Raw genomic sequence first — 226,834 nt, 5'->3', positions numbered from 1 at the left:
TTCAGCTGTTTGATTATATTTTTATCAATTTTAAGTTCGCCGTGCTCATCCTGATATTCTTTAATGATTTTACGCATCACCTGCGGCTGTTCATTGATTTCTTTAATCATGTAATGCGGATACGTGCCAAGCTCCGTGTCGCTCGCATCAATTTCCGCAATATAAGATTCACGTTCGATTTCCGCACCTTCGATATCTCTGATGATCATTTGGTGTTCCATCAGCTGAATGATTTCGCCGTCCATTAGTTCAACAAATTCATTCGTTAAATTAAGCATCGCCATTGCATCGGATGTAATGACATTGAAGCCGTCACCTTTACCTAAAAGTAGCGGTGATTTATTTTTAGCTGCATAGATAGTGTGGTCATCTTCATTATCCAAAAGACCAATCGCGTATGATCCGTGCAGTAATGATAAAGTTTTTTGAAATGCTTCAAGCGTCGATGAACCTTCAGCGGCAAACTTCGCAACAAGCTGCACGATAATTTCCGTATCAGTATCCGACACAAGTTTTGTATCATTTAAATATTCTTCTTTAACTGCTTATAGTTCTCAATCACACCGTTATGCACCAGTGTAAATCTCTCATCTGTACTTTGGTGCGGATGAGAATTCGCTACACTCGGTTCACCGTGTGTTGCCCAGCGTGTATGGCCGATACCGATAGTTCCTTCGAAGTCTAAATCCACTTTTTTACGCAGCTCGGCGATTCTGCCTTTCTCTTTAAAAACTTTTGTTTCCTTATTATTTTTACTGCAATACCCGCTGAATCATAACCGCGGTACTCCAGCTTTTCAAGCCCTTTTAATAATATTTCCTTCGTATCTGCCGTTCCAATATATCAACAATTCCGCACATAAGATAAACTCCTTCTACGTTCGTTTAAGTTTTGTGGGGCATCTGCTTTGTCAGACCGGTCACCCGGTAATTTTCACAGATACACTTACGAATACTTCAGTATCCGGGACAGCATCCGCCGAAAGTTCGATCGCTGTCCTCCTCGTCAACAGTACATATCTACTGCTCAGGCGCTATTCCGATTAAGTTTACAAATTTCCCTCCTTTTTCGTCAGAATAAAAGTGTAATTTAATTTTTTCTTGATTACAAGAACTTTTTTACCTTTTAATGGTAAAAATATAGTTGCTTGATCCTTTTTCTACTGCGTTTGTATTTGCGTGACTATGTTTATTTCTACACTGTCCGACAAAGCCAGTTATCGGACACTTTAGCCTCCGCATTCCTCCCAGACTTATCAAGAAATAAAAAACAGGAACGATATCTCTATCGCCCCTGCTAAAATTATTATTCCAATATTTCTTTTACTCTGCCGACGATGCCGTCTTCGAGCTTAACTTTAATGCCGTGATGATGGTTAGCTGAGTTCGTTAATATTCTTGCCACAACGCCTTCAGTCAGTTCACCTGTTCTCTGATGGTTTTTCTGTACGACTTTCACTGTACTGCCTACTTTTATATCTGCTCTTTTTGTTCCGTCCATAATGATTCTCCTTTTGTTCGCATTCATATAATTTAATAATAACATTTTTACGATTATTATATCGAAATGCTCTGAAGCTTACTACTTAACAACTTCTTATAATTGTTTATAAAAAGTTATATTTATGTCTAAAAAGTGTTATAATATACAGGTCAGAGGAGGTCGCATCATGAAAGGTAAAACTCATATCATTGGTGGTGTCGCATCCAGTCTGGCAGTCGCTCATTTTACATACGCCGATCCTGTTCTATTAATTGGCGCCGGTATTGCCGGGTCTTTAATTCCCGATATATGTCACGGCGGCAGCAAGATTGGGAAGACATTTCCGGTACTTTCGAAATTAGTTAATTTCGTTTTCGGTCACCGCTCATTTACACACAGCCTGCTGTTTATCGTGATGATTGCTTTTCTCGTCGATTACTTTTTTCCAAATGATGCGATAAAACTCGGTTTAATTACGGGCATGATCAGTCATTACATATTGGATATGGCGACTAAAAGCGGCATACAGCTGTTTTTTCCGATAAGCTTTAAAGTCAAATTTCCGATTACAACACGGACAGGCAGTTTTACAGAGAATATTATTTTCGGCCTGCTGTGTCTCGTTTCGCTATATTTTGGATTTCAGGTATTAGGTGTATACATATTTACGTTTATAAACGATTTTAATATGGGAGAGCTGCTGGCTAATCCAGCATATTAGTCTCATACATAAAAAAGCGAAGCCATAAATGCGGCTTCGCTTTTTAAATTTCTTCTTTATTTATCCAGACCCATTTCAGCTTCTACTACTTTCGCAATTTCCGCACTGTAGTTCGCTGCCAGTTCTTCAGTTTCAGCTTCTACCATAACGCGTACAAGCGGTTCTGTTCCTGAAGCACGGACGAGTATACGTCCATTACCAGCCATGCGCTGTTCTACATCAGTCATAATTGCTTTGACCGCTTCATTATTCGTAACATTGTGCTTATCGCTCACACGTACGTTTACGAGCTCCTGAGGGAACGTTTCAACCATTGCTGCAAGTTCACTCATCTTTTTGCCTGATTCTTTAACGATTGCCGCTAAATGAATACCTGTTAACAGACCGTCGCCCGTCGTATTGTAATCCATCATTACGATATGGCCTGATTGTTCTCCGCCTAATGAATAGCCGCCTTTACGCATTTCAGCTACAACATATCTGTCGCCGACCTGTGTTTTATCAGATTTCATACCGTGTGCTTCAATTGCTTTATAGAATCCAAGGTTACTCATTACTGTGGAAACGACTGTGTCGTCTTTCAGTTCACCTTTTTCTTTTAGTGCATGCGCAATGATAAACATGATTTTATCGCCATCGACGATCTCTCCTTTTTCATCGACTGCAATGATTCTGTCCCCGTCTCCGTCAAATGCAAGACCAAAGTCGCATTTCTCTTCTTTAACGAGCTCCTGAAGTTTTTCAGGATGCGTTGAACCCACACCTGCATTTATGTTCGTGCCGTCAGGATTGCTGCCGACTGTAGCTGTATCTGCTTCAAGGTCACCAAATAAATAAGGTCCTAAGTGATACGTCGAACCATGAGCGCCGTCAAGGCCGATTTTCAGTCCTTCAAAGTCAGTATCAATTGTTGATTTTAAGTAGCTTAAGTATTTCTGGCCGCCTTCAAAGTAGTCTGAAATTGTACCTACAGAAACACCTATCGGTCGTGGCAGATTATCTTCATTGCTGTCGAGCAGTGCTTCAATTTCAGCTTCCTGTTCATCAGTCAGTTTAAAACCGTCCGGCCCGAAAAATTTAATCCCGTTGTCTTCAACCGGGTTGTGTGATGCAGAAATCATAACACCTGCATTTGCTTCCATGTCTTTAGTCAGATAAGCAACACCTGGTGTAGAAATAACTCCGAGGCGCATCACTTCAGCACCGATTGATAATAGTCCTGCAACGAGCGCAGACTCCAGCATTTCTCCTGAAACGTGTATCTCTTCCAACTAGAACGCGTGGATGTTCTTCGCCTTTTTCAAGCAGTGTGTATCCGCCAAAACGGCCTAATTTAAAAGCCAGTTCCGGTGTTAAACCTTCGTTTGCAATACCTCTAACTCCATCTGTACCAAAATACTTTCCCATAGTAATCTCCTTTTATGCAGCAATTATTCGTCTTTTTCTATCGTGACATCCGCTTCAAGTACAGCAGGTTCACTTTTTGTAACATTTTCAGGTAACTCAAGCCGGACATCTTTTGTGCCCGATGATGACATTCCCCCGATATCGACTTCTGCTTTTACAGATGATATCGAATTTAATGTTTCACTGTCACCATATATTTCAATTGTATCATGATTTAATTCCACTTCCGATAGTGTACTGCCGTCAGCAGCATCACCTGTCGTTTCAAGATTGACTGGCACTTCCTTGCTAAGCTCATCAACATTAATTTCAATTCTTACTGTAGAAGGTTCAATACTGACATCAAGTTTATTATACTGTGCATCGAAAGCACTCACTTCAGCTTCTTCAACACGTTCTTCAGTAATACTCGACGTATCGGACATCATCGCCCGGACGTATTGTATACGGTTCATCGTGCTTTCGCCGCCGCGTACAGTTACTGTTGACGGTTCAACACTGACCGAGCCGAGCTGATAGCTTGAGCCGATTCTTCCTTCACTTACTTCAGCCTGGACTTCAAAAGTTTGCGATACAAGATTCTGTATCGTCACATTAGCTGTTTCCGGCTGAACTGTCCCTGCCACATTTTCCGGCAGACCGCTCACCGTGAAGAACACTTCATGTTCCCCGGGTTCACGATTTCTAAGATCTAAAATCACTTCAAAATTACGCGTCGCCTGAAGACGCTTCACATTCGAATTCGTTCCGCCGAGTTCCACAGTGACTTCCTGCGGTACACCCGATACGTAATATGATTCTTCATCATACAGTACTACAACAGGAACGCCTTCAACAAATTGCGTCTCGTCTTCTGTTGCGCTGTCATCGGTAAACAGATTCATATCTTCAAAGACATTATTTGCGTTCACAAACATAAACAGTGCGAGCAGCAATGCAACGATGCTCAGTCCTAATTTACTTTCGAGCAAACAAACCGCCTCCTTCTTTAGCACCGGAAGCAACCAGCCAGTGTTTCTGGAGGAGTTCTTCCAGTTTCTCCAGAGTAATTTCCTTAGACATCTTACTGTCGTATGTAACTGAGACGTTACCTGTTTCTTCCGATACGATTATCGTAAATGCATCGGTTACTTCTGAAATACCGACAGCAGCCCTGTGACGTGTACCTAAGTCTTTTGCGATCTTATTGCTTTCAGACAGCGGCAAGTAACTGCCGGCTGTCGCAATTTTGTCGCCCTGGATTATCATCGCCCCGTCATGCAGCGGCGTATTCGGAATAAAATATTGATTAAGAGCTGCGACGTAATTTCCGCATTTAACGGCACACCCGTCTCAATATAATCCTTCAGTCCGGTTTCTTTTTCCAGAACAATCAATGCACCGATACGGCGCTTTGCCATATAGCGGACTGCAGTTACCATATCCTGCCGCATCTTTTCATGCTGCGATACATCATTGCCGCCGCTCGACCTGAACAAACTGCCGCGCCGAGCTGTTCAAGCGCCCGTCTTAATTCCGGCTGGAATATAACGATAACGGCGAGGAAACCCATTGCAGGACCATATCGAACAATTGTGTTGTCGTTGTTAAATCTAAAAAATTACTTAATGCCTGTCCAATAATTATGAAGAATTCCCTTTGATTAACTGTACAGCTTTCGTCCCTTTAATGACCGTCAGTATTAAATAAAAAACGTACCATATAATCAGGATGTCAATGATGCTCGTTATTACAAAAGATGTAGAGATATTATCAAAAAAGTTGGCTGTTTCCATAATGATTTTCCTTTCTATTATGTTATAAGCCACCTAATCTCCCGGTAAGTTCTTTATACAGATTACCTATTTGCGGTATGCTGGAAATTTCCTTGTTAGGCGCTGGTGTCGCTTTTAATAATTGATCAGCTTCTTTGACTCTGTCCAGTTGCCACAGACTGTAAGCCTTCATAATACTGATATCTGTTTCACTGCTGTCACCTGCAAGCAGGAGGACAGCCTCGTACCTTTCAAGTTTAACCAGAAGCAGCATTTCAAATTTCTTCAGGTCTTCTTTTTTATAAGTAATACTTAATCTGGAAGAAATCTGGTTAATATCTTCTACCAGCCTGTGCGCAGTATAATACTGTTTAAATATAATATAACATTTTACAAGCGCAAATCGTAATTTAATATCGGAAATATTCAATTCATCAAACTTAGTTAACAGATACACCGTTTCCTCCTATATCTATCGCTTCATCAACCGCACCATCTTCAATTAGCAGTTCTGATTTTAACAGCACAGCATTGACGTAATGCTGATTAACAGCAATCGTCGACAGTTTCTGCAGTGCTTTATCAGTATGCAGTCTCGTACGCTTTAAATCCCCTTTGAAATTAAAATAGCGTGCATAAATTAAATGTATTCTGCCGCTGTCAGGCAAAGGCACATCTTCAATCTGCTCATATTCTTTATCGATAAAATGTTTTACAATCTCGTAATCTTCATTGTCTACTTTTAATTCGTAGTGGCCGATTTCCCGCAGAATTTCAAAATTGTTATATTTAAAATGCGAAACCTCTGCCATGAAATCATTTACCGTACAATTTAAACGTTTGCTGAGTTTAACTAAAACATTGGTAGATGGCTGGACAGTCCCTTTTTCTATCAAACTTAAATAAGTTCGGGAGATGATCCCGTCAGCCAGTTCTTCCTGGGTTAAATTATTATTATTACGTATCTCTTTAATTCTTTGACCTATCATACTCATCCCCCTAAGTACTTAACATTTTAATAATACCAAATTCACAATTGTGTAACAAATATTCTCATTTATTTAAATACTGTTTAATTGACTGTATTTACATTTTACATGATAATTAAAGAAAATGTATATGGAGGACACTGATGGAAAAATTGCTCATCATTACTGAACTGGACCAGCTTAAATCAATCAGCGACCCTTTTAGACTGCAGCTTTTGTCCATGATAGCAGAAGAAGCTAAAACAGGACAGATGCTTGCCGATGAACTCGAAATGCCGAGAGCGAAAGTACATTACCATTTAAACCAGCTGCTGTCCCATAATATCATTACTGTAGCCTATACTATGGAGAAAAACAGTATTATCCAGAAGTTTTACCGCCCGGCGGCAGAAAAAATTGTGCCGTCCATCAATATTTTTAATTTTAATAAAGAGAATGATGCTGAATCACTTGAAGCATATGAAATCCTGATGAATGATACAGAACAGAGGAAACTAACTGATGAATTAAGCCGTCTTCAGAAGCGAAAAAAAGCGAAAAAAGAAACAGCTACTGCTAATGAGTATGCTGTTTACGTGATGAAAATATGAGAGAAGCCTAACGGCTTCTTTTTTATATTTGGCTCTGACCGAATATGTACTCTGCAATAGTTACAGCTTTTTCTGCTGTTTCATTGCCGTTATCAAGAAGTGGATTAACTTCCACCAGATCTGCAGAAATAAGCAACTCTGTTCTGCTCAGTATATTTAAGCCCAGCAGCATTTCCGATAAGAAAATACCCCCGTTAACTTTAGTTCCTGTCCCTTGAATTTCAAGAGGATCCAGACTGTCCACATCGAGCGATAAGTGTATACCGTCGCACTCCTGCAAGTGTTTCAGCGACTTCGTTATTACAACATCGAGCCCAAGTCTCCTGACGTCGCTCATCGTATAGCATTTAATTCCGTGCTTTTTAATATAAGCTTTCTCACCGGTGTCAAGATCCCTGACACCGACCAGCACGATATTTTCATGACTCAGTTTAGCCCCTTCATGGTGTATATTAACAAGTGACTCACTGCCTTCGCCCAACAGAACACCTAAAGGCATACCGTGTATATTGCCGCTCGGTGACGTCTCGCTGTTATTAATGTCCCCATGAGCATCGATCCACAGTACACCGAGATTTTTACATTTCTTAGTCACACCGCTGATAGAACCAATTGACAGACTGTGGTCACCGCCAACGATAAATGGAAAGCGATTATTATCGAGTGACTCTTCCACAGTAGCTGCAAGCTGTTCACTGAAATCTTTAACCTGTTCAAAATTCATTAATCCTTCGTCGTTTCTCACGTTGTGATTACCGTATTCAGCACGGTAATTTCCATATACATTTCCTTTATCAGCCACATCGTGGCCAAGGTTAGATAAATGTTTTTCTAAACCACAAAAACGCACCGCATCCGGGCCCAAATACCCCTAACTTTGGCTGTCCAAATGCAGTAGGTGCGCCTATAATATCTATTTTAACCACCGACATCCCCCCACTAAAATATTCCTTTGTCTAGTTATAATATACTAAAGAAAGCGCTTTTATACAAGTGTTTATAATATAAATAATTCATAAATTTATGCATAAAAAAAGAACACCTACGTTTGTAAGTGTTCTACGATGAGCCATGCAGGATTCGAACCTGCGACCCTCTGATTAAAAGTCAGATGCTCTACCAACTGAGCTAATGGCTCTAAATATTAAATTAAACTGGGCTGGAAGGATTCGAACCTTCGCGTCACGAGACCAAAACCCGTTGCCTTACCGCTTGGCTACAGCCCAAAATCTATGGTGGAAGGGGGCAGATTCGAACTGCCGAACCCGAAGGAGCGGATTTACAGTCCGCCGCGTTTAGCCACTTCGCTACCCTTCCAGACAAAAAATGGAGAATGACGGGCTCGAACCGCCGACCCTCTGCTTGTAAGGCAGATGCTCTCCCAGCTGAGCTAATTCTCCATATTGAACTATTAATTAAAATGGTGACCCGTACGGGACTCGAACCCGTGTTACCGCCGTGAAAGGGCGGTGTCTTAACCGCTTGACCAACGGGCCAGAACAAAAAAATGGCTCCACAGGTAGGACTCGAACCTACGACCGATCGGTTAACAGCCGATAGCTCTACCACTGAGCTACTGTGGAATAATCATATATAAAAATATTAGCCTGGCAGCGTCCTACTCTTGCGGGACGTCAGTCCAACTACCATCGGCGCTGGAGAGCTTAACTGCTGTGTTCGACATGGGAACAGGTGTGGCCTCTCCGCCATCGCCGCCAGACTATTAGTGAATGTATATACATTCAAAACCGGATAGAAGTATCGAGAAGAGTGAACGCACTCTTTTAATTTCTGGTCTTACTTTTGAATAAGTCATCGATGGATTAGTATTTGTCCGCTGAATGTGTTGCCACACTTACACGCCAAACCTATCAACCTCATAGTCTCTGAGGCATCTATTGGGGAAATCTCATCTTGAGGGGGGCTTCATGCTTAGATGCTTTCAGCATTTATCCCGTCCATACGTAGCTACCCAGCTATGCCGTTGGCACGACAACTGGTACACCAGTGGTATGTCCATCCCGGTCCTCTCGTACTAAGGACAGCGCCTCTCAAATTTCCTACGCCCACGACGGATAGGGACCGAACTGTCTCACGACGTTCTGAACCCAGCTCGCGTACCGCTTTAATGGGCGAACAGCCCAACCCTTGGGACCGACTACAGCCCCAGGATGCGATGAGCCGACATCGAGGTGCCAAACCTCCCGTCGATGTGAACTCTTGGGGGAGATAAGCCTGTTATCCCCGGGGTAGCTTTTATCCGTTGAGCGATGGCCCTTCCATGCGGAACCACCGGATCACTAAGTCCGTCTTTCGACCCTGCTCGACTTGTAGGTCTCGCAGTCAAGCACCCTTATGCCTTTACACTCTGTGAATGATTTCCAACCATTCTGAGGGTACCTTTGAGCGCCTCCGTTACTCTTTAGGAGGCGACCGCCCCAGTCAAACTGTCCATCTGACACTGTCTCCCAGCCGGATCACGGCTGCGGGTTAGAATCTCAACCACACCAGGGTGGTATCCCACCATTGCCTCCACATAGACTAACGTCCATGCTTCATCGGCTCCCACCTATCCTGTACAGGTGGAGTCAAGATTCAATATCAAATTACAGTAAAGCTCCACGGGGTCTTTCCGTCCTGTCGCGGGTAACCTGCATCTTCACAGGTACTATGATTTCACCGAGCCTCTCGTTGAGACAGTGCCCAAATCGTTACGCCTTTCGTGCGGGTCAGAACTTACCTGACAAGGAATTTCGCTACCTTAGGACCGTTATAGTTACGGCCGCCGTTTACTGGGGCTTCAATTCGTACCTTCGCTTGCGCTAAGCACTCCTCTTAACCTTCCAGCACCGGGCAGGCGTCAGCCCCTATACTTCACCTTTCGGTTTGGCAGAGACCTGTGTTTTTGGTAAACAGTCGCTTGGGCCTATTCACTGCGGCTTATATTGCTATAAGCACCCCTTCTCCCGAAGTTACGGGGTCATTTTGCCGAGTTCCTTAACGAGAGTTCGCTCGCTCACCTTAGAATTCTCTTCCCAACTACCTGTGTCGGTTTACGGTACGGGCAGTATGATTACTTGCTAGAAGCTTTTCTTGGCAGTGTGAGTCCATATGCTTCGCCTACTATTTTCGGCTCCCCATCACCACTTAGCCTTAATGCATGCCGGATTTGCCTAACATGCAGCCTTATGGCTTGGACGCGCTCTTCCTTCCGCGCGCTCATCTTTTCCTTCTGCGTCACTCCATCACTCAAATGCAATCTTACTGGTACAGGAATTTCTACCTGTTGTCCATCGCCTACGCTTATCGCCTCGGCTTAGGTCCCGACTTACCCAGAGCGGACGAGCCTACCTCTGGAAACCTTAGTCGTTCGGTGGACGGGATTCTCACCCGTCTTTCGCTACTCACACCGGCATTCTCACTTCTAAGCGCTCCACATGTCCTTACGATCATGCTTCGCCGCACTTAGAACGCTCTCCTACCATTAAAATAAATTTTAATCCACAGTTTCGGTAATATGTTTAGCCCCGGTACATTTTCGGCGCAGCGTCACTTGACTAGTGAGCTATTACGCACTCTTTAAATGATGGCTGCTTCTAAGCCAACATCCTAGTTGTCTGTGCAACGCCACATCCTTTTCCACTTAACTATATTTGGGGACCTTAACTGGTGGTCTGGGCTGTTTCCCTCTCGACAATGGACCTTATCACCCACTGTCTGACTCCCATACATCACATCTGTGGCATTCGGAGTTTGTCTGAACTCGGTAACCCGGGATGGGCCCCTCATCCAAACAGTGCTCTACCTCCACGATGCTAATATGAGGCTATACCTAAATATATTTCGGAGAGAACGAGCTATCTCCAGGTTCGATTGGAATTTCACCCCTACCCACAACTCATCCGGTCACTTTTCAACGTAAGTCGGTTCGGCCCTCCATTCAGTGTTACCTGAACTTCAGCCTGGTCATGGGTAGATCACCTGGTTTCGCGTCTACAAACATATACTCATTCGCCCTATTCAGACTCGCTTTCGCTGCGGCTCCACATCATCTGCTTAACCTTGCATATATTCGTAACTCGCCGGTTCATTCTACAAAAGGCACGCCATCACCCATTAACGGGCTCTGACTACTTGTAAGCGCATGGTTTCAGGATCTATTTCACTCCCCTTCCGGGGTGCTTTTCACCTTTCCCTCACGGTACTGGTTCACTATCGGTTAGCAAGGAGTATTTAGCCTTGGGAGATGGTCCTCCCGGATTCCGACGGAATTCCTCGTGTTCCGCCGTACTCAGGATACGTTCTAAATTTATCGACTTTTTAACTACGGGACTCTTACCCCCTGCGGTTGGCCTTCCCAGACCATTCGTCTAAGTCTTTAAATCCGTTGTGAACGTCCTACAACCCCAGCCGAAGCTGGTTTGGGCTCTTCCCCGTTCGCTCGCCGCTACTTAGGGAATCGATTTTTCTTTCTCTTCCTCTGGATACTAAGATGTTTCAGTTCTCCAGGTGTCCTCCAACAGTGCTATGTATTCACACTGTGGTAATACCTCGCGGTATTGGGTTTCCCCATTCGGAAATCTCCGGTTCAAAGCTTACTTACAGCTCCCCGAAGCATATCGGTGTTTGTTCCGTCCTTCATCGGCTCTTGCTACCTAGGCATCCGCCATGCGCCCTTCACTACTTAATCGTAATGAAATTTGTGTGAGTGTATCTTATAGATACGTTTGCGTTCTCGTTTTCAATTCTTCTTGCTCGATTTGAAATCGTTTTACTCTTCTCTTTACTTCTATACGGTTTTCAATGTACATAAATTGCTGAATGAACTTTACACTGTAAAGATACATTCAAAACTGAATACAATATGTCAAAACGTTTTTCCGAATGGTCCATCTAACAAGTAGATGCTCCATATATTCCTTAGAAAGGAGGTGATCCAGCCGCACCTTCCGATACGGCTACCTTGTTACGACTTCACCCCAGTCATCCATCCCACCTTCGACGGCTGCCTCCATAAATGGTTGGCCCACCGGCTTCAGGTGTTATCGACTTCCGTGGTGTGACGGGCGGTGTGTACAAGACCCGGGAACGTATTCACCGTAGCATGCTGATCTACGATTACTAGCGATTCCAGCTTCATGGAGTCGAGTTGCAGACTCCAATCCGAACTGAGAACAGTTTTATGGGATTCGCTTGGCCTCGCGGCGTTGCTGCCCTTTGTAACCTGTCCATTGTAGCACGTGTGTAGCCCAAATCATAAGGGGCATGATGATTTGACGTCGTCCCCACCTTCCTCCGGTTTGTCACCGGCAGTCAGTCTAGAGTGCCCAACTTAATGATGGCAACTAAACTTAAGGGTTGCGCTCGTTGCGGGACTTAACCCAACATCTCACGACACGAGCTGACGACAACCATGCACCACCTGTCACTCTGCCCCGAAGGGAAGCTGTATCTCTACAGTTGTCAGAGGATGTCAAGATTTGGTAAGGTTCTTCGCGTTGCTTCGAATTAAACCACATGCTCCACCGCTTGTGCGGGTCCCCGTCAATTCCTTTGAGTTTCAACCTTGCGGTCGTACTCCCCAGGCGGAGTGCTTAATGCGCTGCAGCACTGAGGGGCGGAAACCCCCCAACACTTAGCACTCATCGTTTACGGCGTGGACTACCAGGGTATCTAATCCTGTTTGATCCCCACGCTTTCGCACCTCAGCGTCAGTAACAGACCAGAGAGCCGCCTTCGCCACTGGTGTTCCTCCATATCTCTGCGCATTTCACCGCTACACATGGAATTCCACTCTCCTCTTCTGTACTCAAGTAAAACAGTTTCCAATGACCCTCCCCGGTTGAGCCGGGGGCTTTCACATCAGACTTATTTTACCGCCTACGCGCGCTTTACGCCCAATAATTCCGGATAACGCTTGCCACCTACGTATTACCGCGGCTGCTGGCACGTAGTTAGCCGTGGCTTTCTGGTTAAGTACCGTCATCTCAAGGCCAGTTACTACCTCAAGTATTCTTCCTTAACAACAGAGTTTTACGAGCCGAAACCCTTCATCACTCACGCGGCGTTGCTCCGTCAGACTTTCGTCCATTGCGGAAGATTCCCTACTGCTGCCTCCCGTAGGAGTCTGGGCCGTGTCTCAGTCCCAGTGTGGCCGATCACCCTCTCAGGTCGGCTATGCATCGTCGCCTTGGTGAGCTACTATCTCACCAACTAGCTAATGCACCGCAGGCCCATCCATGAGCGGCAGATAAATCCGCCTTTTAACAATTCCACTTATGTGGAAAGGTCGTATCCGGTATTAGCTACCGTTTCCGGTAGTTATCCCAATCTCAAGGGTAGGTTGCCTACGTGTTACTCACCCGTCCGCCGCTCAAATCACAGGAGCAAGCTCCTGATCTTTGCGCTCGACTTGCATGTATTAGGCACGCCGCCAGCGTTCATCCTGAGCCAGGATCAAACTCTCCATGATTGGAGAACTTAAACTTAAGCTCTTTGTGATACTGCTGACAGTATCTCGTTTGCGTTTGAATTGTTCGCCTCAATGTGTGCTTCTATATAATAGAAGACTTTTTCATTCGGAATTAAAACGTTGACATATTGTCATTCAGTTTTCAATGTTCTCTTGTAAAGTTTTGTGTGGTGCTTGCAATCTCGTTGACTGCTTAGTTATCTTAACATGTCTGTTTTACAGATGCAACAGCTTTTATTAAGTTTTTGTTAAGATTATAAAGTTTTGATTACATCGTGTTTGACACGACTTTTATATCTTAGCACATCCGATTATCGGATGCAACACTTAATTTCAAGCGTTTGTTAAGTGATGTTGTGTCGCCTTTGGACGACTTACATATCATAACACGTCTGTTTTACAGATGCAACAGATTATTAATATTTTTTAACATCTTATTAAAGTCTGTTAAGTTTTTGTTGCGTCGTCTTTTGACAACTTCTATATCTTACCAAGCTCATAGTTAAACGTCAATGCTTTTATTCATTTATCTAGCATTATTTTATATAAAAAGGCGCAGAACGTTGGTCCTGCGCCTTTTCTGTTCATTTTATTATTTCACTTCTGCAGGTTAATTCAGTTTTTCTTATTCTTATCCTGCTTCACTGCTTGTCTCGTTGTTTTTGTATCCCATTTTCTCACGCGCTTTAATCTGACTTTCTTCTTTTGCACGTTTTTCTTCTGCTTCTTTTTTGAACTCAGCTCGTTTCTGATCGTTAATATCACTTCTTGTGACACGGCCTCTTTGTTCTTTTTCTTTTTTAGAGTCTTCTATATACTTGGGCAATCTGATCAGCTGGTATGCATTCGTCAGTATTACTGTAAATACAGAACGGTAAATCCACGAAGTGTCTTCTACTGATATAAATGGAATCAGTGTCAGTGAAGTCATAAAAATCATAAAGAACAATGAAGATATGAAAACATTCGCTGCTGTAATTTTATTCTTGTAATAAGCAAAGCCGACTCCAGCCAGTACTATTATAATAGGAATCCATATAAACGACCATGTGGAACCGTGGTCAATGCCTACCTGTCTAAAGCGCAGATAGAATAAATCAAAAACTGCATACATTATTAGAAGGAGCTGGACATACGGCCATGCTTTTCTAAATATCCCCATGCCTAATGGATGGATGAATAAGTATATGTAGAAAACGACCTGGCTGACGGTTGCTATTAATAGTCCGTAACCGACCAGAAATACAAATCCCAAAGAAGTCACCGAACTGTCCCTGGAATAAATACTTTGTAACAGTATCGTATTCTGTTACCAGACTGATTGCGGTAGTAATAACCGCACCAATCATTAAGGTAACAAAATAGAACTTAACTAAATACTTCGACGTCATTCAGCGGTGCCTCCGATCACTTTCTTCGCCATTTCAGTATACACATCACTAATTTCATCATTTTCGTATACTGACGGTGCGAAGTCTTCTTCGTTCCATTTAGGCTGACCGAGCGGAAGCTGGCCTAGTAATGGTGCATTTAATTCTTCGGCAAGTTTCTGACCGCCGCCTTTACCGAAGATATATTCTCTGTTGCCTGTTTCTTTACTTTCAAAATAACTCATATTTTCGACCACACCAATAATCTCGTGATCTGTATGCTGCGCCATCGCTCCAGCTCTTGCTGCAACAAAGGCAGCTGTCGGGTGCGGTGTTGTAACGATAATTTCTTTACTGTGCGGCAGCATCTGATGAATATCGAGCGCTACATCACCAGTTCCCGGCGGAAGGTCAAGAAGCAGATAATCAAGGTCTCCCCACTTCACTTCTTCAAAGAAACTTGTCAGCATCTGACCGAGCATCGGTCCTCTCCATATAACAGGTGTATTTCTTCAACGAAGAAAGCCATTGAAATGACTTCAACACCAAATCTTTTAACGGGAATAATTGTTTCACCGTCGAGTTCCGGACGTTCTGTAATACCCATCATGTCCGGCACACTGAAACCGTATATGTCAGCATCAATTAAGCCGACTTTTTTACCTTCTCGTGCAAGGGCAACCGCAAGGTTAACTGCGACTGTTGATTTACCCACTCCGCCTTTACCTGAAGCTACAGAAATAAATTCTGTTTTACCGAGTGTAAAGCCGCGCTCCATCGCGCTGCCGCGTGATGATCTGAATTTTCAATCGTCTCGTCCGGCAGTTCTTCAAAACGAAGACCGACACTGTCTGCGCCTTCTTCTTTCAACAGTCCAACAATTTTCATCTGCAGTTCGAGCTGTTCCTGACCGCCTTCGCGGCCGATTGCTATTTTAACACTGACGTGTTTTTCTCTTCTTTAATACTGACTTCTATAATCCCCTCAGTCTCACTGATCGGTACATTTAAAATCGGGTCTTCCAAATTTCCAACTAGTTCTCTTACCTGGCTTTCAGTAATCATGTATATGCTCCTTCATTCGACTTGATTCCATTACTGTTAATAATAACACAACATCATAGTCACTAATATATTCGAAAAGTGAATTTCCGGTTACATTTCAAAAACGATTTCCCCGTCGATAACAGTTTTCAATACTTTTGTTTCTTTGACTTCATCCGGACTGACCGTCATAACATCTCTGTCCAGCACGATAAAGTCCGCGAAATAGCCTTCTGCTATTTTTCCCTGCACCTGTTCTCTGTAGACAATTTTAGCCGCTTCAACCGTATACATTTTAAATGCATCAAATCGTGAAATAATTTGTTCCGGATTATATACCGCTCCCTTATCTTCACGCGTCATCAGTGCATGAATGCCGAGAAAGGGATTTACTTTCTCAATCGGCGCATCTGATGAACCGCCCATAATCACGCCTTTATCTAGAAGTTTTTAAACGGATATAAATACTGCGCACGGTCACTGCCTAATTCTTCTACCCACGGCATATCTGAAGTCAGGAATGTCGGCTGAATATCGCAAATCACCGGTAATTTTGCTATACGCTCAATTAAATCCGGACGGAGGAGACTGATATGAATCAGACGGTCATGCTTACCTTTTACAACAGGATATTTCTCAATAGCATCGAGAACCATTTCAATCGCGCGGTCACCGCATATGAACATCAACAGCATCATCGTTACGACGCAGTCTGAACCAGCTGCTCCAGTTTTTCAACCGTGTGGATTTGCAGGCCTTTATCCGCGGAGTCTTCATACGGTTCACTGACAAGTGCAGTTTTCGCACCAAATGCACCGTCTGCAAATATTTTCATTGCGTCACGTTCAACGAAGTTTTCTTTGTATGTTTTTTCCGCCTGTACAACATCTTCATAAACCTGTTCATGTGTCAGCAGATTTACTCTGAATTTCATATCTTTACCGAGTGTATTTAAGTACGCATCCAGCGGCACATTAAATCTCCGTATACGCAAGATCTTCCGTGTGAGCATTCGCAATACCAAGTGACTGCAAATATTTAACACCGCGTGCAATATCTTCACCTAAGATTCAGTCGTATCTTCAACCGTTGCTGCACGCATTTCCTCAAAGGCTTTATCGTAACCCATCCTGTCAGCTCCCCTGATCATCTCGTTCAAAATATCCGCCTTCAGGATTTTCAGTATCTTTAGTAATATTCAGCGCATCAAAGGCAGCTGAGTTTACGACACCGGCATGAGCACAAATACGTGTTATTAAAGTCGGTTTGTCCGTCAGCTCATCGAGCTCTTTAATATTAATCTTGTATTGATTTTCGAAATTATTTTCATCGTAGCCGAGAATGTTATTCCAAGTCCGGTTTGTCTTAAACGCTTTAACCTGTTTCTTCATCTCTCCAATATCTGTTACATCATCCAGCGCCAGTAATTCCAGTTTTTTGCCGATCATGACCAGATGCTGGTGTACATCTGTCAGTGCTGGCATCATCGTTTTACCGTTTAAATCGACAAACTCATCTGCTGCAGCTTTTAATTCTTCAAAGCTGCCTGTCTTTTCAATCGTTCCGTTATGTATTAAAACAGCTTCCACCTTATCCATCGGTGCCGCCATCGTATAAATTGTTCCATTATAATATAAAGTCGACATTAGCCTCATACCTTTCATTCATAAAAAAATACTTCCATATTATTATATATGAAAGTATTTCCAGATTCATTTATCGTTCACTTAATTTTACTACGGTCTCTCGCACTGCCAAGAGTTTCGAAAATTATTTCCTGTAATTTGGATTCGCCGAGCGTATCGAGACCCGCTTCAGTTGTTCCTGCTTTAGATGTAATCCGTACGCAGCTTTTCAAAAGATTCAGGACGTTCCGATAAAGTTTTGCCTGTACCGATAACAAGATTTCTTGTCAGCTTATCCGCATCCTCTTTCGAGAAGCCAAGTTCTTCAAGACTTTTCGCATACTGTTCGTATATATAGTAGAGAAAAGCCGGTCCGGAACCCGTCGCTGCTGTAATATTATCCATACCGTCTTCATCAACGACAACGTTTTTACCGAAACTCGCCATTAAGTCAATCAGCTCGTCTCTGTTATCGAAGTCATCCGAAAATGCAATACCGTTAACTGAGTATTGAACCATCGCATTCGTATTCGGCATAATTCTTGCGACCGAGTTCTCCATACCTGCTTCTTCTTGAATCGTTGAGATATGAATACCCGCCATTACTGAAATCAGTTTTGTTTTCTTTTCCAGATACGGTCGAATACGTTTCGCAACATCGCTGAAGTTTTGCGGCTTGCTTGCGAGCACAATATAATCCGCGTCTTTACAGAGCTCTTCATCTTCACGCATTAACACCGAGCTCTTCTTTAAACTCCATCGCTGCAACACGATTTGATTTGCTCGTAATATAAATATCCTCTGGTTTGACAATACCTGTTCAATCATTCCTGTAATATTGCACTGGCCATATTGCCGGCGCCAAAAAATACAATTTTCATAACTACCACCCGGTCAGTTTATTATACGTAAGTTGTTTATGTTACCATACTCTTCTCGTGAGATGTTATCAGATAAAAACAATCGCTGTATAGTGACAAACCGCTGCAATAATAATGAAGAAATGCCAGATCATATGGAAATACTTGCGTGTCTTCTGTGCGTAAAACCATGCACCTCCAGTATAGGCAAGTCCTCCGAGTATAATCAGACCGATAAATACCCACGATGTCTCACTTACTATAGAAGGATAAATGCTACAGCAGACCATCCCATAATTAAATATATTGCCAAACTGACTTTTTCATTGACGACAGGTGCCAGCACCTTATACAGAATCCCCAGTATTGTCGCAGTCCACAACACTATCAGGATGACGACTCCAAACGTTCCGCCGACGACAGAAAGTGCAATCGGCGTATATGTGCCTGCAATCGCTACGTAAATAAAACTGTGATCCAGAAGGCGCATGACGTATTTATGTTTCGTGTTGTGTTCCATCGAGTGATACAGCGTCGAAGTCAAAAACATTAACAGCATGCTGATAACAAATACCGATCCTCCAAATGCGTGCATCGAGCCGCCCCCCGCGTACATATAAACAGCGGTAAACGGGAGCAGAAAAATAAAGATTATCGCAGCAACACCGTGGCTGACCGCATTGCCGACTTCTTCGCCGAATGACAGCGGAACAACATTTTTTAATGTGCGTTCTATTCTCGTAGTGACTTCTTCTTTACCATACTTGCTGTACCCTGATTTTGACTCTTCAGTCATTAGATCAGTCCTTCTTCAGTTAAATCTTTAAATGCAGTTTCTATACTGTCATTCCCCGCTTTATTTTTGAGCGGTGAAATTCACCTGTTCTTCCGACCTGAAGCGTATTGTGCTTAGCTGCATATTTAAATGCATCGAAGTAAAACTTCTCAAATTTTAATACTTCTTCCTTAACAATATTTAAGTCGTCGTCAAGATGTTCGAGTTTTTTCAATGCCAGGTGATAAGGCATTTCGCCGGCAGCTGCTTTATTTAAAAAGTCCATGCTGTACATGTGTATGCCGATATTGGCATTCGTAAATTTATCTTCGCTGCCTGCAGGCAGTTCCATATATTCGACGACACCTTTGTTACCGTTCATTACCGCAAGACGGCCTACTGACTCACCCGATTTTGGAGTAATTGATTTCGATGTAATATCATTGTTTTCACTAACGTGAAGACCGACTAATGCCGGGTCCAGCACTTTAACGACAACATTGTCGACGTTATTCATAAATACATGTTTCACACCCTGAGCTTCCATCTGTTCTATCATTCCGCTGTTCTTTAATGAACTGAAAATACCGCCGTTGCCGTTAGGCGTCAGCATAATATCATTTTTAGCAGTCAGCATCAGTTTGCCTTCTTTAGTTAACGGCGGGAAGTGCTCCTGCTTAAAGAAATGAATGTTTTCAACCGGCACTGCAAAGTAATTGTGCTCTTTAAAGAATACAAGCGTTTCTTCATGATTAATATCACTCGTCATAATATACCAGTGAACTTTCAGTTCATCCTGTGCATTTTTAAAGCTTAGAATCTGTCTTGCCTGCAGTTCAAATAATGATACGCCGTCAAAAGAAAATGTTCCTTTGGGGCCCGGATGTTCAAGTCTCGTGCCCTGACCGCCGGCCATCAGCACAACTGCAACTTCGCCGCTTTGCACTGCATTGTTTGCCGCTTCACTCACTGCTTCAATATCAAGTTCTGATTTAAGGATATAAGGAGCTTCTTCAACTGAAGATAAGTCCACTTCTGCTTTATTATATATGTTTCAGAGTAAACACGTTCGATTGTTGTAATATCGAGTGCTTCAAATTGTTCTTTTACTTTTGTTTGATCGTTTTGTTCTAGCTGACTGTATTGAGGAATCCATTTTTTATCATTTTTCTCTCCTAACTTATGCAGTAATAATACGTTTGATCAGTTTAGTCTGTTTCTGTTCATTACCCAAATGGTAGCTCGAGATTATTTTCTCAACTACGCTGTCCACTTCTTCAGTGTTTGCAGCGATTTTAGCAAGTACATCGCCCTTGTTTACGTAATCGCCGACTTTCTTCTCAAGTACAACGCCTACAGCAAGATCGATTTCATCTTCTTTAGTCTGACGGCCTGCACCGAGGATTGACGCTGCAACACCAATGTTTTCAGCATCGATCACTTCAACGTATCCTTCTTCTTCAGAAATAACATCGTACTGATATTCTGCCTGTGGAAGATTTTCAGGATGATCAACAAGTGACCCGTCGCCGCCCTGGTTATTAACGAATACTTTAAATTTCTCTAAAGCACTGCCGTCTTTAATCACAGCTTCAAGCATCCGGCGCGCTTCTTCAAGGTCATTGGCTTTACCGCCAACTACTGCCATCTGTGCAGCTAACGTTAATGATAATTCTGTTAAATCAGCCGGTCCTTCGCCTTTTAGCGTATCGATTGCTTCTTTCACTTCGTTTGCATTACCTACAGCGTAGCCCAGCGGTTCTTCCATACTCGAGATAATCGCCATCGTACGGCGGCCGACATTATTACCGATGCGCACCATCGTTTCAGCTAGCGCCACAGCATCTTCTTCTGTTTTCATAAATGCACCATCGCCGACTTTAACGTCTAAGACAATTGCATCTGCACCGGCAGCAATTTTTTTACTCATAATAGAGCTTGCGATTAATGGAATTGAGTTTACCGTTCCTGTAACATCGCGCAGTGCGTAAATTAATTTATCAGCAGGTGTCAGATTACCGGATTGTCCAATAACTGCAACCTTGTCTTTGTTAACCAGATTCACGAAATCATCCTGTGTCAGTTCAACGTGGAAACCTTTCAATGCTTCAAGCTTATCAATGGTTCCGCCCGTGTGACCGAGACCGCGTCCGCTCATTTTTGCAACAGGAACATCGAGAGCTGCAACTAAAGGTGCAAGTACTAATGTTGTCGTATCGCCAACACCGCCTGTAGAGTGTTTATCAACTTTAATGCCGTCAATTGCCGACAGATCAATTTGATCGCCTGAATTTACCATAGCCATTGTCAGGTTAGCCGATTCTTCAGGTGTCATATCGTTGAAGAAAATTGCCATCAATAAAGCTGATGCCTGATAGTCAGGAATCTCTTTGTTTGTATATCCATTAATGAAGAATTCGATTTCCTCTTTAGTCAGTTCTTTGTTGTCACGTTTGTTAGCGATAATGTCTACCATTCTCATTTGTAAAGTACTCCTTTTATTTAGACGTTGCCGTCCATTCCTTTTTGTTTTTGTAGCGTTTCGTATGCGCATAAATATTCTCAGCCGCATAATCTTCATTAGTATACACTGTTATGTCGAAATATGTGCCATTTTCACTGTGTTTTTCGTCAGTATAAGTATCCTTCAAATGCACAAACAAATTCTTCATTGCTGTCTGATTAAGGCTCGGGTATTCACGTAAAACTCTCTTTTGCAGCTGTCCCTTATTCTCCAGCACTTCCTGCACGACGATGACAAAAGATTCATCGTCTTTAATTACATCATCAAAAATATTAGTCTGTCCGCGTTCAGCCATAGTAAATCCCCCTCTCTGTTAACAGGCATATCCATTTCATCTTTTTAATATCTTCATTATACTTAAAATAAGACACAATTCATAACATGAACTTAAAAAGTGGGGGACTAATATGCAGGATTTACACGGAAAAACTGCTTTGATAACAGGAGGTTCCAAAGGAATCGGTTTAAAAACAGCTCAGGCACTGGCTGACAACGGGGTAAACGTTGCAATAGTCGGACGTAATAACGAGACTTTAAAAGATGCATTGTTAACGTTAGAGAAAAAAGAAGTAAAAGCTATTGCCATCAGCGGTGATGTTTCTAAAGAAGATGTGCAGAATATCGTTGATGAAGTGTTAAAAGATTTTGGCAGAATCGACATTCTGATTAACAATGCCGGCGTTATGGGCGGCGGCAGCTTTTTCGAAGACAATGAAGAGATGTTCCGCCAGATGATGGACGTCAATGTATTCGGTATGTACTATATGATGAAAGCAGTACTCCCCGGCATGCAGCAGCAAAAATCAGGCGATGTGATTAATATCGCTTCAGTATCAGGACTGCGTTCTTCAGCAGGCAGTGCACTTTACGCCGCGTCGAAACATGCTGTTATCGGTTTAACAGAAGGCGTAATGCAGGAAGTCAGAAAAGACAGCATACGCGTGCAGTATTTAACACCGTCAGCAGTATTGACTGATTTAATAGGCAAACCTTCACTTGATCCGGAAACGATGACACATCCGGAAGATATCGCTGATATTATCGTCAATCAGCTGAAAATTCACCCGCGTACATTCGTTAAGAACAGCGAGATGTGGGCAACTAATCCGCAAAGTGCGGAATAATAATTAAATACTTTTAAAAGCGTCAGAGAACCTTTGTTCTCTGACGCTTTTTTATGCCCGCTCACATATTTCGGTTTGACTAAAATAAAAGTTTAGGGTAGCCTAATATTATTAGATTATATGAAGGAGTCACCTGATGAAAAAAACACTTTCAATCATCTTCACAATACTTTTACTTACCGCGCTTGCAGCATGCAGTGATAGTGCTGAAACTGAAAATGATAAACCAAACCTTGTTGTTACGACGACATTTATCAATGATATGGTTGCTGTTTTGGAAAAAGATGTTCAGGGCTTTAATACAGAAATGATTATTCCGGCAGGCGAAGACCCTCACGTTTATGAACCAAAGGCCAGTAATTTACGCGCTCTCGGTAATGCTGACATTACGCTTTATCACGGTTTAAATTTTGAAGGACGCATGGCTGATATTTTGACCGACGGTATTTCTATTACAACAGATTTCAATCATGAAAACTTGGAAGAAATAAAAGAAGAAGACGGCATTGTTGCCGATCCGCACTTCTGGTTTGATATTGAGTTATACAAACAGGCGTTCACTGCGGTTAAAGATACGCTGCTTGAATTCAATCCTGATGATGCAAACCGTTATGAAGAGAATTACGCAAAATATATTCGTGAGCTGGATGAGCTGAATCAATTTGTAATAGAGCGAATCAATGAAATCCCGGAAGACTCACGTATGCTGATTACACCGCACGATGCTTTCGGCTATCTGGAGAGCAGTTACGATATCGAAGTTCATGCACCTCAAGGATTTTCAACGGACAGCGAAGTATCCAACAATCAAATACAAAAAACAGCTGATTTGATTACGGACAATAATATTAAAGCGATATTTGTCGAAACGACAACCAATCCCTCCGACCGCATGTCGCGGCTTCAGGAAATCGTCGCTGCTGGGGGCGGCGAAGTCGAGGTCATCAGCGGCAGCGGCACGGAGTTATTATCTGACTCACTTGCAGCAGCAGGCAATCCCGGCGATACCTATTTAACGATGTACCGTCACAACATTAATATTATTGTGGATCATTTAAAATAAGGGGGATTAGCGATGAGTGAATATGCAGTCAGTACAAAAAATTTAAGTGTGGCTTACAGTGATAAGCCCGTTATTTGGAAATTAAATATCAATGTTGAAAAAGGAAGCCGCACAGCGATTGTCGGCCCAAACGGCGCCGGCAAATCCACTTTGATTAAAGCGATTATGAAATTAATCAAACCCGTCTCAGGCAAATCTTTTATTGATGGCAGTACACATAAATCAGCTCTGAAACAAGTGGCTTACGTACCGCAAAAAGGCGAGGTCAACTGGGACTTTCCCGCAACGGTTTTTGATGTTGTATTAATGGGACGCTACGTGCATAAAGGATTATTTAAACGTCCTGATAAAAAAGATAAAGATATTGCTTCGGCAGCACTCGAAACAATGAAGATGACACAATATAAAAACCGTCAGATCTCTGAGTTATCCGGCGGACAGCGTCAGCGTGTTTTTTTAGCCCGTGCAATTGCACATGATGCCAGTATTTATATTATGGATGAACCGCTTCAGGGTATCGATATTACGACTGAAAAGTTAATTATCAGCACGATGAAAAAGCTCCAGGCTGAAGGCAAAACATTTCTAGTCGTACATCATAATTTGAATACAGTGCCCGTTTACTTTAACCGGGTCTTATATTAAATAAGGAAATTATCGCTTCGGGTCCTGTAGAAGAAGTTTGGACAAAAGAGAATATTAACGCCGCATATTATGAAAAGAGTGATGAACCATGGACATCCTGACGAGTTACTCCTTTATTATCGTTGCGCTCGGCACCGTTATTTTATCTGCCGTCGCAGGTGTTATCGGTTCAATCAGCGTGATAAAAGGACAGAGCTTAATTGGTGATGCTATCGGACATGCGACATTTCCCGGCGTCGTGCTCGCATTTATGCTTTTTAACGTTATGGAAACATCAGTTCTTGTAGTCGGTGCTGTAATTTTGGGCATCATTGCTTTTCAGCTGATTCATATGATTACCGGATCATCTAAAATATCACTCGACAGTGCACTTGCCTTAGTACTCTCCAGTTTTTTCGGTCTTGGCATGGCACTTAAAAGTTACGTTCAGGGCAATCCAAATTTCAGCGGCACACAGGGTATCGATGATTTCATTTTCGGCCAGGCGGCATATATGCTGAAGAGATGTATATTTAATTATTGCAGCTTCTGCCGTTAGTCTGATACTGTTCTTTTTATATTATCAGCAGCTTAGAATTTATACTTTTGATCCTGTTTATGCGCGTACTGTCGGCATCAGCATTAAATTTATGAATATACTCGTTCTTGCCATGACAATTATGATTATTGCAGTCGGTCTGAAAGCAGTCGGTGCCGTACTGATTGTTAATATTTTAATCGCGCCTGCTGTTACCGGTACGCTATGGTCGAATAAGTTTACTGTCCTCAGGGTTGCTGCTGCCACCGGCGGTTTATCGGCTTTTATCGGTACGTATATCTCAACAACATTTACTGGTATTGCGACGGGCCCGGCAATTATTCTCGCACTCAGTGCATGCGTGATAATCTCGATGCTTTTTGCGCCTAAAGGAATTCTTGTTAAAAGACAGCGTTTAAGAAAGCTGGGTGAAGCCGCATGATAGAAGTGTTTGCAGTGCTTTTAGTTACCGCTCTTGCCTCCAGTCTGCTCGGTGTCTTCCTCGTCTTAAAAGGCCAGGCTATGACCACCGATGCCATCAGCCATACGATACTGCTCGGTATCGTTATCGCATTTTTCATTACCAATGATCTGCGCTCACCGCTGCTAATTATCGGAGCTGCAGTGATTGGCCTGATTACTGTCTATTTAATAGAACTGGTTACCGCGTCCGGATTGATGAAACAGGACGCTGCAATAGGCATCGTCTTTACCGCGTTATTTGCAGCATCAGTTATTTTAGTCTCCCGCTACGCTGATAACGTCCATCTTGATATTGATATTGTGCTGATGGGCCAGGTGTTGTTTGCACCGTTAAACAGAATTGAACTGCTCGGCATCAGTCTGCCATATGCGCTTGTACAGCTGACAATTGTTTTTATTATCAATATATTATTCGTCCTTATATTCTATAAGGAATTAAAAGTAACCAGTTTTGATCCGGTCTATGCAGCGGCAGCCGGTATCAGCACGACGTTTATCTACTATATTTTAATGACGCTTGTCTCCGTTACAGCAGTGACAGCATTCGATGCAGTCGGCTCGATACTCGTTATCAGCTTTTTCGTTGCACCTGCAATTACCGCTTATCTGGTTACGAAACGGCTGTCTCATATGATCTGGCTGACATTAATTACAGCAGCCTTCAACAGTCTTTTAGGATGTTCATTCGGATACTTTACCGATATTTCAATATCCGGCAGCGTTGCTTCTGTATCTCTTGTAACCTTTTTAGCAGTCTTCTTTTTCAATAAAAATGGCTGGATTCGCAAAACTTTAAAAACCCGCAGTATGCTCAGAAAAATTTAATTTGCCTGTTCCGATAAAGTTCTTCATAATTAGAGATGAATTTTGTGAATGGAGGGTTATAATGAGCCCAACAAAAGAGGATTATTTAAAGGTGCTGTTTGAACTTGGAGCGTGGAAAATCCAAGTGCCGAATAAAGAAATTGCCGAACGCCTGAATATATCTCCGCCGACGGTAACTGAAATGATGAACAGTCTTGTTAAAGCAGGATGGGTGGAATACACACCATATAAAGGAAGCATGCTGTCAGAAGCAGGTGCTGAATATGCGAAAAGACTCATTCGAAAACACCGTTTGTGGGAAGTTTTTCTCGTTAAAAATCTCGATTTTAATATCAATGAAGTCCATAACGAAGCTGAAGTTTTAGAACACTCGACGAGTGATATATTAGCCGATCAGCTTGAAAAATACTTAGGCTATCCCGAGCACTGCCCTCACGGCGGTGCGATACCATTAGAATTAATGGATACGCAGGAAAAAGTATCCATCCGTTTATCAGATATTAAAAACGATGACATTGTCAGCGTATCGAGAATGTTGAATGAAGAAAAACTAGTCCAGCACTTTAAACGCGCCAATTTGAACATCAAAGACGACATTCAAATTACTGACCGCGATAAAGCTCTCGATCTGCTGTACATTACTAACCATACTACCGGTGAAAACATTGAATTAAGCCGGACGATTGCTCAATATTTGTTCGTGATGGATAAATCTGAGTGATTGATAAATTAAGTGGAGGCTGGATTCCAATGACACCACTTCATAGAAATCCAGCAATACACAAAAAAATCCGACGCCCAAAGGGGAATCGGATTTTTTCTTACCATATTATATTATTTAATATCTTCGCCTAAATAAGATTTAAGCATCCAGTTATTTTTCTCAATATCCTGTGCCATTGCGATGAACATATCTGCTGTGCGGTCGTCCCCTGCATCTTCTGCTGTTTTAACGCCCTGGTTCAGTTCTGCTGACAGTACGTCGAAGTCTTCAGTTAACTGCTTAACCATTTGTTTAGCATCCAGACCGTATTCGCCTTCTTCAATACTTGATTCTTCAAGGACTTCTGTCAGTTTAGCAATCGGTTCGCCTCCGATTGTTAAAATTCTTTCTGCAAGGTCATCAACGTACACTGCTGTTGCATCGTATAACTCTTCAAATTTAGCGTGTAATGAGAAGAAGTTAGGTCCTTTAACATACCAATGGAAGTTATGAAGTTTAGTCCATAGTACCGTGTTGTTCGATAACTGCTTGTTACCTCAATTACTTGTGTTTTTTCTTTTACTTGTGCCATTAAAATCACCTTTCTTTTATATAAATTGAATTTTCGTCTAAGCTCGTTATTTAGAATAATTCTTATCTGTATTTTTATTATACCACGACCAAATGAGATTTCAACTCTTATTTATAATCATTATAATTAAGAGTTTATCTAATTTTATCTACTTTTAGCTATACCCCGGCATACTTTTTATAAACATAAAAAAGACTGGATTATAATAATCCAGTCTTTTTGAGCCCGTCATAGAGGCCATCCTCATCAACGTGTCCCGTTACGTATTTACTGACTGCTTTCGCTTCTGAAACACCGTTGCCCATTGCAACACTATTCTCAATTAGCTCGAGCATCTCTACGTCGTTCGGCCCGTCGCCAAATGCATACACATCTTTAATATCAATATTCATTTTATCAAGCAGAGTCTTAATGCCCTCAGCTTTCGAACCGCCAGTGGGAATAACGTCCGTACAAAATTCATGCCATCTTAAAAAGTAAACATCTTCATAAGATGATTTATACTCTGCTTCTTCCTCTTGTGTACAAAACAGGAGCGCCTGATAAATATCATTACCCTCGAAATACGCTTTGTCTTCTGATACTTCAAAGTCCAGTTTCAAAGATCCGATACCAGCTTTAACATGTTCGTGCTCTTTCGTACTGACTCTTAAATCCTTCTCATCACAAAAGGCGACCGGGTGATTATTGCTGTGCGCTTCGGCACTGAGTTTTTCAAGCGTGCTGTTCTCGATCGGATTATCGTAAATGACTTCACCTTCAAAAACAATGTACTGCCCGTTGTAGCTGATGTAGGTTTCAATGCCCAGTTCAGCTCTCAGTTTTTCATACATAAAAGGTCCGCGACCTGTCGCTATTGCGACAATATGTCCGTCATTTTTTAACTGGCGGACAGCGTTCTTCGCACTTTCAGGCACCTGTTTATCAGAGTTGTATAACGTTCCATCGATATCAAAAAATATTAACTTGCTATTCGACATAATGCCCTCTTCTAATTTTAATTACAGTATATAAGATCGTTAAAATAATTAAGCCGATAATTAAGCCGGCCCAGATTACTGTCATTGCCAGATTCGACTTATCGTGAAAGGCAGTGTACAGCTTGAAGTCTGTAACGATATTGAGTACGAGCTGCAGTATAATTACGCCGATTAACAGCCAGATGCCGAGCGTGATATTTCCTGTGAAAAATATTAGAGCTCCAGTGATAAATACCGCGGTCATAACGAAGAAAATACTCGTTCAATATTAACCAGCTTCAGTCTCATTATTTTAGCAATTGCTTTCTCATCGCTAAAGTATCTGCGTTCATCAAATGAAAAGTGAATTCTCTCGTCATTTAAAAATGTGGTCATTGCAAATTTAATTAATAGTCCCGCCACCAGGACAAATAATAATATGTACATATAGGAAATCCTTCCTGCTAGTTATTCACTGCCCGTTTCGCCAATTCATCCGCCATCTCATTAAAACGAACGCCGGTATGTGCAGCGACTTTATAAAAATGTATATTAATATGTTCTTTATATTCGTGCATTTTTGCAACGTACTGCTGTGTCACAGCATTCTTCGCCTGCCATTCTTTAGTGTACCACTTTTCAAGTCCTGCGTAATCATAGTGCACATGGATGTCCTGATAGCCGTTGTCAATTGCCCATTTCACAGCATACAGAATACCGCCAATTTCAGCTGATACATTCCACAGGTTATTATCCGGATCCACCGGCGTACTTTCAGCTGCTGTATGAATCACTTCATCATTAATGATAAACACTGCACCGAATCCTGCTTTATTCACCCTTTTATCGTAGCTTCCGTCCACGTAGCTGACGAGTTCGCCTTCAGGTATTTTTTTATTTTCATCTTTAAGATTATTCATAAAGTTTTCCGCTTCAGCTTTTGTTTTAAATGATTTAAACTCAGCCCCGCTGAATCCTTTAGCTGCTTTTTCGCAGGCTGCCCATGTATTATATATGCCCGGGCGACGGCCTTTTCTTACCGCATAAAATTTCGCCATATGTATCCTCCTGTAAATTTCTGCACTTAAAATCACTCATAATTGTATCACGAGCTGACCATCCGTATACAGCCCGAACATTTTCAATACACTGATATTTCATGTGAAAACACTTTCTTGAGCAAGCCTTCTGGACATTGAATTTAATGTGTATTAACATCTCCTATGTGCTATAAAAAGAAAACTTGAAAGGGAGGCGCGTATGTTTAAAAATCCTTCAAGAAATACAATTATTACCGTCTTTATGATTGGGGCTTTTGCAGTCGGGATGACAGAGTATGTCGTTACCGGATTGCTCACTCAATTTGCCGCCGATTTAAATGTTGCAGTTTCCACGACAGGACTGCTGCTGAGCGTATACGCGCTGAGTGTCGCTCTGTTTGGACCGGTTATCCGGCTGTTAACTTTAAAGTTCTCTCCGAAATTATTACTACTCATTTTAATATCGATTTTTATCATCAGTAATATTATTGCAGCCACTGCACCGAATTTTGAAGTGCTGCTCTTATCACGTCTCTTATCCGCATCGATGCATGCACCGTTTTTCGGTGTCATGATGAGTCTCGCTATGGCAATTTCACCACCTCATAAAAAAACAAGTGCGATTGCACTCGTTAACGGCGGTCTCGTTATTGCGGTAATGCTTGGTGTACCGTTCGGTTCTTATATTGGTGCCGTACTCGACTGGCGTGTTGTGTTCTGGATTATCGTGGCACTTGGTGTCGTTAATCTGATCGGTCTGATTTTTGTCACACCGAACTACAGAACAGGCGAGGTTCCAAAAATTTCTTCCGAACTGTCTGCCTTAAAAGATAAAAACGTCATTATGCTTATCATCACGATAGTCTTCGGTTATTCAGGAGTTTTTACAGCTTATACTTTCCTCGAACCGATGCTGCGTGACATCGCAAATATGGGAGATCTCGGTGTCACCTTCAGTATGCTGATGTTCGGAACCTTTGCCGTTATCGGCAATTTCTCATCCGGCAGTATTCAGCCTGGTAAACTGACTGGTGCTGTGACTTTGGTTATTTTATTTGTCGCCATTGTTCTCTTGGGCTTTACGTTTATGCTGCAGGTACCGTATCTCGCTTATATTGCAGCCGGTCTGTTCGGCCTTGGCACTTTCGGTATTTCACCGATGCTAAACGCCAAAATTATCTTTGCTGCAGTTACAGCACCGGCACTTGCAGGCACGCTCGCCGCTTCAGTGTTCAACCTTGCGAATGCAGTCGGTGCATCGCTTGGTTCTGTCCTCCTGTCAAATGACTTCAGCTATCAGCAGATTACATTTATTGCGGGCGGTATGCTGATATTCGGTGCTTTATGTATGGTAGCCACGCATTTCATCGAAGATAAAAACCGTTTTACAGCTGACTGATATAAACAGTTTTAAAAACCTCCGATGAATCTTATTTCAGATTCATCGGAGGTTTTTATATTATTGCTGTTTTAAAATGCAGTCTGCAAGCAGACGGTAGCTGTTCAATTTATCTTCTATATTATGAGTAATTGTGACAATCATAAATTCATCTGCCTGATACGCTTCACTAAGTTCAGTCAGTTCTTCCTTAACCTTGTCAGGTGTACCGGTGATTAAGTTCGATAATATATTGTCAGTTTCCTCTTTCTCTTCTGCCGTCAGCTCAATATCTGCCATTTCTTCATCGCTTGGCACGCCTTTAAAAGCACGCCCGTTTGATTTCAATGCCTGATTGACCGCGTAGCTGTATGCCAGCTGGCGGGCTGTCTTATCATCTTCGTGACAAAACACATTTACAGTAATAATCACTTCGCCTCCGGCACTGTGTTCACGATATGTACTCAGCACATCCACAGGATCGCTGCCGCTCATAAATTTACCGAAACAGTAGTTCATATTATTATCCCGTGCAAACACAGCACTTTTCTCGCTGGTACCGAGCATCCATAATTTCGGCGGACTGTCCGGCACAGGTTTTGCCTCTAGGCTTTCATCATCATTATTTATAAAACCTTTCAACTCCGATACGAGTTCAGGCATTTTAAAAACATGCTGCAGGTAATTATCACTGAGCGCTTCGGATGCTTTGTTCTCCGCCCGGTGCCCGGCCGATACCGATATCAATCCGGTCACCGTAAAGCGTTGCAAGCGTATTGAACACTTCCGCTACCTTATACGGTTTGTAATACGGCAGTAATGTCGCACCGCTGCCTAAGCGGATATTTTCCGTAAGCATACCAATACCGCCAAGTGTCACCTCAGGTGCACTGGAAGATAAGCCGGCCATGCCGTGATGTTCTGCCAGCCAAAACCTCGTATATCCCAGTTCATCACCAAGTACAGCCAGTTTTACACTGTTATGAAGCGCTTCACTAACAGACATATTTGCAGAAACAGGTGCCTGATCAAGAATGCTTAATTTCATAATCTTATTTTTCCTCTTTCAGAGTAATACGGTATTCTCCTACATTATCTTCTTCATATAAGTTATCTAATGATGTTGAATAATTTATAATTCTCGCTCTGAATTCTTCATTGTTATTACCGGGGAGTCGTACAAGAAATTCTTCCTTGTACAGATGCTCGGATAAGTTGTGGTAATCTTCACTCGCCACATCAAATGCAATGCGCACTGTTCCCTCTTCTTCATCTCTTTTTAACTCTTTTACATCCAGAGTTATATCGTCTAAAACTATAATGTCATTCGTCATTACTTTTCATCCCTTTCAATTCGCTAATGAGAATATTAACACTCGTAATATTCTATTGCTAATAACTTGATTACCCTTTTTTAATTTTTGTAACCTTAGGGGGAGAAAGATTTTGGCGTTTCCGATAATATTAAACATGCTGCTTTTTTCACATATGATTAGACATGGGCAGTTTTATTACGTACATTATAGAAATACAAATTGATTGGAGACTTAAAAAATGTTCAGTGATATTAAACAGTTACTCAAAAATCCATTTTTAATTATTTCTCTGCTGGCAATTGCAACGATTCCGGCACTCTACACTGCAATTTTTCTCGGATCCATGTGGGACCCCTATAATCAGCTCGATGAAATACAAATAAGCGTCGTCAATGAAGACGAAGGTTCAGAGCTGAACGGCGAACCGCTTAACGTAGGTGAAAGAATTGAAAACGAGCTCGCTGAAAACAATGAGTTTGACTGGCAGTTCACAGACCAAGGGACTGCGACAGACAACTTGGAAAACGGTTCGTCTTATGCAATTATACATATCGCAGGTAATGTATCCGAACAGGCTACAACGCTGCTCGATAAAGACCCTGAGTTAATTTCAATCGACGTTACTACTAACCCCGGCTTTAACTTTGTCGGCAGTATGATGGGCACACAGGGCGGTTCAGGTGTTGCAGATGCTATCTCTAAAACCGTTGGTGAAACGTACACTGCAACTTTAATGGACTCCCTCGCTGAAGTCGCAGCATCAACGGACGATATTGAGACTGCCTTATCAGATATGGAGGACGGAGCCGGTCAACTTCGTGTAAGCAACGAAGAACTGCAGGCCGGACTTGATCAGGCTGCACCGGCACTTGGTGCAGCAGGCAGCCAGCTGACACAGGGCAATGCTGAAATTACAGCTGGTTTAGAGTCACTGGAAGAAAAACCTTGCGGCACTAGAACAGGAAGTTTCAGAGGGCTCAGCACCGATGGATGACTACTCATTTACTGAACACAATGCTGAATCAATCATCAGCCCTGTCGAAGTTACAGAAAGTGAAATTACTAATATGAGTAACTACGGGCAGAGCATTGTCCGTTTATTATCGCTGTCAGCTTATTTGTCGGAGCCGTCGCATTCAGTGTGATATTCCCTATTAACCGGAGCTCTGAAAACTATTCGAGCGCACTTTTAATGTCAGTAAGCAAATGGTTATCATCTCAGCACAAGCACTATCAACTGTTGTTGTTGCGGCAGTTATACAATTTATGTTCGACTTCCCGATAGAACAGCCGCTTAAATTTTACGGCATAATGATTCTGTGGGCATTCGCTTCACTCCTGCTCGTTTCGCTGCTGGTGTCGCTGTTAGGAAATATCGGTAAATTCATCGCGATAGTTTTCTTAATTATTCAGCTCTCTGCCAGTGCAGGGACATTCCCGATTGAAACTGCCGGGACAATATACCAAACCGTTCACCCTATTCTGCCGATGAGTTATGTTATCGCGGCAATGCGTGAATCGATATTCAGTTTTGAAGGCAGTTTATCGTACGGTGATGCACTTATTTACACCATTGCGATTACGGCCGGCAGCAATAATACTGCAGCTGATAAACTTCCTGAAGTTCAAATTTACTTCATTCGAAAACCTGATCAGAAAACTGAGCCGAATTCAGTATTAATTTAAAAAGCACTGTACCCCGGCGGTACAGTGTTTTTTCTCATCTTTATAATAGTCCGTCGTCCTCATCTTCCTCTGTCCGGTCTTCCACCGGATAATCGAGCTCTCTTAACCTATTAACAAACTGCTCATGGTTCAGATAAATATGATTCAGTTCTTTTAGTATTTCTTCACCGTTATAAAAACGGATTACCGTCTGAATATCACGTTCAATTGTAATATTGGTAATATCTTTTTTCGGCAGCACTGTCTGCCCGCGGCGAAATTTAATAATCATTCCCGACGGTGCAATATGCAGCTCGTAGTATTTATCACCTTTATCGGATTTAAAAATAAAACCGAGTACAATCCCAATCAGAATTATTAATGCGACTATATATGCACGGTTAAATGCACTTTCTTCAATATTATTAAAAGTCATATAGGACATGTCAAAAATGATAAATAATAAGTACGCGCCCATCACTGTGAGTCCGAAAAGCTTTGCGTTAAATCCTTTCGGGTCATAGTTTTTAGGCACATCTTTTCTTTCTAAATAAATTACGCGGTCGTCAGCCAACTTAACACCTCTTCTTATCTTTGTTCAGCGCCAAAATTTTGTATGCTCTTTTTTATCTTTAATATTAAATTCTATAATTTCTTTCAGCAGACTGTAATCTACTTCGTCGCTGTATTCAATCTTATACGTCATCTTTTCATGTGTATATCCTGCATTTTTAATTTTATCGCTGAAAACATCAATTCCTTTAGCTTCAGGATTAATTGAAAAATGGTTTTTAGCAGGTTTGACACCGATGATAAAGGTCCCGTGATGAGAATATAAAGGTGTGCTCCATTTTACCTCAGGCTCCAGTTTTGGAAATTCCTCTTCAATCCATTCATATACCCTACGAACTTTTGTGCTGTTTTTTTCGCCTTCAATTTTTTCAAGATAAGGCTGAAATAAGTCAGTCTTCATTTACATCCACCCTTTATATTTGAAAAACATAAGCATGCCGATGCTGATAAGAACCATAACACCCAAGGTTACAAAGTCGCGGACCCCAGCTGAGTTCAGGCATATTTTCAAAGTTCATGCCATATATACCGGTAATCAGAGTCAGTGGTAAAAAGATGGCTGAAATTATTGTGAGGACATTAATTATTTTATTCATGCGATACGTATTGTATGAAATGTAGTTCTCTTTCATTTCATCAATCTCTTCCGAGAATTGAATAATCAGCTTCTGTCTGTCGATTTTCGAATCAATTTTGCTTAGTATTTTCTCGCTCTGGCTGCTGTTAAATATATCATCCTGTCCTTTAAACTTCTCGACTAATTCTTCCATCGGAATAATCACACGCTTCACACGGAATATTTCTTTTCTGACATCGAACATTTTAACAGTGATGTTCTCACCTTTGCGCTCATTTCCGTGTTTTTCTTCAAACGATATAACATCATCTTCAATTTCATGCACAATATCAAAATACTGATCGACCGTCGCATGCAGAATGTGAAGTGCGATATCAATTTCTAAATCTTCGTGCTTATTTTTAATAATTTCTGCAATATCGATAAAATCATTCAGCACGCCGTTATGATACGTAATAATTACGTCTTTCATTACGCAAATGTTAATTGCATGGGCTTCCAGTGTTTCTCTGTCGATAACATGGCAGATTAACAGCTGGTAATCATTAAAGTTATAATACTGCGGGCGGTATTTTTTGTGTTTTCATCTTCAAAATTATCATCGCTGAAATTAAAATCTGAAAGCAGTTTCTCTTTGTCATCAAAATTATTGTAGTCGTACCATGTAAAAGTCACATCGTACGGCACCGAATCCCTTCCATCCGCTGCTGTTTCTATTTTTATTTTTCGATATGTACTGAATTTCAAGACTCATGCGCTCACCCTCCCTAAATTCTAATACCCGATTGGCTGATGAATAACGCAAAAGAGCAGTGAAATTCTCTGATTTCACTGCTCTTTTAATGTTATATTATTTTGCCTCTTCTTCAAAAATTGTATCTTTTTTGAATCTCGAGCCTTTGAACATTATCTTACTGATAATTGGATACACAATACCTGCAACAATAAATCCGATTATCCATGCCAGATCAACGAATGTGAATGCTGCTGCTGCACCGATAGCAAGTGCCAGTAAAGCTGCGTAGTTCATGCCGTCAAAGTGACCGCCTTTTTTATACAATTCTTTAATATCTATTTTCTGTTTTCTCATAATGTAGAATTCCACAATGAGAATCGCAATTAATGGTCCTAAGAATGCTGAGTAAACATGAACAAAAGTATCAAGTCCTTTTGCATTGTCATCCTGTACTAATAACCATGGGAATGAGCCCATCGCAAGAAGTCCTGTAATTGTTACTGCAACTTTGTAGTTCAGTTTAGTAAACAGCTGAATAACATAAGTCGGCGTTACAATATTCGCTACCATGTTTACTGCGATTGCACCAAACACGATAAATACAGAGATGAATAACTGCATGTAAACATTATCGAATAATGCCGGAAGTCCAAGTGCCGGGTTTGTGAAGCCTGTTGCACTTGCAAGCATTGCACCAACAACGATTACCGAACCGTAAGCAACGATAATCGGCAAGAAGTAAAGCATACCTCTTTTGCCATCGCTGTAACCTGTTTTAAGTTCACGCGAGTAATCTGCTGCACTTAAGAAAATTGCTGCGTAGTTGCCAAGGAATACCATGATGTATGCAAAGAACGGAACTCCCCACGTACCTTCTGTGTTAATCCATGTATCAGTAATTGCTGCGCTGTGGTCTTTAATAAGAATTACAAAAACTGTAATAACGATACCCATCAGAACGACAGATGCTACTGACTCAACCGCTTTAATACTCTTGAAACCTTTCATAGAAAGGAGAATCTGTATAACTAATAGAATAATAAATCCAAGGAATACATTATCAAGCGCTCCGCCTGATAGTATTTTGAACACTTCATTTAACGCTAACGGGTACCACCGATCCAGCTTTGAATACCGTACCAGATGACTGCCGGCACTGCACGGAGCAGTGAAGAAATAAGTGTCCCTTTCTCACCAAACGATGCTTTTAGATGTGCCACATACGGAATACCGTATTTATAACCGGCTGTCGTTTAATGCGAAAAGGATAGAAATAATCCCGATTGCGATTAATGCCGCTGCAATTGTCTGCCAAATGTTTAAGATGGCCATACCCGCAACTACAACACTCGCACCGAGTGTCATATTACCCATGTTTACACCGTCACCGACCCACAGGGACATGTATCCGGCTGCACCGAGCGTTCTGTCTTTTGGACCGTTTGGCTTAAGAGAATCCGTCTGAGCTGCTGCGTCTAAGTTCTCTCCGGAAAGATTAGTGTGTTCTTCTGACATATTTACACCTCTTATTATATTTTGTATTTCATATACTTTGTTATCAGTGTCTTGCACCATTATTTATTATATGCCTAACCGTCCGTTGTCTTTATCCAATGTAGATAATTTTTCTAAGATTTATCTCTTTAATTATCTATATATTACATAGTTACTCCTTTCTCATTATTTCCAGTATCTTCAGACCGACCTGGACTGACAGCATTTCATTCGCATCTTCGTAATCCATCTGCGTAATTTCCTTAATCTTATCAAGACGATATGAGACAGTTTTATAATGTACATACAATCTGTCGGCCGAACGCGATACATTTTGCTGGCACATGAGGAACATTTCCAATGTTTCAATTAATTGTTCCCTGTTTGACTTTGTAATCAATCAGCCTCTGCAGACTTTGAGGAATGAATTCTTTCAATCTGTTATTATCGTTCCTGAATTGATACAAGAGACGATAAATACCAAGCTCTTCAAAACTGAGCACAGGTCATGCTGATAGGACATTTCATTTACGTCGAGCACTTCCTGGGCTTCTTTGTGACTTTTTGGGAGGTCGTGTACGGTATCTGCTATCGTACCGATACCCGTATATACTCTCGCATCGCTGACGGCACTTCAAATTTATTAATTACAAAGCCGAGGGACCGTTTGATGCTGTTCATTTCTTTTTTCTTATTGCTCTGACCGGAATGTACCGGCCAGATAACAATCACCTGATTAAACCGTTCACGCACAATCGCATTTTTTAAATAATAGTCGATATTACTAATTAAAATATTGTAATACCGTTCCCTCGCGACACTCGTTACTTTTTTATCGTTAAACTTCAGCGTAAATACAACCACTGCAGACCGGCTGTTTAAATCAAACTTAATTATCCGCACGCTCGGCAATATCATCTTCGTCCTTAATGTCACCTGACAGGAGGTCATCGATAATTTCATTTTTATATTTCTTTTCCACTTCAGAAATCGCAATTTTTTAGCGAGATTTAAAGATAACGCTGTCGCTGCATTTTCAATAGCGATAAAATCAAATCATTGAAACCTGAATGTATTGCACTGATAACGAGCATAACTTTCGTCTGGTTCACTGTCGTTATCGGAATCATAATCTGCACACTCGCGGTCCTGCAGTTCGGATAATAACGAATCTGCGGTAAATCGGAAGATCGTGTTCTTAATGTTTTCTTCCACCTGAAACTTATCCGATTCGTAAAACAGTTCTACTTCACTGTCCGTTGTCGCAATTACTTTAAAAAGCTCGTTATAAATGGTCACGGGATTGCCGATCAGCGACTCCAGCGTTTCGATAATCACTTCATCGCTGACATTTTGAATCGACAGCTCGGTAAAACGGAGATGAATCTCTCTGAAGTACTCGAGCTTTTCAACATCCTGATTAAAAATTTTGCGCGTCACTTTATAAATAATATCGATAAACGGAACAGCTGTCGGCAGCGATATAATCGGAATATTTTCTCTTTGCACACTTCCATTACAGGAGCCGGGATGCTGTCAAACTCTTCTCGGAGCTTTACAATCAGAGCGCTGATTTTTTATCAGCAAGCTTGTGCATCCAATCCTTCATCTCTTCGTCGTTTAGATCTTTTACCGGGAAGAAACTTGTGAGTATCGTCTCTCCTCTTTAGCCATAATGAAATATCTGGTGAATCTATTACTGTAATGCCTTTTATATTCTTCGAGAGACTTTGTTTTGTGCCGATATATTCTGCATCCTGCAATTCTTCAAGCGTCAGTAACTCTTTAACTGTATATTGCATAAGCCAAACCTCATTTTTAAAATCGTTTTATCGTAAGTCGATAAACACTTTAATATCTTCTACCATATACTATAACAGCATTTGTACCCTATATACCCTATAATTTGCTCATCGGAAACTCACTTATTCTTATCGATGTTGGATAGACCTTTTTACACTAATAGATTCTCACTAAACTATTCTATTCAATTTAAAATGCTATGATTAAATTATTACTATTAGGAGGTTGTTTTATGAGCAGAAAAGCATTCAACACAAAAACAGTGAGCAGCTCCGGACCGTATTCACACGTTACAGACGCCGGAGACTTTCTCTACTTCTCGGGACAGACAGCAAAAAACAGACTGGATGTTACAGAAGATTTAACTGGAGATATTGCGAAACAGACTGAAGTTGCATTCAATAATCTATTCGATGTAATGGAAGATATGGGTGTTACAGAAGAACAGGTTGTTAAAGTTAACGTATACCTGACAACGATGAAGAACTTCGATGCGATGAACGAAGTGTATAAAGAGAAATTCAGCGCACCATACCCGTCACGCACATGTGTCGCAGTATTGGAACTTCCGCTTGGTGCAGAAGTTGAAATTGAAATGATCGTTAAGAAATAATAATTGAGAAAAAGCAGAATCCGATTGCCGGGTTCTGCTTTTTTGCTTTATTTGTGCTTTCTGATAGCTGGAACTGGTATGAGACTTTGTCACGCCAGCCCTGAGAGTCCCGGATACATATGAGACCCGATCATGCCAACTCTGAGAGTCCCGGATACACATGAGACTCGATCATGCCAACCCTGAGAGTCTCGGATACACATGAGTCTTAATCATGCCAGTCCCGGGAGTCCCGGATAACATGAGACTCGATCATGCCAACCCTGAGAGTCTCGGATACACATGAGACTCGATTATGCCAGTCCCGGGAGTTCCGGATACACATGAGACTCGATCATGCCAACCCTGAGAGTCTCGGATACACATGAGCCTCTGTCATGCCAGTCCCAGAACTGATATGATAAAATACAATTGAGGAGGCGTTACTATGAAAGTGTTGATTTTTGACGGCGAATGCAACTTTTGCAGTTTCTTCGTGCGTTTCACTGTAGACATTAACGAAAATCCCGAACTCCGTATTACCGATTTTAATACTGAATGGACAAAAGAAAACTATACGCCTGACAACGATATAGACAGCGTTATTTATATTGCTGAAGGCAGAACTTATATACACTCGGATGCAGTACTGCACATGCTTGCAGATGCTAATCGATTATTTAAACCCGTTATACTGCTTAAACTTGTTCCTAAGTTTATAAGAGATACGATTTATAAACTCATCGCGAAATACCGCAAAAATATACCTGTAAAAAATGTATGTGAACGTCCGAATCAAAAGTTTCTTGATATGTATTTAAAATAGCTGCTGCACATCATTGATGTACAGCAGCTTCTTTTTTATAGAAAAACATACCAGTCGGTTCAATAATTATCCCGGTGTATGCAGGGTAAATAATACTAACTATTTAAATTTACAGGAGGTTTTATCATTGCTTGAATTCGACAAACTAATATTTGATGGACCGGATGTCATATTAAGAACCGTGCTGATTGGTTTAATGGCATATACTTCTGTTATCGTTATCATCCGGGCCAGCGGAAAAGATCACTTTCACAGCTGAACGCCTTTGATTTTGTTGTAACAGTAGCGATTGGTTCAATACTCGCAAGTATTCTTATCAACCGTAATGTAACTATCACTCAAGGTATTACAGCTTTTTTAGTCCTGATGATTATGCAGTATATTATTACCAAACTCTCAGTTCACAGCAGTCTGGTAAGTAAATATATAAAAGCTTCTCCTTCCCTGCTCTTTCACAATGGAGAATTCCATTATGAAAACATGAAGAAAGAACGCATTGTGGAAACCGAGATAAAACAGGCTATTCGTTCAAACGGCAGCGGCGATATGTCTGACGTAAAGGCTGTCATAATCGAAACAGATGGCAGTCTTTCTATTATCAATAAAAAATCAGGCGAGGAGAATATAGACTTGGATTCTCCACTATTCAGCGAAGTAAAAAAATAAGCGTGCCACCGTCAGTTCACGGTGGCGCGCAATTACTGTTTCTGTGCCACCGTCAGTTCACGGCGGCGCACTCACAGTTATTCTTATCTAAAAAATATTCAGTGCCGTATATATTACAAGCGGCAGCGTAATTGCACTCAATAATGTACTCATCATCACGATTTCTGCTGCATATTCCGGATCATCGCTGTATTGCTGGGCAATGACAGAACTGTTTACTGAAGCGGGCATTGCAGTTGTAATCAATATCGCCTGCGCAACGACGCCGTCCACGTTAAATAAGAACAGTAACGGCAGTGCCATCGCCGGGATGATTAACAATTTTACCGCTGTGGCATAAAAGCGCTGAACCGCAGATGTCTGAACCTGATTCCCGCAATTTGCGTACCAAGTATAAATAGCACCATACCAATCATCGCATCTCTTATGTAATCCAGTGATGACAGAACAGGTGTAGGCAGACTGATATTAAAGTAATTAAATAACAGCCCTAAAAATAATCCGTAAAAAATCGGCATTTTAAAGTAACCGAGAAGTGCTTTAAATTTCCCCACATTTTCTGCACTCAACACAAATATACCGTATGAGTACGCGATAATATTTTGGAACACGACCCATAACCTGGACACTCATGGCAAACGGGTCACTTTTAAATACAAGGTCATTGACCGGCACACCATAATTTCCAGCGTTATAAAAAAGACTTGAGTTTGTAAATAGCACGGTGTGCTGCCCTTTCACTCCTGATATTGCTGCTATAACTCTCGATACAAGGTAAGAAATAAGCGCAAATATAAATAAAAACATCATTATGTATAACAGCAGGCTAAAGTCTATGTCCGAGCTGTACAGGTTCATAAATATGAATCCCGGGATAATATAATTCACCATCAGCTTGCCGAGTGTCGGTCTGTCTAAGTTTAATTTCAGCTGCGAAAAGTAACCGATAAAGACGATTATCGCTATAGGCAGCATAACGTTGCTTAAGATAAAAAGGAATTCCGTCATATAATGCCTCTTTCCTAAAAATTATAAAAGCTTAAAAATATTTAATAAATAAGAGCTGTCATTATCCTTTTTATAATTTGCTGAACTGAAGTGAAGCCATCACTTTAACTTTATTACTGACTAGTATACCGCCATTTGTTAATGATTTGTTCCATGTTAATCCATAATCAGTGCGTTTCAGTTCAAATTCCCCTTCAAATCCATATACTTCAGTTCCCCACGGATTTGTCCGGACACCTTTGTTATAAAGAATTATCATAATATTTTCAGTGTGGTTCATTATCGTTAAATCCCCAAATACTTTTACAGTCTGCCCGGCTTTTCTCACTTCTGTTGATTCGAATGTAACTTTAGAATATTTTTCGGCATTGAAAAATTCCTCTGAACGTAAATGTTCATCTCTTTCCTTTACGTTGGTATCAATCGACATAACATCCGCTTCTCCGTATATTTTTGCACCGGTCAGATTAATCAGATCATTCGCCTCAATCGAAATCTTAAAATCATTAAATGTTCCTGTAATTTTGGTCATCATCATATATGTAACTTCAAAGCTCACTTGAGAATTCAGTGTATCAATAATATATTTATCCATAGTATCCTCCTATATTTATAATTGATATTCATTCTGTACGAATTTATTTGTTAAGTGCATCTATAAATAAATCAGTAAACTTTTGTTTATCATCCTGAGACAGTGCTTTCGGTCCTTTTGTCCGTCCGCCGCCTCTTCTGATTATACTGCTCATATGACGTGTTTCAAGCATATGATCCATGTTCATTTTATTATACTCAAATCCTGTGTGATGCAGTACTGTACAGCCCTTTGGCAAGAGCAGTGATGCCAGGCCGTAATCCTGCGTGACGATAATGTCCCCCGCTTCAGCCAGCTGGACAATTTTATAATCCGCTGCATCCGGTCCTGCGTCGACGTAAACAGCTTTGACATGCGAATCCAGTTCTCTTGAACTGAAATGCGACAGGCTTGATACAAGTACGACGTCTATATTTTTTCTCTAGTTTCTTTCGTTACGATATCCTTCACCGGACAGGCGTCCGCATCGATAATTACTTTCATATCCCACACCTCTTAAGTTCAGTATAGCAGTTTTATAAATAGAAAAAGCTCACAATATCTCCTAAAAGATATTATGAGCCTGAATATTAATAATTTAATTTTCGTTTCCAATTCAGCGAGAACAGACTTGATGAAATCGTCACAACAAAGAGTATAATTACGATAATAAACACTATATAGTATGAACCGCTCGCATCGTATAAATAACTGAACAATGTCGTTCCGACTGCGACACCCAGTGTTGATGCCGACATAATCGTCGTATAAATTGACGCATAATCCCGTCCGCCAAATACTTCACGAATAACTACAGGCGGTAATAATGTAGACCCTGAGAACCCTATGCCGAACAGCAGTGCACCAAGGTACAGCATACCTATGCCGAATGAATCAGAAATTATTAATGCAACAACACCAATCATTCCGCCGCCGATACCGACAAACAGCGCAGATTTAACTCCGAATTTATCATTGATTGCTCCGAGCATAAATTTTCCGCCCGTCTGACCGATTGTTACACATGTCACACCTGTTGCCGCCATTGCAGCTGTAAAGCCGATCGATTCAACAAAGTTCGGCACATGGAAACTGACCGTTGAAGCGAGTCCAAACAGACAGGTAAATAATAACACCAGATAAAACGCCGGTGATTTTAATGCAGTTCGTTTCTCAACACCTGTTGCCGGTGTTTTATCGACTTTAGTATTTTCAACATCCACTTCATCTTCACCGTAAGCTTTCATATTCAGCTGTTCCGGTTTAGAACGAATAACAAAAATAGTAAATGGCAGAATTAACAGTGCCACAATTACACCAAGTGCCATATATGTCTGGCGCCAGCCGATTGATTCGATTAAAATACCTGTCACCTGAGCGAAAATTGCACCGCCGACTCCCATAAATGCCATAGCGAAGCCTAAAGACGTACCTGCTTTTGCTTTAAACCAGTTGTTCATAATTAAAGGAATTGAACCTTAAATTAAAAATGTACTCCCTATCCCTAAAGCCACACCTGAAATATAAAAAGGTATAACCGAGTTATAAGTACCCATTAAACCAAATGCCACCGCATTAATAATCCCTGCGATTGTTAAAATATATCGTATATCGAATCGGTTTAATATTCTTCCTGCAAAAGGCAGTAAAATTGTAACGACTATATACATAATAGAAGTATATAAACTGATTTCAGATACCCCAACTTTTAAATCCTGTGCGACAGCGCGATATAAAATCGGTGCACAGCTGATAATAATACCAACACTTGCTGCGTAAATCGCAGCACTCGCTATCATTATCCACCATGCGTAATGAAATTTATCTTGTTTTTTCATATGTCCTCCCATGAAATAGAGAAGCAATTAAACTTGCTTCCCTAATAATCTTTTTTAAAATAATTATTATTGGATTGTAAATCCACCGTCGATTGGTACAATTGCGCCGTTCATAAATTTAGCTTCATCAGATGCTAAGAATACTGCTAAGTCAGTAACTTGATCTACCTGACCGAAGTTACGTGTCGGTACCGCTTCTTTTGAAATTCCAGCAGGTGCCCCTGTCTCAGGAAAATCTTCATCAGTTTATTGAAAATGGAAAGTATGATTTATGTATTACGACAGAACGTATTGAACATAATAATATAGAGTGGCTGCCACTCTATACTGAAGATATATATCTAACCGTACCAAAATATTTTAGCGAAGCCAAAAAGGATTCTGTAACCTGACAGCACTGGATGAAAACATCCCTTTTATCGGGCTGACTAATCAATACAGTTTCCCCCAGCTGACAGACAACATTTTACAAGCCACTGGGTTTTCTCCGTATTATCAGGTGGAAGTTGAAGAAGCAACAGCTATACTCCAGCTTGTTAAAAAAGGTCATGGTGTCGCCTTCACACCCGAGACATCGATGAATATTTATGATCATCAGGTCAAACATTTAAAGATTGAAAATAAAGATTTCACACGCACTATCGGCTTTCTGAAACATAAGTATATGTATCCGACGAAAATATCACAGGCATTCATTAAAAAATCACAGGCATATTTTGATAACTTATGATAAAAAATATTTTAATTTTAGCTATTATAGACAATGATTTTTAACATATCTTTCTATATTATAGGGTAGGTTATTATAAATTATAATTAAATAGGAAACGGTGTGATATAAGACATGATGAAACATTTTAAAAATGTCGATAACTGGCTTGGCGGACTTCAATGGTTAATGTATATATTTATTAATACAGTCGTTGTACCGATTACGATGGGGGCAGCTTTTAATCTGTCACAGGCAGAAATCGTCAGTACAATGCAGTTTTCATTTATTCTCGGCGGAATCGCTTGTTTGATGCAGGTATTTATCGGACACAGAAGACCGATTATGGACGGACCTTCCGGCCTTTGGTGGGGAGTGCTGCTCGCATTATCTTCACTTGCTGCAGCACAGGGTATGCCCATTGCAGAAGTTGGCGGCAGCATCGCAACAGGATTAATTATTACAGGAATTCTTACTGTAATTATCGGTTTAACAGGTGTTGGTTACTACCTGGAGAAATTATTTAACCCGAGTGTTATGGGTGTATTCATGCTTTTATTCGGTGTATCTCTTTGTATCAGTTTCTTCAAAGGCATGGTCGGCCTGCCATTTGGCGGCGGAGAAGGCCCGACTGAAATTCAAGTTGGACCGGCAATTCTGTCATTCGTAATTGTTACCCTTGTACTGATTTTAACAATTCGCGGTTCAAATAAATTATCGCAGTATGCAATGCTTATCGGTATTATTATCGGCTGGCCGGCGTACTTATTACTATTCGGTCAGGACACTCAGCTTGCAGGCGGTGCAGCAAGCTCCCTGGAAATTTTCTGGTTCCCGCTGGGTTCACCTGCGTGGAATATCGGAATTATACTTACAGTAGTGATTACAGGTATGCTTAACTTATCTAAACAGTACGGCTCAATTAAAGGAACAGATCCAATCTATCCGGATTCACCTTCAACGAGTAAAGATTACAGAAACTCATTTACGATTACTGGTGTTATGACAATTATTCCAGGATTCTTAGGACTGGTACCATACTCACCTTTCGTATCATCAATCGGTTTTATTCAGCAGACTAAAATTTACGAACGTATGCCGTTTATCTTCGGTGCGGCAATGTTCTTCGTTATGGGTGCTATTCCTCAAATCGGTTCATTCTTTACGATCGATGATCCGTTAAGTGTCGGGTGTGCGGTCTTATTCGTATCATACGTACAACTTTTCGGTTCAGCGTGGGACTGGTTCAAACTTGTGGAATTCAACAGCCTCAATATTTACCGTGCAGCGATTCCTATGTTCTTAGGACTTGTCCTTATGGCAGTACCCGCTTCAGCATTCGCAAGCCTGCCAGGCTACGTGCAGCCGTTATTATCAAGCGGCCTGTTAATGGGTACGATAATTTCCATCGCAATGGAAAACTTCATGAACTGGGATAAAGTCGGTGCGACAATCTCCAACAACATTGGTAAGAATATTGAAAAAGAAGAACCTGTTAATAAATTATAAGTAACGTAAAAAAGCTCTGTCCAAACGGACAGGGCTTTTCTTTATGCCCCTGTCACAATGTATATTTTTATCATTATGTTAAAGTAGAATCATATAATGAATAAAGTGAGGGGTTTGAACATGGACGTAAAATTTCCTATTGGTCAATTGCAAGTACCTGAAAACATAGCTTTATCGGATATCGAAAAATGGTTGGAAGACACCGCTACTTACACAGAGCGCTTACGTGTGGAGGTTGATTCTTTGTCTGACGAAGAGCTGAACAAAACATACCGCGAAGGCAGCTGGAACGTTCGTCAACTTGTACATCATATCGCTGATTCACAGCTGAATATGTATCAGCGTCTGAAACTCGCCTTAACTGATAATAATCCTAAAGTGCCGGAATTCATTCAGAATGAATGGGCAGTCTTACCGGACAGTAATCTCCCGGTAGAGAGTTCTATTAAAATGCTTGAAGGTATAAATGAGCGTGTGGTCGCGCTTGGCAGCAGCTTAACTGAAGATCAGTTAAAGCGCGTGTTCACACATGAGGTTAATGGTGAAATCTCTGTCGGAACAAAGGTTGCGAAATTATCATGGCATGAAGAACATCATTTAGCACATATTAAAATTGCATTATCAAAATAAACACTAAAATCTCCCTCTGAAAACATTTCAAAGGGAGATTTTTTTATTCCAGCTCAATAATATTTAAATCGAGCAGATGATTCTCTTGGAAACTGATGTTAATATAGTTCGCTCCATTAACTTCAGGAAGATATGCTGGCACTGCTGTAATCTCAACTGTTTCTATAAATCTGCGCCCAGAGTAATAACTAATATAAGCAGGTGCTGTAATGATATAGTCCTCTGAAGTTTTATATGCCAGAGCACCTGTTACGTAATAGCTTTCATCATCAACAAAATTACCTTCATCATCAATCCGTTCACCGGTAAATACATCATCTCCTGTCAGGAAATCCTGACCGAACATAATCGTGCCTGTCATTCCCTCTTCAACCGGCTGCCCCCGTCCAATGAGCTCATCAGGTGTCGTATTTACTTCATTACCTGCTGACGCATCTTCCAATGCTTCATTAATCAGCTGGACCGTATCTTTTTCCGGTTCACTAAAGCTCACTATTAAACGATCCGCTTCAGGCACACTTTCTATAATGTGCGGGCCGTCATGTCCATAGTTATTTGTTTTTATAAATTCATCGCCGTAAAAATACGAAACATAAGAAGCCGTTGTTACAGTATAATCCTGTCCCGCATTGTACTCTATCGGATTTGTACGTATCATATGACCCCGTGCATCGTCTTCACCGCTGTAATTAATCCAGTAGCCTGCTACAACTTCAATACCGTCCATTACATTAACGGGTTCTGCCGGCTCTTCTACTGTTTCGTTTTCAGTTTCTTCGCCATCTGATTCAGCCTCTCTGTTTTCACCGCTGTCAGCATTAGACATTTCTTCAGATTCAGTATTTCCCTCTTCCTCCACTACTTCTGTCGTTTCTTTTTCTGTCTCTCTACTTTCAGGTTCATCAATCGGCACTTCGTCAGTATCTCCGCACCCCGCCAATATAAATGCCCCTGTCAGCATAAGTATTAACAGCCTCATAGCCTCTCCCCCTGTCTTTCCGTCTCCCTTTTAATCAACTCTGACTGTATGTAACATTGTTAACCTATACCCATATTTACCCAAAATAATAAAACACTGCCTGATTTTTATCAGACAGTGTTGAAAAATTATATTTACTTATGGATTATTTGACCATAGTCCAGCGTGTTTCAGTACAACACGTTTGTTTAATTTAAGCTGTGCGACAATCAGTTCAGCCAAATCTTCCGGCTGCATTACTTTATCAGGATTGCCGTCAGTCAAATTAAGTTCAACAGCCATATCAGTTGCGACTGTACTTGGAGTTAATGTTGTCACACGGATATTATGCTTACGCACTTCCATCATCAGTGATTCACTTAAGCGATCACTGCCGCTTTCGACGCAGAGTATGCACTTGTAATTGCGCCGCCTTTTTGTCCGGCAGTTGATGAAATGTTAATGATGTCGCCTGTATTGCGTTCGATCATTTCAGGCAGTACTGCACGCGTTGTGTAATAGACGCCGTTAACATTAACATTTAAAATGTTCGTCCACTCTTCAGGAGTCAGCTCCATAAAGCTGCCGAATTTCGAAATACCTGCGTTGTTTAACAGAATATCTATAGGACCTAATTCACCGCGTATTGATTCTACTGCTGAAGTAATCGCATCGATATCCGATACATCTGCTGCAGCTACTGCTGTTTTAACATCATAGATTTTAAGCTCTTCCTGAACACTCTTCAGATTTTCAATCGAACGGCCAACCAGTCCGATATTTACACACCCTCTGCTGCAAGAGCAATTGCTGTCGCACGTCCGATACCGCGACCTGCACCTTAATTAATGCTGTTTTACCGCTTATGTTTTGCATGTTGAAATCTCCTTTAGTTCATTTATCTCATTAATGATTTTAGCATATTCCATACGTTTAACATAACTTATGAATTCAAAATACCAGTTAATTCATGCAGATGTTTAATCTTATAGTCTGCATATATTTTAGATAAATTCTCCAAGCTGTAAGGATTGTACCAGACTGAATCAATACCTGCCCCGCGGGCTCCAGCAATGTCAGAAACTAAACTGTCGCCGATCATCAGTATTTCATTTGGTTTTAACTTCGCCCTGTCCATACTTTCTGTGAAGAAGTTTATATTTGGTTTTGCATATCCGATATCATCAGAAACATACAAATCAGTAAAGTATTCCTGCAGCCCCGACAGCTGCAGTCTGTTCTTCTGCATTGTCAGTACACCGTTAGAAGCTGCATATATTACATAATCCGATGATATCTCTTTTAACACAGCTTCAATGCCAGGTTCCATAATGTGCTGTTCGCCAAGTAGACTTCCGAAATGCTCCTTAGCGAGATTGCTGTCATAATTCAAGCTAAGTGTCTCAGATAACTCAGCGAACCTTATATTCAGTACATCTGCCACTGACAACAGTTCTGCTTTCTGCTGTTTCCATAAACGTTCATCAATTGCCGAGAACGATTCAAACACATCTTTGTTATATTCAAGATTGAGCATTGAAAAAGTTTCCTTTAACGCACTCTCGCTGCATTTTTTAAAGTTAAATACTGTATCATCGATATCAAGAAAAATAGCTTTATACATACAATTACTCCCGTAAATTATTTAGTTGTAAACTCAAAGTCCACGATATCAATAATAAGATACTCAATGCTTTCATTTGTATGCTGAATTATTATATTCTTAAAGTATAATCTAAACAGATGAGGTGCAATGATGAATATAATCGTTACCAGCCTGTTCGTTGATAATCAGGACAAAGCATTAGCTTTCTATACCGATATCCTCGGCTTCGTTAAAAAACATGACGTGCCAGCAGGAAACTTCAGATGGATTACAGTCGTCTCTAAAGACAACGAGCACGGTACGGAGCTCGTCCTTGAACCGAATGACAATATTGCAGCACAGGACTATCAACAGCCTCATGCAGCAGGGAATACCTGCAACGATGTTCGGAACAGATAACATTGATAAAGAATACGAGAGCTTAAAATCACATGGTGTAGAATTTACGATGGAACCGACAGCAGCCGGTGACATAAAACTCGCAATATTTAACGATACATGCGGCAATTTAATACAGCTTATCGAACAGTGAAAAGGGGCTGGGACATAAATATCTCTAGGCTTTTGTCCCAGCTCCTCTTATTTTAAATCAAACTGAGTTTTGTCAGTCCATCCGGCAGCATCTCGGCAATGTATATATCACCATGCTTATCCACCGTTAAACCATGTCCAAACGTTCCAAATGTCCTGCATCTGCCGATAAATTCATCTTCAGAATTAAACACATAGAGAGCAGGAACCTGGTCGGTCACATAGATAAAACCGTCTTTATCCTGATATATATCCATAGGATGATAAACATTGGATAACTCTTTTAAATACTTTCCGTTCTGATCAAAAATCTGCACCCGGTTATTCTCCCTATCAGTTACAAGTACTCTGTCTTTCTGATCCACTAAAATCGCATGTGGTGTAATGAAGCTTCCTTGTTCCGAACCGATTTTTCCCCATGTTTTTACTAATTCTCCGGAAGGATTAAGATGATGAACATGTGTATTACCGTATCCATCCGAAACGTACATATTATTATCTTTTGAGAATGCAATATCCGAAGGATGATTAAATGGCTCACCCGTATTTCCAGGGTTATTTTTATCTCCCAACATACGGAGCAGTTCTCCATCTTTATTGAAAACTGCGATTCTGTGATGATCCCTTTCCACTACGAAAACTTCACCTGCCGGACTGATTTCCACGTAATGTGCATCTGTAATTTCCTTATTACGCCATTGATTGATCATCTTTCCCTCAGCATTAAAAATCAGCATAAAAGGGTCGCTTCTCTGAAGAACGTATATATATCCCTCATCATCATTTGATACAGCCGTAATATTCTTGAGGTAGTGTGTTGCTTTGTCCTCTGCCCATTGACTGTCCACTCTGTATTTTCTGTCTCCTAATCCGAATACCTGGTAATCCATACTTATAATCACTCCTGAGTAAAATTCCTGTTTTACTGTACAATACCACATTAACAAAAAAAGCACTCCCGGTACCGGGAGTGCTCATCATTTTTTATTGTTCTGTCAGTTCATAAACTTCCTGGAACACAGAACTTGGCGGATCTATATAAAAGTAGTAATTTCCTTCAGAATTATTTACGTTCACTACAAACGGCAGTTCCATCGTTAACGACTCACCTGGATTAATATCTGTAGTAAGCTCTTCTTCTACAGCATATGCTTCCATATAATTAAAACCTTCTCTATCAGTTTCCATCAGAGACAGATTTGAATTCTCTTCGAATTTAAATGCTTCTTCTCCGTTATTAGTTACAGTAACATCTACAACAGCAAGATAAAATCCAGTATCCTCTTCAAAACCAATAAGGTACTCTTCCATTGGCTTTCCTTTAAACTCTCTTGTCAGTGTAAAGTCATTCACTGTTAATGTATACGGCTGATTAATCATAATTGATTCTTCCAGTTCAACTGTATCGCCTACATGATGATATTCACCATCCTCCGAGGCTCCTTCGTTCGCTGCGGCACTCTCTTCAGGTTCCTGTTCTGAAGCGTTATCTTCGTCATCATCCAGAACCGTCTCGTCCGCTTCAGTATTCTCTTCGGGCTCCTGTTCCGATTCACTGTTGCCGCATGCCGCCATCATAAGAAGTAGAGCAATACCAGCAAAATATAAATATTTCTTCATCATAATCTCTCCCCTTAGCTTAAGATATAAAGTAACCTGTTTATTGTAACATTACTTCTTTTCGATTTTTAGCCAAAAATTAAAAACACTCCCAAAATCGGGAGTGCTTTTAATTTATTAACTCGTCATTATTTAAATTTCTTAACCAGTTCAACAAAGGCATCAACAGCAGACTGCAGGAACTCCACTGTTCCCTCGTTATTAATTTTCCCATCATTATCAACTAAATCAAATGAGTTGGCGATATACACTTCGGGCTGCTGTAGCGGGTGCATATTTAAGAATACCAGTGATTGGCGTAAATGGTGATTTGCACCAAATCCGCTTAAATTTGATGGAGACTGACTCATGACTAATGCAGGTTTCCCATCCCATTTACTCTGTCCGTATGGACGCGATCCAACATCCAATGCGTTCTTCATTGCGCCGGACATCGATCGATTATACTCAGGTGTCGCAAACACTACCGCATCAACTTCATTCAATTTACTGCGGAATTCATCGTATTCCGGAGGCGCACCTGCTTCTGTATCGATATCTTCGTTATACAAAGGTAAATCTCCAATATCGATAAATTCTGTTTTATATTCAGACGGGAATAATTCAGCGACGTTTTCGGCAAGTTTTCTAGTGACAGATTCTTTTCTAAGACTTCCGACTATAATACCAACTTTTGTCATATTAAAATCATCCTTCCTAATAATAGTTAACACACTTCAAGTATAAATGATGAGATGAGTTTAGACAAAAAAGCACTCCCCATTTCCGGGAAGTGCTTTCCATATATAAATATATATTAACGTTTTGAGAATTGTGGAGAACGACGGGCTTTTTTAAGTCCGTATTTGTAACGTTCTTTCATACGTGGGTCACGTGTTAAGAGTCCAGCTCTTTTCAGCGCGCCGCGGTGTTCCGGATCTGCTTCAAGTAAAGCTCTTGCAATACCGTGACGGATTGCTTGTGCCTGACCTGTGAAGCCACCACCGTGAACATTTACCAATACATCGTAGTTACCTTCTGTTTCTGTAACTGAGAATGGCTGGTTTAAATCTAAAATTAAGCTTTCAAATGGAAGATAGTCTCTCATATCGCGTCCGTTAACTGTTACTTTACCTTCACCTGGTACTAAACGTACACGTGCAACTGAGTGCTTACGACGTCCAGTTCCTTGATATTCTACTTTAGCCAAATGTTTTCCCTCCTAGTCCTTAACCACGTAACTCGTAGTTTACAGGTTGTTGTGCAACGTGTGGATGATTTTCTCCACCGTATACAAATAATTTTTTGCCTTGTTTACGTCCTAATGGATTCTTAGGTAACATTCCTTTGATAGAAGTTTCTAATAATCTCATTGGGTTTTTCTCTCTTAATTCACCAGCTGATACTGATTTGATTCCACCAACATGACCTGTGTGTCTGTAGTAGATTTTTTGTGAATCTTTTTTACCTGTTAATACGATCTCACTAGCGTTGATTACGATAACGTAATCACCTGAATCTACGTGAGGTGTAAAAGTTGGTTTGTGTTTCCCGCGTAATATTGTTGCTACTTCTGTAGATAAGCGACCTAATGTTTTACCCGCTGCATCTACAACAAACCATTTACGTTCGATAGTTGACTCATTAGCCATAAACGTTTGATCCATAGTAATTTCCTCCTAAATCTCGTTCTATATTGTCGTTTTAAATTAGTCGTTTTTGTCTTTTTATATTCATTATCCTAATAAGTTTCCGGGGCCTATTAATCATGGATGGATATAAAAATGTACCGTTAATTATTAATAATCGAACCGTCATAAAGTCAATGTTTTCATGACAACTTTTACATTTTTATACCATACTTTTTCCAGATAAAGACCTTCGGCCGGTGCTGTTTTAGGAATAACTGTTCTGTCCTTAGCTGCAATCATATTCAGCGTGTCCGGCGTTCTGATACCTCTCCCGCATTCCAGAACGTATGCTGCAATGACGCGCACCATGTTATACAGAAAGCCCGTACCGGTAATGACAAAATCAAAGCCGTCGTTTGTTTCAAGCACTTTAAATTCTTTAATTGTCCGCACTTTATTTTTAATTTCTCCCTTGGCACTGGAGAACGTCGTAAAGTCATGTGTGCCGATAAACGGGTGCATTGCCTCTTTCATCGCTGCGATATCCAGCGCATATGGGTAATGCGTCTTCAATCCGTCGTAAAACGGGTTTTTAGTACCCGTGTAGACCTATAGGGTAGGTCTTCCCAGCTGCATCAAACCGGGAATGAAAGTCGTCAGCGGCAATTTGCACGTCATTAATCATCATCCGGCATCGCTCTGTTTAAAATAAATTTCCATTTTTCAGGCGGTATGTCTAGGGGAGTGTCGAAATGAAAATATTGCTCCACAGCATGTACGCCTGCGTGTTCGTGATGATGCATGAATACGTTAAATTCTTTGTGCATCCGTTTCAGCTGTTTTTCTATCGTGCCCTGCACAGTCCGGAAGTCATGCTGATACTGAAATCCGCTGAAGTTCCGTCCGTTATATGAAATGTTTACTGCCACTCTCATTTAGTTCACTGCCTTACAAATATTAATAATGCGCCGAATAACACAAGCACGAGGAGCGCAATTGTATCCCGTGTTTCCCAGGACAGGAGACGGTAGTGCGTTCTGCCTTCTTCACCCTGATAGCCTCTGACTTCCATAGCAATCGCCATTTCTTCAGCACGCTTAAACGCAGACATAAAGAGCGGAATGAATATCGGCACCAGTGCATTAATGCGCTGTTTTAAATTCCCTGTCATAAATGTCGAGCCGCGTGCACTCTGTGCTTTAATTATTTTCTCCGTTTCGTCCATCAGCGTTGGAATAAATCTCAATGAGATCGACATCATCATCGCAATTTCATGCACAGGAACTTTTAAAGCTTTAAGCGGTCTGCATAGTTTTTCAATCGCATCCGTCAGTTCAATCGGACTTGTTGTCAGCGTCATCAGCGTCGTAATCACAACGAGAAGAATCAGCCGGATTGTAATATAAATACCGGTAACAAGTCCTTCTGATTCGATTGTGAAGAACCCGCCGTCAATTAGTACCGTTCCGCCTTTAGTTAAGAACAGATGCATCAGAAATGTAAATATTAACAGGATAAAAATAAGCTTTAAACCGTTAAACAGAAATCTGATTGATAAGCCTGCCAGTTTAGTCATCGCCAGGACAAACAGTATTAACAAACCATAGCCGAGCCAGTGATTTGCAAAGAACACAATAATCATAAATAGAATACAGTTAGGATTTTTCGCTCTCGGGTCCAGGCTGTGAATCATACTATTTCCCGGGATATATCTCCCGAGCAGCATCGAACTAAGCATTATTCTGCCTCCATTCCTTATACAGCTCAATAAATTCAGCTGTATTTTTTGGAGTGCCGTTTAATACTATGCCTTTTTCGTATAAATCCTGAACAAGCTGAATCACGCGGGGAACTTCCAGGTTATAATGTTTCATAAAATGACTGTCGGTTTATATCAGCAGTCCCGCCTTCTCCTGCAAGCTGTCCTTCAGCCATGACTTTCACTTCATCTGTAAACTCTAAAACATCATTCATATCATGTGTAATTAAAATTACTGTAATACCCATTTTTTTATACACATCGTAAAACAGCTGCATTGTTTCATCATGACTTAGCGGGTCAAGACCCGCTGTCGGTTCGTCCAGTATTAAAATACTCGGCTCCATCGCTAAAATTCCTGCGATTGCAACTTTTCTCATCTGCCCGCCCGAAAGTTCAAAAGGACTTTTCTCAAGTAGTGATTCATGAACATTAAGAAGGTCCAGATAGTAGCACGCTTTTTCTTTGGCAGCTTCTTCACTGACTCCCATATTCATCGGTCCGAACATTACATCTTTCAATACTGTACTTTCAAACAGCTGGTGCTCCGGAAACTGAAACACCATGCCGACTTTAGCTTTTGCCTGATGGATAACCTTTTGCTTTGTTTTCTTCTGCAGTACAACACCGTCTGTTTCAACTGTACCCGAGCTCGGCAGAATCAAGCCGTTCATCGTCTGAATCAGCGTAGACTTACCGCTCCCTGTATGACCGATTAATCCATAAAACTTCCCCGATTCAAATGTCGTATTTATATTTTTTAACGCCAGATATTCGAATGGAGACTTACGGTTATAAAACACATTTACATCCGCAAACTTTATCGTCATAATCGCACCACCAGTTCTTCATGTGTCATATAAGAGCCGTCGAGCAGTGCATCTGAAATTTCTACCGTATACGGTACTTTTAAATTACTCTCCTGCAGCAGTTTCTTATCCCTGTACACTTCTTCCACTGAACCCTGACCGACAATTGCCCCGCCGTTCATCACGATGACTCTGTCGCTCCGTTCAATTTCAGTTAAGTCATGAGTAATATAAAGAATCGTTGTATCCAGTTGTTCATGCAGTCTGCATAAGATAGACAGCACTTCTGTTCGTCCTTTAGGATCCAGCATTGATGTCGCTTCATCGAGAATAAGTACTTCCGGCTGCATCGCAAGTGCACCTGCGATTGCGACTCTCTGTTTCTGCCCGCCTGACAGACGGTGGGGTTCATGTGTACGGAATTCGAGCATATTAACGAGACTGAGAGCATACTCTGTACGTTCGATCATTTCTTCCCGTTCGAGACCCAGATTCTCAAGGCCGAATGCAACATCATCTTCAACAGTTGCTCCGACAAACTGGTTATCCGGATTCTGGAAGACAATCGCAAACTTACGTCTTAGCAGCTGCTTGTTCTCATCGGTTAAAAGTTCACCGCCAACGTAAATTTCACCTTCGTATTCTTCAATAATACCCATGATAATTTTTACCAATGTACTTTTCCCTGAGCCGTTATGCCCGATTATCGAAGTCCATTCCCCCGCATTGAAAGGGATGGAGATATGATCCAGGGCGTATGATTCTTCCGCCCGGTATTTAAATGCAATATCTTTTAATGAAATCATATTTCCACCCCTTTAAAATTTTATGTAAAAAAAGCGCGTACCCTGCAATAAGAGTCGCGCACTGATTGTTATATTGCAGGATACGTCGAGCTAGACGAATGAGCCCTTACGGGCTCACCATCATAACACTCACTCTGCTTTTAAAAGTTTACGCTTCTTCAGTTGTAACTGAAGCGCCTTCTACGAATTCGATAATTACAAGTTCAGCTCCGTCACCACGACGAGTTCCAAGCTTCTTGATGCTTGTGTAACCGCCTTGACGATCTGCGAAACGTGGAGCGATGTCTTCAAATAATTTTTGAAGTGCATAACTTGTTGAACCATCTTCATTGATGATTTCTACGTTACGTACAGTTTGACCAGCACGTCTTTTCGCTGCTAAGTCACCGCGTTTACCTAGTGTAACTAAACGGTCTGCAAGTTTACGTAATTCTTTAGCACGGTCTTCAGTAGTAGTGATGCGCTCACTTACGATTAATGAAGTTGCTAAGTCGCGTAACATCGCTTTTCTTTGGTGTACGTCCAAGTTTTCTGTAACCCATTATTTCTCCTCCTTTATGACTAGTCTTCTTTACGTAGACCTAAATCAAGGTCTTCAAGTTTAAATTTAACTTCTTCCGTGACTTGCGTCCCAGATTACGCACTTTCATCATATCAGCTTCTGTTTTATCAGTAAGTTCCTGAACAGAGTTAATACCAGCGCGTTTCAGACAGTTATAAGAACGTACTGATAAGTCAAGTTCTTCAATAGACATTTCAAGTACTTTCTCTTTCTGATCTTCTTCTTTCTCGATCATGATTTCCGCATTTTGTGCTTCATCAGTAAGACCGACAAAAATGTTTAAGTGTTCAGTGAGAATTTTAGCACCCAATGATACTGCTTCCTGAGGAGTAAGTGAACCATCAGTCCATACATCAAGAGTAAGCTTATCGAAGTTTGTACTTTGTCCTACACGTGTATTTTCAACAGTATAATTCGCACGTTCTATCGGTGTATAGATAGAGTCGATTGGAATTACACCAATTGGCATATCAGCTTTATTATTACCGTCTGCAAGAGTATATCCTCGACCACGATCTGCTGTCATGCGTAATTTCAAGCTTCCGCCTTTAGATACTGTTGCAATCTTAAGGTCTCTGTTTAAAATTTCCACATCACTGTCGTGAGTAATATCAGCTGCAGTCACTACACCTTCACCGCTAAAATCAATTTCCAAAGTTTTTTCTTCTTCAGAATAGATTTTTAAAGCAAGGCTCTTGAGGTTAGTAATAATTGTAGTCACGTCTTCAACAACATTGTCTATTGTCGAAAACTCATGAAGTACATTTTCTATTTCAATCGTCTTAACTGCCGCACCTGGTAATGATGATAAAAGAATGCGACGCAAGGAGTTCCCAAGTGTTGTCCCATAACCTCTTTCTAAAGGTTCTACGACAAACTTACCAAACTTAGAATCTTCCGATACCTCTACTGTCTCAATTCTAGGTTTCTCGATTTCGATCATGTGTAACATATCCTCCCTTTAAACGCCGAAAATATTAGAAAATAATATTGTTCCCAACTACTTAAGCGATTTTATATTTCTTATACACGACGACGTTTAGGTGGACGACAGCCATTGTGTGGAACTGGAGTTACATCTCTGATAGCTGTAATTTCAAGTCCGGCTGACTGAAGTGCACGGATAGCTGCTTCACGACCGGCACCAGGACCTTTAACTGTAACTTCTACAGTTTTAAGACCGTGTTCCATCGCTGCTTTAGAAGCAGTTTCAGAAGCCATTTGTGCTGCGAAAGGAGTAGATTTCTTAGAACCTCTAAACCCTAATGCACCGGCAGATGACCATGAAAGAGCATTACCGAACTCGTCAGTAATTGTAACAATTGTATTGTTAAAAGTTGAGCGGATGTGTGCTACACCTGCTTCTATATTCTTTTTCACTTTACGTTTACGTGATTGTTGTTTGCGAGCCATTTTTTATCCTCCTTTACTTTAGTAACTATTTATTTCTTCTTGTTCGCTACTGTTTTAATTGGACCTTTACGAGTTCTTGCGTTGTTCTTAGTGTGTTGACCATTAACTGGTAAACCACGACGGTGACGCATTCCCTTGTAAGAACCGATTTCCATAAGACGTTTAACGTTTAAGTTAGTTTCACGGCGTAAGTCACCTTCGACTTTATACGCGTCTACTACTTCACGAATTTTGTTTAACTCATCTTCTGTAAGATCTTTAACTCTAGTATTTTGATCAACTGATGCTTTAGCTAAAATTTCGCTAGCGCGTGTTGGTCCAATACCGAAAACATATGTTAAAGAAATTACAACACGTTTGTCACGTGGTACGTCAACTCCTGCAATACGAGCCATATCTTTGCACCTCCAAATTAAATATTAACCTTGTTTTTGTTTGTGTTAGGGTTTTCACAAATTACCATTACTTTTCCTTTTCTGCGGATAACTTTACATTTTTCACAGATAGGTTTTACTGATGGTCTTACTTTCATGTTTTTTACCTCCTTAGAATATGGAGTCTCTTATTTAAAACGATAAGTGATTCTGCCACGTGTTAAGTCATATGGTGACATCTCAACTGTTACTTTATCACCAGGAAGTATGCGTATATAGTTCATACGAATTTTACCTGATACATGAGCTAATATCTCATGACCATTTTCTAATTCTACTTTGAACATTGCATTTGGTAAAGTATCAAGCACTGTACCTTCCAGTTCAATTACATCTTGTTTACTCACTTCTTTTCCTCCTTATACAGCATTTCAATTCCTATTATAGAAATTTGCTCTAGGTGACGATTCACTTCGTCTAATAACGACTCTCTCGTATACATATAGACATAGCAACATTCACCTAAATTGCTGCAAGGTGAACATTTCTATAAGCCATTAAGAATTTCATCGACTTCTTCGAAAACTTCTTCTATATCTTTTGAGCCATCTACTGTAGCTAGAACTCCAAGACCTTTATAGAAATCTAGAAGTGGTGCTGTCTGTTTAATATTGACTTCCAGACGGTTTTGTACTGTTTCCGGATTGTCATCTTCGCGCTGGTATAATTTACCGCCGTCTAAGTCACAAATACCCTCTGTCTTAGGCGGGTTAAACACTAGATGATAAGTCGCACCGCAAGTTTCACAAATGCGTCGGCCAGTCAGTCTGTTCATCAGTTCCTCTTCAGGCACTTCAACATATATAGTCTGATCGATCTTAGAGTCAAGCTCTGTCATGATGTTATTCAATGCTTCTGCCTGTTCGACAGTTCTAGGGAAACCATCCAGTAAAAATCCATTTTTTACATCACTTTGAGAAAGACGCTCTTTCACGATACCAACCGTTACTTCGTCGGGAACAAGTTCTCCCTGGTCCATAAATGCCTTGGCCTGTCTTCCTAAATCCGTCTCGTTTTTAATCGCGAGACGGAACATATCTCCTGTAGAGATATGAGGAATCGAGTATTTTTTGATTATTTTCGCAGCTTGAGTACCTTTACCTGCACCAGGCAAGCCCATAATAATAATGTTCATTATTCTGTTTCCTCCTACTTATCTACGCTTTCTAAATCCGCGGTATTCTCTTTGGTTAGCCTGAGCTTCCAATTGTTTCATCGTTTCAAGAGCAACCCCGATAACAATCAGCAAGCTCGTCCCCCCAATTTGAATTGCCTGCGGCAAGTCCATAAACTTCGTAATTAAGAGTGGTAAAATTGCAATACCTGCAAGGAACACAGAGCCTACAAATACTAGTCTGTATAAAACAGAAGTAATATAATCCTGTGTGTTTTTACCTGGGCGGATACCCGGAATATAACTGCCCTGTTTTTTCAGGTTGTCAGCCATCTTCTCAGGATTCACCTGTACAAATGAATAGAAGTAAGCAAATGCGATAATCAGGACAACATAGACAATCATTCCAATCCAGTCAGACGGGTCAGCAAAACGGGCTACCGTTTGTGCCCAGTTTGCATCCGGGAAAAATAATGTCAGTGTTTGAGGCATCATCAGAAATGCCATTGCAAAGATTACCGGGATAACCCCTGCCGGGTTAACTTTTAACGGTAAGAATGTTGATTGCGGTGCCAATTGTGACCCGGGTGTACTCTGTCCTTTTGCATATTGCACTGGAATCTTACGAATCGCCTGTAAGATAAACACTGCAAACGCAGTAAGAAGAATAAGGAATATTACAATACCAGCAATTTGCAGTACTGCCATTGTTACATCCGCCGAACCTGTGAATCTTGACTGATAAAGCTGAATTAATGCACTTGGAAGTGCACCTAAGATACCTGCAAAGATAATGATTGAAATACCATTACCGACACCATGTGTAGTGATTTGCTCACCAAGCCACATAAGGAAAGCAGTACCTGTAGTTAAAATTAAAGCGATAAGCAGATAAGATCCAACATTATTGTCATCGATCAGGTTACCGCCGAACATTTGGTTAAATGCAAATGACATACCGATAGCCTGGATAAAGGCTAAAACGATCGTGAAATACCTAGTGAATTGAGCCAGTTTCCGTCTTCCGACTTCACCTTGTCTTGCCCATTCAGCAAACTTTGGAACTACGTCCATTTGAAGCAGCTGCGTCACGATTGAAGCCGTAATGTACGGCATTATCCCCATCGCTAAGATAGAGAAGTTCATGAGCGCTCCACCGCCAAATGTATTCATTAAATCTAAAACTCCGCTCCCGGATGCGCCAGTGTCAAAAACACTTGGATCTACGCCGGGAACTGGAATGTAAGTACCGATTTTGAAAATAACTAGCATTGCCAAAGTAAACAGTATCTTATTACGTATTTCTTTAATTTTAAAGAAATTCGATATCGTCCCGACCATTAGATCACCTCATGAGTTCCGCCCTGTTGCTCAATCGCTTCTACAGCTGAACTAGAAAATTTGTGCGCTTTAATCGTCAACTTCTTCTCTAAGTTACCGTTGCCTAAAATCTTAATTCCAGATTTTTCGTTTTTAACAATTCCTGATTCGATTAAAAGTTCAGGAGTTACTTCTGTACCATTGTCAAAACGGTTTAACGCAGTAATATTTACAATTGCGTAATCTTTACGGTTGATGTTTGTGAATCCGCGTTTTGGAATACTACGGAAAAGTGGTAATTGTCCACCTTCGAAAGTAAGACCAACTTTACCGCCAGAACGAGATTTCTGCCCGTTATGACCGCGACCGGATGTTTTACCGTTACCTGATGACATACCGCGTCCAACTCTGTTACGTTTGTTACGCGCGCCTTCAACTGGTTTAAGTTCGTGTAATTTCATCTTCGCACCTCCTACTTTATTTTATCATTATTTCTCTTCTACTGTAACTAAATGACCGACTTTAGCAATCTGTCCTCTTAACTGAGGAGTATCTTCATGCTCAACAGTCTGGTGCATTTTTCTAAGTCCTAATGCTGTAACTGTTTCTCTTTGTGTCTGCGGTTTACCGATAACACTCTTAGTGAGGGTAACTTTCACTTTTGCCATTGACTATTCCCTCCTTAGTTTAGAATCTCTTCTACAGTTTTATCTCTAAGTTTTGCAACTTCTTTAACATCTTTAAGTTCAGTTAAGCCTTTAACAGTAGCGCGAACTACGTTAATTGGTGTGTTAGCACCAAGTGACTTACTTAAGATATCAGTAACACCAGCTAATTCTAATACGGCACGAACCGGTCCGCCCGCGATAACCCCTGTACCAGGAGCAGCAGGTTTCATGAGTACGTTACCTGATGAGAATCGTCCGATTACTTCATGAGGTACAGTACCATTAACGATAGGTACTTCAACTAGATTTTTCTTAGCAGCTTCGATTGCTTTTTTAATTGCTTCAGGAACTTCCTGAGCTTTACCAGTACCGAAACCTACACGTCCTTTTCTGTCCCCAACTACTACTAAAGCTGAGAAACGGAAACGACGACCACCTTTAACTACTTTAGCGATACGGTTGATCGTTACAACGCGCTCTTCAAATTCTTGTACTTCTCTTTCTCTTCTTTGAGCCATGAAATATGTCCCTCCTTTTTTTTAGAAATCCAGTCCGTTTTCACGTGCTGCATCAGCTAACGCTTTAACACGTCCATGATATAAATATCCACCACGGTCAAATACTACTTTAACGATGTCTTTGTCTTTTGCACGGTTGGCAATTAGAGCTCCGACTTCTTTAGCTGCTTCTACGTTAGATCCTGATTCGCCTTTGAATTCAGTGTCTTTAGTAGACGCGCTTGCAAGTGTAATTTGCGCAGTGTCATCAATTAATTGAGCATAGATATGCTTGTTTGAACGGTAAACATTTAAACGTGGTCTTTCAGACGTACCTGAAAGTAAGTTACGCACGCGACCATGTCTTTTTTGACGTACTTTGTTCTTGTCAATTTTCGCGATCATTGATGTTCACTCCTCACTTATTATTATTACCAGTTTTACCTTTCTTTACGGCGAACGTTTTCACCTTTATAGCGAATACCTTTACCTTTGTATGGTTCTGGTGGGCGTACTTTACGGATGTTAGATGCAAGAGCACCAACAGCCTCTTTATTAATACCTTCAATTTTAATGTTAGTATTGCCGTCAACTGTAATCGCAAGATCATCAGTTGCTTCGAATTCTACCGGGTGTGATAAACCAACGCTTAGCGCTAATTTTTTACCTTGCATTTGAGCACGGTAACCAACTCCGATAAGTTCAAGTTCTTTAACAAAACCTTTTGATACACCTTCAACCATGTTGTTGATAAGTGCACGAGTTGTTCCGTGAACTGTACGGTGTTCTTTAGATTCACTTGGGCGAACTACTTCTAGAGTAGTATCTTCAAGATTGTATGTCATTGCTTCATTAAATGAGTTAACTAATTCACCTTTAGGACCTTTTACTGTAATAGTATTGTCCTTAATGTCAATTGTTACGTCACTTGGAATGTCAATAAGACGTTTACCTACACGACTCATTACTTTGCACCTCCTGTTTTATTAAATTACCAAACGTATGCGAGAACTTCCCCGCCAAGATTTCTTTTACGAGCTTCTTTATCTGTAAGCACGCCTTCTGATGTTGAAATAAGAGCAATTCCAAGACCGTTAAGTACTCTTGGTAATTCTTCTCTTTTAGCATAAACACGTAGTCCAGGTTTAGAAATACGTTTCAAACCAGTAATAACGCGTTCGTTTTCGTTGCTGTATTTCATGAATACACGAATCATACCTTGTTTATCGTCCTCGATGTATTCTACATTTTTAACAAAACCTTCTGTTTTCAAAATAGCAGCGATTTCCTTTTTCATGTTTGAACCAGGAATCTCTAAAGTTTCATGTCTAACAGTTCGCATTTCTAATGCGTGTTAGCATATCTGCAATTGGATCTGACACTGTCATTTAAGTTGCCTCCTTTCGAATAATGAATCTTACCAGCTTGCTTTTCTTACACCAGGAATTTGCCCTTTGTAAGCAAGTTCACGGAAACAGATACGGCAAAGCTTGAATTTACGTAGTACTGAATGTGGTCTACCACATCTTTCGCAGCGTGTATATTCTCTAACTTTGAATTTTTGTTCTTTTTGCTGTTTAGCAATCATTGATTTTTTAGCCACTATATTGCCTCCTTATTACTTACTTTTGGAACGGCATACCGAATTGTGTAAGCAATTCACGAGCTTCTTCGTCCGTGTTTGCTGTTGTAACAATAACGATATCCATACCGCGAACTTTTGATACTTTATCGTAATCAATTTCCGGGAAGATTAATTGTTCTTTAACACCTAATGTGTAGTTACCGCGTCCATCGAATGCTTTCTTAGAAATACCTCTGAAGTCTCTTACACGTGGTAATGACACTGAGATAAGTTTGTCTAGGAATTCATACATTCTTTCTCCACGAAGTGTAACTTTAGCACCAATTGGCATACCTTCACGTAAACGGAATGTAGCGATTGATTTCTTAGCTTTAGTGATAACTGGTTTTTGACCTGTAATTGCACTTAATTCCTCAACTGCCGTGTCGAGTACTTTTGCGTTTTGTACAGCGTCACCAATACCCATGTTTACTACGATTTTATCAATCTGTGGTGCCTGCATTACTGAAGAGTAGTTAAATTTGTTTACTAGTTCTTGTTTGATTGTTTCATTGTATTTTTCTTTTAAGCGAGCCATTAATGGGACCTCCTTCCGTTTGAATCTTATTTGATCTCTTTACCTGATTTAACAGCGATTTTCACTTTTTTACCATCTTTAATTTCATGACGGATACGAGTGCGTTCACCTGATTCAGGGTCTACATGCATGACGTTGGAAACATGAATCGGAGCTTCTACCTCTAGAATCCCGCCTTCTGGGTTCATTTGAGATGGCTTCTGATGTTTCTTGATTACGTTGACATTTTCAATAACGACACGGTTGTCTGCAGGAATTGCTTTTAGTACAGTTCCTTTTTTACCTTTGTCCTTACCGCTGATTACAACGACCTGGTCACCTGTTTTTGTGCATAGTTGTCGCACCTCCTTCGGATTTGGATTATAGTACTTCTGGTGCTAATGAGATAATCTTCATGAAGTTGCCTTCGCGAAGTTCACGAGCAACTGGTCCGAAAATACGAGTACCTCTTGGACCTTTATCATCACGGATGATTACGCATGCGTTCTCATCGAATTTAATATATGAACCATCTTCACGACGGACACCTGTTTTTGTTCTAACGATGACGGCTCTAACAACCTCACCTTTTTGACAACCCCACCGGGTGTTGCATTCTTAACACTTGCAACGATTACATCTCCGATATTTGCAGTTTTACGGCCTGTTCCGCCCAAAACTTTAATAGTTAGCACTTCACGTGCTCCTGAGTTGTCAGCTACCTTCAAGCGGCTCTCTGACTGAATCATGCGCGATTCCCTCCTTCTGTTTCAAATATTTTTATACTATTACAGATTCTTTAACGATTTCAACTAGACGGAATCGTTTAGTCGCAGATAATGGACGTGTTTCTTGGATTCTAACGATATCGCCCATTTTCGCAGTATTGTTTTCATCATGTGCTTTATATTTTTTAGAATATTTAACACGTTTTCCGATGATCGGGTGCTTTGTGTAAGTTTCAACAAGTACCGTTACAGTCTTATCCATCTTGTCGGATACGACGCGGCCCTGGTAAACTTTGCGTTCGTTTTTTCTTTCCACGATTTGAACCTCCTCTAATTATTGATTCGCTTGTGCTTCTTCAATCTCTCTTTGGCGAACCGTCGTTTTCATTCTAGCGATAGTCTTTCTAACTTCTTTGATACGAGCAGTGTTTTCTAGCTGACCTGTAGCTAGCTGAAAGCGCAGATTGAAAAGTTCTTCTTTCAATTCTTTAACATTAGATTCAATTTCGGAATTCGTTAAATCACGGATTTCTTTAGCTTTCATTCGTATCACCACCTAATTCTTCACGTTTTACTATTTTCGTTTTTAATGGAAGTTTATGACTTGCAAGACGAAGTGCCTCTTTAGCTTCCTCTTCTACACCCGCAACTTCAAACATAACGCGGCCTGGTTTAACTACTGCAATCCAACCTTCAATTGCACCTTTACCAGAACCCATACGTACTTCTAATGGTTTCTTTGTATATGGCGTGTGCGGGAAGATGTTGATCCATACTTTACCGCCACGTTTCATATAACGTGTCATTGCAATACGCGCTGCTTCGATTTGTCTTGCAGTAATCCAAGATGTTGTCATAGCTTGTAGCCCGTATTCACCAAAGCTTACTTGATTTCCGCCTTTAGAACGTCCTTTTGTATTCGGACGGTGCTGACGACGGTATTTTACTCTTTTTGGTAATAACATTCCAAATTTCCTCCTTACTTATTTATTATTCTTTGTAGGAAGAACTTCTCCACGGTAGATCCATACCTTGACACCTAACTTACCGTAAGTTGTGTCTGCTTCTTCATGAGCATAATCGATGTCTGCACGAAGTGTATGAAGTGGAACTGTTCCTTCACTGTAACCTTCAGCACGAGCGATGTCGGCGCCGCCTAAACGTCCTGAAACTTGTGTTTTAATACCTTTAGCGCCTGATTTAATAGCTCTTTGAAGCGCTTGTTTTTGTGCTCTACGGAAAGATACACGGTTTTCTAATTGACGCGCAATATTTTCTGCTACAAGTTTAGCATCCATATCTACTTTCTTAATTTCAATAACGTTGATATGAACCTTCTTGCCAGTTAAGTTAGTCAGTGCAGTACGTAGTTTGTTAATTTCACTACCGCCTTTACCGATTACCATACCTGGTTTACCTGTGTGCAAAGCAATATTCACTCGGTTTGCTGCACGTTCGATTTCCACTTTGGAAATTGATGCATCTTTAAGATTAGTCTCGATATATTTACGAACTTTTAAGTCTTCGTGTAACAGGCTTGCAAAGTTTTTGTCTGCATACCATTTTGCTTCCCAGTCACGAATGACACCTACACGAAACCCAATTGGATTTATCTTTTGGCCCAAGTTAATTCCCTCCTTATATAATTAAGCGTTTTCTGTCTCTTTATTTTCTTCAGTTTCAACTTCTGCTTCGTTTGCGTACTCTTTAACAACTACTGTGATATGGCTAGTACGTTTGTTGATTTTCGTAGCACGGCCTTGAGCACGTGGACGGAATCTTTTCATCGTAGGACCTTCATCTGCAAATATTTCAGAAATATACAGGTTATCGATATCCATATCGTAGTTGTGTTCTGCGTTAGCAACTGCAGATTTAACTAGTTTCTCCACTACTGGTGAAGATCTCTTGTTTGTAAGTTTTAGAATTGATATCGCTTCTCCAACTTCTTTACCTCTCACAAGGTCAAGAATAAGGCGTACTTTACGCGGAGCGATTCTCACAGTTTTAGCAATAGCTTTCGATTGCATGAGTTTTTCCTCCTTTATCGCATATGGTTAGTTATTTATCTTTTTGTTTTTTGATCGTTTCCGTGACCTTTGAAAGTTCTTGTAGGTGCAAATTCACCTAATTTGTGTCCAACCATATCTTCTGTGATGTACACAGGTACATGTTTACGTCCGTCGTATACAGCGATTGTATGTCCGATGAAATTCGGGAAAACCGTTGAACGGCGTGACCATGTTTTAATTACACTTTTTTTACTACCTTCGTTCTGAGCCTCTACTTTTTTCATGAGGTGATCGTCGACGAAAGGTCCTTTTTTAAGACTGCGTGCCATGTAGGCGCCTCCTTCCAATAATGCGTGCGGATTTTATCCGCACACTCACATTACTTATTTCTTACGTCCTCTTACTATGAACTTAGTTGAACGGTTTTTACCTCTACGAGTTTTCTTACCAAGAGTTGGTTTACCCCAAGGAGAAACTGGTGATGGACGTCCGATAGGAGCTTTACCTTCACCACCACCGTGCGGGTGGTCGTTAGGGTTCATTACTGAACCACGTACTGTAGGGCGTTTACCTTTCCATCTAGAACGTCCGGCTTTACCAATGTTGATAAGTTCGTGCTGTTCGTTACCAACTTGTCCGATTGTCGCTCTACATGTAAGAAGTACCATACGTACTTCACCGGAAGCTAATCTTACCAGTGCGTATTTACCTTCTTTACCTAACAGCTGTGCGCTTGTACCTGCTGAACGTGACATCTGTCCGCCGGCACCTGGTTTTAATTCGATGTTGTGGATTGTAGTACCAACCGGGATGTCTGCTAATGTTAATGCGTTACCTGGTTTGATATCTGCTTCAGGTCCACTCATGATTACTGTTCCAACTGTCATGCCTTTAGGTGCTAAGATATATTTCTTTTCACCATCTGCATATGATACTAACGCGATGTTAGCTGAACGGTTTGGATCGTACTCAATAGTTTTAACAGTTGCAGGAATTCCATCTTTATTACGTTTGAAGTCAATAATTCTATATTGACGTTTATGTCCACCTGCTTGGTGACGTACAGTAATTTTACCTTGGTTATTACGTCCCGCTTTTTTCGGCAGCGGCGCTAGTAATGAACGTTCCGGAGTTGTTGAAGTGATTTCAGCAAAATCCGAACCAGTCATATTACGACGACCATTCGTGGTAGGCTTATATTTCTTAATTGCCATCCTCGTTATACCTCCTTATTGGTATCTTTATATAATTTAGAAGATTTCGATTGAACCTTCTTTAAGTTTTACAATCGCTTTTCTTCTTCTGTTTGTATAGCCTTCGTAACGACCCATGCGTTTTTTCTTAGGCTTAACATTCATAATGTTTACTTTTTCAACTTTAACGTCGAAGATTTCTTCAACTGCGTGTTTGACTTGTGTTTTGTTCGCTCTTACATCTACATCAAATGTGTATTTGTCTTCTGACATTAAGTCAGCAGAACGCTCAGTAACTACTGGGCGCTTGATAATGTCGCGTGCATCCATTATACAAGTACCTCCTCTGCTATTTTGATTGCTCCCTCAGTGAAGATCACATGGTTAGCAGAAAGGATATCTAGTACGTTAAGACCAGCTGGAGTTAACACTGTAACACCTGGGATGTTACGTGCTGATTTCTCAACAACTTCGTCTTTATTTTCAAGTACGAGAAGTACTTTCTTAGCTGCACCAAGATTTTCAAGTACTGTTAAGAACTCTTTAGTTTTTGGCGCTTCCATTTCAAGGTGGTCAATCACTTGTAATACTTCTTCATTTACTTTCGCTGAAAGTGCTGAACGAAGTGCAAGCTTTCTCATTTTCTTCGGCATGCTGTAGCTGTATGATCTTTGAGTCGGTCCGAATACGACGCCGCCTCCACGGAATTGCGGTGCACGGATTGTACCTTGACGTGCGTTACCTGTTCCTTTTTGTTTAAACGGCTTTCTTCCGCCGCCGCGTACAGCTGAGCGGTTTTTCACTGCGTGTGTCCCTTGTCTAAGAGATGCACGTTGTAAGTGAACTGCTTCAAATAGTACGTGCTGGTTCGGTTCGATTCCGAATACAGCCTGGTTTAATTCGATAGAACTTACTTTAGTTCCTTCTTTTGATAAAACATCGATTGCCATGTGTTTATCCTCCCTTCCTTATTACTTGTTACCTTTTTTAATTGATGATGAAATTTTTACAAAACCTTTTCTAGGTCCTGGCACGTTGCCTTTAATAAGAACAACATTTTTCTCTGCATCTACACGTACGATTTCTAAGTTTTGCATAGTAATCGTTTTACCACCCATTTGTCCAGGTAATTTTTTACCTTTAAAAACTTTTGACGGGCTGGCAGCCATAGCCATGGCACCTGATCCTCTGTGGTAACGTGAACCGTGACTCATTGGTCCGCGGCTGAAATTGTGACGTTTGATAGAACCCTGGAAACCTTTACCTTTTGAAGTTCCTGTTACGTCTACAAAATCACCTGCAGCAAATGTATCTACAGGGACTTCTTGACCTACGTCAAATTCCTCTGCGTTCAAGTTCTTGAATTCGCGTATGAAGCGCTTAGGAGCAGTGCCAGATGCTTTAGCATGGCCTGCCTCTGCTTTGTTGGCATATTTGTTGCTTCTGCCTTTTGCGTTATAATCGCGTTTGTCATCAAATCCGATTTGAATCGCGTTATATCCGTCTGTTTCGTCAGTTTTCTTTTGAACTACTACGTTTCCTGCAGCTTCAACTACTGTTACAGGGATTAATTCTCCGTTTTCACCGAAAACTTGAGTCATCCCAATTTTTCTACCTAAGATTCCTTTGGTCATCGAAAGTCGCACCTCCTATAATTTATAACTTGATTTCGATGTCTACGCCTGATGGTAAGTTTAAGCCCATTAGAGCGTCAACTGTTTTAGGTGTAGGGTTTAAAATGTCGATAAGACGTTTGTGTGTACGCTGTTCAAACTGTTCACGTGAATCTTTGTATTTGTGCACCGCACGAATAACTGTGTAAATAGTTTTCTCAGTCGGTAACGGAATCGGTCCTGATACATCTGCACCTGAACGTTTTGCCGTCTCAACGATTTTTTCTGCTGATTGATCCAGCACTCTGTGGTCGTACGCTTTTAAACGAATACGAATTTTTTGCTTTGCCATTATTTATACCTCCTTATGGTCGTCATCCTATTAATGGTAGACTATCTCAGCGAAAATTTTCTTGTCACATCTGCCATGGCAATGCGGCCGGGTGTGTCAGTAACCTCTCGCTTCATCGATGTGTGATGTGCATAGGAACAGCACTTCACATATTCAGGACACAACTGTGTCCGCTTAAGTCCAACGTTAGATATGATACAGTAAAAGAGTGAGGAAATCAATAGGTATCTAGAGATTTCTTCACTCTTTTTTTATTTTTCTTCGGGTTTTTTTTATATACATCACTTTGAATATTAATTAATGAATACGAAGTATAAAATGAACACTACGAATAGTCCTACATTATTGGATTAATTTCTTTTCTCTTGCCTGCCATGATCATTGTAATTGGATAGAAGATAAATCCAATAGCAATACCGGTCGCGATACTGTACGTGAGCGGCATCATAAATACTGTCAGGAATGCAGGTACTGCAACTTCAAATCTGCCCCAGCTTATCTTCGATAAATTAGATGCCATTAAAATCCCCACTATAATAAGTGCAGGTGCTGTGACTTCCGATGTAAATGTCACAATCAGCGGCGAGAAGAATATCGCAGCTAAGAAAACACCGGTAACAACTGAAGCAATCCGCTCCGTGCCCCAGCTGCGACACCGGCTGTAGATTCTACATATGGTTGTTGTAGATGTTCCGAAGATTGCGCCTGTAATCGTCGCAAATGCATCTGCAAGGAGCGCCTTGCTTGCACGCGGGAGCTTGTTATCTTTAATAAGGTTAGCTTGTGACGCTACGCCTACGAGTGTACCTGCAGTATCAAAAAAGTCTACGAACAGGAAAGTCAGCACAACAATCAAGAACTGCACGTTAAAAATTGTATCAAAGTCCATCAGCCCTTCAAATGCTGCGCCGAATGTCGGTGCAACGCTCGGCACTGAGCCGACGATTGCCGACGGCATCGGAACGATTCCAGTGACTATACCCAGTAGTGCAGTAATAATCATTCCGAAAAATATTGCTGCCGGAACTTTTTTAGTCATTAATATAACGGTAATCACAAGTCCTGCAAAAGTCAGCAGCACGCCGCCGCTGTGTACGTCGCCGAGACTGATTAATGTCGCGTCATCCCCGGCGATAATTCCCGAAGACTGAAGTCCTACGAAAGTGATGAAGAATCCGATACCGGCGCTGACCGCCATTTTCATCTCCATCGGTATGGCATTAATTATGTATTCACGTAAACCTGTTAATGTAAGGATTACAAAAATCACACCGGAACAGTACGCCTGTTAGTGCAGTCTGCCAGGGAATTCCCATCGTCAGAACTACTGTAAAAGCGAAAAACGCGTTCAGTCCCATACCGGGCGCGAGTGCGATTGGATATTTCGCAATAATTCCCATAAACAGACAGCCGACAAATGCCGCTAAACACGTTGCAACGAAGACAGCGTTAATATCCATCTTTTTCATCCGGAACACCCTCTATTCCCTGCAGTGATAAAATCGAAGGGTTAACGCGAGAATAAAGCCATCGACAGGAATGTTGTCAGACCCCCTACTTTCTTTTCTAAAATTGTATCAAGTTCCTCAAAACCAAAAAACTTTTTTGTAAAACTCCAATCATTATATGATTATTTAAATTGTATAATCCTCGGGTCATCGTATCCTATAAAGCGAATCAGCAGCTCTCTCGGTATAAGGAAAGAACATTTCTATTATCTTGCCGTAAAACAGAACAATTAATATCGTCCCGATAAATACCGGTCCCCCGAGTATAATTCCAAACACTGTAACAATTAGTTCCATTAAAAACCGAGCTCTCGCCATTCTTAAATTGAACTTCATTACCAATACCATCATTAAAGAGTCTCTCGGTCCAGCGCCAAGGTTCGGTGTCATATAAAATGCAGAACCGAATGCTGCGATAAACACACCCGCTGTAAAGTAGACCGCTTGTGCAGGCCAGCTCTCCACATCCGGCAGCACCCAGACAAAGAAGTCGATAAATGCGCCGATCGTTAACAAGTTGACGTACACTCCGCCTTTAGGCAGAGCTTTTAAGATGAGCGAGGTTGCTATTACAATACCGATGCCGATAATGACTGCCCAGCTTCCGAATGTCAGTCCGACAGACTGCCACAGGCCGAAATGCAGTACATCCCAAGGTGACAGACCCATAACAAAGCCTTTAACCTGCATCGCAACGCCGATTGATAATATTAAACCTACAAAGTAAAACAGGCAGCGTTTAACAAAGCTACTAGGCACCCTATCACTCCTATATAATATGTATAAAGCTTTACCAGTTGGTTTTAATCTCAAATACAAGTATATTATACACCTAATTCGACATAAATACATGCTAAATCCGTACATTTTTCTTTTTTTAACGTAAATGTTTGTCTAAAAATTGCTTTCTCTTCACATTTAAAATTGCTCATTTATGATATGATATTAGTTAAGTTTAGGTGGTGGTTAAAATGGATTTGGAAAGCCAATTACAGGAATTAAAATACGAATATGTGCACCTTCAAGGTGATTTGGAAAAAATCGAGTCCACTGGTCATCCGACATCAAAATGACGGATCGTCTTCACGACTTGAAACTCAGATTAAAGAAGTACGCCAGGCACTAAAAAATAAATAATTTCAGGACGTGGATATAATGAAACGAATGATTACCCTGATTATGATCATTCAATTTTTAATATATTTCGGGTTCAGTATGATTATTCCAGTCATTCCCGAACTCATTAATCAGCTCGGTGTCAATACGATACATATGGGCTTACTGCTCGCGGTCTATTCACTCGCGAGCTTTCTTTCCGCTCCGTTCTTCGGACGGTTATCCGACAAAATCGGCAGACGTCCGCTTCTTCTCGGCGGGTTAGCAGCATTTGCATTCAGTTTTTTAATATTTGGTCTGTTCATAACCTGACTATACTTTATCTAAGCAGAGTTATCGGGGGGGCCGCTTCAGGCGCTCTTTACACTGCAACGACGAGTATGGTTGCAGATATTACAACGCGGGAAGAACGTACGAAATACATGGGTCTTGTCGGCATGTGTGTCGGTCTCGGTTTTATTTTTGGACCGGGTGTCGGCGGTATATTGGCAGGCATCTCATTGAGCTTCGCCTACTATATGACGACAATCGTTATTACCGGTGCATTGATCTTCAGCTTCTTGAAAGTTCCGGAAACGTACAGTCAAAAAACACAGCAGACACCAAAGAAAATTACACTGGCTGTCGATTACTTTACTCAGCCCGTCGGTATTCTGATGGTCGGTACATTTTTTGTAATGTTTTTCATGAGCGGAATGGAAAGTACTTTCCAGCTGCTCGGTCAGGACCGTATTAATATTACCCCGACTGAAATGGGAGTATTGTTTTTCATCGGAGGAATATTTACGCACTGACTCAAGGTGTATATATAAGGAAGCTGAAAGACGGTCAGGAGAAAAAAGCAATGGTCATTGGTCAGATTATGGCCGTGATTGCATTTATTATGCTGCCGTTCATGACAGGTCTCGTTTATGCCGGAATCTGTATTGTTCTCCTGATGACGGGGAATGCTCTGGCAAAAACTTTAATGACATCACAAATTACGAAAGAAGCATCCGCTCAAGATATGGGACGTGTTACTGCAACGACATATTCACTCGACAGTCTCGGAAGAATATGCGGACCGCTCATATTTAACGCACTGTTCCTGATCTCTGCGGGACTGCCGTTTTATTTTGGCGCACTGATGACTATCTTATCGACACATTTTATTTTCCAATACTATAGAAAACGAGGGAGAGTCGCATGACATTATTAACACTCCTCATGCTTTTAATTTATATCGTCATTAGTGCCGCTACCATTTTGAATTTCAGGTCGCGCGCTTTTGACATCGCACGCTACATTTCCGGCGCTGCATTTTTACTGATGATGATTACCTTCAGTCTGTCGCTCGACGGTACGGATATTTTTATCGTGCTGCTGCTTTCACTGTGCATTGTTATGTCAGTTGAAATTACATCATTTAAAGAATACAAAGGCGACCGTGCAAACTTATTTTTAGTGCACGCGTTTACGCTGACGATGGCACTTGTACTTATTATAATTCTGATCACTCTGTAAGGAGATGTGTATATGAGACGTGTCATTTTAATACTGCTGATGTTAATTCAAATACTGTTCTTTATAAATTACTCGATTAACGACGGCATTATTTTTTATAACATCTATATATGGTTCACTCTCGCAGCGCTCGCTATTATTACCGGCATCCGGGCATTCCGCTCCGAGCCGCATTTAAATGAGAGCCGTCATATGCATTCTTATTTTTCACTTGCACTGATTATCGTCTCTTGTTCATCTGTGCTGTTTATATTATATATCGCAATTATGCAGCCGTATTATTTATAAAACATATAAAACCATACGTCAAATTCCTTGTGAAATGACGTATGGTTTTTTTATGGTGAGTTTTGGCGTTCGGGTTCCGGATTCATGTCTATGAAAAGTAGACTGCGTGATCATGAGGGTTGATTACAGTACTCTCATCAGGTCGAAAAACGATATTCAATCGCATGTAATCATCGCACTGGGCGTGAACCCTCCCCCCAAAAAAACAGCAAAAACCCGCCAATGATTCGGCAGGTTTTCTCAGTTATCTTCTTTTAATTATTTTATTCAGCTTCATTTTACTCTTCTGAAACAGCGGGAACATTACTTCCGCCGCCATATAAAGCGGGCGATTCGTTACATAATCGAATTCTCCGATTTTATCCGATACCTCTGTACCCCACACTTTTTTAAACTGCCATAGCCCGAAGTGTTCGTCATCCCTATCAGGTTCTACTGATACACCACCGAAGTCATATGTCTTTGCACCGTGTTCACGTGCATACTGCATCATATGCCACTGCATGTGATGATTCGGGAGGAATTCTCTAAAGTCGTTTGAAGATGCGCCGTACAGGTAATAGGACTTATGTCCTGACTGCGCGTACAGTGCGCCTGACAAGAGTACTCCTTGTGGTTGTTTCCGTTTAAGTTCATTCATGTCGTCTAGCTGCGACTGAACTTTCGTCATACGATTATTTAAATTCTTCAGCTGATTTTGTTTTTTCAGCTCATCTTTAATTTTCTCTGCTTTACGGATATCTTTCGTTACTTTTCGATATCGTTCTGAAGCGACTGCACAGCGCTATCCGGTAATAGTTTAACCATAAACAGGTCCATATGCCCTTCGGGATTCAAGTTATCGTACAGCGACTCAAAATATGTAATGTCTCTCGTTAAGAAGCCGTCGCGCTCGCCTGTTTCTTTCATCAATTTAACGAAGTCCGAAAGTTCTTCCCTGTCTGCTTTATAAACCGTTGTACCGGCACGCAGTGAATTTCTTACTTTTGTTCGGTTGTTCCGTTCAAAGCTCTGCAGCAGCGCTTTGTCGTCAACGCTAATATTTGTCACCATCGTTGTACGCGGCTGAATAACATCTTTACTCATGCCGTCCGTCAGACCGTGATGCTTAAAACCGAGCTGTTTTAAATATTCGATTGTATCTTCGTTACCTGAAGCCGGAATGTCCGGGTCTATTTTAATCGTATAAGATTTTTCATCTGCTGCGATTTTCTTCGCTGCTCCGAGCAGTGTGTTCACGACTTCCCTGTCTTCGTAGTTACAGACAAAACCGCGTGACGCATAACACATCGTAAAGAATGTTTTCGGCACTTTTTTAAACAGTAACAATGCGACGCCTTCTACTTCACCATTACGTCCAACAGCAATGCGTCTCGAGTACCATCCCGTCAGTTCTTTTGAGCCGGCCCATGATGTCAGCTGAAGCAGATCACCTGCAGGATGTGACTTAACAAATTCATCGTGCATTTCATCTGTAATATTTAATAGTTCAACCATAATTTCTCACCAATCATTTCTCTATTATTTCTGATATAATATACCCCCAAAGGGAGCGTGCAAAAATGAAACAGATTATTTTAATTTTATTAGCCGCATTTAACATTTACAGCTTTATTAATATTTCAATATCATACCAGCATGACGAGCTTATTGCTCTGCTCAGTACGAGAATTATTCTCATGGCAATTTCCATAATACTGTCGGTCTTGTTCTTAATCGCCGGTGCGTCTAAAAGCATTAAAATCTTAACTGCGGTAACAATTCTGACAGGATTGCTGCATTTCATTTCTATCCTGTTAACTTACATTTAATTTCTTCAATATTGTAGCACATTTTAATATACAGTTCTTTTGAAATCATTTGTCTTAGGAGTAGATAAACATGAGAGATCTCGGAATTTATTTTGGTACTTTCGCCCCGTGTCACGTTGGCCATTTTGAACAAATCGTCAGGGCCAAAAGAGAGAACAGGCATGCTGTGGTTATTATTAGCGGATACACAGGCGACCGGGGAGACAATATCGGCATGAATCTTGAACACCGCGCCCGGGCGATGCGTCAGCTTTTAAAGAACGACAGCAACGTTTCCATTCTGCAGCTCGATGAATCAGAAATCCCACGCTATCCTGCAGGCTGGGAGCCGTGGCTCGAGATGCTTGAGAGTTTAATCCGCCAGAGCAAAGATGCCCTGGATTTCGATGTACAGAGTGCAACGTTTTATATGGGCGAAAGCGACTATAAAGAACCACTTGAAAGTTATTTCTAAAAAGTGGCAGCACATTGATATTCATATGACTATGGTGGACAGAAAGATTCTCGGTATCAGCGGAACTGAGATCAGGGAGACACCCATTTTAAACTGGGATTACGTCACACGCCCGTTTCGACGCTTCTTTGTTCAGAACGTTTTAGTCACCGGTGCACCAAACAGCGGGAAATCGATGATTATTGAAGATCTGGCACGAAGATATTCGACGAGCTATTCCATTGAATACGCAGCAAGTTATTTCGACGAGCATCAGCTGAAATCGCCTGATCTTGATGCAAAAGATTTTCATGCAATCGGCATCGGCCAGTTTGAACTGAACAGGCGTCATATTCATTCCAATGCAACACGTAAAATCTTTTTCGCAGACACAGATGTACTGTACTCAAAAGTGCATAATATGCTCGCTGATCACGATCAGCAGGAATACGTAAATCAAATTTTCGACCATTATATTAAGCTTCAGACATGGAGTCTGATTTTAATCATGCCTCCGGCGGAAGATTCTTCTGATTACGACCAAAAATTTTATACACTGCTTTTAGAACAGCTGGACCATTATAATTTAATGAATAATACAGTTATTTTAGATGATACATATCTGAATAATTATCTGCGCGCCCATGCTTTAATCGATAAAATACTGGAAGAACGGAAAAATAACTGAATTTAATGATATTTCTGTTATAATGAAATTTACAATTTATTTATACAGGAGGAATCGCTATGCAAGAAGAGTTATTGCTTACACCTGGACCAACACCCGTTGCCCGACGTACATATCAAGCAATGTCCCAAGGTATTTTCGGTCACAGAACTAGCCGATTCAAAGAAATGTCTGCTGATATCCAAGCCAGACTACAGCCTATATTCGGCACCGATAATCCAGTCGCTGTACTGACTTCATCAGGCACCAGCGCTCTTGAAGCAGCAATGGTCAACCTTGTTGATGAGGGAGATACCGTTGTCTTAATCGTCAGCGGCGTATTCGGCGGAAAGTTCGCAGATATCGCCGGACGCTACAACTTCAATGTACATATTTACGATGTGACATGGGGAGAAGCTGCTGATCCACAGGCTTTTGAAGAGTACCTGAACGGGCTCGATAATGTAACTGCAGTATTTACTCAGGCATGCGAGACCTCAACATCTGTACTTCACCCGCTCACTGAGCTTGCTGCAGTCGTGCATAATTATAATGAAGAAACGCTGTTTATCGTCGATGCAGTTAGTGCACTTGGCGGCGCTGATATGCACATGCAGCGCGATAACATTGACTGTATAGTTTCAGGCAGTCAAAAAGCAATGATGCTGCCCCCGGGTCTTGCATTCGTTGCTCTTAATGATAGAGCGCTCAGCAAAGTGAACAGCTCACGCCACGGACGCTATTATCTCGATTTAAAAATGTACTTTAAGTCTCTGGAAGTAGATTATACTCCTCAGACACCAGCTGTAACTTTGTATCAGGGACTGGATGACGTGCTAGATATGATCCATGAAGAAACAATCGAAGAAGTATTTCTTCGTCATAAAAAAATGCAGAAAATGCTGCGCCGCGGTATTGAAGCACTGGAACTTGAGCTTTTTGTAAAAGAAGCGTCCGCTTCACCTACAGTGACAGCAGTCACTTCGACGCCTGAAGAAATTGCACACATTAAAGATGAACTGGATAAAAATTATAATATTTCTGTAGCCGGCGGACAGAAAGATCTCGCTGGAAAAATTATCCGAATCGGCCACATGGGCTTTATGTTCCCGAAAGATATGCTGGCTATATTAAGTGCTCTGGAAGATATTTTAAGCAAGCTGCGCAAGAAAAATTACTACGGCAAAGCATTAACTGCCGCTCAGGAGAGTTTATATGACGAAGCATAACGTAATTGTATTGGACCCCGTGAGCCAGGACGGTATACAGGCACTTATTGATAATGATAATTTTAACGTTACACGCCAGGAAGGTTTATCGGAATCGCAGATTGTCGATATCATTCATGATTTCGATGCTGTGATTGTCCGCAGCCAGACGAAAATTACAGAACGCATTATTCAGCACGCTAAAAAACTTAAGATGATTGCACGTGCCGGTGTAGGCGTCGACAACATCGACATCGATGCAGCAACAAAACATGGTGTTATCGTCGTCAACGCTCCTGAAGGAAATACCATTTCCGCTACGGAGCATACAATGGCAATGATGCTGTCAATGGCTCGCGATATACCTGAAGCATATAAGGAACTTACTGAAGGCGAATGGAACCGCGGCGCTCATAAAGGTGTGGAGCTTTACGGCAAAACGCTTGGTATTATCGGTGCAGGGAAAATCGGTTTCGGTGTAGCCAGACGCGCTAAAAGTTTCGGCATGAAGATTGTCGCATTTGACCCGTACTTATCCGACGACAAAGCCCGCGACAATGAGATTGTTAAAATGGAAGTTGATGAAGTGGCAGCTGCAGCAGATTTTATTACCGTCCATACTCCTCTGACTCCCCAGACAAAAGGAATAATCGGTGCTGACTTCTTTAGTAAATGTAAAAAAGAGGGTGTTTACCTGATCAACGTCGCACGCGGCGGCATTATCGACGAAGACGAGTTACTCACAGCACTCGATTCAGGTATCGTAAAAGGTGCCGCACTCGACGTATTCGTGACAGAGCCTCCGGAAAACACTGCACTCCTGACACATCGCCGCACTGTTGTGACACCGCACCTCGGCGCTTCAACAGCAGAAGCACAGGAAAAAGTTGCAGTAAGTGTATCTAAAGAAATTATCGAGTATTTTGAAGACAAGCAGATTACTCATGCGGTTAACGCGCCGCGTGTCAGTCATTCTGTCGCAGAAGAATTAAAACCGTATATGTCTATCGTGAAACATTTAGGACAGTTCGGCATTCAGCTGCTCGATAAACCGCCCGAGGAAGTGAAAATTAAATATCACGGAGATATCGCTGTCGATGACACGAGTATTTTAACGCGCACGTTCGTTAGTAATATGCTGAAACCCCACTTCGGTGATGAAGTGAATATTATTAACGCACTGTACTACTTAAATGAACGCGACGTGACTTACAAAGTTGAAAAGAAAGCTAAAGCTGACGGCTATACCAACTATCTGGAAGTTGAACTGATTAATGATAATGAGCACATTACCCTCGGTGCTTCAACTATTCCAGGATACGGAGAGCGTCTCGTAAAAATTAACGAGTACCCTATCGACTTCAAGCCGGAAGAAAATATACTCATAATCGAGCATACAGACCGCCCTGGCATTATTGGCGAGCTCGGTGTCCTGCTCGGTGAAGATGAAGTAAACATCGCTTCAATGCAGCTTGCACGCCTGTCTAAAGAAGGTGACGCAATGGTTCTCTTCACACTGGATAATCAGGTCAACGAAGAAACATATGAAAATAAAAAATGTCTCAAACATTCATAAAGTGCACACGATTAAACTGGGATAAAAATTAAAATATTCCACAGGATTATTTCCGCATATATCTTCCTTAAATATAAAAGAACACCGCCTTGAATCCTAAGATTCAAGGCGGTGTTCTTTTAAGTATCTATTTTATTTAACAAGCGTCTCAACAAGTTCAGGTACTCCAAGTACATTTTTCAGCATCTGTTCTTTTGGTACATTCAGCTCATCGAATGTGGTGATAATATCATCACCTGTCAGCCCTGTCAGCGTCGCAATAAATACTGCGCCGATTTTATCTGCACAGTAAAAGTCCGCAACAGAGTCACCGACGATAAAGATTTGTTCATCACTTTCGTTTCTGCCGTCAACAGCCGCTTCAAACAATGCTTCATTCTGTACATACAGGCTCCATAAATAACTGAACGGATGCGGCTTAGTGAGGGCATAAGCTGCAGTACTTCTATCCTCTGCCATTACCTCGCTCGCAGTTGAAACACGGCGTTCTTCAAATACATCCATGAGTCCAACTTCGTCAAACGGCAGCAGCGTTTCCTGTCTCGGCCTTCCTGTTGCCACACCTACGATGTATCCTTGTGCTTTCAGTCCCTGAAGCATTTCTTTAATTGCTTCAGGTTCTACAATCCATTCTTCATCGTAAATGAAACCTGTCTTCTGAAGTTCTTCAGCCGGCTTACCGGTATCTGCTTCAACAAGTTCACTGCCTAAATACCATTCCTGATATTTAAAGTGACCCTGATTCCAAATCGGTCCGTACATTTTGAAGACATCCGGATCCTCTAAATTCTGAAGTGTTCCGGCATATTCGATTAATGCTCTGTATATTTCATCTTTAGTGAAGTTTTCCCGGGAAATAAATTCTACTACCGCTTCCGGATCCACAGTCACTTCACCAAGCATATCCCCGACCGCGTTTAAATCTGTCACGTCGACACCAGCCAGATTTAAATTTTCCTGTTTTAGTATATCTATATACATCAGTGCAAACGTAATAAACAGCATGTCCCAGTTTGAATTCAGCCCCGCTTCTTTAAAGCGTTTAAGTACACGGTCATCGGCAAAAATTGTACTGCGGATGCCGCTGATTTCTTCATTTGTATAATCTGTTCTGAACTTACTGCCATCCAGGTTTAAATAGCGCGGGCTGTACAGTAATTCCTCTACTGTCAGCGCAGATACATCAAAACATCTTTCTTCGCTTAAAAAACACACCGTCAACATCAAACAGTATCGTCGTCATGAAAACACCCCAGTATTTTTTATATATTGCCAGTTTCTCACACCACTTTAGTCTTGTCGACTATTTATACAAATTTTCAGGCAACTTGAACTTTACGACATAAATTAATTTTATGTTTTAAAATATGCTGATTTGTAATATGATAAACAGTAGATTGTAAATTTATCGCATAGTTCTTTAAGCATAGGTAAAGTTTGTAAATTAAATATTATATGGAGGACTCTTTATGTCTCTTAGTCCAATGGAAGTTATCTTCATGTTCGTCGGAGGACTTGGTATCTTCCTGTACGGTATTAAACAGATGGGTGACGGCCTGCAGGCAGCTGCCGGTGACCGTTTGCGAGATATTTTAAACCGCATGACATCCAATCCTGTCAGAGGTGTTATTGCCGGTATTCTAGTTACAGTTTTAATCCAGAGCAGCTCCGGTGCCACGGCAATTACTATTGGCTTAGTGAGTGCAGGTTTCTAACACTTAGACAAGCTATTGGTGTTATTTTAGGTGCCAATATTGGTACGACGGTTACAGCATTTATTATTGGGCTTGATATTGGTGCATATTCTTTGCCGATTCTCGCTATAGGTTCATTTATGCTATTCTTCTTTAAATCAAATCAGATTACTAATGTAGGTAGAGTTCTCTTCGGTTTCGGGGCATTATTTTACGGTCTCGAATTAATGGGAGACGGTGTCGGTCCGCTGGCTGATCTCGAATACTTCCAAAATCTGATGCTGGCAATGAGTGATAATTCATTCCTTGGTCTTGCTGTCGGTGTAATCCTGACAGTTATTGTTCAAAGTTCAAGTGCGACCATTGCCATCCTGCAGAATTTCTATGACAACGGCATGATTGATCTGCAGGCAGCATTGCCGATTCTGCTCGGCGACAATATCGGTACAACGATCACTGCGATATTAGCAGCGCTTGCCGGTTCAATTGCCGCTAAACGTGCAGCCTTGGTACACGTTACATTTAACATCATTGGGGCAACAATATTTATGATACTGATGCCGCTGTTTGTAATATACGTCGGCTATCTTGAAGATATTCTCAGTCTGAATAAACCAATGACTATCGCGTTCGCTCATGGTTCATACAATATTATCAATACATTGATACATCTGCCATTTGTCGGTGCTCTTGCGTGGCTAGTCGTTAAAATAGTTCCGGGACGTGATTTTCTGAAGATTTCACGCCTAAACATTTAGACCCGCTCTTATTAAAACAGTCACCGAGTATTGCAATTCAGGGCGCACAGAGTGAAGTTAAAAATCTGGGTGAATTAGTTCTCAGTACTTTACAGGATGCACGTCAGTACAGCGATAAGCAGGACGACAAACTCTTCAAGCAGATTGAAGATAAAGTTAACGTTGTCTCAACGCTGCAGGATGCTATACGCGGTTACCTGATTGATGCGTCGAAATACGAAATTTCCCAGGATGATACTGAACGTGTCAGCACACTGCTGGAAGTATCACGGATTCTGCTTAAAGTAAGCTCACAGGCTAAAAATATGGCTGATCAGTACCATCATAAGTATGAAAATAATATTAATCTGTCTGACGAAGCTAAAGAAGGTCTGGAAGATCTGTACAGCCACGTATACGAATCGTTTACAATGTCGCTCGAGTCACTTGACGTTTATAATCCTCAAGCGCTCGAACAGGTTATCAGATTAAGCCAGAAATCACACAGAATTGAAAACAAACTTCGTAAAGAACATATCAAGCGTCTTTCAAGAGGCGAATGTTCAACGGATGGCGGTACACTTTATGTTGAATTAATCAGCAATCTTGAGCGTATCGGTTATAACGCAAGAAACATTACAGAGACAAACTTAAATAACGTAACAGAAGAATTCATGAACGATGACTTTACTGTTTACGATTGATATTAAAAAAGGAACCGGGAATTAATTCCCGGTTCCTTTTTTGTTTTAGTATTTTTCTAGGTAAGATTTAAGTTCCCATTCCGATACAGTTGCACGGTAATCTTCCCATTCCAGCATCTTGTGTTCATAAAACGCCTTGTAAATATGACTGCCGAGCGCTTCTTTTGAAAGTTCACTGTCACGCATCACTTTTAATGCATTGTACAGTGTCGACGGTAAATCTTCGACACCTTTCTCACGTCGCTCTTCTCTTGTCAGCTCGTAAAGATTTAAATCTACGGATTCACGAAGTTCCATTTTATTTTTAATGCCATCCAGACCGGCTTTTAAAATGACTGCCAGTGCCAAATACGGATTCGCTGATGGATCGACAGAACGTACTTCCACACGCGTAGATAATCCGCGTGAAGAAGGGATTCTCATCAATGGCGAGCGATTCTTCTTACTCCATGCGATGTAACTCGGCGCTTCGTAACCGGGCACCAGACGTTTGTACGAGTTAACAAGCGGGTTCGTTACCGCCGTGAAGCCGCGTACGTGTTTCAGTACACCTGCCATAAAGTATTTCATATCTTCGCTTAAGCCATCTTCTGCAGACTCATCAAAGAATGCATTTTCTTTTCCTTTAAAGAGTGACACGTTAAAGTGCATACCATTGCCGTTAATACCAACCAGCGGTTTCGGCATAAATGTCGCATGCAGATTATGTTTCTCGCGACGGTCTTAACAACGAGTTTAAATGTCTGAATACTGTCACACGCTGTAACGGCATCTGCATATTTAAAGTCAATTTCATGCTGTCCTTCAGCAACTTCATGGTGTGAAGCTTCAATATCAAAGCCCATATCCTCAAGTTCAATAACGATATCACGACGGCAATTTTCACCTGAGTCCGTAGGCGCTAAATCAAAATCCCGCCATGATCATTTAACTCGGTCGTCGGTTTACCGCGATCATCCAGTTTAAAGAGGAAAAAATTCCGGTTCCGGTCCTAAGTTGAATGATGTATAGCCGAGCGCTTCCATTTCCTTCAGAACATTTTTTAAGTTAGTACGGGGGTCACCTTCAAAAGGCGTGCCGTCAACGTTATGAACGTCACAGATCAGACGCGCAACTTTATCACCGCGTGATGTTGTCCACGGAAATACTGTCCACGTATTTAAATCCGGAACCAGATACATATCCGATTCTTCGATACGGGTAAACCCTTCAATTGAAGAACCGTCAAACATCATTTGTCCTTCGAGCGCTTTATCCAGCTGGCTGAACGGCACTTCCACATTTTTTATCGTTCCGAGAATATCGGAAAATTGCAGACGGATAAATCTTACATTTTCTTCTTGTGCAATAGAGATGATTTTTTCTCTGGTTAAACTTTCCATACCTCACGCCCTTAATCTGATTTGATGTCAATCATGCTGAAAACTCATGAGAAAATATTACCATACTCATATTTCATGCGCAATCGTAAATTTTTATAAAATTTAAAAAATGCAGATCCCCCACTTGGATCTGCACCTTTCAGTTACTTAAATGAAGCTGATTATATTCATAATAAAGACAAAGATTATATTGCAGGTAAAATAAATCTGAGCAGGAATAACCAGCCTTTAAATACAATAAAAGATTTGCTGTCTTTCGTTACATTCAGTTGTTCCATCGTAATGCGCTTGTCTAAAATATAACCGACAAAGATTGAGGAGAACAAGGCTCCTGCAGGTAAAAGTATATTTGATACGAGGAAATCCACATTATCGAATATCGTACCTGCGAAGAACTGAACATCATTCAGTACACCTTCTGATAAAGCAGACGGAATACCGATAGCGAAAACGATAATTGCATAAATGTAAGTTACCTTTTTACGTTTCGACTGGTCGCCTTTAACAGTGTTGGCAACGTTAATTTCAATCATCGAGAACGCGGATGTCAATGTCGCAAATAAGAATGCAGTGAGGAACATCAGATAAAAAATAATTCCGAACGGAATCGCATTAAATATTTCAGGCAGAACGATAAAGACAAGTCCCGGGCCTTCAACACTTTGCATGCCGAATGAAGCAATTGCAGGGAAAATCGCAAGTCCAACCATAACGGAAACCGCGATATTCAAAAGAACGATATACGATGCAGATCTCGTCAGATTCTGATCCGCTTTTAAGTATGACGCGTACGTCATCATCTGAGTAATTCCGACACTGAGCGCAAAGAACGACTGGCCAAGCGCGAACATTATCCCATTTGCACTGAGCTCGCTGAAGTCAGGTGTCAGGAAATACTTAACCCCTTCAAATGCATTAGGCAGCGTAAGTGAACGGATAATAATAAATAAAAACAGAATGAACAGCACCGGCATCATAATTTTAGATGCCCTTTCCAATCCTTTTTGAATACCCTGGGCAACAACAACTGCTGTAATAAAAATGAATATACCTGAGCGGCAATTACATATACCGGGTTCGTAATAATATCCCCGAGCATTGCCGTATAGTCGTTAACAGTAAAAGATTAAACAGGTCTAAGAGAGCAATCAGCAGATAAATTAATATCCAGCCACCGATTACACTATAGAACGACAAGAGCAGCATCGTTCCGAAGTGCCGATCCACCCGAAAATCCTCAAGCTCTTTTTACAAAATATTCGAAACCGTCAATCGGATTTTTCCCGACGCACGGCCGATGACAAATTCACTAATTAAAAGCGGCAGACCAATAAGAATAGTAAATAGCAGGAAAACGAATAAAAACGCACCGCCGCCATGTTCAGCAGTCATATAAGGGAAACGCCATACTGCACCGAGGCCAATTGCAGAACCTGCTGCAGCCAATATAAAACCTAATTTTGAGTTCCAATTATTTTCGGACAAAAAATTACCTCTTTTCAATTATCAATGTTGGTAGTTTACCACACTAAAGAGAGTTTTTATATACAAAAAGCCGGGAGAACTATCTCCCGGCTTTCTGGTATATTACCCTCTACAAACTAGTTAGGGTTATCTTCTAATTCAGGTATTGATTTTTCTAAATACTGACGGTCTTTTCGCATTAAAGTGGTCAGCTTTTTCCATCTTAACGTCAGTAACATAGTCAGGCATTTCTACGAAGCTTTCGTAAATACCTTTCTTACAAGGAAGTTTCCTTCAGGGAACTGAACGCCGATGTTGCCGTCTTTAATTGCTGCATATTTAACGAAGCCTTGGAACACGCCGTTCTTGTTATAAAGAACAACCGCTTCCCCGTCTTCAAGACCTTCTTTTCTAGCATCATTTTCACTCACGAGCACGTCGTAACGGCCCATGTTGTTAAACGCATCGCGATCTCCGTATATCATCGCGTTAAACTGCTTACCGCGTCTCATCAGAAGTTTAAATTCTCCGGCTTTCTTATTGTTATCCGGAATATCCATCGTAATCAGGTTTCCACGGCCGTCCGGTGTCGGACAAACGCCGCCTTCACATAACCATGCTCCGCCGTACTGATAAACGTCTCCTGCTTTTTTCAGATGCTGAACACCGTCATACTGAGGATTCGCTTTAGCAATTTCGTCACGGATTTCCTGACCTGACTGGAAGTCTATTAAATGAGACTCTTCAGGTTTTACGCGTTTTGCAAGATCAACGTAAATCTGCCACTCACTGCGCGCTTCAGCAATACGGTTACGGTTTCCTTCGATCTCAGGTGAGAAGTAAACCATTCTTTCAGTAGATGTTGAAAGTCCGCCGCCGTCCTGCTCGTAACGAGTTTTCGCAGGAAGTACAACAACTGTTTCTTTGGCATCAAGCAATGTTGACGTATTTAAAATAATATCCTGGTGAACACGGATATCGAGATTTTGCAGTGCATCTCTTACGAAGTTCGGATCCGGCATCGTTTCAAGGAAGTTACCGCCCGACATGTAGTAAAGCTTAAGCTTTCTTTCATTGTCTTCCGGCAGCATTGCGTTCTCAATAGTTACACCAACTGTATCACCCGGCCACTGCGGAAGTTTAAAGTTCCACAGATCTTCAACGCGGGGACGGTTTTCATCGTTGTAATCTCCACCAGGCAGTGAAAACGGATCTGCTCCCATTTCTCCTGAACCCTGTACTGAAGAGTGTCCGCGTAATGGCATAAGACCTTTATTTTTACCGCCTAACCAGCCGCGTAATAACGCGAGGTTAGATACTTGTGAAATATTATCTGTTGCGTGTTTATGCATTGTTAAACCGAGAGCCCAGACCATAACGCCTGTTTTCGCTTTAGCAAGGCTGTTTGATAGTTCGATAATACTTTCTTTCTCCACTCCTGAAGACTGAACAATTTCGTCCCAAGTCTGTGACTGTACGTTCTCTTTAAGATCTTCGTAGTTGTTAACGTGTTCGTTGACGAACTCGTGGTTAACTGCAGATCCCTCATTTTGCTCTTCAAGATCGAACCAGTGTTTCATAACACCGTGCATTAATGCAATGTCTCCGCCGATGTTTACTTCATAGAATTCGTCTGCAATTTCTGTACCGAATAGTGCAGATTCTACTACTGAAGGTACCCAGTAATTTTCCATTGAAGGTTCTCTGTAAGGGTTAATAACGATAATTTTCGTACCGCGTTTTTTAGCTTCATATATTTAGTAGACACCGGTGATGCGTTTGATGCAACACTTCCCCAGAATACTAATACGTCTGTGCCTAACCAGTCCTGGTAGTTACAAGTTGAAGCTCCGACACCTACTGAGCGTTTCATCGCTGATTTACTCGGCGAGTGACAGATACGTGATGCGTTATCGATATGGTTTGTTTCTAAGTAGCGTGCAACTTTTGCTGCAACGTAATACGATTCGTTCGTAATACCGCGGCTTGTTAAGTAAAATGCGTACTGCTTTGGATCGAGAACTTTCATCTTGTCCGCAATAGTATTCATCGCTTCATCCCACGATACTCTGATGAATTTACGATCACCCTTGCGGCGAATCATCGGATATGGAATGCGTCCAAGTTCGCGCAGCTCAGTGCTGTCCATTTTACGTAATTCATCAATATCCTGATGTAAAATCTCAGGCTTGATCGGTGGTGCTGTGTTTAATCTCAGCACATTAAAACGTGTTGTACACATGTGGGGACCATTTAAAGTCTGATCCTGAAGGCCTGATACGCCGAGCGCACAGCCGTCACATACACCTTTTAATATAATGTTTTTCGCGTAATTTAAATTGTCTCTGTTTTTCCAAACGATTTTAGCCGTATCTCTCATATGATGCGGTTTTACTTTAGTTAAACCGAATGGCACAGGACTTACCCATAATTTCGGATCCCACTTTTTCGTCTTATTAATTGGACCCGGATGCAGAGTTTTACCCATGTAGACACTCCCTCTATATTATAATAATTCTATTGTACACTATTTTGCGGAAGCGCTGACAGCATCCAGCTCATTTTTTTCTTTAAGTTTTTTAATATCTATTCTGATAAATATAGAGATTATCAGTGCAACAACGAACAGCCCTGCAAAAATATACAGTGACCACGCATAGCTTTGAGTCGCTTCATAAATTCTCGCAACAATGAACGGACCTGCAAGCCCGGCTGCTGCCCATGCTGTTAAAATATAGCCATGAATAGCACCAAGCTGCTTCGTTCCAAAGATGTCTCCAATGTACGCTGGAATTGCAGAGAATCCACCGCCGTAGCATGAAATCATAACGAACAGCAGTAATTGGAACAGCAATGCATTTGTCGTAAACGGCAGTACTGCAAAGATTCCTATCTGTAATATAAAGAACAGCGTGTAGAGATTTGTTCTGCCGATGTAGTCTGAAATAGATGCCCAAATTAATCGTCCTGCACCGTTAAATACTCCCATAATTCCTACCATAAATGCTGCTGCACCTGCAGATAATCCTGCAATTTCAACACCCATCGGACTTGCTACTGCAAGAATCGCAATACCGCATGTTACATTGATAAAGAGCATCAGCCACATGAAGTAAAAACGTTTCGTCTTAATTGCTTCATTAGCTGTCAGCTGTGCAAGATCTTTCGACACAGTTGCAGCACTTTCATCGATAACCACACCTTTTGGATGATACCCTTCAGGCGGTCTTTCAAGATATAAACTCGATACGAGCATTACTGTAAAGTAAATCGCACCAAGAATAAAGAATGTGTTAGGGATTCCTACTGACTCAATCAGCGTACGCATTAACGGACTCGCGATCATCGCGGCAAAACCGAACCCCATAATTGCAAGTCCTGTCGCCATTCCGCGTCTGTCCGGGAACCATTTAACCAATGTAGAAACCGGTGTGATATCCTATTCCAAGACCGATTCCTCCGAGCACTCCGTAACCTACATATAATAACCACAGCATTTCAAGCTGTATACCGAATCCTGCGGTAATCATACCCGCTGCAAAAAATACCGTTGAAACCAATCCCGACTTTCTCGGTCCTTTAGCTTCTACAAAATGCCCCATAAATGCTGCAGACAACCCTAAAAATAAAATAGCAATACTAAACGTAATTGACACCTGACTCAGTGACCATCCAATTGATTCCTGAAGCGGTGTCGTAAATACACTCCATGCGTATACTGAACCGATTGATATATGTATACCAACCCCTGCAAGAGCAATCAGCCAGCGATTTTTCTTCGTTTGCATGTAAATCCCCCTAGTTGTTTTGACGGAATTCCTAAAATTGTAATTTCGCCTTAAATGTGATTATATAAAGAAAAAAGAACCTTTACAATAAGATTCGGAGTAGGAGAGGTATAAATTATGGAAATTGTTACTAAAAATACTATTCGCCGGTACACCGACGGAAAATTCATTGAAACTGATGATATAATTGCTGAGGAATTTCCACTGACTATATATTTAAATGATGTAGAATTTGCAACTTTAGTCTGCTCGCCGGACGACTTGGAAGAACTCGTTATCGGCTTTTTAGCATCCGAAGGTGCTCTGCGTTCATTTAAAGAAATCATATCTATGAACATCGATGAAAGAGGCGGGTTCTGCCACGTTACCGTTTCACGCGAACTGCCTAAAGACTACGGTACATTTTCAAAACGCGTACTCGGTTCATGCTGCGGTAAGAGTCGTCAGTTCTATTTTCAGTCAGATGTTGATACAGCGAAATTTTCGCTGTCGGACACGAAACTTACACCTGAACAGTGCATCAGCCTGATGAAAGAAATGCAGGAAGAAAGTACAATTTTTAAAGATACAGGCGGTATCCACAATGCGAGTATCGCATCACCCGATGGTACTATTGTCCATAAAGGTGACATCGGCCGTCATAACGCACTCGACAAACTTTACGGACACTGTTTGCAGAATAATATTTCCGTTAAAGATAAAGTTATCGTGTTCAGCGGACGTATCTCGTCTGAAGTACTGACAAAAGCTTCAAAAATCGGTGTCGGCATCGTCCTCAGTAAATCTGCCCCAACCGACCTTGCGATTAAGCTGGCTCATGATTTAAATATTACAGCTGCAGGTTTTATTCGCGGCAGCTCATTTAATATATACAGCCATCCGTGGCGCATTATCGGCGCAGATGATCTTGAAAGTAAATAAGAAAAATACAACCAGTTACGTAAATATTTCCGTAACTGGTTGTATTTTTTTACTCTTCATTATAATTTTCTGTCTGCAGTTCGTCATATTCCAAACCCAGAGAATTGTAATAACCACTCATTATGCTCGCAATTTTTTCTGCCCATTCTATATCGGTTGCATAGAGATGGGTGCCCGGATTCTCCGGATTCCAGCGCATGCGGTATAAAGTATTCTGGCTATTATCCAGATAGTTTACTCTGACAAATTCAGCACCGCCGATAATCGCAGCTTCCGGCGATGACCAGCCTGCTTTCTGTGCATAACTCGAACCTTCAGCAACCGCAGCATGATCAAATGCTCCAATCCCGAAAAAGTTATAGTATGTTGTCCCGTCAACTTCGATACCGGAAGCAAGTTCCGATTGTCCATGTCCCGTTTCAAGAAGTGCGTGGCTGATCAGATACAGCGCATTTACGTTATGTGTCTGTTGCTTCGATAAAAGCAGCACCCTTACCTTCCAATATCCCTTTGCCTTCAAGCAGCTCATTCAATTGATCTTCGCTCGCTTCTGTCATCGAATCAAGGGGCAGAAATTGAAAATCATTACTGCTGTTAATTGTCATTGCTTCTTTAATATCATTTTCGTCTGCATATTCTGTTGCACTGTCAGTCAGTTTGACGTCCCCCGTATTATTATTAACCTGCATGCTGACGGCTTCTTCAAAAGTATACGTGGAAATCCCCTCCGTCTTAAAAAATGATGTTTCTGAAACAAAGAATGCCAGCATAAATAATGCCATTACGACAATCAGCAATATAAACGGAATATTTTCTTTTATCTTATCCATAGGCATCCTCCGAAAAAATAAATGAGACTGACAATGTCAGTCTCATATTTATGTTTAATATATTTAACGCGGTTTCTCCGCTAGTCAAATAGAACTGCTTCTAATTCTTTCAACATTTCCTGGCTTTTTTCGTCCAGTGATTCCACAGTTATTCGCTGTTCAAGCAAATCCGTAGCTTCTTCAAAAGAAATACCAATCGCTTCACTGATTTGATATGCAGTTAAATTGCCTTTTAAAATGTTTAAATCTGTCTCCATAAAATCACCTGTTCGAAAGTAATAGATTATCGAGAGCTTATACAATTCATCTTACGCAGATAAATTCGTTAAATGATTAAATACGAAGCTCAGGACAAATTCGCTGCTTAATTAGTGAATTTTTTTACTTAGTAGATTAATTAAACTACATTATCCGGAAAATTTCAAGCTGGCAGTTTTGTTTTTATCATTTAGTTACATTATACATTTCTATAATACCATTCCTGCAATGAAACCTGTAATGATTACAGGAATATTTAAAAAGATAAATGTCGGCACACATGTATCCCATATATGATCGTGCTGCCCGTCCACGTTGAGTCCCGCTGTCGGCCCTAGTGTGGAATCTGATGCTGGAGAACCTGCATCACCAAGCACGCCTGCAGTACCGACAATCGCAATAATTGCTGCCATCGATAAACCGAGTTCTGCGCCCATTGGAACGAAGATTGCCCCGATAATCGGCAGCGTCGCGAATGATGAGCCGATTCCCATCGTTACAACCAAACCGACAACCAGCATTCCCATCACGATAAATGCTTTATTATTACCGAGAGTATCTGAAATACTATTTACGAGTGGCAGGACATCTTCCGTCGCTGTAATCACTCCGGCAAAGCCGTTCGCTGCCAGCATTACCATACCAATATAGGCCATAATTTTAATACCATTAACCAGTTCACGGTCAAGATCAGCCCATTTAAACTGCAGTGACAAGAAGAAAACCATAATCCCGCCGAGTGCACCGAAGATCATCGAGTCCGTAAAGAACTGGACAGTGAAAGTAACGATAATCGCAAGCGTCGCTGTAATTAGTGTTTTAGCACTGACAGTTACCCGTTCAGCGGACATTTCACTTTCTTTATTAAGGTATTTCCTCGGTTTTCTGAAGTAGAAAAATGCGATTATAAGCCCGGCGACAAACCCGAGAGCCGGAATTATCATGCTTGGTGCGACATCATTAAATTCAATCGTTGCCCCGGCATTGGCAAAGCTTGTCACGATTGTATTTTGGAATATTTGCCCGTAGCCGAACGGCAGTATTGCATAAGTAAATGTAAGACCAAAAGTCATGACTATCGCAAGGAGTCTGCGGTCCAGCTGCAGCTCGTTAAACAGACTGATCAGCGGCGGAATAAGTATAGGAATAAATGCAATATGCACAGGAATTAAATTTTGACTGATCATAGAAATAACGAGCAGCGTTACTATTAATGAAACCTTCGCAATCACACGTGCTTTCGTTGTTTTACTTGCATTCAGCAAGCCCAGAATCTTATCTACTATAACGTCGGTTATACCGCTGTATGCGATTAATGCAGCAAACCCTCCGAGCAGTGCATAGCTGAGTGCAATTTCTGCACCATTGACGATTCCCCCAGTAAATACACCGATTACTTCATCGATGCCCATGCCTGAAATCAGGCCGCCGGTCAGCGCTCCGATAAATAATGCTAATATAACGTTAAGCCGGCACAAACTTAAAACGACCATAACGAGAATCGCTATTAAAACTGAATTCATTATCTTTCCTCCAAAATTTTAAGTAATTATAATCTTTTCGACTTTTTAGATAATTTTGATATTGACTGTAATTCGTTTTCACTGTTACATTATATAGTACTACTATTTTTTATTTAAGGACGTGAACGCATGCCAATTAAAATCATCGAAGGTCTGCCTGTTCGAACGAAACTGCAGCAAGAACAAGTATATACCATAGAAGCTTCCCGCGCGATAACACAGGACATTCGTCCATTAAAAATTCTTATTTTAAACCTTATGCCGCTAAAAGAAACGACCCGAACTGCAGCTCTTAAGACTGCTGGGCAACTCACCTCTTCAAATCGATATCGAATTCTTACATATGTCTTCCCATCAAAGTAAAAATACGCCGACCAGTCACTTGCAGAAATTTTATAAAACACATGACGAAGTTAAAGATGATTATTTTGACGGCATGATTGTGACCGGTGCTCCGGTTGAAAAATTTAATTTTGAACAGGTTGGATATATCGACGAACTTAAAAAAGTTACAGATTGGGCACAGACACATGTCTTTTCCCGCTTTTATATTTGCTGGGGAGCACAGTTTGCATTAAATCATTATTATAATATCGAAAAGTATACTTTATCAGAAAAATTGTTCGGTGTGTTCGATTATCAAAATATAAAACCCGAACATCCGTATATTCGCGGTTTTGATGATATATATCAGGTTCCCCAGTCCAGACATACTAAAATTGATTACGATGCATTAAACGATATCCCGGACTTGGAAGTACTGACCTCCAATAAAGAATACGGCCCGGATATCATTACATCTAAAAATCAGCGTGATCTATTTATTTTCGGCCACCTTGAATACGACAGAGAAACATTGAAAGCGGAATATGACCGTGATGCAGGCAGCGGTATGGATACTGCTGTTCCATTCAATTATTATCCGGACGATAATCCGGCGGAAAATCCAAAATTTCAATGGCGCAGCCACGGGCATCTGCTGTTTAACAACTGGCTGAATGAAACTTACCAGAATACATTATACGATTTAACTAAATTGCATGAACAGAAATAAAAAGGACGCCCGCCGGGCGCCTTTTTATTTAGCATGTTTTTGTCTGCTGTGTATGAAGACATTCCTGCTGTCTTCTTCGTGAGAGCTCCATGAGGTGTTTACTAAACTCTGAGATATAAGTATCCAGCGTACGATCATTTAAATAGGAAATGTTTTTATTAATAACCATTTTCTCGCGCTGCGTGTCTAAAACCGGAACGTTATTTCTGAGTTTATACTCAGCAATTTCCGTCGATACTTTCATTCTTTTCGAAAAGCTGAACGAGCTGGCGGTCTATCTGATCTATTTCTTTACGTAACTCTTCATGTCTCCCCATGGTTAGCCTCCTCATATTTTTAAGCTATAACGATATCGTTAATTTGTTTACCTTCGATTTCAAGAAGTATTTTAATCGTGTCCATCAGTTCTTTGAACTCTGCAGGTGTCAGACACTGCTGACCATCACTCCATGCGTTCTCAGGGTCTTCGTGAACTTCAATCTGTAAACCGTTTGCTCCTGCCATTACTGCTGCTTTAGCCATTGAAGGAATCAGGTATCTTACACCTGCTGCGTGTGACGGGTCAACGATAATCGGTAAATGAGATTCTTTTTGTACCACGGGAACTGCCTGTATATCTAATGTATTACGCGTTGCTGTTTCGAAAGTACGGATACCGCGCTCTACAAGAACAACGTTGCTGTTGCCGCCGGCCATGATGTACTCCGCCGACATTAACCATTCCTGAATTGTTGCAGACATTCCGCGTTTTAAGTAAATTGGTTTGTTTGTCTGGCCTAAAGCTTTAAGCAAATCGAAGTTCTGCATATTACGTGCTCCAATTTGAATAACGTCAACCATGTCGACAAATGTATCTAAATGATCTGTTCCCATCAGTTCGGAAACGATAGGCAGTCCTGTTTCTTTTTTAGCTTCATTTAAAATTTTAAGCCCTTCAACACCAAGCCCCTGGAAGCTGTACGGTGATGTACGCGGTTTGAACGCTCCGCCTCGTAATGAGTTGGCACCCGCATCTTTTAATTTAATTGCTAATTCTACTGTGCTGTCTAAGTCTTCAACAGAACAAGGTCCTGCGCAGACCATGAAGTTTTCAGCACCGACTTTAACACCGTTGCCCATGTCAATAATACTGTCGTCTTCATGGAAACTTCTGTTCGCTTTCTTATATGGCTTTTGAATTCTGTACACCCCGTCTACGATACTGTATTTTTTGAAATCATTTTCGGAGACTTTCGATGTATCGCCGATCAGGCCGATTATTGTACGTCTTTCACCATCAGAACGGTGAACTCTGAAACCTGCTTCCTCGATGTTTGAAACGAGTGTCTTAATGTTACCTTCCGTTGCGTCGCGCTTTACATGAATAATCATATTTAATAGCCTCCTAAAATTTTTAAAAATAAAACTGCCACTTAACTTTAAAAAGTAAGTGGCAGTGAGTATAGAAAAATATGTAGAAGTCCCGACTCCTAGCCACTTATTTAAAGTAAATGGCTAGACATTACAAAATCTTCAGCCATCATTGATACAAACAGTTTGTTTTACGTTTGTACGAATGATGTGTACAAACGGTATCAAAAATAGCTAAAGTAAAGTCGATTATTCAGTTGTGAAGTTGTATGGGTTAACATAAATAACCGCTCCTTTATAATGTGTTTGATTGTAATTATATGTCGGGTCATATTAGTTTGTCAATCTATTCGTTAGAATTAATTAAATCTTTACATAATTTAATTAATTAATGTATATTCATTCTTATATATAATCGTAAAAATACGGAGGCATTAAATATATGAATATAGCAATTATCGGTTTAGGAAACATTGGGGGATCGTTTGCCCTTTCTATTAAAGAGAATATCCCTGACGCTAATATATATGCAATAGACATTGATACTGCGGTCATTCAAAAAGCAAAAACTCAGCATATTATTAAAGACGGTTCAGATGATTTTAAAAACATCATTCCACATGCAGATTTAATTATTTTTGCAGTTTATCCAAAACTGCTTGTGCACCTGCTAAGAGATTATATCCCTCATCTAAAAGAAGGCTGCATCATTACCGATGTCACCGGTGTGAAGACATCTATAATAGATAAAGTTGAACCGCTGCTACCGGAACATACCGATTTCGTTTTTGGCCATCCGATGGCAGGACGTGAAAATCGCGGCCTCGAGTTCAGCAGCAGAGAAGTATTTATCGGTGCCAACTATTTGATTACACCCACACCGCGTAACAAAAAAGAATATTGAGTTCCTGAAAAATTTCGTTAAGAAATTGGAATTCGGCAGTATTTCTGTAATTACTCCGGACTTTCACGATGAAGTCATCGGCTTCACGAGTCAGCTCGCCCATGTCATCGCAATTTCATTAATCAACAGCGATGATGCCGAGCGTAACACTAAAAAATTCACCGGTGACAGTTACCGCGACTTAACCCGCATTACGAATATTAACGAAAAATTATGGCCGGAACTGTTTATGATGAACAAAGATCACCTCGTCAAACACATTGAAAACTTCCAGATACAGCTCGATAAACTCAACACTGCAATACAAAGCGATGACGTTGAAACGATGGAAGAAATGATGCTCGAAAGTACGAAACGTTATAAAGACTTGCACGATATTGAATAGATTGATATAGTACACCGGACCTGTAATGGATTCGGTGTTTTTTGTTAATTGGATAGGGAGATTCTCACCAATGAAACCCGCTCATGTCAGAGATAAGCGATTACCTCACCAATGAAACCCGCTCATGTCAGAGATAAGCGATTACCTCACCAATGAAACCCGCTCATGTCAGAGATAAGCGATTACCTCACCAATGAAACCCGCTCATGTCAGAGATAAGCGATTACCTCACCAATGAAACCCGCTCATGTCAGAGATAAACTCTGTTAAATAAAAAAGACCGCATCTGCGGCCTTTCAAGTAAAACTATTAATATACTTTATCGCCGTTAAAGATTGAGTTTTTAACAACTACATAATCTACTGTACGGATTGCATCTAATTCATTGCCGCCGGCATATGAGATAGATGACTGCAGGTCCTGCTGCATTTCAGTTAATGTTTCAGCTAAAGGTCCTTTGTATTCTACATACATTTTCTTGCCTTCTACGTTCTTGTGTTCACCTTTTTGGTATTCAGAAGCTGAACCGAAGTATTCTTTATACTTCTTGCCGTCTTCTTCATAAACAGTACCAGGTGATTCTTCGTGGCCTGCAAATAGTGATCCAATCATAACCATGGATGCACCCGAATCTTACAGATTTAGCGATATCTCCGTGTGTACGGATTCCGCCGTCTGCGATAATTGGCTTAGATGCTGCTTTTGCACATAACCGCAGTGCAGCAAGCTGCCACCCGCCTGTACCAAATCCTGTTTTAATTTTAGTGATACAAACTTTACCAGGTCCGATGCCAACTTTAGTTGCATCTGCTCCAGCGTGCTCTAATTCTCTCACTGCTTCAGGAGTTCCAACGTTACCTGCAATTAAAAATGTTTCAGGTATATGCTTTTTAATATGTTTAATCATATATCCATTACTCTGTCTGAATGACCGTGAGCAATATCGATTGTTATATAGTCAGGTATCAAGTTCTGTTCTTTTAAGCTGAGTACAAAATCATATTCTTCCTGTTTAATTCCAACACTTATAGAAGAGATAAGTTTTCTGCCTCTCATTTTATTAATAAATTCACTGCGTGTTTCAGGGTTGAAACGGTGCATTATATAGAAATATCCGTTTTCCGCTAAATACGTAGCAATCTTCTCGTCAATAATTGTCTGCATGTTTGCAGGCACTACAGGCAGTTTGAATGTGTGCTTACCAAATTCTATTGAAGTATCACATTCTGAACGACTATCCACAATACATTTGTTCGGAATTAATTGTATATCTTCATAATCAAATACGCTATCCATGATAAAAACTCCTCTAATCCGTATATTATTTAACTGATGTTTCAATCTCGTTCGCCAATAGGGATTATAGTGGTTTTATTTTCACATGTCAATAAATCTGTTGAAAATAAAAAAGAATCGAAATAAATTTCGATTCTAACCTTTGAACATGCTTGCCAGTTTCCCAAAGAAACCTTTTTTCGGTTCTTCAATCTGCTGTTGTGCAGTTTCGTCATTATTTAGTTCTTCTGAAGATACCGATACAGTCTCTTCAACTTTTTCTTCCTGTGTACTCAAGTCGATTGTTCCTGTATTTCCCTCTTTTGTTCAACTGCTTCATCCTGATTTTCAATAGTTTCTACTGTTGACTCTTCAGGAACTTCCTCAGCACTTTCTTCTATTGCAGGTTCTTCAGCCGGTGCTTCTACTGTAATTTCTTCCACTGATGTTTCTGGTGTTATAGCTTTTTCTTCTAGTTTCTTCTCTTCCACTGTTCCTGTTTCAAATACAGCAGTGTCAGCTTCCCGTGACTCTTCTTCTGTAACCTGAAATGATTCTTCAGTTTCGTATGCTTCCTCAGCTAAAGAAGTTTCAACTTTTTCATCTGGATTATATTCCAGTGCTTTAAGATCATATTCTTCAAGTCTGTGTACGAGTGTACTATATTTGATTTTAATTCTTTGTTTTCATTTTGGATTTCATCCAGTTTTTCAAGAACTAAAGCAAGCAATCTTGAAACGTCATTATCCGACATTTTAGAAACCTGATTCTCACTTGGCGTTTCTTCAAAGTCATCCTGATTTTCAATGATTTCATCTGCCGCAGAGTCCAGCGTGTTCCCTGGGGACTTGGCAATTTTAATCATTTCCTGTAAAGCACTCACATCTTTTTTAGAAAACAATCTTCTATTGTGTTCATCTTTAGCAACTTCATAATTTCTGTCTTCAAGTAATCTAACGTATTTTCTAACGTTCTGATCAGACAGTTCAACCATGTCCGTTACTTGAGCTGTTGTATAGTATAACGTTCTGTGACTGACTCACTCGTATCACTCCTGTAATTTAATTAACCTAATTATAACGCTTATCGTTATTTTTATCTACCACTTTCTAGTACAGCGCAATGCCGTTACCCGCACTAAGTTATCACAATATTCTTTCTAAACCATTGACTTGTACCCGCTTAATTTATATATTTAACATATCTTTCAAAAATACATAGATGAAAAGGACGGTAAATATTGGACACTAAATTATCTCAAATCTCATTAAATCCTGATCATACAGGAGCAACAACAAGCCCTATATATTTATCAACTGCATTCGAGCATGAAGGCGTCGGGAAATCGACCGGATTTGATTACACCCGTACTAAAAATCCAACTCGTTCTCATTTTGAAGAAGCGTTCGCCGAACTTGAAGGCGGCACTCATTCATTTGCAACATCGAGCGGAATGGCAGCTGTGCAGCTGTGCTGTAATTTATTTAACAGCGGCGACGAAGTACTTGTAAGTTTCGATTTATACGGCGGGACGTTCCGTATTTTCGATTTTTATGAAACGAAGTATAACGTGAAGTTCCACTATGTAAATTTTAATAATCATGATGAAATAACTTCTCTAATCAATGAAAATACCCGTGCATTTTTTATAGAACCTATCACCAACCCTTCGATGGAAACAACTGAATTAGCTCCGTTGTTCAAAATCGTGCAGGATAAAAACATTTTAACTATTATCGACAATACATTTTTAACACCGTATTTATCACGTCCGCTCACTGAAGGTGCTGATATTGTTCTTCATTCTGCTACTAAATATATCGGCGGTCATAACGATGTACTGGCAGGTGTCGTTACTGTTAAAGATGAGACACTCGCTGAATCCCTCAGCTTATATCACAACATGATCGGCGCAACATTGTCTCCTTTTGACGGGTTCTTACTGCTTCGCGGTTTAAAAACACTGCACGTACGCATGGACCGTGCAATCGAAAATGCAAAAAAAGTGTCCGCTCACTTTGAAAATCATGATGCAGTCGATAAAGTGCTCTACGCCGGAACGACTGGTATGCTGAGCCTACGCTTTAAAAATACTCACAGTGTGAATACGTTTCTAGAGAACATTGAAGTCTGTACTTTCGCCGAGAGTCTCGGCGGCACAGAAACATTCATCACCTTCCCTTTTACACAGACACACGCTGAAATGCCGGATGATGAACGCATGAAACGCGGTATCGATGATTCATTAATCCGTCTGTCAATCGGCATTGAAAATGTGAATGACATAATCGAAGATATTGAACAGGCATTGAACAAGTCACTAAAATAAAAGCAGGCATCGCTTCCCTCACGGGATTCGGATGCCTGCTTTCATTATTTAGCTTAGTAACGCGCCTTCTTCATGACTTTTCAGTCTTAAAGTATCAGTTGTGCGCTCATTCATTTCCTTGAAAATCTCAGGATTATCAGATAAAGAAACACCATATGTTGGAATCATTTCTTTAATTTTATCCTGCCATGAACCGAATTCCTCGGGGAATGCACGGCTTAAAAGTTCAAGCATTGCATCCACACCTACAGAAGCACCTGGTGATGCACCTAAAAGTGAGGCCATTGAACCGTCTTCCGATACAACCGTCTCAGTACCGAACATTAATGTTCCTTTACCTTTATCCGTATCTTTAATCATCTGCACACGCTGGCCTGCAGTGATTGTTTTCCAGTCTTCTGAACGGGCTTCAGGAACAAATTCACGAAGTTCATCCATACGCTGTTCTTCTTTCAGCAGTACTTGCTGTACTAAGTACTTAGTCAGGCCAAGCTCTTTTGCTCCGGCAGACAGCATAGTCAATACATTGTATGGTTTAACCGATCCGAATAAATCCAGATACGACCCTGTTTTCAGAAACTTAGGAGAGAACCCTGCAAATGGTCCGAACAGCAACGATCTTTTCCCGTCAATATAACGTGTATCAAGATGCGGTACAGACATCGGCGGTGCACCGACTTTAGCTTTACCATACACTTTAGCCTCATGCTGGTTCACGACTTCTTCATCATCACAAACGAGGAATAGTCCGCTTACCGGGAATCCGCCGATATTTTTAGATTCAGGAATGTTTGTCTTCTGCAGAAGTGGCAGGCTTGCGCCGCCGGCACCGATAAAGACAAAGTCTGCTGTATGATATTCCAACTTGCTGTTGTTTAAGTTTTTAACTTTTATCTGCCATTTATCTTTTTGAGTGCGGCGAATGTCCTGAACAGCATGTTTGAAGTGCACTTCCACACCCTGCTCTTCAAGTCTCTTAAATAACTTTTTAGTCAGACTGCCGAAGTTAATATCCGTTCCTGAATCAATACGGGTTACACCGATTTCTTCATTCGGGTCACGCCCCTGCATCATCAGCGGCAGCCATTCTTTTAAAATACTGTGATCGTCGGTATATTCCATACCTTCAAACAGCGGACTTTCAGTCAGTTTTTCCACACGCTTCTTAAGGAACTCAACATTCTTTTCACCTTCCACATAACTCATGTGCGGCACTGTTCGAATGAAGTCCTCCGGAGTATCTAAATCTCCCTTTTCAATCAAATACGCCCAAAGCTGTTTTGAAATCTGGAACTGTTCGTTAATTTTAATTGCTTTTGAAGTTTCTATTGAGCCGTCTGCAAGCTCTGGTGTATAGTTCAATTCACACAGCGCCGAATGCCCCGTGCCGGCGTTATTCCATGCGTTTGAGCTTTCGATTGCAACATCATCAAGTTTTTCAAAAACTTTAATGTTCCAGTCGGGTTTTAATTCTTTTAATAGTGTTCCAAGCGTGGCACTCATAATCCCGCCACCAATCAGAACCACATCCGTTTTGCTAATAGAAGTAGTCATACTTTAATTGATGCCCCTTATCCATGTTTATTATATTAATATTCAGTAACAGTATACTCTTTTTTTTTGTTTTCTGAAAGCTATATCATGAAATGTGTCATACTAATCACCAACAGTGTCATACTAATTAAACTCAAAAAAGATGCACTGTCTCAGCACATCCTTAATCGTTCTATTTTTCACTTTTTTCGTTAACATATTCCGCAAATTCTTCAATGTTTCCAGCGGTTATATCGACCATTGCAATTTTTCCCATACCTTCCGGGAATTCGATAAACAGCACATTATCCTCTACGAAAGCACGGACGATATCAGCATAAGCAAACACTCTCGTGTATGCTTCGCCGTTCATATCGACATTCATAAACAGGCGTTCATTTGTGGTCATGTATGCTCCCGGGAAATGAGCCTGATCTCTTACTTTATATAATAATGTACCTTCAAGTGATGGCCCAAACTTCTCTGTCGGGATAAAGATCCGCTTCAGTTAAATTAATTAAGTTCACAGTTTATCCTCCTAAAAATCATTTAATATTTTCCAGTTTTTATCCTGTGCTATTGATAATAAATCATTATCCGGTGATACTGCTACCGGCTTGCCGACAAGTTCCAGCATTTTTATATCCGTTATGCTGTCACTGTATGCCTGGCTGTTCGGCCAGTCAACTTCTTTGTTTTTAAAGTGATCTTTAATGATGTCAATCTTGCGTTCGGCAAACACTCGTTCAAATCGTGTTTTATAATCCAGAACATCACCATTATAATGAATTTTTGAACCGACGATATAATCGAAACCGACACCTTTAAACAATGCTTCCAATAAAGGAATAAATGCCCCTGAAATCAGCACTATATAATAGTTGTCCTGTTTCAGCTGCTGAATCTTTTCAAGCAGTGAGACTCTGAGCTCGGTGCTCATTGAATTCGCGACATCTTCAAAAAATCCATCTATTTCATTTTTGGAATAACCTTTGAATGAAAGTATATAAGATTCCAATGCTCTGTGCTGCATTTTAATTTTTGGCACCATTTTCATTTTATATCCAAAATAGGTCGGCGCAAAATAACGGACAAAATGCTTATAATTCTTTTTAAATTTCGGGTGATTTTTTAAATGTGCACGAAGCGTTTCAAACGTTTCATGCGGATATAATGTGCCGTCAAAATCAAATAATGCCACTTTCATGTCGGTCTATTCCTCTCCATGGATAATTAATATACTTTAAATATTTTACCATAAATAGATTAGGGTATATACTAATATGCAATGACTATTAGGAGGTTGTTTCATGGCTTTAACAGTATATTTAGCAGGCGAGATTCACAGCGACTGGAGAGACAAAATTCAGTCTCTGGCAACAGAGAAAGATTTACCGTTAACTTTTGTATCTCCTCAAACGGATCACGATTTATCGGATAATATCGGTGAAAATATTTTAGGCGAACAGCCGAATAAATATTACCGCGACAATGCAGCATCTAGCATTAACAATCTGCGCACGCAGGTATTAATGAACAAAGCTGACGTCGTAATCGCTCTTTTCGGCGAAGAATACAAACAATGGAATACTGCAATGGATGCAACAACAGCAATTACTACCGGCAAGCCGTTAATTTTAGTGCGTCCTGAAAAATTAATTCATCCATTAAAAGAAATTTCCGAGAAAGCCAACGTCGTTACAAGCACAGTAGAACAAGCAATTGAAGTTTTAGAATATATTTATAAATAAAATACATTCAAAACCGCTCAGTAATAGGATTACCGGGCGGTTTTCGTCGTGAATTAACAGACAATTCCCCGAATCACGTTGTAATAGCACACAACTATCGTTATAATTGGCGCATGTGTAATTCTATTCTTTTGCTTTGAAAGAACAGGTTACTTCATGGTTTATGTAATTTACATAAACAGTTTTACTATATTACCAAGGGGAGATGTTTTTGAATGATTCTTAACACAACAGCAGGATCTGCTTTCACCTTCACAGCTGGGTGGGAACAGTACGTAATGATGGCGGTTTATTTCATCGTCTTAATTGCGATTGGGGTTTATGCATACAATAAATCCACATCAAACCTGAACGAGTATATGCTCGGCGGCCGTAATATCGGCGCATGGGTTACTGCTTTATCTGCCGGAGCTTCTGATATGTCGGGCTGGATGCTGATGGGGCTTCCAGGAAGCATGTACAGTGTCGGGCTCTCAAGTATTTGGATTGCTGTCGGTTTAACAATCGGGGCATACGTGAACTACATAGTTGTCGCTCCGAAACTTCGTGTTTACTCGGAAGTTTCCAACGACTCAATTACGCTCCCGGACTTTTTTGAAAATCGCTTTAAAGACCGCAAGCATATGCTGCGTATTATCGCAGGCCTTGTTATTGTAATATTCTTCGCTGTCTACACAGCCAGCGGAATGGTATCAGGCGGTAAATTGTTCGAAAGTGCGTTTAACTTACCGTACCACTGGGGCTTATTTGTTACAGCCGGCGTAGTTGTAATCTACACATTCTTCGGCGGTTATCTGGCTGTAAGTCTTACAGACTTCTTCCAGGGAACAATAATGTTTATCGCGATTGTCATGATTCCAATCGCAACATGGATGACACTGACAGGAGACGGTATCGAACCATTTGTCAGAATTGAAGAGCTTGGTGCTTTAGCTGATATTAACTATCTGTCACTAATCAGCGGTGTCTCGATAATTACTATCATCAGTAACCTCGCATGGGGCTTTGGGTATTTTGGACAGCCTCATATTATCGTCCGCTTTATGTCGATTAAATCTCATAAGCTGATACCAAAAGCCCGCCGTATCGGTATTATCTGGATGGCTATTGCACTTATCGGTGCATGTCTGACAGGTTTGCTTGGTATCGCATTTACTGATGCGACTCGCCATAATGTAGGAGATCCGGAAACAATCCTGGTACTTATGAGTCAGGTACTCTTCCACCCGTTAGTCGGCGGATTTTTCCTTGCAGCTATTTTAGCAGCAATTATGAGTACAATTTCTTCACAGCTTTTAGTTACATCAAGTTCACTTGTGCAGGATTTCTACAAGATGATCCGTCTTAAAATGATTGACGGTAAAGAAACTAAAACAGAAAAAGAACAGGACAAACTGTTCGTTCTTGTAGGTAGAATTTCTGTAATTCTTGTCGCTGTAGTTGCAATTCTTATTGCATGGGATGATGAATCAGTTATCCTTAACATCGTTGCTAACGCATGGGCAGGTTTTGGTGCCGCGTTTGGTCCTCTAATGGTCATGGCTCTCCACTGGAAAGGTATGACACGTTCAGGCGCAATCGCATCTATCATCGGTGGTGCCGGAACGGTTATTATATGGATCGCAGCGGGTACATTCGGTACGGGACTCTATGAAATTGTTCCTGGTGTTATTGTTGCAACACTTGCTGGTATTATCGTAAGTAAGATGACTCAGAACGAACTTAAACCTGAAATGGCTACAGAGTTCGAAGAAACTGAAAGAATTTTAAGAGAAGATAAGTAGTAAGCAGATAAAAAGCGCGAACCGGAAAATCCCGGTTCGCGCTTTTTTCTTTGTTCTATTAAGCTGTTACAGGTTCCTGTTTTTTCTTCTTATAAAGCTGGTAAGCAACCAGCAGAATGAAGAGACTAAAACCGATTGCATCTGTAACTAAATCACTCTGGATAAACAGCAGTGCCGTAATGACAGCAACTATTCTTTCAAAAATACTGTACTTCACAAACATAAAGTTTTGTATAAATGATGCGAATGTCGCCATACCGACCGCCGCTGTCAGAACTGCCCAGGCCATTTCAAGTGCACTGGCATCTGTAATCAGAAGTATCGTAGGGTTTATAGCAAACATGAACGGCAGCAGCAAGGCAGCTGAGTCATACTTAAAGCCCTGTACGCCGGTCCTTATCGGCCCTGCTTTCGCTATACCTGCGGTAGCGTACGCCGGCAGGTTGATTGGCGGTGTATCATCTGCAAGAACTCCGTAATACAATACAAACAGATGCGCTACAATTACAGGCAGCCCCATATTTGTCAGTACCGTGCAATAACCGGCAAGTACTACATATGTCGCTGTAGTCGGCAGTCCCATACCTAAGAGCAGACATGCGAACACTGTCAGTACCAGTGCGATGTACAGCTGGGTATTATCGGTAATCATAAAGTTCGGCAGCCAGCCTTCAATTGTATCTGAAAAACTGATTACTATTCTTGTAAATTTTGTCGATAATCCGCTCGTTGTAATTACCCCAATCAGGATACCTGCTGTCGCACAGGCAACGATAATACTCAGGGCATTTCTTGAAGCTTTGTCAAAACCTTCAAGAAGCTGTGTAAATCCGTATTTTTGTGGTGTCACATCTCTTTTTGTCATCTTCATAAAGATTGCAAAGAGCAGCGCAACAATAATTCCGCCAAGCACCATTGTAAATATTGGACTGCGCCAGCGGATAGTTTCTGTATTGAATAGACTTAAGCCGAGCGCATCATTAAATATTACGAGCCCCTGGTTCACAAATACGATTAAGTACTGCATCGAGAAAGTGATTGCCAGAAGAATTGCAGCAAATATTATCGTCCGTCCCATACTCGTTTTAAAACGGTATGCAAAGAATGCGATAACAATCATCGCGATAATCGAATAGAATGCCGAAGCGTTAACTGACGCTCTTTCCACTACTAGGAAGTAGAGTAATATTAATATTGGCACTATCAAGTAACCCTGACTGAGCAGCAGTTTTCTTGCCGACGTCATTTCGCTTCTGTCCATTCCGGAAATATTATGTTTATTGGCTTCGAAATGTACCATAAACAGTATACCTACATAAGCAAGCAGTGCAGGTATCAGTGCACTTTTAATAATTTCAAAATATGGAATCCCTGTAAACTCAACCATGATAAACGCAGCTGCACCCATAACCGGAGGCAGAAACTGCCCGCTGGATGAAGCTGCAACTTCAACTCCGCCTGCTACATGCGGCGGGAATCCTACTTTTTTCATTAACGGGATTGTAAACGTTCCGGTAGTCACCGCATTTGCAGTAGAACTTCCCGAAATACTTCCCATCATTCCACTTGCTACGACACTTGCTTTGGCTGGACCGCCTTTATATTTACCAAATCCGCGTATTGCAAGATCGATAAACATTTTTCCGGCACCTGTCGATTCCAGAATTGCCCCAAACAGTATAAATATAAATACGAACTGTGCGGAAGCGTAGATCGGTGTTCCGAAAATACCGTTACTTCTGTATGTAATCTCGTAGACGAATCTCGAGAAGTCGCCTCTATTGTGGTAAAACTGACCGGGCAAAAATTCTCCGGCAAAGAAATAACCGATAGCAATCAATGCAATGATTACAAGCGGCAGACCAACAACGTCTCGTTGCTTCTATAACAATAACAATAAACAGTGCACCGATAATTAAATCCAGTTCTGTCGGGCGTGCAGACATTATTTCAGGTGCATCCTGCCTCTGTATTAAATAAATCCCTAATCCCAGTGATAATCCTGAAAGGATAAAATCGTATATGGGAATTGTTTTTTGTGACGTCCCTTTTCTAATTGGGAATATTAAAAACACCAGTACTATTGCAAGTGTCAGGTGAATAATCAGAAATGTTCTTGAACCGATGCCCGGCAAACCGAAGCCTGCAACGTAAAGGTGAAAAACGGCCAGCAGAATTGAAATAGAACTGACCAGTATGGTGAGTTTTTTTCCAAGATCTCTGTCGCTGCCCTCTAATTCCTGAATCATTTTCTGTTGTTCTTTAGCATCCATTGGTTAATCACCTCTAAAATAACTTTTAATTAATTTTACTTCTAAATTTTTTCCTTTATATGGCGCATTCGAAATAACTATATCTGTATCCCCGATAATAATATGATGCGGGAAAACCGATGATGGTCTGATACGCAGCGTCCCTCCGTGAACTTTACGGTTAATATTTTTGATGGTAAATGTTCCATCTTTCAGTTCGACATCTTCACCTGCATAAGGCATACCTGCCCCAAAAGATTCTGTATGACTTTCCATCGTATAAATACCGTCACCGCGCACTTCAAAAACTTCACTAACCGGAGAGCGTTCAACCGAATGAATGTAATTCACTTCAAAACGTTCGCCATATTCCACTTCCTGTACAAACAGCTCTTCTTCAGTACTCATATCCTCAATAATAATCTTTACCGGCTGATTCAGCTGAAATATTATCACCATTTCAAGCACGAAAATAACTTGTAAGGGATAAAAAGGCATTGCGTATAAGCAATGCCTTTTTATTATTCTTTACTCATTTAATCACTGCTCATCGTAGTAGCGCTGTACACCAGGGTGCAGGTCAATCGACATACCTTCTTCTGCAGTATCAAGTGTCAACTCTTCTCCGCGGACATGAGCATTAGCCATTGAATCCAGGTTCTCAAAAATTGCTTTTGTCATTTCATACATCTGATCTTCCGAGATATCATTTGAAGCAATCAGCATCGCCTGTACGGCAACTGTAGAAGCTGTACTGTCAAAGTTATCGTAAGCATCTTCAGGAATATCAACCTGAGTATAGTAAGTGTATTCTTCCATTAGATTATTCATTGCATCTTCATCAAAACTTACAATTTTAACGTCAGCACTTGCACTTAACTCCTGAATAGCACCCGTTGGAGTACCGGCAGTTACGAAAGCAGCATCAACGTTTCCATCCTGCAGGTTAGTAGAAGCATCCGAGAAATCTAAGTATTGTGCGTCAACATCGTCGACTGTCATGCCGTGTGCTTCAATAATCTGAGTCGCATTGGCTTCAGTACCTGAACCCATATCACCGATAGCAACACGTTTCCCTTCAAGGTCAGACACTGATTCAATACCTGAATCTGCTAAAGTAACCAGCTGAATTGTTTCCGGGTAGATTGTAAATACACCGCTGTAGTTATCCAATGGTTCGCTGAACATGTTACTCCCTTCAGCACCGTAGAATGCGATATCATTCTGCACAAGCGCGAGCTGTGCTTCGCCGTTATTTAACTGTTCCGCGTTAGAGACAGAGGCACCGGACGATACACCCGTTGCACTTACATTATCAAAAGAAGTATCGATAATATCAGCCATTGCTACACCCAGTGGGAAGTAAACCCCTGCCTCACCACCTGTGAGCAATGTAATATTTTCAATCCAGTCTTCTCCTCGCTGAATCTCCTGAACCTTCTTCGCCTTCTTCTTCATTCGCAGAATCTCCGCCGCATGCTGCTAAAACCAGCATCACTGCAGAAAGCATCAGTAAAAACCAATAATTCTTTTTCATAAAATTATTCCCCTTTCAAAATTTTTACTTTCTTACCAATTATCTTACCATAATATCGCTTTCAATAATTAGAAAATTTTTTTTATATTTAAGTCAATGCATATTAATTTATTTTCCATGATTCCCACTCACCCCATTCAATGCTAATATTAATTTATCGAGGTGCACAAAATGATATATAAATATTTCAACAGACCATTTATTTTGGGAATTTTCTTTACATTACTCGTCGCTGTTTTAAGTATTATACTCGCCAAGCTGCCCGTTATTTCTAGTATCGGCGCTCTCGCAGTAGCACTCCTTATCGGAGTTATTTACAGGCAGACGCTCGGCTATCCGGAAAGTCTGCGACCCGGAATTACTTTTTCAGCCAAAAAATTACTGCGTTTTGCAATCGTCTTATATGGTTTTAAACTGAACCTGCAGTTAATTATTAACGATGGCTGGATTATGATTCTTCTCGGTATTGGCGTGATTATATTCAGCTTCTTGATGATGTATTTGCTGAATAAGTACTTTAAAACGAATTCATCAATTATGTTTTTACTAGCTGCAGGTACGGGTATTTGCGGTGCTGCTGCAATATCGGCAGTCAGCTCTATTATTAAAGCTAAAGAAGAAGATACTGCAATCAGCATCGGCTTAATTTCCATTGTCGGTACAATTTTCGCTCTCTCTTATACTTTTATCGGCCCGTTATTCGATATGAATAATGCTGCCTACGGTATATGGAGCGGACTCAGTCTTCACGAAATTGCACAGGTTGTTCTTGCTGGCGGCAGCGCAAATGATGATGGTATGGCCATGGCTTTACTGTCAAAACTGAGCAGAGTCTTCCTCTTAATTCCAGTCAGTTTTCTTATTATGTACTTTGTGTCGCGTAAACAGCATCATAAAACCGGCGGTAAAGTAGATATTCCATATTTCCTATTTTTCTTCGTTCTGGTTGCGATTGTAAATACATTCGTTACTGTACCAGCAGTCTTAAGTGCAGCAATTGATCAGCTGACAACCCTCTTAATGGTGATGGCAATGGTCGGACTCGGACTGAGTGTACCGCTGCAATCAATTAGAGAAAAAGCATTAAAACCGCTATATGCTTTAGTTATCACATCGGTTTTTATCGGTCATTACGTTTTACGTTGCTTCTATTATTTAAATACAAAAAGACAGCTGAAAGCAGCTGTCTTTTTTGTGTCTTCCTATATCATATTTTCCCAGGCAGCCAAAATATAACATAATGTACATAAAAAAATCGCCCTCCAAAGAGAGCGATTGAAAATATTAATTTTACAGTAAACCAATCCACTGCCAGTATGTTGCAGACAGAATAATAATCAGGATATAACCACCAACTGTCAGGAAAATACCTGATTTCAATAAGTCGTTTACTGTGAATGTTCCTGTACCGTATGCAAGCATATTTTGCGGCGCACTTACAGGCAGCAGGAATCCAAAACAGATTACAAATTGCTGAACGAGCACGAAACCGAGTGATGAATCACCCATATTCAGTGTCGTTGTCAACGCGATAAACACCGGTATTAATGCTGATGCAAGCGATGTCGCACTCGCAAATCCAAGGTGAATAATAATATTAAAGATTGCCACCAGTGCAATGACTCCGACGAGCGGCAATGCGTCGAGACCCATGGCACCGAACGTTACATCTGATAACCACTGTGCGGCACCTGTTCTGAGCAGTACCGTACCAAGGGAGATACCGATTGCGAAGACGATAATTGTTCCCCAGTTAATCGTTCCCTCGACTTCTTTCCATGTAAATACACCAATCTTAGGTGACAGCATAAGTGCAAGGGCAATTAATGTAATTGATGATGAGTCAAATGGGTGCAGAATTCCTTCTGTTGCCCAGAATATAAGCAGCAGTGAAGCGATAGTGATTAAGCGCCACTCTACGCCTTTAATCGGCCCAAGCTCCGCGAGTTCTTTATCAATCAATTCGCGTCCTCCGCTGATTTCATCTGTTTCAGATTTAAAGAAGCGTGTCATAACGAAATACAGCAGAATACTCATAATAATTGAGAACGGCGCTGCATAGATGAACCACTGAATCCATGATACGTCTTCGCCCATTGCTTCGTTTATAAACCCTACGGCAACAAGGTTTTGTGCCGCTGCAGTTTTAATTCCGACGTTCCATATGGAAACTGCCTGAACTGCTGTAATGATCAGCAGTGTTGCAAGTCTGCTGTCTTTCGACATTCCAAATGCCGCGACCATCCCAATCAAAATCGGGATGACAGCTCCCGCTCTTGCAGTAGCTGATGGCACGAAGAACGCCAGTAAAATAGATACTAGAATCGTACCCATTACTATCGCATTCGTTTTGTTGCCAACGATACGGAGCACATAAAGTGCAAGACGTTTATGCAGATTGGTAATCTGCATGGCACTTGCAAGGAACAGTGCAGCAGCTACTAATGCCAGTGCTGAACTTGAGAAACCTGCGAAAGCAAGTGATAAAGCATTCTTAGTCCCAAACTGATCAGCACCTTCCGGAACACCAAGTGAAGCTCCGATTTCATTTCCAGGAACTGGTGAGAGTCCGAGTAATATAATAAGTAGTCCGACAATCATTACCGCAGATACCGGATACTTAACAGCTTCCGTCACCCACATAATTACTGCAAAAGCCAGTACGGATAATGCTCTTAAACCAACTACACTAAGCGCATCAGGTGCTGGTAAGAAGTTAATAATAATTAATACTAGAAAAGCGACAATAATCCAGAGAGGTTTATACCCTTTTTTCTCTGTTTCTTTCTTGTTTGCCATTTTGACAGTCACTCCCTTATAAGCTCTGTATATACATTCTCAATATAACACCATTTACCCTTTAATACTTTATTAAACCAAATATGTCACAATACTTTCAAATTCTGCATGTTTTTAATTTTCTTCTGTATATAACTTTGCAATGAGTAAATACAAATTAAAATATCGTAAGACTATTATATTTAAAAAAAGAAGAAGCGCCGGACAAATGTCCGGCGCTTCATTAATATAATTAATCTTTAAGAACTTCACTGTTATAAATTTTAGTATTTCTGAATACATATGAACCGACCATTGCAGCGCCAAATGAAAGCGCTGCACAAATCACAGCGTACATTACTACTTGTCCAGCCGGGTTGTAACCGAACATCACTAAGAGCCCTGGAACCGGTGCTGCTGTTCCCGGCGCATCGTTTATCATACCTGACATAGCGATTACCATTCCGGATAATCCGCCTCCGATAAAGTTGGTGACGTACATCGGCAGCGGATTTGCTGTAATCAGATCGGCTTTTGACAACGGCTCAATCGCTACTGAAATAATAGATTTTAAATCTCCGATTTTAAGTTTATAAAACAGCCACGCACTGGCAGGCGAAGATGCAAATGCTGATAGTGCAGCAACTGCCATCGGCACACCTGTTAAACCTAGCAATGCTGTTAACGCCATTGAGCTCAGCGGCGAAATACCAACGACTGTTACTATTCCCCCATTAAGCCCATCAGAAGCGGACTAGTGTCTGTAGCAGTTTGAATAATCGTTCCAATTTCAAGCAGTGAGTTATCAATCATTGGTGTGATAACCAGACCCATCAGTCTGATAATTGGCAATGCAATTAAGATAACAATGATAAAGTCGAGACCTTTCGGAATAACACGCTGCAGCCACAACACTCCAAACGATACGATGTAAGCCGAGAACAGTCCCGGAATAAGTCCCATATCTCCAAACCCTGCAGCTAAAATTGCTGCGTTTACAGGGTTAACTTTCATCGCGAGACATACAAGCATAACGACGATTGTTCCATCCAGCCCTCCGGCCACTGATCCGGCCGTCTGGAAGAACTCCAGATTTAATAAATCTCCAATGACAAAAGTGTTTAATGCTTCTACTAAATATGTAGCAATTGCAGCGCCTGCAAAGGCACCCATCACTTTAGAACCATATGGTGCAAAGTGAGTAAATAAAGTGAAAAATACTAAAATAACCAGCAGCAGACCAATACTTATCAGCTCGTCAATTGTCAAAACCCCCAAATGTTTATCTATATATAATGGTTATATGAAAAGCCTTTCATGAAAAACACAATGAAGTTAAGTTACCATATGAATTTTTTTTAGTCAATTTTAATTGTTGGAATTTTATGTTTAATTCTATGCTAAAATGGGGATACATTAGTGATATTGTGAAGTTTCTCAAATTATTAGCAGGAGGTACCGTAAATGTTAAAATATCTAGTTAATTTATATGTGGGATCGAAAGTAATCGAAGGCGGTCTCGACAAGATTAAAGCAGACGGAAATATGGGTGAAGAATTCGAGTCAGAATTCAATGTCAATAATGACCAGATGAAAATCGCAGGCTATTTTGAAGCAATTGGCTCAATTTTCCTGTTCCTGTCATTTCTCGGTAAAACTTTCACTCGTCTCGGAGTATTAATGATTAATGGCGTACTTGGTGTAGCAATTTTAAAACACCTGAGAGCGGGACATGGATACGAGGGCAGTAAAAATGCATTACAGTTATTCGGTTTAAACACGCTTAGTTTCTTTGAAACATTCCGTAAATAATTTTTGAACCTGGAGATATTTTCTTCAGGTTTTTTGATTCTTTTTTGTTTAGAAAAACTGTTTTCAGGATAAATAAAACTATATGCAAAATTTGGAGGGACTCAGTTTGGTTAATTATAATAAACAGTTTATAAATGGAGAATGGGTTAACAGCGCAAGCAGTAAAACAATAGATGTCATCAATCCTGCGACAGAAGAAGTATTTGCGACTGTCGCAAGCGGCAACTCGGAAGATGTCGATAAAGCCGTTGCTGCAGCACATAACGTATATTTGGATTTCCGCAATACCCCAGTCAAAGAACGTCAGGCTATGCTTGAACGTATTGCTGATGAATATGAGAAGCGAAAAAATGATTTAATTGAGACAATTACTAATGAGCTCGGCTCACCGCTTTCTGTCTCAGAAAATTCTCACTATACTGCAGGTTTGAATCATTTTAGAACTGCTGCCGAGACACTGGATACATTTGAATTTGAAGAGCAGCGTGATGATGCACTGATTGTTAAAGAAAGTATCGGGGTCGCCGGTTTAATTACACCGTGGAATTTCCCGACCAATCAGACAGCATTAAAAATTTCAGCGGCGTTTGCTGCAGGTTCTCCGGTAGTCTTAAAACCGAGTGAGGAAACACCGGTAACAGCTTGTATTTTAGCAGAGATTTTTGAAGCCGCCGGCGTACCTAAGGGCGTCTTTAACCTCGTTAACGGCGATGGTGAAAATGTCGGTACACCGCTCAGTGAACATCCTGATGTTCGTATGATGTCATTTACAGGTTCGGGCCGTGCAGGTAAGAGCATTATGGAGAAAGCAGCGGCTGATTTCAAAAAAGTAGCACTGGAGCTTGGCGGTAAATCTCCTTTAATCGTTCTGGATGATGCAGATCTTGATGAAGCAGCATCTTCTGCAGTAAACAGAGTCGTTAGAAATACCGGCCAGGTATGTACAGCAGGGACCCGCACTCTTGTTCCCGCAAAACTAAAAGATCAATTTTTAGAGAAACTGACAGAAAAAATCAGTGCTGTAAAAGTCGGTAATCCGAGAGAAGATGGCATGGAAGTTGGACCGCTTATTAGTAAAACTCAGTTCGACAGAGTTCAAAGTTATATAGAAAAAGGTCAGGAAGAAGGCGCGACGCTTTACTACGGCGGAACAGGTAAACCGGAAGGTCTGGAAACGGGCTACTTTGTTAAACCTACGGTATTTACAGATGTCGATAACAGTATGGCTATTGCACAAGAAGAAATTTTTGGCCCTGTAATGAGCATTATCACTTACAATGATTTAGACGAAGCTATCCGTATTGCCAACGATACTATTTATGGTCTTGCAGGCTATGTTGTTGGGAAAGATAAAGAAAAACTTCAGTACGTTGCACGTTCTATTGAAGCCGGCACAATCAGTATTAACGATTGCAGCGGACCGAGCACATTGCCTTTCGGCGGATACAAACAGTCAGGTATCGGCCGTGAGTGGGGCGATTATGGTATAGAAGAATTTTTAGAAGTGAAATCAATTAAAGGATATTTCGCATAAAAAAAACGCCCTTCAAGGGCGTTTTTTTTTATTTGAAGTACCATATTCTCCGTCTCAGAAGATATAAAAAAACCATGAACAGCGTTAAGCACAATATCAGGAAAGATATATTCATCAAGGAAACTCCAAGCCAGCCGCTCTGCATCCAGAACACTCCAGCCAGCGTTCCGCCGACACTTGAACCTGTATAATAGAAGAACAAGTACAATGATGATGCCTGCGCTTTATTGCTGTGAGCAATATTACCCACCCATCCGCTAGTCAGGGAATGTGCAATAAAGAATCCGAATGTAAATAATATCAGTCCAGCAACAATCGTCCAAACAGATGGAATTAAGACGATAATGAGACCAGCAACTGCCACAATGATACCTGTATACAGCATCATTACTTTACCGTATCTGTAAACAAGATTTCCTGAAATCATCGAACTCAGTACGCCGACGAGAAAAATCATGTATACCCAGCTCACAATAGTCTGGCTGATATTAAAATCTTCAATCAGTACGAATGATACATAGTTATAAAGAGAGACATTCGTTCCAAGGAGCAAAAAGCCCATTAAAAATAAAATGAGCAGCAGTGGGTTTTTCAAGTGGTCAGTCAATGATTTAAACAGATCTTTGACATTGAACTCTCTTTTTACGAAATGTTTTGACGGAGACAGCGCATACCAGAAAATAAATGTCGCAATCAGACTGACAACACCGACACCAATCAGGCCGAACTGCCATCCCCATAACCCTGCCGCAACACCTGCTAAAACCCGTCCAAATACTGCACCGAGCGCATTACCGCTTATGTATAAACCCATTGCTCCAGGCAGACTGCGCGGATGAATTTCTTCTCCGAGATAAGCCATCGCAATGGACGGCAGGCCCGCAAGTGCGACTCCCTGTAAGGCCCTCATGACAATCAATGAACCGAATGTCGGACTGAAAGCAGTCAGTATGCATAATATCGAAGCGGTCAGCATCGAGACAATCATGATGTTTTTCCTGCCCACAGCCTCTGAAATGGAACCAAAAATAAGCATACTGATTGCCAAAGTAAATGTTGTTACAGAAAGCGATAAACTCGCTGCCGTCGGTGTAACACCGTAATATTCCGTTAAATCAGGTAAAATTGGCTGTACTACATAAAGAATCGCAAATGTATTAAATCCTGCGGCGAAAAAAGCAAGTGCTGTCTGTTTATAACTTTTGGTTCCCCGTTCTATGTAATCCATTTCCATCCCCCTTGTAAAATATCGCTTAGGATTTATAAACAGTCTGATCAAGCCAGTTTTTAACCTGCTCGAGCTCTTCGTTATTAAGTGACTCGGGATACGTCATCATAACAAGAGGAACACTTTCGTATCCCTCGTTAATGACAGGCTGAATATAACCATAAGAGGATAAATGAAAACCATTTCTCTCGTAAAATTTTACACGGCGTCTTTGCATATCATCTTCAGGCGGTTCCACTTCCAGTACAACAGGTTTACTGCTCAGTGCGTTATAAGCCTGAAGTGTTTTTGAACCAAGTCCCTGTGAACGGAACTTCTCATTTACTGCAAGATGTTCTATGAAGCGATATGATTCATTTTCCCATTCGGCAAAAAATGCGAGAATCTCACTATTTTTCCGCAGCACGTATACGTTATAGTGCGGATTTTCCAGCAGTTCCCGCTGCCCTTTAAAATTCCTGATTTCTGCTTTAGGAAATGAATCATCCATCAATGCATATAACTGCTCAAAATCATCTTTCTCTAATAGTTCCAACATATTTACACATTCTTTCGTATCTTATTATTCTTACTATAGAACAATTTAAAATATAAAAAAAGCGACACATACTAATGTATCGCTTAAATAACGCCGTATTATTAATTGTTATGAGCATTTGCACTGATTTTTTTAAGCGTTTCTCTAAAAGCACTCAGTTCTTCATCGCTCAGTGCAGAAAACAAACCGGTTAAAAGCTCGCTGTGTGCAGGGAAAATACGGCGAATCAGGTTTTCGCCTTCTTCAGTCAGTGCAGCTTTCATACTGCGTCTGTCATTCTCATCACGTTTTCGAATAATATAGTCTTTTTTCTCTAATTTATCCAGTATATAAGTCGTACTTGAATTTGCAATTAGTATCCGTTCCTGAATACGATTAATAGGCTGCGGTCCTTTATGAAATAAAAGCTCCATAACTGCAAACTCGCTAATATTCAGTCCGTACTGCTGGGCATCATTTTTCACTAACTTTTCTAATATGTCATTCGTTCTTTTAATTCCGACAAAAGCTTTCAAACTTTCTTCCGTTCTAGTCATGATATTACTCCTCAGGCACTTTAAATTCTTCAAATTATATAACTTCTTAACTTCTCTGTCAACGCAGGCTCTTAATCCTCAAAATACTCATCATCGTATTCGATATACCTGCTGTCATACATATTTGCATATTCCGTCGCTTCATAAACCAGCTGTTCTATTTCTTCATAATCATCATCTATTTCAAGCCATATTACCTTATTAATATTACCCGTAATTCCATTAATTGCAATCAGTGCCCCTTCATCGTCATCATTGACCTGCTGTAAAATGTAGTATTCCCGTGCACTGCCTTCACCACTCCAGGTAGAATATACATTGGTTCCGCCGACTTCTCCTGCTGCGATTTCTACAGCTTCTTCAACCGTCAGTCTGGTATCTTCTTCCGGTTTTTCAGCTTCACGCTCTTTGTCAGGCTGCTGATTTTTGTCTTCTTTCTCAGCTTCACGCTCTTTGTCTGGCTGCTGCTTTTTGTCTTCTTTGTCAGCCGCTGGTTCTTCTTCAGCAGGCTCTTTATGCTCCGCAACCGTCTTTATCCCCTGCACACTGGAATCTTCACGATTTACAGTGATACTGTGTGTCGCTTCGTTACCTTTTAAGTTAATCACAAAAAACGGTCGTCATCAGAAAGAGATACTGATTCAACAGATCCACCGTAGCGTTCTGTGACAACGGCGCGGGCTTCATCTTCAGAAATAAAATCCTGCTGGTTAAAACTGACCCATAACACGCCGATAACTATTCCTGCAATGAGTCCTGTAAGCGCGATTATTATCTTACTCCGCTTCGCCATCTTCAGCCTCCTTTTTCATCGTTAGTTTAAATGTGGTTCCCTCGTTAATTACGCTCTTTACCGAGATTTTAATATCATTATTTTCAGCCAGCTGCTTCGCTATTGATAAACCGAGTCCTGAACCGCCTGTTTTTCTAGTTCTTGCTTTATCAACACGGTAAAAACGTGTGAAAATATCATTTAATTCATTTTCCGGGATGCCGATTCCGTAATCCCGCACCTCGATAATAACCGCCTCGCTGTTTTCTTCGATATTGACATCTATATCTTTTGTGCTGTACTTATAAGCATTATCCAAAAATATCCTAAGCAGCTGTTCGAATGCCGGCGGGTACACATAAACATACGGATCCGTCCCAGCTGAAGCAATGTTAATATTACGTTTAAACACTTTTTCAAGCCGTGCAACAACACTTTCAATCAGCTGTACTGCCGGTATATATTCTTTATCCTGGTCTGTATCGCTATGCGTTACTTTTGTAAAACTCAGGAATTGTTCCGTTAAATATTTCATTCTTGTCGTTTCTTCGGAAATAGCTGTAATCCCTTCATCCAATAAATCTTCCCGCGTTTTACCGAAACGTTCCAGCATTCTGGCATATGAACTGATGACTGTCAGCGGTGTTTTTAATTCGTGCGATGCATTCATTATAAATGCCTGCTGATTATCATCATGTGCTTTTAAAGTCAGCATCATATCGTTATAAGAATCTGTGAGCATTTTCAATTCAAACGTGTCCGATTTATTGACCGGTATTGTTTTATAAAGGCGGACATTTCCCCTATCATTCATTCTCCGGACGAGCTGCTTAATCGGATTTGTAATTAAATTTGTAATCACCTGATTTAAAATGAAAACAAGCACAAGCAGAATGACAGATGAGATTATTAAAATCCACTTCAATATATTGTAGGTGTCATATAAAAAATATATATTCTCGTATATTTGCAAACTGTGGACTTCACCGTTTTCCCAAATGACAGGTATTGAAATCATTACAAAATGCTCATTATTATATGACAGTCTATCTGTATACTGCGAAGTACTGTAGGGCTGATTCAATTCAAGATAGCTTTCCTCAGTCGCAATTCTGACAATGTGGTCTTCCTGCTCATTCAGCATCGTTATATAGCCGTCAGACAGTGAGAATACTGCAGTACCGTTTCTCCGCTTATACCGCTTTCCTGTGCTGTTTGTATTTCCGTAATGATATTATTCCCACGGTTTTCAAGCTGATCCATTTCCGCTTCCAGCGAATAATGTTTATAGGAAAAGTAAATTAGCAAATTAGTCAGTATAACAACAATGGCAATCATTACCGTTGTATACAGCTGTATTTTCGTTCCGAGTTTCATAAATTAATCCTTTAAATATAACCAATGCCGCGCACACTGGAAATAAGTGATGGTTTGTCTGTATCGAGCTTTTTACGAATATACCGCACGTAAACGTCCACAGTATTCGTATCGCCAAAATAATCATATCCCCACACTGCATCGATAATCTGATCGCGGGACAGTGCCTGATTTTTATTGTTTATCAAGTAAAGCAGCACATCGTATTCTTTCTGAGTTAAATAACAGGTTCACCATTACTGTAAACCTCACGGGCTAGCGGTTTAATCTCCAGATGACGGTGCTTAATACTTTCAGTCTTTACTTCACCCGCTGATGCTGATTTTAAATGTACACGAATTCTCGCGAGCAGTTCTTCAACTTCAAAAGGCTTCGTCATATAGTCATTGGCTCCAGAATCAAGACCGCTTACTTTATCCATAACAGCATCTCTTGCTGTGAGCATTATTATTTTTATCTCCTGATTCTTCTGTCTGACCCTTCTCAGCACTTCCAAACCATTCAGTTCGGGAATCATGACATCCAGAAGAATTAATGAAAAGTCACCTGTTTCATATTTTTCCAGCGCCTCTTTTCCTGTATATGCAATATCGACTTCATAGTCTTCAAATTCCAATTCAAGCTGAATGACACGCGCAATTTTCTCATCATCTTCCACTATTAGTATTTTCTCCATGATATCGCCTCACAATATTCGTTTATTGTTGTAATTATACCATGTACAAAGCAGTGTCTCGATTTAAAAAAGATAAAAACAAACGCCCCGGAGGGCGTTATAATATTAGTCATCGATTTCTGTTACATCGCCTGTTTTCGCATTGATTTTCACTTCATTGCCGCCAACTTCAAATTCATATTTGAAATCATCAGCATCGTATTTCCACTCATCGATTTCACTATTCACAGCTTCAGCTGCTATCTGTTTGGCATCTTCTAATGAGATGATTGCTTCTTCATGCGCTGCTTGCAGTCGTTTGAAGCCGCGTTCGCTGTTTTCATCTTCAAGCTCTTCTTCAACTACAGAAAGATTATCCGCGCTTAATTTCACTTCGTATTCTTCATTTTTACTTTCAAGCTTAACTTCATAGTAGTATGCACCGTCATCTTCTTCATAACTGATTTCTTCTAAGATTCCGTCGAATCTTTCTTGTGCAGCTTCGATGGCTTCTGCTGATTTATCTCCGCCAAAAGCATCTGCAGCTTTTGCGTCTCCTTTGCTGTTAGCTGATGATGCAGTATTTTTCTCAGCTGCATCTACTTCGTTGTCGTCTCTGTCATCATTGTCGTCGTTATCGTCACGGTCTAAATCCTGTTCAATAATACTTAAATTCTCTGCATTAAGTTTTACTTCAAAGTCATCATTGCCGTTTTCAATTTCTATATTGTAGTAATAGACACCGTCGTCCTCATCGTATTCAACATCAGTCACTGTGCCGTCGAATTCTTTAAGTGCTTTGTCCACTGCTTCTTGAGCTGTTGTACCAGCTGAAGTTTCCACGTTATCTTTAACCGTTACAGCTCCGTTACGTTCTTCTGTTTCCCATTCCATATCGTCTGCACTTACATTTGATCCGCATGCTCCTAAAACTAATGCTGATGTTAATACGCCGCCAAGTAAAATATTTTTGTTGATTTTCATTCCAATCATCCTCCAATTATTTTTCCGCTGTTTTTATGCGGTTTGTTTTATTTGTTACTCATAGTATATCCGCGGCGAACTAACGGACAGTTAAGCAATAATTAAAGGATGATTAAAGAGCAGTTTCATTATTTTAATAGTTGAAGTAAACGAAGCGCCTTGTCATTCTCAAGCTTCTTCAATGTTCTGAGTGCTCTTCTTACAATAAAGGGAGAAGTCTCATTTATATTCTCTTTCAGAAATGAGATTACTTCTTCAGGATGATTTCGATATATCGTTTAAATGATTCGCTACCGATTTTTCGACGTACCTCGACGGATCATCGAGGAATGGTTTCAGCAGTCTGAAGTTTTCCTGTACATCACCTCTTAAAAAGGGAAGTTTTTTCGCCCACGGCAGGCGGGGTCTTGGACCTTCTGTTACAAGCCTTCTTAAATGAGCATTGTCACTTCTCCCCCATTTTTGGAAGACCGCTTCAACTTTATCGTAATCCTTTAGAATAAACGGACGTATTGCAAATTCAGCAGTATCACGCTTCGTAATTTCTTCTATCGTCTTCATCGACTGCTCAAAATTATCGAGTCCGTATGTTTCAACAAACTTCGACAGCGCTCTGTAGTAATACATTTCCGCAAACGGAAAATAAAATTTATCATTTTCCAGACCAAGTACGTCTATAATAATGTTCGTTGCTTCACTATAATCATCCGGTAAGTACTTCCTGAGCTGTTCACTGAATATCTGAATACGCTCAGACATTCGCCCGTCAGCAATTTCTGCTGAAGTGCTGCTGAAATTCCTGAGCTTTAAACTCGGGGTATATTTTACTAATATCTTTTGCATAATGCCTGGCAAGATCTATATCGAAGTAATCTTTCATCAGTTTTCTTTCACTCATCTGCTGCACCTCATTTTCAGTAATAAAAAGAGCTCCTATTTTAATATAGGAACTCTGCTGTTTGCATTTTATATATATGGCAGGATACCGAGACCCTTGCTTCCGGGACCGCCGTGCACACCAAGTGCAGGTGTTAAATAACCGACACGGCAGCTGATACCCGGATACATGTTTTCAAATTTCTTTCTGATCTGATGCGCTTCTTCTGCAATATCACCATGTGCAATCGCAATTTTAATCTTGCCGTTGAACTTATCCATTGCTTCTTCGATAAGTGATTCCCACAGCTTAACCACACGGCTGTTTGTACGCACTTTATCAAAAGGCTTCACATTGCCGTCATCCGCAAAATAAACGATTGGCTTTATTTTAAACAGACTGCCGATAAACGCACTGCCTGCTCCGAGTCTGCCGCCTCTAACCAGATAGTTCAAATCATCGACTACTAAATAAATTTGAGTATCTTCAACGAGCTTCTCAATTTTCTGAACAGTTTCTTCTATTGAAATTCCTTTTTCAATCTGCTCGATTGTCTGCTCGAGAAGATGTTCTATAATAAATGATGTACCGTTAGAATCTATTAAATGATAATTTAGCTTTCCTTCTTCTTGATATTCATTTAAAACCATCCCGGCACTTTGATACGTTCCGCTGATGCCTTTACCGATATGAATGGCAATAACTGTATCGTATCCTTTTGAAATTATCTCATCGACAACTTCGTAATACTCGCCGACCTGCGGCTGTGATGATTTTGGAATTTCTTTCTCTCTGGCTAGACGCTGATAAAATGATTTAAGCGCCGCTTCATCCGTTGTGTCTTTAAAAATTGACCCATCTCCGAACGTTACAGATAAATGTACTTGAAATACATCTGAACGGTCCGCCAGTTCATCTGATAAACTCGCAGTACTATCAACGATATATGCAATCTTCATGGTTCTGCCTCCTACTGTTTGCCGTTCATTCTATACTTATAAGTATAAAAAAACCCATCTATAAGTATATTAAAATCATTTATTCGGTCTGACGGGAAATATATTATAGACAATTGACTGAAATTTATGTAAACTTCTTGTATCCTATTTATACTTCTAAAAGTATAAATAGGAACAAACAAAGCAAATAAATTTGGGAGGGTTTTCATTGGCAGATAAAACACAGAAGAAAGGTTTTTTCCAAAAATTTCTGGATATCGTAGAGCGTGTTGGAAATAAGCTTCCGGACCCGTTCGCATTATTCCTTGGGCTCGCATTTCTAATTATTGTAATTTCATGGATTGCAAGCCTGTTTGACGCCTCAGTAATACATCCGGGCAACGGCGAAGAACTGCCGATTAACAGTTTAGTTTCAGCTGCAGGACTGCAGTTCATACTGACTTCTATGCTCGACAACTTTACAGGTTTTGCTCCGCTTGGACTTGTTCTGTCTATGATGCTCGTATTGGACTCGCTGAGAAAGTCGGACTGCTCGATTATGCGATCCGTAAAACAATCTAAAGTCACCGCCATTTCTCGTTACATATACAGTAGTATTCGTCGGTATTATGGGGAACCTCGCATCAGATGCTGCCGCGGTAATTGTTCCCCCTAGGCGCACTTGTATTCTATAAATTAGGCAGACATCCGCTTGCCGGACTTGCTGCAGGTTTTGCCGGTGCCGGTGCCGGTTTCACTGCCAACTTATTTATTGCCGGAACAGATGTACTCTTATCTGGTATTTCTACAGAAGCTGCACGTTTAATTGACGATACAATCGTTATCACACCGGTGGATAACTGGTACTTCAATATCATTTCCACATTTATGCTGACAATCATCGGTGGACTGATTACTTCACGCTTTATCGAGCCGCGTCTCGGTAAATATAAAGGCGAAAGTCTTGAAGATGAAAACGCTGAAGAACTTCCTAATGCTAAAAAAGGACTTATCGCTGCAGTCGTTACCGGTGTTGTTTACTGGGGAACTATCGTCGCGGTTATTCTTATGCCAAACAGCCCGCTGACAAATGAATGGCGGTATTATTCCGTCACCATTCATCGACGGCATCGTACCGATTATACTTATCTTCTTTATTTTAATCGGTGTGGCATTCGGTATTACAACAGGAAAAATTAAATCGACAAAAGATGCGACGTATTATATGACCGAGTCCATTAAAGATATGGCCGGCTATATTGTTCTCGTATTCGCAATCGCGCAGTTTATCGCTTACTTCAACTGGAGTAACCTTGGAACGTGGCTCGCCGTAAACGGTGCAGAGTTCCTTGAGAGTGTTGAATTTACAGGTATCGGGCTGATAATCGGTTATGTGCTGTTTACAGCACTGCTGAACTTCCTGATTACTTCGGGTTCTGCGAAATGGGCAATTGAAGCGCCGATCTTTGTACCGATGTTTATGCAGCTTGGCTATGACCCTGCATTTACGCAGGCCGCATACCGTATTGCAGACTCGTCCATTAACATCGTTACACCCGCTCTTCCCGTATATGGTTATTATTCTGGCGTTTATGAAACGTTATGATAAAAACGCAAGTATTGGTACTTACATGTCAATTATGCTGCCGTACTCATTAATATTCCTGCTTGCATGGATTATTCTGCTTGGAGTATTCTACTTCACAGGATTACCGCTCGGACCGGGAGTATATACGTTCTTAGAAGACAGAGTACAATAATTAAACATGGAGATGATTTAAAGTGTCATTACACACACAGCTCATAAACTGGCGCAGGGATTTCCATCAGTATCCTGAGCTTGGATTTTTGGAAATGCGCACATCAACGATTTGCTGAACTGAAAAAACTCGGCTACGATATTAAAATTGGCAGAGAAGTAATGAATCCCGATTTCATAATGGGGAAACCGACTCAGGAAGAAACAGCAGCGCATTATGACTGGGCGAAAGAGAACGGTGCTGTCCTCGAGTATCTCGATAAAGTAGCTGACGGCTACACTGGTATTGCCGCAACGCTCGACACGGGTATTGACGGACCGGTTGTCGTTTTCCGAGTTGATATGGATGCTTTGCCAATCTATGAATCAGAGGAGAGTAGCCACTTCCCTCTGCAGGAAGGATTCCGCTCCGTAAATAATGAAATGCACGCTGCGGCCATGATGTTCACACGTCAATCGGCCTTGGTCTTGCAACTCTCTTAGTGGAAAATAAGACTGACTTAAAAGGAACTATTAAAATATTATTCCAGCCCGCTGAAGAAGGTACACGCGGGGCACGTTCGATGGTTGAGGCAGGTGTCGTTGATGATGCTGATTTCTTTATCGCATCACACATCGGCACCGGCGTGCCATTCAATCATTTCCTCGCTTCAAATAACGGCTTTCTTGCCACGACTAAACTCGATGTATCATTTAAAGGTGTATCATCGCATGCCGGCGGACAGCCGGAAGAAGGTAAAAATGCCATGCTTGCTGCTGCCAATGCTGTCATTAACTTAAATGCAATTCCCCGTCATTCCGGAGGTGCAACCCGTATTAATGTCGGTGAACTGCACGCGGGAAGCGGACGTAATGTTATCGCAGACAGTGCCAGTCTTAAAATCGAAACGAGAGGCACGACAAGCGAACTGAATGATTATATGAAACAGTATGCTGAATCTATTATTAAGGGTGCTGCACAAATGTTTCAGGTGGATTATACAATTGAAACTGTCGGTGAAGGAAAGAGTGCCAAAGGATCAACTGAACTTGCCAGAGTACTCGCCGAAGCAGCCGACAGTGAGAATCTCGTTACCGAGCTGGAAGAAAACAAACCGAGCGGCAGTGAAGATGCAACATTTTTCATTAACCGCGTACAGGAGCAGGGCGGCCAGGCGTCTTACTGTATTTTCGGTACTGAGCTTGCAGCAGGACATCATAATGAAAAATTCGATGTAAATGAAGACAGCATGATCTCTGCTGTACAGACTTTATTTAAATCAGCTGTGACATTAACAAATAAATAACTGCAATATATAAAGAGTGAAATCATTAATGATTTCACTCTTTATTGTTTATAATTCGGTTATACGGCTATTTATAAAGTAATATCTGCAGGCACAACGGCTTTTTTCCAACTTCACGGGTTGAAGTCTTACATATAGATTGTTATCATTTACCCGTTGTGTCAAAAATCAAAAAGGAGTGAAGTAATGACAAATCATTCAGCATCATCTGAGAAATCAAAAAAAATATCATATGTTTTTGTCTTCGCAGCAGTTATTGTCGGACTGCTTGTAATTATAGGTGCAATATTTCCCAATCAATTCGGTGAAATTTCAGGTGCTATTTCCGGCTGGGTAACTACATATTTCGGCTGGTATTACATGATACTCGTTACGGTAATTGTATTCTTTTCTGCTTTTCTCGTATTCAGTCCAATAGGTAAACTCAAATTGGGACAGCCGGACGACGAACCGGAATTCAGCACTATTTCATGGATTACTATGCTGTTCAGTGCCGGCATGGGAATCGGACTTGTTTTCTATGGTGCAGGAGAGCCGATGGCTCACTTTATGTCACCCCCTACAGCAGACCCCGGAACGACGGAAGCACTTGCAGAATCTATGCGCTCAACTTTTCTTCACTACGGAATTCATGCCTGGGCTATATATGGCATCGTCGCTTTGTCACTTGCATATTCCAGTTTTAGAAAAGGAGAAGTCGGACTGCTCTCGAAAACACTTCGTCCATTATTCGGCAACCTTGTTGACGGATGGCTCGGAATCCTAATAGATGTACTTGCAGTTTTCGCAACAGTTATCGGTGTTGCAGTTTCACTTGGTATCGGCGCAATGCAGATTAATGGCGGGTTGAATTATTTATTCGATGTGCCGGTCGGTCTTACGTCCCAGGGAATTATTATCTCTGTCGTCACAGTACTTTTTTTAATCAGTGCATGGAGCGGTCTCAGCAAAGGTATTCAGTATTTAAGCAACTTAAACATGATACTCGCAGGACTCCTGTTCGTTATTATTCTTGTTGTCGGACCGACAATGCTTATTTTAAATGTTATGACTACAGGCACCGGCGGGTATTTAAGCACATTCTTATATAACAGCTTTGATGTTGCACCGCTTAATGCACAAAAACAGAGTGGCTCAGTTCATGGACAATTTATTACTGGGGCTGGTGGATGAGCTGGAGTCCATTTGTCGGTATATTTATCGCCCGTGTTTCCAAAGGCCGTACGATTAGAGAATTTATTATTGCGGTTTTACTTGTGCCGACTGTAATAGGTATTATCTGGTTCAGCGTATTCGGTATAACTGGGATTTCCACAGGTATAGCAAATCCGGAAATATTTAATATGGCGACCGAAGTACAGCTGTTCGCCATATTTGATGAACTACCTATGGGTACGATACTTTCAATGCTGGCTATTTTATTAGTATCATCATTCTTTATTACATCTGCAGACTCGGCAACATTCGTACTCGGTATGCAGACATCTCACGGTAACTTGACACCTTCCGGGAAAACTAAACTTACATGGGGTATCGCCTTATCAGCTATCGCATTCACTCTTCTTGCTGCCGGCGGGGAAACCGGACTAAATGCATTGCAATCTGCTGCGATTATCGCTGCATTGCCATTTAGTTTAGTTGTTATTATGATGATGATTGCATTTTATAAAGATGCCAATAATGAACGTAAGTATTTAGGACTGTCTATTACTCCTAACAAAGAACGTATGAAGAACTATAAAGAAAGTTCTCTTGAAGAATATCAGGAAGATCTTGAGGCGTATGCTGATGAAGATAAGCCTCGCGGAGTGTAATATTTAAAAATAAGAAGGTGTTCCGGTGATTTAAAATCACCGGAACACCTTCTTTTATACTTATTGAAGTTTGCCTTGAGCTGCTATGTCAATTTCTTTTACAACTTCACCACTGTTAATGAGGTAAGCTTTATGATATAAGTTCGACACCGGACATATATGATTCGGAATAATTCGCACTTTATCGCCGATGCTTACTTTTTTACTAAACTCTTATAAATAATTGCATGTTCGTCGAATACACCATGAACATGGACACCTTCAAATTCCTTAATTTTACCGAAACCTTCTGTCGTTGTCAGTCCTTTACTGCGAGACTGGGCTGTCAGTCCTTTTGCACCAACGTCTGTAATGACACGTTCCGCCGTCGGTTTACTAATGATAGTGGTCAAGACACTTGCTGCCGAATGGGCGTATGAATCAATGGCATTGGATTGTGATCCGTCCATTAAAATATATGTTCCCGGTCTAATTTCAGTGACCCCTTCAGGAATATCGAAACCGAACATAAATGGCGGCGTTGAACCGATACTTACTGTTTCAACTTCAAAATCCATATCTCTGGCAACATTTGCGAAATGCAGTGTGCGTGTCGTTGCTGTCATAAATAAATCATAGCAGTCATCTTTATCGACCGCTTTGTACGTATGTCCGTCGTGCGAGAATATACCTTTTAACTCAACGTTTTTAGAAGCTCGGATAGTGTTTAATAATAACTTATAGTCTATTTCTTCAATAATACCGGAACGTTCTTCACCGACTTCAATTTCAATCAGCACCTGGGCTTTTTTATTAGCGCCTTCAAATACTTTATCGATTTCTTCTATATGATGGATACTATCGACACCGAATGAAATATTAATCTGTTCTGCCAGTTTCTTAATTCTTTCAAGCTTTTGTTTACCAACAATTTGATTGGCGATAAAAATATCGTCAAGTCCGTAAACGGCCATAATCTCCGCTTCACCGACTTTGGCAACAGTGATGCCTTCTGCGCCGTGTGCAGTCTGCTTAAGTGCCAGATGAGGCATCTTATGTGTTTTCGTGTGCGGACGCAGCTTAACTTTTTGTGCTGCTGCATAATCGCTCATATATTTAAGATTTTATTAAGTACAGTTTCATCAATAATGCCGGCGTATCTATTTCTTGATAATTCATAGTTAATTCCCCTTTATATATGTTTATTTTACCGCTGCGACAGCTTCAATTTCGACTAGGCAGCCGTAATGAAGCTCTCTCGTCGGTACAACAGCACGGGAGGGTTTATGGTCACCGAAGTACTTGCTGTATTCAGTATTGATGATATCCCAGTTCTCAACGTCCGATGTATATAATCTGACCATGATTATATCTTCTTTTGTTAAACCAGCCTCATCCAATACTAATTCCATATTCTGGAGCGCTCTTTTAGTCTCAGCAGCAATGCCGCCGTCAACTATTTTGCCTGTCTCAAGATTTAAGGATAATTGTCCGGAAATATATAAAGTGTCGTTATGTATCATCCCCGGTACATAATGTCCCTTGCTGTTACGTGAGTATTTCGTATGAATCTCTTTCACATCATCATCCCCTGTGTATTTGTCTTAAATCTATAATAACAAAAAAGCCCTGAACATTGCTGTCCAGAACTTAAGCGGTTAATTGCACAGCAGTTCATCATCATGGTCATGGTGTTTACATTCTACCTGTACAGTGACGTGCTCAATATTTTCATGCTTCATCTGCTCTTCTATACGGTGAATAATCTTTTGAGTTTCATGAACGTTGAGCGTTCCATTGACCACTATGTGTACACTCAGCGCATTCATGCCGCTCGAAATACTCCAGACATGCAGATGATGTGCATCTTCGACACCTTCAATATTATTAATTGTATTAATGACTGTGTCGACATCTATATTTTCCGGCACACCTTCCATTAGTACATTCAATGATTGACGGAGTATTCTAAAACCGCTGACTGCAATTAAAACTGCAACGATAACACTCGCCAGCGGATCCATGAAGCCCCATCCAAAAAACATAATGGACAAAGCCGCCACTATGGCTGCAACTGAACCGAGTAAATCACCAAACACATGCAGCAGTGCACCTTTCATATTCAAGTTATCGTGAGTATCACCCGACATTAATATTTTCGCCACGATTATATTAACGACAAGACCTAAAACTGCAATGACAAGCATACCCGTCGTTGCGATTTCCGGCGGATTTACAAAACGTCCTGCAGCTTCTGCTACGATAAACACCGCTATCACAATTAATGTTACACCGTTGAATACAGCTGCCAGTATTTCAAATCTCCGGTAGCCGAATGTCCGGGCCGAATCCGCAACTTTTTCACCCATTTTAAAAGCTGCGAGTGCCACAGCAAGAGAAATCGCATCACTCAGCATATGACCAGCGTCACTCAAGAGAGCGAGACTGTTTGTCAAAACTCCGCCAATGACTTCTACAATCATAAAGGAGGCTATTAATATTAAGCTTATTGTGAGTGCTTTTTTATTCGCACCATGGGTATGATCGTGGTGATGATCATGACTATGCTCTCCCAAAAACCCCACCTCAATTCATCTATTTTTACTATTATTTTCTTATTTTCAAGTGTAGTATATATCTTAGCATATACAGAATTTTAAGAAGGTGACATCTAAGATGAAGAAAAAATATCAGCTCTACTTATTGTATAGCAGTATTTTCCTAGTTTTTCTAGGAATAAGTCTTGTAATACCGGTTATGCCGTCAATAATGAACGAACTGAACATCAGCGGTGCCGGTGTCGGTTATTTAACCGCCGCCTTTGCTTTTACACAATTAATTTTTTCGCCTTTCACAGGACGGGCAGCAGATAAGTTCGGACGTAAAATCATTATCGTCATTGGTCTGTTTATTTTTGCATTTTCCGAACTATTATTTGGGTTAGGAAAAACGATTGAAGTGCTGTTTCTTTCCCGCATGCTCGGCGGTCTTGCCGGTGCATTTATTATGCCGGCGGTTACCGCATTTATTGTCGACATTACAACTAATAAAAACCGGGCACGGTCTCTCGGTTACATGACTGCTGCGATTAACTTCGGCTTCATTATCGGACCGGGTATCGGCGGCGTGCTGGCTGAAATTGCTACACGTCTGCCATTTTTCATCGCCGCGGCACTCGGTTTAATCAGTGCAATTTTATCTATTTTTATGTTACATGAACCTGAGAAAGTTACAGAAGTCGCAGCTGATAAGACAGAAGTGACAACAAGTAATTTCAGAAAGATTTTTACACCAATATTTTTCATTGCCTTTCTCGTTATATTTGTTTCGTCATTCGGTCTTGCGGCATTCGAGTCCTTCTTCAGTTTATACTTCGACCGCAAACTTGGATTTACACCGGCTGATATTGCAATCGCGATTGCTGGCGGTGCTATAATTGGTACTTTTGCACAGATTGTTTTATTCGAACCGCTGACACGCCGTTACGGTGAACTGAATATTATCAGAGTATCTATTATCTATACCGCAATACTCGTTTTTGCCATTACATTTTTAGAATCATACTGGGGCGTTATGGCAATTGCGTTTATCATCTTCATCGGTTTTGACCTGATACGTCCAGCGGTTACTACGTTCCTGTCGCATATTGCGGGTAATAACCAGGGCTTTGCAGGCGGGATGAACTCATTCTTTACGTCACTCGCCAATGTAATCGGACCCGTTATCGCTGGTATACTATTTGATATGAATCTGGATTACCCTTACTACTTCAGTGCGATAGTTCTTGTCATCGGTTTTCTTATTACAGTATTTTTCTGGCGCGATCCGCGCAAAGCATAACGTCATTCGAAAGTCTGAATTACGCGTTACAGCGACGTTACAGCATGCCAAACACTTTTATTTTCAGTCCCTCCTGTGTAATAATGTTTAATGGAATGAAAATATAAAAACATTTTTCGTATATTACTGGAGGGTTATATTCATGAAAGACGAAATTGTAGATGTAACGATAATCGGTGGAGGACCTACTGGATTATTCTCTACTTTTTATGCAGGTATGAGACAAATGTCTGTAAGACTAATAGATAGTCTGCCTGAACTTGGCGGACAATTAATGGAATTATATCCGGACAAATATATTTACGACGTGGGCGGCTTCCCAAAAATCCTGGCTAAAGATTTAGTATCTAATCTGGTGACACAGGCGCAGTATGCTGAACCTGAACTTCACCTTGGGGAAACAGTACAATCATACGAGCGCGAAGATGATCACTTTGTTTTGAAAACTGATAAAGGTGAATACCTTACAAGAACAATTTTAATCACTGCAGGAGTAGGTGCTTTCCAGCCTCGTAAAATCGGTTTGGATAACGAAGCAGCTTTTGAAGGCACTTCACTGCAATACGCAGTTAGAGACCTTGAAAAATTCAGAGATCAGGACGTTGTCGTACTCGGGGGCGGAGACTCAGCTCTCGACTGGTCATTGATGCTTCAGGAACTTGCTAAATCAGTCACGCTGGTACACAGACGTGAACGCTTTACAGCACATGAGACAAGTGTTCAGCAAGTAATGGAGTCACCTGTCAATGTTAAAACATCACTGAATGTTACTGAAATTAAAGGTAATAACGGCCAGATGGAAGAGCTTGTACTGACAGCAAAAGACGGTACAGAAGAAGTGATTAAAGCAGACCAGCTAATCGTTAACTTCGGTAATATTTCGTCCCTTGGACCATTAAAAGAATGGGGCCTTGATCTTGAGAAAAATTCCATCAAAGTTAACCCTCACATGGAAACAAATATCCCGGGTATATTTGCTGCAGGCGATATCACGACGTTTGAAGGTAAAGTTAAGCTTATAGCAACAGGCTTTGGTGAAGCACCAGTTGCAATTTCATACGCTAAATCATCTTACGATCCAAAATCACGCGTACAGCCTAAACACAGTACAAGCGTATTTAAACAGGACTAATAAAAAATCCGTAGGCATATAATTTATGCCTACGGATTTTTTCATACTGTTTATCATGTTTCATGTGAAACCACAATTTTTTATCCCGTTACCAGGCGCAGTCCAATTACCGCAATAATGATGAATGATAAATACATCACGCGTTTATAACTAGCTGATTCTTTATAAAAGATAATTCCAATTAATGCACTGCCGACTGTTCCAATTCCTGTCCACACCGCATATGCCACACCTAAAGGAATAGTCTCCATTGCTATGCTCAGCAGTGCCAGGCTAATTGGGAATCCGATCAGGAGTGTCAGCCAACCGCTCAGTTTTCTACCTTGGCCAATTAAAGACATTCCTGTTACTCCTGCTACTTCCATTAGTCCTGCCAATATTAATATAAACCAGCTCATTTAGCACCCTCCTCGTGATCTGTTACAGTCTTAAGTCCAATAACTCCGAATACAAGCAGCGCTACAAATATAATAATTCCGATATTGAACGCACCGTCAAATACAATAATATCAACAAGCACTGTTCCTACTGCTCCGATGCCTACGAATACAGCATATACTGTACTTGCCGGCATTTTCGTCGAAACATACACAAGCAGTCCGAAACTGACGACAATTGAAATCACTGTGAGTACCCATTCAAATCCATTATCCGCGTACTTCAGCCCTGTTGCCCAGCCGATTTCAAACATTGCTGCAATAATAACTAATAACCACATAATTTTTCTCCTATTTTAAAATTTATAAGAATTGAGAATAAAAAAGCCCGGAAGAATAACTTTCGTTACTCTCCCAGGCTTTTGTCCTTCCGTGTACTGGAACTCATTCCAGCGTTCTCTCTCGGTCCAGACTTAAATAATTTAACGGAACCCTAGAGAACTTCTTATTAAGTTATCTACACTATAAAATACTATTTTCTGTTAGTCAACTTCAAAATCTGTCCTGATAATACCATAATGAACTTTACTCGTTTTTCTCACTTGCTGCATAAAGCCGAATTGTTCAAATCTGCTGCTTCTGAAATGATCTTTCAGCACTATTTTTTTTGCTGCGACACGTTTCGCTTCGTCTATCGTTTTTTGTGACAATATTTCAGTGTGAGTTACTTCCGTTATTAATCTTAAGCTTTGTGAATCATTGATTTCTTCATCGAACATCGGATCAAAGTAGACGATATCAAAACTGTTATCCGGTAATTTTTCTAAGTAGTCTGTATGATTTTGATGCACTGTTTCTATAGCACGCATTGCATCGTTCAGCATTTTTATATTTGTATCGTATGAAGCGAGCCCCTCTTTTGCCAGCAAATATAATATAAAGCTTTGTTCTAATGCAGTCACTTGACCTGAAGTTCCGACCGTCAGGCTTGCGATTACACTATCAGCCGCAAGGCCCATTGTACAGTCTAAAAATGACATCCCGGGTTTTAGTTCCGCTGCATCTACCAAAGCATCATTATCATTATTTAATAACCTTTTCGCACGGACCATTGAGAAGTTCGGGTGGTATTTTACAGGATCATTATCTGACAGCCGCGTGATACTCATCTCGTCATTTCCAACTACTAATACATCGTCGATATAACGCTCCTTAATCTCTTTTACAGAAAGTTTTTTACGCATTACAAAGTACAGGTCATAACGCATGGCGATATCCTTCGCTTTTTGCAATGCATGCTCATTATATCGTCCGCTCGTTGTTACTATCATTGTCTTTCCCCGTTCTGTTAAATATGTTTATCGTTATAGTTTACCATGGTACTATTAAATTAAATAAGATAATTGGAGGTTGTGCAATGACATTGAAGAAGAAAACTTACTAAAGCAGAAAAAAGAAGAATTACTTAATGCTCTGGAGTCTCGCTTTAATACTCATAAGGAACGTCACGAAGACATCTCTTTTGAAAATATTGCAGCTAAATTAACTGATAAACAGCTTGCTGCACTTCACAACATGGAATCAACTGAAGGCGAACCTGACGTTATCGATTTTAAAGGTGATCTTTACTTTGTGGACTGTGCAAAAGAAAGCCCTAAAGGACGACGTAGTGTGTGTTACGACAGAGCTGCACTTGAAGCGAGAAAGAAATATAAACCTGAAAACTCAGCTGTTGATTTAGCTAAGGAAATTGGTATCGACATACTGACTGAAGAAGATTACAGACACCTGCAGCAGTTCGGGGACTTTGATCTTAAGTCATCAAGCTGGGTTGAGACACCATCTGATATTAGAGATCTCGGCGGTGCCTTATTCTGTGACAAACGCTATAACACAGTATTCCTGTATCATAACGGTGCTGATTCGTATTACGGAGCTCGCGGTTTCAGAGGAAAGTTAAAAATATAAAAAAGACGGCAGCTGCCGTCTTTTTATTTTCCATCAATATATTCTTTTATAACTACTGCTGGTTATGCTCTGTATCCTTTGCCGCATATAATAATGTGACGTTGTGACCATCTGCATCTTCTTTAATTTTATCAACCAGCTCGTTTTGATTTTTCAGTTCTTTATTATTTCTTTTTGAACTCTTCCCATTTTTCAGCATCATGATCAAACCATTTTCTTAAATCAGCCGACGGTGCGATATCTTTATACCACTCATCGTGTTCTAAATCTTCTTTCTTAATCCCCCGCGGCCAGACACCATCCACTAAAATACGTTTTCCATCCTGCTGTGAGACACCATCATAAACACGCTTCAGTTTCAACATAATATCAGCTCCGAATAATATATTATGTTATTCTTTACCCGTCTTATTTTCTTTCATGCATTACTTCTTCTCTTGTTTTATTTAGAATCATATAATCCAGTTCTTCTTTAGACATTGATTTTAATGATTTGTATTTTATCGCAAGGAACACCATACCGAGTATTGTCCAAGCGAGAAGTGCATAATATGACGGTGCTGTCAGTGCTGCCGGTGAGCCTGGGAATAACAACAGTACTAAAAATACAAGTGAAATAACGACACCGAGTGCTCCAAATATTACATAGATGATATTTCTGTGTTCTTTAGTACTGAAAAACTTAACTGTCACTGCACTTGTAGCAAGGAATGCGACTGACACGCCGACAGATGACATGTCTACAATCCAGCTCAATGCTGTTCTGCCGAGCCATGGTGCAATCAGACATACAAGCATTACGAAGAGCACTGCATAATGCGGTGTTTTATTTTTCTTATGAACTTTGGCAAATATAGTCGGTACAAAGTTCGCACGTCCCATTGCAAAAATTAGTCTTGAAGAAGACATGTAGAATCCATTAAGACCTGTAAATACACCGAAAGAAATCGAAAATGCCAGGAACACTATCCCGATAGTTCCCATCGACGACTGAATAACAGATCCTGTCACCCAGACTGCCCCGTCCATGGAGTTCTGATCCGGATAAATCCAAGCTGTTACTAAAATCATTGCGACATAAGTTATAACAGATGCAATAATACCGAAAACGATGAGTTTAAACGTTTTATCAGGACTGAATTTAAATTCTTCCGCTGCCTGAGGAATGTTATCAAACCCGACATACATCCACGGCGCTATCGCAACGATTAAAATAATCGATGTCCAGATTCCCGCTTCTTCATTAAACAGCGGTTTTGCATTTTGGAATGAAAATTCTCCAGTGAAAAATGATACGGCGAATAATCCTGCTACTACAAACGCCATGAACAGACAGAATATAAACTGCAGATTTCCAGACAAACCTGATCCCTTCATACTGATTAAAGCGAATATTATAAGTATGGCAGAAGACAGTATGACTTCCATGATGTAGACGTCCCATCCTGCAATCGTATTAAGTATCCGACTTCTAAAAAGTCAGGAAGTACAAATTTAAACAGCAGACTGAATGCACTGGCATTCAGCGCGACGACACATATAACCTAATACTAAAAACCATGACGCGATAAATGCACTGAACTTGCCGAAACCGGCATATGTAAATGCAAATTCTCCGCCGGATACAGGGAACTTAGCCGTTAGTGCACCGTAGCCTACAGCGATAATCAGCATCAGTAATCCGCCGATAGTAATTCCGAGAGTCGCTCCAAGTGTTCCTGATGAAATCAGCCAGTCCCCTGGTAAAATAAATGCGCCCCAGCCGATTGAAGATCCGTAAGCAATTGCCCATATAAACCGTTTAGACATCGTATTATCAAGTTCTGTTCTCGTCTGATTATCAGCAGACATAATTACAACTCCCAATTTGTTTATTTATTCTTGTGAACAAGTATCGCATAGTGAAAGTTCAATCGCTAGTCCTTTTCAAGTACAACGGGATGTTCTGAAACGATAGTATCACCCTCGTGAAGTTCTACTTTAATACTCAATTCTGTATCTATTTCAACATCTGTACTCGATAAACTGACTGAACCCATCCCACCCGGATTCATATATACCTCGTCTTCAGAGTTCAAACGTCTTACAGGTAATTCTTTTGTTAAGAGGCTGTACGTTCCTGCCTCAAGATGTTCTCCGACAGTATGAATACCGGCAGGAATCACTGTCGTATTTTTCTTCCGATGGGATTAGATCGATGGGTCCCCGTCTTGTAACGTATTCAACACGGTAACCTTCCTGCAGCTCCAAAACAGCGCTGGTGTTGAAATAGTTTAATGCTGTTTCCAGTAATCTATCTCCGTTTTCATCATATACTACGATTGCTGATGCCTCTTCTGTCGCTGCACTGTAGCGGCCCGGTTCAACATCTTCTCCTATGACATAATGACCAGGTGACAATGTTATCTCTGTTCCGCCGTCACGGAGACCTTCAAATACCGTATCACTGTTCAAAAAAGCATAACGGGATTCCAGTCCTTCTGTTTTTAAAAGATTTTCTTCTTCATATAATTCAACAGCTTCTTCGTCTGCCGTTATCTTTTTACCATCATACGATTCGCTCATAATACCGTTAAAACTGCACCCCATTAACAGCAGTACAAAGAGAGACAGCACGCTAAACCGTATCATAACTTCTCTCTCCTTTATAAATACGCAGATAATGTTCATGAGTCCCCAATGCGCCGAGCGACACTTCAGCAGAACTGAATTTCTTCAATGTGCTCATCATCTTAAACATTTCGTCTTCTTTCATACTGTCAGCAGGAATACATATACGGTCACCATCCAAATATAATGTGCCCTCTTCAAGCGGGCCGATAGATTTTAAACTGTCTTTGGAAATATAACCTTTAACGTAATCTCTATGAGATTCTTCCCGGATGTATGTGTAATATATGCTTTGTTCATTTAAAAAATAAATCTGATCTGCATAATCATCCAGGTTTTCCAGCAGATGAGATGCGACAATAATAATCTTCCCGTCCGCTTTTATTTCCTGCAGCACCGAACTTACCAGTTCAACGTTCACCGGATCCAGTCCATTCATAATCTCATCCATAAACATAATCTTCGTATCTGCAGCGATCATCATCGCAAAACATAATCGCTGTCTCATACCGAGGGAGTAAGTTTTCACCTTATTTCCTACATAGTCCTCCATGTTCAGCCTCCGGATGACTTCATCTATATTTCTGCTTTTAGGATTCCATATATCCCGGTACATTTCTATATGCTCAACGCCTGAAAAATCTTCATACAGTTCCGCCTGGTCCGGAAAGAAAGTAATTTTATTGTGGAGCGCTTTGACATCCTTTGTCGTATTTTTATAGGCGATACCATCGATTAAAATCTCTCCGGTATTAATCGGAATAAATCGTATAATCGCATTAAATAACGTCGTTTTCCCTGTACCGTTTGGAGCAACCAGACCGATAATCGTATTATCCGGAATATTAAAATTAACATCCTTCAACACCGTTTTAGTCCCGTAGTTTATCGTTAAATTTTTGACTTCCAATGACATTAGTTCCTTCTCCTTTCAAGCTTGCCTGTTCGTGTCGGTATCAGTTTAAAGATAAAATGAAACACGATTTCGACGATGATATATAATACCGCAATACTGATAATCAGCTTCGTCACAGTTACATTTTTTAATGACTCCCATGAACCTTCCAATACAGGTATAATCTGCAGATACAGGAATGGATTCCAGCTTGCAGCAGGTCCTGTCAGTGCAAAAACATACGGCAGATAAAACACTGCCGTTACTATAGTAATTGTCAGGTAGATATTTCTGAATACCCACGACAGTCCTGTCGACAGCTTAACGATAATGTAGCTCAAAGCCATCGTCAGAAGTAACGCTAGTATAACGTACTGCATTATACTGATATATACTGTTTCTTCGCCGCTGTAAAGCGGTACAGGATAATTAAGTGTGCCGCTGTCAGTGAAAAGTGTACTGAGTAAATACGAGACGCAGATCCCAGCAAGTACGATGAGCCATATCAGTCCCCAGCTGATAAAAGTTCGCTGTCTCCACTGATGAGCCCAGGAATACGGTATTCCCTGGGAAATACTCCAGTTGAATTCCTGGTCCCGGCTGAACCGGTCAGCACCGAATATCGCAGCAATAACAAATATAAATACCTGCAACGATATTACTAAATTAAACAGCACAAGTGACGGTGACATTGGATTCCAGTCAATATCGACATTATGCTCTTTCAGATATGTTAAAAATTTTAAATCATTTTCAATCTCGGCTTTAGCCGGCATAAATGACAGCAGCAGCTCCTGTGATTCAAAATCATCAGCTTCATAAAAGAACAGTCTGTTTTCAGCAAGTTCCAGCCCCTGGTCAACATAATCGCTGACTACATTCTCGAGCCCGGATACAGTATTTCCTTCCTGTTCGCCTAAAATATAACGCTGCATACCGATAATACTTTGCTGGCGTGCAAGTTTATCGTACACTTCCTGTCCCGCGGCTGAGTCAAAATGATTTTGAGGTATCGCGTGAAAGATTTGCTGCGTATCTTCATATTCACTCCGCAGTTCTTCCAGCGGAAGCACAATAGAACGGTCCTGGTAAAACGCCGAATAGCTTGCCAGGAAAAGAAACAGCGATACTAAAAGTATTCTCACTTTCCAGTCCCTTATAATTTTAAGAAAATCCCATTTAAATAACTTCATTTACCCCACCTGCCTTACGAACTTCTGACGGGTTATAAAGCCTGCAAGAATTCCGAGGATAATTTCTATAATAATAATCGTTGTGAAAAGGACAATGAGCCCATTATCAAATGTGAAATTATTTGATAACGTTAAAAAGTTCTGATGGCCGCTTAAAATATTTCCAAACTCAAAATAGTTCTGCGGGAATAAATGAGCACCGATGCCTAAAAACTTATCTTCACCGCCGCCGCTGTAAAGCCGGTTAAATGCGATGATGGCAAATCCTGCAATCATAACGATAACGTCATGTCTGAATACTAATGACAGTACAGCATTCAAACGGATAAATAGATAGAGCAAAAGTGCTGTTAAAATTAACGATTGCAGGATAAAGTCAGTAACAGGTGCTGTAAAGAAGTTTTCTTCAGCAGCCCTGTAACCGTCGTTATAAGCGTAATTAGTATTTAACAGAGACAGATCACCAAAACCGTAAAGCAGCGATATGAGCAGGAAGAATACCGTGAGCAACAGAGCAATACCAGTCATGATAATAATAAACATCGATAAAGACTGATAGAATATGTATTTTCTCCATCCGAGCGGCTGTCCCGCTTTTAAAGTATGGTGCTTCCGATCATCGACCAGTACCTCACTCGCGACAAATATAGTGATAAATAATATAATCAGCGGTCCGTAAGTTAAAAAAAATGAATACAGCTGCTGAATTCCTGTTTTACCGTTAAATTCATGAGTTGTCGGATTATCTATCTCAGACAGTATAAACAAGTTGCTGTTAATCATTGCCCGTTCAAAGTCCATCTCTAAAAACTGACCGTCATGTTTCCTCTCCAAATAGTCATTTAACGCTTCCACTGTAAACAAGGGAACATAATTTGTGCTCTTCACTTCAAAGAGCCTTGAAACATCACCTTTTTCCAATGCATCATAAAACATGAGATTATTTTCATAATCATATTTGGCCACACTGTATGTATCGATACCTGTAAAACTGTTGACGGCAATATCCCCCGAGTCAAGCCTCGATTCTTTCATGCCGTATGCCGACTCAGTTTCAAGAGCAAGTTCATCCATATCAATTGTCAGCGGATTATTAACGTTCGGCAAATATAAAAAGGAATACAGTATGATGCCAAGAAATGCCAGCAGAAATATTAGTCTGTTCTTTTTATTACGGTATATTTTTTTAAACGTTTCCAAAAACACGATTCTAAACATTGCCCATCCCCTCTGCAATTTATTCTGACACATTTATATCTATTATAGAAAACGCTTCCATATTTTACAAACTAATTTAAAAATTCTCTATTGTATGTCTTTAGGAAATACATTAGTCTTAACTTACTTATTTACAGTCAGGAGAATCAATATATGCTCACTGCATTTCTGCACGGTTTCATTCTGTCAGCAGGATTAATACTGCCGCCAGGCGCTCAAAATGTATTTTTAATTAACCAGGGTGCCAATCATAAAAAGTTCATTCATGCACTGCCGGCTGTAATAACTGCCGGGCTCAGTGACACATTGCTGATCATCCTTTCTGTCGCCGGTGTTTCATTAATCATTTTATCGATTCCGGCACTGCAGCTCGCAATGTATATTATCGGATTTCTATTCTAAGCTACATGGCAAAATCACTATGGTTTACAAAACCTGAGACTGCTAAAGCACCTGTAAAACTCACACCGTATAAGCAGATTGCCTATGCATTATCTGTTTCTTTATTAAATCCGCACGCTATACTCGATACTGCTGGTATTATTGGCACTAACTCCACTGCATATACAGGCAGCGCTCTCGTTGTATTTACTTTGTCTTGTATCGCTGTGTCATGGATTGCTTTTGTGATTCTGGTGCTTTTCGGCAGAATAATAGGGGATTTCGACAGCAATGGTAAAATTACCGGATATATTAATAAAACATCTGCTGTCGTTATATTTATTATCGCCTGTTTTATTCTGATAAATATTATTAAAATGATTTGATTTATGGAGGATTGTTTATGACGAATATCCCGAATATAGGAAAGCCGGCAGCAAATGCTCTGTCTAACATTGGCATTACTGAACTGGAACAGCTCAGCCAGATCGATGAAAAGAATCTCTTAAAAATTCATGGCATCGGTCCTAAGGCTGTGAGTATTCTTAAACAGGCTTTGGCAGACTCTAATTTAAAATTTAATAAAGGTGAGATATTGCCTTATTCACCGTACTTTGCAGTTCTCGGCAGCCTCGGGTGCAATAATGCACCTAAAAGAGAAGTCATACGCGATTTTTTGATCGGCAGCTTTGGAAAGAACAAACAAACTGTTTCAGAGTTATGCAATAAGGACTTTAATACAAATTTTAACGTACCTGAGAAAAGTATCAGCTCTCTCGAAATAATCACTATTATTACTCACGGCAAAGAAGGGGCGGCAGAAGTAATTGCAATCACTGCCGATAGTGAAAAGCACTGCTTTGCATTTTTTATTAACTTCGAAAATCATAGAAAAGATGCAAAAATTAAAGCCCTCAGCACCTATTCAAAATAATTGAGTTATCGAAAGCTTAATCAGGGTAAATATAATATCAACTTTATGAAAGAAGAGGAATTAGCATGAAGACTATTATGCGATACATACTTGCTGCTGTTTTCGGCATTGCAGGTGTTGCACACTTTACACGTACAGAGGGTTTTACAAATATCGTTCCGCATTATTTACCGTTTAAAGATTTCATCGTTAAAGCAAGCGGTGTGGCAGAATTGATTATCAGTTTCTTTCTATTAATAAGACGTCCAGGGAATTTTTTTAAAAAAATCATTAACAGTTTCCTGGTGCTCGTGCTTCCAGCCAATATCTACATGGCTCAAAGATCACTGCCGCTCGGCAGTATTGATGTACCAAAACCTCTGCTCTGGGCCAGAGTACCATTGCAGTTCGTCCTAATTAAAATTGTAAATAAATTATAAAGAGGTAATTTAATATGCAGACTTCGTATCATATGAAAGATAATAATATATATCAAAAAGTGATTACCCGAATTGACAGCAGTCCCGAAAATATTTTTGCGTACTTAGGAACAACAAAAGGAATTCAGCAGTGGTTTCCCGAGCTGTCGTTCAAAGGAACAGAACGGCTGCTCTTTGATCTTGAAAATGATGAATTTGAAGATATGGAGATTTTTCGTTATGAAAACCCGAAGTTCATTCATTTTGCATGGGCTGAAGGCGAAGTAGAAATTCTGCTTGATGGTGATAGAGATAACACACAGCTTGTTCTTAATGAACGGCTGCCTGCAGCATTCGAAAATGCTGCACGTGATTTTTCGGGCTGGCAGTTCAAAGTGAAAAGTATAAAAAATATCGCAGAGCACGGTGAACCTGCGGAAATGGACAGACAGTATTTTGAATCTGTCCAAAAAGATATAGAAGAAATCTTAAAATTATAATAAAAAAGGATAATGACCTCGTCATTATCCTTTTTTACTGTACAGTTTCTTTATCTTCCTTTTTAGATATGTTCATCACTATCACACCAAGAATAATTACGCATAGCCCTAGAATATTAACTGCCGACAGATGTTCATTAAATATAAACACACCGATAAGTCCCGCACCGGCAGTACCTAATCCTGCCCAGACACTGTATGCGATACTAAGCGGAATTGTTTTAAGTGCTCCAATTAGAAATGTAAATGACAGCCCAAAACAGATAAACATAATAACCGTCGGAGTAACATTAGTGAAACCGTTCGATAAATTCAGCATAGTAGTCCCGGTCACTTCAAAAACAATGGCACCCATTAAAAATAATGCTGCTTTCATTACAACACCTCCTATACCCTCATTAAAATAAGACCGATAATTAAAATTATAATTCCAATAACAGTCGTTGGCCTGATTTCTTCTTTAAATATCGCAAAGCCGATTATCGCAGTGAGCATTGTACCGACACCGCTCCAGGCTGCATATGCAAAACTCAGCGGCAATGTTAATAGTGCCAGTGACAGCATATAGAATGCCAGCGCATAACCTGCGACTATTCCTATAATTGCTTTTTTAGAATTATTAACTGCGGTGACTTTCATCATGCTTGAACCAAAAACTTCAGATATAATTGCACCTGCTAAATATACAAGTCCCAAATAATTCACCTCTTAAAATTTAAAAACACATTCTGATTTTTAGAATGTGTTTTTACGTTAATCCTGCTTCTCTAATATACCATCTGTCATTTTATACACCGCATCACAATACTCAGTTAAGCGTTCATCATGAGTAACGATAATACATGTCTTCATACGCTGTTCTGTTTCTTCTTTTAAAATCTGCATTACTTTCAAGGCATTCTCTGTATCTAAAGATGCTGTCGGCTCATCTGCCAGAATAATGCTTGGGTTTGTATATAATGATTTTGCAATCGCTACACGCTGTTTCTGGCCGCCTGATATTTCACTCGGCAGCTGTTTTTTCACTTTCGTTAAAGAAAGTTTTTCAAATAGTTCATCCAGTTCGCTGTCAGCCATTACATCTTTTTTAGATTTTTTCAAGAGCTGAAACTGCTGTTTAACTGAAAGAAAAGGCACCAGGTTGCTTGCCTGCAGAATAAAGCCGATTTCATTCAATCTCAAATTAGCAAGTTCTTTACTCTGCCTGAAATACTTTGACCATTAATTTTAACATCGCCCTCGGTCGGCGTTTGAAGCGCACCTGCGATTGTTAAAAAAGTACTCTTTCCTGAACCTGAAGGTCCGATAATTGCGATGCACTCACCTTTATTAAAAGTAATCGATGTATTCTTGACCGCTTCTATCGTCTGGTCTCCATCTTTGAATGATTTTATAACATTTTCAAATTTAAGCATTATTTTCTCCTCCTATCCAATTGCTTTTAACGGATCGACTTTCCGCACGCTGATGACTGAGAACAAACTTCCGAGCATCGCAACTGCAATAAGTACAACCATATAAATAATCATCGTTAAGTAATTAAACTCAATCGGTACTGCGGGAGGTAGGAATAGACCTGTCAGGAATGTTAATCCCAAGCCGATTACGGTTCCTATTACTGCAATAATAAATGTTTGTGCCAGTACCGTTCTTGCAAGATAACCGTTTGAAAAGCCCTGTGCCTTTAACACACCAAATAGACTTGTTTTCTGTAGTGTCAGTACATATAAGAATATGCCGATTACTGCTGCTGAAATAATAAACAGGAAAATAATCATAAAGTTCAGCGTTAAGTTTTGAGCAGTATAGCCTGGAAGACTCTCTATAAACTCCTCAATTTCCAGCGCTTCAAGTTCATCATTAACTTCAGTATTTTGCCAGTCAGCATCACGAACAACCAGTGCATTAATGATATCTTCACTCAGCATCGGATTAAGTTTTTCGATTGTTTTATTATCCGTAAATAATATTGATGATGCACTGTATTTAGCACTTTCGGTAAAGCCTGTCAAAGTCAGTACTTCATCGCTGTTTGATAATGTCAGCTCATCACCGACTTCAAAGCCCGTTTCTTTTAATGAATAATCTGCCACGACTTCATTTTCTATTTCAGCTTGTTCACCCTCTGTGAGTTCCGGCAGGAAGAATGAATCTTCTTCTATGCCGAAAACAAAAGCATTCTCTTCAATCTCGCCGTTTGATGCAATAACTGAATGCTGTTTCAATGTTGCCTGTTCCTCAAACAGACCTTCGACATCATCTTCAGCTATCATAGACTGCTGAATTGTCTGGTTGGCTTCATCATTTAAAATGATTGCATCTGATTCCCATTGATCGACAGCTTCTCTGTTCAAATCCATCAAACCGCTCGCCAGCCCTGATAACAGAAACAGCAGGTAGCTGATCATCACAAGGACTCCGATAATTAAACTGAACTTCAGCTTATTTCTTATCATTTCATTCCATGCTAAAAACATTAGATTACCCCTTCTCGGTTATCGACTTCATTCAAATTTATATCTTATCCATTATAAACTTTTCATTAGAGTAAGCATTGATGTTAAATCAACAATATTATGTTTTTTATCTTCTTGACAAGTATACTTATATTTTTGACAAGTAAAGTTGTCAAAAAGACAAATAAGTGTTACATTATAAATACAGAATATATATGTATCTAAAAAAGAAGCGAAGGTGAAGCTATGAAAACAAGATTGCGTGAACTGCGCGCCAGGGACAGTTTAAACCAGACCCAGCTCTCAAAACTTGCTAAAGTATCACGGCAAACAATCAGCTTAATCGAACGCGAAGAGTATATTCCATCGCTGTTAATTGCAAAACGAATGGCTAAGATATTTAACGAACCGATCGAGAATATTTTTATATTCGATGAGGAGGAGTTATAAATGAAATTCTTATTAAAAATGCTGCTGTATGCCGCAATCGGTTTTGCCGCAGGTTATCTGACACTGGAACTGCTTTACGGAAGAAATTCGGAGGGCTTATTGGAAACTATCTACTTCTGGCTGAGTATCGTAATGATTGTACTCGCTGCTGCACTGCTTGTATATGCATTTATACGCCGCAAAAAACTGATTAAAATGACTAAAGATAATAATAGAAAAGTAGATGACGATGACTTTGATGTATACAGCTATAATACATTCAATGTTGTTACAGTTGCCACAGCAGTACCATTAGTATTGTCACTTATGGCACTTGCAATTCAAGCCTTAGCTGCAGAAAGCCCTTGGCTTGTCGCGCTGACGATAGTATTGGTGTTCGTTTCAATGTTTATGAGTTTCCAGGCATCAGCACTGGTTAATATTATCTATCCGGATAAAGATTTACCGGAAATTTCCGATAAAAAATACGCAGAGAAATTGTTTGCCGCTTCAGATGAAGGTGAGATATTCATTATGGCGAAAGCACTATACCGCTCGTGGACACTGACCAGCACTATGCTGTTCTTGGCTCTCATCTTCATGATTTTCTATTCATTTATCACGGAAGAATCTCAAATTTTCAGTATTGTAATCATCGGATTTATTATGATTATAAGTCAGCTGAAATATGCATATGAAATTAGAGAGAAATAATCGCTTAAAAGTTCCCGCTGAATAACGGGGACTTTTTATTTTCTGGAAAAAATTTCACTTTTATATATTTTAATTGAAATAATCAGCCTAAATTGAATTTATATTAATATTTCTGAATATTTTGTGTATAATAACATTTATGTAATAACTTGTCTTATATCAAAAAAATCGGAGGGCTTTTGAATGAACGAAAGTAAACCAAAACGAAAATTTGTTATGCCGCACATTTACGTAATACTCTTTACCTTAATTACTTTATCTGTAATAGCCACTTACATAGTGCCCGCGGGTTCTTATGATAGAGAAGAAGTTGACGGCCGCTCAGTAATCATCCCGGACACATTCAGCTATGCTGAACAAACACCGGTGGGCATTCTGGAATTTATGACAGCAATACCGAGAGGTGTTGAACAGACGGTTGCTATCATCTTCGGTATTATGGCCATTGGTGCTCTATTCAGAGTTATTGAGAAAGCAGGCATAATTGATGTAATACTCAATTTCCTGATCCGGTCATTTGGCAATAAAGGAATGCTGATCATTCCGACAATAGTTATTCCTTTAGCACTATTTGTAGCGCTGACGGGCAATATAGAATCATCACTGATATTCTTACCTGCTCTGCTTCCTTTATTTTTACGGCTTGGCTATGACCGTATGGCTGCCACCGGCACTGTCTTAATGGCTACAGTTGTCGGTTTTGCCGTCGCAATTACAGCACCGGCTAACCTCGGGACAGCGCAGACAATTGCAGAGCTGCCTCTTTATTCAGGAATCGGTTTCCGTTTAATTATCCTTGCAGTAATGCTTGCTGTTGGTATATTGTTTATCATCTTTTATATTAAAAAAGTTCAGAAAGACCCTGCAAAAACTTTAATTACTGATAATGTGGACAATTCTCAGTTTATTAAAGATGAAACTGACAGTCCTGAACTCAGCACACGTACTTATGTAGGAACAGGTATCTTTATTCTTGCACTAGGATTTATGCTGTTTGGCATTTTTCAGTATCAATGGTACTTTATCGAACTTGCCGGTTTTTACTTATTCGCAGGTATTGTCAGCGGACTTGTCGCTGGCCTTAAGCCTTCAGGTATTGCTGAAGCAATGAATGAAGGTATTCAGAATATTGTTCTGGGAGCATTAATCGTCGGGGTTGCCCGTGCTATTTCCGTAGTTCTTGAAGACGGTGCTATCTTAGATACTGTTGTTTACGGCTTAAGCATTATTGTTACTATGATTCCCGAAACATTTGTACCGGTAGCTATGATGGTGACCCAAGGCTTGCTTAACTTTGTAATTCCATCCGGAAGCGGGCAGGCAGCGGCAACAATGCCGATTATGGTCGGCCTTGTTGATTTAACAGATATGACAAGACAGACTGCAGTTCTCGCATTCCAGTTTGGGGACGGATTCTCAAATATCTTCTACCCAACTTCAGGATATTTTATGGCTGCACTCGCTATTGCTAAAATAAAGTATACGGACTGGATTAAATTTATTTGGCCGCTCTTATTAATATGGTATGGTCTAGGTGCTGTGTTCCTGATTATTGCTTATTTTATAAATTGGGGACCATTTTAAAATTTAGTAAATAAGGTGAGAATTCATGAGATGTGGTACGAAACGATTTGAAATTATTGTAGAAAAAGATAACAGAATAGCAACGCAGGAAATCTGCGCCCGTGATCAAATCGATGCACGAAAAATATGCCGCCGCATGTTCGGTGAAGATGAACATATTATTTCTGTCAGAAGAAAAAAGTAGTGTATTTGAAGATAAAGATTTATAAGCCGCTAGAAATCTCGTTCGCTGAGATTTCTAGCGGTTTTGCTGTTAGGTTATTGATTGGGATTCCTATGAAACGGGCTCATCGAATTCCTAAACGCTGCGGGTTTCTATGAAATAAGTTCATCGAATTTCTAAACGCTGCGGGTTTCTATGAAACGAGCTCATCGAGTTCCTAAACGCTGCGGGTTTCTATGAAACAAACTCATCGAATTCCTAGACGCTGCGGATTCCTATGAAACAAACTCATCGAATTCCTAAACACTGCGGGTTTCTATGAAACAAGCTCATCGAATTCCGGCAGCAAAAAAGCGGAGAACAGAACAGTTCTCCGCTTCACTATTTACGTTAGCCTACCATTTTTGAATGTCGTCACGAATACTGTATTCCTGTTTCCACCATGACGTTCTTCGAGTTTTTTCTCGACATCTTTCAGCGATACACCTTCGTTATTCAGCATGACCAGCAGATGATATAAAAGATCGCTCGTCTCATCGACGAGTTCCTTTTTTTCTTTATTTTTTGCCGCGATAACGACTTCCGTCATCTCCTCACCGCATTTTTTCAAAATTTTATCTGCGCCTTTATCAGTTAAGTATTTAGTGTAAGAGCCTTCTTCAGGGTTCTTAATTTTCTCCTGTACTGTCCGTTCCAGCGTCTGCAGGCTAAAGTAGTCATCACTGAAGCAGCTTCTTGTGCCCGTATGACATGTCGGACCGTGCGGTACAACTTCAATCAGCAGTGCGTCCTTGTCGCAGTCTAGTTTCATCGATACGACTTCCTGTACATTGCCGCTCGATTCTCCTTTTTTCCATAACCGTTCTTTTGAACGTGAGTAAAACCAGACCACTTTGTCAGTCTTCGTTTTCTCAAATGCTTCTTCATTCATAAAGCCGTTCATCAGTACTTGTTTTGTGTTTGTATCCTGCAGTATTACTGATAATAGGCCGTTATTTTTACTGAAATCAGGATTCACTATAAACGCACCTCGATTCCATTGTCTAAAAGTTCCTGCTTTAACTCGCCGATATTAACCTCTTCTCTGTGGAATATTGAAGCAGCAAGTCCTGCAGATACATTCGTATTCTGAAACAAATCGACAAAATGATTAATATTCCCTGCACCGCCGCTTGCAATAACAGGTATATTGACAGCATTCGCAGCCTGTTTAAGGAATTGCGTATCAAAGCCTGATTTCACACCGTCGTGATCCATGCTGGTAATAAGCAGTTCTCCTGCACCAGCCGCTTCTCCTTCAACAATCCAGTCCAGAGCTTTAATTTCAGTTTTTTTCGTACCGCCATGAGTATATACATAATAATCTCCAACTTGATTATCGTATTTCACATCCACCGCGAGTACAATACACTGGCTGCCGAATCGTCCGCTCGATTCTTTGATAATATCCGGGTTTTCAATAGCAGCAGAGTTGATACTTATTTTATCGGCCCCTGCATCCAGGAGCTGTTTAATATCTTCAATTTTTCTAATACCGCCGCCTATAGTCAGAGGGATAAAGAGCTCTCTGGCCGTGTCCCGGATAACATCGAGCATCAACTCATGACCTTCCTGTGTTTTGGAAATATCAAGAAAAACAAGTTCATCGGCACCTTCCTGATTATATCGTTTAGCCAGTTCTGCCGGCTTTCCAATATGCTCAAGGTCAATAAAGTTAACCCCTTTGACTACTGCTCCATCTTTAACATCCAGCTATTATTCTCTTTTTAATCATTTGATGCCCTCCCAAAACTTATCGTTATGACTTGCTTTTCCAACTATTGCTTCAGTTATCCCAAGACTCTCAAGCTTATCGAGGTCAGCTTTATTTCTTATACCGCCGCTTGCAACAACTTTATGGCGGGTCATAATTAACTCGTGCAGTATTTTCAAAGTTCGGGCCAAGACCCATACCGTCTTTATTAATATCGGTATATAATACCGGCAAGACTGAAATCTTCGACAGTTTTTAAATAGTCATCTATTAAAATACCGCTGTTTTCTGTCCAGCCATTGATGTAAATATCGTTCTCTTTTGCATCCACACCGACAAATATTTTCCCGGGAAATAGTTCTGAGGCTTCTTTAAGCCAGGCCACATCTGTAATCGCGCGTGTCCCTAATATAAAATATTCAACACCTATGTCATGATACTGTTTAATGGTTTCAAGCGACCTCAATCCTCCGCCTATTTCAAAGGGCAGTGAAGACTGGCCAACAAGTTCTTTTACGAGATTCGACTCCAGCGCTTGTTTCTTTAAGGCACCCATCAGATCAACGACATGAATACGCTGAACCGATTCAAATCCAGCATAGAATTCCAGCGCCTCGTGAGGTGTTTTTTTTCTGGGACTGTTTATAATCACCTTGTGATAAGGTACATTTTGTCCATCAAAAATCTATAGCTGGAATTATCTTCACTTTAAAAACTCCCCTCTAAAGCATTTTTTAGAATAAATAAACCTGTTTCTCCGGATTTCTCAGGATGAAATTGTATACCGGTAATATTTTCTTTTTTAACTATCGCCGGTATATTTGAGTTATAGTCGGTCTCGGCAATAGTATACTCGGATTCAGAAACCTTATAACTGTGTATAAAATAAACATCTTTCCATTCAAAGATTGATAATTGCTGGTCAGCGTGTTCCACCCCAGATGAGGAATTGTCAAATCAGTATCTATCCTCGCGATACGCCCTTTCAATATACCGAGACCGTCCGCATTACCTTCTTCACTATGCTCAAATAAAAGCTGCATTCCAAGACAGATGCCGATCAGCCGTTTATATTTACTCAGCTCAATAATCATATCTTTCAGTCCGGAAGTATTTATAATATTCATAGCGTAGCCAAAATGTCCCACCCCGGGTAGAATAATTGCTTCACATGAGGAAAGTACATTTTTATCTTTTGTGATTACTGACTCATAACCCAGTTTTTTTAAAGCATTTACAAGATTCCCCGTATTCCCAAGAGAATAATCAATAATACCTATCATTCAATCACACCTTTTGAAGAGGGTACACCGCTATCTGAAAGCTGCAGTGCAATTTTCAGGCTGCGTGCAAAGCCTTTGAATATCGCTTCGATTTCATGGTGAGAGTTGCCGCCTTTTAAAAGGTCGATATGAAGAGTCATCCGCGAATTCATTGAGACTGCATTAAAGAACTCTTCTGTAAGTTCCGTATCAAAATCGCCAACCTTCTCTCTTGAGATGACAGCCTTATAGCTGAGGTGAGGTCTGCCGGATAAATCCAGCACAACACGCGCCAGTGATTCGTCCATCGGCAGATACATCGAACCGTATCTTTGATAGCTTTCTTTTTCAGCATACAGCTCTCTCAGCAGCTGGCCGAGCACTATACCGATATCTTCAACGGTATGGTGACCGTCGATGTGCAGATCGCCTTCTGCCTGAATGTTCACGTACAGTTCGGAGTGAAAGCTGAACAGCGTCAGCATATGATCAAAAAAACCGATGCCTGTATTTATTTCCGACTCTTTGAAGTCTTGTTCATCATCTATTTCAATACTTATTTTCGTTTCTTTAGTCTCTCTGTCTTTACTGTACTTAGTCATGTGATTTACCCCACTCTGTAATCAGTTCTTTCAGCTTCGGATACTCATCTTCATCGATAATTGAATAGCGCACGACATTTCGCAGATTTTCTTCGTCGTACACTCTGCCTCTGTAGCCATTTTTATAAAGATATTCATATAATTCTCTTGCCTTGTCACCGTAATAAACAAAATTCGTATGTGACGGTTTAATTTTAATATGACGGCGTACTGTTTCAAAAGCATCAACAAGCGACTGTTGCAGCTGTTTCTGATAGTCGAACCATTCGTCCAGCTGTTTATCATCACTGAGCAGCTCACTGCCGAGGTTTAAAGTTAAACTGTTTAATGGATACGGATGATTAATTCTCGTAATAGTGTCGTAAGTTTTCCCTTTCGCGATGACGATACCGATTCTTAAACCTGCTAGACCGTATACTTTGCTCATCGTTCGCACAATGATAATATGCTCGCCTTCAGGACGACAGACGATCCCAGTGCAAATTCTCCGTATGCCTCATCGATTACTAAGTATCCTCCGACAGATTTCATTGCATCTGCAAGTTCATTAATAAAATGACTCGGCAGGATACGCCCGTCGGATTATGCGGATTTGAAAAATAAAGATACTGACGGCTTTTGCTTTTTAATTTCTGAAATCGTTAAATCATAATCGTACGAAAATCTTCACGAGACGGCACTGAGTAGTAACGCAATCCAATCTGATTAGTATAAATCTGATACATGAAGAAATCGGGATTCAGAGACATGACACCATTTTTCCCAAGTGTCATAATCTCTTCTGCAGCCATTCATCAGAACCGTTAGCTACTTCAATATTCTCAGGGTTAAACCCATTACGCTTCGCATATATTCTTTAAAGCGCTCCAGTTCTACTTCCGGATATACTTCAACGTTTGTTTTACTGACCGCCTCTATAATTTGTTCTTTCGAAAGCGGTGACTTCGTGATGTATTTTGTCCATGCTGATCATTATCGCTCCGTTCTAATGTTTAATGATTCATAATGGGCGTCCAGCCCTTCTTTTTTTGCAATTGTCTTCGCAGCATCTGCGATATGATTAATGTACCTCTTTAGGTTAATAATTGCATGACTTGTTAAAAATCATTCACATTCAGGCCGTGGCTGAAGCGCCCGGTCTGGTTCGTCGGCAGCACGTGCACGGTCCAGCTGCATAGTCACCGATTGCTTCCGTCCGGGAATATTTGCCGATAAAACCGCACCAGCATAACGTATACCCCTGCTGATTTCCTGTTCATCACGGTCTGGATTGATACGTGTTCCGGGCAATAAAGTTAATCACATCAATCAGTTCTTTTCTGTTATCGACGATTTGATAATATTGTTTTTCAGTGATTCACGAATAACATCTGTCCTCACTTGAGAGTCGATCAGACGATTTACTTCAGCTTGGATCCATCAATTACCTCCTGTGATTCCGCAATCAGGAAAGTCCGTGCATTCACATCGTGCTCCGCCTGAGCAAAAATATCATAGGCGGCGGCTGTATAATCCGCTGACTCATCAACATAAAGCAAGATTTCACTTGGACCGGCGATCATATCTATACCGACATCGCCGAACACTTGCTTTTTAGCGAGTGCTACATACTTATTACCAGGACCGACAATCTTATCGACTTTCTCAATAGACTCTGTACCGTAAGCCAGTGCAGCGATTGCCTGAGCGCCGCCCACCGTATAAACTTCCGTTACGCCCGCAATATACAGGGCGGCGAATGTAATGTTGTCGTTGCTGAATGTCGGCGTTACAGCAACGATATTTCGAACGCCTGCCGCTGCCGCTGGAACAGCTGTCATCAATACACTTGAAGGATATAACGCTGTCCCTCCAGGAATAAATACCAATTCTTTCGAGCGGGTGATAGACATAGGAAAACTCGCCATCTTCATAATCTTTATATTTTATCGACTGCTGATAATCAGCTATTCGTTCTTTTATTAACAGCAGTGCATTCTGTTCTTCTTCATTTAAACTGTCGAAACTGTTTTTCAGTTTTTCTGCAGACACTTTAAAATCTTCCACCTGCTGCCCGTCAAACTGTGCAGTATACTTTTTTAAGGCAGCATCTTTATTTTGTTTAACATCTTCTATGATAGAAAGTACATTGTCGGTGCTTTCTAAATCTGTACTGTCATCCGCTGTAAATATTTGTTTAAACGTTTTTGTATTCATTCAATCACTCCGATTTCACTTAAAAATTCATAGATACTGTCTTCTTTCGTATAGAACGTCTGCTTGTTAGCAATCAGACGCGCCTGTACATCGAGGATCTTTTCATATTCAATCAGGCCGTTATCGCGCAATGTGTTTCCTGTCTGGACGATATCCACAATACCGTCTGCCAGACCGAGAATTGGTGCTAGTTCAACAGAACCATTTAAATGAATCAGCGAAACCGGCTGCTGCTGGCTGTTAAAATACTTGCGGGCAATATTAGTATTTAGATGCAACCGTATTAAAATGTTCGACATCCGGCGGTCCTGCTAAAGCAAAATGACATTTCCCAAAAGGCAGTTCAGATACATTTAAATAGCTGAACACTTCTTCTTCAATTATGTCACTGCCGACGATACCGATATCCGCGACGCCGCGTTCAACATATACCGGAACATCCGGCCCTTTCGCGAAGATGAAACGAATATCGTCTACTATTGTATAAAGTGCACGCGATTCATCTTTTAACACTTTGCTGTATTTATATAGCTCATATTTTTCTAAATAGGACACGAAATCATCAAATAAACGTCCTTTGGATAAAGCTACTGTAATCATAAAAGTCCTCCGTCTGCTAAATTTAAAGCGATGCCGAATGAATTACTGTTATATTCTCCGCCGCTCAGTATCGGTGTGTTTGAATTTAAAAATGCCTGGAAGTACAAACCGTTATAGTAATTTTGCGGTGATCGGAATGACAAATCCAAAATGAACTTCGTATTGTTATCCGCAATTTTTTCTTTTAAATGAGCAATTGCCTGCATAATTTCTGTATCGCCAAAAACTTCTCCGACCATTTTAAACTGGTCGCTGACTTTTGCACTCATTATTTTATATAAATCATGATCTTTCCCGAGCTGCTGGCGCAGCGCTGATATATTCTTCGTGTATATCAGCTGGCGCACTGTGTCCCGCAGATCATATTTTTCAATGAATAAATCTAATAGCTGATCATTATTAATGACCAGTGTTTTAATATTTATTTCTGCACATTCTTCAACAAAATTCATATGCATCAGGAGCGCATCAATAATGTCATTTTCTGTTGCCTGATAAATCTCGACGCCTGCCTGATAGAACGATTCATTCTCTCTGACAACAGGACCGAAATAACCGAAACGTGTATCATTTGAATAAAAATTACTGTTGAAATTTAACAAGGTACGCGTCCAGTCACTGCGGATTGCATACATTGTATTATTTCTTTCAAAAACAACACTCGTCGGATGATGATATTTATCATCTATTGAAAAAGGTTCTATCATATTCATATCAACTAATGTATAGCCCGAATCATCAAGCAGCCCCAGATACTTTTGTCCCAGAGCAAGCCTTTCTAAAATGAAATTGTTGTTTGTCATATATATTCTCCTTTAGCACTTTAGCGAGATAAAGAGTTGCCAATAAATAATAGTAACAAAGATATTTCAGATACACAACCATTTTCTTTATCACTTTAGTATGTTAAAGTGATATTATCCTATTACTACGGAGTTGAAGCTATGCAAATAGATAAATTAAAAGGACAGGAACTCGATGATCTATTCGATGGAATCCTATCGCTTAAGACGAAAGAAGACTGCTATAAGTTTTTTGATGATATTTGCACTTCCAATGAACTCGTTGCATTAAAGCAGCGTTTTCAGGTCGCAAAGCTCATTGATGAGGGCAAGACGTATTCTAAAGTCCAGGATAAAACCGGCGCTTCGAGCGCTACGGTATCGCGTGTAAAACGATGCCTGGATTACGGCAGTGACGGCTATCGTACCGTTCTGGACAGATTAAAATAACGCTGTGCGTTACGGCAGTTAAAACAGTTGTGAACATGTGTTCACAGCTGTTTTTTAATTCAGCCGCTTTATATTTGAATTCATCAGCCGTCATGATATATAGTGATTCAATCATTGAAAACACCGCAAAATACTGAGAGTATGTATAAAGCTCTTTAGGACTATGAGGGATATCATAATGGCTGAAAAGAAAAGATTTACTGAAATTGATGCACTAAGAGGCATTGCCGCGATTGTCGTCGTACTCTATCACTACATCATTCTGTACGATGAAAAATTCGGGCATTCAAAAGAAAACTATATAGAAATATTTTCCTACGGACATTATGGTGTCCAGCTGTTTTTTATAATCAGCGGCTTCGTGATTTACATGTCTGTACTTAAAGTAAAATCAACATCTGACTTTTAACGAAAAGAGCAATTAGGCTGTATCCGACTTATATTTTTGCGATTATCGTGACCGCTCTCGTTGTCGGTCTGTCGTCTGTCGATACGCTTAAAGCAGGTGTTGCCGATACTTTTATTAACATGACGATGTTCCAGGACTTCTTCGGCGCTAAGAATGTCGATGGTGTTTACTGGTCACTGCGTGTGGAACTAACTTTTTATCTCTTAATGGCGCTGCTTCTAATATTTAATCTGCAGAAGAGAGTCATGTTGTTTACAAGTATCTGGCTCGGAGCTTCTGCACTGATACAAATTACCAACGGCATTGCAGGCACCGAAACAACTGCTCTTCTAGAGAAATTCTCAATGTCCAACTACTGCCAGATGTTTATTATTGGTATTATGTTTTATTATATTTGGCAGCACGGCAATTATCTTAAATACTATTTGATGATTACTCTGTCGCTCATTTATGACTTTTCATTTGAAGGTATGACTAACGGCTTATTCACTATATTCTTCATAGCAGTATTTTATCTGATATTGAATAATAAAATGCAGTGGCTGAAATCCGATACACTCGTCTATCTCGGCGCACTGTCTTTCCCCTTATATTTAATACACCAGAACATCGGCTATGTAATTATCCAGAAACTCGAGTCTATGGGATTCGTCCATGAAGTCTGATTGTCCCGCTCGGCCTAAGCCTTATTCTTGCCCACATAATTCTGTATTATGTGGAAAAGCCAAGTCATAATGTGCTGTTTAAACTTTATAAAGAAAGACAGCTGGCAATGCCGAATATCTAAATATGTAAAAGAAAACGCCTTGAAATTCAAGGCGTTTTGAGGTACTTGCTTAAGTGTATTAAAAAGTTTAGTCATCCTGTTCACTTTCAAGTATTTCCAATGTCTCAGCATTAATTTTATATTCATATGCCTGATTTTCATAGACAAGATCGATATTGTACTCAGCTACGCCGTCATCCATACTTAACGACCATTCTTTAACTTCTCCGCCGCCAAGGTCAGCGATAGCTTCATCGATTGCATCGTATGCTTCGTTTAATGAACCGTAATCGACAACGTCATTCTGATCATCGTTATCATCATCGTCTTCCTGTTCTGTTCTTACATCCAGAACTTCTTCTGTGTCATGATTAACAACAACTTCAGATTCTTTACTGCCGTTATTTAAATCAACTTTATAAACCCATTCTTCTCCATTATGTTCAAAAGAAATCTCGTGGATATCGCCTTCTGCTTCTCCTTCAGCTATAGAGATAGCGTCATCTGCATTCATGCTGATATCTTCCAGTGCGATTGTCGTGCTGTTTGTCATACTGCTGTCAGAACCAGTGTTATTCGATGACCCTTCGGTTTCAGTACTTTCGCTTTCTTCTGTATCAGTATTAGAGTCGCTGGAGCCTGCCGGATCCGCGGCTGTACTTGTATCAGTTTCTTCACCGCCGTCTGCGCTTTCATCCGGAGTATTCTCATCCGTTGCAGCATCCTTCTCGGAACCGCCGTATTCAGTACTTGTTTCCTGCTCGTCTTCCGATGCTTCTTCTTCGACTATAGGTCCGCCTTCAGTTTCAGTCGTATCCGTGTTCGCATCTTCTTCACCACTGCAGGCCGCCAAAATTAAACTCGAAGACAGCAGCAATCCAAATATTTTTATTTTCATTATGAATTCTCCTTTCAACGTCTTTACTTTATTAATATCCTGTTGCATTTACCGACAAACATTTTTTCTAAAGTGATAAACCATTTATCATTTATACAGTTATGGATATAATAGAGATATTATGAGTTTTAACTATAGGAGTGTTAAACAGTGACTGTATCAGACAACAGTAATGCAGATTATAAATCACGCTATTTTCAGCTGCTGGCTGAAAAATTTAATTCAGAAGAAAAAGTTGCGACTGAAATTATAAATTTGGAATCTATTTTAGAGTTGCCCAAAGGGACAGAACATTTTGTCAGTGATTTGCACGGAGAGTTCCAGTCATTCCAGCACGTGCTTAGAAACGGCTCCGGCAATGTTAAAGTGAAAATTGAAGACTTGCTGAAAGATCGTTTGACGGATGCTGAACTCAGCGAACTTGCTGCGCTTGTTTATTATCCGGAGGAAAAATTAAAGCTGATTAAAAATCAGTTTACAGATAAAGATGAATTAACTGAATGGTACAAAGCAAAAATTGAACAGCTGATAGAACTTATCGCACATTCTTCTTCAAAATATACGCGTTCTAAATTGCGTAAAGCATTGCCTCAGCACTTTGCCTACATTATTGAAGAATTACTGTATAAAAAAGATGAGCACGATAACAAAAAACGATATTACGACCGTATTTTAAATGAGATTATCGGCCTCGGTCAGGCTGATAAATTAATTGTCGGTCTGGCTTTCACAATTCAGAGACTCGTCGTCGACCACCTGCATGTCGTTGGAGATATATACGACCGCGGGCCTGAGCCTGATAAAATCATGGATACTTTAATCGATTATCACTCTGTCGATATTCAATGGGGAAATCACGATGTACTCTGGCTTGGCGCTTTTGCTGGCTCTAAGGTGTGTCTGGCTAATATTATCCGTATCTGTGCGCGCTACAACAATCTCGATATTATCGAAGATGCCTACGGCATAAATCTGCGGCCGCTGTTTACGCTGGCAGATAAATATTATGATGATAACTCCGCTTTTCACCCGAAAAAAACATCTGACAAAGTTTTATCGGATGAGGAACATCTGCAGATGACAAAAGTTCAGCAGGCAATATCTATTATCCAGTTTAAACTCGAAGCACCGATTATAAAAAGACGCCCGAATTTTGAGATGCATGACCGCTTAGTCCTTGAGAATATTAATTACGAGACGATGGAATACACTGTTGATGGACACACTTATAAGCTTGAAAATACATGCTTCAACACAGTAGATCCAACTAATCCTTCAGCACTTACCAAAGAGGAAACCGACGTTATGAATACGCTTCTTATCTCAGTTCAGCAATCAGAAAAACTTAAGCGTCATATGAATTTCATGATGAAAAAAGGCAGTCTGTACTTGCGTTATAACGGTAATCTGCTGATTCACGGCTGTATTCCTGTCACTGAAAACTGTGACATGGAAGGTATGGAAATAAATGGTGAAGTCTATTACGGCAGAGAACTGCTCGATCAGTTCGAAAACTATTTACGGCATGCATTCACGAATCTGGATGACACCGAAGACCTCGCTACCGATTTAATCTGGTATTTATGGACCGGTAAAAAGTCATCTCTGTTCGGTAAACGTGCAATGACGACGTTTGAAAGATACTTTATCAGCGACAAACAACACATAAAGAAGATAAAAACCCGTACTATTATTTACGCGAACAACCCGAGATGGCAAAGACATTCTTAAAAGAATTCGCTCTGGATCCTGAAGAAGCCCACATTATAAACGGACACACACCAGTTAAAGAAAAAGAAGGTGAAAATCCGATTAAAGCTGACGGAAAACTGATTGTTATAGACGGCGGTTTTTCAAAAGCCTATCAATCCACGACGGGTATTGCCGGATATACGCTGCTGTTTAACTCCTACGGCATGCAGCTGGTTGCCCATCAGGAATTTAATTCAAAAGACAAAGTGCTGGAAAATGAATCCGATGTACTCGCAGTCAGAAGAATCGTCGATGAAGAACTCGAACGTAAAAAGTAAGAGATACCGAAATCGGTAAACGTCTGAGATATGAAATCGATATGCTGAAAGACTTAATGAAACACCGTTATATCAATTAATTATTACCAGGGAAAAACAACGCTCACAGCAATCTGTGAGCGTTGTTTTAACGTTATATTATTGTGCTGTAAACCCGCCGTCTACAGTTAAAGTGTTTGCTGTCATAAATGATGAATCATCTGATGCTAAGAATAATGCTGCTTTAGCCATTTCTTCAGATGTACCTAGACGTCCAATCGGCGTACTTCCAGCCAATGCTTCCTTCACTTCTGACGGGATAATCGGTGTATCGATGAAGCCCGGGCATAAGGCGTTTACTCTAATATTTTCTTTCGCATACTCAACACCTAGTGAACGCGTTAAGTTAATCACGCCGCCTTTTGCTGCGTTATAAGCAGCACTGCCTGCTGCACCAATCCATCCGTACATTGACGCTGTGTTAATAATGTTACCGCTGCCCTGTTCACGGAAGTAATCGATTGCCAATTTAGAGAATAGGAATACTGCATCTAAATCCACATTGACCGTTTTACGATATTCAGCATAAGATACTTCGTGTGTCGGTTTCGTTGCACCGATACCTGCGTTATTGAACAGAATATCTACACGTCCAAATTTCTCTATTGTCTTATCAAATACTCTTTTAGCATCTTCTTCACTCGTTACATCTGCCTGGACAAAAATTGTGTCTCCGCCAAATTCTTCTGCAACTTTATTTCCTTTGCTTTCATCCAAATCGACGAGGACTAATTTCGCTCCCTCTTTATTGAATAACTCTGCTGAAGCTTTACCGATTCCTGAAATACCACCTGTGATAACGACGACTTTATCTTGTAATTTTGCCATTGTATTACCTCCAAAATGATTTTCTTTCTTAATTACATTGTATCATTTAAATTTTCTGATAATACCGTAATAACCGCTGAAATTAATATGTGAAATTGTTCACATTGAACAAAAATATCTTTAAACTGTGTAAAAACGGGTAATACTTCATAGACATATCATTTACATAAATCATCTCAGAAAGGAGATTTCCATGACTTCTATTACAGTAGGTCTAATCCGGCTCCCGGTATGTCGCGGACTCTGATTGAAAAAATTATTGATGACCTGCCCGAGTTCGCCGGAGAGTTTGTCGATAAAAGCTGCACATTTAAATTTGAAGTTGAAGTCAGTCCTTTGGCGAGTTCGTCGGAATACATTAACGAAACAATTCACAGAATCGTTAAGATAAAAGAAAATAATGGCTGGGATTATGTCATCGGTGTTACTGACCTGCCAAGCTTGTCTGACAATAGAGTGGTCGTATCTGAGTTCGATTCACAAAAATCAGCCTCATTGCTTTCGCTTCCTGCACTTGGTTTCTTTTTTGTAAAAAGAAAATTAAGAAAGATGGTGACACATCATCTGGAATATTTGTATAAATATAATGAAGACAGCACGTCATTCAGCTCAAGTGAGTTATCTTCCCCGACAGTAATGAATATTTCCCGGGAAACTCCACCGGAAGACAATGAAAGTACCAACCGTTATATTATAAAGTCTTATATTATTGGCTGGCTGAAAATCATTCTGGGGATGACCTACATCAACGAACCGTGGTCTATTGTTACCAACTTTAAAACACTGGTGTCACTGGCTTTTGCTACAGGAACATATATTGCGATATTTTCAACACCTTGGGAACTCAGTTTAGATTATCAGCCATGGCGGCTGATTGTTTTAATGCTATTTTCTATTACGGGTATGGTGTTCTGGCTAATATATGCTCATAATTTATGGCAGGGTTCATCAACAAAAACAGCAGCTCATTACCGCCTGCTTTATAACCTGACAACATTTATGACACTTCTGTTCGTTACAGTAGCCAACTACGGCATTCTTTTTATCCTGCTTACAATATCAGTTACGATGTTTGTTCCTCCTGAGATTTTTAATGAGTGGACACAGGCTAATGAGAATTTCACGGCAATGAATTATATAAACCTGATCTGGTTTACAACTTCTCTCGGTATGCTCGCAGGTGCACTCGGCTCTACCGCCGAAAGCGAGGATAAAATTCGCAATGTAACTTATTCATACCGGCAAAGCTACAGGTACAACAAACTCCAAGAAGAAGATAATGATTCCAGCTAAGAATTTAGTAGAGGAGGCAAACTATGATTCGTGTAGGGTTAATCGTGGCCCCTGGAACGGCTAACAATATAGTAAATAAAATAGAAAACGAACTGGTAGAAGATTTTAAAAAACAGATATCTGCTGCTGATGAGTGGGAAATTGATATTATCGTCGATCCTTTGACTGGCGAAACAGAGTTCACCAATCAAATTTATTCAAAAACAGATGAATATCTGCGTGAAAATGACTGGAATTTTTTAATCAGTATTACAGATTTACCATTATTTTATAAAGATAAGGCTGTAGTTATAGATATCGACAGTTCTGACTGTGCTGCCATGATGTCTATTCCAGCATTTGGATGGCGTCCTCTGAAGAAGAGAATGAAAACTGCAAATTAATACATTAGTTATTATTAACAAGATGAATAATAATGACACTGATATTGAAGAGGAATGCCGTGAATTAAAAAATATGTTCACATTATCAAAACTGAAACACACAGAAGACTATTTCGAAGACTCAAAAACTGAACATCTTCTATTTCATATGAATTCTAAAATTCGAGGCACTGTGAGACTGGTCAGCGGAATGACTTTTGCAAATAATCCATATAATATGATGCAGAGTTTAAGCGGTGTAACGGCGATTGCATTTGCCACCGGTGCATTCGGTATAATTTTTTCGACCATGTGGAATCTGAGCTATCTGTTTCCCACCTGGCGTTTAGTTGCAATTTCAGTCTTATCAATTTTTGGCATGCTGTTCTGGATTATCATTTCCCACGATTTATGGGAACAATTTAAAGAAGGTGAAAGTAAAAAACTTACCTCTCTCTATAACAGCACCACATTGCTGACGCTGTTTATATCGTTGTTGTTTTACTATTTACTCCTGTATCTTCTATTCTTATCTGCCGCGGTAACATTGCTGCCGCCTGACTTTGTTGCGAAAACTATTCAGGCTGAGCATATCGGAGTCAGATTTTACCTGGAACTTGCCTGGTTTGCAGCCTCTCTAACAACAGTGGCCGGAGCGATTGGTGCCGGATTCCAGGATAAGCAGGTTATTCAGGAAAGCACTTACGGTTACCGGCAGCGAATGAGGTATCAGAAAAATGAAGAAGAAAACGGCGAGTCATAGTTTTGTTTTAATAATTTAAAGAGTGGTAAACAATATAATGAAGCTAATATCAGAAAAGGATGAGTGTAATGTCAAATAATATTCCTGTTTTTAAAATGCACGATGGATATAAAATCCCGGCTGTCGGTTTTGGCACATCAAGTGTTCTCGGCAAGAGCGGTGCAGAGAGTGTTGAAAATGCTCTGAAAAACGGCTATCGTTTAATCGATACTGCCATTCGCTATGAAAATGAAGGGGCTGTCGGCGAAGGTATACGTCGCAGTTCTGTTCCTAGAGAAGAAGTTTTCGTAACTTCAAAACTCCGGGGCGGTTTGTACGATTACGACAGAGCACTTGCTGCAATTGAAGAATCACTGTTTCGTACAGGATTGGAATACTTTGATTTATTTCTCCTGCACTGGCCAAATCCAAAACAGGATAAATATACCGAGGCATGGAAAGCACTAATCCAGGCTCAGAAAAATGGCTATGTCCGATCAATCGGAGTATCTAATTTTGAACCTGCACATATTAATCGTCTCATCGATGAAACTAGTGTAAAACCGGCTGTGAACCAAATTGAATTACATCCTTACTTTAATCAAAAAGAACTGAGAGAGTTTAATAAGGAACACGACATTATTACCGAATCATGGAGTCCGCTATCCAGAGCAAGAACGGTTATATGATGAGACATTAAAACAATTAGCTGAAAATAAAAATAAAGAAATTGCTCAGGTTATTCTCCGCTGGCATTATCAGCATGGTGTACTTCCAATACCAAAAGCATCCAGCTCCGAACATCAGCAGGCAAATTTAAATATTTTCGACTTTGAACTTACGGAAGTTGAGATGCAGGAAATTGATTCTCTTACTCAGGAAGAAGGACGGATTGATAATCAGAACCCTAATGAGTATGAAGAATTTTAACTGACGATATTCCACTTAAATAAGCATTTAAAAAGCACTTTATCCTTGGCTCATAAAGAGTATCAGGATAAAGTGCTTTTTTTATTCCAGTAAATTATTTTCTTCTAAATATTCTTCAGCCACATCATACGGGCTTTCATCTTCCACAGATACACGGTAGTTCATGTCCTGCATTTCTTCATCCGTAATCATGCCGGACAGTTTATTTAACGGTTCCACTATCTCCGGATGTTCATCCAGGAACTCCTGCTTAAACATTGGTGCTCCCTGATAAGGCGGGAATACCTCTTCTGTATCTTCAAGTATCACCATATCGTATTCCCGAAGCTCCGCATCCGTTGCATATGCATCCATCAGGTTAATATCCCCGCTTTCAATCGCCTGATAACGCAGCTGCGGTTCCATTGTCACTACATCATTAAAGTTTAAATTATATGCTTCCTGGATTGCCGGATAGCCGTCTTCTGTTCTGTCATTAAACTCCATAGTAAAGCCTGGTTTAACAATATCTTCAATTTGTCTGAGGTCTCCGATGTTTTCTAGTCCGTGCTCTTCTGCAAAGTCCCTTTTCACAGCAAGTGTATATTGTTATTAAATGCCATCGGCTCAAGCATCGTCATGTCATATTGTTCATCAAGGGCAGTGTTCGCCTGATTATAAACTGCTTCAGCTTCATTGGATTCCGGCGGTATATTGACGAGTTCACCAAGTACTGTTCCTGTAAACTCAAGGTAGCCGTCTATATCATCAGATTCCAGGGCATTGAACAGGAATGATGTTTTACCAAGACCATCTTCAACATTAACGTTGTAGTCTGTCTCTTCCTCGATTAGGATTTTATACATATTCGTAATAATCGAGGGCTCTGCACCAAGTTTCCCGGCGATTGTCAGACTGTCACCGCGGTTAGTTAATAACGGTGCTAACGCTACGAGCAGAATAACGATGAATATCGTTCCAACGAGTGTGACTGCTTTTTTATACGACAGATTTTGAATCACTCTTAAAATAACATCGAAAAGAATCGCCAGTAATGCTGCCGGTATCGCACCGATTAATATGAGGTGTGTATTGTTTCTGTCGATACCTAAGAGAATTAAATCACCAAGACCGCCCGCGCCAATCAGTGCAGCGAGTGTTGCAGTACCGATAATCAGTACCCTGTTCGGACACCTGCCATAATAACCGGCATTGCAATCGGCATTTCCACTTTCATCAATCTTCTCATCGGCTTCATACCGATGCCCCGTGCTGCCTCAACGAGCGATGCATCCACCTCAGCTATACCTGTATAAGTATTTCTAAGTATCGGGAGTAACGCATAAATAACGAGCGCGATAATTGCCGGAACCACACCGATACCGAACAACGGAATCATCAGCCCCAGTAATGCCAGAGAAGGTATCGTCTGCAGTACTGCTGCGACATTAATAACTACTTCTGCCGTGCGTTTTGTTTTAGTTAAAATAACGCCTAACGGTATACCGATAACAGCCGCAATCAACAGCGCGATAAACGATATCTGAATATGCTCTATCAAAGTCGACAGCAGCTCGCCTTTACGAGAATTAAGTGTTTCTAAAAATGTATTCATGCGCTGTCACCACGCTTCGCCGATAAATGTTTAAAGACATCCTGTCTGTTCAGGAGTTTATTTCCGTCTTTAGTCTTCACTGCCACTGTCTCGTGTTCCGCAAATACTTTAAATGCATCTTCAATTTTGTTTCTTCTTCCACAAGAGGGTAATCTTCATTATTAACCCCCTGTGAATTCTCGCTGACGAATTCGCCGACAGTTACTCTTTCTTTCTGCTGGTATCCTATAAACTCTTTCACGAAATCATTTTTCGGAGTCGAAAAAACTCGTCGGGGCTGCCAATCTGTTCAATTTGACCCTCATTAAATAAACAAATACGGTCGCCCAGCTTCATTGCTTCTTTAATATCATGCGTCACAAAGACGATTGTTTTTTTAATTTCCCGCTGCAGTTTAATTAAATCATCCTGCAGGCTTTCCCTTGTAATCGGGTCTAAAGCACTGAATGGTTCATCCATTAAAATGACCGGCGGATCTGCTGCCAGTGCGCGAATTACCCCAACACGCTGCTGCTGCCCTCCTGAAAGTTCAGCAGGTTTACGATTTTTATATGTATCGGGATCAAGCCCCACCATAGTCATCAGTTCAGCAGTCCGTTTATCAATGTCCGCTTCTTTCCATTTTTTCATCTGCGGCACCTGTGCAATATTTTCGGCGATTGTCATATGCGGAAACAATGCTATCTGCTGCAGTACATAGCCGATATCCCAGCGCATTTCATAGACTTCGTAGTCACTCACCGGCTTATCTTTAAAATAAATATAGCCTTCAGTTAACGGAATCAGTCTGTTAATCATCTTCAGAGTTGTCGTTTTGCCGCTTCCGGACGGCCCTATTAAGACAAAGAACTCCCCTTCTTTAACATTAAAGCTCGCATCTTCGACAGCGGTTTTACTGCCGTAGCGCTTTGTCACATTTTTAAACTCTATCATGGCTTCTCCACTCCTCTTTATTTTAAGTCATTATATGTATTAAAATAGGGAATAATGATGTATACCCTATTTAATACAAACTTAAAAAGGGAATAGCATATATTACAATATTTTTTTGAGAGGGGATTATACATGTCGATACAATCGATAGTTGAAAATCAGCGTGAATTTATTATAAAAACCATACTAAATCAGTCAGCTTCCGTATACGCCAATTAAAGAAGCTGAAAAGTGCCATTCAAGCTAATGAAAGAATGGTTCTGGAAGCTGTAAATAAAGACCTTGGAAAATCCGAAGCCGAAGCATACATGACAGAGCTCGGTATTGTTTATAAAGAATTTGACTACGTTATTAAAAATCTCAGGAAATGGAATACCCCGAAGAAAGTTTCAGGCTCAATGATGAGCTTCCCTGCTAAAAATTATATCTACCGTGACCCGTACGGCGTGGTTCTTATTTTATCGCCATGGAACTATCCATTTAATTTAACGATGATGCCGTTGATCGGTGCGATTGCCGGAGGTAACTGTGCACTCGTTAAACCTTCTGAAACAAGCCCGCATACAGGTGCAATTATCGAAAAGATTCTGAATTACACTTTCAGTGAAGAATACGTTTACTGTGCACCTGCGGATACACCGCATGATGAAGTTAATAAACAGCATTATGATTATATATTCTTTACCGGCAGTACGAGCGTCGGCAAGGAAATTATGAGCATAGCGAGCGAAACGCTGACACCCGTCACACTCGAACTCGGCGGTAAAAGCCCTGCTGTAGTTGATGAAACTGCGAACATAGATGTTGCGGTTAAAAGAATTGCCTGGGGTAAATTTGTCAACGCCGGACAGACATGTGTCGCTCCCGATCATGTAATCATTCACAGCTCGAAGAAACAGGAATTTATCGACCGCATGCTCCATGAAATTGAAGAACGCTACAGCAATGCTGAACACAGCGATGATTTTCCAAATTATTAATGAAAAGCACTTTAAGCGCTTATCGGGCCTCTTAAGAAATGAAATGGTACTCGGCGGCAATTTAAATGAACAGAGGCAAAAAATTGCACCTGCGATTATGCCGGACAGCACATTCGATTCGACAGTAATGGAGGAAGAAATCTTCGGTCCGTTACTGCCGATTATTACGTACGATAATCTTGAAGATCTCATTGTGCACCAGCAGACATTGCCTAAACCGCTTGCCTTTTATATATTTTCTGAGAATGAGCGCAATACTGAAACCCTGCTGTCACGCCTGTCATTCGGCGGCGGCTGTGTAAACGATACAATTATGCACCTGTCGCATCATGACCTGCCATTCGGCGGAGTCGGTGCCAGCGGCATGGGACATTATCACGGCAAGTATTCCTTCGACACATTTACACATGAAAAGAGTGTCGTGAAGAACAGTACTTTAATCGATATTCCGGTGCGTTACGCACCATTTACTGAAGCAAAATCCAAGCTTTTCAGAAAGTTTTTAAGTTAGACTATAGATATAAGCACATTAAAGGAGTGTATACAGATGAGTATTTTAGTTATTGGTGCAAACGGCGGGGTCGGAGCTCACCTCGTCTCCCAGCTTAAACAAAATTCAATCGATTTTACAGCAGGTGTCCGTAAAGAAGAGCAGGTAGCGGACCTTGGCAATAAAGATGTGAAAGCAACATTGATTGATGTAGAGAAAGACTCAGTTGAAGAACTCATAGAGAAAATGAAAGGCTTTGAACAAGTTGTCTTTTCAGTAGGTTCAGGCGGCAGTACAGGTGCAGAGCAAACGATTATCGTTGATCTGGACGGTGCAGTAAAAGCAATTGATGCAAGCGAACAGGCAGGCGTTGACCATTTCGTTATGGTGTCAACTTGGGACTCAAGAAGAGAAGCATTCGATACACCGGATGCTCGGAAGATTAAACCGTATACAATCGCGAAGCACCATGCAGATGTTCATTTAAGAAATTCAGGACTGACACACACTATCGTTCACCCTGGAATGCTGACTGACGAAGCTGGTTCAGGCAAAGTCGACGTTGATTTATACTTCGGTGAGATTAAAGATGTGGCACGTGAAAATGTAGCACATGTACTTTACGAAGTCGTGACAAATAAAGAAAACCGCGGCAAGGAACTCCAGGTACTCGACGGCAGTACTGATGCAGCAAAAGCAGTTAAGAACTTTAACAATAAATAAGCAGACAAAAAAAGACGAGAACCCAAAAGGTTCTCGTCTTTTCTATATTTTTAAGACCATCCTGTAATTTGCGCAATTGTTAATGCACTTAAAGAAATTACCATAAAAATTACAAACAATGGGAAGAAGAATCTAATCCACTTATGCCACTCTACTCCTGCAAGAGCTAATGCAGCCATAAAGTATCCGCTCGTCGGATATAAAATATGTGCGAATCCGTCTCCCAGCTGGAATGCAAGTACTGCTGTCTGACGTGTTACGTTAACCATATCAGCAAGTGGTGCCATAATTGGCATCGTTACTAATGCCTGCCCTGATCCTGACGGAATTACGAAGTTAATAAGCAGCTGTACAAAATACATACCTGCTGCTGCAAGTACTGGAGGTAATCCTCCAACAACAGTGCCCAGTCCGTTTACGATCGTATCCATAACCTGACCGTCTTCTAATATAACGGCAATTGAACGTGCCAGACCGACGATAATTGCACCCATTAATACTTCTCTGAAACCTTTCGTAAATGCTTCACTGATACGCGTTAAGTTAGTCCTGTTACAAGACCGACAGTAATACCCATAATGATGAATAAGCCAGCCATTTCTATCATAAACCAATCCAGTTCGATTACTCCGTATATTAGAATACCGAGAGAACACCAATACTGTTAATGCACCGGCAATTTGACGCTTTGTTGCGGTCAATGGTGCAGAGTCTCCAATAGATGAGTACATTTCACGTTTTTCTGCATCATCTTCATACACTAAACTTGCTTCCGGATTTTTCTGTACTTTTTTGGCATATCTCATTATAAACCATGCTGTAACTGCTAAAACGATAACAAATAGAATCAACCTGAACCCAAGTCCTGAGAACGTTGGAAGTCCTGATTGTCTGCGCAAGTCCTGTATAATAGGGTTCAGTACACCTACGTATACATCGATTACTGTCCCGCACAGCGCTACAGCAGCAGCGGTCATAGAGTCATAGCCGAGGGCAATAACCAATGGAATAATGACCGGTATATAGACCAGTGATAATTCCGCTGTACCGATTAATGTCGCAACTGAAGCGAATACTGCAACCAGTACTGGTATGATAAATATACTTTTCTTCGAAAATTTACGCGCCATTTTATCGACTGCGATTTCTATAATGCCGCTTTCCCGCAGTACCATAAACATTCCGCCGATAATCAGCGTAAAGAATACGACTTCACCTGCGTCGACAAGTCCGCGCGGAATTGCCGTTATAAATTCCGTTAAGCCTGTCGGTGTCGATTCAAGATATGTAAATGATTCCGGATCTACTGCTGCACGGCTGTTTTCCAATTCAATACGGTCGAATTCACCAGCTGGAATTAAATAAGTTGCAGCTGCTGCAACGATACCGAATACAAATAATATTACATAGATATGCGGCATTTTGAATCCGCTTTTCTTTTTCTGATCATTGCTCATATGTAAACTTCCTTTTTTATTTTTCATTGTAACTCATATGAACTCTGCCTAAAAGTACTAAAGTGGATAAAAAAAGACGAGTCTATGACCCATCTTCTCTAAGATTCGATAGTTTTACCATCTTTCATCTCAACAATACGTTCTGCATACTCCAGCATATCGTTATCGTGCGTAACCATCAGCACTGTAATATTTAATTCCCGTGCCAGTCTCTCAATTAATTCTATCACTTCAACCGAACGTTTTGAATCGAGACTTGCCGTCGGTTCATCGGCAAATAGTATTTGAGGTTCATGGATAATTGCACGGGCAATTGCCACACGCTGTTTTTCTCCGCCTGATAAGTTTTCAGGATAGCTGTCTTTATGCTCCCGCATATCGACAGTTGTCACGCATCTTAGATACGTGCCGCTCTCGATTTTTTGGACCATTTCGTTTCAGCAGTATCAAGCATCAGCTCAAGCTGTTCTCTCACAGTAAGGAATGGTACAAGGTGAGCGTGCTGGAAAACAAAACCGAAATGCTTCGCTCTGATTTCACGGACACCTTCTGCGTTCATTGCCGACATATTTTTTCCGCCGAATGTAATTGAACCGTCGCTTAAGTCCTGCAGTCCCGCGGCGATTGTTAAGAGCGTACTTTTACCGGAACCCGAAGCACCGACCAGTGCCGTCAGTTCTCCTTTATTTAATTCGAGATCGATACCTTTTAAGATTTGTTCTTTCGTACTGCCGTGCTTGAATTTTTTTTAATATCTTCTAATTGGAATAAACTCATTTTATGCGCCTCCCTGGTTAATTGCCTGCATCGGTTCTACCTGCTTTATCTGAATACCTGACAGTGTCGCACCAATGAATCCGATAATCATGAATGCCCCTGATGACAGCAGCACCATGCTCGCTGTTAAGTGGAACGGCATACCGCTCGGTGCGAACATGTTAAATAACTGGCTGACGCCGACAGCTAAGAGCAGTGAAATAATTGTGATGATAAACATTTGTGTCCACATCATCTTGAACAGCGTAAATGTTTTCACGCCGATTGCTTTTAAAATACCGAATGTACCAAGTTTCTGAACGTTAATCATGTAAAAGAATATCGCAAATAACATTCCGCTGATTACGTACAGGAAAATAATAATCATGTTCAATGACATCTGTTCTGCGCTGTAACTTGGAATTGTATTTAGAAAATCCCCGTTATTAAAGTGTGAAAGTTCGTCCACCGGCTCTTCTGCCGCCGTAGTAAATGCCAGCTGGAATGTATCCGTTCTGTACATTTCAAAGAAATCTTCGCTGTTAATAAATCCGACTGGAGAGTGGCTGAATTTTTCCTGTTCGGCAAAGCCTGTAATTGTCAAATCTTTATCCATTAGGCTTGTTGAAACAGTATCTCCAACTTCAAATCCTTCTTCCTGGAACGACTGATCCACTACAATTTCACCAGGTGCTGTTTCCGGGAAAATTACTGAGTCATCGGCACTCACATATGCCAGACTGTGTTTTTTATCTTCATTATCCTGGAACTCACCCATTTGAATCGAGAATAATGTAACATCTGAGTCTGCATCTTTAAGACTGTCAATCTGCTCATCAGACAGTGCTGAGAAACTGTGATTCTCTTCTGCACTCTCTTCCATATAAAACGTACCTTCCGGCATATTTTTAATTAATGCCGCATTATCCTGTGACAAACCGCTCGCGAGCCCCGATATACTTAATGTTAAAAGACTGATTAAAAATATAATCGATCCGAGAATCGTATACCGCAGTTTGTATTTTTTCATTTCTTTCCATGCCATCTTCATTAAAAAATCCTCCTCGTAATCATCTGTGAGTCATACTTTACACGCGGAATATGAACTCACTATGAACGAGGAGGAAAAAATATTATTCTGCTGTATCAACCGGCAGTCTGACTGTAAAGACAGTGCCGTTTTCGCTGCTTCTTACATTAATTGAACCATTATGCAGTTCGAGAATCTTTTTAACGATGGACAGACCAAGACCTGTACCGCTGACACTGCTCGTACGAGCAGTATCCACACGGTAAAATCTGTCGAATATCTTATCGATGCTCACGGTATCAATACCTTCGCCGGTATCGCTTATTCTGATTACAGTGTGTGCTTTATAACGGGTCATCTCTATATCGATGCTCCCTGCGTCGCCGTTATACTTAACAGCATTCGACAGCAGGTTATCCCACACCGTGTTCATCAGCGCTTTGTCCGCCATAATTTCAGTATCCTGAAGTTTATGCGACAGCATCAGTCCTTTTTCATTAATCTTCCATTCATAAACCTTAATCAGACGCTCCAGCTGTTCTTTTAAATTATAAGACTCTTTACGGAGCAGATAATCTTCATGGTCGATGGATGACAGCACAAGGAGCTGCTCCGTCATCGTCGACAGCCTGTCTATTTCAAAATCCACTGTCTCTGTATATTCAGTTCTCTCAGCTGCCGTGAGCGGTTTGTTTAACAGCTTGTTATAGCCTTTAATACTCGACAAGGGTGATTGGATATCATGGGATATGTTTGAGATAAAGTCCTTCTGAATTTTATCGTTGTACTCAATTTGTCTCGACATTCTGGCAAAGTTCGACGACAGTTCGCCGAGTTCATCCTGCCGGTTCGTATCGAGATCATGAACAGAGTAATCACCTGCAGCGAGCAGCTTCGTCGCTTCGCTGAGTTTTGCCACCGGCTTAATCAGGAAATGCGCACTGATAAATACCAGCACAATACTTAACAGCACAGTCAGCATAAACAGAATTCCGAATAACAGATGCATCTCATTAAATAAGAGATTAATATCCGGGCGGATAAATAATGCGTATGCTGTACCGTCATGATTTACTGGCACACCGATAGTGTTCGTCAATTCATTGGCAAAAAATCCGGTCACAAATATTTCCGCCTCAAAATTCGCCATACCATGATACGTTTCACCGTTAAGCACGCTCTTCACAACATTCGAAGACAGATTATGGTCGTTAAAGTCTGCACCGAAGAACGATTTATGCGCCTCACCGTCCGCAAGGTACATCTGGTAGCCTGAAGCAGCGACAGTCGACAGATAATCTTCGATCTGCACATCTGGATTGCCTTCTATAAATTCAGCGATTTCTGCTGCAATCACCGTATTCTTTTCATCATTGCTGTCTTTTAAATTAAATTGATAGTACGCATTCGACACAACAAATGCGATAAAGAAACTGAGTATCATGATGCCGAGCGTCATCATGACAAATTTTACATATAACGACTTCATACAGACGGCTCCAGGAAGTATCCGACACCCCGCACGGTCTTAATCGTAAAATCTTCCGTCAGTTTAGTAAATCTCGTTCTGAGTCTTTTAATGTGAACGTCCACAGTGCGCTCGTCCCCTTCATAAAAAATGCCCCAGATCTGCTCGATTAACTGTTCACGGGAAAACACCTGACCGGGATGTTCCGCCAGCAGCTGCAGCAGCTCGAATTCTTTCAGCGGCAGCATATACGTCTTATCTTCGATTTCAACAGTATAATTGTCGGGATAAATGCTGACATTGCCGATTCGGATTGAGTCTGTTTCGCCTTCAGCTTTATAGCGGCGGAGCAGCGCTTCAATTCTGAAGATCAGTTCCTGCGGTTCAAACGGCTTCACGAGATAATCATCCGTACCCGCTTTAAAACCTTCCGCCTTATCATCAATATGGCTTTTCGCTGTTAATATAATTACAGGAATATCATACTCTTCCCTTATTGCTTTTGTCAGCTCAAGACCGCCCATATAAGGCATCATGACATCGACCACTGCAAGAGAACACGGGGCTTCCTTCAGGCGTGCAAGCGCCTGTCTGCCGTCGTTCGCAGCTGCAACACGGTATCCGGCTTCAGTTAAATTCAGCGTTACAAACTTTACAATATTCGGATCGTCGTCAACGACTAATATTCTCTCCATACCGCTCCTCCTCAGGCTGTTATTACCAGTATTATATCACCATTTTAAAAATCCTTAAGTTCAGATTACTCATTAAAAAAACCATCCGCTGATGCGGATGGCTATACAATATTAAATTATACGGCTGTACTTAAGCGCGGGATAAAGATTTCGTAGTGAATACGTCCTTTATCAACGCCTGCTTTTCCTAATTCCTTAACGATTGACTGAATGAATGTCACACCGCCGCAGACGTAAATTTCCTGTTCGTCTTTAAGGAATTTCTGAAGCTCATCACTCATCAGGAAGCCTTCTTTGTCTCTTACGTGAGTGTGCAGCTCTGCATTTTCAGCTTCTGCGATATTTTTAAGTTCAACTTCAAATGCAATATTGTCTGCATTTTCAGATACCTGGATGAACTGCGCGTCAGCATTCGCACCTGCTGTTTCACGGTACATTGGGAATAACGGCGTTACACCGATGCCTGAACCGATGAACAGCTGAGGTTTATCAGCATTTTCAACACCGAATACACCAACAGGCGCCGATAAATTAATCGTGTCGCCTGTATTCACTTCTTCATGCAGGTATGTCGATACTTCACCGCGGTTGCCGTTAAGATTTTCTTTTCTTACCGCGAAAGTCAGCTTGCCGTCCTGAACATCGACGATTGAGTAGTGGCGTTTTGCTCTGTAAGGCAGTCCCGGAACCTGAACATCTACTGTGATGTACTGTCCTGCTGAATACGGGATATCTGTAATGTCATCAGATTTAACTGTGAATGATTTAATAATACCTGTTTCTTCACGGACACCGATAACTTCAAATGGCTTGAAGCTTTCCCATGCCATACCTGCATAGATATCTTTTTCAATTCCGATAAATGCATCGGCAATCTCACCATATGCTTTACCCCAAGTCTGGATAATCGGATCATCAGCTTTCAGACCTGTAACTTCCTGAATAGCAGCAAGCAGGTTTTCACCTACGATTGGATAGTGTTCAGGCAGTACTTCAAGTCCGCAGTGCTTGTGTGCAATCGGCATTACTACCGGTACGATCGGCGTTAAGTCCTCAATATGCTGTGCAGCTGCAAGTACTGCAGTTGCAAGTGCAGTCGACTGCAGTCCCTGTTTATGGTTAGGCTGGTTAAACATGTTGCGCAGCTCAGGATGTTTTTCAAACATTCTCTTGTAGAATTTAGAAGTAATTTCGACACCTTTATCTTGTAAAAGCGGAATTGTGCTGTGAATAATTTCAATTTCTTCTTTGTTAACCATATTAACACTCCTAATTGTTGTATTTATTACATTATCTAATACTTCTCCACTTATCTCAACAGAACACGCTTTCATTGTTAAAATTTTCACAAATATATGAATATTTTTTGACATTCGATTAAAAGTATAGAAAAAAGACGTGAATCGGAGTAAGATTCACGTCTTGAAAAATTTACACTGCAGCCGCTTCTTTTACTTTTCTTAAACGGCCTTTCTGAACTTCGGTTCCATACTGTTCCTGCACAAAGAGCAGCGCACAGAATGCAGTAATACAAGGTAAAGCGAATCCTAAAAACGACAGCTGTGCGGGCATATTAGTCATCAGCACCCAGCCGATCAGGAGCGGTCCTGTAATTGAACCGATGCGTCCCATACCGACAGCAATGCTTAAACCGGAACCGCGTATATCCGACGGATAGAACATCGTTATATATGGATTAATCAGGTTTTGGGAGCCGGCTGTGCATGCGCCTGCTACTGCTATAAGAACAAACAGCAGTACTGTGGAGCCCGTCAGGCTTAACAGGACAAATGCTGCTGCACCTGTTCCGAGAAGCGTCAGAAGTACGTTGCGGTGGCCGATTTTATCCACCATATAGCCTCCGGCAAGCGATCCTGTCATCTGGCCGACAGCCAGTGTCATCGTAAAGATCATTGCCGATGACACCCCGTAGCCGGATTCCTGCATATTCGGCAGCCATGTGCCGAGCCCTGAAATCATCATAAGGCAGCTTATTACTGCAATCCAGAACATAATTGTCGACAGTGCTTTTCGTTCACTGAATATTTCTTAAACGGCAGACCTTGCTCTGCACTCACCGTCTCAGAAATCTCATATTCATCACGGGCAGTATATTTTTCAGTACCCGTTGCTCTATTTAAAATATCTGCAATTTCCTCTTTGTTTCCGCGGACAAGATGATAGTTAATCGATTCAGGGAATTGCTTCAGGAAGAATGGCGTAATCACTACTGTAAAAATACTAACCCAGAAAAACAGTCTCCAGCTTAAATACTCCAGGAAATATATACCTAAAAGCGATGCGCCGATAGTACCGATAGAATAACCGCAATACATCAGCGCAACAATCATCGCACGGTTTTTACGTGGAGAATACTCCGCCATAAGCGATATCACTGCAGGCATTAAACCGCCCATACCGATTGATGCAATAAAACGGAAGATAACGAATACCGTTTCGTTTGGTGCAAAACCGGCCAGAAAGTTAAATAAACCGATAATCACAAGGCATATAGCAAGCACCCTTTTACGGCCTATCACATCTGTCATCGTGCCGAGAATAAACGTTCCGGCCATCATCCCCATCATGGCATAACTGCCAATCGCACCTGCGACTGCAGGTGTAATTTCAAACTCACTCATCATTTGCGGCAAACCGAGTCCGTAAACTGCGATATCAAATCCGTCAGATGCAATTGCGATAAAACACCATATAAACACGAGCAGATGGAACTTGTTGAATTTACTGTTTGCAATGACCGTTTCCGGGTTAATTTTCGCCATTCACATTCCTCTTTTCTATTTCCAGACGTCAGCAGCGGTATCCACGACGTATTTTAATTTCTGCCATTGCTCTTCTTCTGTCAGTACGTTGCCTTCTTCAGTGGATGCGAAGCCGCATTGCGGGCTTAAAGCCAGCTGCTCGAGCGGTACATATTGAGCCGCTTCACTAATACGCGCTTTAATATCTTCCGGGTTTTCAAGCTCTCCGTTCTTCGATGTAACAAGTCCTAGAACTATGACTAAATCTTTTCTGTTGACGTGACGCAGGGGCTCAAAACCACCTGCCCGGTCGCTGTCATATTCAAGGAAGAAACCATCGATATTTAAGCGACCGAATAATATTTCCGCTACCGGCTCGTAGCCGCCTGACGAAATCCAAGTTGAGCGGAAATTACCGCGGCAGATGTGCATCGTGATTTTAAAGTCCTCCGGACGGCCGTCCACTGCTTTATTTAATACTTCCAAATACTTTTCTTTTAAGTATTCAGGGTCCTGTCCTTTATCGATTAATTTTGTTTTTCTTCATCTGAACAGAAGTAGCCCCAGGAAGTATCATCAAGTTGTAAATAACGGCAGCCCGCATCGTAAAATCCCTGAAGCACTTTCTTGTATGCTGCTGCAAGATCGTTAAAGAATTCTTCTTCGTCAGGGTAGATATCCTTATCAATTTCCCCTCTGAAATGCAGCATACTCGGACTCGGAATTGCATATTTAGCAACGATATCTCCGGCCTGCTCCTGTAAATATTTAAAGAATTCAATTTCTCTATGTCCGTCAAAGTCTACTTTCCCTGTGACTTGAATTGCACGGGACTTCGTCTGGCGTTCTTTGAATGCGATCCCGCCGCCTGTATCGGAGCCTTCAACACCTTTAAGTCCCTCGAGGAAGTCGAAATGCCACCATGCACGTCGGTACTCCCCATCTGTTACTGCTTTTAATCCTGCTTCTTTCTGTTTTTGAACAGCATTCGCAATCGCTTTGTCTTCAACTGTTCTCAGCTCTTCTAAAGTAATTTTTTCATCCTCGAATTGTCGGCGGGCTTTTTTCAGCTCGCTTGGTCTTAATAAGCTGCCTACGTGATCAGCTCTGTATATTTCTTTAGTCATATGTATTTGCCACTCCATCTCTTTTAATGATTGTTTAAATATTATCATGGCTGTATGATATAGACTAACTGATTAAATTCATTACTCGTTATAACTTTAAGCTATACCAATAGGAGGATATTATGTCACTTCAACAATTAAAGTATTTAATTGCAGTCGTTAACAGCGGATCTATTAATGAAGCTGCAAAGAAACTGTATATTTCACAACCGACTTTATCAAAAGCCATTAAGGAACTCGAACGTGAAATGGGAATTACGATTTTAAAGCGTACTTCAACAGGTATCGTTCTCAGCCCGGACGGAGCGGAGTTCCTCAGCTATGCCCGGCAGATTACAGAACAGGTAGAGCTCCTGGAGAATAAGTATCTTGATACACCCTATCAGGAACAGCTGCTGTCCGTATCGACACAGCATTATTCTTTTTCTGTCGATGCAATGGTCCGGATGATTGAACTGCACGGCGGTGACAAATATCAGTTTTCACTGCGCGAAACACGCACATATGAAATTATCGATGATGTGAAAAACTTAAAAAGTGAAATCGGCGTTCTGTATATGAACAAATTTAATGAGAAAATACTGACCCAGCTGTTAAGAGAAAGTCATTTGACATTTGAGCTGCTTTCACAGCGAGCCCTCACGTTTTTATAAGTAAAACTAATCCGCTCGCGAAAAAAGACAAGGTCACTCTGGATGATTTGGAACCTTATCCGAGGTTATCATTTGACCAGGGTGAACACAGCTCATTTTATTTCTCAGAAGAAATACTGAGCACACTGCAGAGTCCGAAAAACATTCTGGTCAGCGATAGAGCAACGATATTCAACTGTATGATCGGTTTAAACGGCTATACGATTTCAAGCGGAATTTTAAGCGCAGAACTGAACGGTACTGATATTATTCCCGTGCCACTGGATGTCGATGATGAAATTAAAGTCGGCTGGATAACGAATAATAAAGCACAGCTCAGCCGCGTAGCAAAGCTCTATCTTGAAGAATTAGTTAAAACGATTAAAAACTACAATCTGCTTTAGACGTGTAAAATTTTTCCTCGGGGTATAGTATTAATGCAGAAAATATTCGGAGGTGTGATTAATTGGATATTAAACAAGGTACTAACAAATTTTATTTCGGAGATGACCCGCAGAATCCTGATGGTGAACTGACGTATCTTCCTGACAATAAGGATAAACTCGTAATAGACAGCGTTGTCGTGAAAGAAGAAATGCGCGGTGAAGGACTCGGGGACGTGCTGCTTGATGCCGCTGCCGATTACGCCCGCGAAAACGACTTGAGATTAATCGGACAATGTCCGTTCGTTGCAAAACGTTTTGACGAGTATAACGATAAGTACAAAGATGTTATTTTCAGAGAAGCATAAAAAATTCCCTTTAAGACTTTCATTCATCAGTCTTAAAGGGATTTTTTATTCATTAAGCTTTGGTTCCGGATGCACATACAGGGACATAATCCCTTTATCGTGCATATGCTCTTCTACCTGATCGCATATATAATGTGCTTCTGTTATTGAAATTTCAGGATCAACAATAATCGTCACATCTAAAAAGATGCTGCTGCCGTGATAGCGCCCTTTTATCGATTTAACATCCATAACACCCGGGACTTCCAAAACATCTTCTTTATGTTCTATTAAATCGTCATCATTGTAGCCGTCACTTAAAGCGAACACTGCGTCTTTTAATATTTTAAAGCCGGTATACATAATCAAAACCCCGAGTATTGAGGCTATAATAACGTCAGCTATAGGCAAGCCAAGCTGTGTCAATATCAAACCGGCAGCAGTTCCGAAACTGATCATACTGTCCGACATGTTATCCATTGCCGCAGATTTGAGTGAGCTGCTGTTCGTTTTCTCTGCAAGTTTTGAATTAATAAAGAAGACAGCGAGCATTATTAAACCACTGGCAATACTTATATAAATCACTACCGGGTCAGGCGTTGACACTACCGGTGAAAAGATTGCCGGGAGGTTTTCAAAAAGTACCTGAACACCAACAAATATAATAATGAAAGAAACGACGAGAGAAGCAATGTTCTCAGATTTTAAATGGCCGTACGGATGATTGTCATCGGGCGGTCTAATCGATATTTTCAAACCGATTAACACAGCAACAGATGCAAAAATCTGTCATATTATTTAAAGCGTCGGCACGCACCGCCGCAGAATCATATTCCATACCGAAATAATATTTCACTACAGATAAAATAATATAAGTAATGATACTTAAGTAAGCCCCTCTCTGGGCAAGTTTTAATTTATTTTATTACCCATTGTGACCGCTCCTAAAATTTAGTGGAGATTCATTATGCACTGTATTCAAAGTATTTTCAACAGCTTTCGATGTTTTTTAGAACTTTCTATTACATGAAATAAATTTTTAGAGCGTCCGAAAGTTTATCTTCTGTTACCCTCTTTTAAATAAAAAATAACACTCCGCTGGTTAAGGAGTGTCATTTCTCGGCTTACCGAAAATATAACTGATAGAGAGTCCGGCTAAAAATACAATTATGGATATAATCCATCCTGCACCACTGTCTGGCAATCCCGGATAAATGGCGAATGTTGAGCCGAAAAGCAAACCGATAATCCCGGCGTAAGTCAGGTAGGTATAATTTTTAAGCAAATGCGAAATTATTCTGCTCGCAACAAGTATACCTGTTACTATGCCGAGACCAGTTGAGATTAAAATTGGCAGTACTTCAAAGTTCAATGATGTAAATTCATTAATCGCATAAATAACTATCGGGTATACTCCGAGAATCAGCATGACAAGAGAACCTGAGATTCCCGGCAGCAGCATCATTGAGGCTGCCAGTATACCTGCAAGGAAGTATTTAAATAAATCGCCTAATTCCATGCCTGCACTGCTTGCCGGCGGCGCATCAGCATTGAACATTGACATAGCATAAAGTATTGCGATTCCAATAAGTATCAGGATAAAATGTATCGCTCTGAATTCTGCTTTAACATTTGAAATTCTTATCATCATGGGTATTACTCCAAGCACCATTCCCATAAAGAACCAGTGAGTGGGCATTGTGTGATTTTGCAAAAAGTAATCCAGGACAGAAGACATCGTTAATATTGCAATGGCCATGCCGAGTACCAAAGGCAGTAAAAATGCTAATGCCTGCTTATAGTGCTTTGATATTATCCGGCTGATGGCACCGAGGAACTGATCATAAATCCCTAGTAATAACGCCATCGTACCGCTGCTGACACCGGGGACCAATTCAACTATTCCCATTAAAAAGCCTTTAGGCACATTTTTCCAATTAAACATATCTTCAGTTCCATTCTTTATAATTTACTCCGTATATTTTATCACATTTTACCAGCTGTCAATAATCTATATATGCCGAGTAAGAGAAGAACCATCCTCAATATGAATACAACGGTATTTGAATCGAGCTTTCTATTCAGTTTAACACCGATCTTCGCCCCAAGATAAGCAGCTGGAATCAGTGTCAATGCATAGAAAAAGTGAATATTACCCTGCAGCAGATGACCGGTCGCAGAAGAAACACTGCCGAACAGCACTAAAAACATACTCGTGCCGACTGCAATTGACGGCGGCATTAAAAATAATAATCATCATCGGTGTCATTAAAGCACCACCGCCTACACCGAATAATCCGGCTGCAAAGCCGGCAAGTAAACTTCCGATAACTCCTATGTAAGGCGGGAAGCGTAGTAATGAACTTCTCCTGCCCCGTATGAGGTCTGACATATCTTTCGTCCTGAAATACTTTCATCGGTTTTATTTTGTCCCTAATGAGCAGTATAAAACTGACTAAAATGATAAACAGCCCAAAATACAGCTTCAGGCTGTCGACTGTAAACAAGCTGCTTGTATATGAACCGAGCATTGCACCCGGAATAATTCCGTATAAAAGATACTTCCCATTTTTCCAGTCGACCTGTTTATTTTTATTGTATGAAATAACAGATGATAGTCCGATAAAAACAAGAACCAGACTGGAAGTACCGACAGCAATCTGCGGTGTGATTCCTTCCAGTATCCCGAGTTCAGCCCCTAAAATATAAGAACGGGAACGATGACTATACCGCCGCCGAGCCCTATTAATGATCCGACAATTGCTGCAATCAGACCTGTTGCCGCGAGCAGTATGAAATCCATGTCATCATCCTCATTTTAGTTAATTATTTTTCAGCAGATGCAAGAATTGATGCGTCTTTGTTCATAAATACTTTTCTCCATGGTAAAACGTCTTAATATCGGCCGATTTAAAACCTGCATCGATTAAAGCAGAATGCATTTCATCATGAGTAAATCCGTTATGCACTTTTTCATGATAAATCGATTCGTTTTTATCGAAATCAGCAATCAGCAGCTGACCCGAATCATTTAATAAGGTATATAGTTTTTTAATCAATTCTTTTATTCAGGTACATGCAGCATTACGAGTGACACAATAATTACATCGGCTTCATTGTTATCCAGCTCATCCGTCGCTCTCGTTTCTGCATTTTTGACATTGCCCGCTTCAATCTTTTCACTAACAACTTCCATCATACCTTCTGAGATATCACTGAAAATCAGCTGTTTAAAATAATCGGTAAACTGAAGACCAATGAGTCCGGTCCCGCAGCCGTAATCTATTAATGTTTTATTAGAATCAGCAGGTAAATGTTTTCTCACTTCTGCTGCTACTGTATTAGCCAGTTCAATTCTCTGTTCATTGTCATACTTCTTTGCCATTCTGTTAAATATATTTTCAGCCATATATTCTCCTATTCTTTACTTATTATGTTCCTCATTGTACTACTTACACTGCCGAGATACATCTCTCCAAACTTTACCAGATGAACAAGCAGCAAATACAGCTTGTAAAACTCTATACGGCGTTCAGCACCTTCTGCCAGAGGATAGACACTATCGTAAGCTTCATAAAATTCACTGCCAAACCCTCCAAACACCTGCGTGGCACCCAGATCAAACTCCCGGTCTCCATACAAGGGAGAAGGGTCAAATAATGCAGGACGCCCGTCATTTAGGAACATGTAATTTCCCGACCATAAATCACCATGAAGCAGTGAGGGCTTACTATCGTGTTTATTTAATTCCCCTTTAATTATTTCGAGCACACTGATAAATATTTGATTCTCCTGTTCGCTCCATAAATCTCTTTTGATAATTTCTTCATGCAGCTGCACCAGACGCTGATCGATGAACAATTCACTCCAAGTATTGAACCACCCGTTTTGAAATGTAATATCGCTGCCTTCATATGGCAGATGATAGCCGAACTGTCTATCCTTCTGATGTGTCAGATGAAGCTTTGCGACCAGCTCACCCAGGTCCTTCTGACTGCCAGAGCCCTCTTCTAGAAAATCCAGCAGTAAATAAGCATCACCGGAAATCTGTCCGTAACCCTCGACACGCGGCGCGGTAATTTCGGCTTTCTCAAAATCCCTCAAGCCTGCAATTTCAGCAGCATAAAAATCTTCAGCTCTACCCGGCTGCACCAGCAGGAAATAAAGTTTGTTACCCGTTTCGATACGGTATGCATCATTCACATCTCCGCCGCTGACAGGTGTGATACTTTTAAGATCTTTAACCGGTAATTGTGCGGTCCAATGTTTATCCATTAAAATTACCCCTTTCTTAAACTTTATACTTCTCTTTATTTCCTTTACAATATATGTGAAACACAACAGCAGTTCAAATTCAGAGAAAGCCTGCCACATATAGGTTATAATGCATATAGTTATTAAATAACGCATAGCGTTACATTTTGGAAAGGACACTATTTTATGAAAAGAATTATACTTCCCATCATCATTATCGCTGCTGCGGCATTTGGTTTAGTTTATGCAGACAGTAAAACTGATGATGGCTTAATAGAAGAACTTAGAATTATTCTCACCTAATCCTATGGAAAATAATACATATGATCAGGGAGAATGTACGTACTATGTTTTCGATAAAGTTAAGGAAGACGGCATGATAGAACGAACATGGAACGATGCTGAGTACTGGGCAGATCGTGCAGAAGATGACGGCTATGTTGTAAATAATGTACCTGAAGAAGGTTCATTAATGCAGACTGACCGCGGTGAAATCGGGCACGTTGCCTACATTGAAACTGTCTATGAAGACGGTTCATTCGCTGTGTCGGAAATGAATTTCCTTGAAGCATATGAAGTTTCAGAGCGAACAATTACAACAGAAGAAGCTGCTGATTATAAATATATTCATCCTAAAGTAAATAAACACGCCGGCAGAGGATAATATCATGGGGCTAAACAAGAAAATAAGGTTGTACTTCCCGTCGGTGCACGATTGGCTTCATCATCCTAGCATATTCAGTATAATAATCGCTCACCTCTAAGTACAGTACGTTATTGACGTGCTGTATTTTTTATTTATGCAACACAGTAGATTTTTGCAAGTACTCCACTTCGTATTTATCTGCTGACTTTCTAACAAAAGCCAGCATCTTTTCAGCCGGCACCTCTTCTTTTTTATAAGCTTCTTTTAAACTCATATATTCATTTTTCTCTGCAGCCGTACATACTTTTTAAAATATCCCCACATATGATCAGCTGTATTGATTACAGAACCAGATTCCGGCGTAATTTTAAATGCATCATTAATCAATATTTCCAGCGTTTCTATTGAGATATCTTTTTTCAATTCTTCCCTGATTAAATTATAATGTTTTGCGAATGCATCATAACTTTATATTTTTCTTCTGCCCACAGTTTTTCAATCATTCCACGCCGTTTCATCAGACCCCTTCTTTCCTTTACACTTTAATTATCTTGTACCCTTTTTCACGCAGCGATATATATTATATTGACATTCGGATATTATTGGCATAAACTTTCAGAGTGATAATGATTCTCAATACTCTGAAGAATCATCTATATGAGAGGTGACTGTGTTGAACGCACTTGAAATAAATATATAGCGGTTGGCTACCACAACCGTTCGGTAATAAATGACTTAAGTGTTACGATTCCCAAAAATAATAAAATAACTACAATTATCGGACCGAACGGCTGCGGAAAGTCTACGCTGATAAAAACGGTTTCCCGTATATTAAAAGCTGAGAAAGGTACGATTTTACTCGATGGTAAAGCGATTAATACTCTGGACACTAGAGAGATCGCCAAGCAGATGGCGATTTTGCCGCAAACTGCAGAATCTCCGGGCGGGCTCACCGTTTTTGAACTTGTTTCATACGGTCGTTTTCCATACAGAAAAGCACTCGGTTCTCTAAGTAGAGAAGATTATATTATATAACTGGGCGATTGAAGTAACAGGCCTTGCAGATTTCTCAGATCGTGAAATCAGTGATATGTCAGGCGGCCAGCGCCAGCGTGTCTGGATTGCTATGTCTCTTGCACAAGGCACGGAAACACTCGTGCTCGATGAGCCGACTACTTATTTGGACCTCGCTCACCAGCTCGACATTCTGCTTCTCTTGAAGAAATTGAATATTGAAGAACACCGCACCATTATTATGGTTCTGCATGACCTGAATCACGCTTCAAGATTTTCTGATTATATGATAGCAATGAAGGATGGAAATCTTATTACAAAAGGCAATCCTGAAGAAGTAATGACACATGACAATTTAAGAACATTGTTTAATATCGAAGCCGACATTCAGAAGTGTCCTTACAGCGGTCACCCGATTTTCACTTCTTATCATTTAAGCAGTCAGGACAAAGATTATGAGTAAATTCAATTCTTCCTTAACTGATAAAGAACAAGTAAAAGAAGTTAAAAATTCTGCAAAACCTGTCCGCGGAACGGTTATCATCTCAGGCGGGATAATTTTTCTGCTGTGTGCGTTTGCAGTATCTATTTCACTTGGTGCAGCAGATATAAACTTATCAACAATATGGAATGCTTTGTTTAACTTTGACGGGTCTGTCACACAGCACCAGATAATATGGGAACTCCGATTCCCGCGTATTATCGGTGCAGCAATCGTTGGAGCGGCATTCAGTGTTGCAGGTGCATTAATGCAAGGGATGACACGAAATCCTCTTGCCGATTCCGGACTCCTGGGATTGAATGCGGGCGCAGTGATGATGCTCGCAATCAGTTTCAGTTTTTTTCCGGGACTGCCGTATGTCTATGTTGTACTGATGTCGTTTTTTGGCGCTGCACTTGGTGCAGGTATAGTTTACGGCATTGGTTCGATGAGCAGAAATGGTTTAACACCGCTTCGCTTAGTCCTTGCAGGGGCAGCTGTTACAGCATTACTTACTGCATTGAGTGAAGGTATCGCTCTGTACTTTAACGTCGGACAGGATATGGCATTCTGGTATGCCGGAGGCGTATCCAGCACGCGTTGGAGTCATCTCGCGATAATAACGCCTATCGTTATTACCATGTTATTTATAGCGATGCGTATTTCAAAATCTATTACTATTTTAAGTCTCGGGGAAGAAGTCGCCGTTAGTCTCGGGGAACGCACAGTCAGAACAAAACTGATCAGCGCAGGCGTTATAGTCGTGCTTGCCGGTCTTGCAGTTTCAGTAGTCGGTGCAGTCAGTTTTGTCGGCTTAATTGTCCCGCACTTGACCCGCAGGCTCGTCGGTTATGACTACCGCTGGATAATACCCGTCAGCGCCGTTGTCGGTGCAATTCTCGTTGTTGTTGCAGATTTATTCGCACGTACGCTGAATGCTCCTTTTGAAATACCAATCGGTGCACTCATTTCTTTAATCGGTGTACCATTCTTCTTATACCTTGCTCGTAAGGAGGTAAGGCAATATGAATCAGTATAGACCCGCTGGTCTCATGAAAAACAGCGCCGTGCTGCAGTGGTTTCCAGTATCTTTATAGTTCTTTTACTTGTTTTATTCTCGTCAGTTTAAATACAGGTGTTATACGCATCGACCCGGTCACTGTGATAAAAACAATATTCGGCAGCGGCGAACCGCGTGATGAACTGCTGCTGTTTGAGTTCCGTCTGCCGAGAATTACCATTGCCGTACTCATCGGTATGGGACTCGCCGTATCCGGAGCCGTGCTTCAGGGGATAGTGAAAAACCCTCTGGCAGATCCCGGAATTATAGGAATCAATGCCGGGGCAGGACTTGCAGTGATGCTGTTTGTATCATATTTCTCAACTGAACTTGGAAACTCGGTATTTATTATGCCGTTTCTCGCGTTCATCGGTGCAGGCGCGGCGGCTGTTGTTATATATGCTTTCTCCTATAAAAAAGATGAAGGCGTATCGCCTATCCGATTAATACTTGTCGGTGTTGCAGTTGCTGCAGGTATTAGTGCATTGATGATTGTTCTGACCTTAAAACTCGATCCTAAAACATATGATTTCGTTGCCACCTGGCTTGCAGGGAGCATATGGGGTTCAAACTGGAACTTCGTATTGGCCCTTCTGCCGTGGCTTGTGATTTTGATTCCATTTGTTTATATGAAGTCACGAGTGTTAGACGTTTTAAACCTCGGCGATCATACTGCTGTCAGTCTAGGCATGAATCTCGAAAAGGAACGCCGAATTCTGCTTGCTGCAGCTGTCGGTCTCGCTGCAGCGAGTGTTTCGGTCAGCGGCGGTATCGGCTTTGTCGGGTTAATTGCTCCGCATATGACCAGAAGGCTCGTCGGCAATAAACATAAGTACGTCATTCCGATATGTGCGCTTATCGGTGCAGTGCTCGTATTAACCGCTGATACACTGGGCCGTGTCATACTTCAGCCTGCTGAAATTCCGACAGGTGTTGTTGTCGCGATTATAGGTGCACCTTACTTCCTGTACCTTTTAGCAAAATTAAATGATTAAACCAGTAATTCTAATCCGGCTGTAAAGCAGCCGGATTATATAATAAACAGTCATTGAGAATTCATCTCAATTAGCTGGAAAAGGAGAAATATTATGAAGAAATTTTTAAGTTTTACACTTGCGCTGGCTCTGTCAGTAATACTCGGGGCATGCAGTTCAGAAGAACCTGCCGGTGAAGAATCATCAAAGGAAGAAACTATTACATATGAATCTGAATTCGGTCCTGTAGAAGTTCCTGAAAACCCGGAACGCATTGTTGTTTAACCTACGCCCCAAACCTTCATGCCCTCGATATTGAAATGTCAGGTGTTGATCAGTGGTCTAAAAATAATCCACTGTTCGAAGAAGACCTGGAAGGTGTTGCCGAGGTGACTGAAGCTGAACCAGAGAGTATCTTAGCTGAAGATCCTGATTTAATTATTGCAGGAGCCAACATGGAAAATCTGGAAGAGCTTGAGAAAATTGCACCAACCGTGACTTATACTTGGGGAAAATTAAATTATCTCGAACAGCAAATTGAGATAGGTAAACTCGTTGGTAAAGAAGATGAAACCCGTGCATGGGCAGAAGATTTTGAGAAACGTGCTGCAGATATCGGCAGTAAGATTAAAGAGAAGCACGGTGAAGAGACTACCGTTACAGTGATTGAGACTGATGGCAAAGGATTTTATTTATTTGGCGAAGCATGGGGAAGAGGAACTGAAATTTTGTACCAGGCAATGGATTTAAAGATGCCTGAAAATGTACAGAAAGCTGTCTCATCTGATGGATATTATGAAATTTCACAAGAAGTCTTGGCAGAATATGCGGGTGACTACATTGTATTAAGCCGCGGTGAAGAGACGGACATGTCATTTACTGACAGTGAAGTATGGCAGTCGATACCCGCTGTACAAAATGACAATGTTATTGAAATTGATACTGCAGCATCCAGCTACAGCGATCCAACAACATTGGAATACCTGCTTGAAATATACAGCAAAGGTTTAATGGAATAAAAATAATACGGTCCGAATTTCCTCATTTAAAGGTTCCGGACCGTTTTTTCTAGTTTTAAACTTAATCTATTTTCTTCACAAATTCAGACTTCAGATTCATCTGGCCGATACCCGGTATTTTACAATCAATGTCATGACCATCTTCCGGGTCAACAAGTCTGATACCTTTAACTTTCGTTCCCTGCTTGATTACATTGGACGAACCTTTAATTTTTAAATCCTTAATTACCGTCACGATATCTCCGTCATTCAAGACGTTGCCATTCGCATCTTTTACGAGTGCCGCCAGCGCTTCTTCTTCCGCTGACTCAGGCGTCCACTCATGCGCGCACATTGGACAAATTAAGAGCGGTCCATCCTCGTATGTATACTCCGAATTGCAGCTCGGACAATTTGGTAATGATGTTGTCATTATAATCCCCCATATCACTGTATTAATTTAAAGATACCACATTTTTTATAAATAAAAGTCGGGGTTCAAATGAACACCGACTTTCTTAATAATTATGCTTCCTTTACTTTCAATACCTCATAGCCCAAATTCTCAATAACACTTTTCAGTTCTGCTGATGTTACTTTCTCCGGATTATATTCCGCTTTCGCTTTGCTCGCATTAAATAAAAGTTTAGCTGATTCAACACCATCTGTTTTCGTCAGTGCCCCTTCTATTTTCTTAATACATGTCGGACAGCTCAATGTTTCAAGTTGCATCGTTACTTTATTCATAATATATTCCTCCCGTTTTTTGTTTTCCTTTTATCTTATACCTTAATTATATTAGTAACTCGCCTATTTAAAATTGACCTGCATCAAGATTACGGTTTAAATTTTATTAACCTCATCGCGTTGAGTATAACAATCAGTACACTTGCTTCATGGGCAAACATTCCTATCGCCAGGTTAACGCCGCCCATCAGCACTCCAACGAGGAGTAATGCTACTGTAACGAGTGCGATAATGATGTTTTGTTTCATGTTGCGCATCGTTCCTTTAGATAACGACAGTGCGTGTGCATACTGCGACAGTTTATCCGCCATCAGCACTACGTCCGCTGTTTCCATCGAAATATCCGTGCCGCCTTTCCCCATAGCTAGTCCGACGTCTGCTGTTGCTATAGCCGGTGCATCATTAATGCCGTCCCCTGCCATAGAAATAATTCTGCCTTCTCCTTTAAGACGTTTCACATGCATCACTTTATCTTCCGGCAGCAGCTCTGCGTGTACTTCGTCAATACCGAGTTCAACTGCGACTGCTGCTGCTGTATGGCGGTTATCACCTGTCAGCATAACAATATGTTTAATGCCATTGTTACGCATTGTTGCCAGAGCTTCTTTTGCATCGTCTCTGATTTTATCAGCAATAGATATTACTGCTGTTAGTTTCGAATCTACTGCTGCAAATACCGCAGTATTCCCTTTCTTTTCACGTTCAAGTGCGTAAGTTTCAATATCAGGCGGTATATCAATGCCGTTTTCTCTTAACAATTTTCTGTTTCCTGCAACGATTGAATGATTACTTATAGTACCTTCAATACCCTGGCCTTTAACACCGGATGCCTGCTCCATTATATAAGCTGAAAGATCCGACGTTTTTTCTGCATACTCGACTATTGCTCTCCCAAGATGATGTTCAGATGCAGTTTCAAGTTTTCCTATCAAACCTGTAAGTTCCATTTCATCTCCAGCAAACACTTTAAAATCTGTTACTTCCGGACGTCCTTTCGTCAATGTACCTGTTTTATCAAAAACCAGTGTATCGACTTTAGAAAGTGTTTCAATCACTTCTCCACCTTTAATAAGCGAACCGTTTTTCGCACCGTTACCGATACCAGCAACGTTTGAGACAGGTGCGCCGATAACAAGAGCTCCCGGACATGCAATCACAAGGAAGGTAATTGCAAGGTGAAGATCTTTCGTAATGAACCAGACAATTATCGACAGTACTAAAACTCCTGGTGTATAGTACTGAGCGAATCTGTCGAGAAATCGTTCTGCATTTGATTTACTATCCTGTGCTTCTTCAACAAGTTCTATAATTTTTGAAAACGTCGTATCGTCTCCTACTTTTTCCGCTGTTATTTCCAAGTAGCCAGAGTCCAGAATCGTTCCGCTTAAAACCTGGTCACCAGTAATTTTCGATACTGGAATAGATTCACCACTGACAGCTGCTTCATTAACTTCTGCTTCACCGCTCAACACTTTGCCATCTACCGGAATCATTCCGCCCGGAAGTATTGCTATTCTGTCACCGATTTCTACATCATCTACATCTATTACTTTCCGGCTGCCGTCAGTAAGTATTAAATTAGCTTCTTGCGGCGCCATCTCAGTCAATTCTTTAATTGAAGAACGGGTTCTTTCAAGAGTTCTCGCTTCTAAGTAACTACCAAAAGAAATAAAAACGTAACGATTGAAGACTCGACATATTCTCCAATAAATAACGCTCCAATAACGGCGATAGTTACTAGTAATTCAATGCTGAACAGCTTCATCCGCGCTGCCTGATAAGCCTTAATACCGATAGGCAGCATAGCGATAATTGTTGCTACGATTAAGGCAGTTTCCTGCATCGGTATTGCCTGTGAATCTTAATATCAGACCCGCTGCGATTAAAATAAATGCAATAAGAGTAATCTTATTTTCTTGTTTAAATATAAACCTGATCATTTTAAATCTCCTTCCCTCTTTTATTATATTTTCCGACGTCTATTCATTTATAATGTTACAGGCTTTAGTACTAATAAAAATTGACCGGGGTCAAGAACACAAAAAAAGTTCCCGTTTCCGGGAACTTTCTACTTAATTTTTCTATTTTAAAATATCATAGGATTTATTATTAATTTTCTTAATGACACTTTCATTTTCCAGCTTCTTAAACGTTCTAGTCAGTGTCTCAGGCTGCATACTTAAATATGAAGCGAGATTTTTTTTAGTCATAGTCAAGACCAGTTTATCGTTCTTTGTATGTGTACGAATGTACTCGATTAATTTTTCTCTGCTGTTTAATAAGGAAATATTTGTAGTTAGAGATTCTGAATCATTCAATCTTTCTGCAAAACTCTCAATGATTTTAATACTGATATCCGGATATTTCTGCATTAGTCCATATATATCCTCACGGTTAATGCGGCATACCTCCGCATCTTCCAGCACCTCTGCATAGGATTTACTCTCTTCATCAACACTAAAAAGGGAAAGCTCACCTGTGAAGTCGCTGTGAGTCAGCACTCTGATTAACTGCTCCTCCCCGTTGTCATTTAAACGGTAAATCCGTACTTTACCTTTATGTATGACAAATAGTGAAGAAGATCGGTCACCGGCCATAAAAAGATACTCACCTTTTTTCATACTCTGATGATTAATTCTTTGAAACACTTCTTCCAGCTCATCCATTTCAAGGTGGCTGAAAATCGGAACTTTGCTGACGCACCGTTCATGCCCCTGTAACTCCATGTTACTTCCCCTCCAAAGTGATTAATCTGATTGCTTCGATTATATCATGAGCAAATTAATAATATATAAATGTAAAATTCATGTTAAAATTGATGCTGATTACGAGAAGATTGGGGATATGTATGGCAAAACTTTACTACCGCTACGGTACAATGCAAAGTAACAAGAGCAACCAGATTATTACGACACACCACCAATATACGACACAGGGAAAACGTTGCCTGGCATTCACAACACCAATTGATTCCAGAAGCGGGCATAAAAAAATTAAATCCAGAGTCGGACTTGAACTGGACGCTGAATACATAACAGATGATATTTTGACAAAGTAAAACAGGAGCATGATAAAGAAAAAGTATATGCTGTTTTGTTGATGAAGCACAGTTTTTATCGAAAAAAGATATTCATAATCTGAGCGACATTCCGGATTCCCTCGGGATTCCTGTTATTGCTTTTGGTTTAAAGACGGACTTTAGGAACGAGCTGTTCGAAGGCAGCCGCGTTTACTTGAACTGGCTGATGCTATCGATGAATTGAAAACAGTTTGCCAGTACTGCAATAAAAAAGCGACGCTTAATATGAGACTCCGTAACGGCATTCCGATTAACGTTGGAGAATCTATACAGATCGGCGACGAGGAATACGTTCCCGTATGCCGCAAATGCTATAAAGAACGTCTGGAACTGGTATAGTGAAATTATATATGACAACTGACACAGGAATCTTAAGGTTTCTGTGTTTTTTTAGCACGTAAATGTTTCCCGTGAAACTAAAACACTTTTCTATCAAGGAGGATATCTATGAAGATTACCAATAATGTTTTTAAAAGCACTTCTTTTGAAAATCCGCTTTTTAATAACTTCTCTGCAGATGTACTGACTGAAATTTTAAACTTTCACCAAACAGTACCCGGATATAAAGAAACACCCCTTTACAGTTTAAATGACTTCAGCAGCAGTACCGGCATTGGCAATGTTTATATTAAAGATGAATCACATCGTTTTGGTTTAAATGCATTTAAAGGACTGGGCAGTATTTATTCTGCTGCAGGGTATTTAAAAGAACGTCACAGCATTGAATTTTCAACTCTCGATGAACTGCTTGCTCAGCTGCAAGATAAAACACCAGAAACTTTTGTTACTGCAACTGACGGGAATCACGGTAAGGGAATTGCCTGGGCTGCACAGTTGCTTAAGCAGCGGGCACTTGTTTATATGCCTAAAAATACAAGAGAATCACGCGTCGAAGCAATTGAAGCATTAGGGGTGAAGTGACTGTTACCGAGCTGAATTACGATGATACTGTCCGTTATGCAAGCAATATAGCGCATGAAAATAAACTCAGCTTATGCAGGACACTTCATGGGATGGTTATGAGGATATTCCTTTAAAAATAATGCAGGGGTATTCAGCGATTATTTCGGAAATCAGAGTTCAGCTTAAAGACGACTTTAACGAACTGACACATGTATTTCTGCAGGCAGGTGTCGGCTCATTCGCAGGTGCCATGGCAGCTTCACTAATTCAATCTATGGATCATACAAATATTAAAATAGTGATTGTCGAACCGGATAATGCTTCTTGTTTATATAAATCTGCAGAACATACCAGCGGTAAACCGCAGAACGTCGGCGGTGACCTTCAAACTATAATGGCAGGATTATCTTGCGGAGAACCCAGTACACAGGGCTGGAGTATTTTAAAAGATTCAGCGGAAGCCTTCATACATTGCGGTGATGAGATCAGCCAAAAAGGTATGAGAAAACTTGGTTATCCGGCCGGCAAAGATGAGAAAATTATATCCGGAGAATCCGGCAGTGTGACCATTGGAACTTTACATGAAATCATGACAAATAATGATTTGAAAAATGTAAAAGAACAGCTTGGATTAAATAAAAATCACGTGTTCTCTTAATCAATACCGAGGGTGATACAGACCCGGAAAATTACCAGAGAGTAATGCATGATTATAATGCAAAGAGTTAAATACTAACGCTTTAAATTACTATCTAACTTTCTTAATAACAAGCCTAAAAAGGGAGTAACGCATAGCGTTACTCCCTTTTTACATTATTAATACCGCTATTATAACGCCCTATCTTTTAGTTAAAGTTATCTCTGGCATATATCTCAAGTTCACAATATCACCGTCTTCAAATGACATCGTAAAGTTAGTCATTCCGCCATATTCTGCACTCCCCAGTGTATGTCTCGATTTATTATAATCGGGATGTGATGACACTTCGAGTGATCCTGTTTCCTCAGTTTCTGGCATACTGACATCATAAACACCTGCAGGGAAATCTTCACCGGCTACCCACTGACCAGGAAAAATTGTTTCCACAGATACTGTTTCATACGGAGTAAAGTTTACATTCTCAAAATTGGCTATCTCAACTGAATATCCTTCGTCAAGAAATCCAACAATTTCAGTCGTCTGACCTTCAGGACTATCCGACTCTCCTGCTAAAGTTTCATTGAATCCGCCGCGCTCTTCTTCGTTCTTAACATATATATTTCCGTATCCTGAATCTGCTGTAATGACATAGCGGCCAGGCTCAATATCTTTGCCGACTTCATGCATACCTTCATCGAGTGTAACCGCCTCACCTTGATTCATTAAGTGACTGTAGTCCAAAGTTTCAATTCCCTCAGTGTCACTGGCGGTATCATTGTCTGTTTCGTTATTGCTGTCGGTATCGTCATCTTTCCCAGAATCATTACTTTCTTCACTCGTGTTCGCGCTTTCTGAACCCAGCCATCCGTTAATTTCATCAGCAAGCTGATCAAAAGGGTTGCTGCACGCGCTTAAGATAATAGAACTAAAAAATAGTACAGATATTAATTTAAGTTTTCTCATTTCTGTTCACTCCATTCACCGTTTCGTAACATTTTCTTAAGTATAAAATTTAAGAGCCCGAATAGCAAACTGATATATTTTGTAACTATTTACTTTTTCTTTGTTATACTATTGGAAATTACATTGGAGGCGGTCTTATGATTAAACCCCGTAAATTACAGCATGGTGACACGGTTGCACTCGTCTCATTATCGAGCGGACTCGCAGGCGAAGAAGATATACAATGGAGAACTGAACAGGGAATCGAACGGCTGGAGAGTGTTTTCGGCTTAAAGGTGAAAGTAATGCCCCATGCTTTGAAGGGCCTAGATTACGTTTATGACCACCCTGAGAAAAGGGCAGAGGATTTAAATAACGCTTTAAGAGATGATTCTGTTAAGGGAATTATCTGTGCAATCGGCGGCAATGAAACTGTACGTATCCTGCCATTTGTAGACACTGATGCTCTTAAAAATAATCCAAAGATATTCACAGGATATTCCGACACTACAACTAACCATTTATTCTTTTACAAATATGGTATATCGACCAGTTACGGTCCTGCTCTGTTAACCGATTTTGCTGAAAATATCGCAATGGATGATTATACTGTCGATTCAATTAAGAGGACATGGTTTTCTGCAGAACCTGTCGGCGAAATTAATACTTCTCCGCACATTAGAAAAATCGGACTCAGCTGGGCTTCTGAAAAAAAAGTATTGAACGTCCTAAAGACAATAATTCCGGCTATGAAAGCATCAGTGGTTCCGGAAAAGCCCGCGGACATTTAATCGGCGGCTGCCTGGAAGTCTTTAATAACCTTCGGGGCACTCAGTATTTTCCAGAATTAAAAGACTTTAAAGATTCCATACTGTTCTTTGAAACATCTGAATGTTATCTTGATCCAGAAATATTTGAAGATTATTTACGCGCTATGTCTGTTATCGGTATATTTGAGCATATAAATGGTATTGTTATCGGGCGTCCTCAGGATGGACGATATTACACTGAATACAAAGAGGCATGGCGACGTATACTCACCGAAGCAGGACGCAGTGACCTGCCGGTACTGTATAACGCAAGCTTCGGTCATAATGAACCGAAATGCATAATTCCATATGGTCTTAAAGCTGAAATAGATACTGAAAAACTTACTTTTAAGATATTGGAAAGTGCTGTAAAAAATTAAAAATCCGAAGAGATAACTCTTCGGATTTTTTACATTAAGTATGATAAAAACGCTGTTGCGATTCCAAAATAAATTAATAATGACAATATATCATTAATTGTTGTAATTAATGGCCCGGAAGCCACTGCCGGATCAACATTTAGATGGTTCAAAATAAGCGGTATGATTGTCCCGGCGAGTACCGATAATCAGAGTGCAGAGCAGTGAAATCCCAATAACAAAACCTAACACCGCACTGCCCTGCCATAGATATGCAATGATAAATATAAGCAGTCCGCACGTCAAACCAATGTATACTCCTACTTTCAATTCTCTGAGTAAAAGCTTAAACACTTGTTTTGTATTCACATTTTCTTTCGTGAGCCCCCTGATGACAACAGCAAGTGATTGCGTACCTGTATTACCGGTCATTCCCGCTACCATCGGCATGAAAAATGCTAGCGCAACTACTTGTTCCAGGGTTTCCTCAAAGCTTGCAATGATACTTCCTGACACGATTCCGATGAAAAGCAGAAGTATTAGCCACGTCAGTCTTCTTTTCGCAGCAGTAAATGGTTTTGTCGTAAAATCAATCGCTTTTCCAGATGCAGAAAACTTTTCAATATCTTCTTCAGCTTCCTGATAAACAACATCCAGAATATCGTCGATTGTAACGATACCAAGCAATTTATTTTCTTCATCAACGACTGGAATCGTTACGAGATCATAACGCTGAATTATTCTCGCAACTTCTTCCTGATCCATCAGTGCGTCCACTGTAACTATCCGTATTTTCATAATTTCTTCTATGTGCTGTTCTAAATCGGCCAGCAGCAGATCTCTGTATGATACGACCCCGACAAGTTTTTTATCATCATCGATAACATGCAGATAGTTGAGATACTCAGCCAGCTCCGCAAAATGTTTTAATTTATCGACTGCTTCACGCACAGTATAGGATTTATTAATCCAGACCATTTGATTATTCATTATTCTGCCGGCTGTTTCCGGCGGGAACTCCATAAGAGTTTCGATATCAGCAGAAAATTCTTCATCTGCATCCGACAAGAGTTCTGTTGCTTTCTTTTCACCGAGATTGCTCAGCATACCGATTAAATCGTCGTTGTTCATCTGTGTAATAACCAGAGAGCCTGCGTGTGAATCAATCATGCCGATTACTTTCCGCTGATTAGCAGCATCTAATTCCGATAAAACATCTGCGAGCTGATGAATCGAAATGAATTCTAAAAATATTTTTTGCTCCGCTGTTGATAACTCCAAAAATATTTGAGTCAAATCATACTTCTGCAGATCGCTGATATTTTCGTGGAATGCATGTTCATCTTTTTGTTCCAGTGTATACGTCACACTGTGGACGAGCTGATTTAGATTTTGAACCATATCCTTATTCCTCCTAACTACAGCAGGATGTTTTTATTTTCCAGACGCTGCGAGATTGCCTGCACAATAAATGCATCATCCAATAAGCCGACCGGCAGTAAATAGTCCGGCAGTAAATCTGTTGTCACTATAAAATAAAGTAAAGCTGCTCCAATAAGTATTTGATCCTTGAGATGACCGTTTTCGTTTATAAAATGAGCGTACATTGCTTTGAGCTGTTCCACATATTTACCAATACCCGCTGTTTCTTTCATCTTAGTGTCAAACTCTGCAACTATCTTCTCTTGACCTGCTGCTGTCTGGCTGTAAGTTTCAAAATTCGAAATTTCCTGATTCACACGCTCAAATGAAATACTTTCATTAACGTCAGTCAATTCCTCTGCTATTTTCTGCACTGCTTCCCACGTTTGTTCAAGGTCATCTTTAACAGGTTTCCCATACCCCGCAAGCTCTAATAAAAAATCAAAGTCCACTGATAGACTCTCCGATAGTTTTTGAAGGTGATTTAAGTTTACCTGACGCTTGCCATTCATAATTTTAGACAATGTTGCATGGTCGATATTTACAAAAATGCTGAAGCGCCTTAGAGACATACTGCGCTTATCCATTTCATTGTTCATAAACTGATAGAGTCTATTCTGTCTTTCCATAAAATCACCTTTCTTGCTAATATTCAATATCATGAATACTATTAGAATGGTGACAATATGTCAACATCATGTTAAATTAGATAATCTACTATAAATAAGTCAAAAAGAAAGAAGTATGATTATGACAAAAAAATTGCTTATTACAGGGATATCATTTTTAATACTGTACATCTTCATTGCTGTCAGTGTCATGACTGCCAGCGGTTGGGTAAACCATCTTGATCTTTACTTTATCGAAGCCATACAGAGTACTGTCACTGACTCAAGGGCAGCGGTCATCCTAGTGATGACAGAAATCGGCGGAACCGAGGCAATTGTTGTCCTGACCTTGATTGTTACTGTGTCATTGTTTATTAAAAAAATGTATACAGCTGCCCTTTGGTTTGGCCTGACTATTTCACTCAGTCCGGGTGTTCTCGTACATTTAATGAAACCTGTTATAGGCAGAGAACGTCCTGAATTTCTAAGACTAGCTGCAGAGTCCACATACAGCTTTCCGAGCGGTCATTCAACCGCTTCAACTGTTTTTTACGGCATGCTTGGTCTGATACTGATTCTGTCAGTTCAAAAATTATGGAAGAAGATTATTATCGCTTTTATAACAGTTACAATTATTTATTTGTGATGGCTTCCAGAATATATCTCGGCGTGCATTTCCCAACAGATGTACTCGCAGGATTCTCTTTCGGGGCGGCAACTGTGCTATTGTCACTCATATATCATCTGGCACTTCCAAAATTCAGCCAGTGGCTTCGTAGTAAAGATTACTGATAAAAGTCTGTCATTATTCCAATAAAAAAAGCATTGCCAATTACGGCAATGCTTTTTGCTGTCTTATTCAGGGAATGTTACATTTTCAATTCTGACGATTCTACCGGGTCTAGTTCAACACCGTCTACAGTGTATGTTACACCGATACCAAGCTGACCGTAGTATAACGGTGTAATAGGCAGATCTTCCATTAATATTTCTTGTGCTATTGCATATGCTTCAACACGTTCGTTCTCATCAGAAGTCTGCTGTCCTTCTTCTAAATAACCATCAAGCTCAGGATTAGAGTAATTCCAGCGGTTTCCTGACCCGTCCTGTGAGTCTGTATGGAACATCGGGTACAGCCCATAGTTTGGATCCCCTGTCACTGTAATCCACTGAAGCATGAACATATCATGGTTACCTTGATTAGCCATATCTAAAAACGCACCAAATTCATATTGTTCAATCGTTACATCGATGCCGATTTCTCCTAAAGATTCCTGCATTATTAATGCGATATCTCTATTTTGTTCTGAATCCGATGTCCAGATAGTAGTATCGAAACCGTCAGGCATGCTGGAATTAGCCATATATTCTTTTGCTAAATCCAAATCAAAGGCCACTTCTTCCATGTCTTCATTGTGAGCGAAAACAGAGGGCGAAATATGATTTTTTGCATGGATACCGCGGTTATCCAGCACGCCGCTTATAATTTGCTCTCTGTCCAGAGCATGTGATATTGCCTTTCTGACATTTTCATCGTCAAAAGGTTCTTTTGTATAGTTGTTGAATGCAAGGTAAGTCATTGATAAGCCGTCCTGGTCAATAATGTCTGTTGATTCATGATCTCGGACTCGGTCCATTGATGACGGATCTACAGTATCTGTAATGCTGATACCTCCTGTTTCCAACTCAGCCAGACGCGATGAATTCTCAGGGATAACACGATAAGTAACTGTATTAAATTGACGTTCTCCACCGTGGAAATCCTCAAATTTTTCTAAGACAATTTCGTTACCGGGTATGCGTTCCTGTAACTTCAAGTGACCTGTACCGTCCGGTTTTTCAGAAATAACAGCACCGACATGGGTACCGATGTCTTCCGAGACAGCTTCAAAGTCTGTACCTCCTTGTTCACGCAAGTCATAATACTCTTCCAGAGTGACGTCCGAGCCTGCTTCATCTAAAGCATTTTGATAGTCTTCATCGATAACTTCTTTACTTAAAATACCTGCTGTATTGTGTGCAAGATGACTCGGCAGCGGTGTAAATGGATAATCTGTTGTTAAAACAATTTCATAGTCATCTGTAATCTCAATATTGTTAATCATCTCGAACATAAATGCAGCTGATGAACCTACTGAAGGGTCGACTACACGTTCAAGTGTCGCTTTAACATCTTCAGCAGTAAACTCACTGCCGTTATGAAAAGTGGCACCTTCTTTAAGACCGAGTGTCCACTTATCCCCATCCTGTTCAAATGAAGTAGCAAGACCTTCTGTTAATTCTAAATCGACTGTTTGTTCAATTAAAGTATCGTAAATCTGAGTTCTCAGCTGCGCGGAGGGTATATCATTCGATACGTGAGGATCCAGTGATACTGCTTCACTAATCATCCCAATCACTAAATCTCCCCCGCCGGATTCAGCTTCCGTATCCCCTTCAGCCGCTTCATCCACATCACTGTCGTCCGTACAGGCCGCAAGTACTAAAAGCATTGTAAAAAGCATTAATAGCCACAATTTCTTTTGCATAAAACACTTCATCCCCTTTATATGTATACGATTACAAACCAGTATACCTTTCGGAAATCGAAATGACAATCTGTTTTTTAAAGATTCTGTTAATTTAGCGTTGGAGTTGTGCGGCTGCTTTTATAAATGCTCTGAATATTTTCTTTGATGCTTCGTCTACTAAATAAGTTCCTTCGGGATGCCACTGAATACCGATAACAAAATCGTGCTCAGTACTCTCTACGGCTTCTACGATGCTGTCTTCAGTCATTGCAGAAACCTGCAGACTTTCCGCCGGGTATTTGTTTGCCTGATGATGAAAACTGTTTGTCCTAATTTCTGTCTCACCGAGAATCCCATGAAGTTTCGTACCTTCTATAATGTTAACTTTATGGGATAAATAATCTTTCGCAGCATCCTGGTTATGCTTCATCGTACTGTCGCCGTGCTGGGAATAGATATCCTGATACATCGTGCCGCCCTGCTGCACATTTAATATTTGAGCTCCCCGGCATATACCGAGAATCGGCTTGCCTGCTTCAAGGGCATATTCTATCAGTTTCATTTCATAGAGATCACGCCCCGGTTCTATCGTACCCATTTTCTGATGCGGACTTTCTCCAAAAAATGAAGGCTCAATATCATCACCGCCTGATAGCAGCAGTCCGTCAATATTCTCTATCTGCTTTTTAATTAATACGTCGTCTTCTACCCTTAGCCAGTATCACCGGTACACCCTCTTCACCTGCTATCGCAATACTGTAATTCTCAGGCAGCCTGAGGCCGTCACTGCTTATAAACGTTGTTACACCAATAACCGGGTTAGTCATATACTCTCTCCTTACATTTAGCATTTCCCTTAGATTTTATCAGAATATTTAAAACTTAACACTAAAAGAAAAACAGCAGGTTATTTACCTGCTGCTTCTACAAATCTTCTTATAATATTCTGAGAGGATTCATCAGTATGATACCTCTCCTCAGGGTGCCACTGCAGCCCGATAACAAACTCGTGCTCAGTGCTCTCTATCGCTTCTATAATGCCATCGTTTGTCTTGGCAGCAACATGGAATCCCGGTGCGACTTCATTCACTGCCTGGTGATGGTTGCTGATTGTAAATATTTCTTCCTGTTTAACAATATCGTACATCTTGCTATCTTTTTTAATATTCACTTTATGAGTGAAATGCTCTTTGCTGTCATTCCTCTGGTGCTTAATCAATTCTGTACCTTCTTCTATCTGACTGTAAATATCCTGGTATATCGTTCCGCCCTCGTGAATATTCAGCATATGTGAACCGCGGCAGATGCCGAGAACTGGTATGCCTCTTTCCAAAGCGTAATCGATAAGTTTCCATTCATACTCATCACGTTCAGGTTCTATATTACCTAGTTTCTGATGCGGGTCTTGATCATATAATGCCGGATCAACATCATCGCCGCCGGTCAGCAGCAATGCATCTATATTGTCGACTTGCGCTTTAATTAAATCTTCATTCTCAATTTCCGGCAGCAGTATCGGCACCCCATGTTCTCTGCTGATCACATCTATAAATCTCTTTGGGACTTCCTGATTATTTTTACCGATAAACGTTGTTATTCCTATAAGCGGCTGCTTCATATTGATTACTCCTTCTAGATTCAATTCTTACATTAATATCTATATAGCCGGATTTCAGGGGATTTAATCATTTTGGTTAGAAGTTTGAAAAAAGCACAGGCTTATTTCTGGCGTTTGTGCTAGAATAATAAAGTCATTTGCGTAGAGATATTGATATAAAAATTTATATCAAAAATACATGTCGTAAGATACGTCTGCCATATTGAACAATTATATGGATGGAGAATACAGATGTATAAAGAAAACAGACTGCCGCAGAGTGCTGCAGAGGGTATTATTTTTATGCTCGTTATATCGTTTATTTCAGTGAATACTATTGCACCAATCATTATGTTTATGGAGATTGGCTTAAGCTTTCAAACTTACGGTGAGTTCTTTAAAATTATGCCCGTAATGTGGATTATAGTTATACTCCTGGTGAGGTTTGTTGCCGGTCCTCTTATCGGGAAAATAATGCCGAAATTTCAAGGTGAAACTGATGGGTTCAACGCCAGAATTTTACTGAACATCGTAATGAACGTAACAATTCTTTCTCTGACGTTGACTGTAATTGGAACATGGGTAGGCAACAGAGAAATATCGACAGATATCTTCACACGCTTTTTCCCAGTATGGTTTAGAAACTTTGGAATTGCGTTCTGGATAGAAGTCCTTGTCGCTCAGCCGATAGCAAGATTTGTCATGGTTAAAATACATGAAAATAAAAGAGTAAAGTAACAGCATAAAAAGAACGCCTGTCCTTCACTGGACAGGCGTTCTTTTAAATTACTATCCTTTATATAAAATATCACTGTATTTTTCAGGATATTTCTCAATTCTTGCTTTTGCGAAGGGACAAAGTGGAATTATCTTAAGTTTATTTTCTCTGGAGTATTCAACTAGAGATTCCAGCAGTTTATCCCCGACATTCTGACCTCTAAGCTCGTCAGATACTTCCGTGTGATCAATAATTATTTTATCATTACCACTCGGTACAAAAGTCATCGCTGCAAGTAGTTCATTCTGATTGTCACCTACATAAAATATATTGTTACCATGTTTTACTTCCATCTCATCAGCACCTCTCATCTCTCTGATAAACTTCTGTCATAAAATGGCGGATTATTAGATTCATCTGATCCCCAAAGCACAGCTCTGTGTAATTTTGTCTCTTCACCATCGTTTTTAAGAGTGAAATTCCCTTTAATATAAAACTCTCCATCTTCACCGACTGTTATTTCAGTATGGTCATGAGATTCTGCCGGACCACCATCTTTTCTTAAATACGTCAATGCTCCGCTTGGACATTCTTCAACAACATGGGCAATCTCTTCAGCAGATGCCTGTTCCGGATCAATCCAAGGTCGTTTTTCAGTATCAAAAACTTTAGATAATCCATTCACACAGGCTGCTTTATGAATACATTATGAGGTTCGAAATAGACATCGATATCTTTTGAAGTGTAGGTTTTTTCATAATGAATTCTCCTCCAGGTTTATGACGAATTCTTATTTGTTAAGCCACTCACGACCTGCAATCAGAGCTTCCTGTGGCAGTGTATGACCGTTCACCCATACTGTCGTTACAGCGGCGTTACGATCTTCAAATAATTTGATGACTCTTTCGCTCTCAGACTCCGGTACGATAGGGTCTCCCTTACCTAACGACAGGAATACTTCCACATCGCTGAAGTCATGTTTCTTCTCAAGATCAGTTGGATATAATGGTGCAAACAGCATTGCTTTTTTAAATTTCTCTTCCTGCTGCAGCATTAATTGAATTGCAATATTCGAACCGTTTGAGAATCCGACGAAGATTACATCTTCCAGTTTAAAATCGTACTCTGTCGCTTTTTCTGCGATAAACTCATACAGTTCATTGCCGCGGAATTCTAAATCTTCCCAGTCATAATTCCCTTCACCAAGACGTTTGAAGTAACGGTTCATACCGTTTTCTTTAACGTTCCCTCTTATACTTAAAACATTATATTCAGGGTTTAAAGCTTGTGCTAGCGGTAATAAATCTGTCTCAGTACCGCCTGTTCCGTGAAGTAATACGAAAACTGGTGCACCTTTTTTATTTCATTATAAATATGTTCCATACATTAGCGCTCCTCATAAATTATTTTGGTCTTTCAATTGTAAACATACGTCCTATTTCCGCGTAATCATTGCCGGCCAGTCTGCTGACAGCACTGAGCGCCTCAACATCGATATATCCTTTTTCAGCGTCGTAAATCGAATCATCAAGATGGTAATATTCAATTTTTAAAAATAAAACATCTGTCGTCGGTTCCGCGCCATCGTAAATAACGTGCGAGTCATAAAGACTTGTTTCGAATCTGACTTTCGCTTCTTTTAATCCCGGCGGACGGACTGAAGCCGATTTAACGGGTGTAAAGTCTGCATAGTTCAGTTCGCTGTCTCCCGGCGCGAGATTTGCAGCTGTAATGTTAGCGATTTCGACATTCGATATATCAACAACATGAACCACAGCTTCTTTTTCAGTCATAATATTTCTCGCCGTGTCTTTCTGTTCACCGTTAACTCTCTGTACTGCAATCGACAGCATCGGCGGTTTATATGTGACAATGTTGAAATAGCTGAAAGGTGCAACATTCACAACACCTTCAGCGACTCCGTCGATACTAATGCGATAGGCCGCGGTACAACAGTACCGATCATTATTTTATTTTTTTCTTTAGTAGTTAAATCTTCATTGGAAAAACTGAACATGATTATCGCCCCTCAATTAAAGGTCTAACTTCGGCATTGTTCTTACATACTCTTCTCTTTTGTGCTCATACTGCGCCGGCAGTTGCAGTGAAGAACCAAGTTCTGCTTTGTCTTCATCTACATCGAATCCAGGTTCATCAGTTGCAAATTCAAAAATAATGCCTCCGCGTTCACTAGTATAAATAGACTTAAGTAGTTTCTGTCTCTGACTTCAGTCACACCGAAATTCTTGCTTTGAAGTAATGTCTGCCATTCTTCTAAAACTTCCAGGTTCGGTACAGACCATGCAATATGATGTACTGTTCCAATACCAAAGCTGCCCCTAGGTTTTGGCGGAAGCTCAGTGATGATATGATGCTTCTCTTCACCGGCCGTTTCAAAGTGGTAGTTTCTGTCATTAATATTCAGTTCAGTTAAGCCCATTGTACACACTAGTAATTCTTTTGTGCCGTCAGGGTTACCCGATAGTAAAACAGCGCCGTGGAACCCGATAATATCCTTTGTATCGGCTTCACTGTCACCTTCTACTAAAGCGAGCTCAAGTCCGTGAACGTCGTCAAACTGCAGTGTATCTTTACCGAACAGTTCTGTATGTTCAGTTTTGATATTTTGTTCTTTCAAATGATTTTCCCATTCAGTCATGCTGCCTTTAGGAATTCTGAAAGCTATTCTGCCAACCTGTCCACTGCCTTTAACTCCCGGTCTGTCGACAACCCAGTTAAAGAACGTAATAATTGTTCCCGGACTGCCGTCATAGTCTCCAAAGTACAAATGATAAACTCCCGGATCGTCAAAGTTTACTGTTTGTTTAACCAATCTTAAACCCAGTACATCTCTGTAATATTTTATTTTCATTCGGATCACCAACTATTGCAGTAATATGGTGAATTCTTTTAATTGCTTCCATATTTAATTTTCTCCTTTATTATCTATTTCTCGTTGTATCAAACGGTCTGATTGAAGCTTCGATTTGTGCACGTTTCGGCTCTAAGAACGGTGGTAATGCTAAGCTTTCTCCTAATGTTTCATACGGCTCATCATCCATGAATCCGGGACCATCTGTAGATAGTTCAATTAAAATATGTCCGACACGTGCATACAGTGCTTCAAAGTAGAAACGATCTACAAGTCCTGAATTGCCCATACCCATCTGACGGTATTTTTCTTCCCATGCTGCAAGTGCCGCATGGTCTTCCACTCTGAATGAAACATGGTGGACCTCACCGTAACCCTGTCTTCCTTCAGTATCTTCGTCTTTACGGAGAATGACCTGTCCGCCGTTACCGCCTTCACCGACATTTAATAACGTTACATTGTCTTCTTCAACAATCGGTTTCATACCGTAAACTTCCTGCAGCACTTTTTTGAAGTCGTCATAATAGCTTACTGTAATTTCAATTGGACCGAGACCATATACTGCTTTATCTTCAGGCACAGGACCATTTTTCCATGGTTTTCCTGGAGCTACACCTTCGTTATTTTCATCTGAGAATAACTGATATCTTTGTCCGTCAGCTTCTTCAAACGGCAGTACTTTTTTGCCAAACAGTTCTTTTATACCGTCATGTTTTACATTGTTTTCTTCAAAACGATTTAAATAGAATTCAAGTGCTGCATCATTCGGCACTCTGAGGCCTGTTCTTGAAATAGAGTTAGTTCCTCTTGAGCCTTTAGGGTTGTTCGGGAAATCGAAGAAAGTCATATCCGTACCTGGTGATCCTTCATCATCAGCAAAGAATGTATGGTATGTCTGAATGTCATCCTGGTTTACAGTTTTCTTAACTAAGCGCATACCGACAACTTCCGTCATAAAGTCATAGTTTCTCATCGCATTGTCTGTCATTGCTGTTACATGGTGTATTCCTTTTAAATTTTCATTAGTCATAATATATTCCTCCAAATTTTATTTAAGCAGGCCTTCTGCGTGCAGGCCGATTCGTTTTAATAAGTTAATTGCATCTTCTACTTCATCATCATTCCACTCATCAAAGATTGTATTGATCAGTGCTTCCTGTTCGACAACTCTTGTGTCCATATACTCTTTACCAGCATCGGTAATACATGCAAACATTACTCTTCTGTCTTCTGGACAGGGTCTTCTGTAAATAAAGTCTTTCTTTTCAAGCTTATCTATAACGTAAGTAATACTGCCGCCGCCCATAAGTATTTTCTTGCCGATAGCCTGTATCGGCTGGTCACCTTTGTGATACAGCAATTCCATTACCGCATATTCATTGAGGTTAATTTCTTTCTTTAAAAAGTCCTGTTTAATAAGTTTCTGTACGGACTGTGAGGATTTTATAAAAACAGTAAATGCTTTTATCCGTGCTTCTCTTTCGTTCATGTCTGCACCTCCTTCTACTAGTTCATTTTTAAATATATTAAATTTAATCTATTCGTAGTATAAACCTTCGAAATCGAAATATCAAGTATAATATTAAATTTAATATACTTTTCAAAGCTCAGTTATCTGAATATTTATTGTTTTCTAATATTAATTGTGATAATGTTATGAAAAAATTACTTTTACTATAAAGAAGGTTTGAAATGATTACCCTAAAAGAATTAACGACAATTAAAGAACTTGAACAGATGGAACTAATAGAACAGGGTGTCTGGGACATGTCGCCACTTCCTATTCACCAGACACTGACTGCAATTAAAAACGGCGGCATTATAATCGGTGCCTTTGATGATAATAAAATTATCGGTTTCAGTTATGCCTTTGCCGGTTTTAAGGACGGTCAAACATATCTATGTTCTCATATGCTTGGAATAGAAGAGGATTATCGTTCCAAAAAAATAGGAGAACAGATGAAACAGAAACAGCAGGAAATCGCAATTCGAAAAGGCTATAAAGAAATTCACTGGACATATGATCCGCTGGAAACACGCAATGCATATTTAAATTTAACTAAACTGAATGGCATTTGTTCCGTTTATATGGAGAATGCATACGGAGAAATGCAAGATGGATTAAATAAAGGTCTTCCATCAGACCGCTTCGAAATCCACTGGCATATTAAAAGTGAACATGTTTCCAGAAAAGAAATTCCTGATTACCTTAGCGCTGTTGCCTTAAATAAAGTCAGCGTCTCCGATAATCTGCCATTCATTACAATGTTTCACAATGAACAATACAAGGCGGATGTCTATTCTCTTGAAGTCCCAAAAGATTTTCAGAATGTTAAATCTAAAAATCAGGCACTTGCCTTGGAATGGAGGATGAGTACCAGAAAAATATTTCAGGAACTTTTTGCCGCAGGCTATGCCGCAGTGCATTTAATTCCCGGGAAATATACTGCTAAATACATATTCGTAAAGACTGACACATTAAAACTTGGAGGCCATAAATAATGAATATCGAAAAAATTACAATCAGACAGCTGCAAATGGATATGAAATCACCTTTTACTACGAGTTTCGGAACTTTTAAGAAGAAAGAGTTCCTGTTATTAGAAGCAGTTGACAAAGACGGTACTGTCGGCTGGGGAGAATCAGTGGCGTTTAACGTTCCTTTTTACAGTGAAGAAACAGTAATGACAAACTGGCACATGCTTGAAGATTTTTTAATACCGCTTATTTTACATAAGGAAATCGTGCACCCGGGCGAAGTAAATGAAATTTTCGCACCCATTCGTAAAAATAACATGGCCAAGTCCGCACTGGAGGGGGCAATTTGGGACATTTATTCTCAGCAGACCAACCAGTCTCTGGCCAGTGCGCTCGGGGGGTCCAGGGAAACTATCGATGTCGGCATCAGTATCGGCATCCAAAATTCAGTTGAAGAACTTGTTGAAATTGTAGACGGCTTCGTTAAAGAAGGTTATAAGCGTATTAAAGTTAAGATCAAGCCTGATTGGGATATTGAGGTTATGCGGACACTGCGTGAAACATTCCCGGATGTGGAGATTATGGCCGATGCCAATTCAGCATATTGTCTGGATGATACAGCATTATTAAAGCAGCTGGATGAGTTTAATCTGATGATGATTGAACAGCCGCTGGCATCGGATGACATAATTGATCATGCTCAATTACAAAAAGAGCTTAGTACTCCAATCTGTTTAGATGAAAGTATTCACTCTCTTGAAGATGCAAGAAAAGCTGTGGAACTTGGCAGTACTAAAATAATTAACATTAAAATTGGACGTGTAGGCGGGTTGACTGAAGCTGTAAAGATTCATGACTACTGTAAAGAAAACAATATTCCTGTATGGTGCGGCGGTATGCTCGAATCATCGGTAGCGCAGAGCACATAATGTAGCATTAACAACGTTATCAAACTTTACGTTGCCAGGTGATACAGCGAGCTCCAGCCGCTACTTTGAGAAAGATATAATCGAACCGGAAGTCGTTGCTGCAGACGGGTTGATTGAAGTTCCAAAAGAAGCAGGTATTGGTTATAAAGTTAACCGCGACACGGTGGAATCATACACAATCGCTAAAAAAGAATATAAATAGAGCAAAGGGGCGATATTATGAAAAAAGTTTTCAAATAGGCAGTGCCTTTGTTGGACTGATTGTCGGTGCAGGATTCGCTTCGGGCCAGGAGGTTATGCAGTATTTCACTAGTTTTGGAATATGGGGAACCGCCGGAGGTATAGTGACAACAGCTTTATTTATTTTTCTTGGATACACATTTGCACAGCTCGGCACAAATCTGAAAGCAAACTCTCATAAAGAAGTACTGTATTATATAGGCGGACGTTTTGTCGGACCTGTTCTTGATATTGTAATTACATTCTTCCTCTTTGGAGTCGCAGTAGTAATGTTTGCAGGTGCCGGCTCAACTTTTAATCAAATGTTCGGTGTCAGCCCTGTAGTCGGCAGTATTATAATGGCGGCGATTGTAATTTCAACCTTACTGCTGAATACAAATAAAATTATTGGGATTATCGCTACCATAACACCGTATTTAATTGCAGTTATTTTCGTTATTTTAATCTATTCCATTTTTACAATGGACCTGTCGCTCACTGAAGCTGATGAGTTGGCTAGACAGCAGCCATCGGCGACATCTAACTGGCTGTTAAGCGCCTTTCTTTATGTGTCATACAATCTTGCTGCCGGTGCCGCATTGCTGATTATTATGACCGGCAATGAGAAAGATAAGAAAGTAGCGAGTATGGGCGGTATACTGGGCGGTTTCATACTGGGAATGCTGATTATCCTGATTCATATCGCTATGTTCGTAAGAATTGATGTTGTTGCAGGCAAGGATATGCCTACTCTGGAACTTGCCAGCCAGATTCATCCTGCAGTCGGCATCCTGACTGCGATTGCACTTCTCGGTATGATTTATAATACTGCTGTCGGAATGCTGTATTCGTTTACAGTCCGTTTTACCGCACCCGAAAGTAAAACCTATCGTCCGGCAGTTATTGTGATAGGTTCACTTGGATTTATTGCCAGTTTAATCGGTTTTACAACATTGGTTGGAAGTGTCTATGTAGTAATGGGCTATCTTGGCTTTGCATTAATAGTTCTGGCTGTAGCTGCCTGGCTTCGAAAGCCGCAGGACAACTAATTTTATTGGAGGATTTATTGACTATGATTAATAACTACTGGCAGATTATAATGCTGAACTGAATTACGACGGAATCGATGGAGAACGTCTTGCTGAACGTCTCGATGCAATATCAAAAATCGGTGTACTTCCAACAGGCGGTGTCAGCCGTCCTGGCTTTTCTAAAGAAGAAAAACAGGCTAAAGCGTTAGTGGCGTGCTGGATGAAAGCCGCCGGCCTTACCGTCGAAACTGATGCTGCCGGTAATGTTTTTGGCAGGCTAGCAGGCAAAGATGATTCTCAGTCTGTTGCGTCAGGTTCTCACGTTGACACTGTACCTGCTGGAGGTAATTTCGATGGAGTTCTCGGTGTACTTGCTGCACTGGAAGTCGCAGAAGCATGGAAAGAAACAGGCTATGTACCGGATAATCCTATGAGGTTGTTATCTTTTCGGATGAAGAAGGTGCACGTTTCTCAAGCGGCGTATTCGGCAGCCGTTCCTATATGGGTCTCGTTGATGATGAATTAATTGGCTCTTTAAGAGACAGCAATGGTTTAAGTCTCGAAGAAGTTCTTGAACAGTACGGTTCTTCATTAAGTGATTATAAACAGGTTCAAAAGCGTGATTGGACATTCTTTGCAGAAGCACATATTGAACAGGGTAAACTGCTCGAGAAAAACAATCTGCCGGTCGGTATCGTGAACGGTATTGCCGGACAGGCATGGCTTGAAGTTGAGTTTAAAGGACTTGCAGGTCACGCAGGCAATACGCCGATGAATGACCGTCAGGATGCGCTTGTTGCTGCCGGACGTTTTGTCAGCGAACTCGAATGCCTGCCGAAGATTGTCAGTAATACCGCCGTTGCAACGGTAGGTAAACTGAGCGTTTATCCTAACGGTGCCAACGTTATCCCTGAATCTGTAAAGATGATTGTCGATATACGCGATATTCATGAAAGGACACGGGACACGCTGCTTGAGCTCGTTACAGAACGTGCAGAGAGCATTGCAAAAGAACGTATCGGCGTTACAGTGAGCGGTACATCCCGCGTCAAACCTGTACCTGTTGAAGATGTTTATAAACAGGAAATTCATGATATTTTAAATGATTTAAACATTGAAGCAATGGAACTGCCAAGTGGTGCAGGCCACGATTCTATGAATATCGGTCTCGAATTGCCAGTCGCAATGATTTTTGCGCGCAGTAAAGATGGCATCAGTCACAATCCTAAAGAGTGGACCAGTTTAAACGATTGTGTAATGACTGTTCATGTACTAAAGAAATTCATAGAAATACAAATGAATAAATAAAAAAAGTACTGCCGCTGTGATTTTAAGCGGCAGTACTTTTTAGTTCCCTGTATCTTTAAACTGTAAAATCCGGTCGCCAATTTCATCTCTGACTCTTTGAAATTCCTGCCATTCTTTACCTGCAGGGTCATCAAATCCCCAATGAGCTTTAGTCACATGGGCTGGGAGCACGGGACAGTTCTGATCAGCATCGCTGCATAGTGTGACAACAAGATCAGATGCATTAAGAATATCGTTTTGAATTAAATCCGAAGTATTCTTGCTAATATCAATATTTATTTCGGCCATCGCTTTAATTGCTTTCGGATTCACACCATGCGCTTCTATTCCGCCGGAATACACATTCCATTCTTCTCCAAGAATCTCTTTACCAAGACCTTCAGCCATCTGACTGCGGCAAGCGTTGCCTGTACATACAAAATATATTGTCTTTTTAGTCATAACTATCCCTCACTTAAAATATTAATAGCGTAAAGTACAACCCGAGAAGTGTCATAATAAGCACCGGTGGCGTTATTATTATTCCAATTTTAAAATACGTTCCCCAAGATATTTTCATATCTTTTTTAGCCAGTACATGAAGCCACAGCAGTGTTGCCAGTGAACCGATTGGTGTGATTTTCGGCCCTAAATCAGAACCGATAATGTTCGCATATATTAAACCTTCTTTAATAACATCCTGTGCACCTGTTTCACTGATTGCTATCGCATTAATCATTACTGTCGGCATATTGTTCATAACTGAAGACAGTATTGCTGCGATTGCACCCATTCCCATAACTGTGGCCAAAAGTCCGTATTCAGTTATTGCAGCAATTGAATCCGCAAGTAGATCTGTCATACCTGCATTTCTTAAACCGAAGACAACGACGTACATACCGATTGAAAAGACAACAATATTCCACGGCGCACCTTTTACGACGCGCGATACATTAACCGCTTCTGATTTACGCGCCAGTACAAGAAAGACAATCGCAATAACCCCAGCGATAAACGATACAGGCACTGCGATGAATTCACTTAGAAGATAGCCTGCTAAGAGCATAATCAATACTATCCATGATATCTTAAACATTTTTTTATCTTTAATCGCTTCATGCGGAAGTTTCAGATTGCTGCCATCGAAAGTATCCGGAATCGATTTTCTAAAGAAGAGCCACAACACCAGAATACTTGAGACCAGTGAAAAGATATTAGGAATAATCATATGTAAAAAGTATTCTATAAAACCGATATTAAAATAATCTGCCGACACTATATTAACTAAGTTACTCACAATGAGCGGCAAAGATGTCGTATCAGCAATAAAGCCGCTGGCTATAACAAATGGGAAAATCATTTTTTCCTTAAAGTTTAAATTCCGGACCATCGCGAGAACTATCGGTGTCAGAATTAATGCTGCACCGTCATTTGCAAAAAATGCCGCAACGACAGAACCGAGCAGCGCAATGTAGATAAACATTTTAAGCCCGCTGCCGTGTGAAGCTTTAACCATGTGTCTAGCAGACCATTCAAAGAATCCTATTTCATCCAGTATTAATGAAATCAGTATGACAGCGACAAACGTCAGTGTCGCGTTCCAGACGATACTTGTCACTTCTATAATATCTCCAAATGATACTACACCCGTTATTACTGCTAGAGCAGCTCCAATCATTGCTGTAATGCCGATATCTAGTCCTCTCGGCTGCCAGATTACAAATATTAAAGTAATAATAAATATGCTTATCGCTAGTATTGCCATAATCAGCAGACACCTTTTTTCATAGTTTGACATGCACAATATCCGCTTGATGAGTTAATAATTTGAAGCTGTTTTTCTATTTTATTCATCGTCTTGTGATTGAGTTCATACATTACTTTATTACCATTTTTTCTTTTCGTAACAAAATCACTGTTTACCAGAACTTTCATATGGTGACTCAAAGTAGGCTGAGAAAACTCAAAGTGCTCGAGTAAATCACAACCGCATAGTTCATCACACGATAATAAATCGAGTATTTCAAGACGGCTTGGATCCGCTATAATTTTTAATAATGAAGCTGTTTCGTCATAATTCATGCATATACCTCCGTAATTTATAATAGATTATCATCTATATAGATATATGTCTATATATTTTAGGAGTGTTTATCATTTAAATAGTTCTTTTTCTCTCCATTTTCCGAATTTGTAATACAGATAGGCGAAAATACTGCTGATTATAAAGCTGACACCCATGCCCATGCCGACACCAGTTTCTCCAAAGTATGAAGCAAACAGGGCCGACAGAGGATACCTGAGTATCCAGAAAGAGATAATGTTCAATATCAGTACTTGATACATTGCTCCTGATGCTCTGACAATACCGTTTAAGACAAAGTTTAATCCTAAAAATGGATAGCACAGCGCGACAATTCTTAAGTAATTCGTACCGAATTCTACCGCTGCCTCGTCCTGAATGAACATTCTGATGCCCGCTTCAGCAAATATAATAACGACAGCCGCAACACTCAGCATTAAACCAAAGTTATAAAGAGCGGCATAACGTGCGATTTGCTTTACGCGTGACCATTGCTGTATGCCGATATTCTGTCCTGCCATAGCATTAACAGCAGTACCGAGCGCCATTGCAGGGAGCATAATTAAACTGTCGAGACGCTGAGCGGCACTGAATCCTGCAACGCTGTCTGCACCAAACTGAGTCACAACACTCAGTATCGCTGCAATGCCCGCGTGAATTACTCCCATTTGCAGTCCTGCCGGAATACCCAGTTTTAAAATCAGTCCGACTTCATAGCGTGCCGGTATCGAAGGCATTTTAAACGGCACCAGCTTGCGTTTCACTGCGAGATAAACACTGTACAGAAATGCAATTGTCTGTGAACCGACTGTAGCGAGGGCCGCACCCTGTATACCGAGATCAAATACAATCATAAAGAGCGGTGACAGAACAGCATTCAATATGACTGCAATGAAGACAATTCTAAGCGGCGTCTTGCTGTCGCCAAGCGCTCTGAAAACAGTATTGATAAAGTTATAGCCAAATAAGAAAAACATCCCGAGAAGGCTTATTTGAAGGTATGACGCTGTCATATCCAAAATAGCATCCGGCGTACCGATAATTCCGAGCAGACTTTCTGCAAATATGTAGCCGATTACCGCAAAAACAACAGACATTACAGTCATAATAACGATAAAAGCATTTAAGTAGCGCTTCAGGCCTTCATCATCTTTACGGCCATGCTGCTGAGATAAAATAGTCAGTGCCGCATTGTTCAAACCAAGTATGAAAGACAATATAGTGACCAGTATGGTCGTTGCTATGGCGACAGCACCCAGTGCCTCTGCACCAAGAATATTTCCGACCCACAGACTGTCGACAATTTGAAACGAAGTCTGCAGCAGATTTGCCAGCATGATCGGCGCTGAAAATATAATCAGCGGCTTTAATATAGGACCGGTTGTAAAATCATTTTTCGAGCTTTTCATTTCTTCACCTGCTGATTTTTAATTACTATAAAACACAATGTAATATTATAAGATGTAGCAGCTGAAAAAGCTAAGTATTGATCTCGAAATTACCGGTATATGTTTAAAGAGAAAGGGTATATGAACAGCAAGATAATATAAGGGAGCTGAGTTTTGTGAAATGGGCTAAATGGGGACTGATATTTGTACTCGGATTAATTGCCGGATTTATACTCTCCAGTTTGTTCAGCAATGTATTTACTTTTATATAAAACAAGAAAAAACCGGACATCGACGTGTCCGGTCTTCTCATTATTCTATCGGTTCGCTTCGAATATGAAATCTGACGCCTCTCGGCCCCTCAACGCTGAACATACCGCCGATGCCTTTAACAACATCGACCGTAATCTGCGTATGTTTCCAGTATTCGTACTGCTTATGGTTCATATAAAATGGTACTCCCTCAATTTCACCGAGCTGTACATCGACGTCTCCAATAATCATCATGCCTTCTTTCAGACACATTGGACTGGAGCCGTCACAGCATCCTCCTGATTGGTGAAAAATTAAGTTTCCATGTTCTTTTTTTAATTCATTAATAAGTGATCTGGCCTGATCAGTGGCATAAACTTGTTCAAGTACTGCCAATTAAAAGAATCCTTTTGCTGATTCGCTGTAGCTGACCAGCAGGTTTTTAGTCTGCTGATAATGTGCTAGCATCATCTTATGATTTTCCCGGCCAATACCACTCATTTTGTAACCGCCAAATGCTGCGTGGGCAGGGTAGTCGTGATAAGTGTTTACCCATACACGGCCCGCCTGAATTGCACGTCCTAATCGGTATGCTCTGTTCTGGCTGCGTGTCCATACTCCCGCACCAAGTCCGTACAGTGTATCATTAGCCATTTCAATCGCTTCGTCGTCATCCTTGTACGTCGCCACTGCTAATACCGGTCCAAAAATTTCTTCCTGGAAAATACGCATCTTATTGTGGCCTTTAAAGATCGTCGGTTCGACGTAGTAACCATTTTTAATATCGCCGTCGACTGATTTTATGTTTCCGCCTGTAAGTAATTCAGCGCCTTCTTTTTTACCGATATCAAGGTACGATGCAATTTTTTCCTGCTGCTCATTTGAAGTCTGTGCACCCATCATTGTATTTGGATCTAACGGGTTACCTACTTTAATCTGTTCAACACGCTTAATCACGCGTTCCATAAATTCGTCAAAGATATCTTCATGTACTAGTGCGCGTGACGGACATGTACATACTTCACCCTGGTTCAGTGCAAACATTACAAGCCCCTCAATCGCTTTGTCTAAGTAGTCATCATCCGCATCCATTACATCTTTTGCAAAATGTTCGGTGATTTACCGCCAAGTTCCAGTGTGACAGGAATCAGATTCTGACTCGCATTCTGCATAATAATGCGCCCAGTAGTCGTTTCACCCGTAAAGGCAATCTTGTTAATACCCGTATGTGTTGCTAAAGATTGTCCCGCTTCTGAACCGAAGCCGTTCACAATATTGAAAACACCTTTAGGCAACAGATCCCCAATGAGTTCCGCCAGATGAAGAATCGTTGTCGGTGTCTGCTCGGCAGGCTTTAAGACGATTGAGTTGCCTGCTGCCAGTGCAGGAGCAATTTTCCACGTCGCCATAAGCAGCGGGAAGTTCCATGGAATAATTTGTCCAACTACACCAAGCGGCTCATGATAGTGATACGCTACAGTATCATTATCTATTTGAGAAATTCCGCCTTCCTGTCCGCGAATAACACCTGCAAAGTATCTGAAATGATCGACGACGAGTGGCAAGTCGGCATTCAGCGTTTCACGTACGGCTTTACCATTCTCAAAAGTTTCAAGAACAGCAAGCTCTTCAAGATGTTCTTCTACACGGTCAGCAATCTTCAAGAGAATATTGCTTCGCTCTGTTACAGATGTGACTGCCCATGATTTTTGCGCTTCCTGTGCAGCAGCAACTGCTTTATCTACATCTGCCTGTTTCGAACGCGGTACTTTTGACACGACTTCACCGGTTACCGGCGATTCATTTTCAAAGTACTCTCCATCTGCTGGTGCCACCCATTCACCGCCGATGTAGTTTTCATACTGAGATTTTTCTGTACTTGGCGCCTTCTTTATTCGGAAATTCAAATACCATTTTATTTCCCCCTTGTTTATGTTTGATACTTTTATTCTACCTAATTCCAGACTAAAATGTAAAGGCTTTCAATTTACAGATAATTTAAGAATTTAAATAAAAAAGGTGAACGCCATTAGACGCTCACCCTAAAAAATTATTTAACTATCATCACCGGTATATTGGCTCGTTTTGCCACTTTATGACTGACACTGCCCATCATCATTCCCTGCAATGCATTCAACCCTCTATTGCCGAGCACTATAATGTTGTATGCCCCATTGTTAGAAACTTTAACGACTGTTTCATCAGGCAGTCCTCTTTCAAAAATAACGTTATAATTAACATTCTCTTTATTATAAATCAATAATTTTTGCAATCTTTTCTTTTTGCTGTTTAACAGTATTTTCACCATGAAGTACGGCATCTTTCGATTTCTCTATTTGAATTACATTCAAAATCGTCACCATTGTATCTTTATTGATAAAGTTCAATGTTTCTTCAGCAGCTCTGAAGCTGTTTTCTGAGCCGTCTGCTGCAAGCAGTATTGATTTATACATTCAAATACCTCCTTATTTTACGTTAAATGCTGTTCATTCAGCTGGCTGAGTTCTTTAACAATTTTTCTGCTGTCTGCATTTAACTGATCAACATATACTGTATTACCCTTATCTTCAAACTTTCTCACCATCGTATCAATGGCATCTACTGCGGAGTCATCCCAGAGATGCGCCTTCGAGAAGTCGAGCAGGATATCTTTGTCGTATTTTTTAAATTCGAGCTGATCTATCATCGTATCAATTGAAGCGAAGAAAATCTGTCCTTCAAAATAAAAGACGTAATTATTATTTATTAGTTCCTTAGTCACTGTCACTTTCGAAATCTTCGTTGCAAAGAAAATTGCGCTGAAGAACACACCTGCAATAACTCCAATTGCCAGGTTATCAGTAGCAAGTATAATCGCGACGGTAATCAGCATTACGAATACATCTGTACGCGGTGCTTTCTTCATATACTTAAACGTCTTCCAGTCGAACGTGCTGATTGTAACGACTACCATGATACCGGCCAGAATCGGCATCGGTATTTGCACGACCAGATCTCCGAAAAGAATGATAAGCAGCATTAAGAAGACACCTGCAGTAAACGTCGACAGTCTTGTTGTCGCTCCTGATCTCACGTTAATAACTGACTGCCCAATCATCGCACAGCCGCCCATACCGCCGAAAAAACCAGTTACAAAGTTTGCGATTCCCTGACCGCGTGATTCTTTGTTTTACTGCTGTACGTATCCGTCGCATTATCGACAATGCGGGCTGTTAGAAGACTTTCCACTAATCCCACAATAGCCATCGATAATGAGTAAGGGAAAATAATTTTCAATGTTTCGAGCGTATAAGGCACGTCAGGGATAATGAAGCTCGGCAATGATTTTTCAATTGCACCTAAATCTCCAACTGTGCGGACTTCTGCACCAAAAAAGATGTAACATGACGTCAGCACTACTAAAGCAACTAGCGGTGCCGGTATTTTTTTGAAAAATCTCGGCAGCACATATAAAATTGCAATTGTTATAATTACATATATGTATGTATCGAATGAAATACCGAATATATGCTGCAGCTGTGCAATAAAAATCATTATGGCTAACGCATTTACGAAGCCGATCATTACAGAATTTGGAATAAATTTCAGTAACTTTCCTACTTTAAAAATCCCGAGAATGATTTGAATGATTCCCATCAGTATCGTTGCAGCGAATAAATATTCAACACCATATTCTCTAACGAGCGGGACGACTAAGAGTGCAACCGCACCTGTTGCCGCTGAAATCATTGCCGGCCTGCCGCCGACGAATGATATAATTACCGCGATAAGGAAAGATGCGTACAGTCCGACCATCGGGTCAACGCCGGCAATAATCGAGAAAGCGATAGCTTCAGGTATTAATGCCAGCGCGACAACAATTCCTGCCATAATATTCGTTCCGGGCGATGTCAGCCATTCTCTTTTAAATTTTTCTATCATATATTTTTTATCTCCTAAAATTAATTACTTAAAATCATTATATCAGATGAAATATACAATATTCTTTATAAAATAATATTATAAAATAGCATACATTTTAATCATAAAATGTATTAAAGACTGTTATTTAAATTATGAATATCAGGAGGGATAATATGAGAGCTGAACTGACAAAGTTCAAAGTAAAAGAAGGCAAAAGCGAAGTAGTCGATGAATGGATCGAATACATGCGTGACAATATGGAAGATGTTTTTAAACCTCGAAGGTGAAAAAATGTACGTTGAAACAATTTTCCGCGAAGTCTTTATGGATGTTGAATACTTATACTGGTACAGTATCCAAGGTGATGAAAACGGCGAAAAAATTAATGATACATCTCTGGATGAAAAACATCTTGAATACATGGAAGAATGTATCGATAAGACTTTCCGCCCTGCAGATATGCAGGCAGAAGTGGTCATGCTTCCAGAACATTTGAGACAGTTAATAAGATAAAAATTACTCGCCAATGATATTGGTGAGTTTTTTTGTACTTGAAATATATATCTTTTATTCCTTTACTGTATAATTGTAGAAGAATAAATATATAACCAATAGAATTGAGGAAGTAACATGAGAAAATTGGCAGATATATTGTTAAAAAGAAGCTTGCTGTTCATAGTTTTAATTTTCACAGTGTCGATTGTCGGCGTATATACTTTTTTAACTATCGACCAGCGTGAAATTCCGGAGACGGATGTTAATCTGCTTAATGTCATTACGGCCTGGCCTGGTGCAAACAAAGATGACATTGAAGAAAACGTGACAAACCTTATTGAAACGGAAATGTTCAGTATCGAGGATATTGAAGATGTATCTTCGGTTTCTGAGGATAATGTTTCAGTCATTACACTTTCTCTCAGTGACGGCAGCACGCCTGACAATGTACTCAATGATGTTAATAATTTAGTACAAAGTCTCAGCGGGGACTTACCGGAAAATGCAGCTCAGCCGGAAGTTGAGTCCATTACAAATGCATTCCCGCTTTTAAGTTATCAAATACATAGCGATTCTCTTGATGACCTGGAAGCTGTCAGAGGTGACGTTGAGAGTCTTCAGCAGGAAGTCATTCAGCTTGCCGGTGTCGACAGTGTCACAATTAAAGGTTACAGAGAGTCGGAATACGAAATTCAGCTTGATTGGGACGCTTTAGCAGAAGAACAGCTCAATCCAAATGAAATTATGAATGAAATCGACTTATCTCTGAGCCCGGTCGTGCTGGGACAGGATGTTCAGGATGACGAAATTATCCGTTTATCATTTGAAGATGAAACAGCTCTCGAAGTACTTGAAGAAGTACGTATCGGTGAAGACAGAGTGCCGCTCTTAGATGTTGCGAGCATTGAGTCAGTTGAAAGCACGCCTGAAGATATTGTTCAGTATAACGGTGAGGATTCAGTATCATTCACAGTGTTCTTATCAAGTGAAGAAGATGTTCCGTCAATATCTAAAAGTGTCGAGTCTGTTATTAATGACAGACTCGACAGTATGCCTGACAACGTAACGGTAGATAATATTTCATCGGAAAGAGAAAATGTTGAAGATATATTTATCGGCTTATATACGTCACTGCTGATTGCAGTAATTGCCGTTATTATCGGTACATCAATCGGCCTGTCGTTGTTCGGTGCGATTACAGTAATGCTGACTGTAATTATTTCTATCTTTATCGGACTGATTCCGGTACCGTGGATGGGCGTCGACTTAAACCAGATTTCCGTTATCGGTTTAATTATCGCACTCGGTATACTCGTCGATGACTCGATTGTCGTTAACGATAACATTGAACGCAGATTCACACTCGGAGACAGTAAAGGCGACGCGATTTATAATGGTGTGAAAGAAGTTGCACCGTCGGTTATCGCTTCGACCGCTGCTATCGTCTTTACATTCTCGCCGCTTCTGCTATTATCCGGGGCGAATGGTGACTTTATAAAAGCACTGCCAAGTATTTTAATATCTACAATGATTGTTTCAACAGTACTTGCACTGACATTTATTCCGGCTATGCGCCAAGTAATTCCTTACAAAAAGACACCTAAGAATCCAGGGTTATTAGGAAAAGCATTTACATGGGGCAGTAAAGTATACGCCGATAAAGTATTGCCTAAAGTATTAAAACGTCCCTTGCTGTCGTTCCTGGCAATACTCATTGTGACGTTACTGTCGATCGGTCTTGTCCGCTTCACACCATTTGAGTTTTTCCCCGAAGCTGATCGCTCAGAAGTCACAATTGATCTGATTTTTGATGAAGGACAGACAATCCAGAAGACACATGAAGATACAGAAGACGTTCTGGCTCATCTATTGGAAAATATGGACCATGTGGAAGGTTCATCTATCTTTACAGGTGAAGGTCTGCCGAACTTATTCGGAGCTTCTTTAGACCGGTCAGGTGAAAATACAGCACAGATTGCACTGCAGATAGACAAGGAACAAATGAGTGCTTCAGCAACAATTGATGAATATGAAGCCCCGTTACGTGAAGCATTCCCGGATGCTAAAATATTCATGAACACGATTATTCAGGGACCGCCGGCCAGCGCTCCAATTACAGTGGAATTCTTCGAAGAAGACTTAGATACTTTAAGTTCCGGAGTTTCAGAACTCACTGAACAGCTTGAAAATGAAGGTGCAATCGTTACTTCCAGCATCGGCAATCCTGTAGAAACATTACAGTACAGTATTGATTACGATGCATTAGAAGAAAACGGCATTTCGATATCACAGGTTAAAAATGAATTAAATATGATATCAGAAGGGATCCCGCTTCAGGAAATTATTGAAGATGGCCAAAGTAGAGAGATGACGCTGAAATATGCTGATGAATATAATCTCGATAATATCGATATTGTAAACGTCGAAGACGGCCGCCCAGAAATGTATCCGTTAAGTGATTTTGTCACCTTATCTGAAACTGAAGATACTACTGCAATTCAGCACAAGAACGGCGAAAGAACTGCTGAGCTTCAAGTGTATTCAGATGATGAAGCAGAGACAGAATCGTTAATCAGCGATTACAGTGACAGCCTCGACGGCAGTACAGAAGTTATCGTCGGCGGAGAAGCATCCGACCAGACCGATTTCTTTATCGAAATTGGTATTTTATTCTCAGTAATACTGATTCTTGTCTACCTTGTGATCGCATTTGAATTTAACTCGCTCGTCTTGCCGCTGATTATAGTATTCAGCATTTTCTTAGCAATAAGCGGGGGCATTATCGGTCTGTTTGTAACTCAGACACCAATCAGCTTCCTCGGTATAATGGGGATGGTATCACTGACCGGTATCGTCGTCAGAAACGCAATTGTGTTAATAGACTTTATAGAAATACGCAGAAAAGATGGCAGTGTAGATGATATTTACGAAGCGATTTACGAAAGCGGACGCGCAAGATTCAAGCCGATTATTTTAACGACTGTAACGAGTATACTCGCATTGATACCTGTTGCATTCAGCGGGGACGTTCTATTCGAGCCGCTCGCAGTCACAGTCATTGCCGGACTTGCCTTCTCGACATTACTGTCGATGATAGCAACACCTGCACTGTACTATTTCTACTACAAATTTAAATACAGCAAGAAAAAGTAATATAAGATAAAAAGGACTTCCCTCGGGAAGTCCTTTTCTATTTGCCGCTTGCAAGGTAGGGGAAGAATCCTTCCAAAAAACTTTCGGTTGCAGGCATGAAATATGAGCCAAAATGATAGTCCGGATCCAGCGTCGTCACAATCCATCTGCCGCCTGACGGTAATTTCTCTTCAAACATTACAGCACCGCCATCTGCTGTTGTAATTAATTTTTCAGCGTTCGCTCACGTGTATCCGGGACTTACCGGACTGGCATGATGGGAGCTCATGTGTATCCGAGACTTACCGGACTGGTATGATTGGGACTCATGTGTATCCGGGACTTATCGGACTGGCATGATGGAAGCTCATGTGTATCCGCGTCTTACCGGACTGGTATGATTGGGACTCATGTGTATCCGGAAATCACAGGACTAGCATGATCGGGACTCATGTGTATCCGGGACTTACCGGACTGGCATGACAGAAGCTCATGTGTATCTGCACACTCCGACAGCCTCAAAAACTTTAAAAATGCCGGAAATCACTTAAGATTTCCCGCATTTTTTATTTATAATATTCTATCTGCAGCTGTTTTACTTGCTGCGACAGTTCTTCGTCAGGTCCATCTACTTCTGTATTATTAATGACTTCCTCAATACTCAAACCTTTTAACACACCCAATTCTGTAATACCCAGCTTTTGCTGCCATTCTTTCAGCTGTACTGAAGAACTCGCATAAACAATCCGGCCAAGTCCTGCCAGTGCATGTGCAGATGAGCACATTGAGCAGTGTTCTCCTGAAGTATAAACTATTGAATTTTTACGTTCTCCATCCGATAAATGCTCTGCTGCCCATTTTGCAATTGCATATTCCGGATGCCTTGTCTGGTCTCCGTCTGCATCTCGGTTATGGTCCTCAAATAGTATTTCGCCTTCTTCTGATACGAGCAGTGAACCGAAAGGTGAGTTCCCTGTATCCAGAGCTTCCCGTGCTAATTCCACACTGCGTTTTAAGTATTTTTTATCATCTTCGGTAATCATCAAATGACCTCCTGATATTAGTTTTTAATACTTTGGATGACACTTGCCATTTCAATTGCTGTCGCAGCCGCTTCCGACCCTTTGTTGCCGACTTTCGCACCGGCCCGATCGATTGCCTGCTCGATGTTTTCTGTCGTTATAACGCCGAATATAACGGGTATGCCTGTTGAGAGTCCTGCATGGCTTATACCTTTTGCTGCCTCGTTACAAACATA

The 226,834-nt window shown here is 40.6% G+C and carries 247 protein-coding genes, 6 tRNA genes, 3 rRNA genes, 61 pseudogenes and 1 riboswitch (2 of these 318 only partly in view); of the genes and pseudogenes, 94 read left to right on the top strand and 223 right to left on the bottom strand.

What is annotated here, in order from left to right; translation table 11 throughout:
- Both glmS and G4D76_RS10095 read right to left on the bottom strand, forming a co-directional pair.
- Positions 1–860 (bottom strand): annotated as a pseudogene (glmS, locus tag G4D76_RS10100) (glutamine--fructose-6-phosphate transaminase (isomerizing)); it reaches 939 nt to the left of the window's first position.
- 445 nt (positions 861–1,305) lie between these two features.
- A complete protein-coding gene (locus G4D76_RS10095) occupies positions 1,306–1,500 on the bottom strand; it encodes a YwbE family protein (protein WP_213809794.1) in 195 nt (64 codons plus the stop codon).
- Positions 1,501–1,669: 169 nt separating this feature from the next.
- Between G4D76_RS10095 and G4D76_RS10090 the strand changes: the two genes are divergently transcribed.
- Complete coding sequence (locus G4D76_RS10090; protein WP_213809793.1) at positions 1,670–2,203, top strand: metal-dependent hydrolase; 534 nt, start codon at positions 1,670–1,672, stop codon at positions 2,201–2,203.
- 56 nt (positions 2,204–2,259) lie between these two features.
- Here the strand turns inward: G4D76_RS10090 and glmM are convergent.
- From glmM to G4D76_RS10065, 5 genes and pseudogenes are all read right to left on the bottom strand, one after another.
- Positions 2,260–3,610: pseudogene (gene glmM / locus G4D76_RS10085) on the bottom strand (phosphoglucosamine mutase).
- 23 nt (positions 3,611–3,633) lie between these two features.
- Positions 3,634–4,581 carry a CdaR family protein gene (locus G4D76_RS10080; protein ID WP_026858840.1) on the bottom strand — a complete coding sequence of 316 codons (948 nt, stop codon included), beginning with the start codon at positions 4,579–4,581 and terminating at the stop codon, positions 3,634–3,636.
- Positions 4,568–5,010 (bottom strand): annotated as a pseudogene (locus G4D76_RS15225) (diadenylate cyclase). Before G4D76_RS15225 ends, G4D76_RS10080 begins: the two are co-directional and overlap by 14 nt.
- A gap of 397 nt (positions 5,011–5,407) precedes the next feature.
- Complete coding sequence (locus G4D76_RS10070; protein ID WP_213809792.1) at positions 5,408–5,821, bottom strand: hypothetical protein; 414 nt, start codon at positions 5,819–5,821, stop codon at positions 5,408–5,410.
- A complete protein-coding gene (locus G4D76_RS10065) occupies positions 5,805–6,353 on the bottom strand; it encodes a helix-turn-helix domain-containing protein (protein WP_213809791.1) in 549 nt (182 codons plus the stop codon). The genes G4D76_RS10070 and G4D76_RS10065 overlap by 17 nt, the downstream gene beginning before the upstream one ends.
- A 143-nt stretch (positions 6,354–6,496) precedes the next feature.
- Here G4D76_RS10065 and G4D76_RS10060 point away from each other — a divergent pair, with 143 nt between their 5' ends.
- The gene (locus G4D76_RS10060; protein WP_213809790.1) at positions 6,497–6,943 is read left to right on the top strand and encodes an ArsR/SmtB family transcription factor; all 447 of its coding nucleotides are present in this window, start codon (positions 6,497–6,499) and stop codon (positions 6,941–6,943) included.
- 22 nt (positions 6,944–6,965) lie between these two features.
- On the opposite strand, the gene rocF is transcribed toward G4D76_RS10060, so the two are convergent.
- The 21 genes and pseudogenes from rocF to G4D76_RS09970 all read right to left on the bottom strand — a co-directional run bounded on the left by rocF (position 6,966) and on the right by G4D76_RS09970 (position 21,907).
- The gene (gene rocF / locus G4D76_RS10055) at positions 6,966–7,808 is read right to left on the bottom strand and encodes an arginase (RefSeq protein ID WP_371814471.1); all 843 of its coding nucleotides are present in this window, start codon (positions 7,806–7,808) and stop codon (positions 6,966–6,968) included.
- Positions 7,809–8,008: 200 nt separating this feature from the next.
- Positions 8,009–8,081 (bottom strand) — tRNA-Lys (locus G4D76_RS10050).
- 16 nt (positions 8,082–8,097) lie between these two features.
- A tRNA-Gln gene (locus G4D76_RS10045) sits at positions 8,098–8,169 on the bottom strand.
- Positions 8,170–8,176: 7 nt separating this feature from the next.
- Positions 8,177–8,260: transfer RNA gene (locus tag G4D76_RS10040), tRNA-Tyr, on the bottom strand.
- Positions 8,261–8,270: 10 nt separating this feature from the next.
- Positions 8,271–8,343, bottom strand: a tRNA-Val gene (locus G4D76_RS10035).
- Positions 8,344–8,364: 21 nt separating this feature from the next.
- Positions 8,365–8,439: transfer RNA gene (locus G4D76_RS10030), tRNA-Glu, on the bottom strand.
- Between the two features lie 12 nt (positions 8,440–8,451).
- A tRNA-Asn gene (locus tag G4D76_RS10025) sits at positions 8,452–8,526 on the bottom strand.
- Between the two features lie 22 nt (positions 8,527–8,548).
- Positions 8,549–8,663: ribosomal RNA gene (gene rrf, locus G4D76_RS10020) — 5S ribosomal RNA — on the bottom strand.
- A gap of 83 nt (positions 8,664–8,746) precedes the next feature.
- Positions 8,747–11,633: ribosomal RNA gene (locus tag G4D76_RS10015) — 23S ribosomal RNA — on the bottom strand.
- 234 nt (positions 11,634–11,867) lie between these two features.
- Positions 11,868–13,415, bottom strand: a 16S ribosomal RNA gene (locus G4D76_RS10010).
- The 16S, 23S and 5S rRNA genes sit together here with 6 tRNA genes alongside, the layout of an rRNA operon.
- 631 nt (positions 13,416–14,046) lie before the next feature.
- Positions 14,047–14,670 (bottom strand): KinB-signaling pathway activation protein, encoded by a 624-nt coding sequence (locus G4D76_RS10005; protein ID WP_250129924.1) that lies wholly within the window; start codon positions 14,668–14,670, stop codon positions 14,047–14,049.
- 132 nt (positions 14,671–14,802) lie between these two features.
- Positions 14,803–15,849 (bottom strand): annotated as a pseudogene (locus G4D76_RS10000) (Mrp/NBP35 family ATP-binding protein).
- Positions 15,850–15,939: 90 nt separating this feature from the next.
- Positions 15,940–16,254, bottom strand: a complete 315-nt coding sequence (locus G4D76_RS16080) for an amidohydrolase family protein (RefSeq protein WP_256440466.1) — start codon at positions 16,252–16,254, stop codon at positions 15,940–15,942.
- Between the two features lie 14 nt (positions 16,255–16,268).
- Positions 16,269–16,526, bottom strand: a complete 258-nt coding sequence (locus tag G4D76_RS16075) for an amidohydrolase family protein (RefSeq protein WP_256440465.1) — start codon at positions 16,524–16,526, stop codon at positions 16,269–16,271.
- A 2-nt stretch (positions 16,527–16,528) separates the two neighbouring features.
- The gene (locus tag G4D76_RS16070; protein ID WP_256440464.1) at positions 16,529–16,801 is read right to left on the bottom strand and encodes an amidohydrolase family protein; all 273 of its coding nucleotides are present in this window, start codon (positions 16,799–16,801) and stop codon (positions 16,529–16,531) included.
- A gap of 160 nt (positions 16,802–16,961) precedes the next feature.
- Entirely contained in the window at positions 16,962–17,474 is a 513-nt protein-coding gene (locus tag G4D76_RS15215) for an amidohydrolase family protein (protein WP_250129923.1), read from the bottom strand.
- A gap of 77 nt (positions 17,475–17,551) precedes the next feature.
- Positions 17,552–18,281, bottom strand: a pseudogene (locus G4D76_RS09990) (pyrroline-5-carboxylate reductase family protein).
- A gap of 121 nt (positions 18,282–18,402) precedes the next feature.
- Positions 18,403–19,109: pseudogene (locus G4D76_RS09985) on the bottom strand (hemolysin III family protein).
- 40 nt (positions 19,110–19,149) lie between these two features.
- A complete protein-coding gene (locus G4D76_RS09980) occupies positions 19,150–20,121 on the bottom strand; it encodes a UTP--glucose-1-phosphate uridylyltransferase (RefSeq protein ID WP_250129921.1) in 972 nt (323 codons plus the stop codon).
- 147 nt (positions 20,122–20,268) lie between these two features.
- On the bottom strand, positions 20,269–21,570 hold the full coding sequence (locus tag G4D76_RS09975; RefSeq protein ID WP_213809789.1) for a pyrimidine-nucleoside phosphorylase: 1,302 nt from the start codon (positions 21,568–21,570) through the stop codon (positions 20,269–20,271).
- A 16-nt stretch (positions 21,571–21,586) separates the two neighbouring features.
- Positions 21,587–21,907: a hypothetical protein gene (locus tag G4D76_RS09970; RefSeq protein ID WP_026859047.1), complete on the bottom strand. Its 321-nt coding sequence runs from the start codon at positions 21,905–21,907 to the stop codon at positions 21,587–21,589.
- A 112-nt stretch (positions 21,908–22,019) separates the two neighbouring features.
- Here G4D76_RS09970 and G4D76_RS09965 point away from each other — a divergent pair, with 112 nt between their 5' ends.
- The 7 genes from G4D76_RS09965 to G4D76_RS09940 all read left to right on the top strand — a co-directional run bounded on the left by G4D76_RS09965 (position 22,020) and on the right by G4D76_RS09940 (position 26,990).
- Positions 22,020–22,736, top strand: a complete 717-nt coding sequence (locus G4D76_RS09965; RefSeq protein WP_213809788.1) for an SDR family NAD(P)-dependent oxidoreductase — start codon at positions 22,020–22,022, stop codon at positions 22,734–22,736.
- Positions 22,737–22,872: 136 nt separating this feature from the next.
- The gene (locus G4D76_RS09960; RefSeq protein ID WP_213809787.1) at positions 22,873–23,799 is read left to right on the top strand and encodes a metal ABC transporter solute-binding protein, Zn/Mn family; all 927 of its coding nucleotides are present in this window, start codon (positions 22,873–22,875) and stop codon (positions 23,797–23,799) included.
- 12 nt (positions 23,800–23,811) lie between these two features.
- Positions 23,812–24,444: a metal ABC transporter ATP-binding protein gene (locus tag G4D76_RS09955; protein ID WP_250129918.1), complete on the top strand. Its 633-nt coding sequence runs from the start codon at positions 23,812–23,814 to the stop codon at positions 24,442–24,444.
- Between the two features lie 88 nt (positions 24,445–24,532).
- The gene (locus G4D76_RS16060; protein ID WP_256440461.1) at positions 24,533–24,982 is read left to right on the top strand and encodes a metal ABC transporter permease; all 450 of its coding nucleotides are present in this window, start codon (positions 24,533–24,535) and stop codon (positions 24,980–24,982) included.
- The gene (locus G4D76_RS16055) at positions 24,960–25,403 is read left to right on the top strand and encodes a metal ABC transporter permease (protein WP_371814682.1); all 444 of its coding nucleotides are present in this window, start codon (positions 24,960–24,962) and stop codon (positions 25,401–25,403) included. Before G4D76_RS16060 ends, G4D76_RS16055 begins: the two co-directional genes overlap by 23 nt.
- Entirely contained in the window at positions 25,400–26,269 is an 870-nt protein-coding gene (locus G4D76_RS09945) for a metal ABC transporter permease (RefSeq protein WP_213809786.1), read from the top strand. The genes G4D76_RS16055 and G4D76_RS09945 overlap by 4 nt, the downstream gene beginning before the upstream one ends.
- 61 nt (positions 26,270–26,330) lie before the next feature.
- A complete protein-coding gene (locus tag G4D76_RS09940) occupies positions 26,331–26,990 on the top strand; it encodes a metal-dependent transcriptional regulator (RefSeq protein ID WP_213809785.1) in 660 nt (219 codons plus the stop codon).
- Between the two features lie 113 nt (positions 26,991–27,103).
- On the opposite strand, the pseudogene G4D76_RS09935 reads toward G4D76_RS09940, so the two are convergent.
- From G4D76_RS09935 to G4D76_RS09915, 5 genes and pseudogenes are all read right to left on the bottom strand, one after another.
- Positions 27,104–27,526, bottom strand: a pseudogene (locus tag G4D76_RS09935) (Dps family protein); the annotation flags it as partial.
- A 238-nt stretch (positions 27,527–27,764) separates the two neighbouring features.
- On the bottom strand, positions 27,765–28,544 hold the full coding sequence (locus G4D76_RS09930; RefSeq protein ID WP_213809784.1) for a Cof-type HAD-IIB family hydrolase: 780 nt from the start codon (positions 28,542–28,544) through the stop codon (positions 27,765–27,767).
- On the bottom strand, positions 28,534–28,788 hold the full coding sequence (locus tag G4D76_RS09925; protein ID WP_213809783.1) for a hypothetical protein: 255 nt from the start codon (positions 28,786–28,788) through the stop codon (positions 28,534–28,536). The genes G4D76_RS09930 and G4D76_RS09925 overlap by 11 nt, the downstream gene beginning before the upstream one ends.
- Positions 28,785–28,970, bottom strand: a complete 186-nt coding sequence (locus G4D76_RS09920; RefSeq protein ID WP_213809782.1) for a hypothetical protein — start codon at positions 28,968–28,970, stop codon at positions 28,785–28,787. The genes G4D76_RS09925 and G4D76_RS09920 overlap by 4 nt, the downstream gene beginning before the upstream one ends.
- 17 nt (positions 28,971–28,987) lie before the next feature.
- Positions 28,988–29,581, bottom strand: a complete 594-nt coding sequence (locus G4D76_RS09915) for a ribonuclease H1 domain-containing protein (protein ID WP_250129917.1) — start codon at positions 29,579–29,581, stop codon at positions 28,988–28,990.
- A 202-nt stretch (positions 29,582–29,783) separates the two neighbouring features.
- Between G4D76_RS09915 and G4D76_RS09910 the strand changes: the two genes are divergently transcribed.
- Entirely contained in the window at positions 29,784–30,962 is a 1,179-nt protein-coding gene (locus G4D76_RS09910) for an MFS transporter (RefSeq protein WP_213809780.1), read from the top strand.
- Between the two features lie 60 nt (positions 30,963–31,022).
- Here the strand turns inward: G4D76_RS09910 and G4D76_RS09905 are convergent, their stop codons facing one another.
- Genes G4D76_RS09905 through G4D76_RS09900 form a run of 3 tightly spaced genes read right to left on the bottom strand, consistent with a single transcriptional unit; the run spans position 31,023 to position 32,275 of the window.
- Complete coding sequence (locus G4D76_RS09905) at positions 31,023–31,688, bottom strand: LLM class oxidoreductase (protein WP_250129916.1); 666 nt, start codon at positions 31,686–31,688, stop codon at positions 31,023–31,025.
- Complete coding sequence (locus tag G4D76_RS15210; protein WP_250129915.1) at positions 31,630–31,989, bottom strand: MsnO8 family LLM class oxidoreductase; 360 nt, start codon at positions 31,987–31,989, stop codon at positions 31,630–31,632. Before G4D76_RS15210 ends, G4D76_RS09905 begins: the two co-directional genes overlap by 59 nt.
- 4 nt (positions 31,990–31,993) lie before the next feature.
- Positions 31,994–32,275 carry a DUF3219 family protein gene (locus G4D76_RS09900; protein ID WP_026859059.1) on the bottom strand — a complete coding sequence of 94 codons (282 nt, stop codon included), beginning with the start codon at positions 32,273–32,275 and terminating at the stop codon, positions 31,994–31,996.
- Positions 32,276–32,495: 220 nt separating this feature from the next.
- Between G4D76_RS09900 and G4D76_RS09895 the strand changes: the two genes are divergently transcribed.
- The 3 genes and pseudogenes from G4D76_RS09895 to G4D76_RS09885 all read left to right on the top strand — a co-directional run.
- On the top strand, positions 32,496–33,251 hold the full coding sequence (locus G4D76_RS09895) for a YhgE/Pip domain-containing protein (RefSeq protein ID WP_213809779.1): 756 nt from the start codon (positions 32,496–32,498) through the stop codon (positions 33,249–33,251).
- The gene (locus tag G4D76_RS09890; protein ID WP_213809778.1) at positions 33,244–33,402 is read left to right on the top strand and encodes a hypothetical protein; all 159 of its coding nucleotides are present in this window, start codon (positions 33,244–33,246) and stop codon (positions 33,400–33,402) included. The genes G4D76_RS09895 and G4D76_RS09890 overlap by 8 nt, the downstream gene beginning before the upstream one ends.
- Before the next feature lie 58 nt (positions 33,403–33,460).
- Positions 33,461–33,943 (top strand): annotated as a pseudogene (locus tag G4D76_RS09885) (YhgE/Pip family protein); the annotation flags it as partial.
- A gap of 40 nt (positions 33,944–33,983) precedes the next feature.
- On the opposite strand, the gene G4D76_RS09880 reads toward G4D76_RS09885, so the two are convergent.
- From G4D76_RS09880 to G4D76_RS09840, 12 genes are all read right to left on the bottom strand, one after another.
- Positions 33,984–34,496, bottom strand: a complete 513-nt coding sequence (locus G4D76_RS09880) for a hypothetical protein (RefSeq protein WP_213809776.1) — start codon at positions 34,494–34,496, stop codon at positions 33,984–33,986.
- A gap of 24 nt (positions 34,497–34,520) precedes the next feature.
- Complete coding sequence (locus G4D76_RS09875; protein ID WP_026859061.1) at positions 34,521–34,895, bottom strand: iron chaperone; 375 nt, start codon at positions 34,893–34,895, stop codon at positions 34,521–34,523.
- A gap of 13 nt (positions 34,896–34,908) precedes the next feature.
- Entirely contained in the window at positions 34,909–35,589 is a 681-nt protein-coding gene (locus G4D76_RS09870; protein ID WP_250130318.1) for a CorA family divalent cation transporter, read from the bottom strand.
- 11 nt (positions 35,590–35,600) lie between these two features.
- Complete coding sequence (locus G4D76_RS09865) at positions 35,601–35,819, bottom strand: hypothetical protein (protein WP_213809775.1); 219 nt, start codon at positions 35,817–35,819, stop codon at positions 35,601–35,603.
- Between the two features lie 103 nt (positions 35,820–35,922).
- On the bottom strand, positions 35,923–36,900 hold the full coding sequence (locus G4D76_RS09860) for a cytosine permease (RefSeq protein ID WP_371814470.1): 978 nt from the start codon (positions 36,898–36,900) through the stop codon (positions 35,923–35,925).
- Positions 36,901–36,911: 11 nt separating this feature from the next.
- The gene (locus G4D76_RS16970; RefSeq protein WP_371814469.1) at positions 36,912–37,028 is read right to left on the bottom strand and encodes a cytosine permease; all 117 of its coding nucleotides are present in this window, start codon (positions 37,026–37,028) and stop codon (positions 36,912–36,914) included.
- Between the two features lie 16 nt (positions 37,029–37,044).
- Positions 37,045–37,323: a cytosine permease gene (locus tag G4D76_RS16965; protein ID WP_371814468.1), complete on the bottom strand. Its 279-nt coding sequence runs from the start codon at positions 37,321–37,323 to the stop codon at positions 37,045–37,047.
- A 151-nt stretch (positions 37,324–37,474) separates the two neighbouring features.
- Positions 37,475–37,702: a helix-turn-helix domain-containing protein gene (locus G4D76_RS09855; protein ID WP_213809774.1), complete on the bottom strand. Its 228-nt coding sequence runs from the start codon at positions 37,700–37,702 to the stop codon at positions 37,475–37,477.
- 33 nt (positions 37,703–37,735) lie between these two features.
- Positions 37,736–37,894: a hypothetical protein gene (locus tag G4D76_RS16960; protein WP_371814681.1), complete on the bottom strand. Its 159-nt coding sequence runs from the start codon at positions 37,892–37,894 to the stop codon at positions 37,736–37,738.
- A complete protein-coding gene (locus tag G4D76_RS09850) occupies positions 37,891–38,166 on the bottom strand; it encodes a hypothetical protein (protein WP_213809773.1) in 276 nt (91 codons plus the stop codon). Before G4D76_RS09850 ends, G4D76_RS16960 begins: the two co-directional genes overlap by 4 nt.
- A gap of 192 nt (positions 38,167–38,358) precedes the next feature.
- A complete protein-coding gene (locus G4D76_RS09845; protein ID WP_213809772.1) occupies positions 38,359–38,811 on the bottom strand; it encodes a hypothetical protein in 453 nt (150 codons plus the stop codon).
- Positions 38,812–38,882: 71 nt separating this feature from the next.
- A complete protein-coding gene (locus tag G4D76_RS09840; protein ID WP_213809771.1) occupies positions 38,883–39,104 on the bottom strand; it encodes a hypothetical protein in 222 nt (73 codons plus the stop codon).
- A 233-nt stretch (positions 39,105–39,337) separates the two neighbouring features.
- Between G4D76_RS09840 and G4D76_RS09835 the strand changes: the two genes are divergently transcribed.
- The 5 genes and pseudogenes from G4D76_RS09835 (at position 39,338) to G4D76_RS15205 (ending at position 41,189) form a co-directional block, all read left to right on the top strand.
- Positions 39,338–39,718, top strand: coding sequence for a RidA family protein (locus G4D76_RS09835; RefSeq protein ID WP_026859065.1), 381 nt, complete (start codon positions 39,338–39,340; stop codon positions 39,716–39,718).
- Positions 39,719–40,145: 427 nt separating this feature from the next.
- Positions 40,146–40,523, top strand: a complete 378-nt coding sequence (locus G4D76_RS09830; RefSeq protein ID WP_026859066.1) for a thiol-disulfide oxidoreductase DCC family protein — start codon at positions 40,146–40,148, stop codon at positions 40,521–40,523.
- Between the two features lie 127 nt (positions 40,524–40,650).
- A complete protein-coding gene (locus tag G4D76_RS16050; protein ID WP_256440459.1) occupies positions 40,651–40,782 on the top strand; it encodes a hypothetical protein in 132 nt (43 codons plus the stop codon).
- Positions 40,725–40,853 (top strand): annotated as a pseudogene (locus G4D76_RS16955) (hypothetical protein); the annotation flags it as partial. The gene G4D76_RS16050 and the pseudogene G4D76_RS16955, both read left to right, overlap by 58 nt.
- 36 nt (positions 40,854–40,889) lie before the next feature.
- The gene (locus G4D76_RS15205) at positions 40,890–41,189 is read left to right on the top strand and encodes a DUF421 domain-containing protein (protein ID WP_250129914.1); all 300 of its coding nucleotides are present in this window, start codon (positions 40,890–40,892) and stop codon (positions 41,187–41,189) included.
- A gap of 87 nt (positions 41,190–41,276) precedes the next feature.
- On the opposite strand, the gene G4D76_RS15200 is transcribed toward G4D76_RS15205, so the two are convergent.
- The 8 genes and pseudogenes from G4D76_RS15200 to G4D76_RS09800 form a co-directional block, all read right to left on the bottom strand.
- Positions 41,277–41,510 carry an AEC family transporter gene (locus G4D76_RS15200; protein WP_250129913.1) on the bottom strand — a complete coding sequence of 78 codons (234 nt, stop codon included), beginning with the start codon at positions 41,508–41,510 and terminating at the stop codon, positions 41,277–41,279.
- 2 nt (positions 41,511–41,512) lie between these two features.
- On the bottom strand, positions 41,513–41,743 hold the full coding sequence (locus G4D76_RS15195) for an AEC family transporter (protein WP_250129912.1): 231 nt from the start codon (positions 41,741–41,743) through the stop codon (positions 41,513–41,515).
- Entirely contained in the window at positions 41,730–42,197 is a 468-nt protein-coding gene (locus G4D76_RS15190; protein ID WP_250129911.1) for an AEC family transporter, read from the bottom strand. Before G4D76_RS15190 ends, G4D76_RS15195 begins: the two co-directional genes overlap by 14 nt.
- Before the next feature lie 70 nt (positions 42,198–42,267).
- Positions 42,268–42,792: a YceI family protein gene (locus G4D76_RS09815; RefSeq protein WP_213809770.1), complete on the bottom strand. Its 525-nt coding sequence runs from the start codon at positions 42,790–42,792 to the stop codon at positions 42,268–42,270.
- Between the two features lie 43 nt (positions 42,793–42,835).
- Positions 42,836–43,275 (bottom strand): annotated as a pseudogene (locus G4D76_RS09810) (YaiI/YqxD family protein).
- 86 nt (positions 43,276–43,361) lie between these two features.
- Positions 43,362–44,231: an MFS transporter gene (locus G4D76_RS09805; protein WP_250129910.1), complete on the bottom strand. Its 870-nt coding sequence runs from the start codon at positions 44,229–44,231 to the stop codon at positions 43,362–43,364.
- A gap of 18 nt (positions 44,232–44,249) precedes the next feature.
- Complete coding sequence (locus tag G4D76_RS15185; protein ID WP_250129909.1) at positions 44,250–44,609, bottom strand: MFS transporter; 360 nt, start codon at positions 44,607–44,609, stop codon at positions 44,250–44,252.
- 66 nt (positions 44,610–44,675) lie between these two features.
- Positions 44,676–44,816, bottom strand: a complete 141-nt coding sequence (locus tag G4D76_RS09800) for an SDR family oxidoreductase (protein WP_250130317.1) — start codon at positions 44,814–44,816, stop codon at positions 44,676–44,678.
- Between the two features lie 181 nt (positions 44,817–44,997).
- Between G4D76_RS09800 and G4D76_RS15180 the strand changes: the two genes are divergently transcribed.
- The 3 genes from G4D76_RS15180 (at position 44,998) to G4D76_RS09785 (ending at position 47,457) form a co-directional block, all read left to right on the top strand.
- Positions 44,998–45,339, top strand: coding sequence for a LysR family transcriptional regulator substrate-binding protein (locus G4D76_RS15180; RefSeq protein WP_371814680.1), 342 nt, complete (start codon positions 44,998–45,000; stop codon positions 45,337–45,339).
- A 114-nt stretch (positions 45,340–45,453) separates the two neighbouring features.
- Entirely contained in the window at positions 45,454–46,827 is a 1,374-nt protein-coding gene (locus tag G4D76_RS09790) for a uracil/xanthine transporter (protein WP_250129908.1), read from the top strand.
- A gap of 120 nt (positions 46,828–46,947) precedes the next feature.
- Positions 46,948–47,457, top strand: a complete 510-nt coding sequence (locus tag G4D76_RS09785; RefSeq protein ID WP_026859070.1) for a YfiT family bacillithiol transferase — start codon at positions 46,948–46,950, stop codon at positions 47,455–47,457.
- Between the two features lie 43 nt (positions 47,458–47,500).
- Here the strand turns inward: G4D76_RS09785 and G4D76_RS09780 are convergent, their stop codons facing one another.
- From G4D76_RS09780 to G4D76_RS09770, 3 genes and pseudogenes are all read right to left on the bottom strand, one after another.
- Complete coding sequence (locus G4D76_RS09780) at positions 47,501–48,436, bottom strand: hypothetical protein (RefSeq protein ID WP_213809769.1); 936 nt, start codon at positions 48,434–48,436, stop codon at positions 47,501–47,503.
- A 138-nt stretch (positions 48,437–48,574) separates the two neighbouring features.
- Positions 48,575–49,291, bottom strand: a pseudogene (locus G4D76_RS09775) (3-ketoacyl-ACP reductase).
- A gap of 67 nt (positions 49,292–49,358) precedes the next feature.
- Complete coding sequence (locus tag G4D76_RS09770; protein WP_213809768.1) at positions 49,359–50,039, bottom strand: YjjG family noncanonical pyrimidine nucleotidase; 681 nt, start codon at positions 50,037–50,039, stop codon at positions 49,359–49,361.
- 132 nt (positions 50,040–50,171) lie between these two features.
- Here G4D76_RS09770 and G4D76_RS09765 point away from each other — a divergent pair.
- Positions 50,172–50,553, top strand: a pseudogene (locus tag G4D76_RS09765) (VOC family protein).
- A 52-nt stretch (positions 50,554–50,605) separates the two neighbouring features.
- On the opposite strand, the gene G4D76_RS09760 reads toward G4D76_RS09765, so the two are convergent.
- From G4D76_RS09760 to G4D76_RS09560, 43 genes and pseudogenes are all read right to left on the bottom strand, one after another.
- Positions 50,606–51,493, bottom strand: coding sequence for an NHL repeat-containing protein (locus G4D76_RS09760; RefSeq protein ID WP_250130315.1), 888 nt, complete (start codon positions 51,491–51,493; stop codon positions 50,606–50,608).
- Between the two features lie 43 nt (positions 51,494–51,536).
- Positions 51,537–52,175 (bottom strand): DUF4352 domain-containing protein, encoded by a 639-nt coding sequence (locus G4D76_RS09755; protein WP_213809766.1) that lies wholly within the window; start codon positions 52,173–52,175, stop codon positions 51,537–51,539.
- Positions 52,176–52,300: 125 nt separating this feature from the next.
- On the bottom strand, positions 52,301–52,852 hold the full coding sequence (locus G4D76_RS09750; protein WP_092595597.1) for an NADPH-dependent FMN reductase: 552 nt from the start codon (positions 52,850–52,852) through the stop codon (positions 52,301–52,303).
- A 116-nt stretch (positions 52,853–52,968) separates the two neighbouring features.
- Positions 52,969–53,361, bottom strand: a complete 393-nt coding sequence (rpsI, locus tag G4D76_RS09745; RefSeq protein ID WP_026859079.1) for a 30S ribosomal protein S9 — start codon at positions 53,359–53,361, stop codon at positions 52,969–52,971.
- A gap of 19 nt (positions 53,362–53,380) precedes the next feature.
- Positions 53,381–53,818, bottom strand: a complete 438-nt coding sequence (gene rplM / locus G4D76_RS09740) for a 50S ribosomal protein L13 (RefSeq protein ID WP_026859080.1) — start codon at positions 53,816–53,818, stop codon at positions 53,381–53,383.
- 147 nt (positions 53,819–53,965) lie between these two features.
- A complete protein-coding gene (locus tag G4D76_RS09735) occupies positions 53,966–54,355 on the bottom strand; it encodes a tRNA pseudouridine synthase A (protein ID WP_213809765.1) in 390 nt (129 codons plus the stop codon).
- Positions 54,356–54,459: 104 nt separating this feature from the next.
- Positions 54,460–54,717 (bottom strand): tRNA pseudouridine synthase TruA family protein, encoded by a 258-nt coding sequence (locus G4D76_RS09730; RefSeq protein ID WP_213809764.1) that lies wholly within the window; start codon positions 54,715–54,717, stop codon positions 54,460–54,462.
- A gap of 5 nt (positions 54,718–54,722) precedes the next feature.
- On the bottom strand, positions 54,723–55,520 hold the full coding sequence (locus G4D76_RS09725; RefSeq protein ID WP_213809763.1) for an energy-coupling factor transporter transmembrane component T family protein: 798 nt from the start codon (positions 55,518–55,520) through the stop codon (positions 54,723–54,725).
- Positions 55,513–55,656 carry a hypothetical protein gene (locus G4D76_RS15175; protein ID WP_250129907.1) on the bottom strand — a complete coding sequence of 48 codons (144 nt, stop codon included), beginning with the start codon at positions 55,654–55,656 and terminating at the stop codon, positions 55,513–55,515. The genes G4D76_RS09725 and G4D76_RS15175 overlap by 8 nt, the downstream gene beginning before the upstream one ends.
- Positions 55,643–56,371 carry an energy-coupling factor transporter ATPase gene (locus tag G4D76_RS09720; RefSeq protein WP_250129906.1) on the bottom strand — a complete coding sequence of 243 codons (729 nt, stop codon included), beginning with the start codon at positions 56,369–56,371 and terminating at the stop codon, positions 55,643–55,645. The genes G4D76_RS15175 and G4D76_RS09720 overlap by 14 nt, the downstream gene beginning before the upstream one ends.
- On the bottom strand, positions 56,368–57,156 hold the full coding sequence (locus G4D76_RS09715) for an energy-coupling factor transporter ATPase (RefSeq protein WP_026859083.1): 789 nt from the start codon (positions 57,154–57,156) through the stop codon (positions 56,368–56,370). The genes G4D76_RS09720 and G4D76_RS09715 overlap by 4 nt, the downstream gene beginning before the upstream one ends.
- Positions 57,157–57,304: 148 nt before the next feature.
- A pseudogene (gene rplQ, locus G4D76_RS09710) lies at positions 57,305–57,698 on the bottom strand (50S ribosomal protein L17).
- 19 nt (positions 57,699–57,717) lie between these two features.
- Positions 57,718–58,661, bottom strand: a pseudogene (locus G4D76_RS09705) (DNA-directed RNA polymerase subunit alpha).
- A gap of 80 nt (positions 58,662–58,741) precedes the next feature.
- Positions 58,742–59,131, bottom strand: coding sequence for a 30S ribosomal protein S11 (gene rpsK / locus G4D76_RS09700; protein WP_026859086.1), 390 nt, complete (start codon positions 59,129–59,131; stop codon positions 58,742–58,744).
- 29 nt (positions 59,132–59,160) lie between these two features.
- On the bottom strand, positions 59,161–59,526 hold the full coding sequence (rpsM, locus tag G4D76_RS09695) for a 30S ribosomal protein S13 (RefSeq protein WP_026859087.1): 366 nt from the start codon (positions 59,524–59,526) through the stop codon (positions 59,161–59,163).
- 24 nt (positions 59,527–59,550) lie between these two features.
- Positions 59,551–59,663: pseudogene (gene rpmJ, locus G4D76_RS09690) on the bottom strand (50S ribosomal protein L36).
- A gap of 30 nt (positions 59,664–59,693) precedes the next feature.
- On the bottom strand, positions 59,694–59,912 hold the full coding sequence (gene infA / locus G4D76_RS09685; protein WP_017547668.1) for a translation initiation factor IF-1: 219 nt from the start codon (positions 59,910–59,912) through the stop codon (positions 59,694–59,696).
- A gap of 140 nt (positions 59,913–60,052) precedes the next feature.
- A complete protein-coding gene (locus tag G4D76_RS09680; protein WP_213809761.1) occupies positions 60,053–60,700 on the bottom strand; it encodes an adenylate kinase in 648 nt (215 codons plus the stop codon).
- A gap of 18 nt (positions 60,701–60,718) precedes the next feature.
- Positions 60,719–62,020, bottom strand: a complete 1,302-nt coding sequence (gene secY / locus G4D76_RS09675; RefSeq protein ID WP_213809760.1) for a preprotein translocase subunit SecY — start codon at positions 62,018–62,020, stop codon at positions 60,719–60,721.
- On the bottom strand, positions 62,020–62,460 hold the full coding sequence (gene rplO / locus G4D76_RS09670) for a 50S ribosomal protein L15 (RefSeq protein WP_026859090.1): 441 nt from the start codon (positions 62,458–62,460) through the stop codon (positions 62,020–62,022). The genes secY and rplO overlap by 1 nt, the downstream gene beginning before the upstream one ends.
- Before the next feature lie 27 nt (positions 62,461–62,487).
- Positions 62,488–62,667, bottom strand: coding sequence for a 50S ribosomal protein L30 (rpmD, locus tag G4D76_RS09665; protein ID WP_026859091.1), 180 nt, complete (start codon positions 62,665–62,667; stop codon positions 62,488–62,490).
- Positions 62,668–62,681: 14 nt separating this feature from the next.
- Positions 62,682–63,185: a 30S ribosomal protein S5 gene (rpsE, locus tag G4D76_RS09660; RefSeq protein ID WP_026859092.1), complete on the bottom strand. Its 504-nt coding sequence runs from the start codon at positions 63,183–63,185 to the stop codon at positions 62,682–62,684.
- A gap of 21 nt (positions 63,186–63,206) precedes the next feature.
- Entirely contained in the window at positions 63,207–63,569 is a 363-nt protein-coding gene (gene rplR / locus G4D76_RS09655) for a 50S ribosomal protein L18 (protein ID WP_026859093.1), read from the bottom strand.
- Positions 63,570–63,582: 13 nt separating this feature from the next.
- Positions 63,583–64,129 (bottom strand): annotated as a pseudogene (gene rplF, locus G4D76_RS09650) (50S ribosomal protein L6).
- Positions 64,130–64,155: 26 nt separating this feature from the next.
- Positions 64,156–64,552: pseudogene (gene rpsH, locus G4D76_RS09645) on the bottom strand (30S ribosomal protein S8).
- A gap of 29 nt (positions 64,553–64,581) precedes the next feature.
- Positions 64,582–64,767 carry a type Z 30S ribosomal protein S14 gene (locus G4D76_RS09640; protein ID WP_026859096.1) on the bottom strand — a complete coding sequence of 62 codons (186 nt, stop codon included), beginning with the start codon at positions 64,765–64,767 and terminating at the stop codon, positions 64,582–64,584.
- A 19-nt stretch (positions 64,768–64,786) separates the two neighbouring features.
- Complete coding sequence (gene rplE, locus G4D76_RS09635; RefSeq protein ID WP_026859097.1) at positions 64,787–65,326, bottom strand: 50S ribosomal protein L5; 540 nt, start codon at positions 65,324–65,326, stop codon at positions 64,787–64,789.
- 26 nt (positions 65,327–65,352) lie between these two features.
- Entirely contained in the window at positions 65,353–65,670 is a 318-nt protein-coding gene (rplX, locus tag G4D76_RS09630; protein WP_213809759.1) for a 50S ribosomal protein L24, read from the bottom strand.
- A 16-nt stretch (positions 65,671–65,686) separates the two neighbouring features.
- A pseudogene (rplN, locus tag G4D76_RS09625) lies at positions 65,687–66,054 on the bottom strand (50S ribosomal protein L14).
- Between the two features lie 31 nt (positions 66,055–66,085).
- Complete coding sequence (gene rpsQ, locus G4D76_RS09620) at positions 66,086–66,349, bottom strand: 30S ribosomal protein S17 (protein WP_156897190.1); 264 nt, start codon at positions 66,347–66,349, stop codon at positions 66,086–66,088.
- A gap of 18 nt (positions 66,350–66,367) precedes the next feature.
- On the bottom strand, positions 66,368–66,577 hold the full coding sequence (gene rpmC, locus G4D76_RS09615; protein WP_026859101.1) for a 50S ribosomal protein L29: 210 nt from the start codon (positions 66,575–66,577) through the stop codon (positions 66,368–66,370).
- Positions 66,567–66,998, bottom strand: coding sequence for a 50S ribosomal protein L16 (gene rplP / locus G4D76_RS09610; RefSeq protein WP_213809758.1), 432 nt, complete (start codon positions 66,996–66,998; stop codon positions 66,567–66,569). The genes rpmC and rplP overlap by 11 nt, the downstream gene beginning before the upstream one ends.
- 18 nt (positions 66,999–67,016) lie before the next feature.
- Positions 67,017–67,658, bottom strand: a complete 642-nt coding sequence (rpsC, locus tag G4D76_RS09605) for a 30S ribosomal protein S3 (protein ID WP_026859103.1) — start codon at positions 67,656–67,658, stop codon at positions 67,017–67,019.
- Positions 67,659–67,679: 21 nt separating this feature from the next.
- On the bottom strand, positions 67,680–68,063 hold the full coding sequence (gene rplV, locus G4D76_RS09600) for a 50S ribosomal protein L22 (RefSeq protein ID WP_026859104.1): 384 nt from the start codon (positions 68,061–68,063) through the stop codon (positions 67,680–67,682).
- Between the two features lie 35 nt (positions 68,064–68,098).
- Positions 68,099–68,374, bottom strand: a complete 276-nt coding sequence (gene rpsS, locus G4D76_RS09595) for a 30S ribosomal protein S19 (protein ID WP_026859105.1) — start codon at positions 68,372–68,374, stop codon at positions 68,099–68,101.
- A gap of 54 nt (positions 68,375–68,428) precedes the next feature.
- A complete protein-coding gene (rplB, locus tag G4D76_RS09590; RefSeq protein WP_026859106.1) occupies positions 68,429–69,259 on the bottom strand; it encodes a 50S ribosomal protein L2 in 831 nt (276 codons plus the stop codon).
- A gap of 36 nt (positions 69,260–69,295) precedes the next feature.
- Positions 69,296–69,568 (bottom strand): 50S ribosomal protein L23, encoded by a 273-nt coding sequence (gene rplW / locus G4D76_RS09585; RefSeq protein ID WP_026859107.1) that lies wholly within the window; start codon positions 69,566–69,568, stop codon positions 69,296–69,298.
- Entirely contained in the window at positions 69,568–70,188 is a 621-nt protein-coding gene (rplD, locus tag G4D76_RS09580; RefSeq protein WP_026859108.1) for a 50S ribosomal protein L4, read from the bottom strand. Before rplD ends, rplW begins: the two co-directional genes overlap by 1 nt.
- 21 nt (positions 70,189–70,209) lie before the next feature.
- Positions 70,210–70,872 (bottom strand): 50S ribosomal protein L3, encoded by a 663-nt coding sequence (gene rplC / locus G4D76_RS09575; RefSeq protein ID WP_026859109.1) that lies wholly within the window; start codon positions 70,870–70,872, stop codon positions 70,210–70,212.
- 22 nt (positions 70,873–70,894) lie between these two features.
- Positions 70,895–71,203 carry a 30S ribosomal protein S10 gene (gene rpsJ / locus G4D76_RS09570; RefSeq protein ID WP_026859110.1) on the bottom strand — a complete coding sequence of 103 codons (309 nt, stop codon included), beginning with the start codon at positions 71,201–71,203 and terminating at the stop codon, positions 70,895–70,897.
- Positions 71,204–71,540: 337 nt separating this feature from the next.
- The gene (locus G4D76_RS09565) at positions 71,541–72,473 is read right to left on the bottom strand and encodes an NCS2 family permease (RefSeq protein ID WP_256440458.1); all 933 of its coding nucleotides are present in this window, start codon (positions 72,471–72,473) and stop codon (positions 71,541–71,543) included.
- Positions 72,436–72,672, bottom strand: a complete 237-nt coding sequence (locus G4D76_RS16045; RefSeq protein WP_256440457.1) for a solute carrier family 23 protein — start codon at positions 72,670–72,672, stop codon at positions 72,436–72,438. Before G4D76_RS16045 ends, G4D76_RS09565 begins: the two co-directional genes overlap by 38 nt.
- Positions 72,673–72,858: 186 nt before the next feature.
- Positions 72,859–73,470 (bottom strand): YczE/YyaS/YitT family protein, encoded by a 612-nt coding sequence (locus G4D76_RS09560; protein WP_250129905.1) that lies wholly within the window; start codon positions 73,468–73,470, stop codon positions 72,859–72,861.
- 212 nt (positions 73,471–73,682) lie between these two features.
- On the opposite strand from G4D76_RS09560, the gene G4D76_RS16950 reads away from it, so the two are divergent.
- The 5 genes and pseudogenes from G4D76_RS16950 (at position 73,683) to G4D76_RS09545 (ending at position 75,618) form a co-directional block, all read left to right on the top strand.
- A complete protein-coding gene (locus G4D76_RS16950; protein WP_371814467.1) occupies positions 73,683–73,784 on the top strand; it encodes an SE1832 family protein in 102 nt (33 codons plus the stop codon).
- 82 nt (positions 73,785–73,866) lie between these two features.
- Positions 73,867–74,621 (top strand): annotated as a pseudogene (locus G4D76_RS16945) (MFS transporter).
- Positions 74,622–74,671: 50 nt separating this feature from the next.
- Entirely contained in the window at positions 74,672–75,016 is a 345-nt protein-coding gene (locus tag G4D76_RS15155) for an MFS transporter (RefSeq protein ID WP_250129903.1), read from the top strand.
- Positions 75,013–75,330, top strand: coding sequence for a hypothetical protein (locus tag G4D76_RS09550; RefSeq protein ID WP_213809757.1), 318 nt, complete (start codon positions 75,013–75,015; stop codon positions 75,328–75,330). The genes G4D76_RS15155 and G4D76_RS09550 overlap by 4 nt, the downstream gene beginning before the upstream one ends.
- A gap of 12 nt (positions 75,331–75,342) precedes the next feature.
- Positions 75,343–75,618, top strand: coding sequence for a hypothetical protein (locus tag G4D76_RS09545; protein WP_026859115.1), 276 nt, complete (start codon positions 75,343–75,345; stop codon positions 75,616–75,618).
- Positions 75,619–75,862: 244 nt separating this feature from the next.
- On the opposite strand, the pseudogene G4D76_RS09540 reads toward G4D76_RS09545, so the two are convergent.
- A pseudogene (locus G4D76_RS09540) lies at positions 75,863–77,115 on the bottom strand (lipid II:glycine glycyltransferase FemX).
- A 65-nt stretch (positions 77,116–77,180) separates the two neighbouring features.
- On the opposite strand from G4D76_RS09540, the gene G4D76_RS09535 reads away from it, so the two are divergent.
- The 5 genes from G4D76_RS09535 to serA all read left to right on the top strand — a co-directional run bounded on the left by G4D76_RS09535 (position 77,181) and on the right by serA (position 81,313).
- Positions 77,181–77,429, top strand: a complete 249-nt coding sequence (locus tag G4D76_RS09535) for a hypothetical protein (RefSeq protein ID WP_026859117.1) — start codon at positions 77,181–77,183, stop codon at positions 77,427–77,429.
- Positions 77,430–77,499: 70 nt separating this feature from the next.
- Positions 77,500–77,883 carry an adenylyltransferase/cytidyltransferase family protein gene (locus tag G4D76_RS15150; protein ID WP_250129902.1) on the top strand — a complete coding sequence of 128 codons (384 nt, stop codon included), beginning with the start codon at positions 77,500–77,502 and terminating at the stop codon, positions 77,881–77,883.
- Positions 77,816–78,550, top strand: a complete 735-nt coding sequence (locus G4D76_RS09530) for an AAA family ATPase (RefSeq protein ID WP_250129901.1) — start codon at positions 77,816–77,818, stop codon at positions 78,548–78,550. The genes G4D76_RS15150 and G4D76_RS09530 overlap by 68 nt, the downstream gene beginning before the upstream one ends.
- A gap of 59 nt (positions 78,551–78,609) precedes the next feature.
- Positions 78,610–79,758, top strand: coding sequence for a pyridoxal-phosphate-dependent aminotransferase family protein (locus tag G4D76_RS09525; protein ID WP_213809756.1), 1,149 nt, complete (start codon positions 78,610–78,612; stop codon positions 79,756–79,758).
- Complete coding sequence (serA, locus tag G4D76_RS09520) at positions 79,745–81,313, top strand: phosphoglycerate dehydrogenase (RefSeq protein WP_213809755.1); 1,569 nt, start codon at positions 79,745–79,747, stop codon at positions 81,311–81,313. Before G4D76_RS09525 ends, serA begins: the two co-directional genes overlap by 14 nt.
- Before the next feature lie 132 nt (positions 81,314–81,445).
- On the opposite strand, the gene G4D76_RS09515 is transcribed toward serA, so the two are convergent.
- A complete protein-coding gene (locus G4D76_RS09515) occupies positions 81,446–82,528 on the bottom strand; it encodes an HAD family hydrolase (RefSeq protein WP_250129900.1) in 1,083 nt (360 codons plus the stop codon).
- A 254-nt stretch (positions 82,529–82,782) separates the two neighbouring features.
- On the opposite strand from G4D76_RS09515, the pseudogene G4D76_RS09510 reads away from it, so the two are divergent.
- A pseudogene (locus G4D76_RS09510) lies at positions 82,783–84,448 on the top strand (Na/Pi cotransporter family protein).
- A 45-nt stretch (positions 84,449–84,493) separates the two neighbouring features.
- Here the strand turns inward: G4D76_RS09510 and glnA are convergent.
- The 4 pseudogenes from glnA to G4D76_RS09490 form a co-directional block, all read right to left on the bottom strand.
- Positions 84,494–85,830, bottom strand: a pseudogene (gene glnA, locus G4D76_RS09505) (type I glutamate--ammonia ligase).
- A 185-nt stretch (positions 85,831–86,015) separates the two neighbouring features.
- Positions 86,016–87,315, bottom strand: a pseudogene (locus tag G4D76_RS16940) (sodium-dependent transporter).
- Between the two features lie 116 nt (positions 87,316–87,431).
- Positions 87,432–89,782, bottom strand: a pseudogene (locus G4D76_RS09495) (FdhF/YdeP family oxidoreductase).
- 39 nt (positions 89,783–89,821) lie between these two features.
- Positions 89,822–91,082 (bottom strand): annotated as a pseudogene (locus G4D76_RS09490) (OFA family MFS transporter).
- Between the two features lie 117 nt (positions 91,083–91,199).
- Between G4D76_RS09490 and fdhD the strand changes: the two are divergent.
- Entirely contained in the window at positions 91,200–92,003 is an 804-nt protein-coding gene (gene fdhD / locus G4D76_RS09485) for a formate dehydrogenase accessory sulfurtransferase FdhD (protein WP_035785294.1), read from the top strand.
- A 49-nt stretch (positions 92,004–92,052) separates the two neighbouring features.
- Here the strand turns inward: fdhD and G4D76_RS15130 are convergent, their stop codons facing one another.
- From G4D76_RS15130 to G4D76_RS09470, 4 genes are all read right to left on the bottom strand, one after another.
- A complete protein-coding gene (locus G4D76_RS15130) occupies positions 92,053–92,493 on the bottom strand; it encodes an N-acetylglucosaminidase (protein ID WP_250129895.1) in 441 nt (146 codons plus the stop codon).
- The gene (locus tag G4D76_RS15125) at positions 92,462–92,833 is read right to left on the bottom strand and encodes a hypothetical protein (protein ID WP_250129894.1); all 372 of its coding nucleotides are present in this window, start codon (positions 92,831–92,833) and stop codon (positions 92,462–92,464) included. The genes G4D76_RS15130 and G4D76_RS15125 overlap by 32 nt, the downstream gene beginning before the upstream one ends.
- Before the next feature lie 80 nt (positions 92,834–92,913).
- Positions 92,914–93,090: a hypothetical protein gene (locus G4D76_RS09475; RefSeq protein WP_156897191.1), complete on the bottom strand. Its 177-nt coding sequence runs from the start codon at positions 93,088–93,090 to the stop codon at positions 92,914–92,916.
- 210 nt (positions 93,091–93,300) lie between these two features.
- Entirely contained in the window at positions 93,301–94,617 is a 1,317-nt protein-coding gene (locus G4D76_RS09470) for a Na+/H+ antiporter family protein (RefSeq protein WP_026859129.1), read from the bottom strand.
- A gap of 126 nt (positions 94,618–94,743) precedes the next feature.
- Between G4D76_RS09470 and G4D76_RS16935 the strand changes: the two genes are divergently transcribed.
- Positions 94,744–94,977: a homoserine O-acetyltransferase/O-succinyltransferase family protein gene (locus G4D76_RS16935; protein ID WP_371814466.1), complete on the top strand. Its 234-nt coding sequence runs from the start codon at positions 94,744–94,746 to the stop codon at positions 94,975–94,977.
- Entirely contained in the window at positions 94,958–95,668 is a 711-nt protein-coding gene (locus G4D76_RS09465; RefSeq protein WP_371814465.1) for a homoserine O-acetyltransferase/O-succinyltransferase family protein, read from the top strand. The genes G4D76_RS16935 and G4D76_RS09465 overlap by 20 nt, the downstream gene beginning before the upstream one ends.
- 28 nt (positions 95,669–95,696) lie before the next feature.
- Here G4D76_RS09465 and G4D76_RS16930 read toward each other — a convergent pair whose 3' ends face one another.
- Both G4D76_RS16930 and aroF read right to left on the bottom strand, forming a co-directional pair.
- A complete protein-coding gene (locus G4D76_RS16930) occupies positions 95,697–95,912 on the bottom strand; it encodes a chorismate mutase (protein WP_213809754.1) in 216 nt (71 codons plus the stop codon).
- 92 nt (positions 95,913–96,004) lie between these two features.
- On the bottom strand, positions 96,005–97,039 hold the full coding sequence (aroF, locus tag G4D76_RS09455; protein ID WP_213809753.1) for a 3-deoxy-7-phosphoheptulonate synthase: 1,035 nt from the start codon (positions 97,037–97,039) through the stop codon (positions 96,005–96,007).
- Between the two features lie 421 nt (positions 97,040–97,460).
- On the opposite strand from aroF, the gene G4D76_RS15120 reads away from it, so the two are divergent.
- Positions 97,461–97,922, top strand: a complete 462-nt coding sequence (locus G4D76_RS15120; RefSeq protein ID WP_250129893.1) for a prephenate dehydrogenase — start codon at positions 97,461–97,463, stop codon at positions 97,920–97,922.
- 25 nt (positions 97,923–97,947) lie between these two features.
- Positions 97,948–98,307 (top strand): prephenate dehydrogenase dimerization domain-containing protein, encoded by a 360-nt coding sequence (locus G4D76_RS15115; RefSeq protein WP_250129892.1) that lies wholly within the window; start codon positions 97,948–97,950, stop codon positions 98,305–98,307.
- A gap of 309 nt (positions 98,308–98,616) precedes the next feature.
- Here G4D76_RS15115 and guaC read toward each other — a convergent pair.
- From guaC to G4D76_RS09430, 4 genes and pseudogenes are all read right to left on the bottom strand, one after another.
- A pseudogene (gene guaC / locus G4D76_RS09445) lies at positions 98,617–99,603 on the bottom strand (GMP reductase).
- 135 nt (positions 99,604–99,738) lie between these two features.
- Positions 99,739–99,879 carry a hypothetical protein gene (locus tag G4D76_RS09440; protein WP_213809752.1) on the bottom strand — a complete coding sequence of 47 codons (141 nt, stop codon included), beginning with the start codon at positions 99,877–99,879 and terminating at the stop codon, positions 99,739–99,741.
- The gene (locus G4D76_RS09435) at positions 99,876–100,073 is read right to left on the bottom strand and encodes a hypothetical protein (RefSeq protein WP_213809751.1); all 198 of its coding nucleotides are present in this window, start codon (positions 100,071–100,073) and stop codon (positions 99,876–99,878) included. The genes G4D76_RS09440 and G4D76_RS09435 overlap by 4 nt, the downstream gene beginning before the upstream one ends.
- A gap of 89 nt (positions 100,074–100,162) precedes the next feature.
- Positions 100,163–100,576, bottom strand: a complete 414-nt coding sequence (locus G4D76_RS09430; RefSeq protein ID WP_213809750.1) for a hypothetical protein — start codon at positions 100,574–100,576, stop codon at positions 100,163–100,165.
- 243 nt (positions 100,577–100,819) lie between these two features.
- Between G4D76_RS09430 and G4D76_RS09425 the strand changes: the two genes are divergently transcribed.
- Positions 100,820–101,911, top strand: coding sequence for a PLP-dependent transferase (locus G4D76_RS09425; protein ID WP_213811024.1), 1,092 nt, complete (start codon positions 100,820–100,822; stop codon positions 101,909–101,911).
- Positions 101,912–101,959: 48 nt separating this feature from the next.
- Here G4D76_RS09425 and mqo read toward each other — a convergent pair whose 3' ends face one another.
- The 3 genes from mqo to G4D76_RS09410 all read right to left on the bottom strand — a co-directional run bounded on the left by mqo (position 101,960) and on the right by G4D76_RS09410 (position 104,651).
- Positions 101,960–103,465 carry a malate dehydrogenase (quinone) gene (mqo, locus tag G4D76_RS09420; RefSeq protein WP_026859136.1) on the bottom strand — a complete coding sequence of 502 codons (1,506 nt, stop codon included), beginning with the start codon at positions 103,463–103,465 and terminating at the stop codon, positions 101,960–101,962.
- Between the two features lie 172 nt (positions 103,466–103,637).
- Positions 103,638–103,853: a hypothetical protein gene (locus G4D76_RS15110; protein ID WP_250129891.1), complete on the bottom strand. Its 216-nt coding sequence runs from the start codon at positions 103,851–103,853 to the stop codon at positions 103,638–103,640.
- A gap of 129 nt (positions 103,854–103,982) precedes the next feature.
- Positions 103,983–104,651 (bottom strand): HAD family hydrolase, encoded by a 669-nt coding sequence (locus tag G4D76_RS09410; protein WP_026859138.1) that lies wholly within the window; start codon positions 104,649–104,651, stop codon positions 103,983–103,985.
- A 103-nt stretch (positions 104,652–104,754) separates the two neighbouring features.
- Here G4D76_RS09410 and G4D76_RS09405 point away from each other — a divergent pair, with 103 nt between their 5' ends.
- Positions 104,755–105,195 (top strand): YtoQ family protein, encoded by a 441-nt coding sequence (locus G4D76_RS09405; RefSeq protein ID WP_213809749.1) that lies wholly within the window; start codon positions 104,755–104,757, stop codon positions 105,193–105,195.
- Positions 105,196–105,410: 215 nt separating this feature from the next.
- The gene (putP, locus tag G4D76_RS09400; RefSeq protein WP_213809748.1) at positions 105,411–106,979 is read left to right on the top strand and encodes a sodium/proline symporter PutP; all 1,569 of its coding nucleotides are present in this window, start codon (positions 105,411–105,413) and stop codon (positions 106,977–106,979) included.
- 58 nt (positions 106,980–107,037) lie between these two features.
- Here putP and G4D76_RS09395 read toward each other — a convergent pair whose 3' ends face one another.
- The 5 genes from G4D76_RS09395 to G4D76_RS16040 all read right to left on the bottom strand — a co-directional run bounded on the left by G4D76_RS09395 (position 107,038) and on the right by G4D76_RS16040 (position 110,768).
- Positions 107,038–108,819 (bottom strand): TRAP transporter permease, encoded by a 1,782-nt coding sequence (locus G4D76_RS09395; protein ID WP_250129890.1) that lies wholly within the window; start codon positions 108,817–108,819, stop codon positions 107,038–107,040.
- Positions 108,758–109,252, bottom strand: a complete 495-nt coding sequence (locus tag G4D76_RS15105; protein ID WP_250129889.1) for a hypothetical protein — start codon at positions 109,250–109,252, stop codon at positions 108,758–108,760. Before G4D76_RS15105 ends, G4D76_RS09395 begins: the two co-directional genes overlap by 62 nt.
- A 3-nt stretch (positions 109,253–109,255) precedes the next feature.
- Complete coding sequence (locus G4D76_RS09390; RefSeq protein WP_213809747.1) at positions 109,256–109,690, bottom strand: DUF1850 domain-containing protein; 435 nt, start codon at positions 109,688–109,690, stop codon at positions 109,256–109,258.
- An 81-nt stretch (positions 109,691–109,771) separates the two neighbouring features.
- Complete coding sequence (locus tag G4D76_RS09385) at positions 109,772–110,689, bottom strand: TAXI family TRAP transporter solute-binding subunit (RefSeq protein ID WP_250129888.1); 918 nt, start codon at positions 110,687–110,689, stop codon at positions 109,772–109,774.
- Complete coding sequence (locus tag G4D76_RS16040) at positions 110,634–110,768, bottom strand: hypothetical protein (protein ID WP_256440455.1); 135 nt, start codon at positions 110,766–110,768, stop codon at positions 110,634–110,636. The genes G4D76_RS09385 and G4D76_RS16040 overlap by 56 nt, the downstream gene beginning before the upstream one ends.
- 171 nt (positions 110,769–110,939) lie before the next feature.
- Between G4D76_RS16040 and G4D76_RS09380 the strand changes: the two genes are divergently transcribed.
- Complete coding sequence (locus tag G4D76_RS09380) at positions 110,940–112,004, top strand: YeiH family protein (RefSeq protein WP_213809746.1); 1,065 nt, start codon at positions 110,940–110,942, stop codon at positions 112,002–112,004.
- 54 nt (positions 112,005–112,058) lie between these two features.
- Here the strand turns inward: G4D76_RS09380 and G4D76_RS09375 are convergent, their stop codons facing one another.
- Together G4D76_RS09375 and G4D76_RS09370 are read right to left on the bottom strand one after the other, a co-directional pair.
- Positions 112,059–113,567: an SLC13 family permease gene (locus G4D76_RS09375; RefSeq protein ID WP_213809745.1), complete on the bottom strand. Its 1,509-nt coding sequence runs from the start codon at positions 113,565–113,567 to the stop codon at positions 112,059–112,061.
- Positions 113,568–113,799: 232 nt separating this feature from the next.
- Positions 113,800–114,809 (bottom strand): annotated as a pseudogene (locus G4D76_RS09370) (PTS sugar transporter subunit IIC).
- A 201-nt stretch (positions 114,810–115,010) separates the two neighbouring features.
- Here G4D76_RS09370 and G4D76_RS09365 point away from each other — a divergent pair.
- Both G4D76_RS09365 and G4D76_RS09360 read left to right on the top strand, forming a co-directional pair.
- On the top strand, positions 115,011–115,358 hold the full coding sequence (locus tag G4D76_RS09365) for a hypothetical protein (RefSeq protein WP_026859145.1): 348 nt from the start codon (positions 115,011–115,013) through the stop codon (positions 115,356–115,358).
- 106 nt (positions 115,359–115,464) lie between these two features.
- On the top strand, positions 115,465–116,892 hold the full coding sequence (locus G4D76_RS09360; protein WP_213809744.1) for an aldehyde dehydrogenase family protein: 1,428 nt from the start codon (positions 115,465–115,467) through the stop codon (positions 116,890–116,892).
- 28 nt (positions 116,893–116,920) lie between these two features.
- On the opposite strand, the gene G4D76_RS09355 is transcribed toward G4D76_RS09360, so the two are convergent.
- The 12 genes and pseudogenes from G4D76_RS09355 to G4D76_RS09310 all read right to left on the bottom strand — a co-directional run bounded on the left by G4D76_RS09355 (position 116,921) and on the right by G4D76_RS09310 (position 124,818).
- A complete protein-coding gene (locus tag G4D76_RS09355; protein WP_213809743.1) occupies positions 116,921–118,120 on the bottom strand; it encodes an MFS transporter in 1,200 nt (399 codons plus the stop codon).
- Between the two features lie 25 nt (positions 118,121–118,145).
- A complete protein-coding gene (locus G4D76_RS09350) occupies positions 118,146–118,658 on the bottom strand; it encodes a GNAT family N-acetyltransferase (protein ID WP_213809742.1) in 513 nt (170 codons plus the stop codon).
- A gap of 101 nt (positions 118,659–118,759) precedes the next feature.
- A complete protein-coding gene (locus G4D76_RS09345; RefSeq protein WP_213809741.1) occupies positions 118,760–119,194 on the bottom strand; it encodes a MarR family winged helix-turn-helix transcriptional regulator in 435 nt (144 codons plus the stop codon).
- A 71-nt stretch (positions 119,195–119,265) separates the two neighbouring features.
- Positions 119,266–119,802 (bottom strand): prolipoprotein diacylglyceryl transferase, encoded by a 537-nt coding sequence (locus G4D76_RS09340; protein ID WP_213809740.1) that lies wholly within the window; start codon positions 119,800–119,802, stop codon positions 119,266–119,268.
- Entirely contained in the window at positions 119,799–119,987 is a 189-nt protein-coding gene (locus G4D76_RS09335; protein ID WP_213809739.1) for a hypothetical protein, read from the bottom strand. Before G4D76_RS09335 ends, G4D76_RS09340 begins: the two co-directional genes overlap by 4 nt.
- Positions 119,971–121,110, bottom strand: a complete 1,140-nt coding sequence (locus G4D76_RS09330) for a sensor histidine kinase (RefSeq protein ID WP_250129887.1) — start codon at positions 121,108–121,110, stop codon at positions 119,971–119,973. The genes G4D76_RS09335 and G4D76_RS09330 overlap by 17 nt, the downstream gene beginning before the upstream one ends.
- Before the next feature lie 2 nt (positions 121,111–121,112).
- Positions 121,113–121,343 (bottom strand): hypothetical protein, encoded by a 231-nt coding sequence (locus tag G4D76_RS15100; protein ID WP_250129886.1) that lies wholly within the window; start codon positions 121,341–121,343, stop codon positions 121,113–121,115.
- Positions 121,344–121,354: 11 nt separating this feature from the next.
- Positions 121,355–122,022, bottom strand: a pseudogene (locus G4D76_RS09325) (response regulator transcription factor).
- 102 nt (positions 122,023–122,124) lie between these two features.
- Complete coding sequence (locus G4D76_RS09320; protein ID WP_213809738.1) at positions 122,125–122,982, bottom strand: PepSY domain-containing protein; 858 nt, start codon at positions 122,980–122,982, stop codon at positions 122,125–122,127.
- Between the two features lie 255 nt (positions 122,983–123,237).
- Positions 123,238–123,741, bottom strand: a complete 504-nt coding sequence (locus tag G4D76_RS09315; protein WP_213809737.1) for a DNA alkylation repair protein — start codon at positions 123,739–123,741, stop codon at positions 123,238–123,240.
- Between the two features lie 7 nt (positions 123,742–123,748).
- Entirely contained in the window at positions 123,749–123,880 is a 132-nt protein-coding gene (locus tag G4D76_RS16035; RefSeq protein WP_256440454.1) for a hypothetical protein, read from the bottom strand.
- Between the two features lie 68 nt (positions 123,881–123,948).
- The gene (locus tag G4D76_RS09310; protein WP_213809736.1) at positions 123,949–124,818 is read right to left on the bottom strand and encodes a DegV family protein; all 870 of its coding nucleotides are present in this window, start codon (positions 124,816–124,818) and stop codon (positions 123,949–123,951) included.
- 208 nt (positions 124,819–125,026) lie between these two features.
- Here G4D76_RS09310 and G4D76_RS16925 point away from each other — a divergent pair.
- The 4 genes and pseudogenes from G4D76_RS16925 to G4D76_RS09295 all read left to right on the top strand — a co-directional run bounded on the left by G4D76_RS16925 (position 125,027) and on the right by G4D76_RS09295 (position 129,656).
- Positions 125,027–126,557 (top strand): annotated as a pseudogene (locus G4D76_RS16925) (AbgT family transporter).
- Positions 126,558–126,637: 80 nt separating this feature from the next.
- Complete coding sequence (locus tag G4D76_RS16920) at positions 126,638–127,039, top strand: zinc-binding metallopeptidase family protein (RefSeq protein ID WP_371814464.1); 402 nt, start codon at positions 126,638–126,640, stop codon at positions 127,037–127,039.
- Positions 127,039–127,842: an amidohydrolase gene (locus tag G4D76_RS16915; protein WP_371814463.1), complete on the top strand. Its 804-nt coding sequence runs from the start codon at positions 127,039–127,041 to the stop codon at positions 127,840–127,842. Before G4D76_RS16920 ends, G4D76_RS16915 begins: the two co-directional genes overlap by 1 nt.
- A 186-nt stretch (positions 127,843–128,028) precedes the next feature.
- Positions 128,029–129,656 (top strand): annotated as a pseudogene (locus G4D76_RS09295) (BCCT family transporter).
- A gap of 60 nt (positions 129,657–129,716) precedes the next feature.
- Here the strand turns inward: G4D76_RS09295 and G4D76_RS09290 are convergent.
- The 3 genes and pseudogenes from G4D76_RS09290 to G4D76_RS09280 form a co-directional block, all read right to left on the bottom strand.
- A pseudogene (locus G4D76_RS09290) lies at positions 129,717–130,814 on the bottom strand (alanine racemase).
- Positions 130,815–130,837: 23 nt separating this feature from the next.
- Positions 130,838–131,215 (bottom strand): RidA family protein, encoded by a 378-nt coding sequence (locus G4D76_RS09285; protein WP_026859483.1) that lies wholly within the window; start codon positions 131,213–131,215, stop codon positions 130,838–130,840.
- 78 nt (positions 131,216–131,293) lie between these two features.
- A complete protein-coding gene (locus tag G4D76_RS09280) occupies positions 131,294–132,211 on the bottom strand; it encodes a cation diffusion facilitator family transporter (protein ID WP_213809735.1) in 918 nt (305 codons plus the stop codon).
- Between the two features lie 100 nt (positions 132,212–132,311).
- Here G4D76_RS09280 and norA point away from each other — a divergent pair, with 100 nt between their 5' ends.
- Positions 132,312–133,475 (top strand): multidrug efflux MFS transporter NorA, encoded by a 1,164-nt coding sequence (norA, locus tag G4D76_RS09275; RefSeq protein ID WP_213809734.1) that lies wholly within the window; start codon positions 132,312–132,314, stop codon positions 133,473–133,475.
- 142 nt (positions 133,476–133,617) lie between these two features.
- On the top strand, positions 133,618–134,607 hold the full coding sequence (locus tag G4D76_RS09270; RefSeq protein ID WP_026859480.1) for an NAD(P)/FAD-dependent oxidoreductase: 990 nt from the start codon (positions 133,618–133,620) through the stop codon (positions 134,605–134,607).
- 80 nt (positions 134,608–134,687) lie between these two features.
- On the opposite strand, the gene G4D76_RS09265 is transcribed toward G4D76_RS09270, so the two are convergent.
- The 3 genes from G4D76_RS09265 to G4D76_RS09255 form a co-directional block, all read right to left on the bottom strand.
- Positions 134,688–135,005: a DMT family transporter gene (locus G4D76_RS09265; protein WP_026859479.1), complete on the bottom strand. Its 318-nt coding sequence runs from the start codon at positions 135,003–135,005 to the stop codon at positions 134,688–134,690.
- Entirely contained in the window at positions 135,002–135,325 is a 324-nt protein-coding gene (locus G4D76_RS09260) for a DMT family transporter (RefSeq protein ID WP_035785532.1), read from the bottom strand. Before G4D76_RS09260 ends, G4D76_RS09265 begins: the two co-directional genes overlap by 4 nt.
- 68 nt (positions 135,326–135,393) lie before the next feature.
- Positions 135,394–135,492, bottom strand: a riboswitch (guanidine-I (ykkC/yxkD leader).
- A gap of 34 nt (positions 135,493–135,526) precedes the next feature.
- Positions 135,527–136,315, bottom strand: coding sequence for a class I SAM-dependent methyltransferase (locus G4D76_RS09255; protein ID WP_213809733.1), 789 nt, complete (start codon positions 136,313–136,315; stop codon positions 135,527–135,529).
- 79 nt (positions 136,316–136,394) lie between these two features.
- Here G4D76_RS09255 and G4D76_RS09250 point away from each other — a divergent pair, with 79 nt between their 5' ends.
- The gene (locus G4D76_RS09250; RefSeq protein ID WP_250129881.1) at positions 136,395–136,952 is read left to right on the top strand and encodes a DUF4256 domain-containing protein; all 558 of its coding nucleotides are present in this window, start codon (positions 136,395–136,397) and stop codon (positions 136,950–136,952) included.
- 23 nt (positions 136,953–136,975) lie between these two features.
- Here the strand turns inward: G4D76_RS09250 and G4D76_RS09245 are convergent.
- The 7 genes and pseudogenes from G4D76_RS09245 to G4D76_RS09215 form a co-directional block, all read right to left on the bottom strand.
- Positions 136,976–137,320, bottom strand: a pseudogene (locus G4D76_RS09245) (DUF488 domain-containing protein).
- A 40-nt stretch (positions 137,321–137,360) separates the two neighbouring features.
- Positions 137,361–138,803 (bottom strand): annotated as a pseudogene (locus G4D76_RS09240) (APC family permease).
- A 65-nt stretch (positions 138,804–138,868) separates the two neighbouring features.
- A complete protein-coding gene (locus G4D76_RS09235) occupies positions 138,869–139,117 on the bottom strand; it encodes a hypothetical protein (RefSeq protein WP_213809732.1) in 249 nt (82 codons plus the stop codon).
- Positions 139,077–139,583, bottom strand: coding sequence for a hypothetical protein (locus G4D76_RS09230; RefSeq protein ID WP_213809731.1), 507 nt, complete (start codon positions 139,581–139,583; stop codon positions 139,077–139,079). The genes G4D76_RS09235 and G4D76_RS09230 overlap by 41 nt, the downstream gene beginning before the upstream one ends.
- A complete protein-coding gene (locus G4D76_RS09225) occupies positions 139,570–140,478 on the bottom strand; it encodes an ABC transporter ATP-binding protein (RefSeq protein ID WP_213809730.1) in 909 nt (302 codons plus the stop codon). The genes G4D76_RS09230 and G4D76_RS09225 overlap by 14 nt, the downstream gene beginning before the upstream one ends.
- A complete protein-coding gene (locus G4D76_RS09220; RefSeq protein WP_213809729.1) occupies positions 140,478–141,650 on the bottom strand; it encodes a hypothetical protein in 1,173 nt (390 codons plus the stop codon). The genes G4D76_RS09225 and G4D76_RS09220 overlap by 1 nt, the downstream gene beginning before the upstream one ends.
- Positions 141,651–142,868, bottom strand: coding sequence for a hypothetical protein (locus G4D76_RS09215; RefSeq protein ID WP_213809728.1), 1,218 nt, complete (start codon positions 142,866–142,868; stop codon positions 141,651–141,653).
- 153 nt (positions 142,869–143,021) lie between these two features.
- On the opposite strand from G4D76_RS09215, the pseudogene G4D76_RS09210 reads away from it, so the two are divergent.
- The 4 genes and pseudogenes from G4D76_RS09210 to G4D76_RS09195 all read left to right on the top strand — a co-directional run bounded on the left by G4D76_RS09210 (position 143,022) and on the right by G4D76_RS09195 (position 145,081).
- A pseudogene (locus tag G4D76_RS09210) lies at positions 143,022–143,635 on the top strand (LysE/ArgO family amino acid transporter).
- Positions 143,636–143,652: 17 nt separating this feature from the next.
- The gene (locus tag G4D76_RS09205) at positions 143,653–144,183 is read left to right on the top strand and encodes a helix-hairpin-helix domain-containing protein (protein WP_213809727.1); all 531 of its coding nucleotides are present in this window, start codon (positions 143,653–143,655) and stop codon (positions 144,181–144,183) included.
- A 65-nt stretch (positions 144,184–144,248) separates the two neighbouring features.
- The gene (locus G4D76_RS09200; RefSeq protein ID WP_213809726.1) at positions 144,249–144,602 is read left to right on the top strand and encodes a DoxX family protein; all 354 of its coding nucleotides are present in this window, start codon (positions 144,249–144,251) and stop codon (positions 144,600–144,602) included.
- A 14-nt stretch (positions 144,603–144,616) separates the two neighbouring features.
- A complete protein-coding gene (locus G4D76_RS09195; protein WP_213809725.1) occupies positions 144,617–145,081 on the top strand; it encodes an SRPBCC family protein in 465 nt (154 codons plus the stop codon).
- Between the two features lie 34 nt (positions 145,082–145,115).
- Here the strand turns inward: G4D76_RS09195 and G4D76_RS09190 are convergent, their stop codons facing one another.
- The 4 genes and pseudogenes from G4D76_RS09190 to G4D76_RS09175 form a co-directional block, all read right to left on the bottom strand.
- Positions 145,116–145,457: a DMT family transporter gene (locus G4D76_RS09190; protein WP_213809724.1), complete on the bottom strand. Its 342-nt coding sequence runs from the start codon at positions 145,455–145,457 to the stop codon at positions 145,116–145,118.
- An 11-nt stretch (positions 145,458–145,468) separates the two neighbouring features.
- Positions 145,469–145,786 (bottom strand): SMR family transporter, encoded by a 318-nt coding sequence (locus G4D76_RS09185; RefSeq protein WP_250129880.1) that lies wholly within the window; start codon positions 145,784–145,786, stop codon positions 145,469–145,471.
- 48 nt (positions 145,787–145,834) lie between these two features.
- Positions 145,835–146,496: pseudogene (locus G4D76_RS09180) on the bottom strand (ABC transporter ATP-binding protein).
- Between the two features lie 12 nt (positions 146,497–146,508).
- Positions 146,509–147,558, bottom strand: coding sequence for an ABC transporter permease (locus tag G4D76_RS09175; protein ID WP_213809722.1), 1,050 nt, complete (start codon positions 147,556–147,558; stop codon positions 146,509–146,511).
- 225 nt (positions 147,559–147,783) lie between these two features.
- Between G4D76_RS09175 and G4D76_RS09170 the strand changes: the two genes are divergently transcribed.
- The 4 genes from G4D76_RS09170 to G4D76_RS09155 all read left to right on the top strand — a co-directional run bounded on the left by G4D76_RS09170 (position 147,784) and on the right by G4D76_RS09155 (position 150,448).
- Positions 147,784–147,987 carry a helix-turn-helix transcriptional regulator gene (locus G4D76_RS09170; protein ID WP_026859462.1) on the top strand — a complete coding sequence of 68 codons (204 nt, stop codon included), beginning with the start codon at positions 147,784–147,786 and terminating at the stop codon, positions 147,985–147,987.
- Positions 147,988–148,680 (top strand): DUF3169 family protein, encoded by a 693-nt coding sequence (locus G4D76_RS09165; RefSeq protein ID WP_213809721.1) that lies wholly within the window; start codon positions 147,988–147,990, stop codon positions 148,678–148,680.
- Between the two features lie 183 nt (positions 148,681–148,863).
- Positions 148,864–150,264: a YfcC family protein gene (locus tag G4D76_RS09160; RefSeq protein ID WP_213809720.1), complete on the top strand. Its 1,401-nt coding sequence runs from the start codon at positions 148,864–148,866 to the stop codon at positions 150,262–150,264.
- A 25-nt stretch (positions 150,265–150,289) separates the two neighbouring features.
- Positions 150,290–150,448, top strand: coding sequence for a hypothetical protein (locus G4D76_RS09155; protein ID WP_169516125.1), 159 nt, complete (start codon positions 150,290–150,292; stop codon positions 150,446–150,448).
- 364 nt (positions 150,449–150,812) lie between these two features.
- Here the strand turns inward: G4D76_RS09155 and hisIE are convergent, their stop codons facing one another.
- From hisIE to G4D76_RS09105, 13 genes and pseudogenes are all read right to left on the bottom strand, one after another.
- Positions 150,813–151,445 (bottom strand): bifunctional phosphoribosyl-AMP cyclohydrolase/phosphoribosyl-ATP diphosphatase HisIE, encoded by a 633-nt coding sequence (gene hisIE, locus G4D76_RS09150; protein WP_213809719.1) that lies wholly within the window; start codon positions 151,443–151,445, stop codon positions 150,813–150,815.
- A pseudogene (gene hisF / locus G4D76_RS09145) lies at positions 151,445–152,201 on the bottom strand (imidazole glycerol phosphate synthase subunit HisF). The gene hisIE and the pseudogene hisF overlap by 1 nt, the downstream one beginning before the upstream one ends.
- A complete protein-coding gene (locus G4D76_RS16030; protein ID WP_256440453.1) occupies positions 152,198–152,335 on the bottom strand; it encodes a HisA/HisF-related TIM barrel protein in 138 nt (45 codons plus the stop codon). The pseudogene hisF and the gene G4D76_RS16030 overlap by 4 nt, the downstream one beginning before the upstream one ends.
- Positions 152,336–152,388: 53 nt before the next feature.
- Positions 152,389–152,832: a HisA/HisF-related TIM barrel protein gene (locus G4D76_RS09140; RefSeq protein ID WP_256440452.1), complete on the bottom strand. Its 444-nt coding sequence runs from the start codon at positions 152,830–152,832 to the stop codon at positions 152,389–152,391.
- 56 nt (positions 152,833–152,888) lie between these two features.
- Positions 152,889–153,463: pseudogene (gene hisH / locus G4D76_RS09135) on the bottom strand (imidazole glycerol phosphate synthase subunit HisH).
- Positions 153,460–154,044, bottom strand: coding sequence for an imidazoleglycerol-phosphate dehydratase HisB (gene hisB, locus G4D76_RS09130; protein ID WP_213809718.1), 585 nt, complete (start codon positions 154,042–154,044; stop codon positions 153,460–153,462). The pseudogene hisH and the gene hisB overlap by 4 nt, the downstream one beginning before the upstream one ends.
- The gene (locus tag G4D76_RS09125) at positions 154,037–154,471 is read right to left on the bottom strand and encodes an aminotransferase class I/II-fold pyridoxal phosphate-dependent enzyme (RefSeq protein WP_213809717.1); all 435 of its coding nucleotides are present in this window, start codon (positions 154,469–154,471) and stop codon (positions 154,037–154,039) included. The genes hisB and G4D76_RS09125 overlap by 8 nt, the downstream gene beginning before the upstream one ends.
- Positions 154,468–154,575 carry a hypothetical protein gene (locus G4D76_RS16910; protein ID WP_371814462.1) on the bottom strand — a complete coding sequence of 36 codons (108 nt, stop codon included), beginning with the start codon at positions 154,573–154,575 and terminating at the stop codon, positions 154,468–154,470. The genes G4D76_RS09125 and G4D76_RS16910 overlap by 4 nt, the downstream gene beginning before the upstream one ends.
- Before the next feature lie 110 nt (positions 154,576–154,685).
- Positions 154,686–154,835, bottom strand: a complete 150-nt coding sequence (locus G4D76_RS09120; RefSeq protein WP_213809716.1) for a hypothetical protein — start codon at positions 154,833–154,835, stop codon at positions 154,686–154,688.
- A gap of 313 nt (positions 154,836–155,148) precedes the next feature.
- Positions 155,149–155,334, bottom strand: coding sequence for a hypothetical protein (locus G4D76_RS15075; protein WP_250129879.1), 186 nt, complete (start codon positions 155,332–155,334; stop codon positions 155,149–155,151).
- 110 nt (positions 155,335–155,444) lie between these two features.
- Positions 155,445–156,240 (bottom strand): annotated as a pseudogene (gene hisD, locus G4D76_RS09115) (histidinol dehydrogenase).
- Positions 156,237–156,840: pseudogene (hisG, locus tag G4D76_RS16905) on the bottom strand (ATP phosphoribosyltransferase). Before hisG ends, hisD begins: the two co-directional pseudogenes overlap by 4 nt.
- Complete coding sequence (locus tag G4D76_RS09105) at positions 156,837–157,643, bottom strand: ATP phosphoribosyltransferase regulatory subunit (RefSeq protein WP_213809715.1); 807 nt, start codon at positions 157,641–157,643, stop codon at positions 156,837–156,839. The pseudogene hisG and the gene G4D76_RS09105 overlap by 4 nt, the downstream one beginning before the upstream one ends.
- 141 nt (positions 157,644–157,784) lie before the next feature.
- Between G4D76_RS09105 and G4D76_RS09100 the strand changes: the two genes are divergently transcribed.
- The 3 genes from G4D76_RS09100 (at position 157,785) to G4D76_RS09095 (ending at position 159,146) form a co-directional block, all read left to right on the top strand.
- A complete protein-coding gene (locus G4D76_RS09100) occupies positions 157,785–158,072 on the top strand; it encodes a YerC/YecD family TrpR-related protein (RefSeq protein WP_213809714.1) in 288 nt (95 codons plus the stop codon).
- Between the two features lie 178 nt (positions 158,073–158,250).
- Positions 158,251–158,481, top strand: a complete 231-nt coding sequence (locus G4D76_RS16015; protein ID WP_256440449.1) for an acyltransferase family protein — start codon at positions 158,251–158,253, stop codon at positions 158,479–158,481.
- Positions 158,482–158,528: 47 nt separating this feature from the next.
- Positions 158,529–159,146, top strand: a complete 618-nt coding sequence (locus tag G4D76_RS09095; RefSeq protein ID WP_256440448.1) for an acyltransferase family protein — start codon at positions 158,529–158,531, stop codon at positions 159,144–159,146.
- Between the two features lie 189 nt (positions 159,147–159,335).
- Here the strand turns inward: G4D76_RS09095 and G4D76_RS09090 are convergent, their stop codons facing one another.
- Positions 159,336–160,145, bottom strand: a complete 810-nt coding sequence (locus G4D76_RS09090; RefSeq protein WP_213809713.1) for a PepSY domain-containing protein — start codon at positions 160,143–160,145, stop codon at positions 159,336–159,338.
- 150 nt (positions 160,146–160,295) lie between these two features.
- On the opposite strand from G4D76_RS09090, the pseudogene G4D76_RS09085 reads away from it, so the two are divergent.
- A pseudogene (locus G4D76_RS09085) lies at positions 160,296–162,175 on the top strand (fructose-1,6-bisphosphatase).
- Positions 162,176–162,313: 138 nt separating this feature from the next.
- Here the strand turns inward: G4D76_RS09085 and G4D76_RS09080 are convergent.
- Complete coding sequence (locus tag G4D76_RS09080; protein WP_213809712.1) at positions 162,314–163,042, bottom strand: SDR family NAD(P)-dependent oxidoreductase; 729 nt, start codon at positions 163,040–163,042, stop codon at positions 162,314–162,316.
- A gap of 231 nt (positions 163,043–163,273) precedes the next feature.
- Between G4D76_RS09080 and G4D76_RS09075 the strand changes: the two genes are divergently transcribed.
- The 4 genes and pseudogenes from G4D76_RS09075 (at position 163,274) to G4D76_RS09060 (ending at position 166,369) form a co-directional block, all read left to right on the top strand.
- Positions 163,274–164,335, top strand: a complete 1,062-nt coding sequence (locus G4D76_RS09075; protein WP_213809711.1) for a hypothetical protein — start codon at positions 163,274–163,276, stop codon at positions 164,333–164,335.
- Positions 164,336–164,358: 23 nt separating this feature from the next.
- A complete protein-coding gene (locus G4D76_RS09070) occupies positions 164,359–164,718 on the top strand; it encodes a hypothetical protein (protein WP_213809710.1) in 360 nt (119 codons plus the stop codon).
- 22 nt (positions 164,719–164,740) lie between these two features.
- Positions 164,741–165,460 (top strand): hypothetical protein, encoded by a 720-nt coding sequence (locus G4D76_RS09065; RefSeq protein WP_213809709.1) that lies wholly within the window; start codon positions 164,741–164,743, stop codon positions 165,458–165,460.
- Positions 165,461–165,528: 68 nt separating this feature from the next.
- Positions 165,529–166,369, top strand: a pseudogene (locus tag G4D76_RS09060) (aldo/keto reductase).
- 81 nt (positions 166,370–166,450) lie between these two features.
- On the opposite strand, the pseudogene G4D76_RS09055 reads toward G4D76_RS09060, so the two are convergent.
- The 3 genes and pseudogenes from G4D76_RS09055 to G4D76_RS09050 form a co-directional block, all read right to left on the bottom strand.
- Positions 166,451–167,963 (bottom strand): annotated as a pseudogene (locus tag G4D76_RS09055) (ABC transporter permease/substrate-binding protein).
- A gap of 76 nt (positions 167,964–168,039) precedes the next feature.
- Entirely contained in the window at positions 168,040–168,204 is a 165-nt protein-coding gene (locus tag G4D76_RS15070; RefSeq protein ID WP_250130339.1) for a hypothetical protein, read from the bottom strand.
- A pseudogene (locus tag G4D76_RS09050) lies at positions 168,187–168,896 on the bottom strand (ABC transporter ATP-binding protein); the annotation flags it as partial. The gene G4D76_RS15070 and the pseudogene G4D76_RS09050, both read right to left, overlap by 18 nt.
- A 167-nt stretch (positions 168,897–169,063) precedes the next feature.
- On the opposite strand from G4D76_RS09050, the gene G4D76_RS16010 reads away from it, so the two are divergent.
- The 3 genes from G4D76_RS16010 to G4D76_RS09040 are packed head-to-tail and all read left to right on the top strand — an operon-like array spanning position 169,064 to position 171,089.
- On the top strand, positions 169,064–169,876 hold the full coding sequence (locus G4D76_RS16010; protein ID WP_371814679.1) for an aldehyde dehydrogenase family protein: 813 nt from the start codon (positions 169,064–169,066) through the stop codon (positions 169,874–169,876).
- Complete coding sequence (locus tag G4D76_RS16005; RefSeq protein ID WP_256440447.1) at positions 169,842–170,387, top strand: aldehyde dehydrogenase family protein; 546 nt, start codon at positions 169,842–169,844, stop codon at positions 170,385–170,387. The genes G4D76_RS16010 and G4D76_RS16005 overlap by 35 nt, the downstream gene beginning before the upstream one ends.
- 36 nt (positions 170,388–170,423) lie before the next feature.
- Positions 170,424–171,089, top strand: coding sequence for an SDR family oxidoreductase (locus tag G4D76_RS09040; RefSeq protein ID WP_213809708.1), 666 nt, complete (start codon positions 170,424–170,426; stop codon positions 171,087–171,089).
- 50 nt (positions 171,090–171,139) lie between these two features.
- Here G4D76_RS09040 and G4D76_RS09035 read toward each other — a convergent pair whose 3' ends face one another.
- The 10 genes and pseudogenes from G4D76_RS09035 to G4D76_RS08995 form a co-directional block, all read right to left on the bottom strand.
- The gene (locus G4D76_RS09035) at positions 171,140–172,546 is read right to left on the bottom strand and encodes a YfcC family protein (protein WP_250129878.1); all 1,407 of its coding nucleotides are present in this window, start codon (positions 172,544–172,546) and stop codon (positions 171,140–171,142) included.
- Between the two features lie 98 nt (positions 172,547–172,644).
- Positions 172,645–172,938, bottom strand: a complete 294-nt coding sequence (locus G4D76_RS16900; protein WP_371814461.1) for an ATP-binding cassette domain-containing protein — start codon at positions 172,936–172,938, stop codon at positions 172,645–172,647.
- 5 nt (positions 172,939–172,943) lie between these two features.
- Positions 172,944–173,213, bottom strand: a complete 270-nt coding sequence (locus G4D76_RS16895) for an ATP-binding cassette domain-containing protein (protein WP_371814678.1) — start codon at positions 173,211–173,213, stop codon at positions 172,944–172,946.
- Positions 173,214–173,324: 111 nt separating this feature from the next.
- Positions 173,325–174,353 (bottom strand): ABC transporter permease, encoded by a 1,029-nt coding sequence (locus G4D76_RS09025; RefSeq protein WP_035809855.1) that lies wholly within the window; start codon positions 174,351–174,353, stop codon positions 173,325–173,327.
- A gap of 82 nt (positions 174,354–174,435) precedes the next feature.
- Positions 174,436–175,821 carry a sensor histidine kinase gene (locus G4D76_RS09020; RefSeq protein WP_213809707.1) on the bottom strand — a complete coding sequence of 462 codons (1,386 nt, stop codon included), beginning with the start codon at positions 175,819–175,821 and terminating at the stop codon, positions 174,436–174,438.
- Positions 175,818–176,495, bottom strand: a complete 678-nt coding sequence (locus G4D76_RS09015; RefSeq protein WP_213809706.1) for a response regulator transcription factor — start codon at positions 176,493–176,495, stop codon at positions 175,818–175,820. Before G4D76_RS09015 ends, G4D76_RS09020 begins: the two co-directional genes overlap by 4 nt.
- A 116-nt stretch (positions 176,496–176,611) precedes the next feature.
- Complete coding sequence (locus tag G4D76_RS09010; protein ID WP_213809705.1) at positions 176,612–177,754, bottom strand: globin domain-containing protein; 1,143 nt, start codon at positions 177,752–177,754, stop codon at positions 176,612–176,614.
- Between the two features lie 172 nt (positions 177,755–177,926).
- Complete coding sequence (locus G4D76_RS09005; RefSeq protein ID WP_213809704.1) at positions 177,927–178,478, bottom strand: MFS transporter; 552 nt, start codon at positions 178,476–178,478, stop codon at positions 177,927–177,929.
- Positions 178,479–178,489: 11 nt separating this feature from the next.
- A complete protein-coding gene (locus G4D76_RS09000; protein ID WP_213809703.1) occupies positions 178,490–179,278 on the bottom strand; it encodes an MFS transporter in 789 nt (262 codons plus the stop codon).
- A 15-nt stretch (positions 179,279–179,293) separates the two neighbouring features.
- A pseudogene (locus G4D76_RS08995) lies at positions 179,294–180,384 on the bottom strand (5-methyltetrahydropteroyltriglutamate--homocysteine S-methyltransferase).
- A gap of 122 nt (positions 180,385–180,506) precedes the next feature.
- On the opposite strand from G4D76_RS08995, the pseudogene G4D76_RS08990 reads away from it, so the two are divergent.
- Together G4D76_RS08990 and G4D76_RS08985 are read left to right on the top strand one after the other, a co-directional pair.
- Positions 180,507–181,420, top strand: a pseudogene (locus tag G4D76_RS08990) (LysR family transcriptional regulator).
- A 62-nt stretch (positions 181,421–181,482) separates the two neighbouring features.
- Entirely contained in the window at positions 181,483–181,767 is a 285-nt protein-coding gene (locus tag G4D76_RS08985) for a GNAT family N-acetyltransferase (protein ID WP_213809702.1), read from the top strand.
- A gap of 45 nt (positions 181,768–181,812) precedes the next feature.
- On the opposite strand, the pseudogene G4D76_RS08980 reads toward G4D76_RS08985, so the two are convergent.
- From G4D76_RS08980 to G4D76_RS08955, 7 genes and pseudogenes are all read right to left on the bottom strand, one after another.
- A pseudogene (locus G4D76_RS08980) lies at positions 181,813–182,629 on the bottom strand (cation diffusion facilitator family transporter).
- A 219-nt stretch (positions 182,630–182,848) separates the two neighbouring features.
- A complete protein-coding gene (locus tag G4D76_RS08975) occupies positions 182,849–183,691 on the bottom strand; it encodes a DUF368 domain-containing protein (protein WP_213809701.1) in 843 nt (280 codons plus the stop codon).
- A gap of 41 nt (positions 183,692–183,732) precedes the next feature.
- Positions 183,733–184,138 (bottom strand): annotated as a pseudogene (locus G4D76_RS15065) (sulfite exporter TauE/SafE family protein).
- A 64-nt stretch (positions 184,139–184,202) separates the two neighbouring features.
- A pseudogene (locus G4D76_RS15060) lies at positions 184,203–184,370 on the bottom strand (TSUP family transporter); the annotation flags it as partial.
- Between the two features lie 240 nt (positions 184,371–184,610).
- A complete protein-coding gene (locus tag G4D76_RS08965) occupies positions 184,611–184,805 on the bottom strand; it encodes a hypothetical protein (protein WP_213809700.1) in 195 nt (64 codons plus the stop codon).
- Between the two features lie 5 nt (positions 184,806–184,810).
- Positions 184,811–185,155 carry a methyltransferase domain-containing protein gene (locus G4D76_RS08960; protein ID WP_213809699.1) on the bottom strand — a complete coding sequence of 115 codons (345 nt, stop codon included), beginning with the start codon at positions 185,153–185,155 and terminating at the stop codon, positions 184,811–184,813.
- 8 nt (positions 185,156–185,163) lie between these two features.
- On the bottom strand, positions 185,164–186,021 hold the full coding sequence (locus tag G4D76_RS08955; RefSeq protein WP_213809698.1) for a fructosamine kinase family protein: 858 nt from the start codon (positions 186,019–186,021) through the stop codon (positions 185,164–185,166).
- Positions 186,022–186,307: 286 nt separating this feature from the next.
- Between G4D76_RS08955 and G4D76_RS08950 the strand changes: the two genes are divergently transcribed.
- Positions 186,308–186,664, top strand: coding sequence for a CHAP domain-containing protein (locus G4D76_RS08950; RefSeq protein ID WP_250129877.1), 357 nt, complete (start codon positions 186,308–186,310; stop codon positions 186,662–186,664).
- A gap of 130 nt (positions 186,665–186,794) precedes the next feature.
- Here the strand turns inward: G4D76_RS08950 and G4D76_RS16890 are convergent.
- Positions 186,795–187,164, bottom strand: a pseudogene (locus tag G4D76_RS16890) (YbgA family protein).
- 178 nt (positions 187,165–187,342) lie between these two features.
- On the opposite strand from G4D76_RS16890, the pseudogene G4D76_RS08940 reads away from it, so the two are divergent.
- From G4D76_RS08940 to G4D76_RS08925, 5 genes and pseudogenes are all read left to right on the top strand, one after another.
- A pseudogene (locus tag G4D76_RS08940) lies at positions 187,343–188,123 on the top strand (ABC transporter ATP-binding protein).
- The gene (locus tag G4D76_RS08935; RefSeq protein ID WP_213809697.1) at positions 188,116–189,180 is read left to right on the top strand and encodes a FecCD family ABC transporter permease; all 1,065 of its coding nucleotides are present in this window, start codon (positions 188,116–188,118) and stop codon (positions 189,178–189,180) included. The pseudogene G4D76_RS08940 and the gene G4D76_RS08935 overlap by 8 nt, the downstream one beginning before the upstream one ends.
- A 36-nt stretch (positions 189,181–189,216) precedes the next feature.
- Positions 189,217–190,196 (top strand): annotated as a pseudogene (locus G4D76_RS08930) (FecCD family ABC transporter permease).
- A 93-nt stretch (positions 190,197–190,289) separates the two neighbouring features.
- Positions 190,290–190,460, top strand: coding sequence for a hypothetical protein (locus G4D76_RS16885; protein WP_371814460.1), 171 nt, complete (start codon positions 190,290–190,292; stop codon positions 190,458–190,460).
- A gap of 35 nt (positions 190,461–190,495) precedes the next feature.
- Positions 190,496–191,194, top strand: coding sequence for an ABC transporter substrate-binding protein (locus tag G4D76_RS08925; protein WP_371814459.1), 699 nt, complete (start codon positions 190,496–190,498; stop codon positions 191,192–191,194).
- A gap of 61 nt (positions 191,195–191,255) precedes the next feature.
- Here G4D76_RS08925 and G4D76_RS08920 read toward each other — a convergent pair whose 3' ends face one another.
- The 5 genes from G4D76_RS08920 to G4D76_RS08905 all read right to left on the bottom strand — a co-directional run bounded on the left by G4D76_RS08920 (position 191,256) and on the right by G4D76_RS08905 (position 194,646).
- The gene (locus G4D76_RS08920) at positions 191,256–191,606 is read right to left on the bottom strand and encodes a zinc ribbon domain-containing protein YjdM (protein ID WP_026859189.1); all 351 of its coding nucleotides are present in this window, start codon (positions 191,604–191,606) and stop codon (positions 191,256–191,258) included.
- Between the two features lie 92 nt (positions 191,607–191,698).
- Positions 191,699–191,920, bottom strand: a complete 222-nt coding sequence (locus G4D76_RS08915) for a heavy-metal-associated domain-containing protein (protein ID WP_026859190.1) — start codon at positions 191,918–191,920, stop codon at positions 191,699–191,701.
- An 89-nt stretch (positions 191,921–192,009) separates the two neighbouring features.
- Positions 192,010–193,590: a heavy metal translocating P-type ATPase gene (locus tag G4D76_RS08910; protein WP_371814677.1), complete on the bottom strand. Its 1,581-nt coding sequence runs from the start codon at positions 193,588–193,590 to the stop codon at positions 192,010–192,012.
- Complete coding sequence (locus G4D76_RS16880; protein WP_371814458.1) at positions 193,569–193,763, bottom strand: hypothetical protein; 195 nt, start codon at positions 193,761–193,763, stop codon at positions 193,569–193,571. The genes G4D76_RS08910 and G4D76_RS16880 overlap by 22 nt, the downstream gene beginning before the upstream one ends.
- A gap of 238 nt (positions 193,764–194,001) precedes the next feature.
- Positions 194,002–194,646, bottom strand: a complete 645-nt coding sequence (locus tag G4D76_RS08905) for a Crp/Fnr family transcriptional regulator (RefSeq protein WP_213809696.1) — start codon at positions 194,644–194,646, stop codon at positions 194,002–194,004.
- A gap of 122 nt (positions 194,647–194,768) precedes the next feature.
- Between G4D76_RS08905 and G4D76_RS15050 the strand changes: the two genes are divergently transcribed.
- The 4 genes and pseudogenes from G4D76_RS15050 to G4D76_RS15995 all read left to right on the top strand — a co-directional run bounded on the left by G4D76_RS15050 (position 194,769) and on the right by G4D76_RS15995 (position 196,560).
- A complete protein-coding gene (locus tag G4D76_RS15050; protein WP_250129876.1) occupies positions 194,769–194,978 on the top strand; it encodes a thymidine kinase in 210 nt (69 codons plus the stop codon).
- A 25-nt stretch (positions 194,979–195,003) separates the two neighbouring features.
- A pseudogene (locus G4D76_RS16875) lies at positions 195,004–195,338 on the top strand (hypothetical protein).
- Positions 195,339–195,446: 108 nt separating this feature from the next.
- Entirely contained in the window at positions 195,447–195,920 is a 474-nt protein-coding gene (locus G4D76_RS16000; protein WP_213809695.1) for a pyridoxal-phosphate dependent enzyme, read from the top strand.
- A gap of 73 nt (positions 195,921–195,993) precedes the next feature.
- A complete protein-coding gene (locus G4D76_RS15995; protein ID WP_213809694.1) occupies positions 195,994–196,560 on the top strand; it encodes a pyridoxal-phosphate dependent enzyme in 567 nt (188 codons plus the stop codon).
- A gap of 180 nt (positions 196,561–196,740) precedes the next feature.
- On the opposite strand, the gene G4D76_RS08885 is transcribed toward G4D76_RS15995, so the two are convergent.
- Positions 196,741–197,505 carry a hypothetical protein gene (locus G4D76_RS08885; RefSeq protein WP_026859195.1) on the bottom strand — a complete coding sequence of 255 codons (765 nt, stop codon included), beginning with the start codon at positions 197,503–197,505 and terminating at the stop codon, positions 196,741–196,743.
- 137 nt (positions 197,506–197,642) lie between these two features.
- Between G4D76_RS08885 and G4D76_RS16870 the strand changes: the two genes are divergently transcribed.
- Together G4D76_RS16870 and G4D76_RS16865 are read left to right on the top strand one after the other, a co-directional pair.
- Positions 197,643–198,275, top strand: coding sequence for an LD-carboxypeptidase (locus tag G4D76_RS16870; protein ID WP_371814457.1), 633 nt, complete (start codon positions 197,643–197,645; stop codon positions 198,273–198,275).
- The gene (locus G4D76_RS16865) at positions 198,203–198,673 is read left to right on the top strand and encodes a S66 peptidase family protein (RefSeq protein ID WP_371814676.1); all 471 of its coding nucleotides are present in this window, start codon (positions 198,203–198,205) and stop codon (positions 198,671–198,673) included. Before G4D76_RS16870 ends, G4D76_RS16865 begins: the two co-directional genes overlap by 73 nt.
- 29 nt (positions 198,674–198,702) lie before the next feature.
- Here G4D76_RS16865 and mgtE read toward each other — a convergent pair.
- Together mgtE and G4D76_RS08870 are read right to left on the bottom strand one after the other, a co-directional pair.
- A pseudogene (mgtE, locus tag G4D76_RS08875) lies at positions 198,703–200,053 on the bottom strand (magnesium transporter).
- A 17-nt stretch (positions 200,054–200,070) separates the two neighbouring features.
- Complete coding sequence (locus G4D76_RS08870) at positions 200,071–200,703, bottom strand: DUF1232 domain-containing protein (RefSeq protein ID WP_213809693.1); 633 nt, start codon at positions 200,701–200,703, stop codon at positions 200,071–200,073.
- 121 nt (positions 200,704–200,824) lie between these two features.
- On the opposite strand from G4D76_RS08870, the gene G4D76_RS08865 reads away from it, so the two are divergent.
- Both G4D76_RS08865 and G4D76_RS16860 read left to right on the top strand, forming a co-directional pair.
- The gene (locus G4D76_RS08865; RefSeq protein WP_213809692.1) at positions 200,825–201,328 is read left to right on the top strand and encodes a phosphatase PAP2 family protein; all 504 of its coding nucleotides are present in this window, start codon (positions 200,825–200,827) and stop codon (positions 201,326–201,328) included.
- Positions 201,277–201,474, top strand: a complete 198-nt coding sequence (locus tag G4D76_RS16860; protein ID WP_371814456.1) for a phosphatase PAP2 family protein — start codon at positions 201,277–201,279, stop codon at positions 201,472–201,474. The genes G4D76_RS08865 and G4D76_RS16860 overlap by 52 nt, the downstream gene beginning before the upstream one ends.
- Before the next feature lie 77 nt (positions 201,475–201,551).
- On the opposite strand, the gene G4D76_RS08855 is transcribed toward G4D76_RS16860, so the two are convergent.
- From G4D76_RS08855 to G4D76_RS08840, 4 genes are all read right to left on the bottom strand, one after another.
- The gene (locus tag G4D76_RS08855; protein WP_250129874.1) at positions 201,552–203,210 is read right to left on the bottom strand and encodes an ABC transporter substrate-binding protein; all 1,659 of its coding nucleotides are present in this window, start codon (positions 203,208–203,210) and stop codon (positions 201,552–201,554) included.
- Between the two features lie 94 nt (positions 203,211–203,304).
- Positions 203,305–203,862: a gamma-glutamyl-gamma-aminobutyrate hydrolase family protein gene (locus G4D76_RS08850; RefSeq protein WP_371814675.1), complete on the bottom strand. Its 558-nt coding sequence runs from the start codon at positions 203,860–203,862 to the stop codon at positions 203,305–203,307.
- 16 nt (positions 203,863–203,878) lie between these two features.
- Entirely contained in the window at positions 203,879–204,019 is a 141-nt protein-coding gene (locus tag G4D76_RS08845) for a hypothetical protein (protein ID WP_213809690.1), read from the bottom strand.
- 80 nt (positions 204,020–204,099) lie between these two features.
- Complete coding sequence (locus tag G4D76_RS08840) at positions 204,100–204,810, bottom strand: gamma-glutamyl-gamma-aminobutyrate hydrolase family protein (protein WP_213809689.1); 711 nt, start codon at positions 204,808–204,810, stop codon at positions 204,100–204,102.
- 231 nt (positions 204,811–205,041) lie between these two features.
- Here G4D76_RS08840 and G4D76_RS08835 point away from each other — a divergent pair, with 231 nt between their 5' ends.
- Positions 205,042–205,527, top strand: coding sequence for a DUF2798 domain-containing protein (locus G4D76_RS08835; RefSeq protein ID WP_213809688.1), 486 nt, complete (start codon positions 205,042–205,044; stop codon positions 205,525–205,527).
- A gap of 51 nt (positions 205,528–205,578) precedes the next feature.
- Here G4D76_RS08835 and G4D76_RS08830 read toward each other — a convergent pair whose 3' ends face one another.
- The 7 genes and pseudogenes from G4D76_RS08830 to G4D76_RS08800 all read right to left on the bottom strand — a co-directional run bounded on the left by G4D76_RS08830 (position 205,579) and on the right by G4D76_RS08800 (position 209,868).
- Complete coding sequence (locus G4D76_RS08830) at positions 205,579–205,860, bottom strand: GNAT family N-acetyltransferase (RefSeq protein WP_213809687.1); 282 nt, start codon at positions 205,858–205,860, stop codon at positions 205,579–205,581.
- Positions 205,861–205,874: 14 nt separating this feature from the next.
- The gene (locus G4D76_RS08825) at positions 205,875–206,192 is read right to left on the bottom strand and encodes a (4Fe-4S)-binding protein (RefSeq protein WP_250129873.1); all 318 of its coding nucleotides are present in this window, start codon (positions 206,190–206,192) and stop codon (positions 205,875–205,877) included.
- A 105-nt stretch (positions 206,193–206,297) separates the two neighbouring features.
- A pseudogene (locus tag G4D76_RS08820) lies at positions 206,298–206,890 on the bottom strand (alpha/beta hydrolase).
- A gap of 20 nt (positions 206,891–206,910) precedes the next feature.
- Positions 206,911–207,411, bottom strand: coding sequence for a flavin reductase family protein (locus G4D76_RS08815; RefSeq protein WP_371814455.1), 501 nt, complete (start codon positions 207,409–207,411; stop codon positions 206,911–206,913).
- A gap of 129 nt (positions 207,412–207,540) precedes the next feature.
- Positions 207,541–208,431: pseudogene (locus G4D76_RS08810) on the bottom strand (VOC family protein).
- Between the two features lie 18 nt (positions 208,432–208,449).
- Positions 208,450–209,409 carry a ring-cleaving dioxygenase gene (locus G4D76_RS08805; protein WP_213809686.1) on the bottom strand — a complete coding sequence of 320 codons (960 nt, stop codon included), beginning with the start codon at positions 209,407–209,409 and terminating at the stop codon, positions 208,450–208,452.
- 18 nt (positions 209,410–209,427) lie between these two features.
- A complete protein-coding gene (locus G4D76_RS08800; protein ID WP_213809685.1) occupies positions 209,428–209,868 on the bottom strand; it encodes a MarR family winged helix-turn-helix transcriptional regulator in 441 nt (146 codons plus the stop codon).
- Positions 209,869–210,071: 203 nt separating this feature from the next.
- Between G4D76_RS08800 and G4D76_RS08795 the strand changes: the two genes are divergently transcribed.
- From G4D76_RS08795 to G4D76_RS08780, 5 genes and pseudogenes are all read left to right on the top strand, one after another.
- On the top strand, positions 210,072–210,881 hold the full coding sequence (locus G4D76_RS08795) for a GNAT family N-acetyltransferase (protein ID WP_213809684.1): 810 nt from the start codon (positions 210,072–210,074) through the stop codon (positions 210,879–210,881).
- A pseudogene (gene menC / locus G4D76_RS08790) lies at positions 210,881–211,988 on the top strand (o-succinylbenzoate synthase). The gene G4D76_RS08795 and the pseudogene menC overlap by 1 nt, the downstream one beginning before the upstream one ends.
- Before the next feature lie 142 nt (positions 211,989–212,130).
- Positions 212,131–213,054 carry a YkvI family membrane protein gene (locus tag G4D76_RS08785; protein WP_250129872.1) on the top strand — a complete coding sequence of 308 codons (924 nt, stop codon included), beginning with the start codon at positions 212,131–212,133 and terminating at the stop codon, positions 213,052–213,054.
- Positions 213,055–213,244: 190 nt separating this feature from the next.
- A complete protein-coding gene (locus G4D76_RS16855; protein WP_371814454.1) occupies positions 213,245–213,562 on the top strand; it encodes a M28 family peptidase in 318 nt (105 codons plus the stop codon).
- A complete protein-coding gene (locus tag G4D76_RS08780) occupies positions 213,478–214,344 on the top strand; it encodes a hydantoinase/carbamoylase family amidase (RefSeq protein ID WP_371814674.1) in 867 nt (288 codons plus the stop codon). Before G4D76_RS16855 ends, G4D76_RS08780 begins: the two co-directional genes overlap by 85 nt.
- Before the next feature lie 39 nt (positions 214,345–214,383).
- Here the strand turns inward: G4D76_RS08780 and arsC are convergent, their stop codons facing one another.
- The 8 genes and pseudogenes from arsC to G4D76_RS08740 form a co-directional block, all read right to left on the bottom strand.
- Entirely contained in the window at positions 214,384–214,785 is a 402-nt protein-coding gene (gene arsC, locus G4D76_RS08775) for an arsenate reductase (thioredoxin) (RefSeq protein WP_213809683.1), read from the bottom strand.
- Positions 214,786–214,798: 13 nt separating this feature from the next.
- On the bottom strand, positions 214,799–216,088 hold the full coding sequence (gene arsB, locus G4D76_RS08770; protein WP_026859211.1) for an arsenite efflux transporter membrane subunit ArsB: 1,290 nt from the start codon (positions 216,086–216,088) through the stop codon (positions 214,799–214,801).
- 2 nt (positions 216,089–216,090) lie between these two features.
- Positions 216,091–216,405: an ArsR/SmtB family transcription factor gene (locus G4D76_RS08765; protein WP_213809682.1), complete on the bottom strand. Its 315-nt coding sequence runs from the start codon at positions 216,403–216,405 to the stop codon at positions 216,091–216,093.
- A gap of 72 nt (positions 216,406–216,477) precedes the next feature.
- Positions 216,478–217,815: an MATE family efflux transporter gene (locus tag G4D76_RS08760; protein ID WP_213809681.1), complete on the bottom strand. Its 1,338-nt coding sequence runs from the start codon at positions 217,813–217,815 to the stop codon at positions 216,478–216,480.
- 291 nt (positions 217,816–218,106) lie between these two features.
- Positions 218,107–218,442, bottom strand: a complete 336-nt coding sequence (locus G4D76_RS08755) for a DUF779 domain-containing protein (protein ID WP_026859214.1) — start codon at positions 218,440–218,442, stop codon at positions 218,107–218,109.
- Positions 218,443–219,960, bottom strand: a pseudogene (locus G4D76_RS08750) (aldehyde dehydrogenase family protein).
- Positions 219,961–220,096: 136 nt separating this feature from the next.
- A pseudogene (locus G4D76_RS08745) lies at positions 220,097–220,499 on the bottom strand (universal stress protein).
- Positions 220,500–220,516: 17 nt separating this feature from the next.
- A pseudogene (locus tag G4D76_RS08740) lies at positions 220,517–221,967 on the bottom strand (SulP family inorganic anion transporter).
- Between the two features lie 155 nt (positions 221,968–222,122).
- On the opposite strand from G4D76_RS08740, the pseudogene G4D76_RS08735 reads away from it, so the two are divergent.
- Positions 222,123–222,462, top strand: a pseudogene (locus G4D76_RS08735) (DUF6176 family protein).
- A gap of 117 nt (positions 222,463–222,579) precedes the next feature.
- A complete protein-coding gene (locus tag G4D76_RS08730) occupies positions 222,580–225,597 on the top strand; it encodes an efflux RND transporter permease subunit (protein WP_213809680.1) in 3,018 nt (1,005 codons plus the stop codon).
- 37 nt (positions 225,598–225,634) lie between these two features.
- Here the strand turns inward: G4D76_RS08730 and G4D76_RS08725 are convergent.
- From G4D76_RS08725 to ribE, 3 genes and pseudogenes are all read right to left on the bottom strand, one after another.
- Positions 225,635–225,814 (bottom strand): annotated as a pseudogene (locus G4D76_RS08725) (hypothetical protein); the annotation flags it as partial.
- 328 nt (positions 225,815–226,142) lie between these two features.
- Positions 226,143–226,619, bottom strand: coding sequence for a nucleoside deaminase (locus G4D76_RS08720; protein WP_213809679.1), 477 nt, complete (start codon positions 226,617–226,619; stop codon positions 226,143–226,145).
- A 17-nt stretch (positions 226,620–226,636) separates the two neighbouring features.
- Positions 226,637–226,834, bottom strand: partial view of a 6,7-dimethyl-8-ribityllumazine synthase gene (gene ribE / locus G4D76_RS08715; RefSeq protein ID WP_026859458.1) — the end only. 270 nt of this gene lie beyond the right edge of the window; 198 of the gene's 468 nt are visible here — the last part of the coding sequence; the start codon falls outside the window, past its right edge; the stop codon is at positions 226,637–226,639.

It is taken from the genome of Jeotgalicoccus sp. WY2, from assembly GCF_018437745.1.
Lineage (GTDB): Bacteria > Bacillota > Bacilli > Staphylococcales > Salinicoccaceae > Jeotgalicoccus > Jeotgalicoccus psychrophilus.
This window is presented reverse-complemented; position numbering and strand designations above follow the sequence as displayed.

Excerpts from the sequence above, each read along its gene's own strand:
- G4D76_RS10095 (WP_213809794.1), bottom strand. The coding sequence starts at position 1,500 with ATGGACGGAACAAAAAGAGCAGATATAAAAGTAGGCAGTACAGTGAAA.
- G4D76_RS10090 (WP_213809793.1), top strand. The coding sequence starts at position 1,670 with ATGAAAGGTAAAACTCATATCATTGGTGGTGTCGCATCCAGTCTGGCA.
- G4D76_RS10065 (WP_213809791.1), bottom strand. The coding sequence starts at position 6,353 with ATGATAGGTCAAAGAATTAAAGAGATACGTAATAATAATAATTTAACC.
- G4D76_RS10060 (WP_213809790.1), top strand. The coding sequence starts at position 6,497 with ATGGAAAAATTGCTCATCATTACTGAACTGGACCAGCTTAAATCAATC.
- G4D76_RS16080 (WP_256440466.1), bottom strand. The coding sequence starts at position 16,254 with ATGGGCGGTTCATCAGATGCGCCGATTGAGAAAGTAAATCCCTTTCTC.
- G4D76_RS16075 (WP_256440465.1), bottom strand. The coding sequence starts at position 16,526 with ATGATGCTGTTGATGTTCATATGCGGTGACCGCGCGATTGAAATGGTT.
- G4D76_RS15215 (WP_250129923.1), bottom strand. The coding sequence starts at position 17,474 with ATGTCGACTTTATATTATAATGGAACAATTTATACGATGGCGGCACCG.
- G4D76_RS09975 (WP_213809789.1), bottom strand. The coding sequence starts at position 21,570 with ATGAGAATGGTAGACATTATCGCTAACAAACGTGACAACAAAGAACTG.
- G4D76_RS09970 (WP_026859047.1), bottom strand. The coding sequence starts at position 21,907 with ATGGCTGAACGCGGACAGACTAATATTTTTGATGATGTAATTAAAGAC.
- G4D76_RS09965 (WP_213809788.1), top strand. The coding sequence starts at position 22,020 with ATGCAGGATTTACACGGAAAAACTGCTTTGATAACAGGAGGTTCCAAA.
- G4D76_RS09960 (WP_213809787.1), top strand. The coding sequence starts at position 22,873 with ATGAAAAAAACACTTTCAATCATCTTCACAATACTTTTACTTACCGCG.
- G4D76_RS09955 (WP_250129918.1), top strand. The coding sequence starts at position 23,812 with ATGAGTGAATATGCAGTCAGTACAAAAAATTTAAGTGTGGCTTACAGT.
- G4D76_RS16060 (WP_256440461.1), top strand. The coding sequence starts at position 24,533 with ATGGACATCCTGACGAGTTACTCCTTTATTATCGTTGCGCTCGGCACC.
- G4D76_RS09945 (WP_213809786.1), top strand. The coding sequence starts at position 25,400 with ATGATAGAAGTGTTTGCAGTGCTTTTAGTTACCGCTCTTGCCTCCAGT.
- G4D76_RS09940 (WP_213809785.1), top strand. The coding sequence starts at position 26,331 with ATGAGCCCAACAAAAGAGGATTATTTAAAGGTGCTGTTTGAACTTGGA.
- G4D76_RS09930 (WP_213809784.1), bottom strand. The coding sequence starts at position 28,544 with ATGTCGAATAGCAAGTTAATATTTTTTGATATCGATGGAACGTTATAC.
- G4D76_RS09925 (WP_213809783.1), bottom strand. The coding sequence starts at position 28,788 with ATGACCGCGGTATTTATCACTGGAGCTCTAATATTTTTCACAGGAAAT.
- G4D76_RS09920 (WP_213809782.1), bottom strand. The coding sequence starts at position 28,970 with ATGTACATATTATTATTTGTCCTGGTGGCGGGACTATTAATTAAATTT.
- G4D76_RS09915 (WP_250129917.1), bottom strand. The coding sequence starts at position 29,581 with ATGGCGAAATTTTATGCGGTAAGAAAAGGCCGTCGCCCGGGCATATAT.
- G4D76_RS09910 (WP_213809780.1), top strand. The coding sequence starts at position 29,784 with ATGTTTAAAAATCCTTCAAGAAATACAATTATTACCGTCTTTATGATT.
- G4D76_RS15210 (WP_250129915.1), bottom strand. The coding sequence starts at position 31,989 with ATGAAATTAAGCATTCTTGATCAGGCACCTGTTTCTGCAAATATGTCT.
- G4D76_RS09900 (WP_026859059.1), bottom strand. The coding sequence starts at position 32,275 with ATGACGAATGACATTATAGTTTTAGACGATATAACTCTGGATGTAAAA.
- G4D76_RS09895 (WP_213809779.1), top strand. The coding sequence starts at position 32,496 with ATGTTCAGTGATATTAAACAGTTACTCAAAAATCCATTTTTAATTATT.
- G4D76_RS09890 (WP_213809778.1), top strand. The coding sequence starts at position 33,244 with ATGGATGACTACTCATTTACTGAACACAATGCTGAATCAATCATCAGC.
- G4D76_RS09875 (WP_026859061.1), bottom strand. The coding sequence starts at position 34,895 with ATGAAGACTGACTTATTTCAGCCTTATCTTGAAAAAATTGAAGGCGAA.
- G4D76_RS16965 (WP_371814468.1), bottom strand. The coding sequence starts at position 37,323 with ATGTCAGAAGAACACACTAATCTTTCCGGAGAGAACTTAGACGCAGCA.
- G4D76_RS09840 (WP_213809771.1), bottom strand. The coding sequence starts at position 39,104 with ATGCAATATACAGTTAAAGAGTTACTGACGCTTGAAGAATTGCAGGAT.
- G4D76_RS09835 (WP_026859065.1), top strand. The coding sequence starts at position 39,338 with ATGAGCAGAAAAGCATTCAACACAAAAACAGTGAGCAGCTCCGGACCG.
- G4D76_RS09830 (WP_026859066.1), top strand. The coding sequence starts at position 40,146 with ATGAAAGTGTTGATTTTTGACGGCGAATGCAACTTTTGCAGTTTCTTC.
- G4D76_RS15205 (WP_250129914.1), top strand. The coding sequence starts at position 40,890 with ATGATTATGCAGTATATTATTACCAAACTCTCAGTTCACAGCAGTCTG.
- G4D76_RS15190 (WP_250129911.1), bottom strand. The coding sequence starts at position 42,197 with ATGACGGAATTCCTTTTTATCTTAAGCAACGTTATGCTGCCTATAGCG.
- G4D76_RS09815 (WP_213809770.1), bottom strand. The coding sequence starts at position 42,792 with ATGGATAAATATATTATTGATACACTGAATTCTCAAGTGAGCTTTGAA.
- G4D76_RS09805 (WP_250129910.1), bottom strand. The coding sequence starts at position 44,231 with ATGAACAACTGGTTTAAAGCAAAAGCAGGTACGTCTTTAGGCTTCGCT.
- G4D76_RS15185 (WP_250129909.1), bottom strand. The coding sequence starts at position 44,609 with ATGAAAAAACAAGATAAATTTCATTACGCATGGTGGATAATGATAGCG.
- G4D76_RS09790 (WP_250129908.1), top strand. The coding sequence starts at position 45,454 with ATGATGAAACATTTTAAAAATGTCGATAACTGGCTTGGCGGACTTCAA.
- G4D76_RS09785 (WP_026859070.1), top strand. The coding sequence starts at position 46,948 with ATGGACGTAAAATTTCCTATTGGTCAATTGCAAGTACCTGAAAACATA.
- G4D76_RS09780 (WP_213809769.1), bottom strand. The coding sequence starts at position 48,436 with ATGAGGCTGTTAATACTTATGCTGACAGGGGCATTTATATTGGCGGGG.
- G4D76_RS09770 (WP_213809768.1), bottom strand. The coding sequence starts at position 50,039 with ATGTATAAAGCTATTTTTCTTGATATCGATGATACAGTATTTAACTTT.
- G4D76_RS09760 (WP_250130315.1), bottom strand. The coding sequence starts at position 51,493 with ATGTGGTATTGTACAGTAAAACAGGAATTTTACTCAGGAGTGATTATA.
- G4D76_RS09755 (WP_213809766.1), bottom strand. The coding sequence starts at position 52,175 with ATGATGAAGAAATATTTATATTTTGCTGGTATTGCTCTACTTCTTATG.
- G4D76_RS09750 (WP_092595597.1), bottom strand. The coding sequence starts at position 52,852 with ATGACAAAAGTTGGTATTATAGTCGGAAGTCTTAGAAAAGAATCTGTC.
- rplM (WP_026859080.1), bottom strand. The coding sequence starts at position 53,818 with ATGGATCAAACGTTTATGGCTAATGAGTCAACTATCGAACGTAAATGG.
- G4D76_RS09730 (WP_213809764.1), bottom strand. The coding sequence starts at position 54,717 with ATGAGAGTGGCAGTAAACATTTCATATAACGGACGGAACTTCAGCGGA.
- G4D76_RS09725 (WP_213809763.1), bottom strand. The coding sequence starts at position 55,520 with ATGCTTAGTTCGATGCTGCTCGGGAGATATATCCCGGGAAATAGTATG.
- G4D76_RS15175 (WP_250129907.1), bottom strand. The coding sequence starts at position 55,656 with ATGAAACATTATAACCTGGAAGTTCCCCGCGTGATTCAGCTTGTTCAG.
- G4D76_RS09720 (WP_250129906.1), bottom strand. The coding sequence starts at position 56,371 with ATGACGATAAAGTTTGCGGATGTAAATGTGTTTTATAACCGTAAGTCT.
- G4D76_RS09715 (WP_026859083.1), bottom strand. The coding sequence starts at position 57,156 with ATGATTTCATTAAAAGATATTGCATTTAAATACCGGGCGGAAGAATCA.
- rpsK (WP_026859086.1), bottom strand. The coding sequence starts at position 59,131 with ATGGCTCGCAAACAACAATCACGTAAACGTAAAGTGAAAAAGAATATA.
- rpsM (WP_026859087.1), bottom strand. The coding sequence starts at position 59,526 with ATGGCTCGTATTGCAGGAGTTGACGTACCACGTGACAAACGTGTTGTA.
- G4D76_RS09680 (WP_213809761.1), bottom strand. The coding sequence starts at position 60,700 with ATGAACATTATTATTATGGGCTTGCCTGGTGCAGGTAAAGGTACTCAA.
- secY (WP_213809760.1), bottom strand. The coding sequence starts at position 62,020 with ATGGTCGGGACGATATCGAATTTCTTTAAAATTAAAGAAATACGTAAT.
- rplO (WP_026859090.1), bottom strand. The coding sequence starts at position 62,460 with ATGAAATTACACGAACTTAAACCAGTTGAAGGCGCGCGTAACAAACGT.
- rpmD (WP_026859091.1), bottom strand. The coding sequence starts at position 62,667 with ATGGCAAAAGTGAAAGTTACCCTCACTAAGAGTGTTATCGGTAAACCG.
- rpsE (WP_026859092.1), bottom strand. The coding sequence starts at position 63,185 with ATGGCTCAAAGAAGAGAAAGAGAAGTACAAGAATTTGAAGAGCGCGTT.
- rplR (WP_026859093.1), bottom strand. The coding sequence starts at position 63,569 with ATGATCGCGAAAATTGACAAGAACAAAGTACGTCAAAAAAGACATGGT.
- rplE (WP_026859097.1), bottom strand. The coding sequence starts at position 65,326 with ATGGCTCGCTTAAAAGAAAAATACAATGAAACAATCAAACAAGAACTA.
- rpmC (WP_026859101.1), bottom strand. The coding sequence starts at position 66,577 with ATGAAAGCTAAAGAAATCCGTGATTTAACGAATTCCGAAATTGAATCT.
- rplP (WP_213809758.1), bottom strand. The coding sequence starts at position 66,998 with ATGTTATTACCAAAAAGAGTAAAATACCGTCGTCAGCACCGTCCGAAT.
- rplV (WP_026859104.1), bottom strand. The coding sequence starts at position 68,063 with ATGCAATCGAAAGCTATTGCTAAAACTGTGAGAATCGCTCCGCGTAAA.
- rpsS (WP_026859105.1), bottom strand. The coding sequence starts at position 68,374 with ATGGCACGCAGTCTTAAAAAAGGACCTTTCGTCGACGATCACCTCATG.
- rplB (WP_026859106.1), bottom strand. The coding sequence starts at position 69,259 with ATGGCAATTAAGAAATATAAGCCTACCACGAATGGTCGTCGTAATATG.
- rplW (WP_026859107.1), bottom strand. The coding sequence starts at position 69,568 with ATGGATGCACGCGACATTATCAAGCGCCCAGTAGTTACTGAGCGTTCT.
- rplD (WP_026859108.1), bottom strand. The coding sequence starts at position 70,188 with ATGGCAATCGATGTTTTATCAAAAGAAGGAACTAAAGTAAGTTCTATC.
- rplC (WP_026859109.1), bottom strand. The coding sequence starts at position 70,872 with ATGACCAAAGGAATCTTAGGTAGAAAAATTGGGATGACTCAAGTTTTC.
- rpsJ (WP_026859110.1), bottom strand. The coding sequence starts at position 71,203 with ATGGCAAAGCAAAAAATTCGTATTCGTTTAAAAGCGTACGACCACAGA.
- G4D76_RS16045 (WP_256440457.1), bottom strand. The coding sequence starts at position 72,672 with ATGAAAAAGATGGATATTAACGCTGTCTTCGTTGCAACGTGTTTAGCG.
- G4D76_RS16950 (WP_371814467.1), top strand. The coding sequence starts at position 73,683 with ATGGATTTGGAAAGCCAATTACAGGAATTAAAATACGAATATGTGCAC.
- G4D76_RS15155 (WP_250129903.1), top strand. The coding sequence starts at position 74,672 with ATGGTCATTGGTCAGATTATGGCCGTGATTGCATTTATTATGCTGCCG.
- G4D76_RS09550 (WP_213809757.1), top strand. The coding sequence starts at position 75,013 with ATGACATTATTAACACTCCTCATGCTTTTAATTTATATCGTCATTAGT.
- G4D76_RS09545 (WP_026859115.1), top strand. The coding sequence starts at position 75,343 with ATGAGACGTGTCATTTTAATACTGCTGATGTTAATTCAAATACTGTTC.
- G4D76_RS09535 (WP_026859117.1), top strand. The coding sequence starts at position 77,181 with ATGAAACAGATTATTTTAATTTTATTAGCCGCATTTAACATTTACAGC.
- G4D76_RS15150 (WP_250129902.1), top strand. The coding sequence starts at position 77,500 with ATGAGAGATCTCGGAATTTATTTTGGTACTTTCGCCCCGTGTCACGTT.
- G4D76_RS09530 (WP_250129901.1), top strand. The coding sequence starts at position 77,816 with ATGTACAGAGTGCAACGTTTTATATGGGCGAAAGCGACTATAAAGAAC.
- G4D76_RS09525 (WP_213809756.1), top strand. The coding sequence starts at position 78,610 with ATGCAAGAAGAGTTATTGCTTACACCTGGACCAACACCCGTTGCCCGA.
- serA (WP_213809755.1), top strand. The coding sequence starts at position 79,745 with ATGACGAAGCATAACGTAATTGTATTGGACCCCGTGAGCCAGGACGGT.
- fdhD (WP_035785294.1), top strand. The coding sequence starts at position 91,200 with ATGGAAATTGTTACTAAAAATACTATTCGCCGGTACACCGACGGAAAA.
- G4D76_RS15125 (WP_250129894.1), bottom strand. The coding sequence starts at position 92,833 with ATGGATAAGATAAAAGAAAATATTCCGTTTATATTGCTGATTGTCGTA.
- G4D76_RS09475 (WP_156897191.1), bottom strand. The coding sequence starts at position 93,090 with ATGGAGACAGATTTAAACATTTTAAAAGGCAATTTAACTGCATATCAA.
- G4D76_RS16935 (WP_371814466.1), top strand. The coding sequence starts at position 94,744 with ATGCCAATTAAAATCATCGAAGGTCTGCCTGTTCGAACGAAACTGCAG.
- G4D76_RS09465 (WP_371814465.1), top strand. The coding sequence starts at position 94,958 with ATGTCTTCCCATCAAAGTAAAAATACGCCGACCAGTCACTTGCAGAAA.
- G4D76_RS16930 (WP_213809754.1), bottom strand. The coding sequence starts at position 95,912 with ATGAAAGTATCGACGGAAATTGCTGAGTATAAACTCAGAAATAACGTT.
- aroF (WP_213809753.1), bottom strand. The coding sequence starts at position 97,039 with ATGATTATTCATGTAAAGCGCGACGCAACGGAAGGTAACATTAAGACA.
- G4D76_RS15120 (WP_250129893.1), top strand. The coding sequence starts at position 97,461 with ATGAATATAGCAATTATCGGTTTAGGAAACATTGGGGGATCGTTTGCC.
- G4D76_RS09430 (WP_213809750.1), bottom strand. The coding sequence starts at position 100,576 with ATGGTTGAACTGTCTGATCAGAACGTTAGAAAATACGTTAGATTACTT.
- mqo (WP_026859136.1), bottom strand. The coding sequence starts at position 103,465 with ATGACTACTTCTATTAGCAAAACGGATGTGGTTCTGATTGGTGGCGGG.
- G4D76_RS15110 (WP_250129891.1), bottom strand. The coding sequence starts at position 103,853 with ATGACCACAAATGAACGCCTGTTTATGAATGTCGATATGAACGGCGAA.
- G4D76_RS09410 (WP_026859138.1), bottom strand. The coding sequence starts at position 104,651 with ATGAAAGTGGCATTATTTGATTTTGACGGCACATTATATCCGCATGAA.
- G4D76_RS09405 (WP_213809749.1), top strand. The coding sequence starts at position 104,755 with ATGGCTTTAACAGTATATTTAGCAGGCGAGATTCACAGCGACTGGAGA.
- putP (WP_213809748.1), top strand. The coding sequence starts at position 105,411 with ATGATTCTTAACACAACAGCAGGATCTGCTTTCACCTTCACAGCTGGG.
- G4D76_RS15105 (WP_250129889.1), bottom strand. The coding sequence starts at position 109,252 with ATGGATGCTAAAGAACAACAGAAAATGATTCAGGAATTAGAGGGCAGC.
- G4D76_RS09390 (WP_213809747.1), bottom strand. The coding sequence starts at position 109,690 with ATGGTGATAATATTTCAGCTGAATCAGCCGGTAAAGATTATTATTGAG.
- G4D76_RS09385 (WP_250129888.1), bottom strand. The coding sequence starts at position 110,689 with ATGAAGAAGAAGGCGAAGAAGGTTCAGGAGATTCAGCGAGGAGAAGAC.
- G4D76_RS16040 (WP_256440455.1), bottom strand. The coding sequence starts at position 110,768 with ATGAAAAAGAATTATTGGTTTTTACTGATGCTTTCTGCAGTGATGCTG.
- G4D76_RS09380 (WP_213809746.1), top strand. The coding sequence starts at position 110,940 with ATGATATATAAATATTTCAACAGACCATTTATTTTGGGAATTTTCTTT.
- G4D76_RS09375 (WP_213809745.1), bottom strand. The coding sequence starts at position 113,567 with ATGGCAAACAAGAAAGAAACAGAGAAAAAAGGGTATAAACCTCTCTGG.
- G4D76_RS09365 (WP_026859145.1), top strand. The coding sequence starts at position 115,011 with ATGTTAAAATATCTAGTTAATTTATATGTGGGATCGAAAGTAATCGAA.
- G4D76_RS09355 (WP_213809743.1), bottom strand. The coding sequence starts at position 118,120 with ATGGATTACATAGAACGGGGAACCAAAAGTTATAAACAGACAGCACTT.
- G4D76_RS09350 (WP_213809742.1), bottom strand. The coding sequence starts at position 118,658 with ATGTTGGAACTATTAGAGAAAGATGATTTTGAGCAGTTATATGCATTG.
- G4D76_RS09345 (WP_213809741.1), bottom strand. The coding sequence starts at position 119,194 with ATGACTAGAACGGAAGAAAGTTTGAAAGCTTTTGTCGGAATTAAAAGA.
- G4D76_RS09335 (WP_213809739.1), bottom strand. The coding sequence starts at position 119,987 with ATGGCGAAGCGGAGTAAGATAATAATCGCGCTTACAGGACTCATTGCA.
- G4D76_RS09330 (WP_250129887.1), bottom strand. The coding sequence starts at position 121,110 with ATGCTGAATGAGCAGGAAGACCACATTGTCAGAATTGCGACTGAGGAA.
- G4D76_RS15100 (WP_250129886.1), bottom strand. The coding sequence starts at position 121,343 with ATGAAACTCGGAACGAAAATACAGCTGTATACAACGGTAATGATTGCC.
- G4D76_RS09320 (WP_213809738.1), bottom strand. The coding sequence starts at position 122,982 with ATGAAAATCAACAAAAATATTTTACTTGGCGGCGTATTAACATCAGCA.
- G4D76_RS09315 (WP_213809737.1), bottom strand. The coding sequence starts at position 123,741 with ATGTCTGAGCGTATTCAGATATTCAGTGAACAGCTCAGGAAGTACTTA.
- G4D76_RS16035 (WP_256440454.1), bottom strand. The coding sequence starts at position 123,880 with ATGAGTGAAAGAAAACTGATGAAAGATTACTTCGATATAGATCTTGCC.
- G4D76_RS09310 (WP_213809736.1), bottom strand. The coding sequence starts at position 124,818 with ATGAAGATTGCATATATCGTTGATAGTACTGCGAGTTTATCAGATGAA.
- norA (WP_213809734.1), top strand. The coding sequence starts at position 132,312 with ATGAAGAAAAAATATCAGCTCTACTTATTGTATAGCAGTATTTTCCTA.
- G4D76_RS09270 (WP_026859480.1), top strand. The coding sequence starts at position 133,618 with ATGAAAGACGAAATTGTAGATGTAACGATAATCGGTGGAGGACCTACT.
- G4D76_RS09265 (WP_026859479.1), bottom strand. The coding sequence starts at position 135,005 with ATGAGCTGGTTTATATTAATATTGGCAGGACTAATGGAAGTAGCAGGA.
- G4D76_RS09260 (WP_035785532.1), bottom strand. The coding sequence starts at position 135,325 with ATGTGGTTATTAGTTATTATTGCAGCAATGTTTGAAATCGGCTGGGCA.
- G4D76_RS09255 (WP_213809733.1), bottom strand. The coding sequence starts at position 136,315 with ATGATAGTAACAACGAGCGGACGATATAATGAGCATGCATTGCAAAAA.
- G4D76_RS09230 (WP_213809731.1), bottom strand. The coding sequence starts at position 139,583 with ATGATACGGTTTAGCGTGCTGTCTCTCTTTGTACTGCTGTTAATGGGG.
- G4D76_RS09225 (WP_213809730.1), bottom strand. The coding sequence starts at position 140,478 with ATGTCATTGGAAGTCAAAAATTTAACGATAAACTACGGGACTAAAACG.
- G4D76_RS09220 (WP_213809729.1), bottom strand. The coding sequence starts at position 141,650 with ATGAAGTTATTTAAATGGGATTTTCTTAAAATTATAAGGGACTGGAAA.
- G4D76_RS09215 (WP_213809728.1), bottom strand. The coding sequence starts at position 142,868 with ATGTTTAGAATCGTGTTTTTGGAAACGTTTAAAAAAATATACCGTAAT.
- G4D76_RS09205 (WP_213809727.1), top strand. The coding sequence starts at position 143,653 with ATGACGAATATCCCGAATATAGGAAAGCCGGCAGCAAATGCTCTGTCT.
- G4D76_RS09200 (WP_213809726.1), top strand. The coding sequence starts at position 144,249 with ATGAAGACTATTATGCGATACATACTTGCTGCTGTTTTCGGCATTGCA.
- G4D76_RS09195 (WP_213809725.1), top strand. The coding sequence starts at position 144,617 with ATGCAGACTTCGTATCATATGAAAGATAATAATATATATCAAAAAGTG.
- G4D76_RS09190 (WP_213809724.1), bottom strand. The coding sequence starts at position 145,457 with ATGAAAGCAGCATTATTTTTAATGGGTGCCATTGTTTTTGAAGTGACC.
- G4D76_RS09175 (WP_213809722.1), bottom strand. The coding sequence starts at position 147,558 with ATGTTTTTAGCATGGAATGAAATGATAAGAAATAAGCTGAAGTTCAGT.
- G4D76_RS09170 (WP_026859462.1), top strand. The coding sequence starts at position 147,784 with ATGAAAACAAGATTGCGTGAACTGCGCGCCAGGGACAGTTTAAACCAG.
- G4D76_RS09165 (WP_213809721.1), top strand. The coding sequence starts at position 147,988 with ATGAAATTCTTATTAAAAATGCTGCTGTATGCCGCAATCGGTTTTGCC.
- G4D76_RS09160 (WP_213809720.1), top strand. The coding sequence starts at position 148,864 with ATGAACGAAAGTAAACCAAAACGAAAATTTGTTATGCCGCACATTTAC.
- G4D76_RS09155 (WP_169516125.1), top strand. The coding sequence starts at position 150,290 with ATGAGATGTGGTACGAAACGATTTGAAATTATTGTAGAAAAAGATAAC.
- G4D76_RS16030 (WP_256440453.1), bottom strand. The coding sequence starts at position 152,335 with ATGACCCGCCATAAAGTTGTTGCAAGCGGCGGTATAAGAAATAAAGCT.
- hisB (WP_213809718.1), bottom strand. The coding sequence starts at position 154,044 with ATGACTAAGTACAGTAAAGACAGAGAGACTAAAGAAACGAAAATAAGT.
- G4D76_RS09125 (WP_213809717.1), bottom strand. The coding sequence starts at position 154,471 with ATGAGCAAAGTATACGGTCTAGCAGGTTTAAGAATCGGTATCGTCATC.
- G4D76_RS16910 (WP_371814462.1), bottom strand. The coding sequence starts at position 154,575 with ATGAAATCTGTCGGAGGATACTTAGTAATCGATGAGGCATACGGAGAA.
- G4D76_RS09120 (WP_213809716.1), bottom strand. The coding sequence starts at position 154,835 with ATGGCTGCAGAAGAGATTATGACACTTGGGAAAAATGGTGTCATGTCT.
- G4D76_RS09105 (WP_213809715.1), bottom strand. The coding sequence starts at position 157,643 with ATGACAAACAACAATTTCATTTTAGAAAGGCTTGCTCTGGGACAAAAG.
- G4D76_RS09100 (WP_213809714.1), top strand. The coding sequence starts at position 157,785 with ATGCAAATAGATAAATTAAAAGGACAGGAACTCGATGATCTATTCGAT.
- G4D76_RS16015 (WP_256440449.1), top strand. The coding sequence starts at position 158,251 with ATGGCTGAAAAGAAAAGATTTACTGAAATTGATGCACTAAGAGGCATT.
- G4D76_RS09090 (WP_213809713.1), bottom strand. The coding sequence starts at position 160,145 with ATGAAAATAAAAATATTTGGATTGCTGCTGTCTTCGAGTTTAATTTTG.
- G4D76_RS09080 (WP_213809712.1), bottom strand. The coding sequence starts at position 163,042 with ATGGCAAAATTACAAGATAAAGTCGTCGTTATCACAGGTGGTATTTCA.
- G4D76_RS09075 (WP_213809711.1), top strand. The coding sequence starts at position 163,274 with ATGTCGCGGACTCTGATTGAAAAAATTATTGATGACCTGCCCGAGTTC.
- G4D76_RS09070 (WP_213809710.1), top strand. The coding sequence starts at position 164,359 with ATGATTCGTGTAGGGTTAATCGTGGCCCCTGGAACGGCTAACAATATA.
- G4D76_RS09065 (WP_213809709.1), top strand. The coding sequence starts at position 164,741 with ATGAATAATAATGACACTGATATTGAAGAGGAATGCCGTGAATTAAAA.
- G4D76_RS16005 (WP_256440447.1), top strand. The coding sequence starts at position 169,842 with ATGCTGAACACAGCGATGATTTTCCAAATTATTAATGAAAAGCACTTT.
- G4D76_RS09040 (WP_213809708.1), top strand. The coding sequence starts at position 170,424 with ATGAGTATTTTAGTTATTGGTGCAAACGGCGGGGTCGGAGCTCACCTC.
- G4D76_RS09035 (WP_250129878.1), bottom strand. The coding sequence starts at position 172,546 with ATGAGCAATGATCAGAAAAAGAAAAGCGGATTCAAAATGCCGCATATC.
- G4D76_RS09025 (WP_035809855.1), bottom strand. The coding sequence starts at position 174,353 with ATGAAGATGGCATGGAAAGAAATGAAAAAATACAAACTGCGGTATACG.
- G4D76_RS09020 (WP_213809707.1), bottom strand. The coding sequence starts at position 175,821 with ATGAAGTCGTTATATGTAAAATTTGTCATGATGACGCTCGGCATCATG.
- G4D76_RS09015 (WP_213809706.1), bottom strand. The coding sequence starts at position 176,495 with ATGGAGAGAATATTAGTCGTTGACGACGATCCGAATATTGTAAAGTTT.
- G4D76_RS09010 (WP_213809705.1), bottom strand. The coding sequence starts at position 177,754 with ATGGTTAACAAAGAAGAAATTGAAATTATTCACAGCACAATTCCGCTT.
- G4D76_RS09005 (WP_213809704.1), bottom strand. The coding sequence starts at position 178,478 with ATGATGATTTCAGGGCTCGGCACATGGCTGCCGAATATGCAGGAATCC.
- G4D76_RS09000 (WP_213809703.1), bottom strand. The coding sequence starts at position 179,278 with ATGGCGAAAATTAACCCGGAAACGGTCATTGCAAACAGTAAATTCAAC.
- G4D76_RS08975 (WP_213809701.1), bottom strand. The coding sequence starts at position 183,691 with ATGTTTAATTGGAAAAATGTGCCTAAAGGCTTTTTAATGGGAATAGTT.
- G4D76_RS08960 (WP_213809699.1), bottom strand. The coding sequence starts at position 185,155 with ATGGCTGAAAATATATTTAACAGAATGGCAAAGAAGTATGACAATGAA.
- G4D76_RS08955 (WP_213809698.1), bottom strand. The coding sequence starts at position 186,021 with ATGGATAAACATTGGACCGCACAATTACCGGTTAAAGATCTTAAAAGT.
- G4D76_RS08950 (WP_250129877.1), top strand. The coding sequence starts at position 186,308 with ATGGAAAATAATACATATGATCAGGGAGAATGTACGTACTATGTTTTC.
- G4D76_RS08935 (WP_213809697.1), top strand. The coding sequence starts at position 188,116 with ATGAGTAAATTCAATTCTTCCTTAACTGATAAAGAACAAGTAAAAGAA.
- G4D76_RS16885 (WP_371814460.1), top strand. The coding sequence starts at position 190,290 with ATGAAGAAATTTTTAAGTTTTACACTTGCGCTGGCTCTGTCAGTAATA.
- G4D76_RS08925 (WP_371814459.1), top strand. The coding sequence starts at position 190,496 with ATGTCAGGTGTTGATCAGTGGTCTAAAAATAATCCACTGTTCGAAGAA.
- G4D76_RS08920 (WP_026859189.1), bottom strand. The coding sequence starts at position 191,606 with ATGACAACATCATTACCAAATTGTCCGAGCTGCAATTCGGAGTATACA.
- G4D76_RS08915 (WP_026859190.1), bottom strand. The coding sequence starts at position 191,920 with ATGAATAAAGTAACGATGCAACTTGAAACATTGAGCTGTCCGACATGT.
- G4D76_RS16880 (WP_371814458.1), bottom strand. The coding sequence starts at position 193,763 with ATGCAGGAAACTGCCTTAATCGTAGCAACAATTATCGCTATGCTGCCT.
- G4D76_RS08905 (WP_213809696.1), bottom strand. The coding sequence starts at position 194,646 with ATGGAGTTACAGGGGCATGAACGGTGCGTCAGCAAAGTTCCGATTTTC.
- G4D76_RS15050 (WP_250129876.1), top strand. The coding sequence starts at position 194,769 with ATGGCAAAACTTTACTACCGCTACGGTACAATGCAAAGTAACAAGAGC.
- G4D76_RS16000 (WP_213809695.1), top strand. The coding sequence starts at position 195,447 with ATGAAGATTACCAATAATGTTTTTAAAAGCACTTCTTTTGAAAATCCG.
- G4D76_RS15995 (WP_213809694.1), top strand. The coding sequence starts at position 195,994 with ATGCAGGACACTTCATGGGATGGTTATGAGGATATTCCTTTAAAAATA.
- G4D76_RS08885 (WP_026859195.1), bottom strand. The coding sequence starts at position 197,505 with ATGAGAAAACTTAAATTAATATCTGTACTATTTTTTAGTTCTATTATC.
- G4D76_RS16870 (WP_371814457.1), top strand. The coding sequence starts at position 197,643 with ATGATTAAACCCCGTAAATTACAGCATGGTGACACGGTTGCACTCGTC.
- G4D76_RS08870 (WP_213809693.1), bottom strand. The coding sequence starts at position 200,703 with ATGGAAAGACAGAATAGACTCTATCAGTTTATGAACAATGAAATGGAT.
- G4D76_RS08865 (WP_213809692.1), top strand. The coding sequence starts at position 200,825 with ATGACAAAAAAATTGCTTATTACAGGGATATCATTTTTAATACTGTAC.
- G4D76_RS16860 (WP_371814456.1), top strand. The coding sequence starts at position 201,277 with ATGGAAGAAGATTATTATCGCTTTTATAACAGTTACAATTATTTATTT.
- G4D76_RS08855 (WP_250129874.1), bottom strand. The coding sequence starts at position 203,210 with ATGCAAAAGAAATTGTGGCTATTAATGCTTTTTACAATGCTTTTAGTA.
- G4D76_RS08845 (WP_213809690.1), bottom strand. The coding sequence starts at position 204,019 with ATGACTAACCCGGTTATTGGTGTAACAACGTTTATAAGCAGTGACGGC.
- G4D76_RS08840 (WP_213809689.1), bottom strand. The coding sequence starts at position 204,810 with ATGAAGCAGCCGCTTATAGGAATAACAACGTTTATCGGTAAAAATAAT.
- G4D76_RS08835 (WP_213809688.1), top strand. The coding sequence starts at position 205,042 with ATGTATAAAGAAAACAGACTGCCGCAGAGTGCTGCAGAGGGTATTATT.
- G4D76_RS08830 (WP_213809687.1), bottom strand. The coding sequence starts at position 205,860 with ATGGAAGTAAAACATGGTAACAATATATTTTATGTAGGTGACAATCAG.
- G4D76_RS08805 (WP_213809686.1), bottom strand. The coding sequence starts at position 209,409 with ATGACTAATGAAAATTTAAAAGGAATACACCATGTAACAGCAATGACA.
- G4D76_RS08800 (WP_213809685.1), bottom strand. The coding sequence starts at position 209,868 with ATGAACGAAAGAGAAGCACGGATAAAAGCATTTACTGTTTTTATAAAA.
- G4D76_RS08795 (WP_213809684.1), top strand. The coding sequence starts at position 210,072 with ATGATTACCCTAAAAGAATTAACGACAATTAAAGAACTTGAACAGATG.
- arsC (WP_213809683.1), bottom strand. The coding sequence starts at position 214,785 with ATGACTAAAAAGACAATATATTTTGTATGTACAGGCAACGCTTGCCGC.
- arsB (WP_026859211.1), bottom strand. The coding sequence starts at position 216,088 with ATGGCAATACTAGCGATAAGCATATTTATTATTACTTTAATATTTGTA.
- G4D76_RS08765 (WP_213809682.1), bottom strand. The coding sequence starts at position 216,405 with ATGAATTATGACGAAACAGCTTCATTATTAAAAATTATAGCGGATCCA.
- G4D76_RS08760 (WP_213809681.1), bottom strand. The coding sequence starts at position 217,815 with ATGAAAAGCTCGAAAAATGATTTTACAACCGGTCCTATATTAAAGCCG.
- G4D76_RS08730 (WP_213809680.1), top strand. The coding sequence starts at position 222,580 with ATGAGAAAATTGGCAGATATATTGTTAAAAAGAAGCTTGCTGTTCATA.
- G4D76_RS08720 (WP_213809679.1), bottom strand. The coding sequence starts at position 226,619 with ATGATTACCGAAGATGATAAAAAATACTTAAAACGCAGTGTGGAATTA.